198 protein-coding genes, 4 tRNA genes, 3 rRNA genes and 2 pseudogenes (2 of these 207 only partly in view) are annotated in these 230,686 nt (G+C 56.0%); 101 read left to right on the forward strand and 106 right to left on the reverse strand.

Translation table 11 applies throughout. The annotated features are described in order from the left end of the window. The 3 genes in view from BN1936_RS06635 to BN1936_RS06645 are tightly spaced (at most 28 nt apart) and all read left to right on the forward strand, a layout consistent with a single transcriptional unit that may run on beyond the window. Positions 1-35: the 3' portion of an iron-containing alcohol dehydrogenase gene (locus tag BN1936_RS06635; protein ID WP_049686993.1), read on the forward strand. It extends 1,132 nt beyond the left edge of the window; 35 of the gene's 1,167 nt are visible here — the last part of the coding sequence; its start codon lies off the left edge, out of view; it ends in the stop codon at positions 33-35. A gap of 28 nt (positions 36-63) precedes the next feature. After that, the gene (locus BN1936_RS06640; protein WP_049686994.1) at positions 64-249 is read left to right on the forward strand and encodes a hypothetical protein; all 186 of its coding nucleotides are present in this window, start codon (positions 64-66) and stop codon (positions 247-249) included. Next, complete coding sequence (locus BN1936_RS06645) at positions 239-1,243, forward strand: metallophosphoesterase (RefSeq protein WP_157274779.1); 1,005 nt, start codon at positions 239-241, stop codon at positions 1,241-1,243. The genes BN1936_RS06640 and BN1936_RS06645 overlap by 11 nt, the downstream gene beginning before the upstream one ends. 80 nt (positions 1,244-1,323) lie before the next feature. On the opposite strand, the gene BN1936_RS06650 is transcribed toward BN1936_RS06645, so the two are convergent. The 4 genes from BN1936_RS06650 to BN1936_RS06665 all read right to left on the reverse strand — a co-directional run bounded on the left by BN1936_RS06650 (position 1,324) and on the right by BN1936_RS06665 (position 5,469). Continuing rightward, on the reverse strand, positions 1,324-2,268 hold the full coding sequence (locus BN1936_RS06650) for a universal stress protein (RefSeq protein WP_022444455.1): 945 nt from the start codon (positions 2,266-2,268) through the stop codon (positions 1,324-1,326). Positions 2,269-2,703: 435 nt separating this feature from the next. Continuing rightward, complete coding sequence (locus BN1936_RS06660) at positions 2,704-3,534, reverse strand: dicarboxylate/amino acid:cation symporter (RefSeq protein WP_198290755.1); 831 nt, start codon at positions 3,532-3,534, stop codon at positions 2,704-2,706. Then, positions 3,516-3,920, reverse strand: a complete 405-nt coding sequence (locus BN1936_RS11845; RefSeq protein ID WP_198290761.1) for a cation:dicarboxylate symporter family transporter — start codon at positions 3,918-3,920, stop codon at positions 3,516-3,518. Before BN1936_RS11845 ends, BN1936_RS06660 begins: the two co-directional genes overlap by 19 nt. Before the next feature lie 259 nt (positions 3,921-4,179). Continuing rightward, entirely contained in the window at positions 4,180-5,469 is a 1,290-nt protein-coding gene (locus BN1936_RS06665) for a hydantoinase/carbamoylase family amidase (protein ID WP_022444458.1), read from the reverse strand. 497 nt (positions 5,470-5,966) lie between these two features. Here BN1936_RS06665 and BN1936_RS06670 point away from each other — a divergent pair, with 497 nt between their 5' ends. The 6 genes and pseudogenes from BN1936_RS06670 to BN1936_RS06695 all read left to right on the forward strand — a co-directional run bounded on the left by BN1936_RS06670 (position 5,967) and on the right by BN1936_RS06695 (position 11,338). After that, the gene (locus BN1936_RS06670; RefSeq protein ID WP_049686996.1) at positions 5,967-6,929 is read left to right on the forward strand and encodes a hypothetical protein; all 963 of its coding nucleotides are present in this window, start codon (positions 5,967-5,969) and stop codon (positions 6,927-6,929) included. A 14-nt stretch (positions 6,930-6,943) separates the two neighbouring features. Then, positions 6,944-7,753, forward strand: coding sequence for a nitrilase-related carbon-nitrogen hydrolase (locus tag BN1936_RS06675; RefSeq protein WP_022444460.1), 810 nt, complete (start codon positions 6,944-6,946; stop codon positions 7,751-7,753). A gap of 81 nt (positions 7,754-7,834) precedes the next feature. Beyond that, positions 7,835-8,719 carry an ABC transporter substrate-binding protein gene (locus BN1936_RS06680; RefSeq protein WP_049687420.1) on the forward strand — a complete coding sequence of 295 codons (885 nt, stop codon included), beginning with the start codon at positions 7,835-7,837 and terminating at the stop codon, positions 8,717-8,719. A gap of 64 nt (positions 8,720-8,783) precedes the next feature. Next, entirely contained in the window at positions 8,784-9,668 is an 885-nt protein-coding gene (locus BN1936_RS06685; RefSeq protein WP_022444462.1) for an amino acid ABC transporter permease, read from the forward strand. Then, positions 9,665-10,453: pseudogene (locus tag BN1936_RS06690) on the forward strand (amino acid ABC transporter ATP-binding protein). The gene BN1936_RS06685 and the pseudogene BN1936_RS06690 overlap by 4 nt, the downstream one beginning before the upstream one ends. A gap of 144 nt (positions 10,454-10,597) precedes the next feature. After that, entirely contained in the window at positions 10,598-11,338 is a 741-nt protein-coding gene (locus BN1936_RS06695) for a GntR family transcriptional regulator (RefSeq protein WP_022444465.1), read from the forward strand. Positions 11,339-11,373: 35 nt separating this feature from the next. On the opposite strand, the gene BN1936_RS06700 is transcribed toward BN1936_RS06695, so the two are convergent. Next, the gene (locus tag BN1936_RS06700; RefSeq protein WP_049686997.1) at positions 11,374-12,750 is read right to left on the reverse strand and encodes an MmgE/PrpD family protein; all 1,377 of its coding nucleotides are present in this window, start codon (positions 12,748-12,750) and stop codon (positions 11,374-11,376) included. Between the two features lie 232 nt (positions 12,751-12,982). On the opposite strand from BN1936_RS06700, the gene BN1936_RS06705 reads away from it, so the two are divergent. From BN1936_RS06705 to BN1936_RS06725, 5 genes are all read left to right on the forward strand, one after another. Beyond that, entirely contained in the window at positions 12,983-13,909 is a 927-nt protein-coding gene (locus BN1936_RS06705) for a LysR family transcriptional regulator (RefSeq protein ID WP_049686998.1), read from the forward strand. Positions 13,910-14,184: 275 nt separating this feature from the next. Continuing rightward, positions 14,185-14,562 carry a RidA family protein gene (locus BN1936_RS06710; protein ID WP_022444468.1) on the forward strand — a complete coding sequence of 126 codons (378 nt, stop codon included), beginning with the start codon at positions 14,185-14,187 and terminating at the stop codon, positions 14,560-14,562. 74 nt (positions 14,563-14,636) lie between these two features. After that, positions 14,637-16,022 (forward strand): C4-dicarboxylate transporter DcuC, encoded by a 1,386-nt coding sequence (dcuC, locus tag BN1936_RS06715; RefSeq protein ID WP_022444469.1) that lies wholly within the window; start codon positions 14,637-14,639, stop codon positions 16,020-16,022. Between the two features lie 87 nt (positions 16,023-16,109). Next, entirely contained in the window at positions 16,110-17,279 is a 1,170-nt protein-coding gene (locus BN1936_RS06720) for a MalY/PatB family protein (protein ID WP_022444470.1), read from the forward strand. A gap of 192 nt (positions 17,280-17,471) precedes the next feature. Continuing rightward, complete coding sequence (locus BN1936_RS06725; RefSeq protein WP_022444471.1) at positions 17,472-18,284, forward strand: MetQ/NlpA family ABC transporter substrate-binding protein; 813 nt, start codon at positions 17,472-17,474, stop codon at positions 18,282-18,284. A gap of 57 nt (positions 18,285-18,341) precedes the next feature. Here the strand turns inward: BN1936_RS06725 and BN1936_RS06730 are convergent, their stop codons facing one another. Continuing rightward, a complete protein-coding gene (locus tag BN1936_RS06730; protein ID WP_022444472.1) occupies positions 18,342-19,247 on the reverse strand; it encodes a DMT family transporter in 906 nt (301 codons plus the stop codon). A 252-nt stretch (positions 19,248-19,499) separates the two neighbouring features. Between BN1936_RS06730 and BN1936_RS06735 the strand changes: the two genes are divergently transcribed. From BN1936_RS06735 to BN1936_RS06745, 3 genes are all read left to right on the forward strand, one after another. After that, a tRNA-Asp gene (locus tag BN1936_RS06735) sits at positions 19,500-19,577 on the forward strand. A 48-nt stretch (positions 19,578-19,625) separates the two neighbouring features. Next, positions 19,626-19,703 (forward strand) — tRNA-Asp (locus BN1936_RS06740). Between the two features lie 103 nt (positions 19,704-19,806). Beyond that, on the forward strand, positions 19,807-21,729 hold the full coding sequence (locus BN1936_RS06745; RefSeq protein ID WP_049686999.1) for a SurA N-terminal domain-containing protein: 1,923 nt from the start codon (positions 19,807-19,809) through the stop codon (positions 21,727-21,729). Positions 21,730-21,848: 119 nt separating this feature from the next. On the opposite strand, the gene BN1936_RS06750 is transcribed toward BN1936_RS06745, so the two are convergent. Further along, the gene (locus BN1936_RS06750; protein ID WP_049687000.1) at positions 21,849-23,420 is read right to left on the reverse strand and encodes a bifunctional ADP-dependent NAD(P)H-hydrate dehydratase/NAD(P)H-hydrate epimerase; all 1,572 of its coding nucleotides are present in this window, start codon (positions 23,418-23,420) and stop codon (positions 21,849-21,851) included. Between the two features lie 90 nt (positions 23,421-23,510). Next, the gene (locus BN1936_RS06755) at positions 23,511-24,755 is read right to left on the reverse strand and encodes an NAD(P)/FAD-dependent oxidoreductase (RefSeq protein WP_049687001.1); all 1,245 of its coding nucleotides are present in this window, start codon (positions 24,753-24,755) and stop codon (positions 23,511-23,513) included. A gap of 215 nt (positions 24,756-24,970) precedes the next feature. Here BN1936_RS06755 and purL point away from each other — a divergent pair, with 215 nt between their 5' ends. Further along, positions 24,971-28,933 (forward strand): phosphoribosylformylglycinamidine synthase, encoded by a 3,963-nt coding sequence (gene purL / locus BN1936_RS06760; RefSeq protein WP_049687421.1) that lies wholly within the window; start codon positions 24,971-24,973, stop codon positions 28,931-28,933. 140 nt (positions 28,934-29,073) lie between these two features. On the opposite strand, the gene BN1936_RS06765 is transcribed toward purL, so the two are convergent. Together BN1936_RS06765 and BN1936_RS06770 are read right to left on the reverse strand one after the other, a co-directional pair. Further along, entirely contained in the window at positions 29,074-29,862 is a 789-nt protein-coding gene (locus BN1936_RS06765) for a peptidylprolyl isomerase (protein ID WP_082164510.1), read from the reverse strand. A 59-nt stretch (positions 29,863-29,921) separates the two neighbouring features. Then, a complete protein-coding gene (locus BN1936_RS06770) occupies positions 29,922-30,557 on the reverse strand; it encodes a septation protein A (protein ID WP_022442925.1) in 636 nt (211 codons plus the stop codon). 308 nt (positions 30,558-30,865) lie between these two features. Between BN1936_RS06770 and BN1936_RS06775 the strand changes: the two genes are divergently transcribed. Further along, entirely contained in the window at positions 30,866-33,598 is a 2,733-nt protein-coding gene (locus BN1936_RS06775) for a M16 family metallopeptidase (RefSeq protein ID WP_187367758.1), read from the forward strand. A gap of 76 nt (positions 33,599-33,674) precedes the next feature. On the opposite strand, the gene BN1936_RS06780 is transcribed toward BN1936_RS06775, so the two are convergent. The 9 genes from BN1936_RS06780 to BN1936_RS06815 all read right to left on the reverse strand — a co-directional run bounded on the left by BN1936_RS06780 (position 33,675) and on the right by BN1936_RS06815 (position 45,100). Then, complete coding sequence (locus tag BN1936_RS06780; protein ID WP_148521168.1) at positions 33,675-35,471, reverse strand: IS1634 family transposase; 1,797 nt, start codon at positions 35,469-35,471, stop codon at positions 33,675-33,677. Positions 35,472-35,656: 185 nt separating this feature from the next. Further along, a complete protein-coding gene (locus BN1936_RS06785; RefSeq protein ID WP_049687003.1) occupies positions 35,657-36,454 on the reverse strand; it encodes a ZIP family metal transporter in 798 nt (265 codons plus the stop codon). Positions 36,455-36,615: 161 nt separating this feature from the next. Beyond that, complete coding sequence (locus BN1936_RS11850; RefSeq protein ID WP_325058615.1) at positions 36,616-37,518, reverse strand: FAD-binding protein; 903 nt, start codon at positions 37,516-37,518, stop codon at positions 36,616-36,618. After that, positions 37,515-38,426, reverse strand: coding sequence for an FAD-dependent oxidoreductase (locus tag BN1936_RS11855; protein ID WP_267900968.1), 912 nt, complete (start codon positions 38,424-38,426; stop codon positions 37,515-37,517). The genes BN1936_RS11850 and BN1936_RS11855 overlap by 4 nt, the downstream gene beginning before the upstream one ends. A gap of 140 nt (positions 38,427-38,566) precedes the next feature. Then, on the reverse strand, positions 38,567-39,949 hold the full coding sequence (locus tag BN1936_RS06795) for a hemolysin family protein (RefSeq protein WP_022443323.1): 1,383 nt from the start codon (positions 39,947-39,949) through the stop codon (positions 38,567-38,569). A gap of 143 nt (positions 39,950-40,092) precedes the next feature. Beyond that, positions 40,093-41,358 carry a peptidase T gene (pepT, locus tag BN1936_RS06800; RefSeq protein ID WP_049687005.1) on the reverse strand — a complete coding sequence of 422 codons (1,266 nt, stop codon included), beginning with the start codon at positions 41,356-41,358 and terminating at the stop codon, positions 40,093-40,095. A 19-nt stretch (positions 41,359-41,377) separates the two neighbouring features. Beyond that, on the reverse strand, positions 41,378-42,352 hold the full coding sequence (locus BN1936_RS11195) for an NlpC/P60 family protein (protein ID WP_022443228.1): 975 nt from the start codon (positions 42,350-42,352) through the stop codon (positions 41,378-41,380). A gap of 67 nt (positions 42,353-42,419) precedes the next feature. Next, entirely contained in the window at positions 42,420-42,920 is a 501-nt protein-coding gene (locus tag BN1936_RS06810) for a hypothetical protein (protein ID WP_049687006.1), read from the reverse strand. A gap of 74 nt (positions 42,921-42,994) precedes the next feature. Beyond that, positions 42,995-45,100 carry an acetate--CoA ligase family protein gene (locus BN1936_RS06815; RefSeq protein ID WP_049687007.1) on the reverse strand — a complete coding sequence of 702 codons (2,106 nt, stop codon included), beginning with the start codon at positions 45,098-45,100 and terminating at the stop codon, positions 42,995-42,997. A gap of 135 nt (positions 45,101-45,235) precedes the next feature. Between BN1936_RS06815 and BN1936_RS06820 the strand changes: the two genes are divergently transcribed. Continuing rightward, positions 45,236-45,820 (forward strand): EamA family transporter, encoded by a 585-nt coding sequence (locus BN1936_RS06820; protein ID WP_022443224.1) that lies wholly within the window; start codon positions 45,236-45,238, stop codon positions 45,818-45,820. Continuing rightward, positions 45,717-46,178 carry an EamA family transporter gene (locus BN1936_RS06825; RefSeq protein WP_082164511.1) on the forward strand — a complete coding sequence of 154 codons (462 nt, stop codon included), beginning with the start codon at positions 45,717-45,719 and terminating at the stop codon, positions 46,176-46,178. Before BN1936_RS06820 ends, BN1936_RS06825 begins: the two co-directional genes overlap by 104 nt. Before the next feature lie 28 nt (positions 46,179-46,206). Here the strand turns inward: BN1936_RS06825 and BN1936_RS06830 are convergent, their stop codons facing one another. Next, positions 46,207-46,494 (reverse strand): hypothetical protein, encoded by a 288-nt coding sequence (locus tag BN1936_RS06830; protein WP_049687010.1) that lies wholly within the window; start codon positions 46,492-46,494, stop codon positions 46,207-46,209. Between the two features lie 58 nt (positions 46,495-46,552). Here BN1936_RS06830 and arfB point away from each other — a divergent pair, with 58 nt between their 5' ends. Next, a complete protein-coding gene (gene arfB, locus BN1936_RS06835) occupies positions 46,553-46,963 on the forward strand; it encodes an alternative ribosome rescue aminoacyl-tRNA hydrolase ArfB (protein WP_022442696.1) in 411 nt (136 codons plus the stop codon). Between the two features lie 67 nt (positions 46,964-47,030). Here arfB and BN1936_RS06840 read toward each other — a convergent pair whose 3' ends face one another. Next, positions 47,031-47,558, reverse strand: coding sequence for a hypothetical protein (locus BN1936_RS06840; RefSeq protein WP_148521204.1), 528 nt, complete (start codon positions 47,556-47,558; stop codon positions 47,031-47,033). On the opposite strand from BN1936_RS06840, the gene BN1936_RS06845 reads away from it, so the two are divergent. The 6 genes from BN1936_RS06845 (at position 47,538) to rrf (ending at position 54,424) form a co-directional block, all read left to right on the forward strand. Beyond that, entirely contained in the window at positions 47,538-47,864 is a 327-nt protein-coding gene (locus tag BN1936_RS06845; RefSeq protein ID WP_148521206.1) for a hypothetical protein, read from the forward strand. The two genes, BN1936_RS06840 and BN1936_RS06845, sit on opposite strands and share 21 nt — an antisense overlap. A 96-nt stretch (positions 47,865-47,960) precedes the next feature. Further along, positions 47,961-48,734: a type III pantothenate kinase gene (locus BN1936_RS06850; protein WP_082164512.1), complete on the forward strand. Its 774-nt coding sequence runs from the start codon at positions 47,961-47,963 to the stop codon at positions 48,732-48,734. Positions 48,735-48,738: 4 nt separating this feature from the next. Then, on the forward strand, positions 48,739-49,209 hold the full coding sequence (locus BN1936_RS06855) for an acyl-CoA thioesterase (RefSeq protein WP_022442699.1): 471 nt from the start codon (positions 48,739-48,741) through the stop codon (positions 49,207-49,209). Positions 49,210-49,455: 246 nt separating this feature from the next. After that, positions 49,456-50,988: ribosomal RNA gene (locus BN1936_RS06860) — 16S ribosomal RNA — on the forward strand. Positions 50,989-51,268: 280 nt separating this feature from the next. Then, positions 51,269-54,151, forward strand: a 23S ribosomal RNA gene (locus BN1936_RS06865). A gap of 158 nt (positions 54,152-54,309) precedes the next feature. After that, positions 54,310-54,424: ribosomal RNA gene (gene rrf, locus BN1936_RS06870) — 5S ribosomal RNA — on the forward strand. Together the 16S, 23S and 5S rRNA genes form the textbook arrangement of a ribosomal RNA operon. Before the next feature lie 126 nt (positions 54,425-54,550). Here the strand turns inward: rrf and BN1936_RS06875 are convergent. Then, on the reverse strand, positions 54,551-55,498 hold the full coding sequence (locus tag BN1936_RS06875) for a LysR family transcriptional regulator (protein ID WP_022444750.1): 948 nt from the start codon (positions 55,496-55,498) through the stop codon (positions 54,551-54,553). 275 nt (positions 55,499-55,773) lie between these two features. On the opposite strand from BN1936_RS06875, the gene BN1936_RS06880 reads away from it, so the two are divergent. Continuing rightward, positions 55,774-56,625 carry a MetQ/NlpA family ABC transporter substrate-binding protein gene (locus BN1936_RS06880; protein WP_049687015.1) on the forward strand — a complete coding sequence of 284 codons (852 nt, stop codon included), beginning with the start codon at positions 55,774-55,776 and terminating at the stop codon, positions 56,623-56,625. 90 nt (positions 56,626-56,715) lie between these two features. Here the strand turns inward: BN1936_RS06880 and BN1936_RS06885 are convergent, their stop codons facing one another. The 5 genes from BN1936_RS06885 to argC all read right to left on the reverse strand — a co-directional run bounded on the left by BN1936_RS06885 (position 56,716) and on the right by argC (position 62,015). After that, positions 56,716-57,126: a DUF4332 domain-containing protein gene (locus tag BN1936_RS06885; protein ID WP_022444752.1), complete on the reverse strand. Its 411-nt coding sequence runs from the start codon at positions 57,124-57,126 to the stop codon at positions 56,716-56,718. A gap of 206 nt (positions 57,127-57,332) precedes the next feature. After that, on the reverse strand, positions 57,333-58,799 hold the full coding sequence (locus BN1936_RS06890; RefSeq protein ID WP_082164514.1) for an acetylornithine/succinylornithine family transaminase: 1,467 nt from the start codon (positions 58,797-58,799) through the stop codon (positions 57,333-57,335). Continuing rightward, positions 58,799-59,713, reverse strand: a complete 915-nt coding sequence (argB, locus tag BN1936_RS06895; protein ID WP_022444755.1) for an acetylglutamate kinase — start codon at positions 59,711-59,713, stop codon at positions 58,799-58,801. Before argB ends, BN1936_RS06890 begins: the two co-directional genes overlap by 1 nt. 20 nt (positions 59,714-59,733) lie before the next feature. After that, complete coding sequence (gene argJ, locus BN1936_RS06900; RefSeq protein WP_022444756.1) at positions 59,734-60,957, reverse strand: bifunctional ornithine acetyltransferase/N-acetylglutamate synthase; 1,224 nt, start codon at positions 60,955-60,957, stop codon at positions 59,734-59,736. A 122-nt stretch (positions 60,958-61,079) separates the two neighbouring features. Further along, on the reverse strand, positions 61,080-62,015 hold the full coding sequence (argC, locus tag BN1936_RS06905) for an N-acetyl-gamma-glutamyl-phosphate reductase (RefSeq protein ID WP_049687016.1): 936 nt from the start codon (positions 62,013-62,015) through the stop codon (positions 61,080-61,082). Positions 62,016-62,351: 336 nt separating this feature from the next. Here argC and BN1936_RS06910 point away from each other — a divergent pair, with 336 nt between their 5' ends. Next, the gene (locus BN1936_RS06910) at positions 62,352-63,152 is read left to right on the forward strand and encodes a hypothetical protein (RefSeq protein WP_049687017.1); all 801 of its coding nucleotides are present in this window, start codon (positions 62,352-62,354) and stop codon (positions 63,150-63,152) included. A gap of 58 nt (positions 63,153-63,210) precedes the next feature. Here the strand turns inward: BN1936_RS06910 and BN1936_RS06915 are convergent, their stop codons facing one another. Continuing rightward, positions 63,211-65,307 (reverse strand): 3'-5' exonuclease, encoded by a 2,097-nt coding sequence (locus tag BN1936_RS06915; protein ID WP_049687018.1) that lies wholly within the window; start codon positions 65,305-65,307, stop codon positions 63,211-63,213. Between the two features lie 129 nt (positions 65,308-65,436). On the opposite strand from BN1936_RS06915, the gene BN1936_RS06920 reads away from it, so the two are divergent. Continuing rightward, positions 65,437-66,420: an NAD(P)-dependent oxidoreductase gene (locus tag BN1936_RS06920; protein WP_022442786.1), complete on the forward strand. Its 984-nt coding sequence runs from the start codon at positions 65,437-65,439 to the stop codon at positions 66,418-66,420. Positions 66,421-66,476: 56 nt separating this feature from the next. On the opposite strand, the gene BN1936_RS06925 is transcribed toward BN1936_RS06920, so the two are convergent. After that, complete coding sequence (locus BN1936_RS06925) at positions 66,477-67,076, reverse strand: MarC family protein (RefSeq protein ID WP_022442785.1); 600 nt, start codon at positions 67,074-67,076, stop codon at positions 66,477-66,479. A 261-nt stretch (positions 67,077-67,337) separates the two neighbouring features. Here BN1936_RS06925 and BN1936_RS06930 point away from each other — a divergent pair, with 261 nt between their 5' ends. Further along, positions 67,338-68,888 (forward strand): FGGY-family carbohydrate kinase, encoded by a 1,551-nt coding sequence (locus BN1936_RS06930; protein WP_049687020.1) that lies wholly within the window; start codon positions 67,338-67,340, stop codon positions 68,886-68,888. 86 nt (positions 68,889-68,974) lie between these two features. Here BN1936_RS06930 and BN1936_RS06935 read toward each other — a convergent pair whose 3' ends face one another. Then, positions 68,975-69,925: an AEC family transporter gene (locus tag BN1936_RS06935; RefSeq protein WP_022442783.1), complete on the reverse strand. Its 951-nt coding sequence runs from the start codon at positions 69,923-69,925 to the stop codon at positions 68,975-68,977. Between the two features lie 344 nt (positions 69,926-70,269). Continuing rightward, the gene (locus tag BN1936_RS06940; protein WP_049687022.1) at positions 70,270-70,845 is read right to left on the reverse strand and encodes a hypothetical protein; all 576 of its coding nucleotides are present in this window, start codon (positions 70,843-70,845) and stop codon (positions 70,270-70,272) included. Positions 70,846-71,006: 161 nt separating this feature from the next. Between BN1936_RS06940 and BN1936_RS06945 the strand changes: the two genes are divergently transcribed. Beyond that, positions 71,007-73,907 carry a M16 family metallopeptidase gene (locus BN1936_RS06945; protein WP_049687023.1) on the forward strand — a complete coding sequence of 967 codons (2,901 nt, stop codon included), beginning with the start codon at positions 71,007-71,009 and terminating at the stop codon, positions 73,905-73,907. A 36-nt stretch (positions 73,908-73,943) separates the two neighbouring features. Here BN1936_RS06945 and BN1936_RS06950 read toward each other — a convergent pair whose 3' ends face one another. The 3 genes from BN1936_RS06950 to BN1936_RS06960 form a co-directional block, all read right to left on the reverse strand. Next, the gene (locus tag BN1936_RS06950) at positions 73,944-74,636 is read right to left on the reverse strand and encodes a hypothetical protein (RefSeq protein WP_022442781.1); all 693 of its coding nucleotides are present in this window, start codon (positions 74,634-74,636) and stop codon (positions 73,944-73,946) included. 92 nt (positions 74,637-74,728) lie between these two features. Further along, positions 74,729-75,916 carry a MalY/PatB family protein gene (locus BN1936_RS06955; protein WP_022442780.1) on the reverse strand — a complete coding sequence of 396 codons (1,188 nt, stop codon included), beginning with the start codon at positions 75,914-75,916 and terminating at the stop codon, positions 74,729-74,731. 24 nt (positions 75,917-75,940) lie between these two features. Further along, a complete protein-coding gene (locus BN1936_RS06960) occupies positions 75,941-76,786 on the reverse strand; it encodes a DUF3737 family protein (protein WP_022442779.1) in 846 nt (281 codons plus the stop codon). A gap of 174 nt (positions 76,787-76,960) precedes the next feature. On the opposite strand from BN1936_RS06960, the gene BN1936_RS06965 reads away from it, so the two are divergent. The 3 genes from BN1936_RS06965 (at position 76,961) to BN1936_RS11200 (ending at position 78,077) form a co-directional block, all read left to right on the forward strand. Then, positions 76,961-77,329 (forward strand): hypothetical protein, encoded by a 369-nt coding sequence (locus BN1936_RS06965; RefSeq protein ID WP_022442778.1) that lies wholly within the window; start codon positions 76,961-76,963, stop codon positions 77,327-77,329. Between the two features lie 79 nt (positions 77,330-77,408). Continuing rightward, the gene (locus BN1936_RS06970; protein ID WP_022442777.1) at positions 77,409-77,798 is read left to right on the forward strand and encodes a hypothetical protein; all 390 of its coding nucleotides are present in this window, start codon (positions 77,409-77,411) and stop codon (positions 77,796-77,798) included. A 33-nt stretch (positions 77,799-77,831) separates the two neighbouring features. Continuing rightward, entirely contained in the window at positions 77,832-78,077 is a 246-nt protein-coding gene (locus BN1936_RS11200; protein ID WP_022442776.1) for a hypothetical protein, read from the forward strand. An 86-nt stretch (positions 78,078-78,163) separates the two neighbouring features. Here BN1936_RS11200 and BN1936_RS06980 read toward each other — a convergent pair whose 3' ends face one another. From BN1936_RS06980 to BN1936_RS06995, 4 genes are all read right to left on the reverse strand, one after another. Next, positions 78,164-79,570, reverse strand: a complete 1,407-nt coding sequence (locus BN1936_RS06980) for an amidohydrolase family protein (protein ID WP_049687024.1) — start codon at positions 79,568-79,570, stop codon at positions 78,164-78,166. Between the two features lie 238 nt (positions 79,571-79,808). Next, complete coding sequence (locus tag BN1936_RS06985; protein WP_049687025.1) at positions 79,809-80,600, reverse strand: sulfite exporter TauE/SafE family protein; 792 nt, start codon at positions 80,598-80,600, stop codon at positions 79,809-79,811. 139 nt (positions 80,601-80,739) lie between these two features. After that, positions 80,740-81,711 carry a tRNA dihydrouridine synthase gene (locus BN1936_RS06990; protein ID WP_049687026.1) on the reverse strand — a complete coding sequence of 324 codons (972 nt, stop codon included), beginning with the start codon at positions 81,709-81,711 and terminating at the stop codon, positions 80,740-80,742. Between the two features lie 198 nt (positions 81,712-81,909). Further along, a complete protein-coding gene (locus BN1936_RS06995; protein ID WP_049687027.1) occupies positions 81,910-82,497 on the reverse strand; it encodes a hypothetical protein in 588 nt (195 codons plus the stop codon). A gap of 276 nt (positions 82,498-82,773) precedes the next feature. Here BN1936_RS06995 and BN1936_RS07000 point away from each other — a divergent pair, with 276 nt between their 5' ends. Further along, a complete protein-coding gene (locus tag BN1936_RS07000) occupies positions 82,774-83,928 on the forward strand; it encodes a M20 family metallopeptidase (RefSeq protein WP_049687028.1) in 1,155 nt (384 codons plus the stop codon). A gap of 95 nt (positions 83,929-84,023) precedes the next feature. Continuing rightward, positions 84,024-85,178: a M20 family metallopeptidase gene (locus BN1936_RS07005; RefSeq protein WP_049687428.1), complete on the forward strand. Its 1,155-nt coding sequence runs from the start codon at positions 84,024-84,026 to the stop codon at positions 85,176-85,178. Between the two features lie 78 nt (positions 85,179-85,256). Here the strand turns inward: BN1936_RS07005 and BN1936_RS07010 are convergent, their stop codons facing one another. Both BN1936_RS07010 and iadA read right to left on the reverse strand, forming a co-directional pair. After that, positions 85,257-85,988, reverse strand: a complete 732-nt coding sequence (locus BN1936_RS07010) for a M48 family metalloprotease (protein WP_157274782.1) — start codon at positions 85,986-85,988, stop codon at positions 85,257-85,259. Positions 85,989-86,105: 117 nt separating this feature from the next. Continuing rightward, complete coding sequence (gene iadA, locus BN1936_RS07015; RefSeq protein WP_049687030.1) at positions 86,106-87,248, reverse strand: beta-aspartyl-peptidase; 1,143 nt, start codon at positions 87,246-87,248, stop codon at positions 86,106-86,108. Positions 87,249-87,449: 201 nt separating this feature from the next. Between iadA and BN1936_RS07020 the strand changes: the two genes are divergently transcribed. Then, on the forward strand, positions 87,450-88,712 hold the full coding sequence (locus BN1936_RS07020; RefSeq protein WP_022443942.1) for a DNA-processing protein DprA: 1,263 nt from the start codon (positions 87,450-87,452) through the stop codon (positions 88,710-88,712). A gap of 170 nt (positions 88,713-88,882) precedes the next feature. Here BN1936_RS07020 and BN1936_RS07025 read toward each other — a convergent pair whose 3' ends face one another. The 3 genes from BN1936_RS07025 to BN1936_RS07035 form a co-directional block, all read right to left on the reverse strand. Continuing rightward, positions 88,883-89,659, reverse strand: a complete 777-nt coding sequence (locus tag BN1936_RS07025) for a peptidylprolyl isomerase (RefSeq protein ID WP_049687031.1) — start codon at positions 89,657-89,659, stop codon at positions 88,883-88,885. Positions 89,660-89,690: 31 nt separating this feature from the next. Next, the gene (locus tag BN1936_RS07030; RefSeq protein WP_157274783.1) at positions 89,691-90,443 is read right to left on the reverse strand and encodes a peptidylprolyl isomerase; all 753 of its coding nucleotides are present in this window, start codon (positions 90,441-90,443) and stop codon (positions 89,691-89,693) included. A gap of 246 nt (positions 90,444-90,689) precedes the next feature. Continuing rightward, complete coding sequence (locus BN1936_RS07035; RefSeq protein ID WP_049687033.1) at positions 90,690-91,580, reverse strand: LysR family transcriptional regulator; 891 nt, start codon at positions 91,578-91,580, stop codon at positions 90,690-90,692. A gap of 137 nt (positions 91,581-91,717) precedes the next feature. Here BN1936_RS07035 and BN1936_RS07040 point away from each other — a divergent pair, with 137 nt between their 5' ends. Together BN1936_RS07040 and BN1936_RS07045 are read left to right on the forward strand one after the other, a co-directional pair. Next, positions 91,718-92,464: an FAD-binding protein gene (locus BN1936_RS07040; protein ID WP_157274784.1), complete on the forward strand. Its 747-nt coding sequence runs from the start codon at positions 91,718-91,720 to the stop codon at positions 92,462-92,464. 149 nt (positions 92,465-92,613) lie between these two features. Further along, positions 92,614-93,891: an amidohydrolase gene (locus BN1936_RS07045; RefSeq protein WP_049687429.1), complete on the forward strand. Its 1,278-nt coding sequence runs from the start codon at positions 92,614-92,616 to the stop codon at positions 93,889-93,891. 97 nt (positions 93,892-93,988) lie between these two features. On the opposite strand, the gene BN1936_RS07050 is transcribed toward BN1936_RS07045, so the two are convergent. Then, a complete protein-coding gene (locus tag BN1936_RS07050) occupies positions 93,989-95,128 on the reverse strand; it encodes a porin (protein WP_022443948.1) in 1,140 nt (379 codons plus the stop codon). A 370-nt stretch (positions 95,129-95,498) separates the two neighbouring features. Between BN1936_RS07050 and BN1936_RS07055 the strand changes: the two genes are divergently transcribed. Then, entirely contained in the window at positions 95,499-96,434 is a 936-nt protein-coding gene (locus BN1936_RS07055; RefSeq protein ID WP_022443949.1) for a LysR family transcriptional regulator, read from the forward strand. A 1,385-nt stretch (positions 96,435-97,819) separates the two neighbouring features. Here BN1936_RS07055 and BN1936_RS07060 read toward each other — a convergent pair. Further along, a complete protein-coding gene (locus BN1936_RS07060; RefSeq protein ID WP_022443950.1) occupies positions 97,820-98,353 on the reverse strand; it encodes a hypothetical protein in 534 nt (177 codons plus the stop codon). A 558-nt stretch (positions 98,354-98,911) separates the two neighbouring features. On the opposite strand from BN1936_RS07060, the gene BN1936_RS07065 reads away from it, so the two are divergent. Together BN1936_RS07065 and BN1936_RS07070 are read left to right on the forward strand one after the other, a co-directional pair. Continuing rightward, positions 98,912-99,298, forward strand: coding sequence for a hypothetical protein (locus tag BN1936_RS07065; RefSeq protein WP_022443951.1), 387 nt, complete (start codon positions 98,912-98,914; stop codon positions 99,296-99,298). A gap of 12 nt (positions 99,299-99,310) precedes the next feature. Further along, a complete protein-coding gene (locus BN1936_RS07070) occupies positions 99,311-100,147 on the forward strand; it encodes a family 1 encapsulin nanocompartment shell protein (RefSeq protein ID WP_022443952.1) in 837 nt (278 codons plus the stop codon). Between the two features lie 163 nt (positions 100,148-100,310). On the opposite strand, the gene BN1936_RS07075 is transcribed toward BN1936_RS07070, so the two are convergent. After that, a complete protein-coding gene (locus BN1936_RS07075) occupies positions 100,311-101,507 on the reverse strand; it encodes a M20 metallopeptidase family protein (RefSeq protein WP_022443953.1) in 1,197 nt (398 codons plus the stop codon). A 226-nt stretch (positions 101,508-101,733) separates the two neighbouring features. Between BN1936_RS07075 and BN1936_RS07080 the strand changes: the two genes are divergently transcribed. Next, positions 101,734-102,534: a sulfite exporter TauE/SafE family protein gene (locus BN1936_RS07080; protein WP_049687035.1), complete on the forward strand. Its 801-nt coding sequence runs from the start codon at positions 101,734-101,736 to the stop codon at positions 102,532-102,534. A gap of 123 nt (positions 102,535-102,657) precedes the next feature. Here the strand turns inward: BN1936_RS07080 and BN1936_RS07085 are convergent, their stop codons facing one another. After that, positions 102,658-104,193 carry a flavocytochrome c gene (locus tag BN1936_RS07085; protein WP_049687036.1) on the reverse strand — a complete coding sequence of 512 codons (1,536 nt, stop codon included), beginning with the start codon at positions 104,191-104,193 and terminating at the stop codon, positions 102,658-102,660. Between the two features lie 433 nt (positions 104,194-104,626). Here BN1936_RS07085 and BN1936_RS07090 point away from each other — a divergent pair, with 433 nt between their 5' ends. The 5 genes from BN1936_RS07090 to dcuC (BN1936_RS07110) all read left to right on the forward strand — a co-directional run bounded on the left by BN1936_RS07090 (position 104,627) and on the right by dcuC (BN1936_RS07110) (position 109,883). Further along, a complete protein-coding gene (locus BN1936_RS07090) occupies positions 104,627-105,574 on the forward strand; it encodes a LysR family transcriptional regulator (protein WP_022443956.1) in 948 nt (315 codons plus the stop codon). Continuing rightward, on the forward strand, positions 105,561-106,532 hold the full coding sequence (locus BN1936_RS07095; protein WP_022443957.1) for a LysR family transcriptional regulator: 972 nt from the start codon (positions 105,561-105,563) through the stop codon (positions 106,530-106,532). The genes BN1936_RS07090 and BN1936_RS07095 overlap by 14 nt, the downstream gene beginning before the upstream one ends. 248 nt (positions 106,533-106,780) lie before the next feature. Further along, entirely contained in the window at positions 106,781-107,818 is a 1,038-nt protein-coding gene (locus tag BN1936_RS07100; protein ID WP_022443958.1) for a major royal jelly protein, read from the forward strand. 130 nt (positions 107,819-107,948) lie between these two features. Further along, positions 107,949-108,206, forward strand: a complete 258-nt coding sequence (locus BN1936_RS07105) for a heavy-metal-associated domain-containing protein (RefSeq protein ID WP_022443959.1) — start codon at positions 107,949-107,951, stop codon at positions 108,204-108,206. Between the two features lie 381 nt (positions 108,207-108,587). Then, a complete protein-coding gene (gene dcuC, locus BN1936_RS07110) occupies positions 108,588-109,883 on the forward strand; it encodes a C4-dicarboxylate transporter DcuC (RefSeq protein WP_022443960.1) in 1,296 nt (431 codons plus the stop codon). A 105-nt stretch (positions 109,884-109,988) separates the two neighbouring features. Here dcuC (BN1936_RS07110) and BN1936_RS07115 read toward each other — a convergent pair whose 3' ends face one another. From BN1936_RS07115 to BN1936_RS07190, 16 genes are all read right to left on the reverse strand, one after another. Further along, positions 109,989-111,221 (reverse strand): beta-ketoacyl-ACP synthase, encoded by a 1,233-nt coding sequence (locus BN1936_RS07115; RefSeq protein WP_022443961.1) that lies wholly within the window; start codon positions 111,219-111,221, stop codon positions 109,989-109,991. Beyond that, positions 111,218-111,961, reverse strand: coding sequence for a 3-oxoacyl-ACP reductase FabG (fabG, locus tag BN1936_RS07120; RefSeq protein ID WP_022443962.1), 744 nt, complete (start codon positions 111,959-111,961; stop codon positions 111,218-111,220). The genes BN1936_RS07115 and fabG overlap by 4 nt, the downstream gene beginning before the upstream one ends. Continuing rightward, a complete protein-coding gene (locus BN1936_RS07125) occupies positions 111,961-112,452 on the reverse strand; it encodes an ApeP family dehydratase (protein WP_022443963.1) in 492 nt (163 codons plus the stop codon). The genes fabG and BN1936_RS07125 overlap by 1 nt, the downstream gene beginning before the upstream one ends. Positions 112,453-112,454: 2 nt before the next feature. Next, positions 112,455-113,621 carry a beta-ketoacyl-ACP synthase gene (locus BN1936_RS07130; protein WP_022443964.1) on the reverse strand — a complete coding sequence of 389 codons (1,167 nt, stop codon included), beginning with the start codon at positions 113,619-113,621 and terminating at the stop codon, positions 112,455-112,457. Further along, the gene (locus BN1936_RS07135) at positions 113,621-115,960 is read right to left on the reverse strand and encodes an MMPL family transporter (protein ID WP_022443965.1); all 2,340 of its coding nucleotides are present in this window, start codon (positions 115,958-115,960) and stop codon (positions 113,621-113,623) included. The genes BN1936_RS07130 and BN1936_RS07135 overlap by 1 nt, the downstream gene beginning before the upstream one ends. Further along, positions 115,935-116,549: an outer membrane lipoprotein carrier protein LolA gene (locus BN1936_RS07140; protein ID WP_049687037.1), complete on the reverse strand. Its 615-nt coding sequence runs from the start codon at positions 116,547-116,549 to the stop codon at positions 115,935-115,937. Before BN1936_RS07140 ends, BN1936_RS07135 begins: the two co-directional genes overlap by 26 nt. 16 nt (positions 116,550-116,565) lie before the next feature. Further along, positions 116,566-117,546 carry a hypothetical protein gene (locus tag BN1936_RS07145; protein WP_049687038.1) on the reverse strand — a complete coding sequence of 327 codons (981 nt, stop codon included), beginning with the start codon at positions 117,544-117,546 and terminating at the stop codon, positions 116,566-116,568. Continuing rightward, a complete protein-coding gene (locus BN1936_RS07150) occupies positions 117,533-118,297 on the reverse strand; it encodes a glycosyltransferase family 2 protein (protein ID WP_049687039.1) in 765 nt (254 codons plus the stop codon). Before BN1936_RS07150 ends, BN1936_RS07145 begins: the two co-directional genes overlap by 14 nt. Beyond that, entirely contained in the window at positions 118,282-119,955 is a 1,674-nt protein-coding gene (locus tag BN1936_RS07155) for an AMP-binding protein (RefSeq protein WP_022443969.1), read from the reverse strand. The genes BN1936_RS07150 and BN1936_RS07155 overlap by 16 nt, the downstream gene beginning before the upstream one ends. Further along, a complete protein-coding gene (locus BN1936_RS07160; RefSeq protein ID WP_022443970.1) occupies positions 119,945-120,517 on the reverse strand; it encodes a COG4648 family protein in 573 nt (190 codons plus the stop codon). The genes BN1936_RS07155 and BN1936_RS07160 overlap by 11 nt, the downstream gene beginning before the upstream one ends. After that, positions 120,514-120,780, reverse strand: a complete 267-nt coding sequence (locus BN1936_RS07165; protein ID WP_022443971.1) for an acyl carrier protein — start codon at positions 120,778-120,780, stop codon at positions 120,514-120,516. The genes BN1936_RS07160 and BN1936_RS07165 overlap by 4 nt, the downstream gene beginning before the upstream one ends. A 5-nt stretch (positions 120,781-120,785) precedes the next feature. Beyond that, on the reverse strand, positions 120,786-121,052 hold the full coding sequence (locus tag BN1936_RS07170) for a phosphopantetheine-binding protein (RefSeq protein ID WP_022443972.1): 267 nt from the start codon (positions 121,050-121,052) through the stop codon (positions 120,786-120,788). Further along, positions 121,039-121,857: a lysophospholipid acyltransferase family protein gene (locus BN1936_RS07175; protein WP_022443973.1), complete on the reverse strand. Its 819-nt coding sequence runs from the start codon at positions 121,855-121,857 to the stop codon at positions 121,039-121,041. Before BN1936_RS07175 ends, BN1936_RS07170 begins: the two co-directional genes overlap by 14 nt. Next, positions 121,854-122,582 (reverse strand): beta-ketoacyl synthase chain length factor, encoded by a 729-nt coding sequence (locus tag BN1936_RS07180; protein WP_022443974.1) that lies wholly within the window; start codon positions 122,580-122,582, stop codon positions 121,854-121,856. Before BN1936_RS07180 ends, BN1936_RS07175 begins: the two co-directional genes overlap by 4 nt. Beyond that, a complete protein-coding gene (locus BN1936_RS07185; protein WP_022443975.1) occupies positions 122,579-123,649 on the reverse strand; it encodes a methyltransferase in 1,071 nt (356 codons plus the stop codon). The genes BN1936_RS07180 and BN1936_RS07185 overlap by 4 nt, the downstream gene beginning before the upstream one ends. A 123-nt stretch (positions 123,650-123,772) precedes the next feature. Continuing rightward, positions 123,773-124,138, reverse strand: a complete 366-nt coding sequence (locus tag BN1936_RS07190; RefSeq protein WP_022443976.1) for a hypothetical protein — start codon at positions 124,136-124,138, stop codon at positions 123,773-123,775. Positions 124,139-124,365: 227 nt separating this feature from the next. Here BN1936_RS07190 and BN1936_RS07195 point away from each other — a divergent pair, with 227 nt between their 5' ends. Next, positions 124,366-124,992, forward strand: coding sequence for a LysE family translocator (locus tag BN1936_RS07195; RefSeq protein WP_022443977.1), 627 nt, complete (start codon positions 124,366-124,368; stop codon positions 124,990-124,992). Positions 124,993-125,015: 23 nt separating this feature from the next. Next, entirely contained in the window at positions 125,016-125,639 is a 624-nt protein-coding gene (locus tag BN1936_RS07200; protein ID WP_022443978.1) for a histidine phosphatase family protein, read from the forward strand. Between the two features lie 49 nt (positions 125,640-125,688). On the opposite strand, the gene BN1936_RS07205 is transcribed toward BN1936_RS07200, so the two are convergent. The 5 genes from BN1936_RS07205 to BN1936_RS07225 form a co-directional block, all read right to left on the reverse strand. Then, positions 125,689-127,107 carry an FAD-dependent oxidoreductase gene (locus BN1936_RS07205; protein WP_049687040.1) on the reverse strand — a complete coding sequence of 473 codons (1,419 nt, stop codon included), beginning with the start codon at positions 127,105-127,107 and terminating at the stop codon, positions 125,689-125,691. Continuing rightward, positions 127,104-128,900, reverse strand: a complete 1,797-nt coding sequence (locus tag BN1936_RS07210; protein WP_022443085.1) for a sensor histidine kinase — start codon at positions 128,898-128,900, stop codon at positions 127,104-127,106. The genes BN1936_RS07205 and BN1936_RS07210 overlap by 4 nt, the downstream gene beginning before the upstream one ends. A 92-nt stretch (positions 128,901-128,992) precedes the next feature. Further along, positions 128,993-129,637 (reverse strand): hypothetical protein, encoded by a 645-nt coding sequence (locus tag BN1936_RS07215; RefSeq protein ID WP_022443084.1) that lies wholly within the window; start codon positions 129,635-129,637, stop codon positions 128,993-128,995. Positions 129,638-129,729: 92 nt separating this feature from the next. Next, positions 129,730-130,269 carry a hypothetical protein gene (locus BN1936_RS07220; RefSeq protein WP_022443083.1) on the reverse strand — a complete coding sequence of 180 codons (540 nt, stop codon included), beginning with the start codon at positions 130,267-130,269 and terminating at the stop codon, positions 129,730-129,732. Between the two features lie 63 nt (positions 130,270-130,332). Further along, on the reverse strand, positions 130,333-130,899 hold the full coding sequence (locus tag BN1936_RS07225) for a GNAT family N-acetyltransferase (protein ID WP_022443082.1): 567 nt from the start codon (positions 130,897-130,899) through the stop codon (positions 130,333-130,335). Between the two features lie 146 nt (positions 130,900-131,045). Between BN1936_RS07225 and BN1936_RS07230 the strand changes: the two genes are divergently transcribed. The 6 genes from BN1936_RS07230 (at position 131,046) to BN1936_RS11750 (ending at position 137,722) form a co-directional block, all read left to right on the forward strand. Next, positions 131,046-131,402 (forward strand): hypothetical protein, encoded by a 357-nt coding sequence (locus BN1936_RS07230; protein ID WP_022443081.1) that lies wholly within the window; start codon positions 131,046-131,048, stop codon positions 131,400-131,402. 65 nt (positions 131,403-131,467) lie between these two features. After that, positions 131,468-133,243 (forward strand): sensor histidine kinase, encoded by a 1,776-nt coding sequence (locus tag BN1936_RS07235; RefSeq protein WP_187367759.1) that lies wholly within the window; start codon positions 131,468-131,470, stop codon positions 133,241-133,243. Then, positions 133,240-133,917 (forward strand): response regulator transcription factor, encoded by a 678-nt coding sequence (locus BN1936_RS07240; RefSeq protein WP_022443079.1) that lies wholly within the window; start codon positions 133,240-133,242, stop codon positions 133,915-133,917. Before BN1936_RS07235 ends, BN1936_RS07240 begins: the two co-directional genes overlap by 4 nt. 8 nt (positions 133,918-133,925) lie before the next feature. Further along, the gene (locus BN1936_RS07245) at positions 133,926-135,362 is read left to right on the forward strand and encodes an FAD-dependent oxidoreductase (RefSeq protein ID WP_049687043.1); all 1,437 of its coding nucleotides are present in this window, start codon (positions 133,926-133,928) and stop codon (positions 135,360-135,362) included. 150 nt (positions 135,363-135,512) lie between these two features. Next, positions 135,513-137,222 (forward strand): FAD-dependent oxidoreductase, encoded by a 1,710-nt coding sequence (locus tag BN1936_RS07250; RefSeq protein ID WP_232422084.1) that lies wholly within the window; start codon positions 135,513-135,515, stop codon positions 137,220-137,222. A gap of 173 nt (positions 137,223-137,395) precedes the next feature. Further along, on the forward strand, positions 137,396-137,722 hold the full coding sequence (locus BN1936_RS11750; RefSeq protein WP_267900989.1) for a cytochrome c3 family protein: 327 nt from the start codon (positions 137,396-137,398) through the stop codon (positions 137,720-137,722). 154 nt (positions 137,723-137,876) lie between these two features. Here the strand turns inward: BN1936_RS11750 and BN1936_RS07260 are convergent, their stop codons facing one another. From BN1936_RS07260 to BN1936_RS11860, 4 genes are all read right to left on the reverse strand, one after another. Further along, positions 137,877-138,905 carry a DUF362 domain-containing protein gene (locus BN1936_RS07260; protein ID WP_049687045.1) on the reverse strand — a complete coding sequence of 343 codons (1,029 nt, stop codon included), beginning with the start codon at positions 138,903-138,905 and terminating at the stop codon, positions 137,877-137,879. A gap of 310 nt (positions 138,906-139,215) precedes the next feature. Then, the gene (locus BN1936_RS07265) at positions 139,216-140,571 is read right to left on the reverse strand and encodes an AAA domain-containing protein (RefSeq protein WP_022443075.1); all 1,356 of its coding nucleotides are present in this window, start codon (positions 140,569-140,571) and stop codon (positions 139,216-139,218) included. A 39-nt stretch (positions 140,572-140,610) separates the two neighbouring features. Then, positions 140,611-143,085, reverse strand: a complete 2,475-nt coding sequence (locus tag BN1936_RS07270) for a DUF4011 domain-containing protein (protein ID WP_049687046.1) — start codon at positions 143,083-143,085, stop codon at positions 140,611-140,613. A gap of 29 nt (positions 143,086-143,114) precedes the next feature. Continuing rightward, positions 143,115-143,381 (reverse strand): DUF4011 domain-containing protein, encoded by a 267-nt coding sequence (locus tag BN1936_RS11860; protein WP_022443073.1) that lies wholly within the window; start codon positions 143,379-143,381, stop codon positions 143,115-143,117. Positions 143,382-143,780: 399 nt separating this feature from the next. On the opposite strand from BN1936_RS11860, the gene BN1936_RS07285 reads away from it, so the two are divergent. From BN1936_RS07285 to BN1936_RS07300, 4 genes are all read left to right on the forward strand, one after another. Further along, complete coding sequence (locus tag BN1936_RS07285) at positions 143,781-144,389, forward strand: phospholipase D-like domain-containing protein (protein ID WP_049687048.1); 609 nt, start codon at positions 143,781-143,783, stop codon at positions 144,387-144,389. After that, positions 144,386-145,411 (forward strand): DEAD/DEAH box helicase family protein, encoded by a 1,026-nt coding sequence (locus tag BN1936_RS07290; RefSeq protein WP_022444593.1) that lies wholly within the window; start codon positions 144,386-144,388, stop codon positions 145,409-145,411. The genes BN1936_RS07285 and BN1936_RS07290 overlap by 4 nt, the downstream gene beginning before the upstream one ends. Positions 145,412-145,522: 111 nt before the next feature. Next, positions 145,523-147,004: a DUF3427 domain-containing protein gene (locus BN1936_RS07295; protein ID WP_325058621.1), complete on the forward strand. Its 1,482-nt coding sequence runs from the start codon at positions 145,523-145,525 to the stop codon at positions 147,002-147,004. Positions 147,005-147,124: 120 nt separating this feature from the next. Continuing rightward, complete coding sequence (locus BN1936_RS07300) at positions 147,125-148,957, forward strand: alpha/beta hydrolase-fold protein (RefSeq protein ID WP_049687049.1); 1,833 nt, start codon at positions 147,125-147,127, stop codon at positions 148,955-148,957. 52 nt (positions 148,958-149,009) lie between these two features. Here the strand turns inward: BN1936_RS07300 and BN1936_RS07305 are convergent, their stop codons facing one another. After that, on the reverse strand, positions 149,010-149,438 hold the full coding sequence (locus tag BN1936_RS07305) for a YqaA family protein (RefSeq protein ID WP_022444596.1): 429 nt from the start codon (positions 149,436-149,438) through the stop codon (positions 149,010-149,012). Between the two features lie 199 nt (positions 149,439-149,637). Here BN1936_RS07305 and BN1936_RS07310 point away from each other — a divergent pair, with 199 nt between their 5' ends. From BN1936_RS07310 to BN1936_RS07330, 6 genes and pseudogenes are all read left to right on the forward strand, one after another. Then, positions 149,638-150,270: a LysE family translocator gene (locus BN1936_RS07310; protein ID WP_022444597.1), complete on the forward strand. Its 633-nt coding sequence runs from the start codon at positions 149,638-149,640 to the stop codon at positions 150,268-150,270. A gap of 272 nt (positions 150,271-150,542) precedes the next feature. Next, the gene (locus BN1936_RS07315) at positions 150,543-151,349 is read left to right on the forward strand and encodes a MetQ/NlpA family ABC transporter substrate-binding protein (RefSeq protein ID WP_022444598.1); all 807 of its coding nucleotides are present in this window, start codon (positions 150,543-150,545) and stop codon (positions 151,347-151,349) included. 21 nt (positions 151,350-151,370) lie between these two features. Continuing rightward, positions 151,371-151,520: pseudogene (locus BN1936_RS11935) on the forward strand (4Fe-4S binding protein); the annotation flags it as partial. A 117-nt stretch (positions 151,521-151,637) separates the two neighbouring features. Further along, positions 151,638-152,105, forward strand: coding sequence for a hypothetical protein (locus BN1936_RS11760; protein ID WP_022444599.1), 468 nt, complete (start codon positions 151,638-151,640; stop codon positions 152,103-152,105). Continuing rightward, a complete protein-coding gene (locus BN1936_RS07325) occupies positions 152,102-152,731 on the forward strand; it encodes a hypothetical protein (protein WP_022444600.1) in 630 nt (209 codons plus the stop codon). Before BN1936_RS11760 ends, BN1936_RS07325 begins: the two co-directional genes overlap by 4 nt. After that, positions 152,728-153,630 (forward strand): isocitrate lyase/PEP mutase family protein, encoded by a 903-nt coding sequence (locus tag BN1936_RS07330; protein WP_022444601.1) that lies wholly within the window; start codon positions 152,728-152,730, stop codon positions 153,628-153,630. Before BN1936_RS07325 ends, BN1936_RS07330 begins: the two co-directional genes overlap by 4 nt. Positions 153,631-153,705: 75 nt before the next feature. Here BN1936_RS07330 and BN1936_RS07335 read toward each other — a convergent pair whose 3' ends face one another. Together BN1936_RS07335 and BN1936_RS07340 are read right to left on the reverse strand one after the other, a co-directional pair. Continuing rightward, positions 153,706-154,596, reverse strand: a complete 891-nt coding sequence (locus tag BN1936_RS07335) for an arginase family protein (RefSeq protein WP_049687050.1) — start codon at positions 154,594-154,596, stop codon at positions 153,706-153,708. 148 nt (positions 154,597-154,744) lie between these two features. Beyond that, positions 154,745-155,431, reverse strand: coding sequence for a hypothetical protein (locus tag BN1936_RS07340; protein WP_049687051.1), 687 nt, complete (start codon positions 155,429-155,431; stop codon positions 154,745-154,747). Between the two features lie 536 nt (positions 155,432-155,967). Between BN1936_RS07340 and BN1936_RS07345 the strand changes: the two genes are divergently transcribed. Together BN1936_RS07345 and BN1936_RS07350 are read left to right on the forward strand one after the other, a co-directional pair. Next, positions 155,968-157,302: an MATE family efflux transporter gene (locus BN1936_RS07345; protein ID WP_049687052.1), complete on the forward strand. Its 1,335-nt coding sequence runs from the start codon at positions 155,968-155,970 to the stop codon at positions 157,300-157,302. Positions 157,303-157,426: 124 nt separating this feature from the next. Then, positions 157,427-158,530: a porin gene (locus BN1936_RS07350; protein ID WP_049687053.1), complete on the forward strand. Its 1,104-nt coding sequence runs from the start codon at positions 157,427-157,429 to the stop codon at positions 158,528-158,530. A gap of 74 nt (positions 158,531-158,604) precedes the next feature. On the opposite strand, the gene BN1936_RS07355 is transcribed toward BN1936_RS07350, so the two are convergent. Further along, positions 158,605-159,444, reverse strand: coding sequence for a transposase (locus BN1936_RS07355; protein WP_022444605.1), 840 nt, complete (start codon positions 159,442-159,444; stop codon positions 158,605-158,607). Between the two features lie 139 nt (positions 159,445-159,583). Between BN1936_RS07355 and BN1936_RS07360 the strand changes: the two genes are divergently transcribed. Then, the gene (locus BN1936_RS07360) at positions 159,584-161,197 is read left to right on the forward strand and encodes an FAD-dependent oxidoreductase (RefSeq protein ID WP_049687054.1); all 1,614 of its coding nucleotides are present in this window, start codon (positions 159,584-159,586) and stop codon (positions 161,195-161,197) included. A 132-nt stretch (positions 161,198-161,329) separates the two neighbouring features. Here BN1936_RS07360 and BN1936_RS11765 read toward each other — a convergent pair whose 3' ends face one another. Next, positions 161,330-161,704, reverse strand: a complete 375-nt coding sequence (locus tag BN1936_RS11765) for a pyridoxal-phosphate dependent enzyme (protein WP_232422106.1) — start codon at positions 161,702-161,704, stop codon at positions 161,330-161,332. Here BN1936_RS11765 and BN1936_RS11770 point away from each other — a divergent pair. The 3 genes from BN1936_RS11770 to BN1936_RS07375 all read left to right on the forward strand — a co-directional run bounded on the left by BN1936_RS11770 (position 161,633) and on the right by BN1936_RS07375 (position 163,804). Continuing rightward, positions 161,633-162,151, forward strand: coding sequence for a nitroreductase family protein (locus BN1936_RS11770; protein WP_232422085.1), 519 nt, complete (start codon positions 161,633-161,635; stop codon positions 162,149-162,151). The genes BN1936_RS11765 and BN1936_RS11770 overlap by 72 nt on opposite strands. A gap of 175 nt (positions 162,152-162,326) precedes the next feature. After that, the gene (locus BN1936_RS07370) at positions 162,327-163,127 is read left to right on the forward strand and encodes an aspartate dehydrogenase domain-containing protein (RefSeq protein ID WP_049687055.1); all 801 of its coding nucleotides are present in this window, start codon (positions 162,327-162,329) and stop codon (positions 163,125-163,127) included. Positions 163,128-163,153: 26 nt separating this feature from the next. Further along, positions 163,154-163,804, forward strand: coding sequence for a LysE family translocator (locus tag BN1936_RS07375; protein ID WP_022444609.1), 651 nt, complete (start codon positions 163,154-163,156; stop codon positions 163,802-163,804). A 9-nt stretch (positions 163,805-163,813) separates the two neighbouring features. On the opposite strand, the gene BN1936_RS07380 is transcribed toward BN1936_RS07375, so the two are convergent. Together BN1936_RS07380 and BN1936_RS07385 are read right to left on the reverse strand one after the other, a co-directional pair. Continuing rightward, positions 163,814-165,130 (reverse strand): sensor histidine kinase, encoded by a 1,317-nt coding sequence (locus tag BN1936_RS07380; RefSeq protein ID WP_049687056.1) that lies wholly within the window; start codon positions 165,128-165,130, stop codon positions 163,814-163,816. A 42-nt stretch (positions 165,131-165,172) separates the two neighbouring features. Then, complete coding sequence (locus tag BN1936_RS07385) at positions 165,173-165,877, reverse strand: response regulator transcription factor (RefSeq protein WP_022444612.1); 705 nt, start codon at positions 165,875-165,877, stop codon at positions 165,173-165,175. 180 nt (positions 165,878-166,057) lie between these two features. On the opposite strand from BN1936_RS07385, the gene BN1936_RS07390 reads away from it, so the two are divergent. From BN1936_RS07390 to BN1936_RS07415, 6 genes are all read left to right on the forward strand, one after another. Beyond that, positions 166,058-167,734 carry a phosphoethanolamine transferase gene (locus BN1936_RS07390; protein WP_049687057.1) on the forward strand — a complete coding sequence of 559 codons (1,677 nt, stop codon included), beginning with the start codon at positions 166,058-166,060 and terminating at the stop codon, positions 167,732-167,734. Between the two features lie 74 nt (positions 167,735-167,808). Beyond that, positions 167,809-169,014: an MFS transporter gene (locus tag BN1936_RS07395; protein ID WP_049687058.1), complete on the forward strand. Its 1,206-nt coding sequence runs from the start codon at positions 167,809-167,811 to the stop codon at positions 169,012-169,014. Positions 169,015-169,398: 384 nt separating this feature from the next. Then, positions 169,399-170,670, forward strand: a complete 1,272-nt coding sequence (locus tag BN1936_RS07400; RefSeq protein WP_198290756.1) for an efflux RND transporter periplasmic adaptor subunit — start codon at positions 169,399-169,401, stop codon at positions 170,668-170,670. A gap of 18 nt (positions 170,671-170,688) precedes the next feature. Next, on the forward strand, positions 170,689-173,847 hold the full coding sequence (locus BN1936_RS07405) for an efflux RND transporter permease subunit (protein ID WP_022444616.1): 3,159 nt from the start codon (positions 170,689-170,691) through the stop codon (positions 173,845-173,847). Continuing rightward, positions 173,844-176,993 carry an efflux RND transporter permease subunit gene (locus BN1936_RS07410; protein ID WP_049687059.1) on the forward strand — a complete coding sequence of 1,050 codons (3,150 nt, stop codon included), beginning with the start codon at positions 173,844-173,846 and terminating at the stop codon, positions 176,991-176,993. The genes BN1936_RS07405 and BN1936_RS07410 overlap by 4 nt, the downstream gene beginning before the upstream one ends. Before the next feature lie 12 nt (positions 176,994-177,005). Next, entirely contained in the window at positions 177,006-178,463 is a 1,458-nt protein-coding gene (locus BN1936_RS07415) for an efflux transporter outer membrane subunit (protein WP_082164523.1), read from the forward strand. A gap of 204 nt (positions 178,464-178,667) precedes the next feature. Here the strand turns inward: BN1936_RS07415 and BN1936_RS07420 are convergent, their stop codons facing one another. After that, positions 178,668-179,585, reverse strand: coding sequence for a universal stress protein (locus BN1936_RS07420; protein ID WP_049687060.1), 918 nt, complete (start codon positions 179,583-179,585; stop codon positions 178,668-178,670). A gap of 286 nt (positions 179,586-179,871) precedes the next feature. On the opposite strand from BN1936_RS07420, the gene BN1936_RS07425 reads away from it, so the two are divergent. After that, the gene (locus BN1936_RS07425) at positions 179,872-180,684 is read left to right on the forward strand and encodes a MetQ/NlpA family ABC transporter substrate-binding protein (protein WP_049687435.1); all 813 of its coding nucleotides are present in this window, start codon (positions 179,872-179,874) and stop codon (positions 180,682-180,684) included. 286 nt (positions 180,685-180,970) lie between these two features. Next, positions 180,971-181,597 (forward strand): DUF6803 family protein, encoded by a 627-nt coding sequence (locus BN1936_RS07430; protein WP_022444622.1) that lies wholly within the window; start codon positions 180,971-180,973, stop codon positions 181,595-181,597. A 196-nt stretch (positions 181,598-181,793) separates the two neighbouring features. On the opposite strand, the gene BN1936_RS07435 is transcribed toward BN1936_RS07430, so the two are convergent. From BN1936_RS07435 to BN1936_RS07455, 5 genes are all read right to left on the reverse strand, one after another. Then, positions 181,794-182,711, reverse strand: a complete 918-nt coding sequence (locus tag BN1936_RS07435) for a universal stress protein (RefSeq protein ID WP_022444624.1) — start codon at positions 182,709-182,711, stop codon at positions 181,794-181,796. 56 nt (positions 182,712-182,767) lie between these two features. Continuing rightward, positions 182,768-184,105, reverse strand: coding sequence for a CapA family protein (locus BN1936_RS07440; RefSeq protein ID WP_232422086.1), 1,338 nt, complete (start codon positions 184,103-184,105; stop codon positions 182,768-182,770). Positions 184,106-184,192: 87 nt separating this feature from the next. Continuing rightward, entirely contained in the window at positions 184,193-184,417 is a 225-nt protein-coding gene (locus BN1936_RS07445; RefSeq protein ID WP_022444626.1) for a hypothetical protein, read from the reverse strand. A 24-nt stretch (positions 184,418-184,441) separates the two neighbouring features. Further along, positions 184,442-185,329 carry a DMT family transporter gene (locus BN1936_RS07450; RefSeq protein WP_049687062.1) on the reverse strand — a complete coding sequence of 296 codons (888 nt, stop codon included), beginning with the start codon at positions 185,327-185,329 and terminating at the stop codon, positions 184,442-184,444. An 86-nt stretch (positions 185,330-185,415) separates the two neighbouring features. After that, positions 185,416-186,459, reverse strand: coding sequence for a LysR family transcriptional regulator (locus BN1936_RS07455; protein WP_022444236.1), 1,044 nt, complete (start codon positions 186,457-186,459; stop codon positions 185,416-185,418). A gap of 301 nt (positions 186,460-186,760) precedes the next feature. On the opposite strand from BN1936_RS07455, the gene BN1936_RS07460 reads away from it, so the two are divergent. Further along, entirely contained in the window at positions 186,761-187,966 is a 1,206-nt protein-coding gene (locus BN1936_RS07460) for an alpha-hydroxy-acid oxidizing protein (RefSeq protein WP_082164524.1), read from the forward strand. A gap of 117 nt (positions 187,967-188,083) precedes the next feature. On the opposite strand, the gene BN1936_RS07465 is transcribed toward BN1936_RS07460, so the two are convergent. The 3 genes from BN1936_RS07465 to BN1936_RS07475 form a co-directional block, all read right to left on the reverse strand. Then, positions 188,084-188,821 (reverse strand): SIMPL domain-containing protein, encoded by a 738-nt coding sequence (locus BN1936_RS07465; protein ID WP_022444238.1) that lies wholly within the window; start codon positions 188,819-188,821, stop codon positions 188,084-188,086. A gap of 159 nt (positions 188,822-188,980) precedes the next feature. Then, positions 188,981-190,507, reverse strand: a complete 1,527-nt coding sequence (locus tag BN1936_RS07470; RefSeq protein ID WP_049687064.1) for an FAD-dependent oxidoreductase — start codon at positions 190,505-190,507, stop codon at positions 188,981-188,983. 139 nt (positions 190,508-190,646) lie between these two features. Then, positions 190,647-191,126: a cyclic nucleotide-binding domain-containing protein gene (locus BN1936_RS07475; RefSeq protein ID WP_148521210.1), complete on the reverse strand. Its 480-nt coding sequence runs from the start codon at positions 191,124-191,126 to the stop codon at positions 190,647-190,649. Between the two features lie 462 nt (positions 191,127-191,588). On the opposite strand from BN1936_RS07475, the gene BN1936_RS07480 reads away from it, so the two are divergent. Together BN1936_RS07480 and infA are read left to right on the forward strand one after the other, a co-directional pair. Then, complete coding sequence (locus BN1936_RS07480) at positions 191,589-192,743, forward strand: porin (protein ID WP_157274785.1); 1,155 nt, start codon at positions 191,589-191,591, stop codon at positions 192,741-192,743. 303 nt (positions 192,744-193,046) lie between these two features. Then, positions 193,047-193,331, forward strand: a complete 285-nt coding sequence (gene infA / locus BN1936_RS07485; RefSeq protein WP_022444242.1) for a translation initiation factor IF-1 — start codon at positions 193,047-193,049, stop codon at positions 193,329-193,331. Positions 193,332-193,437: 106 nt separating this feature from the next. Here the strand turns inward: infA and BN1936_RS07490 are convergent, their stop codons facing one another. The 7 genes from BN1936_RS07490 to tig all read right to left on the reverse strand — a co-directional run bounded on the left by BN1936_RS07490 (position 193,438) and on the right by tig (position 201,076). Beyond that, positions 193,438-193,977, reverse strand: coding sequence for an LOG family protein (locus BN1936_RS07490; RefSeq protein WP_022444243.1), 540 nt, complete (start codon positions 193,975-193,977; stop codon positions 193,438-193,440). Positions 193,978-194,288: 311 nt separating this feature from the next. After that, positions 194,289-194,364, reverse strand: a tRNA-Val gene (locus BN1936_RS07495). Positions 194,365-194,420: 56 nt separating this feature from the next. Then, positions 194,421-194,693 carry an HU family DNA-binding protein gene (locus BN1936_RS07500; RefSeq protein ID WP_049687067.1) on the reverse strand — a complete coding sequence of 91 codons (273 nt, stop codon included), beginning with the start codon at positions 194,691-194,693 and terminating at the stop codon, positions 194,421-194,423. Positions 194,694-194,886: 193 nt separating this feature from the next. Continuing rightward, complete coding sequence (gene lon / locus BN1936_RS07505; protein ID WP_049687068.1) at positions 194,887-197,322, reverse strand: endopeptidase La; 2,436 nt, start codon at positions 197,320-197,322, stop codon at positions 194,887-194,889. Between the two features lie 252 nt (positions 197,323-197,574). Continuing rightward, the gene (clpX, locus tag BN1936_RS07510) at positions 197,575-198,855 is read right to left on the reverse strand and encodes an ATP-dependent Clp protease ATP-binding subunit ClpX (RefSeq protein ID WP_049687440.1); all 1,281 of its coding nucleotides are present in this window, start codon (positions 198,853-198,855) and stop codon (positions 197,575-197,577) included. Positions 198,856-199,024: 169 nt separating this feature from the next. Then, the gene (gene clpP, locus BN1936_RS07515) at positions 199,025-199,642 is read right to left on the reverse strand and encodes an ATP-dependent Clp endopeptidase proteolytic subunit ClpP (RefSeq protein WP_022444246.1); all 618 of its coding nucleotides are present in this window, start codon (positions 199,640-199,642) and stop codon (positions 199,025-199,027) included. A 45-nt stretch (positions 199,643-199,687) separates the two neighbouring features. Further along, a complete protein-coding gene (tig, locus tag BN1936_RS07520) occupies positions 199,688-201,076 on the reverse strand; it encodes a trigger factor (protein ID WP_049687069.1) in 1,389 nt (462 codons plus the stop codon). Positions 201,077-201,417: 341 nt separating this feature from the next. Here tig and BN1936_RS07525 point away from each other — a divergent pair, with 341 nt between their 5' ends. From BN1936_RS07525 to BN1936_RS07535, 3 genes are all read left to right on the forward strand, one after another. Next, positions 201,418-201,720 (forward strand): UxaA family hydrolase, encoded by a 303-nt coding sequence (locus tag BN1936_RS07525; protein WP_022444248.1) that lies wholly within the window; start codon positions 201,418-201,420, stop codon positions 201,718-201,720. Beyond that, on the forward strand, positions 201,717-202,928 hold the full coding sequence (locus BN1936_RS07530) for a UxaA family hydrolase (RefSeq protein WP_049687070.1): 1,212 nt from the start codon (positions 201,717-201,719) through the stop codon (positions 202,926-202,928). Before BN1936_RS07525 ends, BN1936_RS07530 begins: the two co-directional genes overlap by 4 nt. 115 nt (positions 202,929-203,043) lie before the next feature. Beyond that, entirely contained in the window at positions 203,044-203,847 is an 804-nt protein-coding gene (locus tag BN1936_RS07535; RefSeq protein ID WP_049687071.1) for an AEC family transporter, read from the forward strand. Positions 203,848-203,914: 67 nt separating this feature from the next. Here the strand turns inward: BN1936_RS07535 and BN1936_RS07540 are convergent, their stop codons facing one another. After that, complete coding sequence (locus BN1936_RS07540) at positions 203,915-204,850, reverse strand: alpha/beta fold hydrolase (protein WP_022444251.1); 936 nt, start codon at positions 204,848-204,850, stop codon at positions 203,915-203,917. Between the two features lie 179 nt (positions 204,851-205,029). Between BN1936_RS07540 and BN1936_RS07545 the strand changes: the two genes are divergently transcribed. The 7 genes from BN1936_RS07545 to BN1936_RS07575 all read left to right on the forward strand — a co-directional run bounded on the left by BN1936_RS07545 (position 205,030) and on the right by BN1936_RS07575 (position 215,565). Continuing rightward, positions 205,030-205,656 carry a hypothetical protein gene (locus BN1936_RS07545; protein WP_022444252.1) on the forward strand — a complete coding sequence of 209 codons (627 nt, stop codon included), beginning with the start codon at positions 205,030-205,032 and terminating at the stop codon, positions 205,654-205,656. A gap of 52 nt (positions 205,657-205,708) precedes the next feature. Then, entirely contained in the window at positions 205,709-207,022 is a 1,314-nt protein-coding gene (locus tag BN1936_RS07550; protein WP_022444253.1) for an NCS2 family permease, read from the forward strand. A gap of 220 nt (positions 207,023-207,242) precedes the next feature. Further along, complete coding sequence (locus BN1936_RS07555; protein ID WP_125064652.1) at positions 207,243-207,440, forward strand: hypothetical protein; 198 nt, start codon at positions 207,243-207,245, stop codon at positions 207,438-207,440. A 245-nt stretch (positions 207,441-207,685) separates the two neighbouring features. Continuing rightward, on the forward strand, positions 207,686-208,258 hold the full coding sequence (locus BN1936_RS07560; RefSeq protein ID WP_022444255.1) for a Spy/CpxP family protein refolding chaperone: 573 nt from the start codon (positions 207,686-207,688) through the stop codon (positions 208,256-208,258). 699 nt (positions 208,259-208,957) lie between these two features. Beyond that, positions 208,958-212,068, forward strand: a complete 3,111-nt coding sequence (locus BN1936_RS07565) for a YadA-like family protein (RefSeq protein ID WP_049687072.1) — start codon at positions 208,958-208,960, stop codon at positions 212,066-212,068. A 651-nt stretch (positions 212,069-212,719) separates the two neighbouring features. Continuing rightward, entirely contained in the window at positions 212,720-213,862 is a 1,143-nt protein-coding gene (locus tag BN1936_RS07570; protein WP_049687073.1) for a hypothetical protein, read from the forward strand. Then, a complete protein-coding gene (locus BN1936_RS07575) occupies positions 213,799-215,565 on the forward strand; it encodes a YadA-like family protein (protein WP_148521212.1) in 1,767 nt (588 codons plus the stop codon). The genes BN1936_RS07570 and BN1936_RS07575 overlap by 64 nt, the downstream gene beginning before the upstream one ends. Before the next feature lie 1,193 nt (positions 215,566-216,758). Here BN1936_RS07575 and BN1936_RS07580 read toward each other — a convergent pair. After that, on the reverse strand, positions 216,759-217,631 hold the full coding sequence (locus tag BN1936_RS07580; RefSeq protein WP_022444259.1) for a metal ABC transporter solute-binding protein, Zn/Mn family: 873 nt from the start codon (positions 217,629-217,631) through the stop codon (positions 216,759-216,761). Positions 217,632-217,734: 103 nt separating this feature from the next. On the opposite strand from BN1936_RS07580, the gene BN1936_RS07585 reads away from it, so the two are divergent. From BN1936_RS07585 to BN1936_RS07595, 3 genes are read left to right on the forward strand one after another with little or no spacing between them, the layout of a single operon-like run. Then, the gene (locus BN1936_RS07585) at positions 217,735-218,412 is read left to right on the forward strand and encodes a metal ABC transporter ATP-binding protein (RefSeq protein ID WP_022444260.1); all 678 of its coding nucleotides are present in this window, start codon (positions 217,735-217,737) and stop codon (positions 218,410-218,412) included. Continuing rightward, on the forward strand, positions 218,405-219,241 hold the full coding sequence (locus BN1936_RS07590) for a metal ABC transporter permease (protein WP_049687075.1): 837 nt from the start codon (positions 218,405-218,407) through the stop codon (positions 219,239-219,241). The genes BN1936_RS07585 and BN1936_RS07590 overlap by 8 nt, the downstream gene beginning before the upstream one ends. Further along, complete coding sequence (locus BN1936_RS07595; RefSeq protein ID WP_049687076.1) at positions 219,238-219,705, forward strand: Fur family transcriptional regulator; 468 nt, start codon at positions 219,238-219,240, stop codon at positions 219,703-219,705. The genes BN1936_RS07590 and BN1936_RS07595 overlap by 4 nt, the downstream gene beginning before the upstream one ends. A 39-nt stretch (positions 219,706-219,744) precedes the next feature. Here BN1936_RS07595 and rbr read toward each other — a convergent pair whose 3' ends face one another. The 5 genes from rbr to alr form a co-directional block, all read right to left on the reverse strand. Beyond that, on the reverse strand, positions 219,745-220,287 hold the full coding sequence (gene rbr, locus BN1936_RS07600; protein WP_022444263.1) for a rubrerythrin: 543 nt from the start codon (positions 220,285-220,287) through the stop codon (positions 219,745-219,747). A 692-nt stretch (positions 220,288-220,979) separates the two neighbouring features. Next, positions 220,980-221,067: transfer RNA gene (locus BN1936_RS07605), tRNA-Leu, on the reverse strand. Between the two features lie 92 nt (positions 221,068-221,159). Beyond that, on the reverse strand, positions 221,160-222,011 hold the full coding sequence (locus BN1936_RS07610) for an urease accessory protein UreE (protein WP_049687077.1): 852 nt from the start codon (positions 222,009-222,011) through the stop codon (positions 221,160-221,162). A 76-nt stretch (positions 222,012-222,087) separates the two neighbouring features. Further along, a complete protein-coding gene (radA, locus tag BN1936_RS07615) occupies positions 222,088-223,473 on the reverse strand; it encodes a DNA repair protein RadA (protein ID WP_022443790.1) in 1,386 nt (461 codons plus the stop codon). Positions 223,474-223,567: 94 nt separating this feature from the next. Further along, positions 223,568-224,659, reverse strand: a complete 1,092-nt coding sequence (alr, locus tag BN1936_RS07620) for an alanine racemase (RefSeq protein WP_049687078.1) — start codon at positions 224,657-224,659, stop codon at positions 223,568-223,570. Between the two features lie 346 nt (positions 224,660-225,005). Between alr and lplT the strand changes: the two genes are divergently transcribed. Then, a complete protein-coding gene (gene lplT, locus BN1936_RS07625; protein WP_049687079.1) occupies positions 225,006-226,343 on the forward strand; it encodes a lysophospholipid transporter LplT in 1,338 nt (445 codons plus the stop codon). A 73-nt stretch (positions 226,344-226,416) separates the two neighbouring features. On the opposite strand, the gene BN1936_RS11210 is transcribed toward lplT, so the two are convergent. From BN1936_RS11210 to BN1936_RS07645, 4 genes are all read right to left on the reverse strand, one after another. Further along, on the reverse strand, positions 226,417-227,349 hold the full coding sequence (locus BN1936_RS11210) for a uracil-DNA glycosylase (protein ID WP_022443786.1): 933 nt from the start codon (positions 227,347-227,349) through the stop codon (positions 226,417-226,419). Next, positions 227,342-227,797 (reverse strand): ribosomal protein S18-alanine N-acetyltransferase, encoded by a 456-nt coding sequence (gene rimI / locus BN1936_RS07635; RefSeq protein ID WP_049687080.1) that lies wholly within the window; start codon positions 227,795-227,797, stop codon positions 227,342-227,344. The genes BN1936_RS11210 and rimI overlap by 8 nt, the downstream gene beginning before the upstream one ends. A gap of 2 nt (positions 227,798-227,799) precedes the next feature. Further along, positions 227,800-228,525, reverse strand: a complete 726-nt coding sequence (gene tsaB / locus BN1936_RS07640; RefSeq protein ID WP_049687081.1) for a tRNA (adenosine(37)-N6)-threonylcarbamoyltransferase complex dimerization subunit type 1 TsaB — start codon at positions 228,523-228,525, stop codon at positions 227,800-227,802. Positions 228,526-228,686: 161 nt separating this feature from the next. Beyond that, a complete protein-coding gene (locus BN1936_RS07645; protein ID WP_049687082.1) occupies positions 228,687-229,109 on the reverse strand; it encodes a hypothetical protein in 423 nt (140 codons plus the stop codon). A 304-nt stretch (positions 229,110-229,413) separates the two neighbouring features. On the opposite strand from BN1936_RS07645, the gene ompR reads away from it, so the two are divergent. Beyond that, complete coding sequence (gene ompR / locus BN1936_RS07650) at positions 229,414-230,142, forward strand: osmolarity response regulator transcription factor OmpR (protein WP_022444289.1); 729 nt, start codon at positions 229,414-229,416, stop codon at positions 230,140-230,142. A 104-nt stretch (positions 230,143-230,246) separates the two neighbouring features. After that, positions 230,247-230,686, forward strand: the start of a protein-coding gene (locus tag BN1936_RS07655) for an ATP-binding protein (protein ID WP_049687083.1). The gene runs 985 nt beyond the window's last position; 440 of the gene's 1,425 nt are visible here — the first part of the coding sequence; it begins with the start codon at positions 230,247-230,249; its stop codon lies beyond the right edge, outside the window.

Raw genomic sequence — 230,686 nt, forward strand, 5'->3', positions numbered from 1 at the left:
ACCTTTTCGATCTGATTACGCGGACGGCTGGCTGATCTGCCGTATCCGCTGGAGAGAGAATATATGAAGCAGCTGAAAGCGACGCGCCGCGTTCTGATTGGAGCGGGTGCCGCAGTGGCGGTCGGTGCGGCAGCTTTTGGAGCGTCCGCCTTCTTTAAGGATCGGAAGCCGTCTGAATTCAATGCCCGCCTGATCGTCGGCTCTGATACGGATAATTCCATCGCCGTGCAGCTACACGGTGAAGGGTAGAACCTATCACCTGCAGACAGTACGGATAGCGGGACTGCATCCGTCAACGACGTATGAGTACCAGATCACCGGTCCGAATGACGAAAGATCCGGATGGACAGCTTTCAGAACATCAGATCCCGAAAACTGCCGCGCGCTGATATTCCCGGACTCTCAGTCCAACGATCGGTATAAGACCTGGGAAGGAGTTTATAACGGCGCACTTGGCAGGACACCCGATATTGACTTTACCTGCAACATGGGTGATCTCGTTGACTGCGGTGCCTGGCTCGATCACTGGGATTACTGGTTCAGCGCTGTGAAGAGCGGAATCAGCCGGATTCCGGTCGCTGTTGTGATGGGGAATCACGATACCTACGATCTGGATTCCAAGACACGCGTCGCGGATCCCGCGATGTTTCTGCATTCTTTCCCGGTGCCGGATAACGGAAGCGAGAATTTCAGGCGCTGGTACTACACATTCGATTCGGGTCCCGTGCATTTCATTGTTCTGAATACGGAGTGGCAGGAGGCGAATCTTCTGAGACCGGGGCTTCTTTCTGAGATGAAAGCCTGGTTCCGGAATGTGGCCTCCAAAACTGATAAGCCCTGGAGCGTTGTTCTGATGCACAGGGATGTGCTGTACTACAAGATCAAAGGGCGAAAGCGCGCCGACGAAACGTTTGATGAGGTTGGTAAGGAACTGATGCCGCTCTTTGACGAGGCCGGAGTGGATCTTGTTCTCACGGCTCATCTTCATACCTATCGGCGGCGAGACCACATCAAAGCGTTTGCCCGATCGGAAGACGGTCCTCTCTATATTGTGACTGGTGTGGCCGGCAATATACGGTATCCGGATTTCTGGATTGATCACCCGCTTGATGTGAAGATAGCGCCTCAGCCTGAAACGGATAACTATCTGCTGCTGGACGCTTCCCGTCAGTCTCTGTCACTGAAGACGTTTCTCCCGAATGGAAATGAGATTGACAGCGTGACGCTGACGAAAAATATTTAGGTTCGGATGAAGGGAACGAAAAAAACGGCATCGGGAGTCAAACCCGATGCCGTTTTTTATCGTGTTCCTGTTAATAAGAATCAGGCTTTCGCCGGTTCCGCGGTCTTTACGGCAGCCTTCTCAATTTTTGGGGATTTGACGATCAGAAGCGGCACGATGCCATGAGCGGCCAGAGCAGCCGCGGTCGATCCCATTACAGCGGTTTTCAGGCGGTTATAGCCGTGAGAACCCATAACGAGAATACCGATGCCGTTCGCGCGGGCATAGGCCGCGATTTCATCGGCCGGGGTGCCGACAAGTTTCACTTCGTCAGGCGTAATACCTTCGGCCGCGAAAATCGGGCGCACCTTGGAAACCGTATCTTCGAACTCGTTCTTCTCCAGCTGATCAATATCTTTGTCGGAGAGCGTCGGAAGCGCGATGCCGGTGACATTGGTCATCGCGGCTCCGCGATAATCGTTCACCGCGTTGATGATGGTGAAGGAGGCGTGGTCTCCGAAAAGCTTTCGGTGCTTCAGCGTATAGCGGACAGCGGCTTCGCCGTATGCTGATCCATCAACTGCCACACCGACTCGGAGCGAATCCGGGAATTCGTCGTGCTTGCCGCGGACAATCAGGACGGGGCAGTGAGCGAGCGAAATAACACCGGTTGAGACGGAATTCTTGAAGAGTCCCTTCAGGGCCCCAAGACCGCGTGTCCCCATCACAATTAGATCCGCCTTGTAGCGCTCAGCCTCTGCCGCAATGGTCTGATCGGGAACTCCGACCAGCATTGTTTCCGAAACCTTGAAGCCTGCGCTTTCCAGAGTCCGGCGGGCGCGTGAGAAAAGTTTCTCAGCGTGTTCCTGGTAGTAGTCGTCCAGAGCCCCCTCGCCGAAGAGAAAAGAGGACTTTCTCTTAAGCGGAGCGTGGACATTCAGAATTTCGATTTGCGGGTTGCTGCCAAGCAGTGTCTCGCGGGAAGCGACAAAACGGACAGCATCCTGGCTGCTGCGGCTGAAGTCGATCGGAAGCAGGATCTTCATCAGGCTTACTCCAATTCAAGAGGGACAAGGGAAACGCATGTCCCGATGGATGAAGTATAAGCACGACGAGGCCGGTGGGATGAGCTTTTCCGTGATTTTGGGAGGCACAGATTCGTGGATTTCTGCGCCCTCACGGCTAAAATCAAAGAGTGGAAAGGCAGCTCCGGACCACTTTCTTCTTGATCTCTATGGCAAATCTATGACCCGAAGGCGAAGGCGCCTCACCGAGGCGCTGAAAAAGATTCTGATACTGCTTCTCACGCTGGGGCCTCAGAGCGGAGCCCTCTGGAGAAAGCCTGGGAAAAAAGGTGTCCGTTATGGACGGAGCCGGCGAGTCCGGATGTAAAAGGTGATAGTTCTGCGGATCTTCAGGACATAAAAAAGCTTCCCGATTTTGTTCGGGAAGCTTTTTTCATAGGGCTAGCCAGTTATTAATCAGGCGGCCTGAGGAACCGGAGTACCCGGCTCGTCGGACTCGGCAGGCGGCAGCTTGCCCTTCAGATCGTGGTCCGTCATGGTGGCGACGCAGGAGTCGCTCGCAACGTTCACCGCGGTTTCAATCATGTCGATGATGGCGTAGACCGGGAGGATCACACCCATCAGGTCAACCGGGACGTTGAGGGAAGACATGAGGGAGAGGGTAAGGAAGTAGCAGCCCATCGGAACACCAGCGTTGCCGACCGCGGCGATCACCGCAACGACCACCCAGACTGCCATCATGCCGCCCGTAATCGCGATGCCGGCATTCTGCATCAGGTAGAGGGACGTGACCAGAATGAAGGCAGCGCAGCCATTCATGTTGATCGTGGTGCAAATCGGGAGCACGAAGCGGGTAACGCGGCGGTCAAGGCGCAGGTTCTGTTCGGCAGAGGCAAGCGTCACAGGAAGCGTGCCGGCGGAGCTCTTCGAGAAAAGGGCAACGGCAAGCGCCGGGAACATGCCCTTCAGGACGCGCAGCGGATTGATCCGGCGGGCGAGAAGGAAGAGCGGCAGCACAACGAAGAACTGCAGCAGGTTACCCGTCACAACAACGGCGACATACTTGCCAAGGGAACCAACGATCACACCGGCTTCAATCTGAGAGGACAGCTGGCCCGCGAAGGCGAGAATACCGATCGGGAGAATGAAGAGGAGCGCGCGGATCAGCGTGAAAAGGAGTTCCTGGAGTCCGAAGATCACCCGGAGCAGGGAATCACGGCCTTCCGTGCGGGGCATGAAGGCGAGAGCCAGACCGACCGCAACCGCGATCACCAGAACGGAGAGCACATTGCCTTCAAGGAAGGGGGCAGAACGTTATCCGGAATGACAGACAGGAAGTGGTCGTAGTAGCTGAGCGACTGAAGATTCTTCGGGACAGCGGCAGTACCGGCTGCCGACACGGCGGCAGGAACGTTTTCCGGCGCAATCAGGATAAAGAGCCCGAGTGCGACGAGAGCCGCGGCGAAGGTTGTTGCGAGAGTGTAGAAAATCGCGTGAGCGAAGATCTGCATGGTTTCTCTTTTCGCGCCTAGCTGAGAAAGCGTGGTAATCACGGCAAGCGCGATCACCGGCACGGCGACGAACTTAAAGAGGCGGGTGAAGACGGTAGCAATAAAGCCGAACAGTTCGTTCAGCCAACCAATCTGCAGCCAGCCATGAGCGCGAAAAACCAGAACGCGATAACGCGTGTGTTTTTCTTAAGGGCAGCCTGAGCGTTAGTCGGGGAACCGCTCGGCTCTTTTTGTAGGTTTTCCATAGAGACTGTTTCCAAAAAGTTTTAACCCGATGCCGCAGACTTCCGGCATCGACAGGGGAAACAATACCCTAAAAATAAAAAATAGTCGAGCAATTTACTCGGGATTATTCGAACCGCTCCGAAAATACCCCGGATGGGGGAACCTCACCCGGGGTCTTTCGGATGAAGCAATCCGATTATTCCTTCTCAGTGTCGAAACCCTCGGCCACTTTCCAGAGAAGCTTCACACCCTGCATAAAGTCTTCGAGCTTCATTTCCTCGCGGGGGTTATGAGAGCCATTCTGATTCGCGACGAAAATCATAGCAGAGGGAATGCCGGCGTTCGTGAGAACGGCGGAATCGTGACCGGCGCCGGACGGCATCGCGATGTAAGGGATACCGTTTTCGGCCGCGGTCGTCGCGATCCGGGCGACGAGGCGGCTGTTCAGCTTCGCGGGTTCGGTGCGAAGCATCTGATCAAACTCGAACTTCACTCCGCGTTCCTTGGCCACCTTATCCGCGCAGGAGAGGAGCACTTCGTGGAACCGCTCAAGCGTTCCCATCGAGAGGCTGCGCATATCAATGCAGAAAGAGACAAGCCCAGGGACCTTCGCGATGGCGGCCGAGTCTCCGGTCTTCAGAACACCGACCGTAAAGACCAGGTCTTCCTCGCGGTCCAGACGGTGAATCCAGTGCTTTTCCATCCGCATCAGGAAATCGGCGGTCGCAAGCACCGCGTCGTGCCGGAACTCGCGGTTCACGGCGCCTGAGTGGGCCGTTTCGCCAATGCAGCGGACGAGCTTATGGCGGAGGTTTCCGCGGATACCGGTAACGACGCCGACGCGCTTCGTTTTATTGCTGTCAAGCGTCGGGCCCTGTTCAATGTGGAGTTCGATGAAGGCCGCGAATTTCTTCAGATCCGCGAGAGGCTTGCCGCTAACACAGGCCTCGGGGTCAAAACCGGATTCACGGATCGCTTCCGCGAGCGTCTGCTGCTTGGTGCGGTGACGGAGCTTCAGGTCTTCGGGTTTCAGTTTGCCCGTCATCGCGAGCGTTCCGACATAGGCTTTGCCGAAGTAGGAGCTTTCTTCCATGCGGGTCACTAGAACAGACATGTCGCGGTACGGCGTGTAATTGGTGCGGCGCATCCACCAGAGAACCGTGAGACCGGCAACGATCCCGGCAAGGCCATCATAATTTCCGCCCTGAGGCACTGAGTCGCCGTGCGACCCTGTCACAAAGGCCGGAAGATCGCGGTGTTCTCCGGGCAGCGTGAGGAAAAGGTTTCCGGCCGCATCCGCCCACTCTTCAAGACCAAGCGTCTTTCCAACTTCTTTCACGTATTCGTGGACTTTATTTTCAACCGCACTGTAACCCTGACGCGAGACGCCGGCGACCGGGTCCTTTGAAAACTCACGGACGTCATCAAAAATCTTTTTTGCAAAAGCCGCGCCTTCTACCGCAATATCCTGCATCTCTTCAGTCATGCTTTTCTCCTGGACTTCAATGGTTGCTGATTGCCGGTTCTTCCGCATCAGACGGTGCCGCAATCGATGTAGGAATTAAAGCAGAAAAAAACCGAAGTTCCCGTCAATTCTGAAAAATTCCCGCAATTTGAGTGAAACATGTACATGACTTTTCGGTACCGGTCCATGAGGACGGCTCTCGCAAATTCATGTATAGGAATTTATGCACCAAATCTGAACATCTGGATTTCTTAAAGGGATTCATCTCTGCTTTTATATTAGTTAACATTATGAAAATAAATAATAAAAACAATCACTGCATTGGTGCATCATGAAAACTTAGTAACATTTAAAAAGCAGTAAACTGCACAAATAAAGCGCGTAAAGTTTATTGAAACAGGGAGATAAATTTTAGTTTTAATTATATAAGTATTTGAAATATTAATAAATCACTATCGATGTAAAAAGTTGGCACGATGATTGCGGTATATCCGGTATCAATTACTGGAGATGCGCTGATGGCACTAAAGATCCGAATGAAATCCCGGGACTGGGATTTTTGGACACCCCTGCTGCTGGGGGACGTTACGTCTGACACCATCGATCTGAAACTGACGAGAGTGCAGTCCCTGATCGATAACGTGGCGGATGATCCTGACTGCGACGCCGCGGAAATGAGTCTTTCGCGGTACGCGATGCGCCGAAGCGCGGGGACCGACCGGAACCTCGTCGGGATCCCGTTTTTCATCATGCGGGGGTTCAGAAACCGCTGCATTCTGACGTCAGACGATTCCCCGATCACCGCGCTCGCTGATCTCAGAGGAAAGCGGATCGGACTCTCCGGATGGCAGGATTCAGGGAACACCTGGCCCCGGGCGCTCCTTCTTGAAGCCGGCGTTCCGGTGGATTCCATTCAGTGGACGCTTTCCCGCATGACGGCCGCGGACCGGATTGATCCGGAGCGGGGAAAACAGTTCTGGGATGACCGCGTGGTGTTCCATGATCCGGATGAAACGCCGCTGGTGGATCTGCTTAAAGAGGGGAAGATTGACGCGATTTTCCAGGCTTTCATGCCGGCTGATTTCTATAGCGAAGGCTATGGGCTGCGGCAGCTCCAGCCTGACTTTGTCTCACAGGAAAAGGCCTGGTTCGGCCGCGCCGGTTTCGTTCCCGGGATTCATATCCTCGCGATGAAAGCGGACTTCATCGCGGCGCATCCTGAGGCACCGAGGCAGCTTTGCGAGCTCCTTCGCGCGTCGCAGAATCTCTGGCTCGCGAAGCGCCGCAAGTACTTCGAAACCACGCCGTGGCTGATCGCAGATCTTATTGATATGGCGAAGTCGCTTCCTGAAGACTGGGATCCGGTGGGGCTTGAGCCGAACCGGAAGATGCTCGACGAATTCGCCCGTCAGCAGTATCTGCAGAAACTGACCCCCGTGCAGCGGGATGCTGATTTTCTCTTCCCCGTGAAGACGATCTGAGAGAGGAGACGGCAATGAGTGATCTTTTCCGCATAGCTCTGGGGCAGATGACCGTCGCGGAGACGGGGACTGAGAATCTCGCGAAGGCGGTGTCTCTGATGAAGCGGGGGGCAGATGCCGGCGCGAGGCTTCTGGTGCTCCCCGAAGGTGTCATTGCCCGGAAGCCGACCGACGGCGCCTGGAGCCGAAAGCACGCGGAGCCGCTTGACGGTCCCTTCGTTTCGGGGCTTCTTGCCGCTACCGCCGATATTCCGATCGCGGTCTCCTGCACGGTTCATGAACCGTCAGGCGCCGCGGACGGCCGGGTCTGGAACACCCACATTGTGGCGGACGGCGGAAAGCTCCTCGCCGCCTACCGGAAGCTTCATCTTTATGACGCCTTTTCAGGTCTCGAAAGCGCCAATGTGGTGCCGGGCGACACCGTGCCGCCGCTGGTCGAGATCGAAGGCTGGAAGTTCGGGCTCGAAACCTGCTACGACGTGCGGTTCCCGGAGCTTTCAAAGCGCCTCGCGCTGGACGGCGCGGATGCCATTCTGCTTCCGGCCGCCTGGGTGAGGGGATCGCTGAAAGAAATGCACTGGGAAATCATGGCGCGCGCCAGGGCGCTTGAAAACACCGTCTATGTCGCCGCGCTTTCCGAAACCTCAGCCCGGAATATCGGCTGTTCCATGGTGGTGGATCCGCTTGGAGTCCCGGTTTCCCGGGCGGGCGCGGCCGAGGCTCTGATCACCGCGGATATGAGCCGATCGGTGCTTGAAGACGCGAGGAAAGTCCTCCCGGTGCTCGAAAACATGCGTTTCGCCCGCCCCGAACTGAAGCAGTAACCGTTATCCAGAATCCCTATTTCTATTGAAAAAACAACTCAGAAGGACCAGTCGGAACTCCCCTGGTCCATGAAGGAGAGCATGATGAATTTCAAAAAACTCGCGGTGGCAGCCGCAGCCCTCAGCTTTGCGTTCAGCGCTTTCGCCGCCGGTATCCCGGCCCAGAAACTCGATAAATCGCTTCACGCGAAGCTTCCGGCCTCGATCCAGAAGAGCGGTGTGCTGCGGGACGCCGTGAACGGTTCCTTCCCTCCCTACTATGTCGTGACCCCGGAAAAGAAGATTCAGGGCGCGCTCTCTGACTTCTCGAAGGCGCTTGGCGAAATCCTCGGGGTCAGGGTTGAGCACACGAACATTCCTTCGCTCTCCGGCACGCTGATCGGGCTGCAGTCCGGCCGCTACGACATTTCGATCGGACCGATCGGCGACTTCCCGAACCGCGAGGAGAAAAATGATTTCGTGGACTATGTCCAGGAATACGTGGTTTTCGCGGTGAAGAAGGGCAATCCCCTGAAGATCAATGGTCTTGAAGACACCTGCGGCCGCCGGATTTCCGTTATGGCGGGCGGTTCCGCGGAGCGCGTGATCAAGAAGCAGTCTGACGCATGCGTGAAGGCCGGGAAGAAGCCAGTCACCGTGCTCTCCTATGACGGTCAGACGACTTCCGCGCTCGCTGTGCGCTCGGGACGCGCGGATGCTTTCTTCTCCTCCCAGGCTCCGCTTACGTATTTTGTGAGCCAGAACAAGGCTTACCTCGAGCTCGCCGCGGTCGGGAAAAAGAATGGCTTCAACGATCTCTATCAGGGCGCGGTGCTCCCGAAAAATTCCGCTCTGACGCCTGTGGTGCTTGAAGCTTTCAAGATCATGTACAAGAACGGTACCTATAAAGCCATCATGGAAAAGTGGGGTCTCGGCCGCAACATGGCAGCGCACCCCGGAAAGAATATGGGGATCGATGTGAAGTAACCCGATCTCTCCGCCCCGGCGCTGACGGTTACCGCCGGGTCAATGCTTTTCTGGAAATCTGAGAATGACGAATTCTGAATTCAAAGCGGCGGATGTCTCCAGGGCACGCCGCCCGGTGCCCTGGGTAAGGTGGGTGCTATACGCGGCAGTGACCGCGATCATCCTGTACTTTCTCTGGATCTGCTCTAAGAACCCGAATTTTGAGTGGGGAGTTGTCGCGCAGTACTTTACGCATGACTCAATCCTCCACGGTATCAAGATGACACTGGGGCTCACCGTGGTTTCCATGGTGATCGGCACGGTGCTTGGCCTTATCTGCGCGCTCGGGAAACTGTCCGGCAGCCGATTTTTCAATACGCTCAGCAACATCTACCTGTGGTTCTTCCGCTCAACGCCGCTGCTTGTGCAGCTGCTTTTCTGGTACAACCTCGCGGCGCTGTTCCCCGAGGTAACGCTGCCTGGTGTTGGCGCGGTATCAACCAATACGCTCATTACGCCTCTTTCCGCCGCGATCATCGGGCTCTCGCTCAACGAAGGCGCTTTTATGGGGGAAATCATCCGGGCGGGGCTGCTCTCCGTAGACCCGAATCAGAAAGAAACCGCTCAGGCCTTTGGTATGAGCCGTCTTCAGATCATGTTCCGCATTCTGATTCCTCAGGCGATGACCGCTATCATTCCGCCGACCGGAAACCAGGTGATTTCTATGGTGAAAGCGACTGCCATGGTGTCCATCATTGCGATGGATGATCTTCTGTACTCGGTTCAGACGATTTACAACGTGACTTTCCAGATCATTCCACTCCTCATTGTTGCGGTTATCTGGTACCTCATCATCACATCAGTCCTCTCCGTGATTCAGTGGATGATTGAGCGTCATTTTTCGAAAGGCCGCAGCCGCAGCACGCCGGCTGCTGAAGAGACCCTCGCGGCGGAAGGAGTAAGCGCATGACAGAAGAACTGGCAGCCCGGAACGCGGAGCCCTTTGTAATCTGCCGCGACGTGCATAAGAGTTTCGGCCCGAATGAGGTGCTGAAAGGCATCAGCCTCGAAGTGAAGAAGGGTGAAGTCGTGGTGATCCTTGGTCCCTCGGGGTCTGGCAAGTCAACGCTCCTTCGCTGTATCAATCATCTGGAAACGATGGATTCCGGAATGATCACAGTAGGCGGCGAGGCGATCGGCTACGAGATGAGGAACGGAGAACTCTGGGAGGCGCCGTAACCGGTCGTCGCGAAGCAGCGGAGCCGGATCGGAATGGTGTTCCAGGCGTTCAATCTCTTCCCGCATCTCACGGTGCTGGAAAACGTGATGCTCTTCCCGGTGTCGGTGCATCACGTGCCGAAGAATGAGGCAAAGAAAAAAGCGCTTGAGATCCTTGCCCGTGTCGGTCTGGCTGACAAGGCAAATGAGTATCCGAGGCGGCTTTCAGGCGGTCAGCAGCAGCGCGTCTCTATCGCGAGGGCTCTCGCGATAGAGCCTGAGCTCCTGCTTTTTGATGAACCGACCTCGGCGCTTGATCCGGAGCTCGTCGGTGAGGTGCTTCAGACCATGAAGTCGCTTGCGGAGCAGGGCTATACGATGATCATTGTGACGCACGAGATTCCATTCACCCGTGAAGTGGCGGACCGTGTGGTCTTCATGGCGGATGGCGTCGTGGTGGAGGAGGGTGCGCCGGATGACGTTATGGTGAATCCGAAAACGGAACGCTTCCGGACATTCCTTTCCCGGTATCTCTGAAGAATCTATCGGTAAATCAAGGGCCGGCTTTCCTTCCCGTGGCGGAGGGGAAGCCGGTTTTCACTCTCATATAAGACCGTACCTTTCGGCTAGAATAGCCGGGTTTCCCCAAGAGGGATTTCTCACCTGACCAGGTACCGACATATGGCAAAAAAAGAGCTTCTCTGGGTCCAGCTGGCCCGCGATCTTGCGTACGCAATTGCGACAGGCCGCTATCCCGTCGGGACGCTTCTGCCAAAGGAACTCGATATCTGCCGGAAGACCGGGCTCTCGCGGCACACTGTTCGCGCGGCGCTTGATCATCTGCAGCGCACCGGTCTCATCAAGCGGACACCGCACGTCGGCACCGAGGTTGTCGCGCGGGGCGCGGCCCGCGGCTTTGCCTATCGGCTCCAGTCTTTCAGCGACGTCGATATGATCGGTCACTCGCATGCCCGGGAAGTCTGCCAGGCCATTCACGTGAAAGTTGATAAGGAGAAGGCTCAGGAGCTTGGGCTTCCTGCCGGAACCTCCTGGATCAGGCTTACCAATATCCGCGCGGGCGATAAGCCCGAGGATCCGCCGGTTGTCTGCACTCAGGTTTTTATTCCGGAAGTGTGGGAGGACGTGGTCGCGGCGGCAACCCGCGAACCGGAAACTCTGATCGCCACCCTGATCAACCGGATGCACGGCGTTGTTTGCAGCGAAGTGAAGCAGGATGTCTCAGCGGTTGCGATGCCGGTCGATCAGGCGGCGTGGCTTCAGTGCAAGCCGGGAGTCCCGGCGCTGAAAATCCGGCGCGTTTATCTCGATGAATCCGGGAAGCCCCTTGAAGTGTCGGTTTCATGGCACCCGGGTGACCGTTACAGCTTCTCAATCAGTCTGCAGCAGAACGCGGCGGACTGACGCCATCCCGCCGCGCTTTATTCAATGACCGAAGTTCAGATATTCCGGTTCGCGATCACAAAGGGATTTTCCCGGCTGAAATCCGGGATATCGTCGAAATGCTTCGCAAGATCCACGATCGCCTTGACCTGAGCGTCATCCAGGATATCAAGCGTCATCGTGCGGAACTTCATCTCACACTCTTCCCAGCTCACCCGATTCTCGGGGTCCCCCTTCGGGGCTTTGACCTGAGCGGAAAGAGTCTCGCCTGACTCGAGTTCAGCCTCAATCCGGCAGGGCCAGTTTTTCGGCACCATGGCGTCAAGCGATGGATCGTCTATCACCTCAGTGCAGGAAAGCAGCCCGGAAACTGCGGGATCTGACACCGCGTCTGCCGCGAAAGACACTTCAACCGGTGTACCCCGGAGAATCGTGCTCGCGACGCAGTAGGAAATCGAAAACTTGGCATCCCGGCCGGTAACGGGCGCGGTCTTCCCTGCGATCGAAAGCGCTGTTCCGTAAGTGTGAACGGTGAGATGCCGGATCGGGTCACCCGGGTGACGGCTGAGCTGCTCACGGATTGAGAGCGCGGCGTCAATCGCGGAATGTGTGTGCCGGCAGCAGGGGTAGGGCTTGAAGGACACCGAGGCCGAACGCCAGACCCGGCCGAAATCCCGGAAGAGATCGAAATTCACGCTCTGCCTCGCGTAGCCCGCGAAGAAGCCCTGTTTGCCTTCAAGAATATGCGCGGCGCCCGAAAAACCGTTCTGAGCCATGAATGATACAAGGATGCCGTTCCCGGCCGCGTTCCCGGCGTGAAGGAACTTGCTCATCGCGCCGTCAGGATTGAATTGCCAGAGACCGCAGGCAAGGGTGCCGGCGTTTCCAAGGGCCCACTGCATCTGCTGAGCACTGAGCCCCAGCATGCGGCCTGAGGCCGCGGCGGCACCGAAAACACCGGCGGTTGAGGTGGTGTGCCAGATCGCGTAATGCGCGGGGGTGATGGCGGCGCCGATCCGGAGCATCACTTCAAACCCGGCAGCGATCGCGGTGAGAACATCGCGCCCGGTTTTCTTCTGCCACTCGCCGAGCGCCATCGCGCCAGGCATCACCACAGTTGCCGGGTGTGAGATCGACTCGCGGTCGACATCATCCATTTCAAAGATGTGGCCGAAGTAGCCGTTTTCCATGGCGGCGGTCCGGAGGTCGGTTTTATCGCGGTTTCCGAAAACGCTGGCTTCGGGTTTCCCGCCGAGGAGCACCGCGGTTTTTTGGATCGGAACGGCCGCCCGGTCCCGGGACCCGGCAAGGGCGCATCCCGCCCAGTCGAGAATATCCCGCCGTAACAGGTCGAGTGCCTCGGGAGAAATGCTGTCATACGAGAGGTCTGCCGCGAACTCAGCGCAGGCGGCTGACGGGCTGAAGTGATCCATCGTTTTTTCCTCAGACTTGTCTTGATCGCTGAGATTAAGTGTAGTGTGGGCTCTTATCCGCGGTACAGCCAAGAGTTACCCGGGAGAAACAGAGTTTCCTGAAAGTGCCCGTTTCATTTTCTGAAATAAGGGCACGTTGTGATGCATTAATATGTCGGGATGAGGAAAAGGAAAGAGATCTTTCCCTTTTTCCGTATAACAACAGTCCATAGTGTCCTTTGGAGAGAGACAAGTGAAAGAAGCCGGAGAAGTCACGCGGGAAGAGCTGATGCTTTTCACTGCGCTTTGGGAGAAGCGTTCACTCACCGCGGCGGCTGATCAGCTTGGGATCCATCTGCCAAAGGCATCACGCCTTCTGAAGTCGCTCCGGGAGTCTTTCTCGGATGATCTCTTCATCCGCATCGGGAACACGATGGAGCCGACAAGAAAAGCGTCCGCGCTTCTCCCCCGTGTCGCGGCGTCACTCGCCTCGCTGGAGCGGCTGTTTGCGGAAAATACGTTTGATCCGGCAAAGCTCCGCCGGACTTTCACCGTGATCGCGAACAGTCAGCCGCTCTCACGCTTTGGCCCTATGCTGCTTGCGGATCTCAGCCGGGCGTCTCCGGGAAGCCGGGTTGTGTTTCAGCAGCCTGGAAGCGGGTGGAGCGCGAGGCTTTCGGACGGCAGCGCCGACGCTGCGGTGTCGCCTGAAGGCAATATTCCGAATGGATTCATGGAGCTGAACGCTTCGCGCTGCCAGTACCAGATCGCGATGCGGCCCGGTCATCCGCTTCTCAGACTGCCTGAAATCACAGCTTCAGATCTCGCTGAGTATCCGGAATGCATTGTGGAGGCATCCCGCTTCCGGGGAAAGCGGTTTCTCGAGGACGGCAGGGCGTCGGATAAAACGGTCGTGATACCGGATGGGCTCGCGGCCCCTGGCTTTCTTCTCGCGTCTGACGCCTGGATGGTGTCCTGTACTCTCGTGATCCGGAATCTCTTCAAACCCCGTTACGGGCTCGTTTCCATTCCTTTCCCGAAGGATTTCAGGCCCTTCTCGGAACCCCCGCTTCTGAAGATCGTCTGGCATCCAAGAACCGCCTCCGATCCGGCGGAGCAGTGGTTCCGCGGGCTGCTCGAGAATGCCGTGAAGAGTGCCTGTGGAAACGCAGCAGCATGACGCTTAAATTGCTCCTTTCACTTTTTGAAAGGAGCGATTACGGGATTCCTGTCCGCCGGAGGGGTATTTCTCAATACTGATTTTCCCTTTTTTTCCCAGAATAATTACCTATGAGGAATTAATCAGGTGATCCAATAGGAATAAAGGATTAGATCCAAAAAAACCGGGTTCCTGGAAACCAGTTCCCGTAAGCTTGAATACTTAAACCTGAAAAATTCCCCCGATTCCGGATGAGAGTCCGGATTTCGGCCACACACATGCAAGGAGAATGAGATATGGATAAAACCGTTATCGCAACCCCGGATGCGCCAGCCGCAATCGGTCCCTATTCTCAGGGGATCGCCGGAAACGGACTCGTCTTCGTGTCCGGGCAGCTCCCGGTTGACCCGAAAACGGGTGCGATGCCTGAGACGATTGAAGCTCAGGCACGGCAGTCCCTCACCAATCTGAAAGCCATTATTGAAGCCTCGGGTAGCTCGCTCGACAAGGTCGTGAAGACCACGTGCTTCCTCGCCGACATCGCGGATTTTGCCGCTTTCAATGCCGTATACGCGGAGTTCTTCCCGAAAGACGCTCCCGCCCGCTCCTGTTTCCAGGTCGCGGCCATACCGAAGAACGCGAAGCTAGAAGTTGAAGCTATCGCTCTGAAGTAAGCCGCTTCTTCACCAGGTCCCGGGGCCGGTGACACGAAGCTCCGGGAGAGAGAAATTCTTTCGGAGCTTTTTTCATGTTGAGTCTTATCATCGCTGCGGTCACAATCGCGATCGTGGTGTACCTGCTCGTCAAGGGCTATTACCCGCAGGCGGCGCTTTTTATCGGCGGCCTGATTCTTCTCACCTGCACCTGGGTTTTCGGCCTGGGCACGCTGCTTCCCGCTAAGACAACCACTCACTTCGGCGGGTTTGATGTCTTCAAGGTCTTCAGTGAAGGTTTCGCGACCCGAATCGGGGGGCTCGGCCTGATGCTCATGGCGATCGGCGGTTTCTCCCGCTACATGGAGCATGTCGGTGCGTCGAGCGCGCTCTTCCGCGTCTTCGAGAAACCCCTGAAGCATATCCATAATCCGTACCTGCTTCTCGGCGCGGCCTTCATTGTTGAGCAGATCATGGTGATCTTCGTGCCGTCGCACGCTGGTCTTGGTCTCCTTCTGATGTGCACGCTGTACCCGATTCTCGTGCGTTCCGGCGTCAGCCCGCTCTCAGCGCTTGGCGTGATCGGTTGCTGCCAGTTTATGGATGTGGGGCCGGGTTCCGGTAACGCGAACATGGCGGCGCAGGTCGCCGGGATGGACGTCTCGGAATACTTCGTTTACTACCAGCTCCCGCTCTTCATTGCGCTCGTCGTGATCCTTACCTTTGTGCAAATGTTTGTGCAGGCCTGGTGGGATAAGCGCGAAGGCTGGAAGTTTGATCCGGCCAACGTTCAGACATTCGCGGGATCGAAGCCCATGGCTGATGTGAAGGAAGCCCCGAAGTTCTACGCGATTCTGCCGGTGATTCCGCTTTTCCTCATCATCTTCTTCTCGAAGGTGGCAGGCAGCGCGATCCGTATGGATGTCGTGACCGCCATGGTGATTTCCACCGTGATCGCGATTGTCTGCGAACTGATCCGGTACCGGAATCTGAAGGACGTGCTTGCGACTTTCAAGCTTTTCTTCGAAGGCATGGGGAAGATCCTTGCCGGTGTGGTTTCGCTGATCGTCTGCGGTGAATTCTTCGCTCAGGGTCTGATCAAATCGGGGGCCATGGGAACGCTGATCACGAGCGCTGACCAGGCGGGTTTCGGCCTTGCCGCAATGGTGATCGTGGGCGGTCTGATTCTCTGGCTCATGGCTTTCATTATGGGATCCGGAAACGCGGCGTTCTTCTCGTTCGCCCCTCTGGTTCCTCCGATCGCGAAGACGCTCGGTGTCTCCACCGTGTCCCTTATTTTCCCGCTTCAGGTGCTGGTGTCCTTCGGCCGCGTTTCCTCCCCGATTACGGCAGCCCTGATCGCTATTTCCGGTATTGCCGGTGTTTCCTCCTTCCAGGTGGCGAAGCGGACTTGCATCCCGATGTTCGTTGCAACAATCGTGAGCTACGCCGCGTACTTCCTCTTCTGGTATCACCCCTGATCCGGAGCGCCGCGTCTGAGTGGCTCAGAGCCCCTCGGCGCGGCCGATGAACCTGTTTTCTGAGATTGAATTTTTGGAGCAATAACTATGACGCTCAAGCATAACTTTGATGAGATTGTTGACCGCCGCGGAACGAACAGCTCGAAGTGGCTCAAGTATCCGGCTGACGTCCTTCCGATGTGGATCGCGGACTCGGATTTCCGCTGCGCGCAGCCGATCGTGGATGAAATGAAACGCCTCGCTGAGCATGGGGTCTACGGCTATCCGTACGTGCAGGAAGGGTCTTTCGAGCGTGCCACTGTCCGCTGGTGCCACGTCCGCTATGACTGGGATTTTGAGGAGAGCATGGTGGACTTTGTGCCTTCCACCGGCACGGCCCTTGCGGTCGCTGTGAAGGCGTTCTGCGAACCGGGTGACAAAGTCCTGATGCAGACGCCGATTTATCCTCCGTTCACTGCCGTCACGCAGAAGAACGGCTGCACCGCGTCCAATAATCCGCTCATTTTCCGCGATGGAAAATGGGAAATTGATTTTGAGGATTTTGAACGCCGGGCCGCGGATCCGAAGTGCAAGCTTTTCCTCCTCTGCAACCCGCATAACCCGACCGGCAAGGTCTTTACGGCTGAAGAACTCACGAAGATCGCTGACATCTGCGGCCGCCACGGCGTTGTGGTGTTCGCGGACGAAGTGCATTCGGATTTCGTCCATGCCCCGAACCGTCATCAGGTCTTCGCGAAGCTTTCCGAAGCCGCGAAGAACATGTGCGTCACTGCCGTGAATCCGGCAAAGACCTTTAATATCGCGGGCCTTCGGACATCTTCTGTTGTCACGATGAATCCGGAGCTTCAGGCCCAGTATCAGGCGGCGCTCGCTTCCTGCAAGCTCGGGCGCGAGGGGTTCGGCATCGCGGGCTACGTGAAGGCCTTTACGGAATGCGACTATTACGCGGATCAGCTGCTTCCCTATATTCAGGGGAATCTGCACTATGTGCTCGATTACATCCATGAGCATTTCCCGCAGATCGGCGCCTATATGCCCGAGGGGACTTTCTTCCTCTGGCTCGACTGCCGGAAGCTGCCGTTCAAGACCCAGGCTGAGCTTGACCGGTTCTTTGTTGAAAAGGTGAAGCTCGGACTGAATCCGGGTGATACGTTCGGTGTTGAGGGCGAGCGGTTCCTTCGCATGAATGTCGCCTGCCCGAGAGCGTACTGCGAAGAAGCCATGCGTCGCATGAGCGCGGCGTTCGCTGAGCTCTGAGAAACACGGTTTTTCTAAGCAATACTGCTCAGGTCCCCGATTTTCGGGGACTTTTTTTTGATTCTGTGTGCGGTATTACCCGAGGAAAGACGGAAATCCGTTTTTGATTCGCCCATAATGGATTCAACAGAATAACGGCGCCTGGAGGCGCCGCAAATTGAAACCGTATCCAAGAAAGAGAGGAACAGCACTATGCAGAAGCGAGTTTTTCTGAAGACGATCGTTGCGGCTACCGCCGCGGCCGCTACGGGCGGCTTCGCCACGGGCTGCACGAAGAAGCCGGCTGAAATCAAGGTCGGCGCGACCGCAGGCCCCCACGCTGAAGTGGTTCAGGCCGCGGCAAAGGCTGCTGAGAAGGACGGCCTGAAGGTTCAGGTGGTTGAATTCACGGATTACCTCGGACCCGATAAGGCCCTGGCTGAAAAGGCGCTCGATCTGAACGTTTATCAGCATGAGCCGTTCCTCAAGAACTTCAACGCCAATCAGAAGACTGATCTCGTCGCGGTGGCTCCCGCCATCCTGATGCGGATGGGCATTTACTCGAACCGCGTGAAGAACGTGAATGAGCTAAAGGATGGCGCCATGGTCGGTATCCCGAACGATCCGACAAACGGCGGCCGCGGTCTGCAGCTCCTTGAGAAGGCTGGCGTTATCAAACTGAAGGAAGGTGCGGGCTTCAAGGCGACGCTTGCTGACGTGGTGGATAATCCGAAGCACCTGCAGTTCAAGGAGCTCGAAGCCGCTCAGCTGCCGCGTTCACTTGACGACCTGGATGCCGCTACTATCACGATGAACTACGTGATGTCCGCGGGTCTTGATCCGGCGAAGCAGGGCATCTTCCTTGAAGACAAGGATGCGCCGCTTGCCCTGATGGTGATCGCAGCCCGTCCGGATAACAAGGATTCGGAAGCGGTTCAGAAGTTCGTGAAGGCTTATCACTCGGATGAAGTGAAGAAGTTCATCGCCGATAAGTACAAGGGCACGATTGTCCCGGGCTGGTCCTAAAATCCAGAGCCGGTAAGGCAGGAAAGACCGCGGAACTGAACATTCCGCGGTTTTTCTTTATCTGGATTTTTTGCCGGTGAAGGTGAAAAGCGCGAGAGAGGCGAAGATCAGCGCGATGCCGGCGTAGGCCGGGAGTGACAGACGCTCCCCAAGCACGGCCGCAGCGAGCAGCGCCGCAACCACGGGTTCCAGAAGCGAAATGGCAATAGCGGTGCTTGCCTGGACCCGTTCAAGTCCATATCCAAAACAGATATAGCCGATAAACATCGGAACCACTGCCATATAAAGGCCAACGGCAGCATTCTGAACCGAATGCAGGAAGGGGGCTCCCGTCGCAAGGAGAATCGGAAGCAGGAGCAGGGCACCGATTCCGAATTCCGCGCCCATCGCGGCTCGGGACGGAATGCCGGAAAGCATCAGGCGCCGTGCCGCGTACGAGTAATAGGCGTACGTAAAGGCCGCGGCGAGGGCGGCTAACACCCCTGCCACCGGGTGAAGGGCGGTTCCCGAAGCGGTTTCGGCTCCGGACTCCAGTGTGATGAGAAGAATGCCGATGATTCCAGCCGCAACGCCGGCTCCCCACCGGATGCCAGGCGCTTTTCCTTCCGCTGCCCATTCAATCGCGCCAGAGAATAGCGGGGCGGCACCGATCGAAATCACCGTGCCCAGAGTGACACCGGCAAGTCTCATAGAGCCATAAAACGCGATCGGGTAGATAGCGACAGAGAGTCCGGCTGAGAGAAGGAGCGCGGAGTGTCGCTTAAGCAAAGCGCGGTTCCGGCGGATCAGTGGGAGACCGCGGAGCGCCTGCAGGAGCCCTCCCCCTCCCATCGCCGCCGCAGCGATCGCGGCGGCAGACACTTCAGGAGCGAAAGCGGCCGCGGTCCCCGTCGTGCCCCAGAGAAGGGACGCGGCAAGAACGCCGAGAATTCCGAGAAAGTGAGTGCTGCTCTGGATAGGCATTTCGCGGGAAAAAGAAAATGAATCAAACGTTCTATTTTAGTAGGGGGCCGGCGGGATGAAAAATCAGTCTGCAGGAACAGCGCATTAAGTACCTATTTTTTATCGGAATTGCTCCCGGGTTTTGTCCCTTAACCCCTGAAAAGCCCGAAATCCGGGCATCTTCGACCTACCACATTTTTGGTATAAAAGAATTTATTTGAAAAAATAAATTGGACAAAAAGAAAAATCCACGTATAATTCAAATCCTGTTTCGGAGTTGTAGCTCAGCTTGGTTAGAGCGACGGCCTGTCACGCCGTAGGTCGAGGGTTCGAGCCCCTTCAACTCCGCCAGTTTTCTTTCTGGACAGGGAAAGAAAAACAAGTATAATGACTGTCTGTGGAGTTGTAGCTCAGCTTGGTTAGAGCGACGGCCTGTCACGCCGTAGGTCGAGGGTTCGAGCCCCTTCAACTCCGCCACAAAATTCCGAAAAGGCGAACTTTCCAAAAGTTCGCCTTTTTTTCTTATCTTCGGAAGGCGTCAGGCCTCGCCGGCCTTCCATCGCTGGGGAATCAAGGATCCATGCTTCAGGGTTTCCGCAAACATAAGCGCTGGATGATGGCGCTGATCATCGGCCCGATTTCGATCGCCTTCGTGGCGACAGGCATCTATAGCTATTCCCGCTCGAACGAAGGGGACAAGGCGCTCGCCGAAGTCGGCGGCTCCAAGATCACTCCGGAAGAGTTCGATCAGACGAAGCGCCAAGAGCTGCAGCAGCTCCAGCAGCAGATGGGAAGCAATTTCAAGTCCGGTATTCTCGATAATCAGCAGGCCCGCGCCGCGCTGCTTGACCGGCTGCTTTCCGAACGCGCTCTCGCTGTTGAAGTCGCGAAAGAAGGTATTCTCGTCTCCCGCGAGCAGGCTATCAACGTGATCAAAACGGCCTCTGGTTTCCAGGTGAACGGCAAGTTTGATCCCGAGCTCTATAAGCGCTTCCTCGCGAGCCAGGGTAAGACTGACGAAGGCTTCGTGCAGGAGCTTCAGCAGAGCCTCGCCCGCGAAATGCTCGTGAATAACGTCGCGGGCACGACGATCATCTCCAAGTCTTCGGTGAATCAGCTTAATCAGCTGCTCCGTGAGCGCCGCGAAGTGCGTCTGTTCTCGATTCCTGCAGCCCGCTTTATGCAGACGGTGCAGGTGTCTGATGCGCAGGCCAAGGCTTACTATGACAGCCACAAGGCTGATTTCATGAACCCTGAGCACGAGAAGGTGGAGTACGTGGTGCTCACGCCGGATCAGTTCGTGAATACGAAGCCGACTGAAGAAGACATCAAGACCTATTACGAACAGAACGCGAAGCAGTTCGCCGCACCTGAGGAGCGAGAAGCCCGCCACATTCTGATTGGCTTCGGAGGCGACGAGAAGGCCGCTGAAAAGAAGGCTGAGGCGATTGTTGCCCAGCTGAAGGCTCATCCGGATCAGTTCGCGGCTGTCGCGAAGAAGGAATCAATTGACACGGGCAGCGCCGAGAAGGGCGGTGACCTCGGGTGGTTCGGCAAGGGGACGATGGTTCCGGCGTTTGAAGCCGCGGCTTTCAGCGCGAAGAAGGGTGATATTGTCGGTCCGATCCGCACGGAATACGGTTTCCATATCATTCAGGTTCAGGATGTCCGCGGCGGCAAGGTTCCTCCGCTCGCTGAAGTCCGCTCGAAGATCGAAGCCCAGTACGGTCGCCAGATGGCTCAGAAGAAGTACGCCGAGGCTGCCGACGGTTTCTCGAACATGGTCTATGAGAACAGCAGCTCGCTTGACCCTGTGATCAAGAAGTACAACCTGAAACCCGTGATCGTTGAAAACGTCACGAAGGCCGGTCTCGGCAACACGCCTGACGCTCAGTATCTGAATGAGCACATGATTGAGCTTCTGTTCTCGAATGACTGCGTGAACGAGAAGCGTAATACCCAGGCGATTGAAGTGAAGCCGAACGTTCTCGTGTCTGCCCGCGTGCTTGAGCACACGGCTGCAGCCCAGATCCCGTTTGATCAGGTGAAGGCTCAGATCATCGCGAAGCTGAAGGCGGACGCCGCTGTGGCAGCCGCCAAGGCTGAGGGCGAGAAGAAGCTTGCCGCGCTCCGCGCGAAGCCTGATGACGCCGGCTTTACGGCCGCTGCCTGGGTTTCCCGTCAGCAGCCGATGGGGCAGCCTCCGGAACTCGTTTCCGCTGAACTCCGGATCCCGGCTTCGAAGCTTCCGGCTTATGTCGGCACGACGATTAACGGCGCCGGCTATGTGATTGCCCATGTGACCGCGTCTGACACTCCGAAGGTGACGGATGACGAACTGAAGGGTGCCAAGGCCGAACTCGCGAAGCTGCATGGCGCGGCGGACATGGACGCCTATATCGGCGGCCTGAAGGGAGTTCTCAAGGCCAAGGTGCTGAATAAGGATTACGTCTACCCGGCTAAGAAGGGTTCCGCTCCCGCCTCTTCCCCGGCCGCGAAGTAATTCCAGAAGGATTGCCGGAACCGCAGACCGCGGTTCCGGCTCCAATAAAAAATGCGCTTCAGACGAAGCGCATTTTTTTATGCCTCCGCCTGGGGCTGTCAGGCGGAAAGAAGCTTTAATCAGTGACGGACTTTGCCGATCATCTCAACCGGAGCCGGGGCGAGCTGTCCCGGCTGCAGAGCGATCGTGCCGACAGCAGAAAGCGGGTCGCTCCCGGCCTCTGCCCAGCGGAGCTTCGCGCGGCGGAGCATGCCGAGAGCGGTTGCGGCGCGGCGCGAGAGCTCATCTGCGAGCACCGGCATGGTAGCGCACTGAGCCGCAGCCCCATGGAGCCAGACCGCGCCGAGCACAGCGGTCGTCAGGTCATAGCCCTGAGCGATAAAGGATCCGATCATGCCGGAAAGGACATCACCGGTGCCGGCGGTCGCGAGCGCCGCGGAGCCGGTCGGGTTCACCCAGGCGTGTCCGGAGCGGAGGGACACCACCGTGCCGGTCCCCTTGAGAACAATCGCTGCGCCGGTCTGGAGGGCCAGTTCACGTGCCCAGAAAATGCGGTTGCTCTGAACCTCTTCCACCTTGTTCCGGAGGAGCTTTGCGGCTTCAAGCGGATGCGGCGTGAGAACCGTCATGGCGCGGCGGGTGAGGAGTTCTTCCTGAAGCTCAGGCTTCTCAGCGAGGATCGTAAGGGCGTCGGCGTCGAGCACGAGCGGCGTGTCTTCACAGTGAATGGCGTCAAGCAGACGCTTCACGGATTTTTCCCCCGTCCCCATGCCGGGACCGACCACAAGCGCGGAGAAGGACGCCAGGTCAAGCGGCGACTCGGCAATCATGAGTTCCGGGCATTCCGGGTCAACCGCCGGAGCGTCAGACGCGAGGAACTCGGTCTTCACACGGCCGGCTCCAAGTCGCAGCGCCGCGCGCGAGGCGAGGATCGCTGCGCCGATCTTCCCATCATCACCGCCCACAATGGCGGCGGTTCCCCAGGTCCCCTTGTGGCAGAAGTGGGGGCGGGGTTCAAGGATATGGCCGTAGTCCGCTTCATCAATCAGTCCCTGAAGCGGAAGCGGGATCGAGACATCGAGTTCAGAGAGGCAGACGTGCCCTGCGGCGTCACGCCCTTCATTCATAAAGAGACCGGCGTGGGCGGAAAGAAGGGCAATCGTCATATCCGAGCGGCAGCCCTGAATACGGCCGTTCCAGTTACCGGTTTCCGCGTTCAGTCCCGTCGGGACATCAATCGACACCTTGAGGGAGTTCTGCACGTTGTACCAGATCGTGGCGTCAAGGATTTCGCCGCGGATCGGGCGGTCGCCGCCGATCCCGAGCATCGCGTCAACCACGATATCAGCTTTCCCGAGAGAATTCGGCTCACGGACGGTCTTGCCGCCCACAGCCTGCCAGGCCGCGAAAGCGCGCTTCGCGTCATCAGCCTTCGGTTCATCCCCGCCGACCAGCACACAGATCACGTCGTGGCCCCGGGCCTTGAGGCAGCGGGCAGCCGTGAAGCCGTCTCCGCCGTTATTCCCCGTGCCGCAGAGGATCGTGACGCGTCCCTTCGGAGGAAGTTCGCGCTCGAGGCGCGACGCGATGTCCTGACCCGCGCGCTCCATCAGCGTGCCGGGTTCAAGAACAGAGGCCTGGCGCCGCTCAACATCCCGAAGGTCGTCGAGTGTCAGTAGGGAAATGGACATGCTTTTTATCTCCTTAATCAAATGGGTGCTGCATCCGGCCGTGCGGCGCTGCGCTTACGCGTCTGATGCCGCGCGGCTCGGGATATCTCTTTATTTCTCTGCAAACCTTCCCGGACTGCAGAAGGCCGCGAATTCACCCGGATCCTCTCCCAGAGCAGGGGCCGCGGCGATTTCCGCGGATTCTCCGGCCCCGGCAAGTCCAAAAGGACCGTGGGCAATATTCAGAATGACGTTATCCGCTCCCGGCACAGGGCTGGCCAGCGGGAAGCGATCAGGTGAAGCCAGAAATTCCCCGCTCCAGAACTGTGATGCCACAGTGTTGGAGCGCAGATTTTCAAAGCTTCCCATAACGGCGTCATAAAGCCGGTTACATTCTGCCTTCTTTTCCTTCTCGGCGGGAGAGCCAAGGAAGAAACGGCCGGTCGCGCGAAGCCGCCGGTCAAGCCTTGAGAGGATAAATCCTTTTTCGGGCGAGGCAACCGTGAGAGCCGGGAGCGCTTCCGAGTCGCTGAGTTCGAGTGTCAGCGTGAACCCGGTGAGAGACGTCAGCGGTGCCCAGAAGCCAGTTCCGGAAATCAGGGGCAGGGCGCCGCCCGCAGAGGCGAGGATAACAGCGTCACACGGGATCCGTTCGTTCCCGCTGATCGCCACCGCTTCCGCACGTCCTCCGCGGTAAATAATTTTCTGCGCCTCTGAGCGATAGCGCCGTGTAAACCGCGGACCGTACTTCTCGGCGATCCGCTGCAGAAGGAGCTTTGCCGCGAAGGTGGCGTTGAAGGTGGAATCCTCCGGGATCAGAAGCGAGGCCGCGAAGGTGAGAGACGGGTCGATGAGCGGAAAGCGTTCAAGCGTCGCTTCGCGGGAAAGGAGTTCCCGGTCAGGGAACGTTTCCCTCATCAAGGCGGTTTCCGCCTCGGAAAGCAGCATCAGAGAACCGTCAATCCGGCCATCCGCGATGCCGAATTCCGCGTGCAGCTTCCTCGTGCCGGCGTCAGACGCCTGGACGAAGGCCTCGAACCGTTTCAGATTTTCAGCGAAGGCGGGGTTCGCGGCGTTCTGTCCGGCTCCGGTGAGAAACGCGCGGTGCCTCATACGGTCTGAGACGCCGTCCGCAATAAAAACCGAGTCATCCGGCAGCTTTCGGAATGAAGAGAACTTCTTCATATAGAAGGCGGGATGAAAAGCCCAGGCGGACGCGAGAAACCCCGGGGCGTAGGAAAGCCCCTGCGTGGGGCCGGACGCCGATTCGAGCAGTGTCACGCTGCATCCACGACGAAGGAGCGATTCGCATGTTCTGATACCTGAAATGCCCGCTCCGATAACTGCAACCCGCATTGACTTTCCTCTGAATTCCAGGGCTTTCGCCCAAAACCGCTCAATTCTAATAGAAGCGGCCTCCCGAGGAGACGGAATACCGAGAAAATCCTTCCCTCTCTACCCACAGAAACCGGGCCGCCCTCTTTATAATGTGGGCAATCTTTTTTCCCACCAACTCGCAGTCCGGCTTCCCGTCCGAATCAGGGCGCGGCGGCCGGCAGAGGCTTTTGTCGATGACTACATCCGGATGCATGTTTGCGCTTGAGGCTTCGAGCGCGCTTTCTGATTTCCGTGCCGAGCGGCTGCTTGCCGATCTGAAATCCGTCTATCCCCAGGTGAAGGCGGTTTCGGGCCGTTACATTCACTTTGTACACGCTGCCCGGGCGCTTGAAGAGCAGGAAGTGTCCCGGCTCCGCGCGCTGCTTTCCTATGGCTTTGAGGGAGCGGACGCGGCGGCTGATGCTGAGTTCCTCGTGATCCCCCGCCTGGGAACAATCAGCCCCTGGGCTTCGAAAGCGACAGATATCGTCCATAACTGCGGCATGACTGAAGTGCTCCGCGTTGAGCGCGGCATCCGCTACGCGGTCGCGTTTGAAGGCGCTGCTCCCGCTTCTGACATTCTGGAAGCGATCGCCTCGAAGCTCCACGACCGGATGACGGAATCCGTGGTGCCTTCCGACTTCCCGGTTGAGAAGCTCTTCACGGAGCTCCCCGGTAAGCCGATGAGCGTGATTTCCGCCTCAACCCCGGAAGAGGCTCACCGTGAGCTCGCCCGCGCGAATGCCGAAATGGGTCTCGCGCTTTCTGAAGGTGAAATGGATTACCTCGAGAAGGCGTTCGAAGCCGAGGGCCGCGGCCCGACGGACACCGAACTCATGATGTTCTCTCAGGCGAATTCCGAGCACTGCCGCCACAAGATTTTCAACGCCTCCTGGGTGATCGATGGGAAGCCGATGGATCAGTCGCTTTTCGGCTACATCCGCGCGACTCACAAGGCGCATCCTGAAGGCACGATCACGGCCTATTCCGATAACGCCGCGATTTACGAGGGTTCCGAAGTCCCGCGTCTCTATACGCGTCCGGCAAAGGATTCTCCCTACGGTCAGTACTTCACGGAAGAGAACGAACTGACGCACACGGTCTTCAAGGTTGAAACGCATAACCATCCGACCGCGATTTCGCCGTTCCCGGGCGCCGCCACCGGTTCCGGCGGTGAGATCCGTGACGAAGGCGCTACCGGCCGCGGCGGCCGTCCGAAGGCCGGTCTCTGCGGCTTCACGGTTTCTGCGCTCCATCTCCCGGGTGCCGCTCAGGGCTGGGAAAACGATTCTGACGTGGTGACGGGCGAGAAGACTTCTCGCACCTACGGCGCGCCGTCCCGCATCGCGACGCCTCTCTCCATCATGAAAGACGGCCCGATCGGCGCCGCGGCCTTCAATAACGAATTCGGCCGTCCGAATATTGCCGGCTACTTCCGTGTTTTCGAAGCGAACGTCGGCGGCATCCGCTACGGCTACCATAAGCCGATCATGCTCGCGGGCGGCATCGGCAACATCCGTAATGACGAAACGAAGAAGCTCCCGGTTCCGGTCGGCTCGCTTCTGATCGTCCTCGGCGGTCCGGGCATGCGTATCGGCCTCGGCGGCGGCGCTGCGAGCTCGATGACCACGGGTTCGAACTCCGAAGCGCTAGACTTTGACTCCGTGCAGCGCGGCAACCCGGAAATGGAACGCCGGGCTCAGGAAGTGATCGACCGCTGCTGGGCCTGCGGTGAAAAGAACCCGATTCTCGCGATTCATGACGTCGGCGCCGGCGGTCTTTCGAACGCCATGCCGGAACTCGCGGAGATGTCCGGCCGCGGTGCCCGCTTCGACATGTCGAAGATTCCGGTTGAAGAGTCTGGTATGAGCCCGCTTGAGATCTGGTGCAACGAGAGCCAGGAACGCTATGTGATCGCCGTGCTGCCGGAGGATCTCGAGCGCTTTGATGTTTTCTGCCGCCGCGAACGCTGCCCGTACGCGGTGATCGGCCACATTGCCGAAGACGGCCGCCTGATTGTGTCGAAGCCCGAAGAGAAGCAGGACCCGGTGAATATGCCGATGGATGTGCTTCTCGGCAAGCCGCCGAAGATGCACCGCGATGTGAAACACGTGGACCGTAAGCTTGAGCCTGTGTCGCTCGATGGCGTTGAGCTTGCGAAGGTGCTGCCGGAAGTGCTTCGTCACCCGACGGTGGCTTCCAAGTCCTTCCTGATCACGATCGGCGACCGAGCGGTCGGCGGTCTGACGCACCGTGACCAGATGGTTGGCCCCTGGCAGGTGCCGGTGTCTGATGTCGCTGTGACCGCGCTTTCCTTCCTCAGCAATAAGGGCGAAGCGATGGCAATCGGCGAGCGTTCCCCGATCGCCGTGATCAATGCTCCGGCTTCCTGCCGCATGGCGTTCGCTGAAGCGATTACGAATATCGCGGCCGCTGATATCGAGCTTCCGACCGTCAAGTTCTCGGCCAACTGGATGGCTTCCTGCGGAAGCGAAGGCGAAGACGCGAAGCTTTACGACGCCGTGAAGGCGACGAGCGAATTCTGCATCGCGCTTGGCGTGTCGATTCCGGTCGGCAAGGATTCCTGCTCGATGAAGACGGGCTGGGAAACCGAGTCCGGTGAAAAGCGCTCCGTGACGAGCCCGGTTTCGATGATCGCGTCGGCTTCCGGCCCGGTCGGCGATATCCGCCTCACGCTGACCCCGCAGCTGCGCCCGAATGTGGCCTCCAAGCTGATCGCGATTGACCTCTCTGAAGGCCGTGAGCGTCTCGGCGGCTCGATCCTCGCTCAGGTGATTCAGAGCTTCGGTGATGAAGCGCCAGATATGGAATCCGCTGAGAAGCTGAAGGCCTTCGTGCGCGTGATCCGCGGTCTTGCTTCTGAAGGCAAGATCCTCGCTTACCACGACCGCTCTGACGGCGGCTTCGCGGCGACGCTCGCCGAAATGTCCTTCGCCGGCCACTGCGGCGTGTCCGCGGACATTGCCTCTCTGACCCGCGGTGATTCGCACGATCCGAAGGAAATTCTCCGCGCGCTCTTTAATGAAGAAGCGGGCGCTGTGATTCAGGTGCGTGATGAAGACGCTGAAGCCGCGATGGAGGCCTTCCGCGAAGCGGGTCTGGACCACGCCGCGTTCTTTATCGGCGCGCCGAAGAATGACGACCGCTATGTGATTCTGGTGAACGGGAAGGAAATCTACGCCGAGACGCGCGCCGCGCTTCAGAAGGCGTGGACGGAAGTCTCCTGGCAGATTGCCCGCAACCGTGATAATCCGGAATGCGCGGACGCCGAATACGCCCGTATTGAGAATCCGGAGGACACCGGCCTCTATATCCACACGACGTTTGATCCGCAGGATAACGTCGCGGCTCCGATGATCAATCTCGGCGCTAAGCCCCGCATGGCGGTGCTCCGTGAGCAGGGTGTGAATTCGCAGCACGAAATGGCTGCGGCTTTCATGCACGCCGGGTTCGAGGTTTGCGATCTGCACATGACGGATCTTCTCTCCGGCCGCGTGAATCTCGATGGCCTCAAGGGTATCGCGGCAGCAGGCGGCTTCTCCTACGGTGACGTGCTGGGTGCCGGCGGCGGCTGGGCCCGTTCGATTCTCTTTAACGAGAAACTCTCGGAAGAGTTCGCCCGGTTCTTCTCGCGTCCCGATACGTTCGGCCTCGGTATCTGCAACGGTTGCCAGATGTTCTCCGAACTCCACAGCCTGATTCCGGGCGCTGAGCACTGGCCGCGCTTTGTCCGTAACCTCTCGGAGCAGTTCGAGGCCCGCCTCGTGCAGGTGAAGATTGAGGAAAGCCCCTCGATCTTCTTCAGCGGCATGGCTGGTTCCTCGATGCCTGTCGTGAACGCGCATGGCGAAGGCCGTGTGCTGTGGCGTGATCCGGCGGATGCCGGGCAGGCTCTCGTTGCCGCCCGCTACGTTGATCCGCAGGGCCGTCCGACGGAAACCTATCCGTTTAACCCGAACGGCTCGGCTGCTGGCGTGACCAGCGTGACGACGCCTGACGGCCGCTTCACCGCGATGATGCCGCACCCTGAGCGCAGCCACCGCGCGGTGCAGCTCTCCTGGGGCGAAGAGGCTCTGGATGGTGAGTGGAGCCCCTGGATGCGGATGTTCTGGAACGCCCGCCGCTGGGTTGGCTGAGGCGCATCCTTCTGGTGAACCGGTCCGGATTCCCGGACCGGGATCAGCGAAACGAAAAAAAGCAGCAGATGAAAATCTGCTGCTTTTTCATTACTGCTCCGGCCGGGGCGGTGCCGCCAGCCGGGGGTTCAGCTCAGATCTCAGTGGATCTTCGCCTTCGCGACGAGGCCGTCCACGTAGGCGTTCACACGCTCACGGGTCAGGTTCTGCTCAATCTGCAGCTTTGCGCGGTCGAAGGCCGGGAAGAGTTCAGCCGGGCGCGACTCCATCACCTGGAGAACATGCCAGCCGAACTGGGTGTGCACGGGCTTCGCGCTCACGGCGCCGATCTTCTGAGCCTTCATCGCGTCGCCGAACGGCTTCACCATGGAGCTCGGGGAAGCCCAGTCAAGATCACCGCCGTTATCCTTCGTGCCGGTGTCGATCGAGACGTCCTTCGCGACCTTCGCGAAATCCTCACCCGACTTCAGGCGCTGCAGGACCTTATCCGCGTCAGCTTCAGTGGCAACGAGGATGTGGCGCACGTGATACTCAGTCGCGCCGTATGCGGCCTTTTCCTTATCGTAGGCAGCGCGCACTTCAGCTTCGGTCACCGGGTGAGCCTTCATGTACTTCGCAATCACAGCCTGCGAGAGGATGTTGTTCTTCGCCTGATGGAGAGCGGAGCGCACGGCGGCGTCCGTCGTTTCAAGCTTCTGCTTCGCAGCTTCCTCAAGGAGCACTTCCTGAGCGACGAGCGCGTGCTTCACATTCTCTTCAAGCTGAGGCGTGCGCTGGTTGCCCTGAGCGACGGCGCCCTGAATCAGGTGCTCCTGCTCGGCAGCCGTGATCTTGTGGCCGTTCACGGTAACGTCAGAAACAGCGGCGAACGCCGGGGCGCTCGCGAAGATGACGCCGGCGAGAAGGGCGGCGGTGGCTTTCATTTGCATTGGAACTACTCCAAAAAAAACAGATGATTTGGACAGAGGGTTAAGGCTTCTGCCCGGAATTATTTCGGTGCGGCGTCGCTCTTCACGTTGTCTTCAAGGGACTCGGGGCTGTATTTCGCGATGTAGAAACCCATCGCGAGCGTGAAAGCGAGTGTGAGACCCAGAAGGCCGAAAAGCTTGAAGTTAACCCAGGCTTCCGTGGAAAACGAGTAGGCAACCGCGAGGTTGATAAACCCGACTACGATGAAGAACCCGATCCAGCCCTTCTGGAGGTTTTTCCAGATATTGGCGGGAAGGGCAATCTGAGCGCCGATCAGCTTATGAATGAAGTTCTTTCCGGTCATGCTGCCGTAGATCAGGATCGAGGCAAAGATCCAGTAGAGGATCGTAGGCTTCCACTTGATGAAAAGCGGATTGTGGAGCCAGATCGTGAGACCGCCGAAGATCGTAACGATCGCGAGCGACAGCCACAGCATGACTTCCACCTTTTTGCCGCGCAGCAGCACAAAGGCGACCTGCAGGATTGAAGCGACAATCGCGACCGAGGTCGCCAGAATCACCGGCGCCTGCATGGGATCGATTCCGCTGCCAAGCAGCCGGTTCACGATTCCCATCGTCTGGTCGATCTTCGCTTCAGAAATCTTGAAGGAGAGGAAGAAAAGGATGACCGGGAAAAGGTCGAAAAGTAGTTTCACGGATACTGCTCCGAAACGCCGGCTGAAACACCTTCAGCCATATAGAGAGAGTGAAATTAGCACATTCAGCGCGGATTTGCGATTTCCGCCGCGTGTAAAGGCGTGACAAACCGTTGCGGTGCGCTAAGATGGAGGACTCTTACGTGCAAGGCGAACCGGCGGCTTGTTCCCGTCTCCCAAAAGGAGGCAGGGGATCCGCAGTCGCCGGGAAGAAATGACTGCGGAGAGCGCCCGGGTTCAGTCCTGATGAGATGCCCTCCGCCGCCTCTTTTTTCCTTTTTCTTATGAGATCGATACTTAAGTTCATTATGGTTACTGGTTCTGCAGTACTGGGTCTTGCCTCGGCTCCCGCCGGGGCGGCCGCTCAGCCGGCTTCCGAACCCGTCCGCGCCGTTAAGGCCGCGGTGGTGGAAGGAATCACTGAGTACACCCTTCCGAACGGTCTGTCCGTTATTCTCTTCCCTGATGCGTCAAAACCCACTGCCACCGTCAATATGACATACAAAGTGGGCTCCCGGAATGAGTCTTACGGAGAAACCGGCATGGCGCATCTTCTTGAGCATCTGATGTTCAAGGGATCCAAGAATTTCCCGTCTCCTACGAAGGAATTCACGCGCCGCGGATTCCGCATGAACGGTTCGACCTGGCTCGACCGCACGAATTATCACGTGTCCTTTACAGCGACCGATGACAACATGGACTGGGCGCTTCACTGGAGCGCGGACGCCATGGTGAATTCCTTCATTGCGAAGAAGGATCTCGATTCCGAGATGACGGTTGTCCGGAACGAGTACGAGATGGGTGAGAACGACCCGGTGAGCGTCGTGCTGAAGCGGATGCAGTGCATCCTCTTTGACTGGCATAACTACGGGAAGCCGACAATCGGCGCCTGGAGCGATATCGAGAACGTGAAGATCGAGAATCTTCAGGCGTTCTATCACCGTTACTATCAGCCGGACAATGCCGTGCTGACGGTTTCCGGCAAGTTTGATCCGGCTGAGGTTCTGCCGAAGATTGAGGAGATTTTCGGCGCGATTCCGCGCCCTGAGCGGAAGCTGCCCGAAGAGTGGACCGTTGAGCCTGTGGCTGACGGTGAGCGTTCTTTCACGGTGCGCCGTCCGGGGGAAGCGAAGTTTGTCGCGGTCGGCTACCGCGTGCCGGCCTCAAACGACCCGGACTTCCATCGCGTGGCGCTGGGGGTCTCGATTCTGACTGACAGCCCGAAGGGGCGTCTCTATAAGGCGCTGGTTGACACGGGACTCGCTGAAAAGGTGTTTGGTTTCTCGATCCCCGGAAAGGATCCTGGCTTTGTCTTCATCGGCGCGCTTCTCAAGAAGACCGGAGATGAAGCGAAGGTGCGCGACGCCATGGTGAAGACGCTTGAAGAGTCCTTCAGCGAAAAGGCGCCGACCGAAAGCGAAATGAAGGTGGCGGTTGAGGACGAGCGGACGGATTATGACCGCATGTTCTCGGACCCCGAGGAATTCGGCGTGGAGCTTTCTGAGTACATCGGGCAGGGTGACTGGAGACTTTTCTTCATCGGCCGGGATGAGCTCGCCGATATGACGCCTGAAGGTGTGGCCGGCGCGGTTTCCCGGTACTTTGTCCGCGATAACCGTGTGGTCGGTATGTTCCTTCCGGAGACGGCCTCCAGGCGTGCCGCGATGCCGAAGCGTATTCCGATCGCGGAGCAGATCGCGTCTCATCACTTCAATGAGAAGGGCGAAGAGGCTGAAGCGTTTGATAACTCGCAGCAGAACATCAATGCCCGCACCGAAGTCGTGAAGACCGGCTCTATGAAGCTCGCTCTTCTCCCGAAGAAGAACCGCGGCGAAACGGTGACTGTTGAAATCCGTCTCAATATCGGAAACGACGCGGCGCTTAAGGGGAAGCAGCTCGAGAAGACGCTTCTCGAGATGATGCTGACCCGGGGCACGAAGGATCTCACGTATGAAGAGATCTCGGACCGCTTCACCGCTCTCAAGATCGACGGTGATATCACGAGCTTCACGACGGACCGCGTCCATATCGCGGACGCGCTCCGGTTTGTGGGCGGACTGATGCGTGACGCCTCCTTCCCGAAGGACGAATTCACGAAGCTCGCGCGTCAGGTGGCGACCTCCAACCAGGCGAAGCTCGACAATCCGACGACGCTTGCGATTGACGCGATGAGCCGTCACTTCAGAACCTATCCTGAAGGGGATGCCCGCAACCGTCTGACGAGTCAGGAAATCGTGGACCGCATCGGTTCGATGACGGATGAACAGGTGAAGGAGTTCTATGACAGCGTCTTCCAGACAGCGACCGCGGATATCGCGGTGGTCGGCGACTTTGATCCGAAGGAAGTGAAGGCGGCAATCGCTGACTCCTTCACGAAGAAATCTGAGACGCCGTTTGTCCGCGTGGATTCCGAGTACCGTCTGGTGGCTCCGAAGCGGATCGTGATTGATACGCCGCAGAAAGAGAACGCCTTTCTGATGGCGCGCCGCGATTTCGCGGCGAATATGGATGATCCGGACGCCGCGGCGCTGATTGTGGCTGACTGGATTATCGGCGGCGGTTCCGGCCTCTCGAACCGTCTTGCGGATCGTCTCCGTCAGAAGGACGGCCTCTCTTACTCGGTTTACAGCACGATCGTTCTGAAGACTTTCGGTAACCGCGCGAGCTGGATTGCTCTCGCGATCGCCGCGCCGCAGAACCTCGCACACGCCGAGAGCGACATGCGGGAAGAATTTGCCCGTGTCGCGAAGGACGGCGTGACGGAGAAGGAAGTGGAGGAAGCGAAGAAGGGTCTTCTCGAATCCCGTTCCGTGAACCGTTCCCAGGACACGATGCTTGCGACCGGCTGGGTGAGCTACCTTGCTGAGGACGCTGACTGGACGAAGAGCCTTGAGCTTGATCAGGCTATCAGCCGTCTGACGGTGGATGATGTGAACCGCGCCGTGAAGAAGCTCGTGAAGACGGACGACTTCACGTTTGTCCTCGCGGGTGACAGCGCAAAGGCCGCCTCCGAAGGCAAGCCTTTCACGGAGCTGAAGTAAGCATGTGAATCGCCTCCCGAATCGTGGAGGCGCTGCATAAGAAAGAAGGGAGACCCTGAACTCCCGTGACATAGTTCTATATTGACTTAAACGTCATGGGAGGTTTAGGCAGGTTTAAAAGCTCAAGCATGTCTTGGGCTTTTTTCGTCAGAGGCTCCACAACCCATGTAGCTCTCGTTGGTGCCCTCACCGCTCTGATCCTCTTCAATGCGGCCAGTAACTTTTCCACCGAGTTATCGGGGAGTTTTAATTCCTGAGTTTCTCTTTTTTTAGCCTGCACTGTTATAGCCATCCTCAGAGACTGAGCGATTATGTGTACCATCAATTTGCCCATGTAAGAGGTTTGGGTTGCCTGCAGTCGGTCTCCTCCGTTAAGGACTTTAAACTGTCGGAAAGCCACCTCAACGATATTCCTGCGCCTGTAAATTCTTAGAGCCTCGATCGGATCTTCGAGCCAGTCGCTGCGGATAACAAAGCAGCCGGCAGTGCGTTCCCAGAGTCTGAGAGCCTCGAGGTTTTTCTCCCATATTTTCCTTTCCTTGCCGTCTTGCTCTTCTTTGCACTCAGTTATGAAGCGGGCAGCGAAGTTCCAGTCATCTCGATCTACGACTTTTCCATCGCGTTTTTTATCTAAGACCTTATCTATTTTCTTTAGTAGCTGCTTCTGCTGAGAGAGCGCAATTTCCGGGAACCGATACAGATGCACGAAGCAGTCACGATTTACTGAGCCGGCCTCTGTGTTTTGCTTCCAGTCTTCTTTTATGGTTCGGCAATAAACTTCATACTCACTGTTGTAAAAAGCGAGGTCGCAAAGTGCTTCACGGAACTTTGTAAATTTATCTTTTAAACCCTTTTCCACGATAGGAACGCCGGCGACGAAGCTGACATCGGTATTAAAAAGATTCTGAAGATTCATTAGGGAAGAGTAACCCCGGTCGGTCACCAGGACTGTCTCGTCAAGATCAAAGCCGTAGCTTTTCATCTGAGCCAGGATGGATTTGTAGACCGACTTATCGGTTATCGAGCCTTCGTCTTCTCTGGCATAGCAGACGTCTCCGTTCAAGAAATCCACGGCAAGCGTAAGGTTTATCTGTTTGAGTTCAGGATTCTGTTTGGCGTGCCCGTAAGCCGCATCCTCGATTGTCATAGAGAAGGTACTTATTGCCGTGGAGTCCAGCGCCATATACATCTTTTGCAGAGTTGAAGGCGGCATGGCCGAGCCCTGCTTCTGAGCCTTTTGTTTTATTTCCTCAAGCCATTTCTGATAATTCTGCTTGGATCGGTCAAATCGTAAACGGAAATAATTAACCATGTCCTCATGGTCGACTTGAGCAAGCAGTTCGCTGATGCGCTGAGAGCTTAAAGGAGCGCTTACAGGAAGCCAGTTGTCGGGAAGCCAGTCTTCATAGCCGTTCATGGCGCCCCCGTCTAAGAGCTGATAGACGGCCAAAGCCAGAAGGCCGGTTCCTAATTGTTTTCCGAACGCCGCCTGCAGGTTTTGCAGAATTCGGTTCTTGGAGGCGAACTGCCAAAGGGCCCAGGTGGCAGCGTAAGAAAGGTTGTTTGAAGCCCATGACTGCTCGCGCTGTTGAACTTCTTCTGCAGCATCCTGCTCGGATCTTTCAACGAGGGTACGATTTTCAAAGTAAAGCGTCTTGCCTTCATACTCAGGATGATTGGATAAGTACTTTTTGCCCAGTCTAAGTCTTCCGGTTGCTTCATTGAGCGTGCCGACATAAATCCTTTTGGCAATTCTTGACTGTTTCTTCACCGGATCCCACTCATTTCTATAGCCATAAACATAGGTGGAATCTCCTTTTCTGAAGGTGGAGAAACGGAAATGGTTGTCTGGTAGAGTTCTTGGTCGAGCCATAATAGTCTTTATCAATATTTATAGACTATAATACCAAGAATTACCCTTAATATCAATCTCAACTATTTAAATTTACTAGGAATTTTTTCCAGAATGAAAAAATCCCGGAGCTATGTTCCGGGAGTTTGGGGGAGACAGGCTTTGCGGCCTGTCTCCCTTTTTGATAGTGAAAGCGGTTTCCGCGGTTAACCGAGCGAGGTGTCAAGCACCATCATGAGCAGGAATCCCGCCATGACAGCGAGCGTGGAGTCGTGACGCTTGGAGTCGAGATGCGCCGCGGGAATCAGCTCCTCAACCACCACAAACATCATGGCGCCTGCCGCGAACCCGAGAAGCCAGGGCATGTAGGGCTGGATAAAGGAGGCCGCGAAAACCACGAGAATCCCGAAGATCGGCTCCACGATCCCGGAAAGCGACCCGCCGATAAAAGCCCTGACGCGCGACTGACCGGCGTCTTTCAGCGGGAGCGCAACCGCGGCGCCTTCCGGAATATTCTGAATCCCGATGCCAAGCGCGAGAGCGCCTGCGGCGGAAAGCGTGCTTGCCTCTCCCGTGATCGCGGCCATCGCGAAAGCAAGCCCGACAGACATTCCTTCCGGGATGTTGTGAAGCGTTACCGCGGCAACGAGAAGTTCTGTACGCGAGTGGTTGGACTTCGGTCCTTCAGGGGAATCCTCCGCCGGATGCCAGTGGGGGATTGTCTTATCCATCAGAAGAAGAAAAGCGATACCAAGCACGAAGCCGCCGGTGGCAGGGAGCCACGGAATAGCGTCTTTGCTGCTCGCTTCAAGGGATGGAATCAGAAGACTCCAGACGCTCGCCGCCACCATAATGCCGGCAGCGAATCCCAGAGAAATTCTCTGGAACGCGGGACTGGATTCTTTTCCGGTGAAGAGGACAGATGCCGCGCCAAGCGTCGTCATCAGAAAGCAGAACCCGGTACCGAGCGCTGCCATCTGGAGTACGAGTGAAAAATCGGACATAACCGTTCTCTAAATGTTAATGATAATTGTTATTATATGAACGCGTAAAAAAGACCTGAGGCTTTTTGCGGAAAGAGGGGATGGGGGACCGGATGGAATAAGAGCGGCGCGAAGGATCCCGCGCCGCCCCCTGATCACTCAGCCGAAACCGGAGTGATTTTTCACTTCTTCAGGCTCTTCACTGCGGAATCCGCGGCGACGTAGCCCGAGATAATGGCCCAGGAATTCATCATGGCGGTCATTGAGTCAGCGCCGTTCGCGCCCCCAACAACGCAGCCGGCGCCATAGAGATTGCCGATCGGCCTGCCGTTCTTCTTCAGAATCTGCATGCTGCCGTTAGCCTTCAGACCGCCGAGCGTTGTGCAGAAACGGACTTTCTGCTCCACGATGTAGTAAGGGCCTCCGGCAAGCGGCTTCAGCACCTTGCGGCCGAAATCCGCGTCCTTTCCGGCTTTCACAAAACCGTTCCAGCGGTCAACAGTCTTCTGCAGCTGCGCTGCGTTGATCCCCATTTTCTTCGCGGCTTCAGCGAGTGTCTTACCCTCAGCCATGACGGGGCGGCCGTTGTTCACGATCTTTTCCCACTTGTAGAGATCGGCTTCGGAAGCGACCAGCTTGTCCTCGAGTGACTTCGCGACGTATTCCTTCCACGCGGCCTGATCCATCACGATATACATGATCTGGCCCTTCTGAGCCTTCGTAACATCGGTGAGAGTTCCAAGTCCTTGGAGCTCATCAACAATGCGGCGGCCATCGGAATTCACGTAGATGGCTCCCGACTTCTTCATCGTGTCGGTCGAGGAAGCCGTGGCGGCAAGACCGTGATGCGGAGTCGTTTCAACGCCCTGCGGGTACTGCTTCACGAGGTCCAGATTGATCGTTCCGGCCCCTATCTCGCGGCCCATTTTCAGACCGTCACCGCTATCGGAGTCAAGACCGTAGAAAAGTCCCTGAGCGACTTTCTTCGGGAGCATCGAGCGGTTTGCGCCGTAGCCGCCGGAGGCGAGAATAGTCGCCTTTTCGGAGAAGTTCACATAGGCACCGTCCGCGAGACGCGCCTTCACGCCGATGACATTGCCCTTCTTATCGAGAATGAATTTCTGCGCCCGGGGTCCGTCATGATGACGCCGCCGTTCTTCTTCAGCTCGTTGCTCATCAGGCGAAGGAAGTTGACGGAGCGCCCCTCGACACCGAGCTGACGGTTTGCGGAGTGATCCGGATACTGCGTGGCAGCCGGTCCGTACGGAATCTTCAGGTCATCAATCAGCCAGTCGACCACTTTGCCCGCGTTCTGCGTTGTCATGTGAACGAGGACCGGATCATTCTTATTTTTGCCGGCCTTCATGATGTCTTTGTAGGCGAGCTCAGGGCTGTCCTTCGTTTCCTTCATCACCTCACGCTGATAGCGGGAGCCGGTAGCGATCAGGGTGCCGGCGTTCAGCTGCGTGTCGCCGCCGATATTCGGCATCTTTTCAATGAGAATGACTTTTTCGCCGAGAGTCGCGGCTCGGACTGCAGCGGTGATGCCGCTCGCGCCGCCGCCGATCACGAGAATGTCAGTCTTGATTTCTTTCGGAGCCGCTTTGGCGGTCTTCTTCACGGCAACCGGGGCTGTCATGAAGTCCTTATCGGTGCCGCCGGCCGCCTTGACAGCGTTCCTCACGGCTTCAAGGATTCCGCGGCTTGTAAGCGTGGCACCGGACACCGCATTGAGTTTCAGGGTGTTCTTCTCAGCAATTTCCTTCGGAAGAATCCTGAGCGCGGAGTCCGAAACCCCGACGGTTTCTGTCTGCTTCGTGATTTTGACATCGGCGATCTTTCCGCCCTTGAACGTCACAGCAGCGGTAATCTGACCGCCGCGGCCGTTCCCGGTTCCGGTAAAGGTTCCGTCCTTGACTGCGGCTCCAGCGCCCGTGGCGACGCAGGCCGCGACCGCGGCTGCGGTCAGTCTGAGAGCAAATCCTGTATTCACGCCAATTCTCCTTTGAGGTGTTTTCATAATTCCCTGTTTTAATTAATGAATCACTTAAAACAGGGCTTCGTGAATCCCTCTCAGTATAGGCTCCCCGTTATAAGCGGGGGCCAGGCGTGCTTCCCCTTAGGATGATGGGCTTAATGTGTTTCGGAAATATCCTGCGGAGTATTTCCGGACGGGGTCTGATTCCTGGTATTCGCGGTGGTATCGGAATTGGGCTTCGGGATCCCGCCCTTCGGCAGCTTTGTGACAAGCAGCTGATCGACGCGGTTCTTATCCACGTCCACCACTTCGAACTGATAGCCGCCGAACGTGAGCTTATCGGTTCTCTTCGGAATGCGGCGGAGAAGGAACATGACGAGACCGCCCGCGGTTTCATACGGCGGATTGTCTTCAATATCCGGGAGATCGAACGTGTTCTCCAGTTCGTAAAGCGAGGTGGAGCCTTCAACGAGCCACGAGTTTTCATCGCGCTTCACGATCTGGGCGTCCTCATCCAGGCCGACCATTTCGCCCATGATGGTGTTCATCACGTCATTCAGGGTAATGAGACCGGCCACTTCACCATACTCATTGATCACCACCACAAAGTCAGCCATGGTGTTCCGGATTTCTTCAATCGTTTCCGACATGGAGAGGCTTTCCGGAATCATTTTCACAGGGCTGAGGAGCCCCTTTTCCGTCAGATCCAGACGCTTTCCCTGAACCAGGCGGGTGAGAAGCTGCTTGCTGTCCACGTAACCCGCGACGTTATCGATCGTCTTCTCGCAGACGAGGAACTGATGATGCGGGTTCTGGACGACTTTCGTGCGGATACTTTCGTCGCTCTCGTTTTTGAGAAAGTAGACGATATCGTCGCGCGCCGTCATAGCGGTGGAGACCGTCCGGTCTTCAAGCGAGAAGATGTTTTCAATCACGCTTCGCTCTTCAGGATCAATCACACCTTCTTTGACGCCTGCGTTCACGGTCGCGAGGACGTCTGCCGTTGTGACTCGCTCACCGGCGTGCGTCGGCATGCCAAGCTTCTTCATCGCAAAAGTGGCGCAGCTGTTCAGAGCCCAGACAACCGGTTTCAGAACCGAGTTGAGCCAGGTGATCGGGCGGATCACGAGGATCGCGCATGATTCAGGGCGCGCCATGGCGTAGCGGCGTGGGATCAGGTCAGCGAAGAGAACGAAGAGGAGGGTAGCGGTGAGATACGCGAGCCAGAAGGCTGCGGTGTCAGCGGAGGAGTCGCTGAGCACGTGAATGAATGCCGATTTGTAGAGGGGGATGAAAACATCCTGCCCAAGAATACCGCCGGCTAGAGCGAGGGCATTAACGCCGATCTCGACGATCGTAAACATGGGCCCGGGATTGGCCTTAAGCGCAATAACTTCCCGGGCGCGCTGGTCGCCTGCTTCGGAGAGCCCCTGAAGTCTCACATTCTTTGCGGCGGCGAGTGAAATCTCGGAAATCGAGAAGAACGCCGAGCAGAGGACGAGGATCAGAAGCCCGACCATCTGTAAAACGGAATCCATAAAAGAAGTCCCTTCTGGTTAAGGTGTTTGAAGAATCGGAATAGGCTGAGACTCCAGAAAAAGGTCAGGGCCGCGGGCGCGGAGCCCGCTTTCCTTTCATTCTAATGGTAAATCCGAATGCGGCCCGAGACCGTATCACGAATTTAGGGTAGAGAGGCGGAACGCCTCAGAATGGCGATCACGGCATTTGCGGCTTTTTCAAGCGACTGAGCCGGAATGCATTCGTAGATACCGTGATAATTGAGGCCTCCGGTGAAAACATTCGGGCAGGGAAGTCCCTTCGCGGAGAAGAAGGCGCCGTCCGTTCCGCCTCGGACCGGCTCCTCAATCGGCTCGATTCCGCAGTCGCGGTACGCCGCGCGGGCGAGGTCCAGAATATTTTCGTGCCCGGCGAGATAGTCACGCATATTGCGGTACTGATCCTGAATCACCACCTGCGCGGGAGCGGCACGGCCGGTATCGAAGTTCTGTACAAGTGCCGCGAGCCACATCTTGCGGTCCTCAAAGGCACCGCGGTCATGGTCACGGATGATGAGGATCACTTCGGCATGCTCAACGCCGCCAGAGATTGAGATCGGGTGGAAGAAGCCTTCGTGCCCCTCTGTCTCTTCAGGAGACTCAGACTCAGGAAGGAGAGAAATGAATCGTGCAGCCAGCTTCGCCGCGTTCACCATCTTTCCCTTGGCGGAACCCGGATGAACGGAAATCCCCGTGAAGGTTATCCGGGCAGTGGCGGCGTTAAAGGTCTCGCTTTCAAGCCCACCGACATCGCCCCCGTCGATCGTGAAACCGTACGACGCGCGGAGTCCCGGCACATCAACAGAATCCGTACCCCGTCCGATTTCCTCATCCGGTGTGAAAAGAATCCGGATTTCAGCGTGCGGATCATCCGGATGAGTGAGGAACCACTCCGCGGCATTCATGATCGCGGCAACCCCGGCTTTGTCGTCCGCGCCGAGAAGCGTGCGGCCGTCGGTGCAGATGATGTCTTCACCGATATGGCGCCTGAGTTCAGGGAATACTTCCGGATCAAGACGGATTTTGTTTTCCGGGTCGAGTGCGATCGCGTCTCCGTTCCAGGCTTCCGCCACCTGAGGATGAATGCCCTCACAGGAGGCTTCAGGTGACGTATCCATGTGGGAATTGAGGAGAATCACGGGCGCTTTTTCAGCTCCGGCGGACGCGGGAATCGTCGCGGTGACCACGCCTTTTTCGGAAAGCGTCACATCCTTTGCGCCGAGAGCCCGGAGTTCAGACTCAAGAACCCGCGCGAGATCAAATTCCCGCGCGGCGCTCGGGGACGCTTGGCTTTCCGGATCTGATCCTGTCGGGATCAGCGCGTAGCGGATGAAACGGTCAAGAAGAGGTGTTTTTTTCGTGTAATCGTTATAGGAAACGGGGTAAACCATCCTGCAGATGCCTTATTGATCAGATGTTTGGCTGCGCGGCACGGCGGTGAGCGGAACGGTAGCCGCGAAGCGACGTACGGGTAAAACCGGGCTTTGCTTTGCGGGCGGTCTTTGCGGTCTGAACGGCTGGCTTCGAAGCAGCTTTGGCAGAGGTCTTTACAGCCTTTGCCTGCAGAGCCTCGCGCGCGGGAACCACTTCGTTCTTCGCGAGCACGTAGCGGTGACGGGTCGACTTCACGCTGTTCTTCACGGTGTTCGCTGGCCCAAGGCGGGCGGGCTCGGATTCACCGAGTGCAATAGCGTCAAAAAGAGGATCAATCGACGTATCGGCTTCGGGGGCGCTGCCGAAATCAGCCGGATTCATCTGGCTCAGCGCAAGAGAAATCTCGTCCGCAGAGGGGAACCGTTCCGGGAGACGGAGACCGCGCACATGGCGGATCGTCACGATTCTCGGAGCCCAGTATTCATTCAGAGTGCTTTCCATCACGTTCTTTCCGGTGCGGGGAGCGTGAATAAAGCGGGATGGGCCGGTGAGAATACCGGTATGCAGCCCCGTGGCTCCGTGTCCGGTACGGAAAATAATGATGTCACCGATATGGGCGTAAGAAAGCGGAATATCTTCTCCAATCTTCGCGAGTTCAGTCGTCGTGCGGGGAAGGTTAACGCCGTGCTGCCGGTAGACCCACCAGACAAGCCCCGAGCAGTCAAAACCGCTGTCAGGCTCTTCTTCGCCGTAGCGGTATGGCGTGCCAAGCTGCTGCTTCACGGTTTTAACAATCTTGAGCCCGAATTTGGTCGGCGCGGGAGCGGCTTCAGCATCAGGAAGCGGGGCAGGGGCCGGCGCCGCGGCAGGTTCCGGAGGCGTAAAGAAGATAAAGGAAAGCGGATCTTCAGTGTCGTGCGGAGTCGCAGACGCGGGCAGAGCGAAAAATGCGCTGCCGGCAAGAATGAGCAGGATCTTTCCTGCTATCGGGGTAAAGGTTTTTGAGTGCATGTTTTCCCGACTTTGGTGTGAGGTGCTGAGGCGAAAAACGGAGACTCCCGCTTTCTGGCTATTTATTTTAGATGAGTCTGTCGTCCTTCGGGGATTTGGCCTGAATTTCTATCCTGAATTCTCCGGTATTACCATCCGGAACCGATTTGACCCGTCCGAAAAAGGCCCCTTTGGAGAGCGCGCCGGGGAGAGGATCGTCAGACGAAACGATGAGCCGGGCGATCGGCCGGTAGTGACCGTGGAAAAGCGTGACGACAGACGTCTTTTTATCCGCGGATGTTCCGGAGTTCCGGGGCTCAATGAGGTCACCGGGTCTGACGTGCTCGGTGACATACTCCCGGTCAAAGTCTGACGGTGACGCGGCGAGGCTCGGGCGTAAGGCGTCGATTTCAGCCTGCCGCGCGTTCAGATAGGCGTACCGGCCGCCCAGCCAGGCGTAGAGCTCGAGCGTCAGAGCGCCGCCAATGACCGCGGCCCAGGCCGAGTCCGTGAGAATCGCGGCCGCAGCCGTGAGAATGAGAGCGGCGATTGCCGTTTCCTGCAGGTGTCTGATGATAAAGGTAAGCATGAAAAAACCGGGCCGTCTGTTAAAGACTGGCCCGGTCAGATCCGGTATTACGCCGTGCAAAGCCGGCTGAAAGCTTATGCCTTCGCGAGCTTCACCCGGGCGTCGACCGCAATCGCTTCACCATCCTTATCGGAAATCATGAGCGGATTGATATCGAGCTCGGAAACACGGGGGAAATCCGTCACCAGCTGGGACAGCCTGAGAAGAGTTTCCTCGATTTTATCGGTTTGGGCGCGCGGGAGACCGCGGACACCCTCGAGAAGCTTCCAGGCCTTGACGGAGCGCACCATTTCAGACGCGTCCTGATCCGTGAGCGGAGCAATGCGGAAGGAAATATCCTTCAGCACTTCGACGAACACACCGCCGAGACCGAACATGATCATCGGGCCGTACTGAGGATCGGTCGCGAGACCGCACACCATTTCGCGCGAGCTCTTCACCATTTCCTGGATCAGAACGCCTTCAAGGCCTTTATCGAGTCCGCGTTCAGTGAGCTTCGCGATCAGGTCGCGGTATTCACGCCTGAGGGCTTCTTCAGAGGCGATGCCGACACGCACGCCGCCCACGTCAGTCTTGTGGGAGGTGGTCTTTGAGGTCATCTTCATCACGATCGGATAACCGATTGAATTCGCGATAGCGACGGCCTCATCTTCCGTCTTCGCAAGAGCGGAGCGGCAGACACGGACGCCGTAGGCATCGAGCAGCGCGATGCTTTCCTTGGTGGTCAGCGTGTCGCGGGATTCCGCGTCAGCACCGGCGATGATTGCCTTGGCTTTTTCCTGGTCCACGGCAAAGCGTTCGATCCGGCCTTCCGGCTTCTCAACCCACTTCCGCTGACGGTTAAGACGATCAAGGGCCGCGATGCCTTCCTCTGAATACATATAGAACGGAACGGTCACATTCTTATCGGCGAGCGACGAGAAGAATTCCTGCGTCGTCATAAAGACGCCGACAATCGGCTTCTCGGGGTGCTTCGCCCGGATATCCATGATCGCGTCCGCGACATCCGTGTCTTTAAGACCGAGGAACGGCAGATAGATCGTGAGGATCATGTCGACGCCGTCGTCCGCGATGACGGTTTCAAGCGTTCTGCGGTAATGCTCGAGCGGGGCAGAGGCGATCATGTCGACCGGGTTCTTCACCGAGGCAGCGGACGGAAGGAATGAGCGAAGCGTTTCCTTGGTCTCTTCGGAAAGCTTTGCCATCTGCATGCCGAAGTCCTCGACCGCGTCGGTCGCCATAATGGCGGGGCCGCCCGAGTTCGTGATAATGGCAATCCGATCGCCCTTCGGAAGCGGGCAGAGCGAGAAAGCCTTGGCAGACGAAAAGAGATCGCTGAGGGATTTCTCGCGGATCACGCCGGACTGACGAAGCAGCGCGTCCGCAGCCTTGTCGGCGCCGGCAAGAGATCCGGTGTGGGAGGAGGCGGCACTCGCGCCGGCGGCGGACCGGCCGGCCTTCAGAGCAAGAATCGGCTTCTTTTTCGACACACGGGTAGCGAGCTTGCGGAACGCCTTCGGGTCGAGAATCGATTCCATATAGAGGAGGATCTGATGCACATCCTCTTCGTTTTCCCAGAATTCAATCGCGCTTGCCGCATTCACGTCAGCCTGATTGCCGATCGAAATGAACTGGGCAAAGCCAATGCCGAGGTCCTTCAGAATATTTAGGATGCCGCCGCCGAGAGCGCCGGACTGAGAAACGAAACCAATGTCGCCGCGGCGGGGCAGCGTCTCAGCAAAGCAGCCGTCCATACGGACCGCCGGGTTCGTATTCACGACACCGAGGCAGTTCGGGCCGACCATCGTCATCCCGTACTGATGTACGCGTTCAGTCAGAGCCTTTTCGAGCGCCAGACCTTCCGCGCCGGTTTCCTTGAATCCGGCCGAAATCACGACAATGCCCTTGATCCCTCTTTCGTGGCACTGATCGATCGTATCCAGCATGTATTTCGCGTTGATCGCGATGATGGCGAGATCGATGCCATCGGGGAGAGCGGACACGCTCGTATAAACCTCACGGCCCTCCAGGATGCCTCCCTTCGGATTGACCAGATAAAGGTCGCCCTGGAAGCCGTAATCGATCAGACGATGCAGCAGGTCATGGCCAATTGTGTGATCACGGGTCGATGCACCGACAAGCACGATCGACTTCGGGTTCATTACCGAAGAAAGATCCATAGTTTTACTCTCCTCAAGAAGTTGGGGAACATCCCTACTACGCGGGACTCAATATTAAGACTAAACGCAAAATAATCAAGAAAATTAGGCATAGAAATCCGTTCCTGAATTTCTTCTTTGCTGGACATTTTTCTTATGCTGCAGGAAAAAGATCGGGCGACCCTCGTTGGGCTTCTCGCACCGGTTTGCTGGGGTATGTCGGTCGGACTCATCCGGTCGCTTGAGGAAGTCTTTGGAATGGCTCAGGGTCTCACGATCTGCTACGTGATCGGAATGCTCTTTACGCTGTTCGTTTTCGGGATTCCTCATCTGTCCAGGTACTCGAAGAAGTATCTCTTCCTCGGGCTCCCGCTTTCTGTTATCTGCTCGCTCTGCTTCACGTTCTCGCTGCAGTTTTCTGAGGGCGGCCGCCAGACGCTTGAGGTCGGCATGGTGAATTACCTCTGGCCGAGTCTTACGGTGATCTGCGCGGTGCTTTTCAATCATCAGAAAGCCCGCTGGTATGTGACAATCGGATTCCTCTTTACGCTTGCGGGCCTTGGACTCGTGCAGGCGGGAGGCCACGGATTCCATCCGCTTGAGATTGCCGGTCATATTGCCGAGAATCCGATTGCTTATGGTCTTGCCGCTCTCGGTGCCGTTTGCCTGGGCGCTCTTCAGTTCCGCGAGCCGCGCTTGGGGGAATGGTCAGAATCCGACCCCGATTATTTTCGGTATTGACGCGTTGATTTTTGCCGGGATTTTCCTTTCCGGCGGTCTTGAAGCACCCGCTCCGACCTGGAACGGCTTCCTGCTCTGTATTGCCGCGGGCTGTGTGTTTGGCGGCGCCTATGCCGTGTGGACCTATGGTGTGCAGAAGGGCAGCATGACGGTTCTCGCGATTGGGTCCTACTTCACCCCGGTGCTGTCCTGCCTGCTTGGCGCACTGATGCTGGGTGCCACCCTGACGCTGGTCTTCTGGCAGGGTGTGGCGCTCGTGGTAATCGGATCCTTTATCTGCTGGCTGGCGACGCGTGAGGAAAAGCACGTCACCCACGGCCGTCCGATCCGCTTCCGCCGCCGCGCTGCGGCCCATTAAGGATCCGCAGCGGCTCTGTACCTAATGCTCAGCGGCTCAGAAAACCGCCGGTCTGCCCGGCGGCTGGGCTCGCGGGTGTTCCATCCGTTTTCACGCAGGAAACGGCTGCGCTGTCGCCCTGCGGCGTAAAAATCGCCACACACTTCATGTCGTCATCCACGATCCGATAGATCGGGGACCCGACCGCGGTGCCGATGCGCTTGACATTCCGGCTGTCGTTTTCGTAAGGTGAAAAAATCCGGGTAACGGCGCGGTCGCAGCCAGTGACCAAAACCGCCACGGCAAGGGCGGCAATACCGATTTTCAGTAAGGACATGATTCCTGTGCTCCTAAACATACAGCCGCGATCACCCCGAACTGAAGCAAGGTGACACGTGAGAAAGATTCACTACGAGTTTAAAGCAGAAGAGGCGTTATGGACGGCGGTACGGAGCCGCGGCACCGGCGGACAGAATGTGAATAAGGTCGCGACCGCGGTTCAGCTGAAGTTTGATATCCGGGCGAGTTCACTTCCTGAAAAACTGAAAGCGAGACTGCTCGCGCTGAGGGACAGGCGGCTTGGGGCTGACGGCGTCATTACGATCCGGGCGGAAAATAACCGTACTCAGGAACTGAATCTGGCGGAGGCGTACCGCAGGCTCCGAGAGCTGATTGATGGAGCTTCGGAAATACCGGATTTCCGCATACCGACAAAACCCACCCGGGCAAGCATTCGCAGAGTCCGTCAGACGAAGACTTTGCGAAGCGAAGTGAAAAAGCTTCGTGGAAAGGTGAGAGACTTTTAAATGAAAGAGCCGAAAAAAGGGCGCTTCAGTGATGAAGCGCCCTTTGGTATATCGGTACCTCTGGGTGTCAGGCGGATTTCTCACCGTCTGTCATTTCAAGTTTCCGTTCTTCGCGGTCCGGAGTCTTCACAGACTTTTCCCAGCTTGAAAGCTCAGCCACGTCGACGCCGTTATCTGTTCCGGCAACAATCTTTTCCCTGAGTCTCATGCGGGTCTGGTTCGCGAAATCATGGACGGAGGCAAGACCCAGTGCCACTTTCAGCATGGTTTTGCGGTCAGCAGGAGAAGACGGAACCTTGATTTCATACCAGTTTGTACCGCCGTCAAGCGATCCATAGAACCGGGTGCGATAGCCTTCTTTGTCGTTGCCGTAGCAGTCAACGATGATATCGTCCGGATCCAGTGCCTTCAGTACCAGATCCATCGGAGAAATCTGGGTCGTGCAGACGTGTCCTTCCGGGTAGACATGCATTCCTTTTTTCGCGCGTTCATGCATCGCGCGGATCTTTGCGTCAAAAAGACTGTTATCAGAGAAGGGGGAATCGGTTTTCCCGGAAGCGGCGGCCTGATCTTCGTGGATCTTGGTGTCCGTCATATTGACCAGGAAACCGATAGCGGCAAGAACAATGAGGCCGGCCGCGACAAAAGTGAGATCCTTGGCGATCGCCTTTTCAATATCGGGATCCGAAATGTATCAGGGGGCGGCAAGAAGCCCGATCACAACAAGAGCCAGCACGCCGATGATGAATTTGAGCAGCCTGTATTTCATAGTGCATCCCCTATGGTATTTCACCTATCTATTAAGTTCATTGTAACAGCGGGAAATACAAATGACGGCGGGCCTTTCTTTCAGCTTCTGTTAAGGTTCCAGGAACATGATTCATCACAGATGAGTTGCTGAGACATCTCTCCTTTACTAGACCGGATTTCTGTTAATCCGGTCTTTTTTTTGCTCTGCTGGCGTAGGATAGGCCACTGGCAATAAAAATAGAGAAAGGTGCAGGCATTGAAAAGAACCTATCTGATTGATATCGGCAACTCAGCTCTCAAGTGGGCGGAAGCGACAACACCTCAGAATACCGGCGTAATCACCTATGGCGACATGGTGATGCTGGCCGAGCAGGTGAGAGACTTTTACCGGCATCAGAGACCGGAACTGATTTACGCCTGCACAGTGGCTCACAGCGTCATTGCCAGTACGGTTCAGCAGGTGTGTGAGCGGACAAGGATTGAGCTGCTGGGAAGCCAGCGGGAATTTAACGGCGCCTTTCATGTGGTCAACCGCTATGACGACTATACAAAGCTCGGTCCTGATCGCTGGTACGCGGCGCTGGGTGCTGTGAGCAAACACCCGGACGAGAACCTTCTCATTGTTCAGATGGGGACCGCGCTGACAGCGGACAGCATCATCTGCCGGGGAGAGGGGGAATACGAATACCTGGGCGGACGTATCGCCCCGGGACCGACCATGATGTTTAAGAGCCTTCAGCAGGGCACCGCGAGACTCCATGTGCCGAGCGGTACGTATCAGACGTTCCCTCAGAATTCGAGCGATGGGATTTCCACCGGGATCACGGACTGTGTTCGCGGTTTTATTTCCGGCGGACTTGAAGCGATGGGAGAGGCGGCGAAACCGAAGCTCGTTATTACCGGAGGCGCCGCTCACTATTATGAGAAAGCCTTCGAGCGGTATTTCCCGGACTATCTGATCGAGGATAATCTCGTGATCACGGGCCTTTCGCTTCGGATTCGCAGTGAAAATGAGGAATAGTCCGATGCATAGTGTTTTTTCAAAACCCTTCACAATCCATTTCTCAGACTGTGATTCGACAGGGCTCGTTTTTCATCCGCATTTCTTCCGCTGGGCAGTGGACACGGAAGAAGCCTTTTTCCGTGAAATTCTCGGGGAAAAAATTTTTGGCCCTGGAGTAACGGATCAGATCTACGCGCCGATGGCGGGAATCCAGGCGGAATTCAGCGCGCCTCTCAGAGCGGGTGACAAGGTGGAATTCAGGCTTTGGATTGAGCAGCTCGGGTGGAGTTCCATTCGCTGGGCGTTTGAAATCATGAAAAATGAATCGCCCGCAGTAAAAATTGCTGAAACTCTGGTGTTCACTCAGCTTCAGCCTGATGGCACGTTTAAAGCGGTGGAAATTACTGAAAACTATAGAAGAAAAATGGCTCATATGTCAAAGATGACGATGAACCGGGGCTCCGGTTCAGGTCCTGATAAGAAAAAAGTTTGACATTTAAATTTTTCATCTGTAATATACGTGTTCTTCGCTGCTGACGCAGTGACGATCTTTAAAAACTGAATAACGAACCGATAAGCGTGAGCATCTGGTTTTGAAGAGCTTCAGCTCATAAAAAATCAGGTGCTTGAAAAGACGAATGGAATGATGCAGAAGTGAATAACTTCTGAAAATTACCAGTCGATAATTTTGAGCGCGACGCTTCAGGAAACTGAAGCAAATGAAGTAATAGCAGTGATTGAACTCAAGAGTTTGATCCTGGCTCAGATTGAACGCTGGCGGCATGCCTTACACATGCAAGTCGAACGGCAGCGGGGGAGCTTGCTCCTGCCGGCGAGTGGCGAACGGGTGAGTAATGCATCGGAACGTGTCCTGTTGTGGGGGATAACTGATCGAAAGATCAGCTAATACCGCATGAGACCTGAGGGTGAAAGCGGGGGATCGCAAGACCTCGCGCGACAGGAGCGGCCGATGTCTGATTAGCTAGTTGGTGAGATAAAAGCTTACCAAGGCGACGATCAGTAGCTGGTCTGAGAGGATGATCAGCCACATTGGGACTGAGACACGGCCCAGACTCCTACGGGAGGCAGCAGTGGGGAATTTTGGACAATGGGGGAAACCCTGATCCAGCCATGCCGCGTGCGGGATGAAGGCCTTCGGGTTGTAAACCGCTTTTGTCAGAGACGAAAAGGGACGTACGAATAATACGTTCCGCTGACGGTATCTGAAGAATAAGCACCGGCTAACTACGTGCCAGCAGCCGCGGTAATACGTAGGGTGCAAGCGTTAATCGGAATTACTGGGCGTAAAGGGTGCGCAGGCGGCTGTGCAAGACAGATGTGAAATCCCCGGGCTTAACCTGGGAACTGCATTTGTGACTGCACGGCTAGAGTTTGTCAGAGGAGGGTGGAATTCCGCGTGTAGCAGTGAAATGCGTAGATATGCGGAAGAACACCAATGGCGAAGGCAGCCCTCTGGGACATGACTGACGCTCATGCACGAAAGCGTGGGGAGCAAACAGGATTAGATACCCTGGTAGTCCACGCCCTAAACGATGTCAGCTGATTGTTCGGAAAGCAATTTCTGGGTAACCAAGCCAACGCGTGAAGCTGACCGCCTGGGAAGTACGGTCGCAAGATTAAAACTCAAAGGAATTGACGGGGACCCGCACAAGCGGTGGATGATGTGGATTAATTCGACGCAACGCGAAAAACCTTACCTAGCCTTGACATGTCAGGAATCCGGATGAAAGTCTGGAGTGCCCGCAAGGGAGCCTGAACACAGGTGCTGCATGGCTGTCGTCAGCTCGTGTCGTGAGATGTTGGGTTAAGTCCCGCAACGAGCGCAACCCTTGTCATCAGTTGCTACGCAAGAGCACTCTGATGAGACCGCCGGTGACAAACCGGAGGAAGATGGGGATGACGTCAAGTCCTCATGGCCCTTACGGCTAGGGCCTCACACGTCATACAATGGTCGGAACAGAGGGCAGCGAAGCCGGGAGGCGGAGCCAATCCCAGAAAACCGATCGTAGTCCGGATTGCAGTCTGCAACTCGACTGCATGAAGTCGGAATCGCTAGTAATCGCGGATCAGCATGCCGCGGTGAATACGTTCCCGGGTCTTGTACACACCGCCCGTCACACCATGGGAGTGGGGTTTGCCAGAAGGCGTTTGTCCAACCGCAAGGAGGACGGCGACCACGGTGGGTTCCATGACTGGGGTGAAGTCGTAACAAGGTAGCAGTACCGGAAGGTGCGGCTGGATCACCTCCTTTTAAGAGAACGAAGTTCTCAAGACAGGTGCTCATACTTATCGTTCGTTGTCTTCTGAGAAATGGAGACTATGTTCGGTTGTTCTTTAACAATTAGGAAGGAATGAAAGTTCTAAGTGCCTGAAATACTTGATGAGGGTATTTCAGGGCAGTTATGAACATGGGTTGTGATTGCATTCACAAATTTGCAAGTTTCTCCAAGAAACCGAAGCAACATTTAGAGAACAGCGACACGTTACAAGTCGATTGAAATCGTGCCGGGTAAAAGGCGGCAGGGTTATAGGATCAAGCGACTAAGTGCATGTGGTGGATGCCTTGGCGATCACAGGCGATGAAGGACGCGGCAGTCTGCGAAAAGCCCCGGGGAGCTGACAACGAGCTTTGATCCGGGGGTCTCCGAATGAGGGAACTCCAAGCTTTAGCTTGATCCATGCGTGAATACATAGCGTATGGAGGCGAACGCGGCGAACTGAAACATCTCAGTAGCTGCAGGAAAAGAAATCAACCGAGATTCCGGAAGTAGCGGCGAGCGAAACCGGAACAGCCTGAATTCGATATTGAGAAAAACACTGGAAGAGTCTGGAAAGGCTCGCCATAGTGGGTGATAGCCCCGTACGGGACGTTTATCTCAAGGTACTGAGGATTCGAAAAGTAGGTCGGGGCACGTGAAACCCTGGCTGAACATGGGGGGACCATCCTCCAAGGCTAAATACTCGTGATCGACCGATAGCGTACTAGTACTGTGAAGGAAAGGTTAAAAGAACCCCGGGAGGGGAGTGAAATAGATTCTGAAACCGCATGCATACAAACAGTAGGAGCCCTTCGGGGTGACTGCGTACCTTTTGCATAATGGGTCAGCGACTTATGTTATGTGGCAAGCCTAACCGACTAGGGGAGGCGCAGCGAAAGCGAGTCCGAACAGGGCGATTCAGTCGCATGGCATAGACCCGAAACCAGATGAGCTAACCATGGCCAGGCTGAAGGTGTGGTAACACACACTGGAGGGCCGAACCTACTGGTGTTGCAAAACCAGAGGATGAGCTGTGGTTAGGGGTGAAAGGCTTAACAAATCTGGAGATAGCTGGTTCTCCCCGAAAACTATTGAGGTAGTGCCTTGTATATGAGCTTCTGGGGGTAGAGCACTGTTATAGCTAGGGGGACATGGCGTCTTACCAAACTATGGCAAACTCCGAATACCAGAAAGCTTCGTACAGGAGACAGAGCACCGGGTGCTAACGTCCGGACTCAAAAGGGAATCAACCCAGACCGCCAGCTAAGGTCCCTAATATCAGCTAAGTGGAAAACGAAGTGGAAAGGCTAAAACAGTCAGGAAGTTGGCTTAGAAGCAGCCATCCTTCAAAGAAAGCGTAATAGCTCACTGATCGAGTCCTTCCGCGCGGAAGATGTAACGGGGCTAAGTTGATAACCGAAGCTGCGGATTCATACTTTTAGTGTGAGTGGTAGGGGAGCGTTCTGTAAGCCTGCGAAGGTGGATCGTAAGGTCTGCTGGAGGTATCAGAAGTGCGAATGCTGACATGAGTAACGATAAAGCGGGTGAAAAGCCCGCTCGCCGCAAACCCAAGGTTTCCTGCTCTACGTTAATCGGAGCAGGGTGAGTCGGTTCCTAAGGCCAGGCTGAGAAGCGTAGCTGATGGAAATCAGGTTAATATTCCTGAACCGGCGTTGAATGCGATGGGGTGACGGAGCAGCCAGAGTGGACCGGGTGTTGGATGTCCCGGCTTCCGAGCGATGGGTGCCTGCAGGCAAATCCGCAGGCGTATACCCAGGACGAAGGATCGGGTCTTCTTTTGAAGACGAAGCCACTGGAAGCGCTTCCAGGAAAAACCTCTAAGCTTCAGTTCAACGGCGACCGTACCGTAAACCGACACAGGTGGGTGAGCTGAATATGCTCAGGCGCTTGAGAGAACTCGGGAGAAGGAACTCGGCAAATTGACACCGTAACTTCGGAAGAAGGTGTGCCTTTGTAGCTTGATGGGAGAGAAACCCAAAGGGCGAAGAGGTCTCAGAGAATCGGTGGCTGTAACTGTTTACTAAAAACACAGCGCTCTGCAAAGATGAAAGTCGACGTATAGGGCGTGATGCCTGCCCGGTGCTGGAAGATTAATTGATGGGGTGCAAGCTCCTGATCGAAGTCCCAGTAAACGGCGGCCGTAACTATAACGGTCCTAAGGTAGCGAAATTCCTTGTCGGGCAAGTTCCGACCTGCACGAATGGCATAATAATGGCCACACTGTCTCCTCCCGAGACTCAGTGAAATTGAAATGTTTGTGATGATGCAATCTCCCCGCGGCTAGACGGAAAGACCCCATGAACCTTAACTGTAGCTTTGCATTGGACTTTGAACCGATCTGTGTAGGATAGGCGGGAGGCTTTGAAGAATGGACGCCAGTTCATTCGGAGCCGTCGTTGAAATACCGCCCTGATTTGTTTGAGGTTCTAACCTGGGCCAGTAATCCTGGCTGGGGACCGTGCATGGTGGGCAGTTTGACTGGGGCGGTCTCCTCCTAAAGGGTAACGGAGGAGTGCGAAGGTACGCTAATCACGGTCGGAAATCGTGAGGATACTGCAATGGGAAAAGCGTGCCTGACTGCGAGACAGACAAGTCGAGCAGATGCGAAAGCAGGTCATAGTGATCCGGTGGCTTCTGCATGGAAGGGCCATCGCTCAACGGATAAAAGGTACTCTGGGGATAACAGGCTGATACCGCCCAAGAGTTCATATCGACGGCGGTGTTTGGCACCTCGATGTCGGCTCATCTCATCCTGGGGCTGTAGCCGGTCCCAAGGGTATGGCTGTTCGCCATTTAAAGAGGTACGTGAGCTGGGTTTAAAACGTCGTGAGACAGTTTGGTCCCTATCTACCGCGGGCGCTGGAAGATTGACAGGGGCTGCTCCTAGTACGAGAGGACCGGAGTGGACGCACCTCTGGTGTATCGGTTGTGACGCCAGTCGCATTGCCGAGTAGCTATGTGCGGAAGAGATAACCGCTGAAAGCATCTAAGCGGGAAACTTGCCTGAAGATTAGTCTTCCCGGAGGCTTGACCTCCCTGAAGGGTCGTCCGAGACCAGGACGTTGATAGGCCAGGTGTGGAAGCGCTGTGAGGCGTGAAGCTAACTGGTACTAATTGCCCGTGCGGCTTGATCCTATAACCGTGCTGCTTAGTTAAATGACAGCAAAGGTTTTGAAAGGAAGCTTGCAAAAAGAAAGAAGTGTGTGAATGTGGAAAAGCAAGCCATGTGATTTCATTCCTTCCCAAAGAATTCGCTTCAGAAGTCCTAAAAAACTTTGAAAGCAAAGCCTTTGCCTGACGGCCATAGCAGAGTGGCCCCACCCCTTCCCATTCCGAACAGGACGGTGAAACGCTCTCGCGCCAATGATAGTCGGTTGTATTTCCGGTGAAAGTAGGTCACTGTCAGGCTCCCCCCTTCAAAACCCTCGAAAGTTTTTCTTTCGAGGGTTTTGTTTTATGGGTATTTACGAAATCCGGATATGAAAAAAGGGAGGAGCATCCGCTCCTCCCTTCTTTCGGGTTTCATAAAGACCTCTACGCGGTTTCCGCTGCGTCGTTCAGCGTAGTGAGTTCCTTGCCTTCCTTTTTCATGCAGTCAATCAACGCGCGGGCCGCCTTGGAAACGTACCGGTTGCTGCGGTAGACGACGCGGATATCGGACTCCGGAATCTTCGGACGGATTGAGAAGAACCGAAGCGGGAACTTAGGCGCGAAGAGCCGCGCGAGCGTATTGGTTACCAGCGTCGGTCCGACCTTTTCGTCGGTCAAGGCTAGACACGTCGCCAGATCACCGGTTTCCAGCATCACCTTGGGTTTTGCGTGGGCCTTCGCGCAGAGATCATCAAAGACCGACCGCATCCGCAGATCGTGTTTCACGGTGACGAACGGTTTTCCATCAAAAAGTCTGAAGTCCAGAACAGGGTAGGATGACGCCCGGTTTTCAACTGCCTGGCTGCACATGGGATCATCCGCCCGGAGCGCGATCAGGCACTCTTTGGAATAGAGTTCCTCTGTCGTGATGTTGGGAAGGTTTCTCGGATTCGGAACAATGGCGAGATCCAGTCTCCCGTCTGCGACGGATTCTTCCAGATCCACGCCGGACCCCTGTTCGATCACAAGCTCCACGCCTGGGAACTCTTTCATGAAGGGTGGCAGGGCATTGACGAGGAAATACCCCTCAAAGTACTGAGGTGTACCGACAACCAGCCGGCCCGTGATGCCGCTCCCCATATCGTGAATCTGCACCCGCGAGAGCGCGCGGATCTTATTGACGTTCTTTTCGGCCTCAATCCAGCATTCCCCGGCAGGCGTCAGCCGCAGAGGTTTTGCTACGCGGTCAACCAGCGTAGCGCCAACGTCCTTTTCAAGACGCATGATGAACTGAGAGAGCGAGGGCTGAGAGATGTTTAGGCGCTTCGCAGCTCTGGAAAAGCTGCCAGCCTCGAGAAGTGTCTGTATATATTGGAAAGGTTTGTCTGCCATGGTCACAGTTGTACCAAAGAAGAATGTTCAACCCCTATACGACCCCCTGAGACCATTATAGATTTTTTTCTATTTTGTTATAAGTTTGTTTTTAAGAATTAACAATTAAATTCAATTCTGAGAGCATTGATCCTATCGCCTGTACTCCTGGTAATACCTCGAAAACCCGTGTTTTTCTGCGAGACTTTTTTTTGAAAAAACGCTACATTTACTTAACCGAATTCTGTTTCGCCCCATGAAACCGGGCGGATTGAAAAGTTCTAAGGAGATAGATAATGAAGCGTCGTCAATTCCTGGCTCTTGCCTCCAGCGCTGCTGCCGCTGCCATCCTGACTGCCTGCGGTAAGAAAGAAGCCGCCTCTTCGGCTGCCGCCACCGCTACGGCGGGTTCGAGCGCCGCTGCCGGCAACATCACCATCAAGGTCGGCGCGACTCCGGTTCCGCATGCTGATCTTCTGAAGGTTGCCGCGAAGAACCTCGAGAAAGAAGGCGTTACGCTGCAGATTATCGAGTTTAACGATTACGTTCAGCCGAACACGGCTCTGGAAGACAAGTCGATTGACGCGAACTTCTTCCAGCATAAGCCTTACCTCGATGATTTCCTGCAGCAGCATAAGACTCACCTTCTTGCCCTGGCACCGATCCATATTGAACCGATCGGTCTTTATGCCGGCAAGAGCAAGGATCTGAAGAACATCAAGAACGGCGCTACGATCGCGATTCCGAATGACGCCACGAACGGCGGCCGCGCTCTGCTTCTCCTGCAGTTTGCCGGCATCATTCAGCTGAAGAAGGGCACTGGCATCAACGCGACGAAGGCTGATATCGTTTCGAACCCGCATAACGTGAAGCTTCAGGAACTGGAAGCCGCTCAGATTCCGCGTTCCCTGAAGGACGTTGACTTCGCTGTCATCAATTCGAACTTCGCCCTGACCGTGAATCTGAACCCGGTGAAGGACGCTCTCTTCATTGAAGACTCCAAGTCCCCATACGCGAACTACCTCGTTGTCCGTCAGGGTGATGAGAACCGTCCTGAGATCCAGAAGCTTGTGAAGGCTCTGCAGTCTCCGGAAGTGAAGGAATACATCGATAAGAACCTGAAGGGCGCTGTCGTCGCTGCCTTCTGATAGTTCTGCCGATAAACAGCTTCAGTGCAAAAGAAGCGCCCGGATCCTGATGGACCCGGGCGCTTTTTAAATCCCAGACGAAATTTCTGCTTAGTAGGTCATCACGGCCGGCAGAGTCTTCGCTTCTTCAACCCACTTGGCGACTTCCTTCTCGGAAACCGCGCCGTTCGTCAGATTCTTGGCGGCGTTGACCTCAGCCATCTTTTCAGCGAGGTTCTTCGGGACGCGATGCGCCAGTTCCTTCACCGTATCAACACCGGCTGCTTCCAGCAGTTCGGCGTACTGAGGACCGACGCCGTTGATACGGCATAGATCAGCATGGTTCGTCCACGTGAGAATCAGCTTTCCGGAAATTCCCGTGGCCTCTTCCAGCTCGGCACGGCCCGTACGGGTAGCTGCTTTCTTCAGCAGATCGGCAGAATCCTTGATGCCCGCTTCTTCCAGCTTTTTGGCGTAAGTTTCGCCAACGCCTTCGATATCAATCATTTTGTAGGTCGTCATTTCCAGATTTCCTTTTTCAGGTGATGGGATACTATTCAATATAAATCTTTTTTCTGTATTACGGTAATGCATTTTTTGCAATTTCCCCCTAAAAAATCCTCTTTTAATTCTTTCTAGTAAACTCACACCATTCTCTTTAGAGGTACAAAAGCAGTGAAAAAGAAGAAGCTGAGCCTCGGGGGGCTCCCGGATATCGGTTTCATGGATCAGGATGCCGGCAGCCTTCCAGGGGCTTTTGGAGACAAGACAGCGCCGCGGCCGGCAGCAGTGAAACTGAAGAAGGAACTTGCCGCAAAGAAGGCGGCCAAAGCTGAGATTCCGGCCGAAGCGAAGAAAACGTTTGACCGCGTTGCGAAGGCGCTCGAGGAATTTGATTCCGCGGTGAAGAAGCACGCCCGGTAACGACACGGGTTTCTTTTCATTTCGGAGGCAAAAAGAAAGCCCGCGGAATGTTTCCCGCGGGCTTTGGCCTGTCTGAAGGAGTCAGACTCTGCCGGAGATTCAGGCCGCTGCGGCAAGCAGCACGTCACAAGCGCCTTTTTCAGATCAGCGTCCGAAATGTTAAGAGGCGGAAGAAGCCGCACCATGCCGCCATGAGCGGTCAGGGCGAGAACGCCGTTCTCCATCATTTTCGCGACGACTTCATTCTCGGACTTCACGGTCTTCACGCCGATCATGAGGCCGAGGCCAGAAATACGCTCAATGCCGGGTTTTCCGGCGAGGTACTCCTTCACGAAATTCCCCTTGCGGGTGACTTCGGCGAGGAACTTATCGTCGAGACGCTTCAGAATTGAAAGCGCGCCGGCGCAGACGATCGGATTGCCGCCGAAGGTGGAGCCGTTCTTCCCCGGGGTGAAGACATTTTCAACCTTCTTCCCGAGCATCGTGGCACCGATCGGCAGACCTCCGCCAAGACCCTTGGCGGTCGACACTACATCAGGGAGCACGCCGTAATGCTCATAGGCATAGAGCTTTCCAGTGCGGCCGTTTCCGCACTGGACCTCGTCTGTCATGAAAACGATGTCCTCTTTTTCGCAGAGTTCAGAGACCCCCTTCACATAGGCGTCGGAAAGCGCCCGGACACCGCCTTCACCCTGAACGCATTCAATCAGGATGCCGGCCACGCGGTTCTCGCGGACGATCTGTTTCAGCCCTTCGAGGTCATCAGGCTCCGCGTGGACAAAGCCCGGTGTCAGGGGGAGAAAGTCCTGGTGGAACATGTCCTGGCCAGTTGCGGCGAGCGTCGTAAGCGTACGGCCGTGGAAAGAGTCGCGGAGCGTCACGATGGTGTTCCACTCTTTGCCTTTCTTCGCTGCCGCATAGGCGCGTGCCGCCTTGATGGCGCATTCATTCGCTTCAGCGCCTGAATTGCTGAAGAACACCTTCTTGAGACCTGTGCGTTCGCAGAGGAATTCGGCGAGCTCCGCGTCAGGAGCGGAGTAGTAGAGGTTCGAGGTGTGCTGGAAACGGTGCAGCTGCGTCTGCACAGCTTCAATCCAGGCCGGATCCTTCTGGCCGAAGATATTCACGCCGATTCCGGAACCGAGATCGATATAGTGCTTGCCGTTTTCATCCGTGAGGATCGATCCCTCACCATCGACAATCTGCACTGGATACCGGGAGTAGGTGTTCGCAATGTACTGAGAGTCAAGCGTCTTAATGTTAGTCGTCATCAGTCATCAGTCCTTTCATCATTTTTATCGGCCGGATTTTTCTCAGCCTTCTTTTTCTTTACGATCATCGTGCCCGCACCGGTATCGGTGAAGAGCTCCATCAGGACGGAGTGAGGGATGCGCCCGTCCATGATGATCACCTTTGAAACATTGTTCTTCAGCGCCGTGATGCAGCATTCAATCTTCGGGATCATGCCGCCGGAAATAATTCCGGAGCCGATCATTCCTTCCGCTTCTTCCATGTCGATCAGCGGAATGAGCGAATTGGGATCATCCTTATCCTTCAGCAGCCCCTGAATGTTCGTCATCAGGATGAGACGCTGAGCGTGAAGGGCCGAGGCAATTTTTGCCGCGGCCGTATCCGCGTTGATGTTGTAGACGTTCCCTTCTTTATCGCAGCCGAGTGAAGAGATCACCGGAATATAGCCGCGCTCGAGGAGGTCCCGGATCGGGACCGGGTTCACTTTCGCGATTTCACCCACGTAGCCGAGCGCCGGATCCTTCATCTTCGCCGTGATCATGCGGCCGTCCATGCCGGAGAGACCGATCGCGCTGCCGCCCTTCGCCTCCAGATAGGTGACGAGGGTTTTGTTGATCTTGCCGGCAAGTACCATCTGGGCAATCTCAACCGTTTCCTTATCCGTCACGCGGAGACCGTTCACGAACTGCGATTCCTTGCCGACGCGCTTCAGCATGCCGGTGATTTCCGGGCCGCCGCCGTGCACGAGCACCACGCGGACACCCACGAGGTGCAGGAGGACGATATCCTCCATCACCTGCTGCTGGAGATCTTCTGTCAGCATAGCGTTTCCGCCGTACTTCACGACCACGGTCTTACCGTAGTATTTCTTGAAGTAGGGGAGCGCCTGGGTCAGGACTTCAGCCCGATCCGCATTCGAAAAAGCTGTTGCCATTTTTCTGTCTCCTCCCTTGATCATGTCCGATAGTCGCCGTTGATCTTGACGTAGTCGTAGGTGAGGTCGCAGCCCCAGGCCGTGGCTTTGCCCTCGCCGTCATGAAGATCAATGAGGATATTGATTTCGGGTTCGAGAAGCACTTTCTTCGCGATGTCTTCGGAAAAGGGAATACCGGCTCCGTCGACGCAGACCGGGATAACGCCGGCTTTCGATTCGAAAGAGAGCTCCACCTTATTCACGTCAACATCCGCGCCGCTGTAACCGATCGCGCAGAGCACGCGGCCCCAGTTTGCGTCCGCGCCGAACATGGCGGTTTTGACGAGGGACGAGGTAATCACGGCTTTCGCGGCGATCCGTGCATCCTTATCGGTCTTCGCGCCGACCACCCGGCATTCGAGCATCTTGGTCGCGCCTTCGCCGTCCCCCGCGATCATGCGGCAGAGATGGATCGTGACGGTGTTGAGCGCCTCCATGAAGGCCGTAAAGTCGGGACCTTCGGAAGTGATCGGCTCGTTCCCGGCAAGACCGTTCGCGAGCAGCAGGACGTGATCATTCGTCGACGTGTCACCGTCCACGGACGTCATATTGAAAGTCTTCTGCACATCGTGCGAGAGGGCCTTCTGGAGCATCTCAGAGGAAACTGCGCAGTCCGTCGTGATGAAAACGAGCATGGTGGCGAGATTCGGGTGAATCATGCCAGAGCCCTTCGCGATTGCGCCGATGTGGCAGGTCTTGCCGCCGGCTGTAAACTCAACCGCGATCTGCTTCATGCGCGTATCGGTCGTCAGAATACCCTGGGACGCGTATTCACCGTGCTCCTGATCGCGGGCGAGCCCGGCAATCAGAGAGGGGAGACCGTTCACGATCGGGGTGATATCGAGAGGCTTTCCGATCACGCCGGTCGAGGAGACGCAGACATCATCGGGTTTGAGGCCCAGCTGCGCAGCGGTGATTTCAGTCATCCGTTCAGCGACCTCAACGCCATCCGCGTTGCAGGTATTGGCGTTGCCGCTGTTCACGATGACCGCCTGCGCGTGACCGTCCTTCAGGTGGTCGCGCGTCACGAGGAGGGGTGCGCCTTTCACCCGGTTCTGGGTGTAGACCGCGGCGGCAGTGCAGGGCACATCACTCACGATCAGCGTGAGATCGCGTTTCGACTGATTCTTTCTGATGCCGCAGTGAATGCCGTTAGCCCGGAATCCGAGCGGCGTGCAGACATTTCCGGAAGAGATCTTCAACATGTCAGTGATCCTTCTAGCAAAAAAGGGTATGCGTAAGACCCACCCGCAGCCCGAAGCCCGGATGCCCGGGCGGCTGCGTGAGGTTCGCTTGAAAAAAGTTACTTTTAGCCGGTGCGCGCCGATCAGACAAGCCTGAGGCCGGTCTCGGGCGCAGCGCCGATTACAAGGTTGAGACACTCGACCGCGGCGCCCGATGCTCCTTTTCCAAGGTTATCGTAGCGCGCGGCAAGAAGGATGCGGTCTTCGTTACCAAAAACAGACACATCCATTCTGTCGAGTCCCGAAAGGGAAAGTGCGGAGAGGAATCCGGACTCGTCCGCATTTTCCCGGTACGAGACGATGGGGCCTCGGTATCGTGACTGATAGACTCGTCGGATATCTTCAATGGTGGCGCCGTTCAGGAGATCCTCGCGGAAAACCGGAACGGTAACGAGCATGCCTGAGTAGAAGTCGCCAACAATCGGAAGGAAAGCGGGCAGCGTATGGAGCCCGGTCAGAGCTTTCATTTCAGGGAGATGCTTATGGTGCTGGGGGAGGGCGTAGGCACGCGGTGCGTCGAGGAGCGGGCTCCGGCCTTCGGACTCATACTCGGCAATCATCTTTTTGCCGCCGCCGGAGTATCCGGTGAGCGACGTGATGGAGAGCCGTGCGTCAGGCGACAGAATACCTGCTTCTACAAGCGGAGAGACGAGAGCGATGAAACCGCTCGCGTGGCAGCCCGGAACCGCAATGCGGCGGGACGTCCGGATCGCTTCTTCCCGGGCGGGACCGAGTTCAGGGAATCCATACGCCCAGCCAGGCGCCGTACGGTGCGCGGTGCTCGCGTCCAGCACAATGGTATTGGGATTGGTGATGAGGCTTACCGCTTCGATGGCTGCCGTGTCCGGCAGACAGAGAATCGCGACATCCGCGCTGTTCAGCGCGTTGCGGCGGGCTTCAGGGTCCTTTCGGGATTCTTCCGGGAGCGTGATAAGAGTAAGTTCCTGACGGCCTTCGAGCCGCTCACGGATTCGCAGTCCGGTGGTGCCCGAACTTCCGTCGATAAAAACTTGAGTCATTCCTGCCTTCTTATTAAAGCCTGCCCGGGGGAAATGTGGCCCTGACAGGAGTGCTTGTAAAGATGACTGTTTTGGCCGACCGCGGAAAGCTGACACGGCGTACTGCTGACTCCTGGGGTACTTAGCCCCTGCCTCAAGACATCGTCTGTTTAAGATACAAGTTCCATAAAAACCTGTAGGGAAAGCGGGCTATTCAATCTTGATCGATATCAAACAAACCGGAATAGAAGGGTTTTCAAAAGCCTTTCAGGGGATGTAATTCAGGATTACCCGTACTATAGTAGTTATTTTTACGGGTTTACCCTTTAAGAGGTAAACGAAAATTACTTTTGCTATATGAACTTCCCTTTTGTTCCGCCTGCCTCCAATGCAGCCACTCTCCGATGGAAGAACTGGATTGCGATCCATTTCCTTATAACCGGTGTTGCTGTGCTGACTCTTTCAGGTTTCTCATCCGTCATGGGAATCTGGGTGCTGGAGGACTATGGACTGACGCTGAGTGCTCCGGGCTGGGAGCTGATGCGGGGAGCCAAAGTGGTGGGGGAAGTTCTGTCAGGTCTTGGTCTCGTGCTTTTTGTGATTGGCATCTGGACTGGGAAACCCCGGACAAAGCTGGGGTTATGGCTCTCATGCCTTCTCGCGCTGTGGCTCGCGGTCACGGTGCCGGGACCGAGGTTTGAGCCGGTTATTGACGCGGGTCTTCCCGTTCCCGTCTGGTGCGGTCTGATGTCGCTTGCCATCCTTGTGTTCACGCTCCGTGTCGCGACAGGGAGCCGTCAGGCGCTTCCTGTCGCCATCTGCACCGCGGTGGTGCTGGGAGCGCTGACGGCGGAGAACCTCGCGCCGGTGCTGCTCGGGATTCTCTTTATCCTGCTCGGAAGAACGCGGTCCGCGCTGCTCGCGCGTGAGGAGCTCCTTTTCACGCTTGCGAGTCCGGACCGTGAGACCCTGACCGGCTTTGTGCTTCAGGGGGTAGGGTACGGGATCGTCGTGCTCGGCGCCGCGGCCTGGTACTCCTACAGCGCCTACTCCAATGAGCACTTTTCGGTTTCCCTTCTGATTCAGGGAATCGTGATCTTCCTGATCGGCGCCGTTCTGCTTTTTATCCGGCCGGAAAAGAAGCCGGACGCAAAATAAAAGGCTGATTCCGCATTCTGCGGAACCAGCCCGATCTCTGTGAAAAGATCCTCAGAGGCTACTTCTTCTTCGCCTTGCTCTTGGCCTTCACATCCTTTTCATACTGAATCAGTTCATTCAGATATTCGCCAGGGGTGTCACTGCAGGACACGTAGAGGCGGTCAACCGCGCGGGATGCTGCCACATGGAAGAGGGCGCGCTCAGATCGCGCGGCTTCTTCCCGGTCATCCGGATCCGGCGATTCGTTCAGTGTCAGCGCGTCAGGAATGTTGCCTTCATCGGCGCCCACAATGAATACGGCTCTGAACTCAAGCCCCTTCAGACGATGCAGTGTCGCGCTTCTGACACCAGCTGCGTTCGGGTCATCCGGAATGTTTCTCGAAATCTGCAGCGTCTTGATGCCGCGCTTGGAAAGGGCGCTCTGGTAATCATCAAGCAGGCTGTCCGTACGGGCGGCGATGACGATAGAGGAGAGTGCGAGGTCGCGTTCCGTATCTATCAGGTGATGAATCTGACGGACGATCCAGCTCACCTCGTCAGTGAATTCCTTACCGACATAGAGTTCGGGAAGCGGGCCGTGACGGAGGGTGATCTCACGTTCTTTATCCTTTTCGGGAGTTTTCCCTTCGTTCAGGATGTAGTCCGCGGCACCGGCGATTTCGGCCGTCGTACGGTAGCTCGTCGTGAGGAACTGGGACCGACCGCCCTTTACATTGATTCCGCAGGCGGCGAAGGACACATCGCGGCCGTAAATTCTTTCGCGGCTGTCGCCCACAAGGAAGAGGTCACCCTCGACATCGCGGAGTTCGGGGTGCTTATCGTGGTCAGGAGTCAGAGCCCGGAGGAGCTTCAGACCCTCAGGACCGAAATCCTGAATTTCATCAGCGATCACGGCGCGGTACGGTGCCTTTTCAGCGGTGCTGCTGCTCGTGAGGAGACCGATCGCCGCGTAATAAGCGTCAGGCGCTGCGACCTTGCCGCGGGCGAAAAGTTCCCGCCTGAAGTTCTCAAAGACGGGCCAGATCGCCTCGCGCTGCTCAGGCGTGAGCGTCGAAGCATCTGACTTCATATAGGTCTTCTGGATCCGGATGTTATTTGGAAGCACATGGCGCTCGAATTCCTCCCGCGCCTCGGCTTCAGTAACGCCTTCCGGCAGCGTTTCAGTCGCCGCTTTCCAAGCGAGCTCATAAATCGGTTTACCCGGATAGATGATCGCGGGCTTATAGCCGTTCCGGCGAATGAATGCCGTGACCCAGCCGTCGAGGTTTGTCACCTCAATGGTGTTGATCCGGTCCGCGCGGACGAGCCTCTGCAGCTGTTCCTCGATATCGACGGCGAGGTTACGCGTCGCGGTGACGAAAAGCAGCCGGTCATCATCCTTCCAGTCGGGGAGTTCAACAAGATGCTTCGCGCGGTGCATGGCAACCACAGACTTGCCGGTGCCGGCGCCGCCCTGAACGAGAAGCGCTCCCTTCCACGGGCCGTCAACAATCTTCTTCTGCTCGGGGTTGAGGTAGAGGCGGATCTTGCCCATCTGGGATTCCGCGGAGTGGTGGAGCTTCGCGTACTCACGCTTCACCGCGGACCACTCGGCGCCATCCACGTACCAGGTGAGACTCTGATAAGTCTCAGCCGGGATTTTGCTCCGGGAAGCTTCAAGCGCTTCCTTGTTTTCGAGATCCCGCACGAGCGGCAGCTTTGCCTTGGGAAGCCCGATCGCGATCAGTTCCTCGTCAGAGATATCCGCGAAGAGCGGCGGGGGCGGAGGCGGTACCTCTTCCTCGTGCTTCACCGCGCCGGGTCTCTCGCGGAGTCTGAAATAACCGCCGGCTTTCGCCTTGTCGCTCGGAACGAATTCGTGTTCTGCCGCCCATTCAAACGCTGCCTTCGTCCAGTTGGCTTGGGCGATGATCAGAAGATCCGGGGCGGGTTCCGCGACAACGACGCTCCAGGCGGAGTTGAGAGTAAAGATCCGGAAGCTCTCAGGCACTTCCTGGGACTTTCTTTCCTTATAGGGAATCTCTTCGGGATTGGCAGAAAAGCGGGAGATAAATGCGAATAGATCCGTCTGAATGACGGACGGCGCGCTGGAGAGTGCTTCTACCAGCTGTGGAAGTAGGAAAATCTGGACAGCGCCTGCTTTTGAATCAGTCATGACTGCTCCCTAATTTGTGATACTTCGGCCGCAAAAGAAGAACCGAAGATTCCACTATCTGCTAAATTCATTGTACACAGGAAAAAAATAATTTCGAAACTATCTCCTGATAAGGGGATGGGAGGTCGCATGCGGGTTGTTATCACGTCGCGGGGCTTTGCGGAAAAAGGCGAATTGAGGGGTTCCTCTTCCTCCAATGATCCCGAATCGATCCTCCGGGAAGCGGGTTTCGAAGTGGTGAATCTTTCGGGGTCCGGGTTCGGTGCCCAGAGCACTGAGGAAGAGCTTTTTGAAGCCCTGAAGGACGCGGACGCAGCTATTGTGGGGCTTGAGCCTATAACGGAAAGCCTGATCCGGAGGCTCCCTAAGCTTCGTGCCGTGACACGGCGCGGGATCGGGTATGACTCCGTCGATATCGACGCCTGCCGGGCTCGCGGTATCGCAGTGATGAGGACAACGGGAGCCGTGGAAGGCGCCGTTGCTGAGCATGTGCTGGCATACCTTCTTTATTTCGCCCGACGTCTGGATCTTCAGAATCAGTCCATGCAGTCGGGGCGCTGGGAACGGATGGCAATGCCGGGGCTCGCCGGTTCAACGCTGGGTCTCATCGGGTTTGGCGGAATCGGGAAGGAAATCGCGCGCCGCGCGGCGCCGTTCGGAGTCCGGATTCTGTATACCTGCCGTCATCCGGATCCCGCCTGGGAGGCGGAGTTCGGCGTCACCTATGTCCCGATGGATGAGCTCCTGAGAGAAAGCGACGCGGTGTCAGTAAACGTGCCGCTCACCCCGGCTACCCGGGGAATGATCGGAGAGGCGGAGCTTTCGCTGATGAAGCGAGACGCGGTGCTTATCAATATCGCTCGGGGGCCGGTCGTGGATGCCGCGGCGGTGAGGCGTCATCTCGATCAGGGAACGCTTGGCGGGGCGGCCGCGGACGTTTTTGATCATGAACCCTGCACGGATTCTCCTCTGATGGGGGCAGAGAAAACCGTTCTGACACCCCACACGGCGTCCTTCACGAAACGGAACGCGGCCGGCATGAATATCCGGGCCGCGAGGAATATCGCCGAGTGGGCCCGCGGAACCCTGGATCCGAAGTACGTGGTGAAGTAAAAGCAAAAGGCGGAATTTCAATTCCGCCTTTTCTGCACCTGGGGAACGAAGTCTGTTTACTTCAGGAAAGCGGCGATGCCTGTGAACATCAGCTGACAGCTGAGGGCCGCGAGCACCAGCCCCGTGATTTTGGAAAGCATCGCGATACCGTTCGCGCCGAGCACGCTTTTCACGCGGTCTGCGACAAAGAGCATCAGTCCGACAGTAAGACACGCCGCCACAATGCAGGCAAGCGTCTCCGCCTTCTTGATATAGGTGGGCGATTCCGCGGCGGCAATGACGAGAGCGCCGACCGTGCCGGGGCCGATTGTGATCGGAATGGCGAGCGGCACAATCGCGAGGCTCATGAGCGAGCTGTCAGTCGACGGAAGAGAAAACTTTCCCTGGGTGAGCGACACCGCGGAAAGGAAGAGCAGGGCACCCGCGCCGATTCGGAAAGAGTCCACTGTGATTCCGAAGAGATCAAAAATCGTTTCCCCGAAGAGAAAAAGCAGGATCGAGGTGAGAACGATACCGACCGTCACGCGGCCTGCGAGGGCCCGCTGCATCCGCGTTTCTACCTTTTCAGTAAGCGCGAGAAAAACCGCGAGAATGAAGAACGGGGTGAGCAGAAAGAAAAACTTGATATAAACCGAGACGGCTGCTGAAAGGGACATATCGGATACTTCTGGGGGCTGTTTGTTATGGTTTACGTGAATAGTTTACACGGAAACCCGTGGGCAAATTCATAATTCCTAACAGTTTTGCCCGTTGGTCACAAAAACGTGCTAACCACTAGTGTGTAGTTGGTTCCGGATCGGTACAATCGATCAGTTCATCACAGGAAGCGGAAGATGGCACTTTACGGCCTGCAGGTCTCACCTGCCTGCACCCCGCAGTTTTTCCCTTCCCTCAATCAGAGGTTTTAAAAGAACATTATGGGAAAGCTTTATCTCGGATTTGACGCCGGTACTCAGAGCGTCAAGGTCGCGGTCTATGACAGCAGCTGGACAAAGGTTGCGTCCCACAGTCTTCCGACTACCCTCGGGTATCCGAATCCGGGCTGGGTTCAGATGGATGCGGACGAATACGTCGCGAATACGGTTACGTGCATGAAGGCCTGCAGCGAAGAGCTTCGCCGCAAGGGCTACAATCCGGCGGATGTCGCTGCCATTATGGGTGACGGCATTATCTGCGGTATCACCGGTATTGACGCTGATGGCAACGCGATTACTCCCTTCATCAACTATCTGGATTCCCGGACGAAGGAAGACGTTGACGCGATCAACAGCACGCCCCGCGAGATCTGGGGCCGTGAGACCGGAAACCCGGAAGCTTCCTGTATGTTTCCGGCGATGTTCGCCCGCTGGTTCCTGAAGAATTCCGACGCGTTCAAAGAACGCGGCGTGAAGTTTGTCCATGACGCGCCGTATATCCTTATGCATCTTGCGGGTCTCAAGGCTGAGGACGCCTTTATTGACTGGGGCACGATGTCTGGCTGGGGTCTTGGCTACCGCGTGATGGATAAGGTCTGGAGCGAGGAACAGCTTGAGATTCTCGGCATCGATCCGAAATACATGCCGAAGATCCTGAAGCCCTGGGATATTGTCGGAAAACTCACCGCTGAAATGGCTGAGAAGACTGGTTTCGCGGAAGGCACGCTTGTCTGCGCGGGCGCCGGCGACACGATGCAGTCGATGCTCGGCAGCGGTGTCTTTGAGTCTGGTCAGGGCGTTGACGTAGCGGGTACCTGCTCGATGTTCTGCGTTTCGACGGACGGCATTGTTCCCGAGCTCTCGAAACCCGGTTCCGGTCTGATCTTCAATTCCGGCTCCCTTCCGGACACCTATTTCTACTGGGGCTATATCCGCACGGGAGGTCTTGCGCTTCGCTGGTTCAAGGACAACATCTGCCTGAAGTCAGACGATCCGAAATACTACGTGCCGCTTTCCGAAATGGCGGAAAAGGTTCCTGCGGGCTGCAATGGCGTCCTCTTCCTTCCGTATCTCACGGGCGGCACCGGTGATGAAGCGAACGCTTCCGGCTGCTTCCTCAACCTCACGCTGGATGATGATCAGGGCGTGATGTGGCGCGCTGTGCTTGAGGCGATCGGCTACGACTATATGGAGATCACGGATACGTACCGTGCCTCCGGTGTCCCGCTGAAGCGCATTACGGTGACGGAAGGCGGTTCGCGCGACTCTCTCTGGAATCAGATCAAGGCGGATATGCTCGCGTCTGACGTCGTCCGTTTCCGCAACGCGGGCGGCGCGGTCGTCACGAACTGCGTTTTCGCGGCTCTCGCGTCGGGCGGAGTGAAGGACGTGATTCCGGCGCTTCAGAAAACGATCGTGCGCGATGCTTCTTACGCCCCGAACCCCGCGAATTCCGAGCTTTACCGCGATCTCTTCATGAAGAAGGTGAAGCTTGTGAAGCAGGATATGCGTGAAGCCTTCAAGACGCTCCGAAGCATGAAGTCTTTCCGCTGAGAAGCTCCTGTAAGCTAACAAAAAGCCGCCGGTTTCTCAAAAAGAACCGGCGGCTTTCTTGTTGGTGAAATCGCTTCCGTTCTTTATCAGAGGTAGAGCCAGAAGAAGATCGGGCAGAGCACCGCGAGGAACACGATCGTGGTGGACACGAAAGCGGCCATCGCGGTGTCGGTCTTCAGACCATAAAGCGCGCAGCAGAACACTGTGTTGATCGCGACAGGGCAGGCGGACTGGATAACGAGCGTTGCCGTGATCGTCTTATCCGAGAACACGAAGAAGCAGAAGAGCCAGATAATCGCCGGCATCACAATGAATTTCAGCGGAATCAGCTTCAGCACATTGAGGTTCAGCTGACGGCGGGCGGCCGCGAAGTTGAGAAGCAGGCCCACCGGAAGGAACTGGATCCAGGCCGAAATATGAACGAGCGCGGCAAAGAACGGGGCAAAGCAGTCCGGCTGCTTCACGCCGCCGAGAGAAAGCGCGGCGCCCGCGAGCATGCCGAGGATTGACACCTGATTCCAGGTGAAGAACATCTCACGGAAGGTGCGCTTTTTGGAAAGGCCTCGCTGGGTATCGGCCATATCGTGGAACTTCTGACAGACCGGGAAGCAGAAGAGAATCAGCACGATACTCTGCAGCACGCCGATCACCTGGACGTAGGCGAACGACGTGGCACCAAGCAGCATGAAGCAGAGAAGACCGCCAAGCGTGCTGGTATTTCCAAGCATGGAGGACACCACGAGGGCGCCGCGTTCCAGCGGATCCTCAACTTTCTTCGTGATTGCCATGCCGAGGAAATACGGCACGAAAAGAATAATGAGACCGGCAATCGGGATCAGTGCCACTTCTGCGGTGAACTTCAGCTTCCAGAAAGCGACAAAGGCGAGGACCGTGAAGAGACCCCGGACATTCAGCTTGATCATGAAGTCATTGAATGCCGGCTTGACGAGATTTTTCTGCTTCAGAAAGTAGCCGATCGATATCGGACCGATGATATCAATCAGAAGCAGCACAACTCGCATTAATGTATCGTCCATTTCGGGCCCTCTTCTCCCAAGGTTTTTTGAAGCGTAAGGCGCATGAGCTTACGCCCATGAAATAGGCAGAGGTTGCTGAAAAACCCCGAAAACAGGGGATACTAAAGGAAATACCTAAAGTCAGACGGATAGGGGCGCCTAGGTCAATCTGACTATCTACGTATCTCACTATAGAGGCGGTCTGACCTCAGAATGGATGGGACAATGGCTCGCGGAGAGTAGGGCTGAAGGGGAAGTAACTGCGTGATTTCTGAACAGGATTTCGGGGATGGGTGAAATTCGAGACACAAAAAAGGCACTTCATTTCTGAACTGCCTTTCTGATCGGATCAGCCAGCGAGGATTTTAGGCCTTCGGCTCTTCCTTCTTCGCTTCAGGAGCCGGAGCGGCGACTGCGGCAGCGGCCTCAGCGCGGGCTTCCTTTTTCACGGGGTTCGGAACCGACTTCTGAACGGGCTTATCAGCCTGCTTCGGCTTCGAGCCGGCCTTTCCCTTGCGGGCAGCGATTTCAGCCTGACGGGCGGCCTCGCGCTCAGCCTTCTCGCGGATCTTATGAATGAAGCGGCGGACACGCTCAGCTTCATTTTCCGTCAGCCAGAAGCTCTTCTGTGAGCGGCCTTCAGCAATCTGTGCGTCACGGAACGCCTTCCAGTCGCCGGAAGTCTTCTTCAGAGCCTGCTGCAGAGCGCCCATGGGAGCGGGGTGATCGTGACCGCGGCCATTATGACGGTCGCCGTTTCCGCGATGATCGCCGTGGCGATTTCCCTTCTTGCCCTGAGGGGCCTTGGCAGGACGCTTGGCGTCAGAAGCCTGGGCGGGTGCCTTGGTTTCTGCGGCGGGAGCAGCCTTCTCTTCAGTCTTTGCTTTTTCAGGCGCTGCGGCAGCGGTTTCAGCTGCCTGATCAGTCGTGGTGGGTTCCATATTCCTAATACCCTTTGTACGAAACAATCGCTTTGGGGCTCTTACCCGAAAGCTAATTCGCTAGAGTTTAGCGAAAAGCGCCGCAAATTGGAAAGCTTTTCAGTGGGTATGGGTTCTTTTTCTTAGAATGACGTAATCTGTTATCTGAATTCCCATCTCCCATGCGACAGTCAGCCGTTCCCCGTCTGCTTTTCTCAATGATCCTCACCGCTATCGCGGCTGAGGCAGGGGCTTATACGGCGTCCTCCCCCTGGTTTCAGGGGAAGGGACCCGCGGTTCCCGCGCTGGCGGAATCAGCGTGGATCGGCGGGTGGCGAGAGGCGGGTGATCTGATGCCTGACTCCCGGATCATTCAGGGGAAACTTCCGAACGGTTTTCGATATGCGCTCTTTCCCGCTCCCCGGAAAGGAAAGGTGTCGCTTTCTCTTATTGTTGGCGCCGGGTCATACGCCGAGCGGCCATCTGAGCGGGGGTACGCCCACTTCACGGAACACCTCGCTTTTACGGGATCCACTCACTATCCATCAGGCACTGCTGCCCGGTTCTTTGAAGAAAACGGCATGAAGTTCGGGCGTGACGCGAATGCCTTCACGTCCGGCAACCGGACCGTGTTCCGGATCACGCTCCAGAAAACGGATCAGAAGACACTCTCTGAATCCCTGCAGGTGCTCAGTGACTTCGCGGGCGGCGTGCTTTTCACGCCGGAGTCTGTCGCGAGTGAGCGGGGCGTTGTGCTCTCAGAACTTGCGCTCGCGGATACGGAGGAAGGGCGAACGCTCGCTGATCAGAGAAAGTTTCTCTACGGCGGCACCCAGTTTGAGTTTCTCTCGGCGGGGGATCCTGCCGTGATTTCCGCGGCATCTCCCGAAAACCTGAAGCGCTTCTACCGGACCTGGTATGTCCCGCAGCGCATGATCCTCGCGGCGGCAGGTGACATCCGGACTGATGACCTTGTTCCGCTGATTGAGAAAACGTTTGGAACGCTTCAGGCGGGTACGCCGCCCCCGGTGCCTTATCTGGGTGACCCTGATCGGGAGGGAGTAAGAGCGTGGTCCGGTGTAATCCGGGGGAACCGGGCTCGGATCCGGATCCGCGTCATGCGGAAACGGTCTCCGGCCGAGGACTCGGCAGCGTTAAGAAAATCCGGATACCTTATCGCCGCGGCTCAGAGTGTGCTCACTGAACGGCTCTCACGCCGGGCAGAGGCGGGCGGCGCCCCCTGGGTGTCCGCGGCTGCTTATATCGGAATTCAGGATCCCTATCTGCCTGAGGCATCGCTTCGTACGGATGGCGGTTCGTCCTCTTGGGAGGCTTCTCTTTCGGCGCTCCTCGCCGAACTGAAATCCGCGGAAACTGGTGTGACGGACGAGGAGGCGGCTCGCGCGAAGCGGAGAATCCGGACGGCCCTCGAAAGCGCGGTCAAAGCCGGAATTCCGGATCCGGACATCGCGGTGGAAGGGATGGAGACCGAACTCGCGTCCGGCCGTGTGATGACGTCCCTCGAAACGGATCTCGGTCTTTTTGACGCCGCAGCGCCTTCGATCACTGGCAAAGCGATTTCAGACGCCATTCGGGAAGTCTTTGAAACCGGTGCGGTCACAATTGAACTCATGGCGCCAGAGAAGGTGCGCGAGTCTGATCTTCTCCGGGCGTATGAGAGCGCGAAGCGGGGAGGGAGCGGGAGAGAGCCCGTCGGATCTCAGACCGGTAGAATCCGCTTCCCCTATCTCAGGCTTCCGCCGCTTCCGGATACACCGGCCCTCAGGGGAGCGGAGAGAAAAGCTGAAACCCGGGTGATGGCTCAGGGGGTTGAACTGAAAACACTGCCACTCGCTAACGGGGCAAAACTCAGCCTGCTGCCTGAAAAAAACGCGGAGGGTGTCACCGTATCGCTTTTCTTCGGCCCGGGAACGGATGCCCTGCCGACTGACCGCCTGTGGGTTCCGCGGTTCGCGTCCCTCATTCTTCCTCAGCGCGGAGTCGGCCGGATGTCCCCCATGGAAACCGCGTCGTCTCTTGGTTCACTCGGTGTCCGGGTGTCTGAGTCGTACGCCGCGAAAACCGCGGTGATCCAGGGAACAGCCCCCGCGCAGCGCCTCAGGACGCTTTTTGAAGCCATCTGGACGCAGTACCTGGACCCGATGGTCGGCGAAGGGGACGCGGCGCGTGCGGCAGAAGGTGTTCTGAATACGGAAGACCGGATAGTGAACACGATGGATGGCGCGGTGACGTGGCGGCCTTCCTATTTCTTCCACGGCGGGAATCCGGCCTTCGCGCCGATCACGAAAGCGGATACCGCGCGATTTACAAAGGAAGCGGCGCTTTCCTGGTTCCGTGACACCCGGAATCCCGGGCCGATCCGGATTCTGGTCACCGGATCCTTTGATGAAGCAGAGGCGCTGAAACTCGCGGAACAGCTTTTCGGAAACGAAATCATCCGCGGTCCCCGCCCCGCCGCGGCGAGATCCCGTTACCGGTTCCCGGCCGGAGTGGAAAAGACAGAAACCCTAAAGGAAACGACGCCGCGCGCCGGCGTGTTCACGGCTTGGGGATACACGCTTTCTCCGTCTGAGCGGGGAAATTCAGGGTACTGGGCCGGAAGAGCCGCAGCCGCCGCGCTCGATACCCGGATCCGCAGGATTCTGCGCTCTGAACTTGGTCTCACCTACAGTCCCTGGTGCCGGCTTGTCCGTGTTGAATCGGATCCGGAGGAAAGCTATATCGAGTCCGGAGTCCTCACCGAGGCCTCTGATATCGCTTCTGTGCGGACGCGGATCCGTGCGATCGCGGCAGATCTCGCGAGGCATAGGATCACGGAGTCTGAGTTTTCGGAAATCAAATCGCCCCTCGCGTCTGAAATGAGGAACGCGATCGCGTCCCCGCGGTTCTGGCGGGAAGAAGCGGCGTATTCGATTGAAAACATCCGGGGCACTGATCCGGTGTCTGAACTCCGGGCGCTTGAGGGGCTGACCCTTTCTGACGTCAACGCGGCTATCCGGCGTGCCTTTGAGAGCCGCCCCGCGGTACTCATGATCCAAGGGCAGAAAAAAGGGGAGAAATAAAAATTTCTCCCCTTCGTGCGACGCGATTGTTTGCCTTCAATTGATCGGGCGGGCCGAAAGCGGCTCACCTTCGTATCCATTCTTATAAAGCGTCTCCTCAGCGACGAGGAAACGATGCAGGGCCTGCGCGACAAGTTCGAGGTTGGTTCCGGAGGCCTTTTCCCGGAGAACCTTGATTGTGGCGTAGCCAAGCGGTCTCAGATGCCCGAAGAAGAACCTCGCCTGCTCCTTATCGTCCGCTCTCTGCGAAATCAGCGCCTGAAGGAACGAGAACTCAGCGGGCAGTGTGTCCGCGAGCCGCTCCATTCCAGGCTCAATCGAGATTCCGTTATCTGTATAGCGATCAAGCAGCCGGTTGCGGAACCCCTCCTCATCAAAGGTGAGGCTTTCGGGCTTGAGGAGCGCGGTTTCGGAAAGCATCTTCACGTCGCCGTTTTTGAAGAGGAGCGCGAGATCGGCGTTCATCTGCTCCACCGGATAGGGAGCAGGCTTCAGCTCGGGAGGCGGCTGCGGCAGCGCCATCTGCTCCACAAAGGAGAGATCGTGCCATAGCGACTCCCACTGATTCGACGCCTCGCGGCGCTGCTCGGCATTGAAGAAAAAGAGAATAAACCAGAGGCAGACGGAGGCACGCTTCGCGTCATACTGATACCTGAGCGTCTGCTTGGCGATCGCGTTCCAGTCAACGTTGCCGTTCATCTGGATATCGCCGCTGTTACCTGCTGCCATAAATGAGTTCCGTATTGAAAAAAGACTGCTGATACACCTTATATAGGGGCAGGATCCCTGTATTTCAAGGGGTTGCGGCGATATAAAGGGTGTCAGCCCTTTTTGCGTTCGTCTTCGGCCCAGAGCGCGATCCGGCGAAGCCCTTCACGGAGCCGGGCCCGGGGTGTCGCGATATTGATCCGGATCCAGCCGGGGGATGTTTCGCCATAGTGAGCACCGCCATTCACGCGGACGTGATAGCCGTGGAGCAGCTCGTTCTCAATTTCGGTCGATGTCTTCCCAAAGGACGAGAAATCGATCCAGGGGAGATACGTGCCTTCCTGAGGCGAAAGGAAGCAGCCCGGGAGTGACTCGCGGACAAACTCCTCGATCACCTTCCGGTTGCCATCGAGGTAGTGATTCAGGGCGTCGAGCCAGGCCGCGCCCCGGTCGCTGTAAGCCGCGATCAGCGCCTCAATTCCGAGCGGATTCGGGTCGCAGACCTCGTTGATGTTGATCTGCCGGTCAATCCGGTTCCGGACCTCTGTGACCGGCGCGATGATGTACGCGGTCTGAAGCCCGGCGATATTGAAGGCCTTGGAGGCGGCAGACGCCGTGATCACATGGTCCTTCGCCCACGGGGAGACAGAGGCGAGCGGCGTGTAGCGGAAGCCTTCAGCCGTGAGTTCGCCGTGGATTTCGTCTGAAATCAGGAAGATCCCGTGCTTTTCGCAGATCTCAGCGACACGCGTGAGTTCGTCTCGCGTCCACACGCGGCCTGTCGGGTTCTGAGGATTGCAGAAGAGGAGGGCGCGGGCCTTTTCTCTGGAAGCACGTTCTTCGAGATCCTCGAAATCGATTTCCCAGCGGCCATTCACGAGCTTCAGCGCGTTTTCGCTCAGCACAAGGCCCGAATTCCGGACTGAGGAGAAGAAGCAGTTGTAGGCAGGCGTCTGGATGATGACTTCATCGCCCGGGAGGCAGAGCCCCTGAAGGATCGAGGAAATCGCGGGCACCACGCCGGTCGTGGGAATAATCGAAGTCCGGGAGAATTCCACGCCGTAACGCTTCCGGTACCAGCTGACGATCGCCTCATAAAAGGCTTTCGTCGGGAGGCCGTAACCGAAAACGCCGGAATCGAGTTTCTTCTGAAGCGCTTCGAGAATCACCGGGGCGGCGCGGAAATCCATATCCGCGACCCAGAGCTCGATCACGTCCAAATCCTGGTCGATATCCCACTTAAGCGAGCGGGTGCCGCGGCGGGCAATCAGCTCGTCGAAATCAAACTGTTCTTCTGCCATCTCAGTTGTGTCTTGCTCTGTCGATTACTTACGGGTGACGATCTTGCAGTTCGCGGGCGGAAGGGCGTTGCCATCGAGAATGATTTCGCCGATCGAATCCGCCACGATTTCGCCGCTCGTCGGGTTCTTCACGCTCGTCACCGCACCGCGGATATCCGCGTGCACCGTGCAGTACTCGAAGGCGAGATCCGCGACCGGATCAAACGTGCAGTTTTCCAGCACCAGGTTTTCGCAGTAGCAAAGCGGCTGCTGACCCTTGATGTGGCAGTTGACGAGGTGGAGGTTCTTGGAGTGCCAGCCGAGGTATTCGCCGTCCAGCGTGCAGTTGTAGCAGGAGACGTTCTCGGTGTTCCAGAAGGCGTCGCGGGAATGGATTTCGGAATCGAAGACTTCGATATTCCGGCCCCACTGACCGAGGTAGTTGCCGTTCAGCTTGATGTTCTTCAGACGGATGTCAGAAGAGTGTGCGAGGAGGTAGTCGCCCTTATCGAAAGAGCTCTTTTCAACGAGAACGTTTCGACAGGACCAAAGCGTTTCCTGGGCGTCCGTGAACGTACAGTCGCGGATTTCAATGCCGTCCGAATCGCGGAAGGACTTCGGGCACTCGAACCGGGTGTTCGTCACCTTGAAGTTCTTCAGGTACCAGAGACCAGAGCGGGCGGTTACCTTGAGAAGGCAGTTGTCGACCACGGTATTGGTATTGATCCAGAGGGGATACTTGCCCTCAATGTCGCAGTTGGTCAGCGTGAGACTCGTGCCGTGCTTGATGGGAGAATCACCGGCGAGAATCGTAACGTGATCGAGTTTGGCGTCAGAAAGCTTGTAAAGGGAGCGTTCGCCGCCGAAAGTCTGATTAGTGATGAGCTGCATGATGTTCCAATCTTTCTTTTGTTTTTCGTGGTGCTTTAAATCATATCCTGAGGCTTGATAGGCCGTGAGGCATAGTGACCGGGGCTTGATGTAGGACCGGAACCATATCGTTTTTCTCTCGGGATTTAATATAGAGAAGACTGATATTGAAGAAAAAAATGAGGAGGCAGCGAAATGAATATTGGTATGAGGATTCTCGCGGCCGCGGTGCTTTCAGCCGCGATTTCGCTTCCGGCGTCCGCAATCGGGGGCCCGGGTGTCCCGCCGCCTCCGGGAGCCCCGAAGACCCCCGGCTATCAGGCTCCGGTTCCGCCGGCACCCCGCGCTCCGGCTCTGAACGCGCGGGCGTATGGCCCGACCGGGCAGTTTGCCGGTTCGGTGAGCCGGGATGGAAGAACGTATGACAGCACCGGGCACTATGTGGGACGGGCGGATTCTTCCGGCCGGATTTATGGACCGACAGGAAAGTACGTTGGGCGGTCAGATAGTTATGCCCGGCAGCAGAATGCCCCTAAACCCGTTTCCGGTTCTCTCAATCGGTAACAGGAATACCGGATTTTATTGACTTTTCCTGAAATTCAGGCTAATAATACTATTAATAACTCTTTTTAAGGAGCCGCAGGTGAAAGACAGTCAGGAAATCAGGACAACACGCCGAGCCGTCATCATGGGGCTCTTGCTCGCGGCATCCGGCGCCGCGTTCGCCGACACCAAGTTTTATGACCGGTATGGAAGCTACACGGGGAAGCGCACTGACGACGGGAAGTTCTACGACCGCTACGGCGCCTATCAGGGCAAAGTGTCGAAGGACGGGAAGTTCTATGACCGCAGCGGGGCGTATCAGGGGAAGCAGTCCTCAGACGGCAAGTATTACGACCGGTATGGTGCCTATCAGGGGAAGCAGTCGAAGGACGGCAAGTACTACGACCGGAATGGTGCCTACGATGGGAAGAAATCGAAGGACGGGAAGTATTACGACCGCTATGGCGCCTATCAGGGAAAGGCGCAGTAACACCGACTGCTGTCGTTTTTTCGGGGTTAAGCCATGAAGAAAAGTCAGGAACGCTGCCTAAGCCGGCGCGCCGTGATTGCCGGCCTTCTCCTCACTGGAGCGGGAGCGGCGCTCGCCGCTACCAGCTACTATGACAAAAATGGTTTCTATCAGGGAAAGAAATCAGACGACGGCAGTTTCAACGACAGGAATGGTTTTTATCAGGGTAAGCAGACCGAAGACGGCAGCTACTACGATAAGAACGGGTTCTATCAGGGCAGCGGAAAGAACCGTCCGTGAGCAGACGCCCCTGTGATCCCTCTTCAGAAAACCAAAGCTCCGGAAAGGAAACGATCCTTCCGGAGCTTTTTTATAATCCGCGGACTTTACGGAACGAAGCGCTCGGGTTCCGGTGTCTCAAAGGACACGGCTTCCGCGGTGAATCCCGCGTCTGTCAGTGCCTTCACGCCGCGCTCACCCGTAATGAAGTGGGTGCTCTTCCCGAGGAGCTTTCCATTTGAAAGCACGGGTTTCCCGGCGACCCAGGAGTAAAGCGCTTTCTGCCGCTCAAGGTCAAAGACCGTGATATCGGCATCGGCTCCCGGAGTGAGATGCCCCTTATTCACGAGTCTCAGATGGCGGGCGGCGTTTACTGACGCTTTCACGACAAATTCGGAGAGCGTGAGGGCACCGAACCGGACGAGCGAGAGTCCGGTATCAATAATGACGTTCCTCGGAATGCAGCCGCCGTCAGTCGAAATCGAGTCGACAACGAAACTTCCGTCGTCCCGCTTCGCCTCGGCGATCAGGAACCGGGCGGAGGCGGGGTTCACGGGGAAAGACCCCGCGGTCACCGTCCCCTTCGACTTCCAGTAGTCCACGGCCTCTTTTCCGCCGATCAGGTACGAGATATTGCCGTCGTCATAAATGACGAAGAGGTTCCCGGCGAGAATGGCTTTTTCAATTCCGGCCGCGTCCTCGCTGCAGCCAAAGGTTCTGAGGCAGTTGCAGGTGACGTGATCCGTGCAGGCGCCGGTCTTCGTGTCGCAGGTGAGAATCGTACCGTTCATCGGGCTCACGTACGCCTCGGACCAGATATTCGGATGCGCCTTGAGAAGGTCCAGCGCCTCTTTCACTTCGTCTAGCACCGGGTTCACGCGGCCGCGGCAGTAGGCGTTGATGTGGGCAAGGTGCAGCGGGGCGTTACCGATCGCGCGGACCACTTCGCGGACCCCTTCAATATTGGACCCGGCAGTATCTGATCCGGCGTGCCAGGCGATATAGGAGCCGCACTTCACGGCTTCCTCGACGAGAGCCGCTTCGGTTTCAAGCGCCACAGGCCAGTGGCCGCCGAGAATCTTCACACCGATCGCGCCCGCCTCAAGCGACTTCCCGATCCAGGCGTCCATCGTCGTGCGGTCAGGCGCCTTGGTCCCCATCTGCTTCATGGGGGAGAAACCTTCCAGCATAGCGACGTTGATGCCGCAGCCGAATTCATGGCTGTCCGCCACAATGCCGGCGACCGGGCCCGCCATATCGAGACACGTGGTAACGCCCGACATGGCGGTCATCCGCTGACCGTACCGGGACCCAAATTCGGATCCAAGGTGGAGATGAGGATCAATGACGCCTGGGGTCAGGACAAGACCGTCGAGAGAAACGATTTCTTTCGCGGAACCGAGGTTACCGCCCACCGCGGCGATCTTTCCATTCTCAATCCCGACATCCGTTACACGGTCCAGATGATTCACCGGGTCCACAACCCGGGCACCTTTCAGAATGCAGTCCAGCATCACTCACCTCACGATAAGAAGGTCCAAAGGACCGGACAGCCATAACCCGAATGCAACGCCAGGTCAGAGCTGTTCGGATAAATCCTATTCTAGGTCGGTGAGATGCTCCGCCGGGGTGGGGCGAGCGTGTGCGGCGCGGAAAGGTGAATTGATATAAATGACTTTCGGAAGACGGATAAAAAATCCCGGAAAGCCAGGCAGGGCTTTCCGGGATGGGATCTGACAGATGTGCGATCCGTCAAATCGCGCGGGCGATCAGCTGAATGCCGACAAGGCACATCGCGAGGCAGAGGAGCTTCAGGATCAGTTTCGGCTTGCTCTTCTTCGCGAGCTTCACGCCGATCTGGGCACCGACAATAGCGCCGACACCGACCGCGATCGCCGGGATCCAGAGAATGTGGCCGAGCATCGCGTGGCTTACCGTGCCGATCAGCGCGCTGATCATCAGAACAAAGGTGGAGGTCGCGGTCGCGATGATGGTCGGGAAGCCGAGGATGAACATCATCATAGGAACATGAATAATGCCGCCGCCGATACCGAGGATCGAAGAGATGAACCCGACAAAGAGTGAGAGGAACACACCGAGCCAGAGATTGAATTTCGCGGTCTTCGGGGCAAACCCTTCAATCGGCGTAGAGCCGCGCTTCGAATTCTTCTTCCACCACATGACGGCTGCCATCAGGATAAGCGTGACGCCGAAGGTGATCGAGAAACCAGGACCCGAAAAATAGTTGGACAGCGTACCGCCGAGCCACGCGCCCGGAGTTGTCGCGATCGCGAACGGGATCGCCGCGCGGAACATGATGAGGTTGGATTTCCAGTATGCCCAGGAACCTGACATCGCGTTCAGCAGCACACCGAAGAGGCTCGTGCCGATAACCTGCTGCACGGTTTCAAACGTGGTTCCGTGAGGAGGCATCATCGTAAGCATGAAGAGCGGAACCATGATGAGGCCGCCGCCCAGACCGACGAGCGCGCCGAAGCACCCGACGCCGATACCAACAAGGAATAGGGTAATGAAAGAAATCATGATGTAAGTGGATCCGGTTTGTAAGAACCGGGGCTCGCTGTCCCGGGGTGTGGGGAGTCTAGCGCTTTTGGCTTAGATAGATTCCTGGTTATGGGCGCATAAAAAAGGGATCCCGTCTGAAGGATCCCTGGCCTGGGTTTTAAACCGGCTTCCACCAGCCGTAAGCGGGTTCAGTCCGGATCGGAAGTGTCGTCGCGATTTCCTGAACGAGCGACTCGTAGTCCGACACGTTTTTGGTTTTGAGGAGTTGCTTAAAGAGCTTTTCGCCGCCCTCAAACATGTTCTTCATATAGAACCAGTACTGTTTCATATGGCCGACGGTGTTCCCGATGCTTCCGAACGCCGCGACGTAATCCGCCATCAGCGCGTCATGAAATGCCGCGAGCTCTTCACCCGAGGCCGGCGCACCGCCCCGGGCCTCACGGAAAATCGCGGGATTCGCGACTGAAGCGCGGCCGATCATGAGCGACTGAAGTTCAGGATGGGTCTTTTCCCACTCGCTGATCTGACTCACAAGGTGAATGTCGCCATTAAACCCCACCGGCATCGGGAGTTTGGGGAGTGCCCTGAGGAAACACTCCGTTCTCGGGTCGCCCTTATAGAAGTCATTCCGCACCCGGGCATGAATGATGAGTTCCGAAATGGGGAAATCCGCGTACACCCGGATCAAATCGTCGAACTCTTCTTCCGTATTCCAGCCGAGTCGCGTTTTCACGGACACCGCGATTGGAAGAGGTTCCGCGAACACCGATTCGAAAAATTCCCGGAGCTCGTCCGGATGCCTGAGAAAGCCGCATCCCTTTCCCTTCCCGGTTACCGTGCCCATCGGGCAGCCGAGGTTGAGGTTCACTTCGCTGTAACCGAGTTCGGCAAGGCGCTTCGCGGCCCAGAGGAACCGGTCCGCGTCTTTAGCCATCAGCTGCGGGACGACATTCATCCCGCGGTTCGCTTCAGGGGACAGCTCCCGCATCTGACGCTCCGTGAACTCGGGCTCCACGGTCGGGGTGAAAAACGGGGTGTAGTACCGGTCGACGCCGCCGAAAAATTCATGATGCCGCCGCCGGAAAACGATCCCGGTGAGGCTTTCCATGGGAGCCAGAGTGAGAAGCATGGGAGTATTCAAATCAATGAGATAGGGATTGCGGGGGAGAGGGTTCAGAGTCCTTTTCCTGCAGGGCGCACATCTTAGCAGATGGGAGAAAAGGTGCGGCGGAAAAAACTTTGCCCGGAGGCGGGCGGAACCCTCATCCGGGCAGACAGAACTGAAACCGAGGATCAGACCCGCGGTTTCAGGCGGGCAGGAGGTGCGTTACTTCCGGGCGCCGTTCTGGAGATAGCGGAAGACGAGCTCATCCTGAGAGTTTTCGTCACCGGCCTTTCCGCCCTGCGGGAAGATCGAGTACCAGCCGCTCGCGGTCTGACTTGAAGGGCTCGGCGCCGCGTGGCAGGCGCTGCACTTGGAGTCCTTCGCGGCTTTGGCCTGAGCGGTGAGACCGGCGCCGTCAGCGGTGAGTTTCGAAGAGTCAACCCAGCCTTCGGCGGTTGCCACGTCCCAGGTCGCGCCGAGAATCTTCGCGGTGCCGGCCGAAGGATCGAGCTTCACGGTGCGGGAAGAGGCGAATGCCGCTTCAATCACGGGCTTTCCGGGTTCTGCCGAAATATGCGTGGGATCCGCTACACGGGACCAGCCGTGGATCCGGACGCGGGCCTTGCCGCTCACGCGTTCAAGTTCCTCCACCTGGGTGCCCGCGAGCACCTGACCCGCTACATTCGCTCCCGGGGTCGACGTGATGTCCGTGGTTTCAGTCGTATAGAGAACAGGGCCGGCCAGCGCAGTACCTGCGAAAGCCGCGGCGATGAGGGCTGCAGCGAGCTGAGCCTTGTAATGAAATTTCATAGTGCGCTCTCCCTTCTGAATGGTTTTCTCAAAAACATTCCGTTATGTTTGTTTTAGCCCCAAGAGACAATAAGTTCAAGACGTTTTAATAGGTAGAAAAGCTTACCTTTTGTGACTAATACCGCCTGAACGCATTTCTCATTCCCCCATTCCATGCGTGCCATGGACCTCTGCCGCATAATTTGTGAATCACAAAGAAAACAGAACTGGCCGGGAACGCGAAGTCGGAGATCCGTCTTTCGCGGCGGCTCACTTTTCTGATAGGGGAAACGGGATATGTCTGAAAATCTTGAAACGCTCTGCAGCAGGGTCGATGAATCCAGAGACTCCATGCTGGCCACCTGGAAGCTGCTCGTTGACCGCGACTGCGGATCCAAAAACAAGGCCGGGGTCGACGCGGTCGGGCATGATGTGAAGGGGATTCTTGAGTCCGCGGGATTCAAAGTCCGTTTTTATGAGTACCCTGAGGCGGGGAACCTTCTCATCGCGGAGCGCGGTGACACGACGAAGCCGTTTGTCGCGCTGATCGGGCATCTCGACACGGTGTTCGCGGATGGCGAGGCGGCAAAGCGCCCCTTCACGATCAAGGATGGCGTGGTGACGGGCCCTGGGTGTCTCGACATGAAGGGTGGGGTGACGGTGCTCCTCTCCGCGATGCGGATTCTGAATGAAGCCGGCTGGGACCGGTATCCGGTGAAAGTTATTCTCGCGGGAGACGAAGAAGCGGGCCATCAGAAGTCGACCGCCGTGCGCGACATGATGGCAGAGGCGAAAGGCTCGCTTTTCGGCCTCAATTTTGAAACGAGTTTCAAGGACAATTCAGTCGTCATTGAACGGAAGGGCGTCGCCACATTCCGGTTTGACGTGCAGGGAATCGGCGCCCATGTGGGCAATAATCCGAAAGGCGGCCGGAGCGCCATTACGGAAATCGCGGCGAAGGTCGCTGACATCAACTCGCTCACTGACTATGACGAAGGCACAACGCTGAATGTCGGCGTGATCGGCGGCGGCACAGTTCCGAACGCCTGCGCCGAAAAGGCGTTCTGCGAGGTCGATGTCCGCTATAAGAGTGAGGCGGGAATCAGCCGTGTCCGGGCAGGCCTTAAAGCCATCGCGCATAAGGTCTATCTCGACGGGACGCATACGGAAGTGACAGAGCTCTTCTACTTCCCTGCGATGCCGAGGCTTGAATCGTCTCTCGAACTCTTCAGCCGCGTGAATAAGATTGCCGTGGAGCATGGGTTCCCTGAGATGACCGCGAAGGGGGTTGGCGGCGGATCCGATTCCGCGGCGCTCACGATGGCAGGTGTCCCGACGGTTTGCGCGCTCGGCGTGAAGGGGGAATTCAACCACACGGTCCGTGAGTACGCGATGGAGGACTCCCTTTTTGAGCGCACGAAGCTCCTCATCACGATCCTCTGCACGATCTGAGCAAAGGATCCGATCAGCCAACCGGCGGATAGCCGCAGGACCGTCCGCCGGCAACAATAAAAAGACACAGAGCCGAAACTGAATAAAGGATGATCATGACCCCAGAAATTGAGTCTCTTTTCCGCGACGTTGATCAGGCAAAGCCCGATATGCGGGCTACCTGGGCGTACCTCGTGAATCACGACAGCGGTTCAAAAAACAAAGCCGCCGTGGATGCCCTGCAGGCGTTTGCCGCGCATACGCTGAAGAAATGCGGTTTTTCGGTACGTTTCCACGAGTATGAGGAAGCCGGGAACCTGCTGGTTGCCGAGCGGGGGGATATGACAAAACCCTTTATCTGTCTCGTCGGGCATCTCGATACGGTGTTCCCGGACGGAGAAGCGGCGGAGCGGCCCTTTACGATCCGGGATGGAATTGTGACGGGTCCGGGGTGCCTTGATATGAAGGGCGGCATCACGATTCTGCTCTCCGCGATCAGGATCCTTGCCGCCCGGGGCTGGGACCGGCATCCGGTGAAGATCCTGATTTCGGGAGACGAAGAAACGGCTCACCGCGGATCCAAAGCGGCGCGTGACCTGGTTGAGGAAGCCAGCGGCGGATTTGTCGGTCTGAATCTTGACACGGGGTTCGCGGACGGGAGCGTCGTTCTTGGGCGAAAGGGCTACGCGGTCTACCGGGTCGAAGTGTCGGGTGTCGGTGCCCATGCCGGCAATAATCCCGAAGACGGCCGGAGCGCGATTATCGAGCTCGCTCATAAGATGATCGATATCAACGATCTCGCGGACCATGAGGCGGGAACCCTGATCAACGTGGGGGTCATGGGCGGCGGTACGGTCCCGAACGCGATTCCTGACAAAGCCTGGTGCACGGTGGACGTACGATTCACGAAAGCGGCGGAGATGGAACGCGTGAAGCGCGCGATGGCGGAGCTTGAGACAAAACGCTATATCGAAGGCACCGAAACCAAGGCGGAGCTCAAGGTCGATATTCCGGCAATGGAGCGGACTGAAGCTTCTGAAGCGCTTTTCGCCCGGGTGAATGACCTTGCGGTTTCCTGCGGGCTGCCGGACATGAAGCCTATCAGCACGGGCGGGGGATCCGACTCCGTATTCCTCTCACGGGCCGGCGTACCCACGATCTGCTCGCTCGGTGTCCGGGGTGAATTTAATCATACGGAGCGTGAGTACGCGATCGAAGAGACGCTTTACGAGCGGACAAAGCTCCTGCTCGCTGTCCTTCAGACGATCTGATCCGATTTCTCCTGGAAACAGAAAAAACCGCGGAACAGCTGCGAAGCGTCCGCGGTTTTCTGTTGGTTTTAGCGTTGGTTATTTAACGTTTCCGGCCGCTGCGACTCGGTCCTCAACATTCTTGATTCGCTTCGAGGTATCGGGGTGATCGCCGAACATCTTCTGCATGATGCCGGAATCCGCGTCGCCGGTTGAAATCTTCTTGAGGGCGGAAGCCATGGCGAGCGCCTTCTGTTTTCCATTCGGCTCCTTGAGGAGCAGATCCACGCTGTAGTTATCGGCTTCGGTTTCAAGCGCCTGAGAGTACTGGGCGGAAATCGCGGAGTAGGCGACCTGCTGCATCAGGTCAGACCCGGTGCCATCCAGACCGACAAGGGAGCCCAGCGCACCGCCCGCGCTGAGCGCGATCGCGACACCGCGGTTTGTGCGGTACTGCTGCACGCTGTGGCGGAGCGCCACGTGTCCGATTTCGTGACCGAGCACGGCTCGCACATCATCGTTATTCAGACGGTCAATCAGGGCGGAATACACGCGGACACAGCCGTTTGGCATTGCCCAGGCATTCATGTCCTTGGTCTTATAGACCTGGTAATTCAGTGTCTGCCCGCCGACCTGAGTGGGGAGTCCCTGCCGAATGATGGCCATGCGGCCGTCATACTGGTGGGTAATGGTGTTTTTCTGATCCATCTGCCTGCAGCTCTGATTGGCGGCTGCAACGACTTCCTGATCGGAACCGAGCGACTCCATATTGGCGCAGCCTGTGAGCGCTGCGGCCGAGGCGAGAAGTTCGAGGAGGATCTTTTTCTTCATATATTCACCCGCTGAAAAATCGTCGTATACGTTAATCATAGGGTGAAAACACAGAATGGGGGAACTGCTCGAAAGGGGGAGGCGGCAGGGCTTCACCGCCTCCGGTTCAGGATAGATTTATTCCTCGAACGTTCCCTTGACGATCACCTCAGAGTTCCGCATAAGGAAGCGCTCCTTGGAGACCACATCCGTGAGGTTCCAGTTTTCGTCAAAGAGGCAGGCGTTCGCGCAGGCGCCGGTTTCAACGCGGCCCTGATCCTTGAGACCAAGAGCGTCCGCGACATTCGTGGTATCAAACGTGAGCGCGAGTGACGGATCCATTCCGTGGTTGCCGATCAGATCGCGGACCGTATCGAGGAGGCCGCCGACACCGCCCGTGGCGAGTCCGACCATTTCGCCCTTCTCATTAAAGCGGGGCATTGAGCCGTGACCGTCAGTCGACATCGTGATCCGGGTGGGATCAACGCCGGAGGCGATGGCCTCTGTGATGTCGTTTGCCGTGGAGCCGTTGCAGGAGAATCCGGCCGTGTAGTCAACAAAGCCCCCGTGGCGGGCGAATTCAAGCGACCCCTCGTACACTTCGCGCTTTCTTGAGCAGTGCGTCGGACGGATGTGACGGATCGGGAAGCCGCCCTTCTCGAAGGACAGGAACATATCAAAGATCCCGGGGATGTCGCCCATATGGACGTGCAGCACACCGCCCTTACCGGTAATCATGCCAGTCAGGCGGATATCGGAGAGAAGGTGCAGCACTTCATCCGGCCGCGGGAAGGAGGAGCGATGGTCGCCGAGCGCGATCTTGACACCGAGGCACTCCGGCACGAGGAATAGATCCTGCGCGACGCTCTGACTCATCGATGTGCAGGGGAAGCGGTAGTTGCTCGTATACATCCAGGCGCTTACGCCCTCGATCGAAAGGGCCCGGACTTTGGCGAGCAGGTTTTCAATCGAGCGGGAAATGAAATCCGTGCCGCAGACGCCGACGATCGAAGTCGTACCTACCTTCACGAGTTCGGAAAGCATGATTTCAGGCGTACGGCTCGCGAAACCGCCTTCACCGCCGCCGCCATTCACGTGAATATGCTGATCAAAGAATCCCGGGGTCAGAATCTTTCCCTTGGCATCAACGGTTTCAAGATCGGGGAGCGAGACGGTGAGATTGCTGCCGACCGCGAGAATTTTCCCGGCTGCCATCAGAACATCGGTGATGCCCAGATCCTTCGGCGCGTAAACGCGGGCATTGCGGATAAGAAGAGCCATGTGTTGTCACTCCTGAAAATTAGGAAACCCATAAGAACTGGGTTCTGCGGGTGGAATTCTAAAAGGATTCAGAAAATAGAGAGAAAGAGAACAGGATCTGATGGATAGAAAGGGAGCTTCAGGGCTGTTGCTCAGGTGGGAGAGGAATTAAACTGACTTCTCTGTCTGAAAAAACAACTGAACGCAAAGAGAGACGCCCCGATGACTGAAACGATTTCTCCCAATTCCGACGCGATACTGCTTCTCACGGCGCCGCTCGCCGTACGGGGCGAAGTGCAGGAAGGAATCGAACCGCTGTCGACTGAGGAATATGGATTCCTCGCGCGGCAGCTTCTCGATATGAAGAGAAAGCCATCCGACCTCCTGAACCCGGAGAACACCGAGCTGATCCACTCCTGCGGCGAGCTGGTCGACGCGGAGCGTCTTAAAGCGCTGCTCGGAAGAAAGGCGGAGCTTTCCCGCGCCCGGGCGGCCTGGCGGTCTCTTGGTATCTGGTGCTGTACGCGGGCGGACCGGGATTATCCAAAAATCCTGAAAGCGCATCTGAGAGAAGATACGCCGCCCGCTGTTTGGGGATGCGGCAATCTGAAGCTTCTGCAGAGCGATGCCTTTTCAGTACTGGGTACCGGATCCAAAAACAAGCACTATGACGGGATCGGTAACGAAAACGGCACAATGACTTCTTATGCCGGATTCCTCGTTGTCGCGTCGGGCGAAGAGGGAGCAGAAAGCGGAGCGCTTCGCGGCGCCCTGAAGGTAGGAGGGACCGCGTGCCAGGTGCCGAATAAGCCGCTCGCGTCGCTCGCTGCGCAGCCGGGATGGAAGAAGCTGCTGGATTCCGGAAAGCTCGTTCTCATGACCGCTCTGGATCCGTTCCTTGGCTGCCGTTCAATTGAAGACCGGCTTTCAAATAAGCGGCTCGCGCTTTCTCTCGGCGCCTCGGCGCTCCTCGTGAACACGGAATCGATGGACGATCCGGCGTGGGTCGCTGTTGAGGAGCATCTCGGAAAATACGAGTCTGTGCCGATTTACTTTCAGGAAACACCGCCGGTCCCGGAATATATGGGGCCGCTCTTCGATATGGGGCTCAAACGCTGGCCTCATCTGAACGGTGTCGTCGATTTCCACACACTGGTGCTGGGCGAACGGAAAGAACCTGATCCTGTGCCGCTGCCGCCTGAAGGGAAGTATGAGGAGGTTCCGCCGCAGGAACCTGAAAAGAAGGCTGAGTCTCCTGCTGCCGCGCCGGCGCCGAACCCCCTGTCCGCAGAGGATGCGGAAGCTGAAGCCCGCCGAAAGGCCGGTTTGGCGGAGCTTGAGAAACTCCTCAGCCGGCTCACGGATAAAGAGGGGATTTCGGCGAAGGATATTGTTTTTGAAACCGTTCAGGTTCTGACAGACAAGGGCAAGATGGATCCGATCGTCGCCGCCGTACTTCAGAATGTGAGCTTTCCGGGGGCCTGATTTTTCAGACCTGCAGAAAACAGGCGGCAGTATCGCCTGTTTTCTTTTATCCGCCAATATATACCAAGGTAGAGTAACTGAGCCACCAACATAAAAGAAAGTCAGTTACCGACCAGATAAATAAAAAAGCCCGGCAGAGCCGGGCTGTCCCTAAGGAGGAAAGGCAGGGGTTACTTCACCTGAGCCTTCTTCACGAGGTCACGCATGTAGGCGTTAACTTTCTGAGCCTCCAGCGCGCGGCGGATTTCAGGCTTCACGCGATCAAATGACGGCGCCGCCTTGGCATTACGAGTGCCGCGGTTCATAACCACTTCGTAACCGGCAGGGCCGGTCACAATAGCGGTCTTATTGCCTTTCAGTCCCTGAAGGGTAGAAACCATCGGAGGAGGAAGGGCACCCGTGTTGACCCAGCCCATATCACCGCCGTTCCGCTTGGCTGTCGGATCGAGAGACTCCGCGCGGGCAATCTTCTGGAACGATTCGCCCTTGGCGAGACGAGCCTGAATCTTCTGCGCTTCGTCCTGTGTCTTCACAGCGATATGGTTGATGTGGATCTCGGTCTTGCCGTACTGAGCTTTCTGCTGGTCATAAACCTTGCGGACCTCAGCATCCGTGACCGGGTTCTTCTTCAGATAGTCGCTGAGGTAAACGTCAGAGACAATCTGCTTTCTCGCATTCTGAATCGCGGCGGCAACAGCCGGACGCTTTTCTACGCCAGCCTTCTCCGCTTCCTGCAGCACGACGGTACGGGCGATCAGATTGTCGCGGATTGCCTGTTCGAGCTGCGGCGTACGCTTCTGACCGTGGGCCGTAGCGGCAGCCAGGATCTGCTCCTGTTCAGCCGCGGTGATCTTCGTGCCGTTAACGGTCACGTCCTTGAATGCCGCATTGGCAGCAAACGGGATCGCGATCGCGCAGGCAAATACGAGTGCCTTCTTGAACTTCATTTGATGTTTTCTCTTTTTGAATCAGAAAAGCTTACTTTACGACAGCACGGGAGGTGATGTCACGCACGTACTGCTGCGCGGTCTGAGCGGCAGCAATTCGCTGAAGCTGGGGCTTAGCCTGTTCAAAGGTCGGGAAAAGCTGCGCGGGACGCGTAGCCACCACCTGGAACACGGCCCAGCCGCCGCGGAACTGCACGGGCTTCGAGTAAACCTGACCGGCCTTGAGGGACGGGAGGAGCTGACCAATCTGCGGAACAACACGAACCGGAGCGAACCAGCCGATGTCACCGCCGCGGGCCTTGGAAGGCTGATCAATCGTCACGGCAGAGGCGACCTTGGCGAAGTTCTCACCCTTCAGGACGCGGTTCAGAGCGTTCTGGGCTTCACCCTGGGTCTTCGTCACGATCTGACGGAGGTGATACTCGGTGTTGCCGTAAGCGGCCTTGTCCTTCTGATACATCTTCTGCAGATCAGCGTCAGACGTCGGATGCTGCTGGACATAGCGGTTAAGGAGAGCCTCAGTCATGATGTTGTTCGTGGCGTTCTGAACAGCGATCTTGACGTTGGGGTCGTTTGCGAGACCAGCCTTCTGGGCTTCCTGAAGAACAGCGATCTCGGTCACGAGGTTCTGCTTCACGGCATTTTCAAGCTGAGGCGTACGCTGCTGGCCGCTGGCCGTCAGATTCTTCAGAATCTGCTCCTGCTGGGCGGCCGTAACCTTCGTCCCATTGACAGTGAAATCCGTAACAGCGGCATTCGCGCAGGCAGCGGCAAATGCAGACATGAGAATAACTGAAAGTTTCAAATTCATAGTTTCTGGCCCAATCGGAGCGTAGCCCCAAAAATGTTTGCAGACACTGACCATTCTAGCGCCAATAGGATGGACGTAATCAAGAAATGTACGAAAAGCGTTACTGCATAAATTTGTCTAAATGACACAAGTTCCGGTCCGGATTGAACAAAGTTCCAAAAAACCGCCTCGATCCGTCAGCATTGCTTTAAACACTTTTACGCATAAAAGCGAAATTGTTTACATAAGCTGTCCGTGTCCGAATTCCTGATCAAGGAAATCGAGGAACTTTTTTACCTTAAGCGTCATAAGGCGCCGCTGCGGGTAGACCGCGGAAAGCGTCTTTGACGGAATTGGATAATCCGGGAGTACCTGGATGAGTTCTCCCCGCTCAATGTGAGGGCGGAGCCTGAAAAGGGGCTGCTTTGTGATACCCAGTCCTCCGATCGCCATTTCGCAGGAAATCTGGCAGTTATTGGCGAGATATTTTGCGCTCGTCGGGATGGTGATCAGGCTCCGATCAGGCCCCTTGAAGGTCCAGGATGTCTGATCCTGACGGACGAGCAGGGTATGATGCGAGAGATCTTCGGGGGAAGCGGGCATTCCGTTTGCTTCGATATAGGCAGGGGATGCCGCGAGAATGATGGGAAGCTCGGAAATTCTATGCCGGATCAAAGAGCTGTCAGGCGGCTCCTCATCCGTGACCGCCACATCGAAACCCTCTTCAATCAGATTAACTTCTCGGTTTGTAACCGTCATATCGAGGCGGATACCGGGATTTTCCTTCAGCCAGCCGGGGAGTTTGCGTGAGAGCTGATAGATAGCAAAGGTATTGGCAACGGAAACCCGGAGTGTCCCCTTTACTTCTCCCGTGAAATGGGAGACCAGGGCGTCAGTTTCTTCAACGTCCGCCAGAATGACCCGGTCCCGTTCCAGGTACATTTCACCGATTTCGGTGAGGTTCTGCCGCCTCGTGCTTCGATTGAGCAGCTGGGCACCTATGTCCTTTTCCAGAGCCGCGATGATTTTGGCAATGTTCTGCGGCGTCATTCCGCAGGCCTCTGCGGCGGCTGTAAATGACCCGCAGTCGGCCACCTTTTCGAAGACTTTCATTCCGTGAAGACGGTCCATGATTCACAACTCCTGGTTTTGTGAATGGCAGATTATGGATTTTGAATACCTTCTTTGAGTAAATATACAACTGCGAGTTTAAAAAGAAACAAACTTCTGTCTGTTTTTCATTGGTAATGATGCACATAGCTTCAAGAGTGAGCAGCCAGATCAATAAAGACTGCCGCCAACCCTACGCTCTCGCGACCGGACCAGGCCGCGGACCGCAGATCCGGTATCAGTATTTCGTGGATGAAGGCGCAATGCTCGTCAATAAAGAAGGAAAGAGGTTCGTCAATGAATCGCTTGCTCCGACGCTGATCTCTCCCTCAATGGAACGGAATTCAGATAAGAGCATGTATCTGCTGATGACGACGGATCAGTTCGAACGCGCGACAAAGAAGTATCCGTTCGGGGCTCTGCTCAGTTCACCGCAATGGACCCGTGCTCGCTGGGATACGGAACTCGCTAAGAGCCGGGTCATCGTTCAGGGAAACACGATTGAGGAGGCGGCTAAGAAGATCGGCGTGGGTCCCAAGGGGCTGCTCGATCAGGTCTCGGAGTGGAATCAGACAGTCGCGTCAGGCCGGGATCTTAAGTTTGGCCGCACGAAATTTGCCGGCAAGTTTGAAGGCTCTCACTTCTTCATGGCCAAAATCAATGTCTGGGTCTGTCTCTCGATGGGAGGCTTCAATGTGGATAAGCACCTCCAGGTGCTGGGGTGGAATGATCAGCCGGTAGGCGGTCTGTATGCGGCCGGTGAAACGGTCGGCGGTATCCACGGAGCCCATTATCTGGGGGGGCGACGCCTGTGGCTTTGCTCATACGTCCGGATATGTGACAGGGAGGCTGCTGACTGGACAGAAAGTCGTGATTTGATTGTTGTCCTTTGGCTGACAGCGTAACTCTCCGCACTGTCAGCCGGATCTCTCCCCCGCTGGAAGACTTTGCGCTTTCAGCGGTTTTTATTAATTATTGAGTGGCGGATGCTGGTTCCCAATAGCTGTAGGAGAATCAGATATATCGTTTGATGATCTCTCAGGGGGGGAGAGGAATGGCGCTGGACTTCGTTAAGGAAATGGTGGAGGCGAGACGCTGTCTTCATAAGCGTCCGGAAGAAGGGTGGACAGAGTTTGAGACAACCTGGTTTATTGTCAGGCGTTTAAAGGCGCTGGGACTCCAGGTCACGATTGGGAAAGCCAATATCTGTGAATCAGAGGTTCTGGGACGGGATCCGGTTCTCGTACCCGATGCCATGAAGAGGGCTGCCGCTCATGGTGTCCCGGAAGACTTTCTGAAAGCGACAGAAGGGTACACGGGTGCTGTGGCGAGGTTCGATACCGGGAGGCCAGGTCCAACCACGGCTTTCAGAAGTGATATTGATTGTGTGCTCGTCCGAGAAACAGATAATCCTGAACATCTTCCCAATAAATTGGGTTTCGCGTCAGAGCGCCCGGGCTTCATGCATGCCTGCGGACACGATGGGCACACCGCAGTGGGGCTTGCGGTTGCACATTGGCTGGTGATGAATAAGGACAGACTGTGCGGCCGGTTTATTCTGATATTCCAGCCGGCAGAAGAGGGCGTACGGGGGGCCCGCGCTATGGCTGCGTCAGGCCTGGTTGATCATGTGGATTATTTCCTTGGAGGACATGTCGGGGGTGACGCGAAGCTTGGAGAAATCGCCGTGATGGATGGCGGATTCCTCGCGTCTACCAAATTTGATGTGTCGATTGAGGGGACTCCGGCTCATGCCGGCAATTCACCGGAACTTGGGCACAGCGCGCTGATGGCTGCGTGTGCCGCAAGCCTGATGATTCAGGGGATTCCCAGAAACAGCCACGGTGAAACACGGGTCAGTGTCGGGAAACTCGAAGCAGGCGAGGGAAGGAACGTGATTCCGGCTCACGCGAAACTGCAGATGGAAGTGCGCGGCGAAACAATGGCTGTGAACCAGTTCATGGCTGATTATGTTTACGACATTTTTGCCGGTGTCGATAAGGCCTATCGGGTGAAGTCCACGGTCACGAAAGCAGGGGAGTCTGAGACTCTGATGCCGTGTCCGGAAATTTATCCGCTGCTTGAAAAAGTCATGGCTAAAATTCCAGGCACCCAATTGCTGCCGAGGGTCCACTCGGGAGCAGGTTCTGAAGACTGCGCGCTCTTTATCCGACGGGTCATTGAGCACGGCGGCAAAGCCGGTTTTGTGCTCTATGGCTGCAACCATCATGGTCACCATCGTCCGGATTTTGAGATTCAGGATGAAACCAGTCTCCCGATTGCGTTCCGGATTTTTACTGGATTCGCTGAGGAAGTGAACGGTCTGAAATAGCTGCCCCGGAAATAAAAGAGGGCGCTGCGGAGTGCAGCGCCCTTTGACTCTTTTCAGGCAGATCCGGTTTCAGACAGAAACCGTAATCCTCATCCGATTAGAAGCGGTGAAGGATGCCCATATCGAGTTCGCAGCCAGTCGGCGTAGCGGAACCGGTCGGGGTCTTGACCTTTTCAGACGAGTAGCCAGCCATTGCGTAGAGGGAAGTCCTCTTGGAAAGCGGATAGTCATAGCCGACAGCAGCCGTCCAGCGGTTGAAGTCGGTGTTGTTCTGGTTATCCATATCGCGATAGTTCACAGCAACCTTGGCGGTACCGCCGAGGACCGGATAGTGAGCGCCAACGCCGATACCCCAGCCGTCAACATACCCGTAGCCCTTGCCGCCAGTGATGGCGTTCAGACCCGCAAAACCAACGCCAGCACGGGCGCGGGCGGTCAGTTCCTGATCATGGAAGTACTGTCCGAAAGCAATGATCTTGAAGCCGTTATTGAAGCCATAGTTGCCGCCGAGAGTCACGGTGTAGCCCTGATCGGGGATGTCCGTGCCGGTACGGTAAGAGCCGTACATCGTGGTATCAGCAACGAGAATGCCTTCCAGGCCGCCATTCTGGTAACGGGCAGCGAGAGAAGCGTAACGGTCAGAAGAGCTCTTGCCTTCAGTGCCGGTGTCGGTTGCCGTATTCATCTTGAACGAGTACATGGCATAACCGGTCAGGCCGGCGTAGGTCGGCGTGCGGTAAGAAATCGAGTTATCGGTGCGGGTCCACATCGAAGCGGTCGCAGCGCCGGAACCAAAAGCAGAGGTGTAGTTAGCGAAGAGCGGATCAATAGCGCGGAAGAGGCCATTGGCACCGAGCACGCTGCCGAAGATCGGCAGGCGGCCAAACGACAGAGTACCGAAGCCGCCGGAAACGCTGATGGAAGCTTCACGGCCGAAGAGGCGGCCATTCTGCTTGGTATCAGAGAGACCCGTGTCAGATTCAAAACCAGACTCGAGAACGAAGCTCACCTTGTAGCCGTTGCCGAGGTTCTCTCCACCCCGCAGGCCCCAGCGGGAACCGAATTCCTGACCGTTATCCATGGAAAGCGTGTCGGTGTTCGCAACACCGGCCACGTCAGAGTGAGTGTGGACATAGCCGAGACCCGTATTGATCAGGCCATAGAGCTGAACATCGGCAGCAGAGGCAGTTCCGACCATCCCGGCGGCAACGCATAACGCAACAAGAGTCTTTTTCATAATTGGACATCCCTTTGAGTGTTTTTATATCAGGCCGTCCAGCATGACTACTGCCCCTGTGACAATCCCCGTGGGAAACCTCTCTCCGCATAACCGACGGGGTATTACCAGTAGTCATGAAGGACTAACCCAATAAGGCATAAATCAACCTGATATGAATCATAGGACGCCTCTATCGTTGTTTTTTCGGTCACGATGGATTATATTTCCACCCGTTCACTAAAAGTGAACTCCCACAAAATGAAGCTTTATACAGAAAAACAATAAAGTAGAGATTTGGAACACAATAAACTGGAAGTTTTACCGGCATAATTGCAAAAAGCAGTGCTTTTCTGCCAACTGCCGCTAAGGCTGAAGTGAAGGGGACGTCATGAAGATCCGACAGATTGAAGTGTTTCTGGCAGTGGCCGAAACCGGCGGTGTCAGGCGTGCGGCAAACCGTCTATGCATCACGCAGTCAGCGGTCGCCAAAGCGATAAGCCAGCTGGAAGCCGAATTGGGTTGCCCGCTTTTTGATCGCAGCGCGCTCGGTCTGCGGCTGAATGAGGCAGGGCAGAGTCTTCTCCCCTATGCCGAATCCATCGCGTCCAACGCTACACGGGCCGCAGCTGCGGTTGCGGCCTGCGCGACCGGCCGCGTGACCTCACTTCGCCTTGCGATTACTCCGACATTGCCGGAAGAAGTTCTCTCGGCGGCTGTTCAGAGATTCCGTCTGAGATTTCCCGCGGTCAAGCTGATTTTTTCCAGCGGCTTCTTTTCAGACTGTCTGCCAAAGATCCTGACTGACAGACTGGACCTCGCGCTCGTCATGGCAGGCCGTCATCAGCATGAGGAACTCACCTCGCTTGTCGAAGAGCCTCTCTGCGCATTGACGCAAGGAGTGGTGGCAGGAAAAGGGCATCCTGTCCTCGCTCCGGACTCGGATCTCAAAACTCTATTCAGTAAAGCGGAATGGCTGACCACCGTCCAGGACGAAGTTTTCCTGATCCGGCGTCTTCATGATTTTGGAGTGACCGCCCCGAGGTGCCTCACTTTATGCGATTACTACACAGTCGATGCTCTGAATGGAACTTCCGGCGCGTTAAGCCTGTCCCCCCTCTGTGTAGTGGATGATCCAAGATACGCGAATCGTCATCTAGAAGCGCTTGACCCAAGGAGATTCCCGCTCCCGCCGCTGACGGTTTCTTTCTTCCGTCAGAAAGGGGTGGAGCTTTCTCCGACAGCTGATTACATGCGCTTTTCTATCTGTGACGCTTTCAAAGAATGGTTTGAGAAACGTCACCGGCGTTTTGTTCAGCCGCTTTAAGAAAAACTTCTGGCACCCGCCTCTATCTCTATATATAGACAGCCGCAGGCTTTTGCTTTCAGGGAGCAGGTGAGCTCTGCCTACGTTCAGCCGATCTACTTTCAGATCGGCTTTTTTATTTCCGCGTTTTTTTCCCAAAGGGAATGCCTGCCTGAGCGTTTGAGGATGACCGGAAGGCTGAATTTTCGCGTTTAACACTCAGAAAATAGATCAAATCACAGAAATCAGTACTCAGACTGTCAGTAAAGCCGATTCTCAAAGAACTTTTTCTACTTTGATATAAAAATAGAATACTATAATACAAAAATAGCTAAAAAATGAGATTTAGGTCTTATACAGTTAATTTTGCTAGAGAAAACCTAATGAAGCACATTTTTTGAAAATTTGAATTTTTTAGTAAGAAAATCAAATTATTTTTACAAAAAATTCTTGACATTTGAAGTAAATATCTGTCGTCTTCTGCTATTAAAAATAGAGACAATTAAGCAGTAAATCGATGAACTTAAATTTATTAATCGTCATCTGTGTTTATTATGCTGTTAACGTTAGCTATTAAATATCTATAAATATCTATCTGAATGGAAATTGAAATTTAGGTGCATAAGGAGGCAAAATCAGTCTGAAAAGTCTTCAATTTCTCCAAAAAAGGGGCAAATCAATACGGGAATAGGTTCAAAAGAGCCAATAAATGTACAGCTTGGCGGGAAAATGCAAATAGAAAATCATAAAAAGAAATATGCATTGAGCGTTTCGGAGCTTTTTCATTAATCCAGGAGCATGAAAAATAGCAGCAGAGGGCTGGTTAAAAGAAAGAAGTCAGAGGATCTTTTTTGAGGCCTTATTCAACATAACTTATATTATGTTGAATAAGAAATTTGAAGAAAATAGGGAACTCTTTAAAAAATAAAGACTTATTCTTTGTTTTCTGAAATTTTTATAGCGGAATTTTTGTTTATGGCTGTTCGGCAGCAGCTCTGAATCGCCATGAATACCAAAAATCACTGTGATTTTCCTGTAATGACTCGGCGAGGACCGATTTATCTGGCGAAAAGCTGTGTTCCAAATCCGGATAAATACCAGGAGCTCAAATTTCTGCTGAAATTTTGTGCACTGTCGCCAATCGAAATAAAAGACATCACGTGAATAAATGATCGTCTGCTAATTTTTGAGGGCTTTTAAACTCATCTTCAATTTACGCCATAATTAATGTATATGTAATGTTAATGTTTTATATCTGCATAATAATAAAAAGTGAGAAAAAAAGTCAGAAAACCGGATTTGTCCTTCCACTGCAAAGATGTTTCAGAAGCGGGAGAAAGAAAACGAAAAGGGCGATCATTTTTCAGATCGCCCTTACCCATCAAAGAGAAATTGAATTTTGAAGCTCAGAATGAATTGAGTTTCACCTGGCGGAAACCTTGCGGCTGATCGGGTGTTCTGCCGCATTTCGTCGTAACGATGAATTCACCGATCGTGTCAGGTCCAGGTGTCTGCTCTTTCTGGTCTCGGCGCGGAACCGGGATTTCCACGGAAGGCGTTCCCATACCGAAATCCCTCGAATACAAAGAGAGCTTCCGCATTTTGATGGTTCCCTTGTCACAGTCCACTGTGAAAGTTGACATCAAAGAACGCGACCGGCAGGAGTCTACCTCCATCAGATCGCAGAAGACTCCTGTTCTTTCAGAGGGATAGAGAGATACAAGGCTGTAATACGTTCTTCCAGCACCGTTCTTGAAAAAGAGGTGCGTTTCGCCGCCTTCCATTGGAAACTGGTAATCCCAATCGCCCATGAGGAAGGCATAGGCTGCCTGCTGCAGATCCCGAGCAGTCGGTTCGTAAGCCGAGGCCGGAGACGTCATAACCAGCAAAGCGCCTGCGGCCGCCATTGTTTTCAGTATCAGGCTTTTGAATCCTGTCATAGCAGTCGCCTCTTATAGCTTAGAGCCTGAAGCGTTGGAACGCCGCTTCATTGGGGGTGTATGGACAAAGGCTCTTATAACTTTCATTCTATGCCCACATCCTGAAGAAAATGAGATTGAGAAATCACCATTAGGTGTTAGCAGCGCTCTTAGGCTGTTTTTCCGACCCCGAATTTTCCTCAAATCTGAGCAGAGAAAGGCGCTTCCTTCCTTAAGGAAAAGTCATCTGCCCGATTTTATAAAACATAACTTCAGTATTATGCCCTTTCATTCAATAAAGCCCCCGTTCATAGAACTGACAGCCTCCCGCAGTTAAAAGTCATTCTTATTTCTGTGGATAGCATCGCTCCTATTGACATAAATTTCCCCTTAAGCAAAATTCGATTTATCAGATACACAAATTCACATAAATTCCCAATTTCATTAATTAAGCCTCATCAACCGTGTAATTTAAGACTATAGTGTGAATTACCTACTAAGTGTGTTTAATCAGTTTTCACTGTCGGAGCCAACAGGCTTCCGACGGTCAACCCCATTCCGGGGAAAGTGAGGAAAGTTATGGCATTTGGTGATCCTTTTGCGGCAAATGTTGACCGCAAAATGACTAAGGGCGAACTGATCCAGTCAATCCGCGCTGACATTTCAGGCGAGCTCGACGCGATCTATGGATATGACGCCCATGTCCAGGCAACTGACGATCCTGTGGCAATTGCGGTGCTGAGTGACATCCGCGATGAAGAAAAAGCCCATATCGGCGAACTGATGACGCTGCTCCGTTATCTGGATCCGGATGAAGCCAAGCATTTCGCAAGCGGTCAGGCTGAAGTGGCTGAAATGTTTGAGAAACTCGGTATCAAGACGGATGAAACTGCGGCTGCGGCGGAGCCCGAGGCTGAAGCCGCTCCCGCGGCTTCTAAGCTAACGATTGGCAGCCTGAAGGATTGAGGAGGAATAGTGATGGATTATTTGATGAGAGATGAAGCAATTCTGAATCCGGAACAGTGGACGGAACTCGACGCGGTGGTGGTGAAGACCGCAAAGACTGTTCTGACCGGCCGCAAATTCCTCGATATTTATGGTCCGCTAGGCGCAGGAACTGAAGCCATCGCGACAGATGCCCTGCCGACGCCTACGGTTTCTGAAGATTTCTATGGCGAAGGTGAGAATGCTGCCGGACTCGGTACACGCAAAGTTCAGCAGATTCCTCTCCTCTATTCGGACTTCACGCTTTCGTGGCGCGAACTCGAATCAGCTGCTCAGGCTGGCCGCCCCATTTCGTTCTCGCGCGCTGCGGCGTCTGCCGCGCTCACCGCGACTGCTGAAGATAAGCTGATTTATCTTGGCAATCCGAAAGCGGGTTATGACGGTCTCACCACCGCGAAAGGCGTGGAACACGTGAAGATCTCTGACTGGACCAAGGGTGACACTGCGTTTACCGATGTCGCTAATGGTCTTGCCAAGCTGATCGCGAATCACGCCTATGGGACTTATACCCTTGTGGTCAGCCCGGATCTCTTCGCTGCGATGCAGAAACTCGAACCCGGTACCGGTGTTCTGGTTGCGGAGCGCGTGAAGAATCTGCTGGACGGAGGCCAGGTGATAGTGACTCCGGTTCTCCCGCAGAAGACCGCTATTCTCCTTGCCGCAGCAACCCAGAATATGGACCTTGTGATTGGTCAGGATATGATCACCGGGTATCTGGGATCCAGCAAGCTGAATCACGATTTCCGTGTCTTTGAAACGGTTATGCCGCGTATCAAGAATCCGAAGGCCATCATCGTCTTCGAACCGTAAATCCTGAACCCTGAACTCTGCGCCCGGATCCCCTTCTGGCCAATGGATTCCGGTGCGGTTCAGATGAAAAAGAAGGCTCTCAGTTCATTCTGAGAGCCTTCTTCATTGCTTAGAGAATTGCTTGACATTCAGTCAGGCAAGATAATGAAAACAAAATGATTTCTTAATTGTTTTCAGCCATCCGATTCAGGGCGACTGTGAGGAGAACTGCGGCCCCTGTTTCAATTGCCTCATCGTTAAAGTCAAAGGTATCTGTATGAACCGGGGACTGATGATCGCGGTCACGGATCCCAAGACGGAAGATGCATCCCGGCCTCTTCTGAAGCATAAAGGCGAAATCTTCTCCGCCTGGAATCCGGTGGAAATCGATCACGTTTTCTTTACCCAACGCGGTTTCTGCTAAGGATCTCGCTTCGGCGGTGCGCTCGAGATCGTTATAAAGCGCGGGGTAAAGCCGGTTATAAGTCACTGTTGGGTTCATACCGTACATGACCGCGATTCCATTCGCAATCTCATGCATCCGGAGTTCAATCAGGTCCTGAACATCCTTTTCATATGTCCGGACTGTGCCGCGGAGCGTGGCGGACTGGGGAATAACGCTCGTGCCCTCGCGTTTTCCGGCTTCAATGGAACAGACGGAAACCACGGCCGCGTCATCAGGATTCACATTCCTCGAAACGATCGTCTGCAGCGCGAGAACTGCTTCACTTGCCGCAACAACCGGATCATGCGTCAGCTGAGGTTTCGAGCCATGACCGCCCTTCCCTTCGAAAACAATTTCAAACGCGTCTGCGTTTGCCATGGCGTACCCCGGGAAGAATGCGACCTTACCGAGGTCTACCGAGGCGTCACCATGCAGCGCATAGAATTCCTCAATCCCGAACTTTTCGACCAGTCCGTCCTCTATCATGTATCGGCTTCCGGCAAAACCTTCTTCTCCAGGCTGAAATACAGCGATCAGAGTGCCGGCAAAATCCCTGTGACGTGACAGATAGGAGAGAACAGTGAGAAGCGCGGCCGTATGACCATCATGGCCGCAGGCATGCATGCGGCCCGGAGTCCGGCTTGCATAGTCTTTTCCCGTTTTCTCCTCAATAGGCAAAGCGTCAGTATCCGCCCGAAGCGCTATTGTCCGCCCGGGTTTCGTTCCGCGGAGAATGGCCACAATACCGCTTACCGCTCCGCCCCCAATATTCGTGTGCACGTCATCGATTTTCAGCGCCTTCAAAGCGGCCAGTATTCTCGCTTCGGTTTTCGGAAGGTGAAGACCGATCTCAGGATCCGAATGCAGCGCTTCCCGCACGGGAACCGCGAATGCGGCATCTTCAGATAGGTCTTCCGGATGGATAACGATTGTCATGGGCAGATCCTCCTTCTCCGTTATGAAAGCACTTTCTTTATCTTAGACTCTGACTTCTTCTGAATTCCTTTTCTGAAACACGGTTTTGCAATTTCACACAGGAACCGCCTTTTTCGCTTAAGCTAGCGCCCCATGAGGCAAAAGTTTGCGAAGTCACTCTGATTCAAAATCTTCGCGACCTTCATTTTTGTATTGCGGGACGTATTTTTCTCTGGGTCAGCACAGCATGACGCTCTTCATTTTTCTGTCTCTCATAGCCCTCGGTATAGGATCGGGCTTTCTCGCGGGGCTTCTCGGAATCGGGGGCGGGATGATTATTACCCCCTTCCTTTCCGTGCTTCTCACGATGCAGGGGGTGCCGGCAGAGTATGCGATGCACGCAGCGATCGCTACATCGCTTTCCATCATTCTTTTTACCTCGATGTCGTCTGCCCGGGCCCATAACCGGAATCACTTTGTGCTTTGGAACGTGTTCTGGGGTATCGCCCCTGGGATTCTCGTGGGCGCTGCGCTCGGCGCTCAGATTGCAAGCTATCTTCCGACCTTCTGGATCACGCTGATTTTCATTATTTTCGTGGGTTTCTCCGCGGTAAAGATGTTCTTCGATCTGAAGCCGAAACCGACCAATACGCTTCCCGGAAAGCCAGGGCTTTTCGCGGTGGGTACCGTGATTGGCGGTCTCTCCGGCATTGTGGGCGCGGGCGGCGGCTTTATCTCAGTGCCTTTCATGGTCCGTTCCAACGTGGAAATGCATCACGCGGTAGGGACGTCCGCGGCGCTTGGATTCCCAATCGCCCTGGCGGGAACTATTGGCTATATCTACGCCGGATGGAATCTCACGGGGATGCCCGCATGGACCGCAGGTTATATTCATCTGCCGTCACTCGCCTCGGTCGCTTGCGCCACGATACTGACCGCTCCGCTCGGAGCCGCGGCAGCCAAGCGTCTCAACACGAAACCGCTGAAAAAGCTTTTTGCCTGCCTTCTGATGGTTCTCGTTTTCTGGATGGGTTCCAAAATCTTCTGACTCCATACCGCTTAGTCAGTTATTTAAAGACAAGAAAACGCCCCTTTGGAATTCCGAAGGGGCGTTTCATCAATCCGGCTCAGGAGAATTTATTTACCGGATTGTCTTACGCTGTACTGCTGATCAGGCAGCGGACTTGCCAGCATCTTCACCAACGATGCGGCCGTTCACGAGGCAGTCCAGAATGGCGACAGAACCAAGGCGGACAGCGCCGTGAACCATACCGGTAGATTCACCGGCAGCCCACAGATGCGGAATCACCTTGTCAGTGCGGACATCGCGGACGCGGCCCTTTTCATCAGTCACCAGACCGCCCATGCAGTGGTGAACCTTCGGCTGCAGTTCACCGATGTACCACGGGCCCTGTTCAAGCGGCTGACGGTCGTGGTTGATGTAGGTGCCCCACTCGGGTTCCGTCTTGTCCTTGTACTGAGCAACAGCCTGGTCCATCTGCTTCACTGTCGCCTGGAGGGTGGCGGGATCAATGCCAACGGACTTCGCGGCTTCGTCAAGCGTGTTGTACTTGGCGATGATCTTCATATCAAGCATGCGCTGCAGGTGACCCGGACGCTGCTTTTTGAGCGGCTTCATATTGGGCTCATTGCAGATGGCGTAGCATTTGTTGCCCATCTGCTGCTGCACCATGATGGCGTCAGCACGAACTTTGCGGTTCGCGAGTTCATTCACGAAGCGCTTGCCCTTCTGATTGACCCAGAGGCCATACTCAGCAGCAGCGGTCTGGTTGTATTCCCAGCCGATGCCCATGCCCTTTTCCTTCGGGTTGCCCCACGGGCCGCACTGAATCCAGTCGTTCTGGACCTGCAGGCAGCCAATGGCGCTGGTTTCACGCCAGAGTTCGGACGTTGCGCCCGGCTGATTCGTCGTATCAAGCGTAGCGTTCAGCTTCGGATCCTGGAAGGTACGGAACTTCACGTCAGCAGAGAAGCCGCCGTAGCAGAGGATCACACCCTTGCGGGCACGAATGGCCTTCTGCTTGCCGCTGCCGGACTTCGGGAAACGATAGCCTTCATGAACGACAACGCCGAGAACCGGGCCTTCGTTTTCCTGGCTGCGGACAATGTGATCGACATAGGTGCGGAGGCGAATCGGCACGCCGAGCTTCTTCACCATCTCGAGTTCCTTCAGCACAATGCCGGAACCGGAACCGTTCTTCGTCGTCACATAGCGCGGAACGCTGTGGCCGCCTTCCTGACCGATGGCGTCCGGGAGGAATTCCACGCCCAGTTCATTCACGCACCACTCGTAGTTCGAGAGCGCGTGGCTGGCAATTTCATGAACCTTCTTCGGATCGTTCATGTAGTTGCCGGCCTTCAGAATGTCGTGTTCCAGCAGTTCAACGGAGTCCTTAATGTGGTGCATCTTCTGCTGCGGGCAGCCCGTAGCCGTCAGAATGCCGCCATTGATGATCGAGTTTCCGCCGGCAGTCGGCATCTTCTCGAGCACGATGACGTTTGATCCAGCCTTCTTAGCCTCAATAGCAGCAGCCAGTCCAGCGAAGCCAGAACCGATCACGACGATGTCGACCGTTTCATCCCACTTCGCAGGGACCGCAGCAACAGCCGCCTTGCTGGCAACGAGACCAGCAGCTCCCATAGCAACTGATCCCTTCAGAAGGTTTCTGCGGTTCATCTCCATCATTACTCTCCTCATTTGTTCATACGAACATAAGACAGGGAATCGGGGCTGACCCCTTTTCCCGATTTGCACGGGGACTATGTCCCCCTGTCCTTTTGTATTATCGCCTTGAGGTGCGGATTTCGTAATGATCCAAAAAGTCGGTAGGTTTTAACAAAAATGCAATTCCATAAAAATCAACTAAATACTTTTATTTATGAATCACGGTTTTGATGGAAATATCGGGCAGGCTTTGATTTTTGTCTTGACTATCATACGGTTGCTATAATTATAAATAACTAGATAATGACCCGTGTAGGTAGATTCTTTATAGGTATCTACGTCTTTTGCCGAGTCAATTGCGGTTGCAAACCAGTTAATATTTGTTTGAATGTGGATGACAGCTGACTCCATCTTCGCGGGATTATGAAAGAGCATTCAGCATTGAGGAGAGTCTATGGGCGCAGCGGAACATATCGAACTTGAAACCTGGGAGCTCTTTATGGCTGTAATGGAGTCCGGGAGCTACCTGCAGCCGGCGCGCGCCATGAATGTGGATCCCTCCACAGTGTCCCGGCGTCTCAGGAAACTGGAAGACCGTCTGAGGATGCAGCTCTTCTATCGTGAGAGCACCGGTCTCCGTCCTACAGAAGCCGGCCGCCGTGTCATGAACCAGATGCATGATGTGCTGACCGATATTCTCGCCGTGAGAGATGGGTTGGCAAAAAGTGTGTCTGGAGTCCGCGGACGAATCCGGGTGAGTATTCCGGAACCGATTCAGACAGACGCGGTCTGGGAAGTGATGTCGCAGCTTGAGTTTGAGAACACCGGACTGAGACTCGATCTTGAGCCCCCGGGGTCCGGGGATGATCCAGCGGGGCTTGCCTTTCAGGTGAGTCCCATGATCCCAACAGGTTCACACCCTGTCTCTCTGCTGCCTTTGGTATGTGTCGCGTCTCCCGGTTATCTCGCGGAACACGGTACCCCTGAGAGCCCTGAAGCGTTGACAGAACACACATTGATTTTTTCTGAACTCTCAAGCTACAGCCGACGGTTTACTTTCTCCCGGGGGGCTGAAACCATTTCCGTTCCGCTAGGAACCGGTCCCGTCCGACGGACTCCGCGGCAGGCAATCTGCGGCGCTCAGGCTGGGGCCGGTATCGCGATCGGGGTACCCTACTGTATTACAAAAGATCTGATCCGCGAGGGGAAGCTTATTCCGGTTCCATCAGACTGGCTTATGCCGCCGCTTCAGGTCTCAGTCACAGTCCATGCCTTACAGCATTCAAAATACCTGCTCTTCTATCTCGCGGAAGAAATACGAAAGCGGTTAGAGGCTATTTCTTCAGAGGAACAGAAGGCGCTTGAGAAACTTGCGGAAAAGGTGAAACATGGCAAAAAGTGATTTTCTTTCCCGGACCAGACTTTTCCTTGAAGTCCTGAATGAAGAGAGTCTCAATCAGGCGGCTGAAAGCCTGGGGAAAAGCACGCCGCAGGTGAGCCGCGAAATCGCGAAGCTCGAACAGGAACTTCATGTAAAACTCTTTACCCGGCTTCCGACCGGAATCCGGGTTACCCGTGAGGGGGCCAAATTTGCGGAGCAGATCCTTCCCCTGATTGAACGGTTCGACACACTGGAAGAATCGCTTATCCGGGAGACAGATCAGGAAATCAACCTGTTCCTCCCTATTACAGAAGGAACCGAACTCTTTCAGAAATGGATTGCGAGGTTCGCTGAAGCAAATCCTGAAGTTCGGATCAATTCCAGGATCCGAGACCCCAATGCGGGCCAGAACGGCGGGTACTTCAATTATCAGGTGGTGCTTGAACGAGAACCCGTGGATGACACTCTGGTCGCCGTGAGGATCTGCAGTGTGCCGCTCGTCTGCGTAGCGGCACCGGCTTATCTCGCGAAAGCGGGAACTCCAAAGTCTCCGGAAGACCTGCTACGGCACCTGATCCGGGTGTCCAGCCGGGAAATGGAGCTTCCGGTCACCCTTCATGAAACCGGAACGGGCCGCTCTTACACAGTTCCCACAGGTCACGCGGGAGATTCCGGTCTCGTTCTGGCTCTCAAAAACCGGGTGCTTGAAGGCGGCGGCATCGGTATTGCGGTTCCCCGCTATCTGGTCGAGTCAGAGCTTGAGACAGGTGACCTGATTGAAGTCCTTCCTGACTGGCAGATTGAGCCCGAAGTCATGTGGCTCCTGCGCCCACAGTCCCGGTTTCCGAGTGACGCGGGACAGAAGCTCGCCAGGTGGTTCAGGAAAGAGGCTTCCGAAAACCCTTCTCTCTCAGTTTCAGAACGCCTGAATGTGTTCGGGAAACCTGCCCCTACCGATGTGCTTCGCCGGGATCTCTGACAATCTATCCTGAATTTTAAAAATACCCCTTCGGGGGTATTTTTTATTTCCTTCTGACAAAACAGAAGAAAAACAACGTTTCAGTCCTAACCTGACCGTGAATCATGACTTTTCATTACTGTCATTTTGCTTAAAAAATGAAATGAATTTATGAATACAGTAATTAAAAGCCCCTATAATGAGTAGGTAATATATCTTAACTTTGGAAACACCCATTCCGGAGATTCGCTTTCCGGCTGGTTTCAATCATGCAACGACGTACTGCCCTTTTTGTCCCTTTTCTCCTCGCTTCCGGTCTGGCAGCCAAAGCCGGAGCCCGAGCGGCTTATCGGGGACCTGTTTTTCAGGAAGTGGCAACGTCCGAGTACCAGTGGAACAGCACGGCGGTTTCAAGAACCGGCCGTGTTTTTACGAGCTTTCCTACCCGGAATGAGTTCCCATCGTTCCATGTCGGGGAGCTTCGGGGCGGTGTTACCGTCTCATTCCTTCCCCGTGACGTAAACGAGTCTCTCGTCAACGTTTCCAATATTTTCATTGATGACGCTGACAGACTCTGGATTCTGGACTCCGGAAAGCTTGCGGGAAGACCGGTTAACAAGAGCGCGGCGCGTCTCATCTGCGTCAATATCACGCACCGTATGGTGCTCCAGACCTTTCGGATTCCTTCGGAACTCCTTGAGAGCAACAGTACGCTCGCGAATGTCCGGGTGGATTCCCAGCAGAATATCGCTTTTATTTCGGACGGCGGCGCGGGCGGTCTGATTGTTCTTGACCTGGAGTCCGGCAAAGGATGGCTCGGGCTTGATCGCTCGGTTCAGCAGACCCGCGCAAACGCGAAGTTCCTCGCGCTCCCGACCGGCAATTACTACCCGATCATGCCGAACATCGCGGCGCTTGCCCTTTCAGAAGACCGCCGCACGCTCTACTTCACGCCCCTCATTGAAACCAAGATTTATTCGATTCCGACTCATATTCTTCGGGATCGCAGTCTTCGCTCCCATGACCGGGCCCGCTACATCATGACAGAAGCGCGGGATGCTTTCCCCTCTGCCGGCATGGTTGAACGTTCGGGTGTGCTCTATTTCGGTGACGTCCGTCATGACCGCGTCGCGTCGCTTCATCTGATGACGCATCGTGTCTCTGAAATGAAAACCCCGACCCCGATCCGGTGGGCCGACGGTTTCTCGCTCGATTCCCGGGGCAACATCTGGTTTACGGAAAGTGAAAGCAATGTTCCGGTTCAGCGCCGGTCGGCCTATCGCCTCTTCCGAATCGTCTGGGCCTGACGCAATCTCTTTCGGGGTTACATCAGTGACCCCTCCTATCCACTGAGACTTTCGCAATTCTCCGAAGATCGCTTATGACCGTGGTTGTAAATGAGTATTATTACGTTTATCAGAAATAAGGAGCGTATTCATGGTCAAAATGACGGTTGGCGTCAAAGGCATGATGTGCGCGATGTGCGAGTCGCATGTCGCCGGAGCCGTGCGGGACAAATTTGAAGTCGAAAAGGTGAAAGCCGATAAGGGTAAAGAAAACTGCGTCGTGATCGCAGCGCGTGAGATTCCGGAAACCGAACTCCGCGCCGCCATTGACGCGACGGGTTATGAAACCACCTCGTACCAGTCGGAGCCCTACGAAAAGAAGGGATTTTTCTCGAAACTTTTCGGCTGATTACTACTTCTGTATCGCCGCCTGAAGCCTGGATCTGTGTCCAGGCTTTTTTTTCGGGTATTTGTTTCCTTAAATCCCGCATCTTTTTTGATTATAGAAGTCATGTATATGAATCTAGACTTCTAGGTAAATCACCGTATTTTCTAGCGTTTATGCCCTATTTATCGGCTTCTTGATTAGAAGGCCTTTGCTCCAAGTCATGTATATGAATTCGGATTGGGGTGTTTTTTTGTAATTTTTTAAACCAAAATCCTTACGTCGGCAGTTCGAAGGTGTAACGCACTCTGCTTTCGGATTACGCCGGCATCCCACTTCGGAGATAAAAAAGAAATTCCCCTGGCTTTGTCCAGAGAGAGTTTTCACGTTTGGAGATTTAGCGCAATGCAGACATTTACAACAATCGTTGCCATTGTCGCGGTGATCGGTGTCATCTGGGGACTCATCAAGCGGTATGAGACCCGGCTGGTTCTGATTACCGGCGGCCTCGTCATGGCATTCCTCTCCTTCAAGCCGATGATCGCGTTCCATCAGTTCGATAAATCGATGACGAACCCGAACCTGATCATCGCCATCTGCTCGGCCATGGGCTTTGCCGCGGTTGTGAAACTGACGGGCTGCGATACGCATCTGGTTTCGCTTCTCACGAAGCCGCTGAAGAAGCTGGGTCTTTTCCTGCTTCCGGCCTGCGGCCTGGTGACCGCCATTATTGCTGTTGCGCTTCCGAGTACGGCAGGCTGCTCTGCCGCTGTTGCTCCGACGCTTATCCCGATTCTCGTGCGTGCCGGTTTCAAGCCGGCGATCGCCGCGGCTATGATCATCGGCGGCGGTATTGCGACGACCCCGTTCCTGAATCCTGGTATTTCGCATAATGCCTTTATTGCGAAAATGGCCGGAATGGATGTGATGCAGCTGATTGCTTTCTCCGCTCCCCGCACAGTGGGTCTTGGCATTCTCGCCATCATCCTGATGACAGTCGTCTGCGTGGTTTATAAGGACTACAACAAGAACCAGACAGAAGAGGAAATGGAAGCAAACCTGGCGCTTGGCGGCACTGCCGGCAATGCGTCACTGCCTGAGCATCCAAATATTCTTAAGGCTATTGCTCCGCTTCTCCCGGTGGTGATCCTGGTTGTCGCTTCAATCTGGTTCAAGGACCTGAAGGTTTCGGTCGGCACGGCCATGCTTCTCGGTACGATCTATGTCTTCCTCGTGACCCGCGCGAATCCTGCTGAAATTTCGAAGAAGTTCTTCGACGGTATGGGTGAAGGTTACGCGAAGATCATGGGCATCATCATCGCGGCCGGTGTCTTTGCTTCCGGTCTGACGGCTGCCGGTGTGGTCGGCGACCTCGTTGAATTCCTGAAGCACGCTCAGTCGGTCGCTAAGCTCGGCGGTTCTGTCGGCCCGTTCCTTCTCGGCCTGATTACCGGTTCCGGTGACGCCGCGGCCTTCGCGTTCAACGAAGCTGTGACGCCTCATGCCGCTGAATTCGGTATGTCGATCCCGTCCCTCGGTGTTCTCGCGGCCTTTGCCGGTGCCTTCGGCCGTCAGGCTTCCCCGCTTTGCGGCGGCCTGATTCTGGTTGCTGGTATCGCGGGTGTCAACCCGATGGATATCGTCCGCCGTACGGCTCCTGTGATGGTGATCCTGCTTGTCTGCCTCTACATCGTCTCCTGATGTATTGAAGCTTTCTGCCGGGGTCTGATCCTCGGCAGAGGATCCAATAAAGAAGCCCGGAAGTGTTTAATCTTCCGGGCTTTCTCTTGTTCTAGGGAACCGCTTTTATGGAACGCGTTTGAAGATCAGCGAAGTATTGACGCCGCCGAACGCGAAGTTATTCGACGCGAAGCAGCTGATATCCAGGTTCCGGCCTTTTCCCGTGATGTGATCGAGCTCCGCGCAGGCCGGATCCGGGTGCACCAGATTCAGGGTCGGCGAGAACCATCCATCCCGCATCATCATGAGGGAGAGCCAGGCTTCCATCGCGCCGCAGGCACCCAGTGTGTGGCCGAAATAGCTCTTCAAAGTCGACACTGGAACGTGGCTTCCGTAGGCCGCGGCGGTCGCGAAGCTTTCCGCTTCATCCCCCCGTGCGGTACCCGTACCGTGCGCGTTGACGTAGCCGATTTCGGAGGCCGGCAGACCGGCTGACTCGAGCGCCATCCTGAGGCAGGCTTCCATCGTGACCCGATTCGGACTCGTGATATGCGTCGCATCGCAGTTTGTCGCGAACCCGGCCACTTCACCGAGGATCGTGGCGCCGCGGGCTTTCGCGTGCTCATATCCCTCAAGCACGAGAGCCGTGCCCCCTTCCCCGATCACAAGACCGTCACGGTCCTTATCAAACGGAGAAGGTGTGAGTTCAGGAGTCTCGTTTTTGGTGCTGGCAGCGAAAAGCGCGTCAAACGCCGCGGTGTCCGCGGGGGAAAGCTCCTCCGCGCCGCCCGCGATCATGAGGTCTGCCTGACCGTAGCGGATTGCTTCAGCAGCGTACCCAATCGCCTGGCTTCCGGAAGTGCAGGCGGACGATGTCGGAATGACGCGGCCTGTGATCCCGAAAAAGAGACTCACATTCACGGCTGCCGTATGCGGCATCATGCGGACATACGTGGTGCCGTTTACGAAATTCGTGTCATGCTGCAGCAGCATGCCGCCAAACTCCATGACACCGTCCAGACTTCCGCAGCAGGAGCCGAAAGCAACACCCATACGGCCTGAAGCGAGCACCGGGTCATTGATGAGACCGGCTGACTCAAGCGCGAATTCGGAGGATCGGACCGCGAGCTTCGAAACACGGCCCATCGAGCGGGTCTTTTTCCTCGTATAGGTGTCCGGAAGCGTGAAATCCTCAACCGGGGCCGCTATCCGGGCATTCAGTCCCTTATAGACATCCCAGTCTGTCATCCGCCTGACAGCGTTCCGGCAGAGCTGCAGACGCGGTTTGATCTCGTCCCAGCTGTTCCCGAAGGCGGTGACTCCGCCAGCCCCCGTAACGACTACCCGTCTCTCTTTCATGCGAGGCCTCCATCGACCGCGATGACCTGCCGCGTCACGTAACTCGCCCCCGGTGACATAAGGAAGCGGATGACTGACGCCACTTCTTCCGGTTTCCCGGCGCGCTTCATCGGGATCATGCCGGTGATCGCTTTGAGGGCTGTTTCATCCATCTTCGTCATATCAGTGTCGATAAGACCCGGCGCCACAGCGTTCACGGTGATTTTCCGTTTGGCGAGCTCAAGAGCGAGTGACTTCGCGGCTGCGATGAGACCGCCCTTCGCCGCGCTGTAGTTTGTCTGACCGCGGTTTCCGATGAGCCCTGAGACGCTTGAAATCACGACAATACGGCCGCCGTCCCGAAGACCGATCATCGGCATCACGCAGGGCTTCAGAACGTTATTAAAAGAATTGAGATCGGTATTGATGACATCAAACCAGTCGCTGTCAGTCATACCAGGGAACGCCGCGTCACGCGTGATGCCGGCTGAGTGCACGACACCCCAGTAGGCACCGTGAAGCTCAATATCCGCTTCAATCGCCGAGCGGCTCGCAGCTGGATCCGCGGCGTCAAAAACGACCGTCCAGGCGTCTGCCCCTTTTGAACGGAGTTCCTCCGCCAGCGCCTCAGCCCGCTCAGGGTGCGAGGACGCATGAAGCGCCACCCTGAAGCCGTCAGACGAAAGCGCTTCCGCGGTCGCCCGACCAATGCCGCCGGACGCTCCAAGAATAAGGACCGATCTACCAGAGGCCTCTGTCATCAGGTAGCCTTCCCGCCGAAAAGCTCGCGGTACTCTTTGTTGCTCGGCTGATAGACCGAAACGCGGCCCGTCGCGATCAGCGTGTCGCCATCCTTCATTTCACCCGCGAAAGAACCAATCGGTCCTTCATACACTTCGCGGTGCATCGTGATGCGGAAAGTCTTTCCTTCCGGAATCACGGGAACCTCAATCTTCAGATTGCGGGCCGAGAGGAGATAGCCGATCGGGGCATCCTTCTCATCCTCACGCTTATCCGACTTGTCCTGCTGACGCCAGTAACCCGCCCAGGCACCCACCGCCTGCGCCATCATTTCGATGCAGAGCGTTTCAGGGAGCCGGCCGTCCGGACGGCGGAAGGGTTCAAGGATCTTGGAATCCGCCTCAGCGATCACGTCATCTTCGGTGAATTCAAGGATGCGGGACACGAGAAGCATCGGAGGACGCTGGGGCAAAAAGAGTTCCGGTTTCCCCGGATTAAGAATCTGAGACATCGTCAATCTGTTCCTAGAATCAAAGCCGCGTTGCTGCCGCCAAACGCGAAATTACAGCTCATCATAAGGGAGCCTGAGACGGCGGTAAATCGGCTCACAAGTGAAATTGGGGGTAATGCGGGGTCAACTGGGACAGCGTCCGGAAGCTGAGGCGGAAGCACGGAGCCCGGATTCTGAAGAAGGAGCGCGATCAGCGCGGTTTCGGCGGCTCCCGCGGCCCCGAGCGTGTGTCCGGTCAGATTTTTGGTGGAGCTCGCTGTTACCTGGTCACCAAACACCCGGTAAACGGCTTTTGCTTCCATCGAGTCATTAAGTTTCGTTCCAGTCCCGTGGAGGTTCAGGTAATCGATCGCGTCAGGCGTGACGCCTGCCATCTGAAGCGCTCCGCGGATCGCGGCCTCAGCCCCTTCGCCCTCCGGATCAGGAGCGGACATGTGGTGAGCGTCGGACGATTCACCGAATCCCCGGACTGCGATTGGGCCCGGTTCCAGGCTGAGCCAGAGTAGCGCGGCCGCCTCTCCGATCGCGATTCCATCCCGGTGCCCGGAGAACGGAAGACAGCGGGTGTGTGAAAGCGCCTGCAGCGCGTCAAAACCGTTGATCGGAAGCTTCGCAAGGGTGTCCGCTCCGCCCACGATAGCGGCGTCAATCATGCCCGCTTCAAGAAGTCTCACCCCGGAAATAATGGCGCGGATACTGCTCGTACAGGCGGTCGACACGGTGTACGCAGGGCCCGTGGTGCCAAGCCAGGCGGAAAGGAATTCAGACGGATCACCGAGTTCCTGCGCTTCGCCTCTGAAGTCAGGATCGGGTTCCCCCTTTCTGAAGCCGTGGATATAGTCTGCGAACTCTTCAGAACCAGACGTGCTGGTTCCGAGAATGATCCCGACCCGAGATAGATCGGCGTGATCCAGCAGATCCCTGAAACGGGGTTCCGAATTGAAGACCGCCATCAGGGCGCGGTTATTCCGGCTCTGATGTTTTGCGAGATTTTCCGGGATTGCCGGAAGAATGCCTGTCATGTGGCCGAACGAAAGCGGTTCTCCTGAAAGAAGCCAATGACTGTCAGGCGTCAATCCTGGGGCCTCATTTTTCCCGAGGTTCGCGAGAATTTCCTGAGGCTTGGCCCCAAGCGCGCAGTCCAGCGCTACAGCGTGGATATAGACCATCAGACACTCTCCTCTTTCCGATCAAGCCGGAGGATGAGAGGCGACGCAAGGAATGCCGTGAAGACACCGGCTGCGAGCACGAGGCCAAAATTCGAAATAGCCGCCGTGCCGCTGAAAACGAGAATACCGAGTGAAATCATTGTGGTCGCCATCGCGGTAAAGACGGCGAAGAGCGTCGAATCCGCTTCCTTCTGGAAGTTCCCGAAGAAAAGTGAATAGTCGATCCCGATTCCGAGTACGAGAACGAGCGCGAAGAGCGAAAAGATGTTCACCGGGAGCCCGGCCCAGCCGAGCGCCGCGATCCCGCAGGCGACGGAGAGTATGCAGGGGACGATGATGCCGGCGGCGCGCTTCAGCCCGTACCGCCAAGCGTAAATCGCGAAGATCAGCGCGAGCGACGCGGCAAGCAGCGCCTCAATCATGGTTCTGACGCCGGAGAACAGGTGATTCAGGTCCGCGCGGCGATCCACCCAGACCGTGCCAGGGACAGAAGCCGCCGCTTTCTGAAGCGCGGCGTCCGCTTTGGCGCTCCGGTCCCCCTGCACGGGGACCATGAGGGAGGTTTCCCCGACACCGCCCGCGCCGCCGAGAACCAGCCGCCCCCAGTTGCTGCTCACGGTGTCCCGGATCCAGACCCCGAAGGGAAGCGTCGGATTCTCGCTCTCAGGTTTCGCTGAAATCCCGGATTCCCGAAGCTTCGCGAGCACCGCGGGCGACGCCTTTTTGATGAGCTCCCAGTCAGACTGCTGAGTCGCCCGGGAGTTAAGCGGTATGAGTGTCGCGCCGGTAATCAGCCCGTCTTCCTTAAGCGCCGAGAGTCTTTCGCCAAGCGCGTCCTTTCTCTGAAGCGCTTCTTCGGTAGACGCCCCAGTCACGACGAACCAGCGCTGCGTCATATCGTTCCCCGTGAGTGTCCGGATAAGGTCTTCATCCGCTTTCAGATGAGCGGGAGCGGTCTGCAGAGCGCCGATATCGTCGTTTGTTCCAGCGAGCATCAGGCCGCCAGCCGCAAACACCGCGAGGCAGGCGAAGAGAATCGCGGGGTAACGGTTTTTCCCGCTCCACACAGCGATATAGCGGCGAAGGAAGTCCCGCCCGATGAGGGGCTTACGCTTAAATCGCTTCGAGAGGAACGGGTACCAGGCGAAAACCGTAGCGCAGGACGCAGCAAGCCCCGCAATACTGAAGACTCCTAGCTGGCGGAGTCCAGGGAACGGCGCGATAAGAAGCGCGGCGTACGCGAGACACGTTGTCCCAAGCGCCTGAAGCATCGTGGGGGAGAGGGTCTGCAGGGTATTAAAGGTTGAGACGCCTTCTTTCGCGGTCATCCGGGCTGTGAGGAAATGCGTGGTGTAGTCCGTTGAAATGCCGATGAGGGAGAGGCTCATCACGAGCGTCACCATATGGATGCCGCCAAACGTAAGGAGAGTCGCCGCGGTGCCGGCCGCGGCGCCCACGGCGACGGAAAGCAGTGCGAGGAAAAAGGGAAGCGGTGAGCGGTACGCAATCCCAAGCACAATAAAGAGAAGGATCGCGGAGATGGTACCAAGCGTTGAAATGTCGTTTTTCGCGGAATCCCCCGCGAATCCGGAATAGAAAACAGAGCCTTCACTCGCGAACCGCGCGTTTGGATAGGCATCCTTCACGGCCTTCTGGGCTGCTTTCACTTTGTCGAGGAACGGGCCGACTGAGCCCGCGGACGCGGTCCCTTTCTTCACCTCACCCGAAATAAACCGCCAGGTGACACCCTTGTCATCAGTCGCTGTGAGCCAGCCGCCTGACGTACTCATCCGGCTTGTGCCGGAATCAAAAAGCGTCGACCCCCGCATCAGAAGGAGAGGGTCGTTTTTGATTTCAGGGGCAGAGACACCGGCAACCGGTGAATAAAGCTGCGAAAGCACCCATTCGGCTTCCGCGTCTTCCCCTTCCTTCAGCCTCGAGCGGGCATCGTAAGAAAGAAACGCCGCGCGGTTCTTAAAGAGGAAAGAGGCCGACTCCCGCCGTCTGACATCCGAGAGCCGCCCGGCAAGGCGCCGGAATTCCGGAATCGCTTTCAGTTTTTCGAAATAAAGTTCCGCCGCCCCTTCGCCTCCGGTGACCGCGAAAAGCATCTGCCGCGACATTTTGTCCGCGAGCCCATTTGTCACGGACTTTGGAACCGCCCGGTAGGTTTCTTCCGGCAGCAGCTCCATCACGTCACTCGACACTTCAGCCTTCGGCACCGCGATGAGAAGAAACACCGCGATCACCGAAACGATGAAGAGCCAGAGGAACGCCCGGACTTTCGGGGAATCGAGAGCGTCTAGAACCGCCTTAGCGGCTGAGCCGTTCTTCGGCATCGGCGAGCCCCCCTTCGTTCACATGGACATCATCAAACCGGATCCGGGTCCGGTCTTTCGTGGGTGAGAGGAAAGAGACACCCGTCACGGCGTCACCGCCCTTGATCGTGACGGTGTCGAACGCCTGGCGGAGCGGATCGCGCGAAGGTTTAAGCGTCACGGTCCACCCGGAGGCGTTCCCGCTGATGGAGGAAACCGTGAACCAGTTTCCGTGCGTCTTCGCGTCCGCCCCGGCGAGATTCCGCATGAGGCTCGCGAAAGCGAACGCCCGCGGCTGTGATTTCTTCGTGATGATTTCGGGTTTTGACTTCCTGCGCCGGATTTCGACCTGCTCATTCTTCACGAGAATCTCTTCCGCGAACGGTGATGTCTGCTCCCAGACCACTCCCTTCCCTTCGATGAGAGCCATCCTGCCCTTAGCGACGAGAGGTTTTGAGGCGCCTTTGAGATTTCTTTCTGACGTGAAATTCGCCGTGACGGTTTTGATTTCGGAGAGCTTCGTACTGATATCGTCGAGCGTGAGCGAAAGCGCCGGAGCGCTCACTAACGCAAGCGAAAGCGGTACAAAAATCAGAGTTTTAGCATTCATAAGATAAAGCTCTCCATTAATTCTTCCCGCAGGCGAAATCGCATCCGGCACCCTGCCAGAAGTCATAAAAGTTAAACCATTCAAGCGGCGAATGGATCACTTCACGCTGAAGCCTTGAGGCGAATTCTGAAGCGTACCCGCGGATCGCGTCGTTTCTTGACGCGCGGGGAAGCGTCACCCGGTCCGCGAGTTTCTCGAACGACACCCGGAACGCGTCACCGTCACGCGATGCGAAAAGCGTCCACACTTCGCATCCGAGAAGTGACGCAAGCACCCAGGGCCCTGCCGGGAATTCGGCCGGGCTTCCGAGGAACGGAATCGTTACGGTTCTAATTGTCCTGCGGCCTGACGTGACCGGCGTCCGGTCCGCCGCGATCGCGACCCAGGCACCAGACTGAATGGCGTCAGAGAGCTGCACCGCGGTTTCGGCCCCCATTTTATCAACCGGGACCACGTCAATCCGACTTTCGGGGGCCACCGTCCGCATGACGCGGGTGAACCCCTCGGCGTTCTTTTCGTAGAGGAGCGCGATGACCCGTGCTTCCACGTCACGCTCCGCCACGGCTCGGCACACTTCCGCCGCTCCGAAGTGCGACATGAGGACAAGTTTCCCGGGGGCACCGGTGGCCGGAGTCAGCGCGGCGCGCGCGTCGTCTGTCATAAGAAGCCGGATACGACTCTTTCGGTCCGGATCCCAGGCCTCAAGCCTGTCGTAAACCGATAGCGCGAAGTGGCGGAAATGCCGGTACGGCGTGAGGGGTTCCGGAAAGCGGGGAAGGCCCGCCTTTTCCCTCGCGTTCTTTACCCGCGCGAGATACCGGAGGCTCTCCTTCCGGGCTCCCTTCGCGAACGCCGCGTAACAGGCAACAACGGGAGAAAGCGATACCTCAAACGCCCTCCTCCCCATCGTTTTGGAGATCCAGAGAAGGATCCGGATCCAGCGGCTCCCTGGCTGTTCTGGGGTCTGATCCCAGGATCCGTCGCTACGGCCCGTCATGAGGTCTCCTCAGACGCGCGAGCCAGTGAAGCGGTGACTCCAGCACGAGTTTCGTATGCATCAGCGAAATCCGGACGTTATCCCGGAAGTAGTCGAAATTCGAGACTCCGCCCTCCGGATACCGGACCCGGGTCGGAATAAAGCGAATCCGCTTCCCGTCCCAGAAGTAGCGCACCATGATTTCGGTGTCGAAGTCCATCCGGCGGCCGATACGGTAGTTGCGGGCTATCGTCAGGAACTCCTGCACGGGGTACACGCGGTACCCGCACATGCTGTCCCGGATTTCGGATGACAGTGTCTCGATCCAGACCCAGAAGTGGGTGATGTAGCGCCCGATCACACGGCCCCGGGGCGCCGAGTCGTCATACTGCGGGAGCCCCGAGATCAGTGCGTCCGGGTGATGCTTCGCGTCTTCGATCAGTCTGGGGGCGTCCGCGATATCGTGCTGCCCATCGGCATCAATCTGAAGCGCGTGCGTATAGCCCCCGAGACTCAGCGCCTCGATTCCAAAGGTCACCGCGGCGCCCTTCCCGCGATTCCGGGACATGGGGAGGTAACAGGTTCCCGGAACGGATCTCACCGCAGCGAGGATCGCCGCAGACTCCTCGGGCTCATTCCCATCATCCACGACATAAGACCGGATTCCGAGTGCACGGAGTGACTCGAGCACCCCCTTCAGGGTGTCCGCCTGGCGGTAACAGGGAATAACCGCGGCGAGACGGAACGGAGACTCCGTTACGCGGCCTTGCATAGCTTCAGGCGCCCAATTGACGCGAGACGCCATGAATTGTTCCGATAGACCTGGTAATCGAACTTCACGTTCGTGCTGAACTCGGGGTCGAGTGACGCGAGCGTGAGGCGCACGGTGTCGCCCGGCGTCATCGGTGTCGTGAACTTCATCTGAACGACTTCTTTCAGGGCCGCGGGACCGGCGAACTGAGACGCGAAACGCGTCACGAGTTCGAGCTGCGCCACGCCCGGAAGAATCGGCTGCGCGTCGAAGTGCCCCTTGAACCAGCCAAGTTCCGGCTCCAGATCAAATGTGACGCTTACCTTGCCGATCTCAAACGGCGTGCTTTCTTTGATTTTCGGGAGAAGTTCAGTAGTCATAGTTTCTTCAAATAGGCTTCGTACTGCATCCATATCGGTCTTGCCCTGCGTATTCTGCGGCAACACGGGAACGGAACGCCAGAATCGGGGTACCGCGGCGGGCTTCAGGAGTTTCCGGAGTTCCCGCTCATACTGCCTCACGCGCGTCGGATCGTATCCGGGCGAGCGGCTCTGGTCAACCGTGATGCCGATCGCCTGCCGTCCCTTCAGGGTAACGGCGAGCGTGACCGTATGGAAATCATAGCGCCCCAGAACGGTCTTTTCGATTTCATCGAGGCTCACCCGCTCTTCAGCGATCTTCACAATCCGGTCGCGCCGCCCGAGAAGGCGGAACGTGTGGGAGCCGATCGGTTCGATCCGGTCGTCGAGTGTCGCGTCGCCCCGCGCGGTGAGCGGTGTTTTGATCCGCCCTTCTCTCGGGTCCCCGATAAAGGAGACACCTGGAGCGAGCTCCGCATCCCCCTTCCCGGCTTCGCGCGTAAAAGCGACAACGCCGGTTTCGGTGCTCCCGTAGATTCCGGAAGCCGGAATTCCGACTATCTCTTTCACCCGGGCTCCGGTGTCCGCCCCCAGTTTTCCGCCCGCGGAAAGGATAAAGCGAACCGCGTCATGCGGCACCGCGGGGTCAAGATACCGAAGGAAGGTCGGGGAGGAGATGAGAGCGGAGGGCACGGTAACTGATGCCAGGTCTTCCGGTACCTCCAGCCGCGGAACAATCCGCGTGAGGCCGAGCGCCATCGGCACCCAGACCGTAAAGGTGAGCCCATAGAGATGCAGAGGGTCAACGCTCGATGCAACGGCGAGGTGCCGAAGGTCCGGGAAGATCTCAGACACCATCTCCGCCTCGCGGTCAAGAAGACGCACAATCTTCCGTACGGGCTTCGGTTTCCCGGTGGTGCCGGACGTGAAAAGGAGGAGCTCCGCGTCAGGGCTGATCGGCGGGAGATCTGTCGCCGGCTCTCCTTCGTCTCCGGACGGAATCACGGCGGATCCCGCGGGCGGCACCGCGGTTTCAGTACTCCACACAGCGTCAGGCGCAGGCTCGAGAGAAGCAAGGCGGTTCCCGCCCGCGAGCACCGGTGTCCGGCGAAGCGCAAGTGTCGCGATGAGTTCCGTGATGAACTTCACCGGATCCCGCTCCGCGATCCCCACAGTGCGGCAGGGAGTGTCGACAAGGCGTGCGGCGAGCACCGAGGCCCGGCGTTTGATTTCACCCCGGGTGATCGGTGTGCCGCGCGAGAGAAAGAGGACATCGTTCTCCCGCTCCTCAGTCATCCAGTCTGATGTTTTAAGCAGCATGACGCATCACCCGACGGCGGACAAGATATTCAAACCCTATCATGAGACCGATCGCTCCGTAACTGAGACACCCGTTCCAGAGAAGCCATGCGGCACGGTTACCGGAGAGCACGGTTGCCATGGCGACCCCGCCGTTCGCGATAAAGAAGAAGCACCAGGCGACGGTGACCTTACGGCAATATCGGATACCGGCTTCGGGGAGCGGTTCTTTCGATAGTTTCCGCGCAACGGCCTCCGCGACCGGAGTGCCGAAGAGCGACGCGGCAAAAGCGAGAAGCAGCGCGAGATTCACGAACACCGGGTACCAGAACGCGAGCGCAGCTTCAGAGAGCAGAAGCCCAAGCCCGCAGACCGCGGTGCCGATGATCGAAATAAGAAGCGCGGGGATAGAAGCCCCGCGGATTCCCTTCCTCAGAATAAAGAGTGCCTGAAACGCGAAGAGCGGGAGTCCCACTGCGAGAAGGAGTGACATCCGGCCGAAACTCACCGCGGCGATCACGGCGAAAGGCCAGAGAAGCGACAGAGCCTGAGCGGCCCGCTTCACTCCCTCGGCCGGCGTCATGCCGCTTTGTCGTCAGAAGTCAGCCGCACGAGCGTATCCACCACGTCCTGCACGGTTTTCACGTGCTGGAAATCCTCGGGGCGGAACCGCTCACCGGTCTTCTTCTGCATGTGAACAATCAGGTCAATTGCGTCGATCGAATCGAGCTCGAGATCTTCGGCAAGCCTCGCTTCAGGCTTAATGGATTCAGGATCCGCTTCGAAAAGGTGAGCGAGGGTTGCCGCCACTTCCTGATAGAGCTCTTCCCGGGTCATTTTTTCCATGGCGGTCAGGCCTCCGGCTTCTGGGTGCGGATATAGTCCGCGAGCGTTTTCACAGAGGCGAAGCGGCTGCGGTTCTCTTCAGTCGTACCGGAAAGGTTTACGCCGAAACGCTTCTTCACGGCCATGCCGAGTTCAAGCGCGTCGATCGAATCTAGCCCCAGCCCCTCTTCCCCGAAGAGCGGCGTGTCATCCGCGATTTCTTCGGGCGACATGCCTTCAAGGTTAAGAGACTCAATAATGAGTGACCGGATCTGATTTTCAAGCGTTTCCATTGTGTGTCTTTCCGTTATTCCCAGCGGGCTCAGAGCTGAAGCAGAGGGAGGCGAAGATTTTCGCCGTGAGTGACCGGGCGGCGGCAGGCGCCGCTTCCGGGTCCTCAAGCGGCTCAGGTGTCAGCCGTCCAACGTAGGAAAGCCGGATAATCGGTTTCCGCGTCGGAACAGCGTACCAGGGCGCTCCCTTTGTGAGCCAGGGGTCACTAGATTCTATCTGAATGACCTCAATCGGGGTATCGGTGCGGACCGCGATCTGAGCGGCACCGCGGTGAAGCGTCGGCGTAATGCCGGGCTTCGTCCGGGTGCCTTCGGGGAAGATGAGGAGCACACCGCCTTTCGCGAGCCGCGCTTCAGCGTCCCGCACGAGATCCGAGGGATCCTCGCTGTTCACGATATAGTCCGCGCCGCTGACCACGCGCTTCAGAAAAAAGTTATGGGTGAGCGCTGATTTCACAATGCAGTCAGTCTCAGGAATAACTGACGCGATCAGCACGTAATCGATTAGCGTCGGATGGTTTGCGACAAGAATGACGCCTTTCTTGTCTTTAAGACATTCAATTCCCGCGGTATCCGCTTCCATGACACCCAGGATATGAGTCAGCCGAAAGAAAAGCCTGAATGACGACGAAATCAGGCGGCGGGTTCGGAGGACGGAGGCTTCCTTCGTGTCTGATGTCGCCCGGATCACCGGAAACGCCGTGAGTGAGAGCGTCAGTCCCCCGATCCCAAATACCGCCCAGCAGAACCCGGTCGCAAGGCGCCGGATCTGAAGTTTCAGGAATGAATCCGGTTCGCGGTTCATGCCGTGAACCTCCATTCAAGAGCCGAGCGGCCGGCAGCAAGGGTGACAGAAGGAGCCTTCCTCAGATAGGCCCGAAGGAACTGAAGCGCGGGCGGGAGGGTTCCGAGAGAACGCTCCTCCGCCGCGACGGGACCCAGAGAAACCGGACCGCCTGACGCAAGAAGAAAGGAAAGAGCGTATGGGAAGGCCGGCAGATGGTCGCGAAACGCCGCCCGGGCTTCAGTCGGTCTCGCGTTTTCAAAGAAGGTGAGGAGAACGGATTTCTTTCCCGAGGCGAGAGCCGCGGCGGCCTCGATCCACCCGGCGAAGAACGTCCGGGGGCCGGCCGCGACTGAGGTTCCCGGCACTTTCCAGCGCTTCGCGATGAGGAGCGTACCTTCCGCGGCGTTATGAACGGACATTGTGAAGTCGGTCGGTGACTCGGGGTCCCCGTCCGCGAGTCCCGTGAGAATCTTTTCGCAGCGCGGAAGCTCAGCGTCGCGGCTTGCCGTCACCACGAAATCGGGGACCGTGCTGCCCGCTGCCGCGATGGAGCATTCAATCCCCGCCCGCGCTCCCGGGGAAAGACGCCGTGAGGTCATCAGGGGAAGCGTCTTCGGAACGGTAAAGGGCGCTGCAGGGGCAATCCCCGCGCCGCTCTCCGCCCACGGAAGCCAGGACGACGGAGCGGCTAATCCTGGCGCCGCAGCGGCCCACGAGAGAATCGAGAATCCCCCCTCCGTCATGATGCATCACTCCGGGTGAGCGTGATCAGCGTGTGCCCGATCCCCAGTCCGTTTTCAACCGATTTGACTTCAAGCCCCGCGTCCAGCGCGAACCGCCTGAAGTCCGCTTCGGAATAAAACCGGCTGCAGCCATTCGCGATCGCGGTGAAGTAAAGCGAAAACGCGGCGAGACACCGATCCCCGATCGGGAACTTTTGATTCCCGATCAGCGGTTCCAGGATGAGAATGCGGCTTCCGGGCTTCATCGCGGCCCGGACTTTCTTCAGAATCCGCACGACATCCGCTTCGCCGAAGCAGTCGAGAAACTGGCTCATCCACCAGACGTCCGGGTCGCCTGGGAGTGTCGTGTCCGACATCACGTCATCCGGGAAACACTCCACCCGGTCACTGAGACCGGCTGACGAGATGTTGGCTGCCGCGGTCTCACACTGCTCCGGGAGGTCGACTATCCGGATCCGGATCGTGGAGTCCGCCTTCGCGAGCCGGATCGCCCACTTACCCGTGTTCCCGCCAATATCGCAGAGAAGCGTCGGGTGAAGCGCGGTGACGCGGGATACCGTGTCAGAAAACGCGTTGTCAGAGAAATACTGGTCATACCCGAACCAGCTCTCGCGGGCGGGGTGAGAGAGTTCCCGGAGATGCGGGTAAAGCGTCCCCTCCCAGGGCCCAAGCGTACTGAGGCCCGCGGGCCGCCCTTCCCTAAGGGAGTCGGAGAGTTTCGCGACTCCCGGAATGCAGACATCGGCCGCGAAGTCGAAGTTGGCCTTCGTCATCGGGTCATTCAGGAGAAAACAGCCGGTTTTGGTGAGTGACGTTCGACCGGACTCCGTTCTCAGGATCCCGGCACCTTCCGCCGCATTGAGGAGTACGCGGACCGCGTAGTCCGAAAGCCCTGAGACAGCCTTGATTTCCTCCTCTGTCAGTCCCGCGTCTCCCGCTTTATCGAGGGCCGCAAGAATTCCAAAATCCCGGAGCGATCTCGCCGCCTCAAACTCAAACGGCGCGCAGGCAATTCTCTGCGCGTTGCAGATTGCGCTGAATGCGGACTCTTCGTTGCGTTTCTTCATACTGGCTAAGCCTCGGGTCTTGGAATAAACATGCAGGGGAAAGATTACCTGATTTTCAGGCCTGGATCACATGAAAAGGGCTTTCTCCTTGGAGGAAAAAGCCCTTGCGTGTTCCGGCGCGGGTCAGTGATTGGGGTTCGGATCCCCAGGACCGTCCTGCCTGTCAGGTCCTTTTTGACCCTGAGGCGCGTTTCGGTTACCCGGCTGCGGGCCGGCCGGTGCCTTGGGCGCGCTGCCCGGAGTGCCGTTATTCGGACGATTGGCGGGACTGCCCGGCTGATTGCCGTAATGGTTTCCGGGATTATTCGGGCCGTTCACGGAACGGTTATTGGGATTTCCAGGATTTCCAGGATTCCCGCGGTATCCGGGACCTTCAGGACGAGACTTTGGACCAGGTCCGGGACCAAAATCATCAGGCGGAATGACGCAGCCTGAGAGGAGCACGGCAGGAATCCCGGCCGCGAGCGTGAGCAGAGTTCTTCTTTTCATACGCACCTCATCAAGCGATTCAGAAGGTATCGCTGTAAGGCTATTGTAGAATCAGTTCTCCGTTATGGCTCACGCGGCATCTGGCATCCTTCTTTGGGGGTACCGCGCGCCTCCCCTCGTTGCCGGAGTCACAAAAGACACCGCGGTTCCCGCTTTCACAAGGCGAAAAGAAGCGTTTAGACTCGAGCCACACACTGATTCACTGTCTCGTATTCCCTGTTCATCTGATGCATTTCGAAACCTGGCTCTCATTCTTTGCCCTCTGCTGGGGCATGAGCTTATCTCCCGGTCCCGCGCAGCTCGCGTCGCTCTCCGCGTCTCTGAACTTCGGCTGGAAGAAATGCATTCCGCAGAGCTTTGGACTCGCGGCCGGTGTTCTCGTTCTTATCATGATTGTCGGGGTCGGAATCGGCGCTGTGCTTGCCGCGTCTCCGAAACTCTTCTTCATGATCCGGTTCCTTGGCTGCGCGTATCTTGCCTGGATCGGTATTTCTCTTCTCCGGTCTGAAGGCCGGGCAGTCATTATCCGTGAGGGACAGCAGAACGCGGAATCCGGTGCCTGGCATCTCTTCCGTCAGGGGTTCCTCGTGAATCTCACGAATCCGAAGGGACTCGTTTTCTTTATTTCGCTCCTGACCCCGTTTATCAATACGGACGCACCTATCCTGCTTCAGTACTTTGAAATGGGGCTCACCTGCGGCTTTACGGACTTCTGCGTGATGACCGGTGTATCGCTTGCGGCGGCCTCTCTCGCGACCCGCATGCGGAGCGCCCGGAATAACCGAATACTGAACCGGGTTTTCGGAACGGTCTTCGTCCTCATCGGATGCGGACTCTTTTTCTTCAATCTCTAAATTTAGGCTAAGGCTTCAAAATCATGAAAATTTATCTCGTGCGCCATGGCGAAACGGACTGGAATAATGAAAAGCGCCTGCAGGGCTGGGCGGATATTTCGCTGAACGCGAAAGGCGTGAAGGAAGCTGAAGAGGTTGCGGAGAAGCTGAAGGACGTTCACTTTGATGACGCCTTCTGCTCGGATCTGGAGCGCGCGGAGGTGACAGCCGAAACGATCCTGAAGGGCCGCGATATGGAGGTTCAGATGGATCCCCGGCTCCGTGAGCTTGGATTCGGTCCGCATGAAGGAACGCTTTATAACAATGCGAGAACGGATGAGTCACAGCCGCTTCACGAGCTTTTCGTTCATCCGGACAAGTACGTGCCGGAGTTTGGCGGTGAGCCGCTTAACTATCTTTCGGCTCGCGCCGAGGCGTTCCAGCTTTCCACGCTCGATATGATCCAGGCACAGAACCCGGACGCGACGATCCTCGTGGTATCGCACGGGATCTTTATCCGCGACATGCTGACCCGGGTCGGCGGTTTCTCTTACGACGATTTCTGGAAGCTCCCCGTGGGGAACTGCTCCATCGCAGTGCTTTCCTACGACGGGAAGCAACTGAAGATCGAGGAAATGGGTGAAAAAGTGACCGAGTGGCTTGTCTGATCCCAATAGACACCCCTACCCAGCGCCGACTCGTTAAAAGAGCCGGCGTTTATTTTTTGAGCGCCCGCCGCGCGGCTTCCCGCCCTGCGATCCGCCCGAAAACGAGGCAGTCTGTGAAGGCCATTCCGCCCTCACGCTCCTTCCCTTCAATGCCGCCTGTGGTTTCACCCGCGGCGAAGAGCCCGGGGATCGGCTGCCCGGCATTATTCAGCGCTTCCGCTTTTGTATTGATCCGGATCCCGCCGTTCGTGTAGTGAGGATCCTGATACTCCACGCCGAAGTAGTACGGGGGCACCTTGATTTCCTGCGTGAAGATCGTCTTCCCGAAATCATCGTCGTGCCCCTTCCGGACAAAACTGTTGTAGCGCGAGATCGTTTTCTTCAGCACCTCAGGATCAATGTCCATGATGCGTGCCATTTCGTCGATATTCGCGGCTTTCCTCACCTGCCCGGTCATCAGCTTATGAGTCACCGTGGTGCCTTTGACTGACTGGGAGTCCGTGATCACCCACATCGTGCCGCCCGGCTGATGCGAGAGCGCCTCGGTGAGTTTTGGATGGCTCACACCCTCATCCACGAAGCGTTCGCCCTTCGAATTCACGAAAATATCGCCGCCCACGTATTCGAGCAGCCGGCCGCCCCGAAATGGAATGAATTCGATATAGGGCATTTCAGCGAGAGTCGCGCCGACCGCGGTTCCAAGCTGAATACCGTCACCCGTGGCCCCGTCGAAATGCCGGCCGCCAGGGTTCGCGGATGAGTGCGTTCCGGGATTTTTTAGATGGCTGTAACGCCGGATCATGTCGGGGTTCGCGGAAAAACCGCCGGTCGCAAGAACAACGGAGGCCGCGTAAAACCGCTCGACCCCCTTCGGCCCGCTCGCGGAAACACCGGTTACCGCGCCTCCGGACCGCAGGAGCTGCACCACGCGGGTATTCAGGCGCACCTCCACCCGAAGCGCCCTCGCCCGGCGGTTCAGCGCCCGGATATATTCGTAGCCGCCCCGGGTCGGGTGCGACGTGAGCCCGCGGGGAAAGTTTGAGGGGTACGGGACGAACACCCAGTCCCGGAAATGAACGCCCATGCCGCGAAGCCAGTCAATCGCGGGGCCTGAGTCGCGCGCCATGACGCGGATAAGGCTGAGATCCCCATCCCGGTCACCCCACTCCCAGATCTGTTTCGCCATCTGTTCCGGGGAATCCTTGATATTGAAGACCTTCTGAAGCCTCGGATACACCGCGCTCACGGTCCCATCCGCGTAAATCGCGTGCCCTCCGATCATCGGCCCTTTTTCAAGCACCAGAACGCGTTTCGCGCCGCTCTCCGCCGCGGACACAGCGGCCGCAAGCCCGGCGATGCCGGCTCCGACAACAATGACATCAAAGCGCTCGGATGAAGCCGCTTCCACCTGGATCACCGGAAGGAGCGCGGCAAGGCTGATCAGCGTGCGGCGGGTCAGTTTCTTCATGAGGCGTCTCCTTTGGGTTCAGTCTTTACATCTGAAGCGCGGGGCTTTGGCTCCACCATATCGATCCGCATTTCCGCAGTGAGCCCTGTGTCGTCATTCCGTCTGAAGCTGAGGCTCGCTCCATGGCGATCCGCGATGTCCCGCACAATGGCGAGCCCAAGCCCCAGTCCCTCAGGCTTCACGCTTTCCTCTATTTCAGTGAGTTTCTCAAGCACAGCGTCTGTCACCACGGGGCCGTTATCCCGGACCTGGAACACGGCCTTGCCGCCATCCCGCGTGAGTGTCACGCGGATCAGGGGATCGGGGACATCCTTCACGGCGTCTCCGGCGTTCCGGATGAGGTTAAGCGTAAGGAGTTCAAGTTCTAGCTCGTGGCCCATCACGTGAATCCCGGGTTCGATTGAATCTGAAACCGCAACCGGAGTCAGCGCGTTCCGGGTAAAGGTCCGGATCGCTTTATGCGAAACGTCTGAAAGATCGAGTTCCGTGAGGGGGCCCTCTTCATGCTTCGCGTAAGCGCGGACCCGGTCCACGATCGCGTTCGCGCGGGTGGCTTCTGTTTTGATGGACTTCACGGCGAATCCTGTCTGCTCCGGGGTTGAGCGCCCCATCTTCGCGAGCTGCGCGAGACCGTTTGCGTAGTTGAGAATGGAGGCAAGCGGCTGCTTCAGTTCGTGCGCGATCATGGAGGAGAGCTGAGAAATAACGCCTGAGCGCTCAAGCCGCGAGAGCCGCTCACGGCTCCGTTTCGCTTCATCTTCCGCTGCTTCCTTTTCTTTCAGTGCGGTAGAGAGTTCGGAAGTCCGTTTCTTTACGAGGTAGTGAAGACGCAGCTCATACGCGATCAGCAGAAGGAAGAGCGCGATGATCGGAATGATGATTTCTTGATTCCGCTTCCAGATCCCGTAAGGCGTCATGTCGTTCAGATAGGCGTAGGGCCCGATCATGAGCGCTTTATAGAGGTGGTCCACTGCGAGGTAGTCAGACGCGACGCTCCAGTCCCAGCTGCGGTTCCCCGGGGGCATCGTGAGGAGCGCGACCGTAACGTCACGCACGAGGTCCGGCTTCGCGCCGGCGACTGAGGCGAAAACCGCGTCCGGATACAGGTCCGTGCTCCGGCGGCAGGTGTAGGCGCTCGGGTGCGGATCCGCTTTTTCATTAATGACGCGGAGCGCGCCCTTCTCGATCCAGCCGTCGTTCTCCAGTGTTTCCAGCGCGCAGGTCGTGAGGATCCCGATATCTGAAGTCCCCGCGAGGACATCGGTCACCACGTCCGGCAGCTGATAGATCACAAAGTCCTGCTTCCCGAAGAAGTCCCGCCAGTTGAATCCCGACTTCGCGATCTCTCCCATCGCGACCTGCCAGCCGCTGAAATCGTTTTTCTGACTCGCGACGACGGATTTCCCTTTGAGGTCAGCAAGCGTCTTCAGATCCTTGCGGTCGCTTCTCACCACAAACACCGCGCCGACACTCCGTGCCGGGTCCGCGACACCCGCCTGGCGGCGGGTCGCGATGTGCCGCGCGCCGACCGTCCGTTCAAGCGTGCTGTAAACACCGGCTGATGACACAAAGAAATCGACGCCGCTCGACTTCACGGCATCCTCCGGGTTGGAAGCCGCGATCACATCAAGCTCAAACCGGTAGCGCGGGAGCTTTGCCTGGATCACGGCAAGCGTCGGATCCACCGTTTCGTTCACGAAACTCGTGCCGAACGTATCAAAGACACCGATCTTCACGACAGGCCGGCTGTCCGGAATCGGGAGATTCGGAAGCCCCGCGGCTCCCGCGGGCATCAGAAAAGCCGGGGCCAAAAGAAGACCCAGAAAAGCGATTCTGCATCTTCTTAAGCGGTTCCCCGGCTTCATGATTATTCAGTCCCTATCGGTTACTTTTTGGCGTGGAAATTCCTAGCGCTGTGCGCGTCGTCATACGCCGACATGATGAAGTGAAGCTCAACACTTTCCATCAGGCTTCCGAACATCCGGGAGATAAAGCCCGGACGTTCATTCACTTCCTCTGGCTTGATCGGTTCGCCCTTCTTCATAGCGGCGAGCACGAGGTAGACCGGAAGCGACACAGAGCGTGTCGCGCCGTCAGGCCAGGTGAGTTCAAGCGACGTTGAGTTGATTTTCCACTTATCGCTCACGCCGAGCAAACGGAATTTGATCAGAAGTTCAGCGTCACTGTAGCCAAGTGCCTTTTCAGCCTTGATACGGAAGGGGTCATTTGGCTTTCGCTTGTCGGAAAGCGTCTTCAGAGCGTTCGTTCTGAAGTCATCAATCGACTTCGTGGCGCAGGTGTAGTGAACCCAGCGGTGTCCCTGAGGGTCCTTATAGGCATCCCAGTTCGTGTCCTTGCAGTCCGGATAAAAGTCGATAACCCGGCCAACGGTGAAGAAAGAGTGATTTTCTTCAATCACCGTATCCTTCACGGCCCGGATGTCCGGGTTGAGGGACGAGCAGCCGGCAAGCGTCAGAGCGGCAAGCGCCGCGATCACCGAGGTCCGGAAGGAGAGGAGTTTGCGTTCCATGAGAAAAAATGAAGAGCGGAAAAAGAGAGATTCTGAATCTTTTCTTCCGCTCTGGCAGACGTGAATTTGTGACGCCTTGAAACAGGCGACGATCAGGCGTCGAGTGAATTCCAGAAATCTTCTGTAAATTCAGTGAGCTCCTCTCGGGTCACTTTGCCGCCCAGCACGTAGTAGTCGTACTCAACGCCGAAGTCCTTGCCGGAAATTCCGGATTCGGTGAACCCAGCGTTTTTAAAGAAGTCGAGCCGCTTCTGGCGGGCTTTCTTCTTATCCTCAGAAATCGTGCGGGCCACGTCGAGGACAATACGGTTTCCCTTATGGGCATCAAGAAGCAGGCTGAAAATCACGGTTTCCGCGTCTTTCGGGCAATCCTTGAAAGTGATGTACGGAATGTAAGTGATGTCGCCCTTCGTATAGGCGTAGGAAAGTCCGAGGATTTTGCGTGAATCGGTCAGATACGCGGTCAGAGAGGATTTACCCTCTTCGGGCTGAGCCATGAGCGAGCGGAAAGGTGCCCGCTGGGCCGACGTAAAGGACTCTTTATAAAGCGCCTTTACCTTCTTCCAGTCTTCCAACGATTTATCAACCGAAACAGCCGAAATCTTCAGCGGCTTCTCTTCTTTTGCAGCCATAAAACTTGTGTCCTCGAAAATAGGGTACTTAGCATAACAGAATTGAAATATTTCTGAATATGCTTAGGCCTGTGCGAGTGATTCCCAGAACCCTTTGATGATGTCCATCTGTGTTCCAGGCGGAACGGGACGGCGGCGTGTGAGGAGCTCAAAATCGACGCCGCAGTCGATTGCGTGAATGCCGGTATCTATCCAGCCGTTTCTCGCGTAAAAACGAAGACGGCGGGTCCGGGCGGCATACTCAGGCGTTGCCGCGATCGGCCGCTCAACACCGAGACACCAGAGTGTCTCGGTATTTTCCGCGGTCACGCGGCGGAGAATCTCGGTCCCCAGTCCCTTGCCCCGGAGAGCCCCGCTGATCGCAAGGTACGCGAGATACGTCCGGTCCGCGTCTCCGGGAACCTTCGTGGTGTAGGTAAACCCGGCAAACTGCTGATCCAGGAACCAGAGGTCAAGCCAGGAACGAGCGGGATCGCCCGCCGCGAAGCGAAGAAGCTGCTCAATCGGGAACTGCTCACCGGGCGGGAACGCCTCCTGCATGCAGAGGTTTGCTGCCACGATGTCTGATTCTGTCAGCGGGTACGCCGCGATTCCTGAACGTTTGTTCTTCAGTCCCTTTAAATCCGCCATCCTTTCCTCAATGAAACTCTGGCAATAACTTTTTCATTTTAACGGATCGGTACAGCCCGCCCTTTTCCGACGGTTTGTCGTCCGGCCGCCGCCGTGCTAAAACTCACAGAACCCGATTATGGAGATGGGCAGGAGAGGAAAATCTCATGAGCGCAAGAAAAGACCGTGAGAACTGGGAACGGTTCCGTGATGACTGGGAAAATAACCGGATCGTCGTACATGTGGATCCGTTTAAAGCGATGGATGCCTGGAAAAACGGCGTGACAAATACGCTCGCGCCTATGGTCTGGTTTTTCGGACTCCTTTGTATTCCGGCCTCTTTGATCCTCGCCTTCTTCTTTTTCTGGTGGGTGATTCCGATTGGGCTGATCGCTTTTCTCGCCTGCCACTTTATATCCCAGCATCTGCATGCGAAGGCTATGACCCGCGCCATGCTGGAGGATGAGGCTTTCTTCCTTCAGTCTGATCGGAACGGCTGGGTGAAGATCGTAAGGGTGCTCTAGCGATGGTCGGATTCAGGAACAAGGGATTCAAACTTCTTCCCCTGCTCCTGGCAGGCTGCATTCTGATGGCTTCGCAGGGTGCGATTGCCGCTCGTACAGCGGCAATGGGATCAAAACCTGTGATCACTATTGCTCTGGTTGATACCTTTTCGCCTGATTTCTACCTTCACACTTATGTTCCCACGGTCGACTATCTTCGGACTCATCTCCCGCAGTACGAATTCAAAATCAAGGAAATAGATTATCGAGACGTGGATAACGGAATTAAGAACGTTCATCCTGATTTTCTTTTTTCTTCAGCTTCTACTTTTGGCGAACTTGGTGCTTTTGAGGGGGCTCATCAGGTAGCAACCAAAAAAAACACACAGGAAAAAGACGCTGCGCATTCGCTTTCTTCTCTATTCATTGTTCCAGCGGCTAGCCCTATTCATGATTTTGCGGAGATGCGTGGCCGGACGGTGGCAATTACTGACTCTCAAAGCTTCGATGGATGGCAGATAGCGAAGGGAGAAATTTCAAAACATGGCCAGGACCCGGATCGATTTTTTTCAGAGGTTTACGAAACGCATTATGGAATTCCTGACGTAGCTACTTTGGTGTCCCAGGGATTTGCAGATGTCGGCGTTCTTTCCACCTGCGAGTTTGAATCCATGGAAGCTCAGGGGCAGATCAAAAGGCAGGATTTCCGTTTAATTGGAGTCAGAAAAGGGATTTCGGGATGCCTGAGGAGTACCGACCAATACCCGGACGTGGTGATTTCCTCAATGCCATGGGTTTCCTCAGATGTGATGCGCGATATGACAATCGCCATCCTTTCCATGCCTAGAAATGGGAGAAATTTCGACTGGGTGGTGGAAAGTGACTTTCAGCCAACAATGGATTTGCTGAAAAGCCTGAAAATCGGTCCCTACCGTTACTTAAGGGATATGAGCCCTCAGGGAATCTGGAAGCGGTACAAAGCAGAAATTCTTCTGACAGTCGCATTGCTACTGGCTGTAATTTTCCACATAGTGACACTTAATATTCTGGTACGCCGCCGCACAGCGGAATTGACTCAGGCGCTGGAAACAACAAGGCGTCTTTACAACGAGAGACGCCAGTCACATCAAAAGATTCTCAACCTCGAAAGAAACAGCATCGTGTCTCAGCTGTCTTCCATGTTTGCCCACGAAATCAAGCAGCCGATCATGAATATTTCCCTTTACGCGGCTTCTCTGAAGATGTATCTGAAACGAGCGGGAATACTGAAAGAGAAACCCGCTGAACTATTGGAGGCTCTTGAATCTGAAGTCGAAAGATCGTCAGCGATTGTGGAGCACGTCAGGTCCTATGCGAAGAGTAGACCAACAGAGAGAAAAGACACTGCGCTTGAAAAACTGATTGAAGACGCTCTGAAAACGTTTCCGGAACTGCCCCCATGTGTTCGTGTAGATGCATCCGGTCACTATCCAGTGCACGCGGATCCTTTTGAGATTCAATTCATTATTGCTAACTTTATTAAAAACTCTTTGAGTGCCATTGAAGGAAAAAAAGATGGCGCAATCCTGGTTCGAATTTCAGATTTAGGAGAGTCCTGGAAAGTTTCGGTTTCTGATAATGGTCCGGGAATTTCGGATGAAACTCTTGTACGGCTTAGGAAAGGAGAGGCTGGACAAAGTTCGAAAACTGATGGACTTGGGTTTGGACTGGCAATTGCATCGATGCTGGCTGAAAGAAACGGCGGCCATCTTGAATACAACCAGCTCCGGGCTGGAGGGTTGGAGGCATCGCTTATTATTGGGAAAAATACAAATAGAATCAATCAAGATACAAAGCCGGTAAGTGGAGATCATCAAGCATGAGCAATTCCGAGAACAATCACCCTCACGAAACGCTGGGAATAAACACGCTAAAGCGCGACTCAGTCATTCGGCTCGTTGATGATGACCCTTCAGTTCTGCGGGCACTGACTACATTCCTGGAAATGGATGACTGGCAGGTTAGATGCTTCAAATCTGGGATAGATTTTTTGCATTCCCCGGGTAAAGAGACAGGTTGTGTGATCCTAGACGTCAGAATGCCGGGACTGTCAGGATTGGAAGTTCAGGATTTAATGAAGAAAAAAAACATTCCGTTGCCTGTTATCTTCCTTTCTGCCCACGGTGATATTGAGCTGGCTGTAGATGCCGTACGAAAAGGAGCAAAAACTTTTCTCGAGAAACCTCCGAAACCCGATAAATTGCTGTCTTCTATAGAAGAGGCTGTTCAAGCACATGTTGAATTACTCCGGGCCGTAGCCGACCTCGTCACGCTAGAACAAACGTGGAATACTCTTACGGCAGCGGAACAACAGGTCGCTGGACTTGTTGCAAAGGGCCTGACTAACAGTGTTATAGCTTCTGTTCTGGGCGTCAGCGAAAACACAATTCGAGCCCATCGATCGATGGTTAATCAGAAACTGGATACTGAAAACGCTGTGGAGGTTTCTGATTTCATTCACGAGATGGAAAAACTCCAACAAATCAGTGAAACCTGACCACCGCAATGAAAAGACGATCTGTGGTTTTGTTAGCAGGAGTTGGACTTTCTGCAGCCATAGGCAGTTTTTATTGGCTAAAGGATAAAAACTCCTTAGTAAGACAAAACGGTTATAAAGGTTCTGCTCTGCCTGATGCTTGGGATTCCTCCGCTGATGTAATTGTCGTCGGAGGAGGTGCCGCTGGGCTTTCCGCTGCACTTTCTGCCGCTGAATCTGGTGCCAGCGTGATTCTTGTTGAACAGAATGACGCGTTGGGGGGCGATACTCTTATTTCAGGTGGATACTTCAACGCGGTGGATCCTTCGCGGCAGGCCCCTATGGGTATAAAAGACAGTGTCCAACTCTTCAAAAAGCAAATTATTGAGTCTGGAGGAGGAAAGAATTCCCCTCAGGTTGCAGAAGTTTTTGCTAGTGAAGCTAGTGTCTCCCTTGCGTGGTTGGAGAGACATGGAATGCGTTTTCTCCCCGATATTTTCAATGTCTTTGGCAGTCCATCACCCAGAGCGCATAAGCCAGTCCTTCCCCGGGGAGAGGGGTATATCAGAACCCTTTCTTCAGCCTGTTTGAAGAGAAAGGTTGATATCCAATTGAGATCCCGGGCAACCGGTCTTTTCAGAAATGATCAGGGGCGAATCATTGGTATAGAAATTATTCAAAAGGAAGGATTGAAGTCATTACGGGCCTCTAAAGGAGTGATTCTTGCTTCGGGGGGATATGGCGCGAATAAGGAAATGCTGGAGAGATTTGCGCCGCGGTTTGCCACACTGCCTTGTGACAGCCAAAGTGGCGCGACAGGAGAAATGATCCATGCTGCGGCAGAAATAGGTGCCCCATTGCAAAACATGGACCTTGTTGAATGCACACCCGGCAGTCTGCCAGGAAGTGATTTGATGGTGAGACTTGATATCCGACCAAACCGAATGATCATGGTTGATCTTGAAGGGAAACGTTTTGTAGATGAGAGCGGCTATCGAAGCAAAATAGCAGAAGCAATTCTTTCATTACCCGAACAGCATTGTTGGTCGATTTCAGATTCGGATACAGTGTCCAGTTTTGACGTTACTATTCAGAAAAACCTTTATAGAAATCTGTTTGCCGGCCATATTTTCAGAGCAGACACTCTTGAGAAATTGGCACAACAAATTCAAGTTCCTCCTGCTTCTCTGAGGAGTTCAGTGCTCTCGGTTTCTCAGAGTAGGCATATCAACCCCCCCCCCTTCTGGGCTGCTCCCGTTTACCTCCGAATTCATACAACCCTTGGCGGACTTGTTATAAATGGCAAGGCCGAGTGTGTTGATTCCAATGGAGTGCCGATCCCCGGGCTCTGGGCCGCTGGTGAGACGGTTGGCAATGTTCAAGGAGCTAACCGCCTCGGTGGAAACGGGATTAATAATGCTGTAACTTTTGGAAGGCTAGCTGGTGCAGGAGTGGCAAAGATGTAATTTTGTGACCACAAAAATTCTTTTTTGTCAACATGCAAAGCGCTGATGAAGTTTCAAATCACCTTTCTAAAATCTAATTCAATAGATCTAATTCTATTGATCTATTTTTTGTTTCAGACAATTTAGTCTGCACTCAGAGGAGAGATGATTATGGAAACTTCACGCCGTTCATTCCTGAAAGGTGCTGTGGGCACCGCTGCTGTCGCTGCTGCAGCAACACTTTCTATCCCGGCAGAGGCGGCAAAGGCGCCTAAGAAGTGGGATGTCACAACAGATGTCGTCGTTATTGGCTTCGGTGGCGCTGGTGCTACCACCGCTATTTCAGCCGCGCAGAATGGCGCAAATGTTGTTGTTCTTGAAAAGAATCCCGAAAATCATCACATCAGTAATACCCGCATGTCAGGCGGCATCTTCCACTGCCCGGACAAAGACGGTGACAAGGCTGCCCTGAAAGCTTATGCAAAAGCCATGTTCTCTGGTGAGAACATTCCGTGGAAAGAAGAAGGTGAAATTCCTGAATACTCAGATCCTCTTGCCCAGCTGTGGGCCGATCTGACTCCGACTAATCTGGACTTCCTGAAGAGTCTGGATCCGACCTTTATTGGCGGCACCCAGCCCGGGTTCAATAAGGCATCCTTTGGCAACTTCCCGGGAGCAAAGGAATGCAAGTACAACGCATACAGGTCTACTTACCTGAAGCGTATGAAGACCTTCAATGACGTTTCCTATGGTCTTCCGAAGGATCAGACGAGCTCTGGTGAAGCGTTCTGGCTCTGCCTTGCAACCGGCGTTAAGAAACAGGGAAATAAGATTCGGGTTCTTTGGGAAACACCTGCATTCCAGTTGGTGAAGGATGCCAAGGGAAATGTGATTGGTGCTCTCGGCAAACATAACGGCAAGACAGTTGCTGTCCGCGCCCGTAAAGCTGTTGTGATCTGTTCAGGTGGATACGAGTATAGCAAGCCGATGCGTCAGGCCTTCCTCGAAGGCCCGGGTGTGACGGGCTGGGCTTTCTACGGCACAACTTCTAACACCGGTGACGGTATCGCCATGGGTATGGCTGCCGGCGCAGGTCTCGAAAAAGTCGGTAAATCGGCGGCACGAATCATTGTCCCGACGCTTGATAAATGCAACGGTATGAGGATCGGTTCTATTACCCCGTCTGTTGGTTCTCCTCATTCCATTGTGGTCGATAACTTTGGCAAGCGCTATGAAGCTGAAACGAAGGTAACGGATAATCCGAGCCGTTATTTCTTCTACAAGGCTACTGTCCAGTTCGACATCAATACGCTCTCTTATCCGAGAACGCCGTCCTGGATGATTTTTGATGACCAACTCTTTAAGTCCAAGCCGTTGGTTGGCCTTGGCATTTCGACGGTTGGCTATGGCCTGACCAAGTGGAGCAAGGACAATACCTCCGCACTGAACTCCGGCCTGATTGTTAAAGCCGATTCGATTAAGGAATTGGGCGAAAAGATCAAGCACATCGAGGAAAACAAGATGCGCATGGTTCCTGACAATCTGGTCCAGACGGTCGAGCAATTCAATAAGTTCTGTGACGAGAAGAAGGACGAGGCCTTTGGCCGCCGTGCAGTTACCTTGGGTCGTATTGACAAGGGACCGTTCTATGCCATGCCGCTGGTTGCTGGCGGTCCGAACACCAAGGGTGGACTGCTGTTTGATGGCCGTCATCGTGTCCTGACCTGGGAGGGTAAGCCCATTCCGCGTCTCTACACGGTTGGTGAGATCTCCTCCGTTCTGAAGTTTGTGTATCAGGGCGGTGGCAACCTGACCGAATGTCTGGTTTACGGTCGCAGCGTTGGCAAAGAAGTCGCTGGACTTCCAAACCTTAAGGCCTGATAAGTCTTCCACGCTGTATCTCAGAAAATAATAAAAAGCCGATTCGAGGGAATCTTCGGATCGGCCTGAATTTAAGGAGAACAAGTCTCATGCGCCAAACACTTGTCAAAAAGCATCTATTGAGAATTGCTGCTCTCGCTTGTATTACCGGTTTCCTTTCTCTTTCCGGAACTATGGCTTTTGCTGCTGATTCAACTCCCGCTGGGCATACTCTCACGGACCGGCACGTAGCCAGAGGCATGAAATGTACAGCCTGTCACGTGGATGCAAAGGGAGGCGCTTTGAAAGCGGCGAATACCGACTACGGCGTCTGTGCTACCTGCCACGGGGACTACAACGCCATGATCAAAAAGACTGACGCCAAATACAAAAACAGCGGACAGCCAAACCCTCATGCACAGCATGATGGTGCCCTCCCCTGCACAGAATGCCATAAAGGACATAAGGCCAGCGTTAATTATTGCGCCCAATGTCACAGCTTCGTATACAAGGTTCCGTAATCTATTCCCAGAATCAGCCTGTCTAACGCAGATGGGCAACGCTCTCTCCTCACACCTGTGCTCCAGGATGGTTCTGGGTTCCCTCAAAAACCCACGAAAAAAATACCAGCATGTTTCATGCTGGTATTTTCATACTGATTGATTCCAGATTTACTTAAATCTCAATCAGCTGATACGTCTTCGCACCCATATGGAGCGCCTTCATGGCGTCAAGCTGATGGAGGCCATGGCGGGATTCCATACGTTCGACGAGATCATGATTCTGCTTCTTTGAAAGCGAATAAACAAGGCCCACAGAAGCCTGATCGATTGCAAGCAGATCGGTAGAGGCAAGGATCCCGATATCCGGAATGGTCGGAGGCGCGGCACGGACACCGGCGCAGTCGCAGTCAACTGACATGCGGCGCATCACGTTTAGGAACGTAATGTGGCGGCCGAAGTGATCACAGACCGCTTTGCCGGAATCCGCGAGCAGTTCCATAAAGTGGTCCTTCGCGGGCCAGGCGTTCCAGTCCGCGGGCGGCGTACCGGCAACGCCATGCACCTGACGCTTGCCGACCTGACCTGACGCGCAGCCAATAGCGATATTCTTCAGCGAACCGCCGAAGCCGCCCATGGCGTGCCCCTTGAAGTGAGTGAGCACAATGAGGGAGTTGTAATTCGGAAGGTGAGCGCCCATCGTCACCTTCTTCAGGTGCTTTCCGTTCACCGGGAAATCAACGCCGCCATCCGCGTCCATGATGTCGACCGGACAGAAGGTCCAGCCATTTACCTTCAGTGTTTCGAGGTGATCCTTCGTCGTGTAGCGGTCACCTTCATAAAGGGTGTTCGTTTCCACAATCGCGCTGTTCGGCACCTGAGCCTGGAAGGCTTTCACCATATCGCGCGGCAGGATATTCGGGCCGTGGCGTTCGCCCGTATGGAGCTTGATGCCCACACGGCCGGTGATGTCGTGATTCACCAGGTGATAGAGCTTGATCAGATGCTCAGCATCGATCTTTCTCGTGAAAAAAACCTTGGCCGTATGTTTGTCAGCCTGAGCGGCAGAAACCCGCTTGATGCCAACAACCGGAGCCTGTTCGAGAGACTTTGTGGCAGCTTCCACAGGATCCAGCGAACTGATAGCGGCGCCAATTGAGAGCGCCCCGACGCTCTTCAGCAGCGTCCGTTTGGTAATCGTCATTTTCAGCTTCTCCTGAACTGAATTGAACTTACGACTTTAGTTTAGGTACCAATACTACTTCCGGTTATCGAAAAATTATCATGAACTTGTCTGAAAATCTCAGAGAGAGACCTAAATTTGTAACTGAACCTAAGCGGATTCTTATTCCCGGAACTAAGAAAAAGCTTGAAGTTAATATATCTAACTGTCTGATTAATATTCTTATATATAAAAAGATCCGGGGAGGAATATCCCCGGATCTTTTGTTTCAGACAATTTGCCTTAAGTAAGCGGAAGAACCTAATTCTCCTTTCTGAAGATCGGCCATACCTCAGGCCGCGGCATTCTCCGTGTCGATTTTCTGATTGGTGGCAGAGTTCGCTGAATCCCAGACACTCAGGGGATCGTAGGATGCGCCGTTTCGGATCGCCTTTGTGGCCGCCTCAAGGAGCCGCCGTTCTTCCTCTGCCCGGTTCCGGAACCAGTCCGTTGACCAGACGCGGTGGAATTTCCACCCCATCCGCTCAAGGATCTGCTGACGGAGGCGATCGCGGTCTCGGGCATTCTTCGAGGAGTGGTACGTCGCGCCGTCACACTCAATCGCGAGCACGTAGTCCGAGCTGTCCGGCATCCGAAGCCCAAGGTCAATCCGGAATCCGGAGCACCCGACCTGTGAGTCCACCGAGAAGCCGTTGGATCGCAGGAACTCACAGACCTCCATTTCGAAGTCAGAGTCGAACTGGTCGTCAGAGGGAACGCTGATCGAACGCTCCAGCGCTTTGTCGCCATTCTCCGCGTAGTCGAGATATTCGCGAAGCAGCCTCACGCCTTCAGAATTCGTCCGCTTCAGATCGATATCCGTGTAGTGCATCGAGGAAACGAGCTGGACATTCGATTTCGCGCGGGTCACCGCGACGTTCAGACGGCGCTCTCCCCCTGCCCGGTTAAGCGGACCGAAGTTGAGAAGGAGCCGCCCCTTGGCGTCCTTGCCGTAAGCGACACTGAAGATGATTGTGTCGCGTTCATCACCCTGAACCGTTTCGAGATTCTTGATGAAGAAAGGTTCATTTTCCGTATCCCGGAAGAAGGGCTCCATTTCGGGCCGCGTCTGACGGCGCGCGGTAAGCAGATCGTCAATCAGTTCCTGCTGCGCGACGCTGAACGCCACCACACCAAGACTCCGGTCCGGGAACTTCTCGAAGTTCTTATAAATCAGGTCGACAATAAACTCCGCTTCCTCGCGGTTGGTGTGAGACCTGCGGTCAAAGAGACTGTCGCAGTGGTAGTAATCAACACCGATCCACTTGGCATCAGTCTTGGTTGACGGGAACGTAATCAGCTGATTATCGTAGAAATTCTTGTTTGAGAATGCGATCAGCTGTTCGTAGCGGCTGCGATAGTGCCAGAGGAGGCGCAGCTGCCGCATGGAGGTCGAGCAGAGATCGAGAATCGAGTCAAAGTTCGTGACGTCTTCAGTCTCCTCATCCATGTCATCGTCATCAATCGAGGCGTTGAAGAAGTTGCTCGGCGGCATCTGCTTCGAGTCACCGACCACGATCAGCTGCTTCGCGCGGTAGATCGCGCCGACAGCGTCCTGCGGGAAGATCTGCGACGCTTCGTCAAAGATCACCACATCGAAATGCACGGATCCCTTCGTGAGATAAGTGCTCACGCTGAGAGGCGACATGAGAAAACACGGTTTCAGCGTCTGAATTACGTCACCAGCCTATGTGAGAAGCGTTCGGATGCTCTTCAGACGGCGCTTCTTTTCGCCTTCATGACGAATGATGGCAACCGGGCTTCCGCGCGGCACCCGATCAAGCGACGGGCGTTCAGCGGAAAGCTTCGCCTTGATAATTTCTTTATTCAGTTCAAACTGTTCGGTGTCTTTCTCACGGAAGACCTCGATTGCCTTGTCCTGCGAAATCCGGTTAAAGGAATAGAGAACCGGGCTTGACGCGAGAATCGAATCAATCCACTGGAAGACGAAAAGACGCTTAAACGCGCTGACGAGATCCTTAGGCTCGATCTGCTTCTCAATCGCCAGGTCGACATAAGAAAGAATGCCAAGCGCCGAGAGTCTTTCGAGAAGCGCCCGGAAGTGGCACCAGTTGTCGAGCTGGGATGCGGACGCCAGGCAGCGGTTCAGCTTATCAAGGGCTGCCGGTCCATCCGTTTTCCCAAGATCAAAGACCTTCGGATCAAAAGCGTCTGATACGCCTGAAAGTGCAGTCTCGGCCTCCGCGCTGAGAACATTTTGAAGCTCTGATGCGAAGTCCGCGAATGCCTTCCGTTCGGAAAGGAAGTCACTGTAAGTCGCGATATTCCCAAAGGAAACTCCCTTGGAGAGGACTTCCTTCAGGGCCTCAAGCTGGTTCCCAAAATAAGTCCAGTCGGTGTCGAGCCCCGCGTAGGCAGTCCCGAGGAACGGGCGGATTTCAGTCTCCGCGGTTTTGAATTCATGTGTCTTTCTCTGATAGACCTCAAGCGCCTCAGTCTGCGCCACCGCTTCTTCGAAAGACGGTTTCGCGCCATCCTTCCGGCAGCTCCTGAGTTTCCGGATGATGGACTTGTATTCGCCGTTAAAGAGCCGCGAGAAGAATCCATCGAACTGGGTGATCAGCTTCTCATTGACAGCCGCGACATCGAGCTCAAAGATTCCGGCATCGAACTCGGTATCAAGCGCTTTACGGCGGGTCTTGATATCGGAGCTGATCGCTTCGAGTGTCTTCAGTCCTTCTGTCACCTTCCGGAAGTTTTCTTTCTGGAAGAGCGCAGGGGTGATGGCATGAGACTTCGACGCGAAAGCGAAGAACTCCTGCCAGAACCGGGCCTCCTCAATTGACGAACAGGCGCCCCCGTACTTCTTTGAAATTTCTTCGGCAAGCGGCACGAGTGCCCGGAGGACTTTGGAAGCGTCTCCGAGGTTCTTCTGCGTCTCAGCCTTTGCCTGGTAAGTCGTATCGGTTTTTGAGTAGCCGAACCAGGCGTTCTCTCGGTAGCGATAGCCAATCGAAGGCGCGAAGTCCACAAACTGCTCAAGAAGCGGCACGGTTTCAATGAGGAAGTCCCGGCCTTTGGTCTGCAGGTCAGGCACCGCCCAAAAGACTTTCGGGGCATTTCGGAGCGACGCGTAGACCTCGTAGAGCTGATAAAGGGTCTTTTCAATGACAGGGCGCGTTTTATGCAGTTCTTCCGCATAGGCGTCAAGCTGCTTCTGTGCCTGTTCCTTCACGGCGATTTCGTCCGCCGCCTCAGCCGGAACCTCGGTTTTCGGCGTGAGAAGTGTCCGGTTCAGGTCACCGATGAAGTCCTTTTTATTCGCTTTCTGGCTGTGAAGCTGAATACAGAAGTCACCGAGCCCAGCCGCGCGGAGTTTTTCATAGACGACATTCAGAGCGGCGAGCTTCTCTGATACGAAAAGCACCTTCTTCCCGTCGCTCAGGCATTCCGCGATGATGTTGGTAATCGTGTGGCTTTTTCCGGTGCCGGGAGGCCCCTGGAGCACAAAGCTGCGGCCGGATTTGGCGAGCTCAATCGCGCCGATCTGGCTTGAGTCCGCGTCGAGCACCGTTGTGAGTTCAGTGAGGGGATTCTTGATATCAGCGTCTTCAGGCTCCTCTTCTGCTGCGGTGCCGTCTGATGAGCCGCCCTCTCCGATCAGGATCCTCACGTTATCGTTCGAAAGGATTTCGTCCGCGTTATCAAAGAGATCCCGGTACATATTGATCTTCTGAAACGAGAACGTCCCGATGCGGCAGTCTGACGTCACGGTCCAGCCGAGACGGGTAACCATCTCATTGACCGCGGCGAGATAGTCCGAGAGCGACTTATAGGTCTCCTCGTCATACTCGGGGAGCGGAATTCTCTGCTCCTCATGCATTTTGTACGCGAACGTGGGATTCACGATCACGTCATCCTCGGTCGTATGGATCACATAGGGCGAGACAGCGGACGACTGATCCAGCTGAATCGGAACCAGCAGAACCGGAGCCCGGAAAAATTCGGACGACGACTCACTCTCCCGCCAGTGAATGAACCCAAACGCCATGTAGGCGACGTTGACGCCGGTTTCTTCAAGCAGGGTCTTCGCCTTGCGGCGGATATTTTTGAGCGCCGTAAAGGGAGAGGGAGAGCCGTTACTCCAGACGAGGATTTCGTTTTTCCGCGAGGTCTCGCTCTTCTTCTGATAGAGCTCCATAAAAGCGGTCTTGCGGTCCGCGGGTTTCTTTACCGGCGCTGGGGCGGGGTTTCAGAGAAGAGGTCCTCACCCGAATCCTCTTCTGCCGGCTCTTCCAGCAGCTGTCCGTAGAGCCGCGGATCAAACACCTCAAACGTCGCGTCCTTCTGAATTTTCACAAACAATTCATCAGGCGACGGCGAAAGCACTTCAACGGTCGAGGACTTCGAATCCTTGAAACTGATGAGGTTGCTCCGTTTTCCCGTATCCAGCAGGAGCGACGCCCATTTCCTCAGTTTTTGTTTACCAATATCCACTGCTTCCTTCCTCGCAACGCGTTTCAGAGCTTTTGTCCGCTATGCCTTTTATTCAGCACAAAAAGCCGCAGGGCCTGTTCCTGCGGATTGTGCAGAATTTTAGCGGATTGGAGAGGGTAGCATTTTCAATTCTGTTAAAACGTGTTTCAGAATTTCGGATTTCCGACGTTCCCCGCAAATCCGCACAGCATTAGGCTGATTTCAGCGTGTGACAATAACGATTATTGAGGTATTTGGTATTGAACTTTATCCGGCTTTAATCTGCCCCGGCATTTTTTCAGTCGTTTTTCAGAGAGTTTCGGGTTTTCTGTGCGCAGTCTCCTGGATTTCCCGTATTGGAGGATCCCGGCCCCTGTCCCCCTGGTAAGCTGCAGGAAAAACCTGACGTTACGAATTTCCATGCTGGATACGAAGCCACTCCTTCCCGCCCTGCCCTGCGGGCTTTATGAATCCCTGATGACTGAAGTGCTGCAGGAGAAAATCCGAAGCAGCGGGGCGTACCTGACAGAAGAAATAGCGCCGGACCCGGTCGGCATCCCGAGGCTTCTTCGTGTGTACCTTGGAGAGCTGATTGAAAAGGCGCTGCAGGCCGCGGCGGATGACGCGGCAAACGATGACGAGGCTATCGGTGAAACCGCGGCCGAGCGTCAGGTAAGCCTCGCGAACCGTCTGATCCGGATGCTTTCAGATTCAACCCCCGCGGTCACGGACGACGCGCTCCTCGCAATCCCGCCGAAGGAACTGCTTTCCCTTCAGAAGAAAGCAGATCCCGCGCATCCGATCGCCGAAAAGCGGGCTGCTCTCCCCCGTCCTTCCACCTCCGTTACGTACGCGAAGCTGATCACCGATTCTGACCGGGGATCCGCGAACCTGCTTCATGAACTGAAGGCCGAAATCCAGACCGCGGACCGGATTGATCTTCTCGTGGCTTTTGTGCGGTTTTCCGGCATCGGTCCGATGCTCGATGAACTCACCGCGTTCTGCCAGGCCGGAAAAAACTCCGCGTGATCACGACCTGCTTCACCGGGTGCACGGAGCTCGCCGCCATCAGGCGGCTGCAGGAAATCGGCGGGGATATCCGGATTGAGCTGAACCCTGGCCTTACCCGGCTTCACGCGAAGGCCTATATCTTCCACCGCGAAACGGGGTTCAGCACGGCGTATATCGGTTCTTCGAACCTCACCCGAGTAGCCGTGAACTCCGGCCGTGAGTGGAATGTCAAAATCACGAAAACTGAGCTCGGGGACACCTTCCGTCAGATCGCGTCTAACTTTGAACGCTACCGGGAAAGCGGCAGCTTTACGCCGTACCGAGGGACAGAAGAGGATGATGAGGCAGTCAAGGCCGCGCTTTCTGAGGCAGGGAGCCGCTCAAAAGGGAAACCACTGAAGCTCAGTATGAAGTTTGATATTGAGCCCTATGAGCATCAGAAACAGATTCTCGAGAAGCTCGAGTCCGAGCGGGCTCTTGGTTACCGGAAGAACCTCGTCGTCGCGGCCACCGGCACTGGAAAAACACTGATCGCGGCGTTTGACTTCCGGAATTACCAGAGGCGCTTTGTTTCAGAAAAGGGGCGTGAGCCGCACCTCCTTTTTGTCGCGCACCGGCGGGAAATTCTGGAGCAGAGCCAGTTTGCCTTCGCGGCGGTTCTCGGAAAACCGGAGTTCGGAGAGCTCCTGGTGAACGGCCGGAAGCCGGATGATGAGTCCGTGCTTTTCGCTTCGGTACAAAGCCTGAATCGGAAGCTGGTCGAACGTTTCCCTTCAGACTATTACGACTACATCGTAATCGACGAATTCCATCACGCAGCGGCGGACAGCTATCAGGCGATTCTCGGTCACTTCAGACCGGATATTCTTCTCGGTCTGACAGCGACCCCTGAGCGTATGGATGGAAAGGACATCCTGCAGTATTTCGATCACGGAATATCCGCAGAAATCCGACTTCCCCAGGCGATCGAAGACGGTCTCCTCTGCCCCTTCCAGTACTACGTGGTTTATGACCCGGTGTCGCTTGAAAACGTCACCTAGCGGAACGGCCGCTATGACCCGAACGCGCTCACCGAGCTCTATACCGAGGGACGCGCGGCTGGCCTCCGGAATAATGTCATTCTGAAGGCTCTCGAGAAGCAGGTCGGAGACCTGGACTCCATGAAGTGCCTCGCCTTCTGCGCAAGTGTCAGCCATGCGCGCGCCATGGCAGCGCTATTTAACGAGACCGGAATCCCTTCTGAGGTGATCGACGGAACAACCCCGGACGGGGTCCGGTCCAGCGCCGCGTCTGATCTGGAAACCGGAAAACTGAAGGCGCTGATGGCGGTCGACGTCTTTAATGAAGGCGTCGACATCCCCTGCATCAATACGGTCCTCTTCCTGAGACCGACCGAAAGTCTCACGGTTTTCCTTCAGCAGCTCGGCCGTGGCTTGAGAAAATACGGCGATCAGAAGGACTGTCTTACGGTGATCGATTTTGTCGGGCAGGCAAACGCCCGGTACAACTTCGAAGAACGGTTCCGTGCCCTTCTCTCCGTCACAACCGGCGGCACGGTGAAGCAGATCCAGACAGGGTTCCCAGGACTCCCGAGCGGCTGCGTGATTGAAATCGAGAAGCGGGCTCAGGCGGTCATTCTTGATAACATCCGGCAGTTCTTTGGGCGCGGCGAATCGCGGATGCAGTCTCTGATCCGGAACTTTGAGTCCGACTCGGGCGAAGCTCTGACGCTTCAGAATTTCCTGCGTTTTTACCGTCTTACCGCGAAATCCTTCTACGTTCAGGCAAAACGATCTTTTGCCCGATGCTGCGCGGACGCTGGAAAACGGGAAGATTTCCCGCTGACAGACTTTGAGCTTTCCGCGAACAAGGCTCTTGCGAAAGGCTGGTGGGCCGATATCGACTCTCCGGAACTGATCCGACAGATCAGGCTGCTTCTCAGCACCCCGGATCTCCGGATGGAGGTGGAAACCGAAGGCGATCGGGAGCGGCGTCTCACAGAAATGTTCGCGGAACTCCTCCGCTCGGGTCAAAAGGACACGGCGGATCCAGTGTCCCGGATTGAAGAACTGAGAGCGAACCCCGTGATCGCCTCAGAACTCCTTGATCTGCTCACGATTTCAGAACACAGCCGGAATTCGGTTCCCGTGGTCTGTGATCCGGCACCGGACGGTATCCCGTTTGAAACGGGCTGCACCTATACCCGAAACCAGATCCTGATCGCGATGGATAAGCTCTGCACCTGGCGCGAAGGCGTGAAGTACTTCAAAAACCGGAAGGCTGACGTTTTCCTCATCACAATCAATAAGTCAGAGAGCGACTTTACCTCCTCCACCCGGTATGAGGACTACGCGATCAATGACCGGGAGTTCCACTGGCAGAGCCAGTCCCAGACAAGAAGCACGAGCGAAACGGCGACCCGCTATTTCCATCATGAGGAACGGGGAAGCCGCATTTTCCTCTTTGTCCGTGAACGAAGGACGGATCCGGAAACGAAATCCGCTATGAGCTATACGTGCCTCGTAGAGGTGGTGTACGTCAGTCATCAGGGATCGGCTCCGATCAATATTGTGTGGCGGCTGAAGACTCCGCTCAGCAGCCATCTCCTTCAGATCTGTCAGGCGAGCCGCTAAAGATTGCCTTATTCAGGGGATCCCCGAGAGGTTTTATTCGCCGGGCGAATGGCTTTTCTGCCTTCGCCAGCGCTTTTCCGCGTTAGACTCAGAGGAATATGAGTTTCAGACGATAGATCCATGATGAAAAAACTTGCTTTCGTCCTCAGCCTCGCACTTGCTCTGTCTTCCGGCACCGCATCGGCTGCCGGCACTGCCTCTGCCTCCCAGACTTCAGGCTCCGCCTGGTCAGGCGAATGGGGCGGCGCGGACAAGTCCTTCGATAAGGAACTGCTTTCCCGACGCGACGCGCTAGCCTCGCTCTTCAGGGAAGGCACCTTCCACGACGGTGTCTCGGGCCAGCAAATGGACTACAGCGTCTACGTGCCGGAAGTCTGTCTCAAAAAAGAACGCTGCCCGCTTGTTCTCTTTATGGCGGACGCGAGCACTGTCGGCAAGGGCGTCAAAGCCCCTCTGATGCAGGGCTGGGGCGGCATTATCTGGGCCGCGCCTGAAACCCAGGCGAAGGGACCGGTGATCGTGCTTGTCCCCTCATTCAAGGGACCGGAAGCCGCGACCCGGGATGATTCAACGGTTTCGCCCGAAGCGATGATCGCGTACCGGCTTCTGAAAACCGTCATGCATCGCTATAACGTCGATCGGGACCGCGTCTATACGACGGGCCAGTCGATGGGCGGAATGCTCTCCTTCTACTTCAACACCGTGAACCCGGATCTCTTTGCGGGTTCTCTGATGGTGTCGAGCCAGTGGGGTGCGGAGCTCCTGAAGCCGCTCGCCTCGGATCATTTCACCTATGTGACTTCCGCCGGGGACCCGAAAGCCTCGGTTGGGATGGCAGCGCTCCGCACAGTGCTTCAGAAGGAAGGCGCGGATATCGGTGAGACGGAGTTTTCGGCCCGCCTCCCCCTTGCCTCGCAGAACGCCGCTGTGAAGTCGCTCTACAGCGAAGGGAAACCGATCAATTTCATCCGGTTTACCGCTGGAACCGTGATTCCGGCAAACACAGACAGCCGCGGGAAGGCTTACGGCGACCATATGTACGGGTTTGACGCGGCCTATAAGATCCCGGCGATCCGCGAATGGCTCCTCGAACAGAACCGGAACGACACTTATAAGGGACGATTCTTCCTCGGTGGGGTTTCGCTTCTCGCGAAAGGCCAGGATGGGCTGAATCTTCTGCAGCGAAGCGCTGATCAGAATTACGGTCCGGCGGAAACGCTTGTCGGCCAGATCTACATGGAAGGCCGCGGCATGCGCCGCAATTTCGCAACGGCTCTGGACTGGTTCAAGAAGGCAGCAGCCCGCGGGGATGATGATGCCTACATCCTGATGGGCGACATCTACAGAAACCACGATTCCGGTTTCTACAACCTGAAACTCGCCCGCGAAGCCTATGAAAAGGCCTGGACGCTTGGAAACTTCAAGGCGCCCCGGTATCTTGCTGAGATGGAAGCGGATACCGCGAACGGCGCAAAACCTGACTATCCGAAGGCGCTTGACTGGTATCAGAAGGGCGTGATGGCGGGTGACATCACGTGCGCTATCCGGATCGGTGAAATGTATGAGAACGGCGTGTACTTCAAGAAGGATCCGGCGAAGGCGCTTGAGTGGTACCTCATCGCGGCGCCATCCCCGGAAATCGCGGCTCAGAATGTCCCGCCGCGTCTTGCCGTGATCAAGAAGATCGGTTCTTTCTACGAAAACGGAATCGGTACAGAAAAGGATCTTCGGAAAGCTTATGACTGGTACCGGGGCGCGGCTGAAGCGAAAGATCCGGAGGGACTCGCGGATGTAAGGCGCGTCGCGGCTGCCTATAACAAGACTGTTCCGGCCAAAGCCGCCAAGAGCAAGGTCCCCGCAGATCCGCTCGGCGCGCTCCCGGCACCTGAGCGTCCTGTCGAAAACAGTTCAGAAATCCCGAACACCGGTTCCCTACTTAACCTCATAAAGTAAAACAGGAATCGGTATAAACAGACGGCAGAGAGTTCATCTCTGCCGTTTTTTTTCAGGGTTTCAGAAGAGAGAGCAGTCCGAGTATTGCCGCGTACCTAGCTCCTTTCCCAAGAAGCGTGAAAAGAAGCGCTGGAATAAAGGGTGTCCGGATGAGTCCCGCGCCAAGCGACAGAGCGTCCCCGATCACAGGCACCCAGGAGAAAAAGAGAAGCGGCGTTCCGAAGCGGCGAAGTTTCGCGAGCGTCTGCTCGGACACTTTCTTCCCCTCCGGAATAAACCGTCCCAGAACCCAGGAAGTCATAGCTCCCGCAGTATTCATGAGCGTTGCCGTGAGGAAAAGCGCGGCTGTGCGTCCCGGGAAAGCCGCCTCATAGGCAATCACCGCGGCTTCACTCGTTCCTGGAAGAATCGTGGACGAGAGAAAGGCGCTCAGCGCGACGCCAAGAAGGCCGAGGTTCCCAAAGTAAGAGGCGAAATCCATGTATGCAGTGCTTTTCTGAATGTGAAAGTGAGCTTATCAGAGGAATGATGTTTGAAGAACCTCGGTTTACCCGCCACACACTCCCCTTTTGATGAACAGCGGTAGCAGAGGCGTTTCCTGTAACGCTTTGTTAGAATTTCCACCGTACAGCCGGATTTTCCCCTCAGATTCCGGCTGAAACTGTTTTACAGGACGCCCGATGCTTAATCTTTCCCTTTTCAGCATGTTCATCGTTATTTCACTCGCCAACATTTTTGCTCCGGGAGCGGGTGTTGTTTATGCCATCACAACGGGAATTCAGGGTGGACTGAAAGGGAACTTCTGGTGTCGGATCGGACTCGCTGTCGGTATTCTGGTACTGATGACCGCGTCGGTTTCGGGGCTCGGCGTGATCGTCGCGAACAGCCCGACGATTTTCACGGTTCTCCGCTTTATCGGTATTGCTTATCTGATTTACCTCGGGATCAAGGCCTGGAGAGCGCCTGCCACGTCTCTCATCGCTGACGGAGCAATCCCGGCTCACAACGGCCGCAGGCAGTTCGCGGAAGCCTTTATGCTGCAGATCACGAATCCGCAGCCGCTCGTCTTCTTTATCTCGCTGCTTCCCCAGTTCATCGATCAGAAACTTGCCTATATTCCGCAGGTTGTGATCATGACGGTCGTCTATTCGTTCCTGGTTTTTGCCGTGATGACGATCTACACGTTTGCGGTTGCAAGGGCCCGGACATTCTTCAAGTCACCTCAGGCATCCCTCATTCTGCGGCGCACGAGCGCGGTGTTCTTCTTCATCATCGCTGCGCTTGTCATTGTGACAATGATCCGAGGAATCTGAATCCATTCAGTTGATCCACAGCGGATGCCCGGCAATGTCCGGGCATTTTTATTGGGCAGATTATTTGCACAGCCTCTCAAAAGCCCTATTGGTTTTGACATATTACGGTGACTTTTCGTATTTAAGGAAAATCAGCAGGTAATACCCCAAAAAGTTCCCTGAGCTCCGCATCCATAGTCGCTCAGATGCGGAAGAATCAAAAAACGCTCCGTCAAATCAGATCACAAAAAACTGACGGTAACAATGCTTAATGCTATAGGGACTCACAAATCATGAAACGCCGCATTCTTCTCGCTGCTATCGCAGCCACTCCCGCAATCGCGCTCTTCGGCTGCAGCAAGAACGATTCATCCTCTGCTCAGAAGACGATCAAGCTTGGAACACTGTCCGGACCTCACGCTGAAGTCGCTGAAGAAGCCAAAAAGGTCGCTGCCAAAAAGGGACTGAATGTTCAGATTATCGAATTCTCCGATTATGGTCAGGTGAATGAAGCGCTCGCCGCTAAGGATATTGACTGCAACGCGTTTCAGCACGTTCCCTTCCTTGAGAAGGCCAAGGCCTCCAAGGGATATCAATTCACTGCGCTTGGGAAAACCGTTCTCTTCCCGCTCGGCGTTTATTCCCAGAAAATCCATACCAAAACTGAAATTGCTGACGGAATGCTCGTTTCCGTTCCCGCCGATCCCGCGAACCTCGGCCGCGGTCTTCAGCTCCTTGAACGTAACGGCATTATCAAGCTGAAGGATGGCGTCGGGATACACGCGACAACACACGATATCGCTGAGAATCCGAAACACCTGGTATTCCGCGAGGTTGACAGCGCTTACCTCGGCCGGTCACTTCCCGATGTGGGATTCGCGGTCATCAACGGCAGCTGGGCGGTGAAATCCAAGCTTTCCCCTGAGAAAGACGCATTTATTCTCGAAGGTGCGGATTCAGACTTTGCCAACGTTCTCGTCACCCGCACTGAGGATAAAGATAAGCCTGAGTTCAAAACTCTCCTTGCTTCGTTCCAAAGTCCCGAAGTGAAGCAATTTGTGAAGGATAAGTTCAAGGGCTCGGTGGTAGCCGCCTTCTAATCCGTTTCACAAGGGAAGAAAATGCATATCAATCAGCAATGTATCGGATGCCGCCAATGCTGGCCGGTGTGTCCGGTCGGCGCTATTGGCGCTACGGCTGACGGGCACCATTCAGAGGTCAATCTGGACCGCTGTGTCGAATGCAGTGCCTGTCTCCGTTCCAGGGTCTGTCCCGTCAACGCTTTTGAACCTCAGGAACTGCCGTGGCCCCGCAGCCTGCGCTCGGCTTTCTCTGATGTCCTGAGTCCTCATAAATCAACCGGAGTTCTTGGCCGCGGAACCGAAGAAATGAAAACCAACGACGTTACGGGCCGGCTGCGTGCCGGGTTCGTCAACGTCGCGGTGGAACTCGGGCGTCCCGGAATCAGCGCAAGTTTCGAAGATGTTCAGAAGGTCACCAGAGCCCTAGCCCGCCTTGACGTTGAGTTTCAGAAAGAAAATCCGGTTACCTCTCTCTTCACAAGCGACCGAAATGGGGATCTGAATCCTGAGGTACTGGGGGAGCGGGTACTCTCCGCACTCGTTAAATTTGAGATTCCCGTCAGCCGGGTTCCTGAACTGGTAGAGGCTCTTGAAGAGGCGGGGAAGACTGTTGATACCGTTTTTTCCGCCGCTCTCGCCGAACCGATCCGTCCGGGGGAATCGGAGCCGGAACTTATCCAGATTCTGGAAGAGAACGGCATTTTTTATCGTCCCAACGGAAAAACCAATGTCGGACTTGGCAGACCGTTTCTTCCAGTGGAGGCGGCATCATGACGCATACTCTTCATCGGCGCGGTTCAAAGTCGGATCTTGCGCATGACTATGTGGTTCTCGCAATGGCAGCCCGGGGTGTCAAACGTGACGGTGCCGCACCGAAACTCGCCCAGGCGCTTGAAATTTTTGCTGCTCATAATCCAGTGAATTACGGAAACGTGGCCGGAAATTCCTTCACACGGACTCTGCCCGAGATGGTCTCTCTTACGCGTGACAACACAGTCTCTCACGCCGTATTCAGGGATATTGAGGATGTCACGGCAGTACTCCAGGATCTGAAAAAAGAAGATCTCGGTATTTCCATCGTGGTTTCAGGGCTATTTGATCAGGTCAAGGCCTCCTGTCGATGCGCTGGGCTGACTCCTCACACGGCCAATGTGTCGCTTGGGATCTTTGGCAAAACCGACAAGCTGCCAAAAGAAGGCGTTCTCGAAATTGCCTCCATGTGCGGACACAACATGGTCTCATTCGGTGTCATCAAAAAACTCGTACGGGATATAGAGGACGGTTTTACGACACCGGAACAGGCGGCTAAAAAAATTGCGGCGAGCTGTCTCTGCGGCGTCTTTAACTGGGAGCGCGCAGCTCAGGTCTTTTCCCGTCTTGCTGAAGGAGCACAGGCATGAAAACCGCTGAAGAGAAACGTCTCGAGTTCAGAAGAAATCTTGAGACGGGAACATTCATGATTGCGCCGGGAATCTATGACGCGCTGTCTGCGAAAATTGCCGAAGCATCCGGACTTAATTGTCTCGCAATGGGCGGTTATGCCATCTCCGCCACCCGTCTGGGTCAGCCGGATGTCGGACTGCTTTCGCTTACCGAGATGCGGGAATCGCTGAAGCAGATCTGTGATGCGACTGAAATTCCTGTGATTGGAGATGGGGATACCGGCTTCGGCAACGCTCTGAATGTCATCCGGACTGAAAATGAGTATGAGCGGGCCGGCGCTTCCTGCATCTTCTTTGAGGATCAGAAATGGCCCAAGCGCTGCGGTCATATGGAAGGGAAACAGGTTATTCCAGCCGAAATCCATGTTCAAAAGATCCGCGCGGCGTGTGATGCCAGGATTGATAAGAACACGGTCATCATGGCCCGAACTGATACCCGGGCAATCAATGGGGTCGATGATGCCATCCGGCGGGGGCATCTTTACGCAGATGCCGGCGCTGAAATCCTTTTTATCGAGGCGCTTCGGGACCGGAGTGAAGTTGAACGGCTGGCCCGCGAATTCGAGGGAACCGGCACTTATCTCTTCGCAAACATGATTGAGGGCGGAAAAACGCCGATTATTCCAGCCTCTGAGCTGAAGGAAATGGGATACGCGGGGGTTTTCTGGTCCTGCGCTTCCCTTTATCTGGTTGCTAAGACCCTAAAAGACGCTTTTACTGAACTGGCACGTGACGGAACCAGTGACGCGTTTCTCAGCAGAATGATTGACTTCAACGAATTCAATCACTTCATTGGTCTTGATCGCTATCGTGAGCTGGAAAAACGATATGCGGCGGATGATAATTCCCAGCCCTGATGGAATCTTTCTGAAAATAATGCCCGAAGGTCGAAACAGATCTTCGGGCATTTGACTGATTGAAGGATGAATCAATCACTTCAGAATCGGAAGGCTTTCCATCATGCGTTTCAGATTCCAGGCATCCCACGGCATATGTTCCGCAATACCGAGGCCTACGAGGTCCGCCGTCTTCCCAATATCAAGAATCAGACGGGTGACCTGTTCAATCTTCAGTTTCCCGGGGGCGGTGTCAAACGGAATGCCGTTCGGATCATTCGGGAACTGAGAGTAGAAGAACCGGGGATCAAGCGAGTCAATGTCGAAATGGATGGCGACGTGCTTGAGGCCGCTTGCCTTAAGCCAGTCCGTCACCGCGGTGCTCGTCTCAAACACCGTTTCCGGCGGGAACACTTTCATGCCGAGACGCTCAACAATCGCGCTTTCCTTCGGAGAATTGAAGCGGCTCGGCCCCACAATGGCAACCTGCCCACCTGTCAGCGGTTTCTTCACTTCACGGGCGAAAACCGGATCACCGTCCCCCATCAGATTTCCGAGAACCATCGCGTGTTCCCGGTCAAAGACTTCAGGCGTGGAAATATCCGGATGCGCGTCTACCCAGATAACCGCGAGGTCCCCATCGTACTTTTCATTGAGGTACGAGAACGGGGCCTGATCCACGAGGCAGTCACCGCCGAAAACAACAATACGATCCGGTGCCTCACGGTCAATGATTTCCCGGGCCGCATGAAGCTGCTTCAGCACCACCTCCTGCTGATAGACACCATTCGTCTTCCAGCCGTGTTTCCCTTCATAGGGAGCCACGGGAACCTCAAACTCGGGCGTGGTTTTGCTCTTCGGAGCAAGGAAGGAAAGGAGCCGGGCTCCCAGAGGGTAGATCTCGCCAGTCACTGGCGGCAGGTCATAATCGCCTCCCTGCCACTGAGGCATCAGGAGTCGGATTGTTTTCTTATTTTCTTCAGCCATTCTGATTTCCTTTCAGAACCTATAGGATTCGGGAAATAGATTAGTCCTATCGGATAATAACCGTGAGGCTTCAGAGTAATTTTTTTTGAATACAGAAAAGGCTGCGGGAAAAGCCTCCGCAGCCTTCGGTTCTGTGCGTCTCAGAAGTTTACTTTGCGGGACTGGATGCCGGTGCGGAAGCCGGTGCAGAGCCCGCTGCCACCGTACGGGTGTTATAGAGATTGAAGAGATCCTCACGGAAAGTCTTCTCCTTACCTGCGGTGTTCGCGACAAACGGCACATTATCATAAACCGCGTGGAGGCTATCCTTCGGATTCGCGAGATTCGCAGAATCTTTCCCCCAGAAGAACTTCGTCGAAACACTGCTCAGATCAAATTTCTTCTTGTCATCAGAGTTGATCGCGAACCGGACGGTCAGCTCGTTCTTCGTGACACCGGTCGCCGCGATCATCGTGTCGATATTCTTCGACATATCAAGCTGCTGAGAAGCCCCATCACCCAATGCCGCGCGGAACGCGTCAGCCATGGCCTGCAGCACCTGCACACCGCTCTTTGCGTCAACCGCTTCCTTACGGATGCCGGCATAGAGTTCTGCGCTCGGCTTCAGTTCGCAGGTAAATTCCACTCCGCTCTTAATCTGATCGGTTGAAAATTTCGACCACTTGGCGGTCTTTTCGACGCAGCCGGAATACTTCCCAAGCGCGTCCCCAACCTTCATGGATGTTGAAAATTCTGGCAGCGTCCCGTCCTTCACGGTTGACACAGGGTCCGAGCAGCCGCTCAGAAAGACAAGAGACACCGCAGCTGCCGCTGCAATCTTAACGAACTGATTCATAGATCCACCTTTTCGGGAAAGACCAAAATCCGGAACCACAGGGTTTCGGATAGTGCTGTTTTGAAGCAGGCAAAGCGTGGGCCCCGCTGCCTGTCTAAAAGGGAGTTTCTAGGGGTTGGGGTAAACTCTCTTCCGTTCTTTATGGGCAAGCAGCGAGGTAGAGGATTCGCCTTCGGTTCAGTCTTAATGATCGAACTGAAGACAATTGCTGTTAAAAACTTTTTATTGAATCCAACACCATCAATTTCTATATCTATAGTTTTACACTTATTACCCACTCTCTGCCACAATTAATTTGTAATTTGCGTCACAAAAACCCATAAAAACCTTGAAAACATGCTGGTTTCGTAATCAGAATGTCCAATTCTGTACGTCATGGCACGTTTTTACGGCTTCCTTCAGGATGAATGAAAGTGTTGTGTTTACGCGGCAGAAAATCCCGAGGGGTATAAATCTGCCCAAGCAGTCCCTCATCGGGACTGCCTGTTCGAAACCAGGCGCACTTCGCCGTAACCTTCGGAAATAAAGGTGTTTGTTTGAATAATCACGCTTTCGATCGTCATTTTTCTTATCGAAAACTGCTGAGATTTACGCTCCCGACCGTCGCGATGATGGTGTTTCTCTCCTGCTACACGATTGTGGACGGTTTCTTTATCGCGTCCTTTGTCGGGAAGGAGGCCTTTACCGCGGTGAACCTGGTGTTTCCGGTCCTGATGGCAGCGGGAACGCCGGGGTTTCTGCTCGGCACCGGCGGCTCCGCGTTTGTCGGTGCGGCCCTTGGACGGAAAGAACCTGAAACGGCGAACCGGATCTTTTCGCTTCTCGCCGCGCTCGCGGTCGGGGTCGGACTTCTGCTTTCCGTCATCCTCTGGCTCCTGATGCCTGAGATTTCACGGGCTCTCGGAGCGGATGCCACGCTTCTCCCTGACTGTATTTCATACGGCAAGATCATTGCGGCTGCTCTCCCCTGCTTCATGATTCAGTCGTTCTTCCAGTCTTTCTACATCACGGCCGGAAAGCCCAACCTTGGATTCGCGTCAACCATTGCGGCCGGGGTCACGAATATCGGGCTTGATGCGCTTTTTATTATTGTTTTTGGCTGGGGTGTGGCCGGTGCTGCGGCCGCTACCGCGATCAGTGAGCTGCTTTGCGGGCTTTTCCCGCTGCTTTATTTCTCGCGCCCAAACACGAGTCTCCTTTGGTTTATCCGTCCAGTCTGGATGCCGCGGGTTGTGCTGGATACGGTGATCAATGGGTCTTCCGAACTCATGTCCAGCATCGCGATGTCGGTGGTTGGCATCTGCTACAACCTGCAGCTTCTCCGCTACGCGGGGAACGATGGCGTCGCGGCCTACGGTGCCGTGATCTACACCGCGTTCGTTTTCGTGTCCGCGATGATCGGTTTCTCTGAAGGGGTGGCCCCGGCGATCAGCTTCCACTTCGGAGCCAAAAACTATCGGGAAGTAAAGAGTCTCTTTAAGAAAAGCGTGGTGATCCTCGCCCTCACAGGCATTCTGATGACCCTTCTTTCCGCCGTTTTCGCGGATTTCGTCGCGAGACTCTTTGATGCCGGAGACGCCGGGCTTCACGGCCTGATCGTGAACGCTATGACAATCTACGGTCTCTCCTACCTTCTCTGCTGGTTCACGATTTTCGGCTCCGCCTTTTTCACAGCGCTTGGAAACGGTCCGGTGTCAGCCGCTATTTCCTTTACCCACACGCTGGTCCTTGAAACGGGATGCGTTTTTCTGATTCCGTTTCTTATTGGGATCAACGGTATCTGGTTCTCGATCAGTGTGGCGGAACTGCTGTCGGCGTTTGTAACGGGATTCTTTCTCCTTCGCGGCAGAAAAATATTTCTTTCTGACTAGACTGCAGGAGTTAACACGGCCTAGATCGAAAGTTGTGTAATTTTCGCCCGCATGTTTTCTTCATACGATTTCGGCACGCCCGGTCTTTCAGTTGCCGGGCGCGAAAACGACCAAAGGAGAACACATGTTCAAACTTACGCAGGCAGCCGCCGGCATTGCCGCCGCACTGCTCGCCTTCAGCGCTCAGGCCGCTGACTTTCAGATCCGGGGTGTCATTGATCTCGGTCTTACCGTAACCCACGCGAAGCATGGCGACACGACGCTCTCCATGACGCCTGACAACTATATCGGTTCAGGCTTTGACTTCCTTGGGGAGGAGAAACTCTCCGGCACAACGAAGGTGGGTTTTGCCCTGCGTAATCGTTTCAACCCGGATACCGGTGCTTTCCAGACTCAGGACAAGCTTTTCGATTATGAGTCCCAGCTCTATGTTGAGGGTCCCTATGGTCTGATCGGCGCGGGCCGCATGAGCCCGTTCTCCGCATCCGTCGGAACTCAGGGCTGGATGTGCCCGTTTGACGTGTTTGAGGCCGGATACCAGGATGCCGGTCTGCAGTCCACGCAGCAGACGACCTGGGCCGCGTATGACAACTCCCTCTACTACGTCACGCCGACCTTCAATGGTTTCAAGGCGGGTCTCTTCTATTCTTTCTCTGGAGACGCGAAGGAGAACGCCCACCAGTCGAAGAACAACCGTTTCTGGAACGCTGCCATTCACTACTCGGATGAAAAACTCTCCGCCATGGTGTCCGCAGAGGGCGATATCCGGAGCACGGATTCTGACCTGAAGGATGGCCGCGTATTCCGCGCCGCCGCAAGCTACGATTTCGGCCGCTTCAAGGTGATGGGCGGCTATAACCGGGCCGAGCATCAGTATCAGTACGCCTACGCGACCTTTAACGAAAACCTCTACTCCATGACCACGGCGTCCGGCGAAGCGCTGATGAAGGGCATTTCCTCAGACCAGGCCTGGATCGGTATCCGTGTGCCGATCAATCAGTATGAAGTGGTTGCTCAGTACCAGTACCTGGACGGCAAGGTGAAGGACGACGGCACGAAGTTCAAGCGCCATGTGCTCGCGCTCGGCGGCTACTACTACATGTCGAAGCGCACGCTGATGTACGCCGATGTCTCTCAGTCGATCGGCCGCGGCGCTCTCTCCTGGGATAACGGCGGTTCAGATACGAATTACACCGCCTTCCAGGTCGGTATGACGCACTTCTTCTGATCCCGCGTCATTTTCATTTTTTCTTTCTCTTGCAGTGAGCTGCCGGGCAGGATTGGGTTCCTGCCCGGTCTTTTTCAGACCGCCGGGAACTTCACCTGAGGCCAGGCCTTCTTCGCTGCCGCTTCGAACGCGTCACAGTGATTCAGCGCGAAAAGCATCTGAACCGTGTTGACACCGCACTTTGTCTTTACGAAGTGGATCAGCTTCGCCTCAATATCCTCATCGCTGTCGGCGTCGCATGCCCAGGCACAGATCCCGGACAGTGTTCCGTCAGGCTCAAGCTGTTTCACGCCGCAGATCCGCTTTTCGATTCCGGCACAGTGCCTTACCCGCTTTTCCCACCCGACGAGGAGCCGGATCATGCCAGGAGCCGGTGCGGTCAGCCACTTCTCAAGCGACTCAAAAAGAATCGGCATCTGCTTCGCGATGATAAGGCCGTCAGACCGCTGATCCTGATAGGCCTGATAAAGCAGAATCGCGAGCTCTTCCCTTCGGTACCCCTCCGCTACCGCGAAAGACAGAATGTCTTCAATCGACGGTCGGAATTCTCTTGAGTAGGTATGAACAAATGAAGGCCGGAAGACGCCATTCCGGTCACGCGGGATCTGTACCGGAAGCCTTTCCCTTCCAACGTGAAGTTCGCGGGAAATATAGCCATTCCGGTAGTTTTTCCTTGCGCCCCGCTTTCCGTTTTCCCGCTTCAGAAAAGCCACAAGTTCGCTTTCCACAATAGCGCTCACCACAGTGCCCGCCAGCTCCAGGTCTGACTGGCGGTTCGCTGCTTCTGAAACCCGGCCCTTATGGTAAATCGCGGCGAAGAACTGCTTCTGGGCTTCTTCACTCGTGAGGAGCTGCGTAATCAGATCGACGGATGTCGGAATTATGTCGTCATTCAGAATATGGAGATTCTTCATGTCAGCTGAATCAATGGATAGAAGCGAATGTTGTGTAATTTTATCCCGGAATTTCCTTTGCCAGAATCATCGGGCCCCTAGATCGTTCGGGGAACAATTCATATACGCATAACGGAAATAACCAAAGGAGTCATTTTTCATGCAGTGGATGCGCAAAGCGATTTCTATCTCCGCCATCACCCTCGCGGTGGCGATGACGGCCCCGGCTTTTGCCGCTGACTATACGGCTGATGTTGTTGTGATCGGCGCGGGTGCCTCAGGCTCCGCGGCCGCCCTCGCTTCCCAGCAGTCCGGCGCGAAGACCATTCTTCTCGAAAAGACTCCTTTCCAGATGGGCGCTGGGTCCTTCGCGGGCGGTATGTTTGCCGCTGACTCTTCTCAGCAGAAGGCTGTCGGAAAGACCGTTGATAAGAAGTGGCTCTTTAATCAGTATCTCAGCCTCTCGGGCGGTTTCCAGAACAGCCTTCTCGTCCGCCGCATCATTGATGAATCCGGAAAAACGGTTGACTGGCTGAACGCCAACGGCTGCCGCATGAAGCTTGTCGACGCCGGTACCGGCGGCGCGTACGCTCACATCGGAATGCCCGCGACGCTCCATGGCTATCAGGATGGCGGTGCGAAGGCTCTCGTCGCGCTGAAGGACTCGTTCCTGAAAGCTGGCGGCCAAGCGCTTTTCTCAACCCGGGCCACTGAACTCATCAAGGACGCCAAGGGCAATGTGACCGGCGTTCGGATCATTGGTCAGGATGGGAAGCCCGGCAAGGTGACGGCAAAGGCTGTAGTGATCGCCTCCGGCGGTTTCGGCGGCAATAAGGACATGCTTGAACGCTACATCGGTGTCCCCTACACGATGGGTGAAGTGACCCAGAACACGGGTGACGGTATCCAGATGGCGTGGAAGGCCGGTGCCGGAAAGCGCGGTGAAAATGTCGCACAGTATTTCTGGGAAACGTTCAGTCAGGAGGAAATGGGCAAGATCACGAAGCAGGTGGGTGACGACTGGTTCGCGCTCACGGATTTCACGCGTTACCCGAATCTCCGCGTGAACACGAATGGACGCCGCTTCAGCAATGAAACGGACGCGACGCTCTACTCTGTTCACGGCGCTGAAATCGCGATGCAGCCTCATCAGACGGAATTCGTGATTGTTGACTCCGGGATGCTCGATAAGGTGAAGGCTAAGGGTTTCGCCGCAATTGAGGAACAGTACGCGAACTGGAAGGGAGACAAGCGTCAGTACTTCCAGGAATTCAATGAGCCGAACGACACGGCTGAACTCTCCAAGGCTGAAAACACGCCGAAGGATGTAGCCGCGTTCCTCGATAAGCTGGTCGGAAACACCGCAACCGTCTACAAGGCGAATTCCATTCCTGAGCTCGCCCGCGCGATCGGCGTCGACGAAAAGAACTTCGTCGCTTCCGTCGATCAGTACAACAAGGCTTATCACGATGGGAAAGATCCGCTCTTCTTCGCTGACGGGAAGCGCCTGATTCCGGTTGAAAAGGGACCGTTCTACGCTGTCCGCTTCACTTCCCGCCTCCTCGGCACTCTGGGCGGCATCCGTGTGGATGACAGACTCCGCGCGGTGACCTCTGACGCCACGCCGATCAACGGTCTCTGGGCTGTCGGCGCAGACGCAGGCGGCATGTATGGCAAGGCGTACGTCGACTTCGAGGGCGGCACGCTCGGCTTTGCTTACACTTCGGGCCGTCTCGCTGGTGAAGATGCTGCTCACTACGCCAAGACCCACTGAAATTAAGCGGCCGATTTAAAAGGTCTGGCCGTCAGTCCCACCGCGGAAACTCTCTCTCCGATCCGCTTAGGACTGACGGCCAAATGTTATTCGTAATCAGACGATTACCTGAACAAACTTCAAGCAGAAATTCTATTTCTCTTCAGAAAGATCCCCAATAATTTCAGGTTCTGCGAAGAGCGCTGTCGCTCCTCCAGTGTGGAGGAACACCACGGTGCTTCCCTGGGGCACATTTCCCTTGCGGATTTCTTCCATCATGCCGTGAAACGCTTTCCCGGAATACACCGGGTCAAGGAAGATGCCTTCCGTCCGGGCCAGCAGCCGGATATCATCGTTCGCTGGGCCAAAAGGCTTTTCGTAACCCGCGCCGACATAGTCGTAAAGGATCTGCTCGAGATCCTTCGTCTCGCCCCTACCTCCGTCAACTATCAGCCGGTGCAGTATTTTGTTGCTGAAACCGAAGAAGAGCGTGCAGCCGTCGCAGCCGGTGTTTCTGACTTCAATCAGGAACGCGTGATCAAAGCTTCCCGCGCGATCGTCTGCGCTGTGCCTTTCCGTCCGTCTGAAGAACACCTGCAGGCTGTTTATAAGCAGGAAATCGCTGACGGCCGCTATGCTGGCCACGAAGGTGAGGAAAACATGGACGCCGGCCGTCGTTACTTTGTCGGCCTGCACGCCGTCACCTCCGGTGAATTCTTCGAATGGGCCTCCAAGCAGGCTTATCTCAGCATGTGTTACCTGATGTTCGCCGCCGCCCAGATGGGGCTCGACACTACGATCATGGAAGGGGTTCAGTTCCAGAAGATGGATGAGAACCTGGGACTCGCTGAAAAGGGCCTTGCCTCGGTGCTCGTTCTCGCAATCGGTCACCACGACGAAAAGGAAGACCGCAACGCCACGAAGCAGAAGAGCCGTCTCCCGATGGACACTGTGATTCACCGCGTTGCGAAGTAATCCGCGCCGGAACACAAAAAATATGGTTTTACGCGCACTGCGCTTCTAAAATAGAGGGCAGTGCCGGAAACCCATAAACGGAGCCGTCCGGCTGGACTGGCTCCGTTTTTTATCTGAGCAGTGCGTTTCAGTTTCCGGCGAAGTCTTCTTTCTGTCTTCCGGGAGATTCCATCGTATGAAAACCATCGCGCTGATCGGCTGCGGAGCCCTATCTCACATTTTTGCCCGCAATCTGCTTCGGATTCTTCCCGGTGAATTCCGGATTACAGGCGTCATGGCGCGTCACGCCGGAAGCGCGGAATCCTTTGCGGAAACACTGGACTGCTGGTTTTTTACCGAGATTGATCCGCTTCTCGCTCTGAAGCCAGATTTTGTTATTGAATTCGCGGGCGGAGCCGCGGTCCGGGAGTATGGTGAAGCTGTTCTCAGGTCCGGTGCCAATTTCATACCCGCTTCTGTCGGCGCTCTGGCGGATCCGGGATTTTTTAATACGCTGAAAACAGCCGCGAAAGAATCGGGCTCAAAGCTCTTTATCCCTTCAGGCGCGATCGGCGGGCTGGACCTCATGCAGGTCTATGCCCTGAAAGGGGACGCCCGGGTCGAAATTGAGGACGTCAAAGCTCCGAGAAGTCTTGAAGGCGCTCCAGGGCTTAAAGGCCGCATTCCATCAGCAACCGCGGAAGAAGTTCTCTTTACCGGCACTGTCCGTGACGCTATTGCGGCTTTCCCGAAAAACGTCAACGTCGCAGTCACTGCCTCAATCGCGGCTGAGGCTCCGAACGCCCAGGTGACGGTAAGAAGCGTTCCGGGGCTTCGTGAAAATATTCACCGGATCAGCCTCTCAAACGGCCTTATGCATGCTGAGCTATCGATCGCGTCGAAACCGGATCCGGCGAATCCCAAGTCAAGTACCTCAGCAGCCTGGAGCGTGATCGCGCTGCTCAGGAATCTCGTGTCCGACGTTGTTTTCTTCTGACAAAAATTTTCCGGAGGCCCTGAATCTTGTCCCACACGCTGACGCTTTTCATCATTCTCAGCATCACAGTGGTCGCTTCTCCCGGTCCCGGGGTGCTTCTCACGGTGATGACGACCCTGGAGGAAGGCGGCCGGAAGCCCCCCTGGTGTATCGGAGGGCTGGCGTGCGGGACCTTTATCCTCGCCATGATTGCCGTAGGCGGGCTCGGGGCCATTCTTTCCGCCCGCCCCTCTTTATTTACATTTATTCAGGCGCTTGGCGCACTTTATCTTCTCTGGCTTGGTGTCAAAAGTTTCCGGAAGCCTGCGGTAGACCTGATGTCGCTTGCGGCAAAAAGCGATAAAAAGGAAACCGGAGCGTCTCCCGCGTCGATTTTTACCCGAGGCATTCTGCTTCAGCTAACGAATCCCGTCCTCATCATCTTTTTCTTCTCCATGTTCCCGCAGTTTATTGACCAGAGCGGGTCATTCTGGGGACAGTCCGTGCTGTTATCGCTCCTCTACGCGCTGACACTCGTCGTGATTCACGCCGGGTACGCGGCTGCCGCGGCGTATGCCCGACATCTTCTCACAGGGAAGCGAGGTCTCCTTTGGGTGAACCGTATCGGCGGATTCTTCTTCCTCGCTTTCGGCCTCTTTATGCTTGGGAAAATCATCGTCAGACTCATTTCCGGCTGAGTGTTTGCCTCAGAACGGGGTTTTCTTCTCCGCGAACGTAATGGTGAAGAGCGATCCCTTTCCCTCTTCACTTTCCACCGCGATCTTCCACCCCATGCGGGTACAGATACGGGAGACCAGTGAGAGCCCGATTCCGTGCCCCTGACCATGGGAGAGTTTTCCTCGGGTAAAGGGTAAAAAGATCTTTTCCATTTCGTCCTTTGGGATCCCGCAGCCCTCATCACTCACGGAAAACCGTGTGGGTTCTAGCGTGATCGTGATCGTCCCGCGGGTGGAATTTCTCACCGCGTTCCGCACAAGCTTGGAAAGCACACAGGAAGCGAAACTATCCGAAAGCCTCGGCGGAGGGGTACCGGACTGATCGTCAATCACCAAGCGGATTCCTTTCTGATGAGCCTCGGGCTCATCTTCCTCCTGAATCTCACGGGCAATATCGGGAAGGTATTTGATGTCGTTATCCGCGGCTTTGACATCCTTATCGCGCGCGAGAGCGAGAAGCACATGGATCAGTCGCTGCATTCGCTCTGCGGCAAGCGTGATTTTCGCGAGCTGCCGTTCCTGCTGCGGCGTAAGGTCGCCGATTTCCCGCATCAGCTCCGCTGTCGTGGAAACCACGGAAAGATGAGTCCGGAATTCATGCGAGAGATCTGAGGCAAAGAAACGCTCACTCTGAACGGTTTCATGGAGTTTCCGGAGGGATTCCTCACAGGTCTTCGCGAGATACCCAACTTCGTCATTGATCACTTCAACCGAGAGGGGGCGGAATTCCTTCTCTGACGCGCACCGCTGAACTTCGCGGGCTAGCTTCCTTACCGGCCGGACAACGGTGCCGCCAAGCAGCCAGGCCATCAGAATCGCAGCCATCACCGCGATAATGCCGAAAACCACGATAACCGCGACCAGCCGGTGCTCGACCTCTTCAAACTTAGTCTGATCCGTGGCAAGGATATAGGTCACACCGTGGCGCTGCATCCGGAAGACATAATCCGCCTGATGATCGTCCTCATACTCGGTGTAACCGCCAGGCAGGTTCTGAAACTCGGGAGGGATGGGATCAAGCTTTACCCCGTTCACGACGCTCGGTTCCGCGTAAAGCTTCTTATTCGGAAGGAGACGGGGAACTTTCCCATTCGCGATATCACTGTCGATATAACCGCGGAGTGAGTAGTACTGGTTCTCAGAAACCAGATGATCTTCCGTAAATTCAATAGCGTAGGAGAAGGCGGCAATGGATCCCGCTGTGAGCACAAAAGCGAGAACACCGATCACCAGCATCAGTCTCGCCTGAAGCCCCAGCCTCAGGAAAAAGCGTCCGATTCGTTTCATGCGGCTTCTCCTCTTCTTCAGACCTGCCGCGGCAGCTGAAATTTATTTGGCGTCTGACTTGGTGCCAGGCGTTTCCGCCGGCACAATTGACCAGCCAAACCCCGGATGCGTCTTGATCATCGGGGCAGCAAAGGGTTTATCCACCACGTTTCTGAGGAGCCAGAGATTTGAGCGAAGGCTGTCTGAATCCGGACGGTCTCCACCCCAGAGAGCTTTCTCGAGTTCGTCACGCGGCACGATGTTCGGGCTCTTTGACATCAGCACCCGAAGAATCTGAAAGCAGGCCGGGCTCAGGTGGAGCGTTTTCCCTTCACGTTCAGCAGACGCTGTGGAAAGATGGAGCACGAGGTCTCCAACCTTCAGATCCTTCACCACCTTTCCCTGACTGCGCCGCAGAATCGCTTCAACCCGGGCCGAGAGCTCACGGAGTGAAAAGGGTTTCACAAGATAATCATCCGCACCGCTCTGGAGACCCGCCACACGATCGTCCAGTTCGTCACGCGCGGTAAGCATCATGATAGGAAGAGAATAACCTTCGCTTCGGAGTTTCCGACACACTTCAATGCCATCCATCCCGGGGAGCCCGAGGTCAAGCAGCACGAGATCAAAAGCACCCGTGTGCACCTGGGCGACCGCCATCGGACCGGTTGAGGCCTCTTCCGCTTTCCAGCCTTTGGCTCTCAGGTATTCCGCGACGTTTGAGCGGATATCGTCGTTATCGTCTACAACCAGAATGTTTTCCTGCATGGCTCCGGTCCAATCATTCCTCCATCTAATAATACCGAGTTGACAGAGTTCGGTTAAAGCGGCGAGAGACACAAAAATCAAGAGTCTCAGTTGCAAATGTTTCGAATTGCAAGTATTTTGACCTTCATTTGACAGTCTGCAATGCAGACTCGTCACCGTCTAATATTAATAGGTTTCTCTATGTCCGTTCTGCATTCCCTTAAGAGCTTTGTCCGGTACTTCGTGACCGGAGCTACCGGTCTCGCGCTGATTGTCGCGGCCTGGTGGCTTACGGTGGACAGCTTTCCGTTCTGGAGAGTTGCGGCGGCGACGGGTACGAACCCGCTGTCGCTTGCCGGCGTGAAGTTCTACGCCTCGTCGTGGCTGGGGCTCTTTTTCCTCTTCTCGGCACTGGGCACGTTCCTCGCCGCGATCATGGACAGGCGGCTCTACAAAGCGCTGCTCATCATCCTCTCGCTGATCGGCGCGGGCGGCTTTGGTTTCTCGCTCCTTTACGGCGCGGTGATGTCGCCAGACATGCTTCGGAACGCCTTCGCGACGAATGTGGCCGAAACCCGTGATCTGATCTCGCCGGCGCTGATTTTCGCTTTCCTCTGCGCCGCAGTCCCGCCGATTCTCCTGATCTGGAAGTTCCCGCTGAAACCCGCGCCGTTTAAGGATCACGCGAAACGGTTCCTGGCGGCTATTGCGCTCATTATTTTCGGCATCGTTTCCCTGCTGGCAGATTTTCAGGGTTTCTCGTACTTCATCCGCGGTCAGAAGAGCGCACGTTATCTGCTGGCTCCGTTGAATATCGTCTACTCCGCCGTCAAAACACAGTTTTCGGATGAAGCTCCGGGTTCTGTCAAAGTCCGGACAATCGTGGATAAAACCCCGACACTGTCCCCCGCCCCTTCCGCGACCGAGCGTCCGCTCCTCGTCGTTGTGGTGACGGGGGAAACCGCCCGTGCGGCGAACTGGGGACTCGATGGCTATGACCGAGATACGACCCCGGAGCTCCGTAAGGAGGGCGTGGTGAATTACACCGACGCTTCTTCCTGCGGTACGAGTACCGACGTTTCTGTCCCCTGCATGTTCAGCCGGATTGGACGCGAAAACTACAACCGGAAGAAGATCATTACGGAAGAACCGCTTCCCGCGGTCCTGCAGCGCGCCGGTGTGAAGACGCTTTGGGTGGATAACCAGGGCGGCGACAAGGGGGCGAGCCAGGGAACTCCGTACACGGAACCCGTTAAATCTCTCCCGAAGGCTCTTCGCGATACCGTCTGTCCGAATGGCGAATGCTATGACGAAGGCATGGTTCCCTATATTGACCAGGAAAAACTGCAGCCTGGCACGGTGAATGCTCTCTTCTTCCACATGATGGGCAGCCACGGTCCGGCGTACGCCAAGCGCTATCCGGATAAGTTCAATAAGTGGGGACCGGTCTGCACGAATTCTGACCTCCGGTCCTGCGATCCGAAGTCGATCCGGAACGCCTATGACAATTCGATCCTCTACACGGATCACGTGCTGAGCTCCATGATCGACAAGCTGAAGGCGATGAAGGACGCGGATACCGCGCTGATCTATATGTCAGACCACGGCGAGAGCCTCGGCGAAAAGGGTCTTTTCCTCCACGGCGCTCCCTACGCGATCGCTCCGAGTGAACAGACACATATTCCGATGATCCTCTGGGTGTCGGATGGTCTCCGCTCCCGCCTTGGCATTGCGAAGGGGTGCCTTGAGGCCTGCGCGAAGAAACCGGTTTCGCATGACGACCTCTGGAGCACGGTTCTTGCTCTCACTCAGGTGAAGAGCTCGACCTACAACGCGAAGCAGGACATTACGGCTGCCTGCCGGAAGCCGTCGAAGTAAGCAAAAACCGGCTCTTAAAACCTTAAGTCCCCCTGGGTCCCGGCCCAGGGGTCTTCTTTTTGCAGGGCATAACAATGAAATTCTCAAAGCTCCCTCCCAAGACAGACCGCGCCAAAATCCCCCGCACGGTCTGGGCCCTCGGCTTCGTCTCGCTCTTTATGGATATTTCGTCTGAAATGATCCATGCGATTCTGCCGCTCTTCATGGCGGTCGGGCTTGGGGCATCAGCCACGGCAATCGGTATCACAGAAGGCGCGGCGGAATCTGTCGCGCTCATCATGAAGGTCTTTTCGGGTATGATCTCTGACCGTTTCGGTCACACGAAAGCACTCGTCTTTACGGGCTACGCGCTCGGCGTGATTTCGAAACCGTTCTTCGCCCTCTCAGACACCGTGCTTCAGGTCTTCTGCTGCCGGTTTGCTGACCGTATCGGGAAAGGCTTCCGCGGAGCGCCTCGTGACGCCCTGATTGCATCAGTCACTCCGAAGGACGTGATGGGAGCGAGTTTCGGACTTCGCCAGTCACTCGATTCCGCCGGTGCCTTTATCGGTCCGGCTATTGCCGCGCTGCTCATGTGGCTCACGTTTGATAACTACCGGCTCATTTTCTGGTGCGCCCTGATTCCGGGTCTGATCTGTCTTTCACTCATCATCTTTGAAGTGAAAGCGCCGGAACCGAAGAACGCTCACCGGACGAATCCGATTTCCCGCGAAGCTATGGGGCGGCTGTCGCCGGCCTTCTGGATGCTGATCGCGGCGGCAGCTGTTTTTTCCCTCGCCCGGTTCTCCAACGCTTTTATCGTGCTCCGCGCGGCCAATGTCGGAATCTCGGCCGCAATGGTGCCGCTCGTAATGGTGCTCATGAACGCGGTCTTCGCGTTTTCGTCCTATCCCTTCGGAAAAGCCGCGGACCGGATCCACCCGATCTGGCTCCTGACGCTCGGCATCGTTTTCCTCTTCGCCTCCCAGGTGATCCTCGCGCTGGCGTCATCACCCATTTGGGTTCTGGCTGCGGTGGTCCTCTGGGGTCTGCACCTCGGCGCAACTCAGGGCATTTTCTCCGTTTTCATCGCAAAACTCGCTCCTGAAGATCTCCGCGGCACGGCGTTCGGTCTCTATAACCTCGTGTCAGGAGGCGCTCTTCTGATCGCCGGTATCGGGGCCGGAGCGCTATGGGACACGCTCGGCGCTTCGGCGACCTTCTGGGCAGGTGCCTGTTTCACCGTCCTCTCTCTTCTATTCATGCTGATTCTTTCGCGCGGCCCGCTGAAAGACGTCTGAAACAGATTGCTTTAACCCCGCCCTGCCTGATATCAGGCAGGGCATTTTTCTGTTTTCTGATACAGAAACTCTCAATTCCCGGCATCTCCTTTTACCTTCGGTGCTCGTAGAATGGGCGTCACCCGCGGGCATGCAGGTAATTTTTGTAGTCCATCAGGTTCCGTCTGATTCCGGCCTGAGAGACACTCAGAAACTTTTCCGGGACTGACTATCGTTATGTTTGAGTCACCTCACCGGGAAGAAATGGTTTCTTTCCCTTACGCTCGCTTAACAGTTATTACTGGTATCTTTGTCCCATCCAGACTGGCGGAGATGGTGTATCCGGATCGCGCGAATTCATTTCTGGCCGCCTTCCCTGCCAAAAAACAGTTAAAAGGTCCTTCCATGAAACGCCGCAAACTCGTCTTCTCCGCCATTGCCATCCTTGCTGCCGCAGCAATCGGAGGCGGCGGATACCAGTACTGGAAGAATAAAAAATCGACCACCGCGCCGCAGCAGGCCGGTGGCCGCCGCGGCCGCCGGATGCCGACCTCGGTTCTGACAGTTCCCGCGAAGACCCAGAATGTTGATGTCTACGTTTCAGCTCTCGGTACAGTGACACCGGCGCAGAGCGTCAGCGTGATCAGCCAGGTGACTGGCCGTCTCACCCAGATATTCTTCAAGGAAGGTCAGTATGTGAAGCGGGGCGCGCTTCTCGCGAAGGTTGATACCCGAGGATACGAAGCAAACACCGAGCAGTACCGCGGTACTCTTGCGCAAAGCGAAGCTCAGCTTGCGAATGCCCGGCAGGTGCTCTCCCGGTATCAGAAGCTTTACGCACAGAATTCCATTTCAAAGCAGGACTACGACGCTCAGGCCGCCCTTGTCAAACAGTATGAAGGCGCGGTTCGGGCGGCAAAAGGCCAGATTTCAGGCGCTCAGGTTTCAGTGGGCTATGGCCGTATCACTGCTCCGATTTCTGGCTTTATCGGTCTCCGGGGTGTGGATATCGGAAACCTCGTGGGACCGAGCGACTCAACTGCCATCGCGACCATTACCCAGACCCGTCCGATTTCAGTCGAATTTTCCATTCCTCAGGCTAACCTCTCAGATGTTGTAACGCCGATCCGGGCGGGGAAATCGCTGCGCGTCGAGGTTTACGACCAAAGCGGCTCAACACAGATTGCTCAAAGCACGGTAAAAACGGTAGGCAATTCCATCGATACCACGACCGGTACAGTGAAGCTGAAGGCTGATTTCCCGAATACGGATGACAAACTTTTCCCGAATCAGTTCGTCAATGTGAAACTCATCACAAACGTGCTTGAAAACGCCGTCGTTGTGCCGACTGCCGCTGTTCAGACGAGCACGACCGGACAGTTTGTCTTCACGGTTGACAGTGACTCTGTCGCCCACCGGACCCCGATCAAAATGGGGCCTGACGCCGGAAATGGTTTCACCGCGATTCTTTCAGGCCTCAAGGCGGGCGACCCCGTGATTACATCAGGTGTCGATTCCGCGACGGATGGCGGAAAAGTCAACGTTGTGAAGCCTGCCGCGGCAAACGGCTCTGATGGAGCAAAACCGCGGCGGAGAAAACCGTCTGCCGCAGGATCTGATGCCGCCGCGTCACCCGCAGCTTCTGCTCCCGCCTCGTCCGCCGCCTCTCATTCCTAAAGCGCTGAAGGCCACCAAATGAACCTTTCGCGACTCTTTATTTCCCGCCCGATCGCGACACTCCTTCTGATGATCGCGCTTGTCGTCGCGGGCGCGCTTGGATACCGATACCTCTCCATTTCTGCTCTGCCGGAAGTGGATTATCCGGTGATCCAGGTGACGACACAGTTCCCGGGTGCCGGTCCTCAGGTGATGACTTCCGGTGTCACCGCGCCGCTTGAGCGTCAGCTCGGCCAGATGTCTGGGCTGAATCAGATGTACTCCGTGACCTCCGGCGGCAATTCGGTGATCACGCTGAAATTCAACCTCAATCTCAGCCTCGATGTGGCGGAACAGGAAGTTCAGGCCGCAATCAACGCGGCTGACGCACTGCTTCCCAGCGATCTTCCGAATAAGCCGACCTATAAGAAGGTGAATCCGGCGGATACCCCGATTCTGACTATCGCAGCGACTTCAGACACCCTCCCCCTCACCAAAGTCCAGGATCTGATCAACACCCGCGCCGCGCTGAAGCTCTCCCAGATTTCAGGGGTTGGCCTTGTGAGCCTTGCGGGCGGCCAGCAGCAGGCTGTCCGCATCCGCGCGAATCCGGTAAAGCTCGCTTCTGCCGGTCTCGCGCTCTCGGACATCAATACCGCGATCAATAACGCGAACGTCAATGGCAGCAAGGGTGGCTTCGACGGCCCAGAGCGGAGTGTCACGATTGACGCGAACGACCAGCTGAAGTCGATTGAGGACTATCAGAACCTCGTCATCAAGTATTCGAACGGAAACGCGCTGCGTCTGAAGGATGTGGCTGACGTTGAACTCGCGCCGCAGGATGAGTATCAGGAAGCGTTCGCGAACGGTAAACCCGCCATCATCATCAATATTCAGCGTCAGCCTGGCACGAATGTTGTGAATATCGCGGATGACATCAAGGCAGCGCTCCCCGCCATTCAGGAGTCGCTCCCGGGGTCCGTGAAACTCACGATTCTCGCTGACCGTACGCAGTCGATCCGCGCGTCAATCGATGATGTCCAGACGGAACTGCTGATCGCTATCGGCCTCGTGATCGCGGTCTCGTTCCTCTTCCTTCGGACGCCGACCGCGACACTCATTCCGAGTCTCGCGGTGCCGCTCTCGATTGTCGGCACTTTCGCCGTGATGTATCTCGCCGGTTTCTCACTCAATAACCTCACGCTGATGGCGCTCACCATCGCGACGGGCTTCGTGATTGACGACGCGATCGTGGTGGTGGAAAACATCCAGCGTCATATTGATGACGGCATGAAGCCGCTTGACGCGGCTCTTCTGGGATTAAAGGAAATCGGCTTCACGATTGTGTCGCTCACCTTCTCCCTTATTGCCGTGCTGATTCCGCTTCTCTTCATGGGAGACGTGGTCGGGCGTCTGTTCCGAGAATTCTCGATCACCCTCGCGGTGTCGATCCTCGTCTCGATGGTGGTGTCGCTCACCCTCACCCCGATGCTTTCCGCTTATCTACTGAAGCATATTCCGGAAGAGAAGCATAGCCGCATCACTCAGGATTTCGGCAAGGCCTTTAACTGGCTTCTCAATCTCTATGAGCGCTGTCTTAAGGTCGTACTGAATCATCAGGTCGCGACCCTCTTCGTGGCAATCGGCACGCTTTTCGTCACCGCTCTTCTCTGGATCTGGGTTCTTTCGGGATTCTTCCCCGCGCAGGACACGGGCTTCATTCAGGGCATCACCCGGGCACCTGCTGATATTTCATTCTCTGAAATGGCGAAGCGCCAGGGAGAGCTTGCTGCTCTGATTCAGAAAGATCCCGGCGTTCAGTCCGTGAGCTCGATCGTTGGTGTTGATGCTGTCAACAACAATTCCCTCAACACGGGCCGTCTCCAGATCACACTGAAACCTTTCGGTGAGCGTGACAGCGCGGACGCCATCATTTCCCGACTGGAAGCCGATGCGGCGAAGGTCCCCGGCATTCACCTCTACGCGATCAAGAACCAGGATCTGAAGGTGGATGATCAGGTCACGCCATCCGAGTACCAGCTGACTCTCAACACGACTGATCAGGCGGAACTTGAAAAATGGGTTCCGATCTTCACGCAGGCGCTTTCGAAACGCCCGGAGCTTAAGGATGTTGTGACGAACCTCATGGGGAACGCCCGCATCGCCTATGTCGATATCGACCGCGAGGCCGCGGCCCGCTATGGACTCACTGCGGATGATGTCGATACGGCGCTTTATAACGCCTTCGGCCAGCGGCTGATCTCTACGATTTACACGCAGTCAAACCAGTACCGCGTCGTGCTTGAGGTAGGTAAGCAGTTCCGGGATGATCTCAATGCTTTCTCGCATATCTATCTGAAGAGCGGTACGGCGACGACAACCAGCTCGACGTCCTCCGATTCTGCCGCACCCGCGTCGAGCACCATGGTGCCGCTGACCAGCATCATCCGGGTGACCGAGCAGCTGGGACCCTCTGGCTACGCCCGTCTCTCACAGACGCCGGCTGCAACGGTTTCCTTCAATATCCGGGACGGCTATTCGCTTGATGACGCAAAGAAAGCGATTGAAGACGTGAAGACTCTGATCAAGCTTCCGATCACGATGAACCTGAAGCCACAGGGGTCGCTCTCGGCGTACGAAAACGCGAACGCCAATACTCTCTGGCTCATTTTCGCGGCCGTCATGGTGGTGTACCTCGTGCTCGGCATTCTCTATGAAAGCTGGATTCACCCTGTCACCGTCATTTCGACGCTACCGTCTGCCGCTATCGGCGCGCTCCTTGCGCTGAAGCTCACTGGAACGGAATTCACGCTGATCGCGCTTATCGGCATCATTCTTCTGATCGGCATTGTGAAGAAGAACGCCATCATGATGATTGACTTCGCTCTTGCCGGAGAACGCGCGGGAAAGACACCGTTTGATGCCATTTACAGCGCCTGTCTGCTGAGGTTCCGTCCGATCATGATGACGACCTTCGCGGCGCTCCTCGGCAACGTTCCTCTGATGCTTGCCACGGGCAGCGGCGCTGAGCTGCGTCGTCCGATGGGCCTTGTGATTGTGGGCGGTCTGATCTTCAGTCAGCTCGTCACGCTTTTCACAACCCCGGTGATTTACCTCTGGTTTGAGCGGCTCGCGTCGCACTTCAGGAAGGGAAAGGCGCTTGAGCCCGAACCCGCCCTCGAGGAGGAAAAACCGTGAACATCTCAAGGATCTTCATCCTGAGACCGATCGCGACGCTCCTTCTCTCGATCGCTCTCACCGTGGTCGGAGCGGTTTCCTTCCAGTTTCTGCCGGTCGCTCCGATCCCCACGGTCGATATGCCTGTGATTTTTGTGCAGGCATCGCTTGCCGCCGCGTCTCCTGAAACAATGGCCGCAACCGTCGCGACACCGCTTGAGCGCGCGATGGGGCAGATCGCCGGCATTACGGAACTGACGTCCGTCTCATCCCAGGGATCGACTCACGTCATTATCCAGTTCGATATGTCGCGTGACGTCGATGGCGCGGCGCGTGACGTTCAGGCTGCCATCAATGCGGCGCGCAGCCTCCTTCCCTCCGCGATGAAGACGCTTCCGACTTATCACAAAGCGAATCCGTCTTCAGCGCCGATTATGATGCTTGCTATGACGTCTGACCGGCTGAACCGCGGTCAGCTGTACGACCTCGCAAGCTCAAAACTGCAGCAGCGAATCGCTCAGGTGCAGGGTGTCGGTCAGGTTTCAATCCGCGGCGGTGCTTTGCCGGCAGTCCGTATCGACCTGAAGCCACGGCTTCTTGAAAGCTATGGAATCCCGCTTGATACCGTCCGGAAGGCGGTTGACAGCGCGACATCCAACTCCCCGCGCGGCCTTCTTTCCGGGAAGGCCAGCACCTGGTGGATTGAGGCGAACGGTCAGCTCACGCAGGCGAGCCAGTATCGGGACCTCATCGTGACCTATAAGAACGGGGTTCCGGTGAGACTGAAGGACGTCGCTAACGTCTACGACTCGATTCAGGACAAGTACTCTTCCGGTTACTTCAATTCGAAGCCTTCGGTTTCCATCTCCATCACCCGTCAGGCGGGCGCGAACATGCTGGAGACCATCGATTCAGTCAAGGCTCTGATGCCGGAACTGAATTCCATGCTGCCGGCGGGAACGAAACTCACGCTCGCGATTGACCGCTCGAGCACGGTACGCGACGCACTCCAGGAAACCGAGAAGACCCTGCTCTTCTCGATCCTCCTCGTGATCGTGGTGGTCTATGTATTCCTGAGGCGGGGCCGCGCAACGCTGATTCCTGCAGTCGCTCTTCCGATCTCACTGGTCGGTACATTCAGCGCGATGTATTTCCTCGGCTACAGTCTGGACGCTCTCTCCATGATGGCGCTCATTATCTGTACAGGCTTTGTGGTGGATGACGCAATTGTGGTGGTGGAAAACATCAGCCGCCATATCGAGGAAGGAATGACACCGATGCAGGCCGCGCTGAAAGGCAGCCACGAAATCGGGTTCACGATTCTTTCCATGACTTCGTCCCTGATCGCGGTTTTCATCCCTCTGCTTCTCATGGGAGGCGTTGTCGGAAAGCTCTTCCGGGAATTCGCGGTGACGCTTTCTGTCGCACTCGCGATTTCGATGTTTGTGTCGCTCACACTGACACCGATGCTCTGCAGCCGTCTTTTCAGGAAAGACGCTCCGAAACCCCATCGGATGCCGAACGGCCGCCGCTGGCCCCAAACTGTGGTGCTTGACTGGATCTCTTCCGGTCTCAGGAAACTTCACACGGCCTATGTCGCGAGTCTCGGCACCGTGATGAAACACAAACTCCTCACGATGGTGATCCTTCTCCTCACTATCGTCGGAAACGTTTTCCTCTACATTACGATCGACAAGGGTCTTTTTCCGGATCAGGATACCGGCATTCTCTTCGGTATGGTTCGGGCTGATCAGCAGACAAGCTTTACGCAGATGGATCCGAAGATTCTGCGTCTGAGCAAAATGCTGGAAAAGGATCCTGCCATCGAATACGTCCTCGCCTCCACGGGCGGCGGCGGATTCGGATCGCGGAACACCGGACAGTTCTTTATCCAGCTGAAGCCGCTCGATCAGCGGACCGAGACAGCCTCGCAGGTCGCGAACCGGCTTTTCGCACTCTCCAAGCGGATGCCAGGTACGTCGCTCTTTCTGATGCCGGTTCAGGATTTCCGGACCGGCGGCCGGAGCGCGAACGCGACTTATCAGTACAGTATTCAGAGTGACGATCTCGCGACACTGCGTCAGTGGAGCACGCCGATTTACAAGGCACTCTCGAAACTTCCTGAACTCACAAGCGTGGACAGCGACGCGGAAACCGGCGGCTCTGAAGTAAAGGTGATCGTGGACCGGGAAGCCGCGACCCGCTACGGTCTCAATGCCCGGGAAATCGACACTTTCCTGAATGACGCCTTCGCGCAGCGCCAGATCGCGACGCAGTACAAGATGCTGAATCAGTACTACAGCGTGATTGGACTCGACAGCTCGTGGACTCAGGATCCGAGTGTCCTCACCCGGCTTTTCGTGGTGACATCTGCCGGAAAGCAGATCCCGGTCTCGAATTTCGCGCACATTGAATATTCGACTACGCCGCTTTCGGTTGACCATGAGGATCAGACCGCGACAACGACCATCGCCTTCAATCTGGCAGACGGCGTTTCACTCGACACCGCCAAGGCCGCAATTGACCGCACGATGGCGTCCCTCGGTCTCCCGGACTCAGTTTACGGAAGTTTCGCCGGAACTGCCGCCACATTCCAGAAAACCATGGGGCAGATTCCGCTTCTCATCCTGACCGCGATCCTCGTGATCTACATTCTGCTGGGCATCCTGTATGAGAGCTGGATCCATCCGATTACGATTCTCTCGACACTGCCCTCCGCCGGCATCGGTGCTCTGCTCCTGATGGAAATCACCGGCACACAGTTCACCGTGATTGCGTTCATCGGTATTCTTCTACTTATCGGCATTGTGAAGAAGAACGCCATCCTGATGGTGGACTTCGCGATTGCCGCGGAGCGGGAAGGACGGACACCGGAAGAAGCCATTATTGAAGCCTGCCGGAAGCGTTTCCGCCCGATTCTGATGACGTCCTGCGCGGCGTTCTTCGGCGCGGTGCCGCTTCTCCTTCAGACCGGCAGCAACGCATCCTTCCATCGCCCGCTCGGCATCGCGATCTGCGGCGGTCTTGTGGTGAGTCAGGTTCTGACGCTTTACACCACCCCTGTGGTTTACGTTTATCTTGACCGGTTTGGTTCCTGGGCCAAACGACTCTGGAGACGGTTCTTCAAAGGGAACGGAACGGCTGCTGCCGTCACCGCCGGAAAGTAAGAGGAAAGAAACATGAAGAAGACTTTTGAAAGTACCCAGACCGCCGTACGGACACCGCTGAAACTCGCGGCGGCCGCTGCAGCTGCCCTCCTCATCCTTTCCGGATGCGCAGTCGGCCCGAACTACACCCGGCCGTCCGCCGTGAGCCAGATGCCCGCGCAGTTCAAGGAGGCTCCTGCCGGCTGGAAATCCGCCACGCCGAATGACGCCGCTCTTAAGGGAGACTGGTGGACGATGTATGACGATCCGGTGCTGAACAGCCTTGAATCGCAGGTCGAAATCAATAATCAGAACGTCGCGCAGTATGCCCAGAAGTATCTGCAGGCTGTCGCTCTGGTGGCCCAGTCGGACGCCGCTCTTTATCCGTCCATTACGGCCGGCGCGTCCGGATCCCGCGGAAGGACTGCCGGTGTCACCAAGAACACCATTAGTTTCCAGGGGAACTTCTCCTGGGAACCGGATCTCTGGGGAAAACTCCGCCGGGCCCGAACCGCCGATGAAGCGAGCGCCGAAGCTTCCGCCGCGGATCTCGCGAATGCCCGCCTTTCCGCTCAGGCAAGCCTCGCCGAAGACTATTTCACGCTTCGCGTTCTGGACCGCCGCATCGCGGTTTATGGCGAAACGATCAAGGTTTATCAGATGAATGTCGAAACGCTGAGGAATCAGTACGAAAGCGGTCAGATCGCGAAATCTGACCTGACGTCCGCTGAGCAGTCGCTTTACTCGGCAGAAGCATCGCGTGACGCCCTGAAGTCCTCCCGGGCTCAGTATGAACACGCGATCGCGGTCCTGATCGGCAAAGCTCCGGCGAACTTTACGCTCCTTCCTAAGGACACGGCACTGCCTTCTGTTCCGGCAATTCCGGCAGCCATTCCGAGTACGCTTCTTGAACGGCGTCCGGATATCGCGTCCGCAGAGCGTTCTGTCGCCGCAGCCAATGAAAAAATCGGCATCGCAATCGCGGGCTACTACCCGGATATCACCCTTTCAGGATCCGGCGGCTGGAGCGGCGGACATTTCTCTCAGCTGATCAGCGCGGATCATCTCCTCTGGTCACTTGGTGCGTCAGCCGCGCAGACAATCTTCGACGCGGGTTCCACTCGGGCCAAGGTTGCTCAGGCCCGCGCGGCTTATGAGCAATCTGTCGCTGCTTACCGTCAGACTGTGCTCGAGGCATTCCAGACGACAGAAGACGCGCTCTCCTCACAGGCAAGCCTTGCCTCTCAGGTGGCGAACACCCGGAAATCCCTTTCCGCGGCGACTGAGACCGCTTCCATTCTGATGAATCGCTATAAAGCCGGGATGATTGATTACACGAACGTTTCCTCATCCAAAGCCACAAGGCTTTCAAGTGAACAGTCGCTGCTGTCACTCCAGTCGCAGGAACTTGTGAGCAGTGTCGAACTCATCAAGGCGCTGGGAGGCGGCTGGAAGGGACTGGATCCTTCGCATAAGACCGTTAATCCGTAACACCGGTTTTTAATATCCGCGCCGCCAGGCTTACCCCCTGGCGGCTTATTTTTGGTCTGTAGAAAAGCCTGTCCTCCTTAGAGACTCTTTCGTTTTAAGTTTTTATTTAAGTGGTTATTTTACTCTACCTTGGTATTTATCAGTAACCAAAGTCAAAAAAATTCCCGGACCCCGGGAATTTTCTCCTGAAACAGCCGATTCTTATCAGACACCCTGTGGCGCGTCGCTGCCCTCACGGATAATCAGAAGCGGCACGTTTCCCTCGGCAGCCACATGCGTCGCAACCGACCCCATCACGGCGCTCTTGAAGTTTGTATAGCCGTGGGATCCCATCACGAGAAGATCAAGATGCTTATCTTCGACGTAATCAGAAATTTCGTCCCGCGGATCACCCGTCAGCATCACTTCTTTCACCTTCAGGCCATTCTCTTTGAAGATCGGCCGTACCTGGTTCATCGCGGCTTCAAAGTCTTCCTTTTCAAGCCGTTCGAAGTCATCGTCTGACAGCTGCTTCCCGTCGACCGCGGCGATCACCGAATACTTCGCGTCCCGCATATCGGACACCACATTGATCACCTGGAATTCCGCCCCCGGCCCGAAAAGGTCCGGATTTTCAGCTACATATCGTGCCGCGGCAACCCCGTATGAGGAGCCGTCAATCGCGATCCCGACCGTGAGGTCTTCCTTCGCCGGCGTTTCCTTCCCCCGGAGAATCAGCATCGGGGTCGTGGTCTGCGCGAGAACTCCTGTGGTCACTGAACCCATGAAAAGTCCCTGATAAGCGCTTAGTCCCCGGGATCCCATAATGATGAGATCAGGCTGGAACTCTGCAGCCTCTTCGGCAATCGTGTCGGCAGGAACACCGACCTTCACTTTTTCACGCGCGGTCATGCCCTCGGACTTGAAGATCTTCCGGATAGGAATAAACGTGTTTTCGGCCTCCTTCGCGGTGTGCTCATCGAGCGTTTCCCGCGAGAACAGTTTCTGCAGGAACGTGGGAGGAGTCTGAACATTAAGGAGCTCAATATCGGGATGCTTCCCGAGGAGCGACGCCCGGGTAGCCACAAAATCAATCGCTGAACGGCTGTAAACGCTGCCGTCGACCGGAAGAAGAATCTTCATAAAAACCCCGTTTCTTTGAAAAGCGCGAGGACGCTGTCCTTGATTGTGTTCCATTAATTATATCTTTGCTTTGCAGGAACGCTGTCAGGGCGCGGCTTTGGCACCGCCGGTATTACTGTTTTTGATCCTCCACAGAAATTTCCGCAGGCCTCTTTGGTAATACCTCACGGAGCACAGGATTCCCGGATCATCTTTTTTTTCTCTCAGGTACAACTGTTCTCACGGGGCGCGGCTATGAGGGCCGCCACCCCTTGAAAACAAAATCAAGTTCTGGAGAAATACTATGCTGAATCGCCGTTCCCTCTTCGCAGCCCTTGCCGCTGCCGCTCTTTCGACTCCGTTCTTTGCCTCCGGCGCCCTCGCCGCCTCCTCCACCCCCGTGATCCGTGTCGGCATCAACCCGGGCGGACAGGCCGAGATTATGGAAGTCGTGAAGAAGAACGCCGAGAAGCTCGGTCTCCAGATCAAGGTGTTCGAGTTCAGCGATTACATCGCTCCGAATGTGGCGCTCGACACAGGTGACATCGATATCAACAGCTTCCAGCATCAGCCCTACCTTGACCGTCAGATCAAGGATCGTCACTACAAGATTGAGAGCGTCGCGAAGACCATTATTTCGCCTCTCGTCTTCTTCTCGAATAAGGGCTACAAGAGCTTCAAGGACATTCCGAACGGCTCCAAGATCGCCATTCCGAATGACGCCACGAACGAAGGCCGCGCGCTTCTGATCCTTCAGAACGCGGGCTACATCAAGCTCCGCCCGGGTTCCGGTCTCCAGGCGACGCCGCTTGATATCACTTCGAACCCGAAGAAGCTGAAGTTTGTCGAAATTGAGGCGCCGCAGCTTCCCCGCGCGCTGCCTGATGTGGCGGCTGCCGCCGTGAACGGCACCTATGCCCGCCCGGCCGGTCTCTCGATCGCGAAGCAGGGTGTTCTCGTTGAGAGCGCCAAGGGTTCCGCCTATGCCAATGTTCTCGTCGTCCGTACGGCTGACAAAAATAAGCCCTGGGTGAAGACCTCCATCAAGGCCTATCACCAGCCGAACGTGAAGGCGTTCATCGAAAAACGGTTCGGGGATTCCACCTTCCCGGCCTGGTAAGTTTCTGCAGTTTGTCTCTGTCTTTTCTCTCCGTATTTTTTGAGCCCGGTTCCCCCGGGCTCTTTTTTTCTGCCCTGAGACAAATGTAACGAAGTGATTCTCACCCCCTGCATTTCTCGCAAGGACACAAAAATGAGCAGAAAATAGCGCCTTCTGCGGGGGACGCCTGACCAATCAGTTTCAGCCATCCATACCCGCAGGCTATCACTCACTTTTCAATCTCCGAGGCGCTGTCCGCTATCGATGAACCCCGCCCAATCGGAGAAAAAGCCAGAAGGACAACATTATGTCAATGACCGCCTATATGGCGCTGCTCGCTGCCAATCAGCCGTGGAATCTGATTCTCTTCATGGTGATCCCGGTCGCGTGCGCGGAAACCATCGTCGCCAGCGAATTCTTTGTTCTCTACGGGAAAGCTACCCACGGTGACGCTGCCCAGTCGACGTTCGCCGAGAAGCTCACGAAGTACCTCGGTTTCTTCCTCGCGATTTATTACGCCTGCCTCGTCGTGTATCTCCTCGTCGCGGTCGTTCCGGGAATTGAGTGGCAGGGTCCGATTGACATCCTCGCGATCGCGTTCTTCTTCCTCGCCTTTATTCCGGCGGTTCTGATTGCCCTCTCCGGCCGTCACCTGAGCGTGAAGCAGATCAAGCATCACTTCATCTGGCTCATCAGCTACCTCATCATCGCCCACCTCGCGATGGTGTTCGGCATGCTCGATCCCGCTCTCACGGGCGACGCGCATCCGATGCATGACCACGCCGCCATGGAAATGAATTCCGGCTCCCCGATGCAGATGGATCCGGCTTCCGGACGTATGGATATGGGCCCATCAAACGCCGCCCCGATGCAGCAGGAACCGAATACCCAGGGGCTGACGCCGCTGCGTCTCAGCCCGCGTCTGACGGAATGACCTCCGTCTCCGCCTCTTCCCCCGCTGCCGCCATGCCGATGGGATCCTCCCCGGCAGACATGCAGGGGCATGATCACATGCATATGCAGCACTGATAGGAAAGATTCACGCCGAAAGCTTTCTTCGGCGGACAGGCAACACAAAGGGAGCGGCTTTCAGGGCCGCTCCCTTTTCTTATTCCGGATCAGAAATCCGCTCAGGGACGATCGCCGAGACGGGCAGCCGTACGGATCACCATCACCGGAATCGTGGTGGCGGCGAGAACATGAGCTGCAACGGATCCCAGCACCGCGGACTCAAACTTGTTGTATCCGTGAGACCCCATAATGAGGAGGTCAAACTGCTGCGCTTTCGCGAATTCCGAAATCTGTTCCGCGGGGTTCCCGTGCAGACAAACTTCCTTCACCGGCACATCCGCTTCCTGGAAGATCGGGCGGATCGAACGCATGGCTTCATCAAACTCCTCAGCCTCGAGTTTCTCCGCTTCGTCCCCCGTCAGGCGGCCTTCCGTCATGGCGTAAAGCATCGAGTAGTCGTGACCCGAATAGTCATTCACCACCGTGAAGACCGTAAAGGGATTCCCCGGCCCGAAGAGATGGCGGTGCCGGACAACATATCGGGCAGCTGCCTCGCTGTAGGCTGAACCGTCAACCGCGAGCCCGATTTTCAGTTCTTTTCCTTCCGGAGCCTTGTCACCCCGGAGAATCAGAATCGGCACACGGGTGCGGGCAAGCACTCCCGTCGTTACGGAGCCGAGCAGCATCTCGGCGATCCGGCCGCGGCCGCGGCTTCCCATGACGATCAGATCCGGATGAATCTTATCGGCTTCTTCCGCGATCATTTCCGCGGGATTGCCGACTGCGGTCCGTTCACGGACCGAAATCCCGGCCATGGACAGCTTCTTGCGGGCTTCGCCGAAAGCCTTCTCCTCTGCCGCATGGTAATACTCATCGATCTTTGCCTGACCGAGAAGCGCGCTCCGGTTTGAGAACGGGGTCTGAACGTTAAAGAGCGTGACTTCGGGATTTTCGCCGAGGAGCGACGCGCGGCTCGCCACAAAACTCACCGCATGGTCGCTGAGCGGGCTGTTATCGACTGGCAATAGGATCTTCATAGTGATTCATCCTGAGGTTAGATGTACGTACTGAAAATGATACTTTGATTATTCTTTTACGCCTTACTTCCGAGCTTAACGCGGGCGACACCGTTCTCAATCTGGATTTTCGTCCCGTAGGGTTCAGAAAGATCCTTGAGATGGCTGAGGATCGCTTTCGCCTCGTCCCCTTCCGCGAGACGGGGGAGACCCCGCTCAGAGCGCGGAGCTTTCTGACCGAGGGTTACGTGGTACAGCACAAGATCTCTCACTCTACCGTCTGCCACGGTCCACTCCGGAACCACAGCTTCCCAGATATGGGGATCCACAATGTAACCCCGCGTTCCGTTCATGCTTCGAGCATCCATATAGGCGCCGACCTTGGTGTCAGCCGGCATGCCCTTTCCGAGGAATGCATCAGCGGGCTGCCGCTCGACCGTCTCGGTTTCAAAGATAAAGTTCCCGATACTGTAGAAAACAGGAGCGCCTTTATAAATTTCGAGGCCCCGCAGCTGATGAGGTCCATGACCGATCACAGCAGAGGCTCCGGCATCCACGCAGGCGTGAGCAAAGGTTTCGAGGAATTCAGGCGGCACCATCGTGTCGCGTCCTCTCATTTCGTGAGTATGAACAGAAACCACCACGATATCCGCCTGGCGCCTCGCTTCGCGGATCTCAGCCACCGTCCGTTTCAGGTCGATGACAAGCGGTTCCGTCTCATTCCGCTCCGGATCTGTTTCCAGATCATTCAGCTCGAAATTCATGCCACCAAGCGGCATCGTGCCGTCCGGGTATGGTGACGAATATCCGGTCGCAATGAGATAGTCTTTCTGGGCATTCACTTCAGTCACCCGGGCGAGTTCCTCCGCCATCTCGAAGTGCCGGGCGTTCACATGATGAATGGTGCGGAAACGAAGTGGATTGAGCCCCGGGCGCCCGGGCATATCCACGCCCTGGCTTCCCGCGATTGCCGCCGGATCGAGTGATGACGTCACGCCGATCAGAGCCACTCTTCCATGCCGGGTCTCGAGATACGCCGCGCGGAACGCGTCTTCAAGCGTCCTCCCGGTACCCGCGAAAATCATCCCGCGCTCTTCAAGATGCCGGATTGTCGCGGTCACCCCGCCCTCACCAAAATCACCCGAGTGGTTATTCGCGGTGTTATAGAGATTGAAACCAAACCGCCGCATTTCATCAAGCATGGAGGGATCGGTCATCGCCCAGGTCCCGCCGGACGCCGCGGCCGGGGATCCTTCACACCGATGAAAAGTCATTTCGAGGTTAGCGAACTTCACATCATGATCCCGGATGAGTTTTCGAAGCTTCTCAAAGCCGTCGTAACCATCCTCTGAAATATGACGCGTGATGAAACTGTCGCCGGTCGCGATAAAGGTTACCTTAGCCATGCTTTCCATCCCTTTTCTCTTGGAACGCGGCGGATTCCGCGCGGGGTCCGCCATTTCTGTAATACTACCGCCGGGATGAACGGAAAGATATCGGGATTATGGTGTTTGGGTATTCGGATCCTCAGAGCTTTCGGGGGCTCCCTCTCCCTTCTTGCCGGCCGTGAACCCCGCGGCCTTCAGTTCGTTATAGGCATCCAGCGACAGGATCACCGCGGTCCCCGCCCGGCAGCCTGAAACGAGAATCGGGCCACCCGAAATAGCGGCCTCCGCAACCGCGAGATCGGGGTGAAGCAGAAAGTTTTCAAAATCAATGACCTTCATTATCTTTTCTCCTAAATTCCAGGCTCAGCCTCTTTTCCCGTGAACGAGCGTCTCCTCCATCCTTTTCGTTGTCACGGAAGCCGCGACACCGGAAGCGAGCACAAGCGACATCGCGATCAGCGACATCACTGTGATCGGATCATCGAAGATAAAGTAGCCGAAAATCGCGGAGAACGGGATCGCCGAAAAACCAAGGCAGGATGACAGGAGCAGGTTCCCGTAAGCGTAAGCCCGGGTCATAAATATCTGCCCCAGTGTCGCGAATACCCCGATTCCCAGAATGCAGAACGCTCCATGCGGGCTCGGGAAATGGAAACCGTCAGAAAACACCCACTGGCCGATAAAGGAAAAGATCGCGCCAAGCAACGAGAAGTAGAACACGATTCTCCAGGAAGGTTCTCCCAGCTTCCCCATCTTCTGCATCTGCCAGTAAACGAGCAGATCGATCGCTGAGATAAAAAGACAGACAAGCCCCGGAATGAAATCCTTTTCATGAAATTCCGGACGCAGAATCAGCGTAATACCGATGAACCCCACGAGAATAGACGCTACCATCGCCCAGGGAGCCCGTTCGTGCTTCATCTTCGCGAGCACGATGAAATTCGCGGCCATAAAAAGCGGCGTCGTGTAGATCAGCGTCATATTGGTGCTGAACGTCATGTCACGGAGCGTAAAGAACCAGAGCGCCACGGACAGCACCCCGAGCCCCGATCGGATCATGTGATCCCTGAAATGCTCCGTCCGCATGGATCCGTGCTGGGACGCCGCCAAAAACATCATGAGCACCATGCCGAAAACCGACCGGTAGAACACCAGTTCGAGTGACCCGAATTCGCCGGATGAAAGCTTCACGATCGCGGCCATCAGAGAAAAACTGGCGGCGGCCGCGAGTGACCAAAGGGAGGAAAGCATGAGTGCGGACTCCAAAGCGGCTCAGCCGCGGAGCAATTGGTTCGTCTGTAGCCTGAGATCTTAGCGCATCAGATACGCTAGCCCCGTCAGACCGCCGCGAACCGGACAGCGGCATGCCGCACCGGTTTTCCGAAGTCACCGGTTTTCACCGTATAAAGCGTATCCCTGACCCAGGGGACCAGACGGGCGATAGCCGGCGCGACGGACGCCTCGTAGTGATCCCGGATCACAGCCGCCACGGCATCCGCGACCCATGGCCGGGCTCCCTTCTTCGTAATAATGGATGCCCGTCTGAGCAGCACGGGAGGCGGCATCGGAACCGCGTTCACTTCGCGCGCAAGTTCCGGATACTGCGCGAGCGTGGTCGGCCTGGCAAGCGCCCAGCCGTGGCCCTCAGCGGTGAGCTTAAGAAGAAGGGAATTTTCGTTCACAACGATCCGTCCGGGAAACTCCAGCGCGTGGGTATTGAAGTAATTCACTTCGCTCTGCCCCGCGGCATTCATTTTGGAGCAGCGGATGTGGGGCAGACCGCAGGTGCGAAGCGACTCCCAGGTGATCGGGTGCCCTAGCGGCGCGAGATCAAACGCCTTTGGGAAAATGAGGATTGATGGTTCCTCAAACACCGGAATCCGGTTCAGATCATTCCGGTTCGCAAACGGGTTTGAGCAGAAAAGCATATCGAGTTCGCCGGCATCGAGTTCCGGAAGCATCGCGCCGCTTGACGCGACAACGATCCGGATATCGGAAAGGCGGGACGCGAGGCGGGACGCAATCACATCCGCGTAGCTCCAGGCGACGCTTTCACAGATTCCGATTCTTAAAGAGGGCCGGATCGCGTTCGCTTCGCGAAGCCCCTGCAGAAGGTGCGTGAGCTCAGTCTGCTCGGAATCGAGAAACCGAAGCAGGGCGTCCCCCTCCGGAGTCAGCCGGATCGGCCGCGTCGAGCGATCAAGCAGCGTGACATCGCGGGACACCGAGGGCTGGCTTTTTCCCACACGCTTTGCCGCTTCAGAAAAACTCCGGGTCGCTCCGAAAGCCACAAAGGCCCGGGCACCGTCCTGCAGAATCGCGTGTGCCGGATTCCATCCCGGGGTATCGTCCGTCAGTGTCCCTTCCAATAGTTTTCCCATAACGCCCTGCTCCGTTTCGCCTCAGAAAAACTGCCGATACTGTTTATTCATTATTTAACTAGTTGAGAACCGATCTCAATTATCGGCGTGATTCAAAAAAACGAGTATCTGCCGATCTTTCAGCATTATGGAGTTTTTCGGGCTCACCTGCTGAATAATCAGATTTCATTATATGAATACTGTTTTCTGAGAACTAAGTCTTTCGAATAATATGAAATCAGACGGCAGAAAGCACGAAAACCGTCTGACAAAAAAATGACACTGCCTGAGAAATTCAGTGTCTTATATAGGAGAGCAGAACATGTCAACTATCGACCTCAACCGTCGCGGTCTATTCAAGGCCGGAGCCGTTATCGCCGCCGCCTCTACGATCAGCGGCATTCCGGTTGTTACCCAGGCCGCGGAAGAACCCGAGAAGAAGATCCGCCCCCTCACCGGCAAGAATCTCAAAATGAAGGACGTGCTTGACCGGGCGCGCGAAATGATGATGCCCCGCTGCTACGTCTGCGCGGAGTGCAACGGCCGCGGTCCCTGCATCGGCCAGGTGCCGGGCTTTGGCGGCATGGGCGCGTACCGTTCCTTCCAGGCGAATTACGACGCGCTCGCGGCGATCCGTCTGAATGGCCGCGTAGTGCATGGTGTCCATGTGCCGGATACCTCCTTTAATTTCTTTGGAAACAAGCTTTCGATGCCGGTCATGGCGGCACCGACCGGCGGCACAACCTATAACATGGGCGGTCATCTGACGGAAGCCGAGTTTGTCACCGCGATCTGCGGCGGCTGCACCGCGGCCGGCACGCTAGGAGCAGTGGCTGACGGCATCGGTGCCCCCCTGAATGTCTTTGAGGAACGGCTCCAGACACTGAAATCTAAGGGCTTCAAAGCGATCGTTGGCCTGAAACCCCGCCGCCAGCAGGACATTATTGAGCGCATGAAGATCGCGGCGAACGCCGGTGTCGTGGCTTTCACGATCGACCTGGATTCCGCCGGCCGCGCGGCCCGCGCGACGAAGGGTCAGACCGTTGAGCCGAAGACTCCCGAGCAGCTCCGTGAGCTCGTGAAGGCGAGCCCGCTTCCGCTCTTCTTCAAGGGCATTCTCACGACAGATGAGGCGCTTCTCTGCCTCAACGCGGGCGCTGCCGGTATCGTGGTGTCGAACCACGGCGGTCGCGTACTCGCAGACGAACCCGGGACCGCGGAAGTGCTTCCCGCCATCGCGGACGCAATCCACGGCCGCTGCATGATCCTCGTCGACGGCTGCGTGAAACGCGGCACCGATGTGGAGAAATACATCGCCCTCGGCGCTAATGCCTGCCTCGCGGGCCGTCACTTTGTCCGCGGCGCTCACGGCGCACTGGCGGACGGCGTCGAACTCTTCGCAAACACGATCCGGAATGAACTCGCTGTCGCGATGACGCTCACTGGCGCGGCGACCGTGAAGGACATCAACCGCAAGATGATCCGCATGACGACTCCCCCGCCGCTCGCGTTCGGCGTCCCGGCGTAAGGCGATTTGGATGAGCCCCTGAATCGCTCAGGAGCTCTGAATAAAAATCCCGCAGAAGAAATTTTTCTGCGGGATTTATTTTTTCATTCAATACATTAAGTGTATTTAATTAAAGCTCTACTTAATCTTGAATACAGCGCTCGCGGAGAGTGACACATCGGACTCCCCGGGACTCATTTCAACAGAATCCGCTGCCGGTGCTGCTTTCCGGACCGCCATCAGCATCGGTGCCTGCGGGTAGTAGTTCCCGGTCTGACCGCCGAAGGAAAGCTTATAGACCTTCACGCCACTCGCCGGAATGCCGAAAGCCTTCGCGACAACCGCGGCCTTCGCACCCAGATCCGCCATCGCGTCAGCCATCAGATCAGAGCGGTTCCTGAGCGACGCATCACGGGAAACCCGGAACTGGAGTCCGGAGAATTCAAAATACCGGTTCGCGGCGTCAATCGCTTCACCGGCGAGTGACGGATCTTTCAGCGTTACCCGGACTTCCTCGCGGGACGTCCAGTTGAGGATCTTCACCCCCTCGCCCTTCTTCGCCTGGGAGTAATTGGGGTTTGTGTAGAGGCTTCCCGACTGGAGCACTGCCTTCCCGGCGGGAAGCGCGGCGCGGAGTGCCTTCATACCCTGATTCAGCACCGTGAGCATCGCCTTCTGAGCGTCTTTCGCCGTAGCGCCCTGCCGGGTCACCGCGAGTGTCAGGACCGCTTCATCGTTTGGCACCGTACGGGCGACGGTGGTGGATAGCGTGATTTCTGCGTCCGGCGCCGCTGTGAGATCCGCAGCAGACGCGGCCGCCGGCACCGAAGCCATCGCGCCAAGACTCATCGCGAGGAGGATTTTTTTCATTTTCATAAAAAGAGGCTCCGTAGGGTTTTCAATCTGCCTTTTCACTATAGCCCCGCAAAACCCGTCCCCGGATTCGCTTTTTACACACTGCAAAAAATTGACGCCCCGCCCTCTGGAGAGAAAGGCGGGGCGCTGATTCATTCCCATGGATCAGAGGAGAGAGAGTTAAAGCTTTTCGTCCTCAATCGCCTGAAGAGCCGCATGGCGGCCGGACCAGGAGGAGAATCCAAAGGCGTTACCCGAGAACCACACCGGGTAGCTGTCGCCATACATACCGCCCGCGTCCATACCCGTGCAGTAGAGTCCCTTCACAGGCTGGTTATTCTTATCGAGCGCGTGCATGTACTGATCGATCTTGATGCCGCCGATCGAAGTGAAGGAATATGGCGCAATCTTGATCGCGTAGAACGGGCCCTTGTTGATCGGGGTCAGCCACTCGCGTTCCTTATAGAAATCACGGTCGAAGCCGAAGGCCACGTTTTCGTTGTAGCGCTTCATCGTTTCTTCAAGCGTAGCGGCCGGAACACCGATCTGCTTCGCGAGTTCCGCGATCGTCGCGCCGGACTTGAAACCGTCAGATCCCTTCGCGAGAACGTCCTTGATTTCCTTCTTCATATCGGTCATCTTCGCGCCCACCGGAACGAGCACGCCGACACCGAGATCAAGACCTTCTTTTTCGAAGTAATCCACCATGTTGGAGTCGATGATCGCCCAGGCGTAGCCATTATGCTGCTGACCGAGAGCGTTCGCGGCGTCCGAGAACTCATGCGTCACGGTCTCACGCACAAAGCGCTTGCCGGAATCATTCACCCAGACGGGCTTCGGCTGCCAGGACATCACCCAGATATTCCCGAGGAGCTTCACATTGGAAGCGCGCGTACCGGGGTGCGTCATCAGAGCCATGTTGCCAGGCACTGCGCCCGCGGCTTCAGCCATCGCGATACCGTCACCGGTCTTATTAAGCGGCACGAGTCCCTGATAGACCGCCGGATCATAGTGCCCCCAGTCGCGGACACGCTCCGGGCTGTTATTGAAGCCGCCGGTCGAAATGATGACCGCCTTCGCGCGGATCGTGTAGGTGTTGCCCTGATTATCCGCAGCCTTCACGCCGACCACACGGCCGTTTCCCGTGATGAGAGACTTGGCCGGAGTGCTCGTGAGGATCGTGGCGCCCTTCTCTTTTGCCCAGTCGCTCAGAGCCGCAATATAGGCCGCGCCGTGCTCGGAATTCTTGTACTTCCCGACCACGTGCCAGGTAATGCATTCGGTCGGCGACATCTGCGTGAGATGGAACGTGAGGTTATGCTTCGAGAGCCAGTCAAGATTTTCCGCGGGCCCTTCAAGGAAACGGCGCAGCAGCGGGCCGTTCGTCTTGTAATGGGTGCAGCTCATCATGCGGTTGTACGCTGTTTCCACGGCAAGCGAATAATTCTTATCACGCTGCCAGCGGGTCTGAACCGCGCCAAGGCCTTCCGCCATCGAGGCACCGCCGCCGAGGAACGCGTTCTTTTCAAGAAGGATCGCTTTCTTGCCGGCGTCCACCGCCTGAGTCACAGCCGCCATGCCGGCCGCGCCGCCGCCCACCACAACAATATCCGCCGTCATCTGCTTCTCAGCAGCGCCTGCCGCGCCGGCAATAGCAACAACCGCGGCCGCGACCGCCGTACGGGTCAGAAAATGCTTGAGTGTCATCTATATCTCTCCGCTATATCGAGGCGCCGTCTCTCCGGCGCTCTCTGTTCGAAATAACTAGTTGGAGAGTAATCTGAACTCCGTATCGCTGATGTTGTCTGCTCAACAGTCCTAGGTATAAGGATCTAAAAGATCCGGATTACGGGGCCCGGCTTCCCCGGGAATTGAAGTTCAGCCAGTCGTATTCATCCCGGAAAAGCTTGCCATGAAGCTCGAGCCAGCTCCCATCCCGCTTCGCGAGGCCTTTATCCACCCACTGATTGATGATCGTGCTGACTGTCGAGCGGTTTGAGGAGGTGATGTCCGCGATTTCGAACGTCGTGAGCTGAAGCGGCATCGGATTCCAGCCGTCCGCCTTCAGGGGATAGTAGGAATTGATAACAGAGGACGCGAGCGCGATCAGACGCTTTTCCGCGGGCAGCGTGAATACCGCCATCATCCCTTCCATATGGGTTTCTTCCTTCGCGACCGCGTTGATCGCGTAGAGCTTCATGAGTTCCGGATCCGCTTCAAGCGCCGCGCGATAGACCCGCCCCGGAACCACCAGACACTCTGTCGGCCGGGCGCTCGTCGCGAACACATTAATGCTGAACTGCGTCACCGCATCAAGATCACCCACCACACGGTCCGGCGGCAGAATGCCAAAAACGCGGAACTTATCCTTGGGGTCCGCCGTGATTGAAAATGAACCCTTTGGGGAACTTGCGGAGCACCCCGTGCTGCTCAAAAATCGCCTTCAGCTGAGGGGGTTCCGCATCGTGAACCCATGGCGCGTTCAGAAAAACCTGCCTCACCTCTCTCTCCTTCATTAAATCAATTTATTTTTGAAGCCTGCCCATTTTTATTTTTATGAGGGGCAGAGCGCCTCTATTCTGAAAAAATTATTTTGAATTAGCAAGTTGCAAAAATAAGTCTGAATTATCAGCGGTTTCCGCCGCGGGATTTACCGTCCTGTCTCCGGAGTGTTGTCCGGACAACGGAGAAACCACTTTCCTTTCTCTATCTTTTTTACCTACGTCTGATGGCTTATAGAGACAGGGTATCTGTAAGCGAGGACGCTATTAAATCAAAGGAGAACAGATTGAGAAAGTTACTCACGGCCATGGCGGCCATACTGGCAGCCGTCGGAATTCCATCCGCGGCAAGCGCCGCGTCTTCGGTATCGGTGTATGGGCTGATTGATTCCTACGTGTCCGTCAATAATGACAGCGGAACCGTTTCTTCAGGGCTTCACAGCGGCGGTTCATCCGGCAGTTACTTTGGTTTCAAGGGTGAAGAGGATCTGGGAGTCATGGGCGGCGCTCAGGCAGTATTCAAGCTTGAGTCGGGGTTCCTCTCTGACGACGGCACATACGCGCAGTCGTTCGCCGGAAACACAAGCCGGCTCTTTCACCGTGAGGCCTGGGTCGGGCTCCGGAGCCCCAAATTCGGCCAGATTTCTTTTGCCCGCCAGTATTCTCCTCACTTCCTTCTCTGGCCGATGACAGACGCGAACGCTCTGTCACTCGGGACCGCAGGCTCCCCCTTCTTCTACCCGGGAGCCGGGAACGCCATGGGCGGATCTGATCCCACGCAGGATGATCTCGTGCGGGCCAATAATTCCATCTTCTGGGCTTCACCGAATCTCGGCGGCGTGACCGTGATGGCGTACGCGGCGCTTGGCGAAAACACCCGCTCTGACGGCACGAGGTCGAGCACGCAGGGGAACATCTATAACCTCGGCGTGAATTATGGGAAAGGGCCGCTCTTCGTCATGGGCAGTGTTCTCTACCAGAACCTTGGAAACTCAGCTTTGGGATTCCGGCCGACGGGACACGACACCTACTACGAACTCGCCGCGAGCTACGACTTCGGGTTCACGAAGCCTTCGATCCAGTTTGAATATAAAAATGGAAACGATCAGCCCTGGAGTCAGGATTTCTTCCTTGTTCAGATCGGCACCAGCACACCGCTCTTAGGCGGCCGGCTGGGAACGACCGCCGCTTATTACAAGAATCAGACGCTCTCGAAATCTGACGCCTACAGCTTCGGCATCCGCTACGACTACAACCTCTCGAAGCGCACAATGCTTTACGCGGGCGCCGTGGCACTGATTCAGGAAGCGAACGCACAGTTCTCGATCGAAGACGGTCCTGACAGCTCGTTCCATTACCCGACAAGCGCTCCGGGGAACAATGTGCAGCAGGTCTTTTCGGTATCCGTCATCAGTTCTGATTGTCTTCAGACTGACATTTAAGGCCTCACTGAATGTGTTCAGCCCGGCCTTTTTCCGTCTTTCCACCGTCATTCTCCCGGAAGAACGCTCCACGGCCGTAAAAAATCACGGGATCCGCCGTTTCAAGGGTAACTGCCTACGCCGTGTGCCACAAAAAAACATCAAAAAGGGATGACAAATCAGCTTTTTCAGTTAAAATTGAGTCTTCATTACAGCAGAGGAAGTAAAGGAACTCAGTTTCTACAGAACCCAACCTGGTATCCACTTCAGAAATACTTGAATCGGATAGGAAGGTGGAGCACCTGTGGTTCTGGTTTTCAGACTATGGCAAAGGAAGACCTTATTGAAATGGCCGGGCACGTGCTTGAAGTGCTGCCCGATTCCCGTTATCGCGTGAAACTTGAAAACGGTCACGAACTGATCGCCTACACGAGCGGCAAGATGCGCAAGAACCACATCCGCATTCTGGCCGGCGACAAGATTTCGCTTGAACTCTCGCCCTATGACCTGTCGAAGGGCCGCATTACCTTCCGCTATATCGAAGGCCGCTCTCCGAATTCTGCGGCTCCTGGCGCTGCTCACGGCAACAACAACCGCCGCCGCCACTAAGCCGATGGCTTTCCGGTGAGTTCTGCCCGGAATACAGAAACCCTCTGTCTGAAGGACTCACCTTCGCGCAGAGGGTTTTTCTTATAGGAAAGTTTGATTCCCTGATTCAGATTTCCGCGATAATCCGCAGCAGTTCCGCGTGCGTCGCGATCACGTGCCAGGATTCCTTCCCTTCAGGCTTCACGAAGCCATCGCGTCCAAGCCGCCTCATGAAGACAACGAGCGGGCTCCAGAAGCCCTGCATGTCGTAAAAGTACGTGGGCTTATGGTGATAGCCGAGCGTATAGCCGGCGAGCGTGGAGAAGGCTTCGTCAAGCGTCCCGATGCCGCCGGGGAGCACAATCAGAATATCCGAGCGTTCCACCATGACGCGCTTCCGCTCGGACAGATCATCCACGAGAATCTTCTCGTCAAGCGACGTATGCGCGCGGCCCCGCTCCTCAAGGAGTTTCGGCACGACGCCGACCAGGCGGCCTCCCGTCTCATGAGCCGCGTCAGCCACGGCCTTCATGAGACCGAAATCCGTTCCGCCATACACCATCGTCTTTCCGGCCTTTCCGATCGCCTCTCCGATCGCCCTGCCTTCATTCAGGTACTTTGGATCGATCTGAGAGGAAGACGAGCAGAAAATCCCGATATTCTTCATAGCTGCACCCTGGATTGACCGAACGGTATCCGTCCGGGTCATGAAAATGTCAACGACTCAATATACGGCAAACATCCGGCTAAGCCTATACGCCTATCAGGTTATTTTCTGTAGTGCGGATCAGCCTTTAGCCGGATTGAGGCCGTGAAAGGGGCTTATCGTCCCTCCTGATCATCTATGCGCTTATAGCGGACTCCCAGTCTATCCCGACACGCCAGGCAATCCCGCAAAAATTTCTTTTCAAAAAGGCCTCCAGCGGCTGAATATATAAGAAAAAACCCCGGATGCCAGAGGCATCCGGGGCTGAATCTTGGTGGGCGCTAAGAGGCTCGAACTCCTGACCCACGCCGTGTAAAGGCGTTGCTCTACCAACTGAGCTAAGCGCCCTCTTCAGAAAAACCGGGATCTATAAAGACTGCTCAGCTTTTCCGAGAGTGGAAGGATTATTTTACAGCATCCTTCAGAGCTTTGCCAGGGCGGAACTTCGGCAGCGTGGCAGCAGCAATCGTGATTTCCTTGCCGGTCGCCGGGTTACGGCCCTTGCGGGCTTCGCGCTTAGCGGTCGTGAAGGTACCAAAACCCACGAGGGCGACTTCGTCACCCTTAGCCAGGGCGTCAGCAACACCAGCCGTGAAAGCGTCAACGGCAAGAGCAGCCTTGGCTTTGGAGATATCAGCCTTTTCAGCGATGAGCTCAACGAGTTCAGACTTATTCATATCGAATTTCCTTCTTCATTGTTACCCCGTGGGGGGCATGAACTTCTTCTAATCTCCCCTGTGTGCGGGGGATAGAGCGATTTTAGCCGCAGAGCGTGGAAAATCAAAACAATTTAGGAATTTCCGTATAAAAAAATTGACGGGGGCAAATTTCTTTGATCCCCGTCAATTAATTCAAGCCCGAAACTGAGGCTTAGTGAGCAACGATCTCAGGCAGGCCGGGCTGTTCAGCGGGTACAGCGGCGAGCGACTCAGCCATATCTTCCTTCGGAAGCGGCTCCGGCATGCGGACAAGAGCCTGCTCCAGAACCTGCTCAATCCAGCGGACCGGAACGATCTCAAGACCGTCCTTCACGTTCTGCGGAATCTCAGCGAGATCCTTCACGTTGTCCTCCGGAATCATCACCTTCTTGATGCCGCCGCGGAGAGCCGCGAGGAGCTTCTCCTTCAGGCCGCCGATCTCGAGGATCTCACCGCGAAGGGTGATTTCGCCCGTCATCGCGACGTCTGCGCGGACCGGAATCCGGGTGAGCGCGGAAACAATCGCCGTCGTGATGGCGCCGCCCGCGGACGGACCGTCTTTCGGCGTCGCGCCTTCCGGGAAGTGGAGGTGCAGATCGGTCTTCGAGAAGACGTCCTGCTTGATGCCGAGAGACTCAGCGCGCTCACGCACCACCGAGCGGGCCGCTTCAACGGACTCCTTCATCACGTCGCCGAGGCTGCCCGTACGCTGGACCATGCCCTTGCCCGGGAAGACCGCAGCTTCGATCGAGAGGAGATCACCGCCGACCTCAGTCCACGCGAGACCGTTCACCTGACCGATCTGGGGCTTCTTCGCCGCCACACCGAACGTGAACTTGCGAACGCCGAGGTAGCTGCCGATGTTCTCTTCATTCACCGTAACGGTTTCAGTCTTCGCGTTCTTCTTCGTCCCTTCCTTCATCATGTTCGCCATGACGACCTTGCGGCAGATCTTGCTGATTTCGCGCTCCAGTCCGCGGACACCGGCTTCACGGGTGTAGTAACGGATAATCGCGACGATCGCCGAGCGGTCGATCACGAGTTCACCCTTCTTCACGCCGTTAAGACGCATCTGCTTCGGCACGAGGTGCTCTTCCGCGATGTGAACCTTTTCCTCTTCGGTGTAGCCCGAGAGGCTGATCACTTCCATACGGTCAAGGAGCGCCGGCGGAATGTTGTAGGAGTTCGAGGTCGCGACAAAGAGCACATCCGACAGATCGAACGGCACTTCAGCGTAGTGATCCTCAAACGTGCTGTTCTGCTCAGGGTCGAGCACCTCAAGCAGCGCGCTTGCCGGGTCACCGCGGTAATCCATGCCCATTTTGTCCACTTCGTCGAGCAGGAAGAGCGGATTGCGGACACCGACCTTGATCAGGTTCTGCAGGATCTTACCCGGCATCGAACCGACATAGGTCCGACGATGACCGCGGATTTCCGCTTCATCATGCACGCCGCCCAGAGCGAGACGCGTGAACTTGCGGCCGGTCGCACGGGCAATCGATTCGCCAAGCGACGTCTTGCCGACACCCGGAGCGCCCACGAAGCAGAGAATCGGAGCCTTCACCTTCGTGACACGGCCCTGAACCGCCAGGTACTCGAGGATACGTTCCTTCACCTTCTCAAGGCCGTAGTGATCCTCATCGAGAATCTTCTTAGCCTTCGGAATGTTGGAAGAGACGCGGGTCTTCTTGCTCCAGGGGAGCGAAATCAGCGTATCGAGGTACGCGCGGACCACGGTCGCTTCAGCGGACATCGGGCTCATCTGACGGAGCTTATTCAGTTCCTCCAGCGCCTTATCCTTCGCATCCGGGCTCATCCGGGCGGCTTCGATCTTCTTCTCGTAGTCGTCCGTCACGTCGTTCCCGTCATCCCCCTGCCCGAGTTCCTTCTGAATGGCCTTCATCTGCTCATTCAGGTAGTAGTCGCGCTGATTCTTCTCCATCTGCTGCTTCACACGGCCGTGAATCCGCTTCTCCATCTTCTGGATTTCGGTTTCGCCGCCAAGGAGGCTGAGGAGCTCGGTGAGCGTGCTGTTCAGGTCATCAGACTCGAGCAGCTTCTGCTTCGCAGCCACCGCGACCGGAAGCTGCTGCACCACGATATCGGCGAGCCGCGTGGCGTCCGTCGTCTGGTTGACACTGCGGGCGAGATCCTCCGGAATCTTCGGATTCAGCTTCGCGTAGGCGGTGAAAGACTCAATGGTCGCGCGGCGCAGCGCTTCCGTTTCCGCCGGATCCGATTCCTTCATCGGGCGCGGCGATACAGAGGCCGTGAGATACCCGTCCACTTCACGCACCGCGCTCACATCGACGCGTTCCTTGCCCTCGACCAGAATCTTCACCGTCTGATCCGGGAGTCTCAGCATCTGAAGAATGGTGCCCACGCAGCCGACCTTAAACAGATCCTGTCCGGTCGGTTCATCGATCTGGCCGTCCCGCTGGGCGACAAGAAGGATCTTCTTACCCTGGTTCATCGCAATTTCCGCAGCCCGGATCGATTTCGCCCGGCCCATGAAAAGGGTGATCACCATACGCGGGAACACCACGATGTCACGCAGCGGAAGGAGCGGGAACACTTCAAGAGCGGTGTTTTGCGTTTTTTCTGTCATTCAATTCGTTCCAAAAAATGTGAAACTGCCCGTCAGAAACAATCTTCCGGCCGGGTGTGTCCCGGCTGACGGCAGTCCTAAAATCATATATGGGGGCGGTTAACGCAGTTTCAAGGGTATTCGAGAAACGGAAGCGGCAGTCCCGGGCTTCCGGGTTCCGCCGCAGCTTGAATTAATTCTAGCGAAGTCAAAAAAACGCTCGAGCCTTTTTGGACCCGAGCGTTTCTCAGTACTCAGAAGCAGCAGAAAATATCAGGCTTCCGTCTTCCGAAGCACGAGTTCCGGGGCTTCTCCCTTCGTCACGCAGCTTTCGCCCACCACAACCTTTTCCACATCCTTGCGGGACGGAATCTCAAACATCGTGTCAAGCAGAATCCCCTCCACAATGGAGCGGAGTCCGCGGGCACCGGTCTTGCGGGCAATGGCGCGCTTCGCGATCGCGGAAAGCGCCTCCTTCGTGAACTCAAGCTTCACGCCTTCATCATCAAAGAGCACCTGATACTGCTTGAGAAGCGCGTTCTTCGGTTCCGTGAGAATCGAAATGAGCGCCGCTTCGTCGAGTTCCGACAGCACCGTGATCACGGGGAGACGGCCGACGAGTTCCGGGATCAGGCCGTAACGGACGAGATCCTCTGCCTCAACATTCCGGAGGAGCTTCGAGAGCGGCTCTTCCTTCTTGCTCTTCACCTCAGCGCCGAAACCAATCCCGCTCTTCTCAGTGCGGTTCCGGACCACTTTCTCAAGACCATCAAACGCGCCGCCGCAGATAAAGAGGATGTTTGTCGTGTCAACGGCAATCATCTGCTTCCCGGGGTTCTTTCGGCCGCCCTGCGCGGGAACATTCGCGACTGTCCCCTCGACGAGCTTCAGAAGCGCCTGCTGCACGCCTTCACCCGACACGTCACGGGTGATCGAGGGATTCTCGCTCTTACGGGCGATCTTATCGATTTCGTCCAGGTAGACGATGCCGGTTTCCGCGCGCTTCACGTCGCCGTCAGACGCCTGGAGGAGCTTCGAAATAATATTCTCAACGTCCTCGCCCACATAGCCCGCTTCGGTAAGCGTCGTCGCATCAGCGATCGCGAACGGCACATCGAGCGCCTTCGCAAGCGTCTGCGCGAGGAGCGTCTTTCCGGAACCGGTCGGCCCGATCAGAAGAATGTTGCTCTTCTGCAGCTCCACCTCGCGGTCTTCCTTCGCCTGGTGGCGGAGACGCACGTAGTGATTGTGAACGGCAACGGCGAGAGTCTTCTTCGCGCGTTCTTGGCCGATCACGTAGTCATTCAGGTGCTCAAAAATCTCTTTCGGAGCCGGGATCGGCTTCTCAGCGGCAGCCGCCTCGACTTCCGCCTCTTCTACGGAAGGCGCAGCCGCCTTTTCCCCCGTTTCATCCGCGAGGAGCGAGGCGAGCTGTCTCGTGCAGTCATCGCAGACGAAAACCCCGTTGCCGCCGAAGAGGTGCTTCACCTCCCCTTCCCCACGGCCGCAGAATACGCATTTCCGGGTCTCGTGATCTGAACGGCTATCTGTCATGAAGGAACTCCAAAAGTAAAAATAGTGAATTCTGTCCGGCTCAGACGCCGGAATTGAAAAGCCCGGAGGGACGATTGAACCCGCCGGGCTTTCCTGCTGATCCAGTAAAGGGAAGAGTTCCGAGAGGCTGCCTGCGGCAGCCCCCTCCTCTTCCTTCCTGGACTCAGGCTTAGTCTGTTTCTCCGCGGCGAACGAAGATATGGTCAATCAGGCCATACGCCTTCGCTTCCTTCGGATTCATGAAGTTATCCCGGTCCGTATCGCGCTGGATCGTTTCGATCGGCTGACCGGTACGATCGGCGAGGATCTGATTCAGCTGCTTCTTGAGGTACAGGATTTCGTTCGCCTGGATCTCAATATCGCTCGCCATGCCCTGGGAACCGCCGGACGGCTGATGGATCATGATCCGGGAGTTCGGGAGCGCGTAGCGCTTGCCCTTCGTGCCGGCAGCAAGAAGGAACGCGCCCATGCTCGCCGCCATCCCGAAGCAGATCGTGTTCACATCGGGCTTGATGAACTGAATCGTATCGTAGATCCCGAGGCCGGCGTAAACGCTGCCCCCGGGGCTGTCGATATAGAGCGAGATGTCCTTATCGGGATTCTCGCTCTCAAGAAACAGGAGCTGAGCGATGACGAGGTTCGCCGATTCATCGGTCACGGGGCCCGTCAGGAAAATCACCCGATCCCGAAGCAGTCGGGAATAGATATCGAACGCGCGCTCACCGCGCCCGCTCTGCTCTACCACCATAGGCACGAGACCCATGCTGTTTGCGTCAAACTTAGTCATGCTGCTCCTTCTTCACTAAAACAGAGAAACCGCGGTCCTTCCGGATCAGGCTTCAGCCTTGCGGCCCATGAGAACGTCGAAGTCGATCGCTTCGTCGGAGGTCTTGCCCTTGCCGAGCACGAAGTCAACGAGGTTGTTCTCAATCACGGCAGCGGAGAGCTCGGCGTAACGGTTCTGGTCCTTCAGGTACCATTCCGTCACTTCTTCGGGCTTCTCGTAGGCCGAGGCCATTTCAGCGGCAAACGCCTTCACCTGTTCCGGTTCCGCCTTGATCTTATTATCAGCGATCAGCTTGGAAACGAGGAGGCCGAGGCGAACGCGGCGTTCAGCCTGGGGAGCGAAGACCTGCGGGTCGAGATTCGGCATGTTTTTCACATCGAGGCCGCGGGCAGCGAGCGTCTCACGGTATTCGTTGCCGATACGGGCAGCTTCGTCACGGACCATCACGACCGGCAGAGCGAACTTGGCCTGCTCGATCAGGGCGTTGAAGACGCCTTCCTTCGTGCGGGCGGTCAGGCGGGACTTCACTTCGCGCTTCAGGTTGGTCTCGACTTCCTTCTTCAGCTGATCAACGCTCTTGATGCCGAGGGATTCAGCGAACTTGTCGTCGAGGGCGGGGAGCACGGGCTCCTGAACCTTCTTCACGGTGAGGGTGAAGTCGGCGATCTTGCCGGCAAGGTTCTTCGCACCGTAGTCAACCGGGAACGTGAGCTTGAATTCCTTCGTCTCGCCAGCCTTGAGGCCGGTGGCGGCAGCGTCAAACTCGGGGAGCATCTGGCCGGCGCCGACGATGAAGGCGTAGTCCTTAGCGGTGCCGCCGTCGAAAGCGACGCCGTCGATCTTGCCTTCGAAGTCAACCGTCACTTCGTCGTCCTTCTGGGAAGCGCGTTCGACATCCTTGTAGGTGGCGCGCTGCTTCAGCATGACGTTCAGCGTGTCGGTCACTTCCTTATCGGTCACGTCGCAGACGAAGCGATGGAGCTCGAGGTTAGCGAAATCAGGCGTTTCGACCTCGGGGATCACTTCGAAGTGAGCCTCAAACTTGAGGTCAGACTTGCCGTCAGTCGGCATGTCCTTCGCGGGAACCACTTCAGGGGTGCCGGCGATGCGGAAGCCGCCTTCGGTGATGGCCTTCTCAACAGCCTTGCCGATTTCTTCGTTCAGGGCTTCGCTGTAGGCTTCCTGACCGTAGAGGCTGCGCACGATGTTCATCGGGACGTGGCCGCGGCGGAAACCGTCAACGCGGGCCTTCTTGGCATAGCCCTTCAGGCGGGATTCGGTGCCGGCGGAAACGGCATCCTGGGAGACAGTGACCTCAACGGAACGCGCGAGCGGGTTCACGGGAGCGGTGAGGGAGCTATCGGTAACCTCGGAAGACTTGGTGGCCTTAACCTCGGTTTCTTCATTCTTTACTTCTTCAGCTTTTTCAGTCATTTTGCTTACTTTAAAAAGGGGCCGGCTCCAGAACGGATACGGCCTAAAAATTCCGGCGGGAGACGGCAGCGCCGCGACACAGCGCTGCCCATCTCGGGACTGACCGCGGAAACGGGGAACGTAAGGGCTCACCCGCTTCAAGGCCCGGTAAACTGCCGATTATATTTCAAGTTGCCGGGCCTTGCTCCCAATTCCGGCACCCGGCTCACAAAACCTCACACCTTCAGGCGTGAAGCCTCGCCTCTCTCTTCCCCCTATTAGGTATTTCTGAAACACGGAAAACCGCTGATAATGAGATCGCTCCGCGCTTCGCGAAGCCTCTCATATCAGGAGAAGAATTGATGCTTGCTCTGCTTCTCAATCCGGAAGACACGGTGGCCACCGCGCTTTCCGACGCGGCATCCGGTGATACCGCTGAAATCATTCTGGGCCGCGAAAAAACCGGACGCTCGGTCACAGCTCTGGACGCGATCCCGTTCGGATTCAAGATTGCGGTGAGACCGATGAAAAAAGGAAACCCCGTGATCAAGTACGGTCTGCCGATCGGCGTTGCGAGCCGCGACATCGCTCCGGGTTCACTCGTCCATATTCATAACATTGAGGGTGCCCGTGGCCGGGGAGACCTGAAGGAGGACGCCAGATGACCTATGAGTTTCTGGGATACATGCGCCCCGATGGACATGCCGGCGCGAGAAACACGCTTCTTGTTCTCCCGATCAACCGGTCGCTCAATTTCATCGCGACCAATGTCTGCCGGATGATCCGGGGCGCGACACACTTTGAGATTCCGGCAGAAACGGGTCGCCCCGCGAAAGACCGTGAAACGATTGCCCGCGTGATGGAAGGTCTTATCCGGAATCCGAATGTCGGGGGGACACTGCTTCTCGCGGTGAAGCCGTCCGGCGAAAGCGCCTACCGCAATATGAGTGACAGCCGCTTTGCTGCCGCGGCTGAGCAGTCCGGGAAGCCCTTCCGGATCCTATACCTCACTGAGTCCGGCGGGAGCTACAGCCTTCTCGGAAAAGCGCTTCAGGCGGCCAGAAGCCTCGCGGTCGAGGTCTCCAGGGCCCGCAGGTCGCCCTGCCCGCTTTCCGCGCTGACACTCGCCGTAAAGTGCGGGACATCAGACGCGACCTCAGGCATCGCGGGGAACCCTACGGTGGGCAACGCCTTTGACCGGCTGATCGACTCCGGCGGAACCGCGATGTTCTCAGAAACCACGGAAATTATCGGCGCGGAGCAGCTCGTCGCTGCCCGTGCCGTAAATGACACCGTAGCCGGGAAAATTCTCGCCGCGGCCCGCCGCTGGGAAGAGAAAGCGCTCTCCACCGGCGAAGATATCCGGGCAATCAATCCGATACCGGCGAACATCGCGGCAGGGATATCGACGCTTGAGGAAAAATCGCTTGGCGCGATCGCGAAATCCGGACATCGCCCGATTCAGGATGTCCTCACCTATGGTGAAGCTCCGTCGGGGCATGGGCTTTACTTCATGGACGCCTGGATGAGTTCGCTTTCGCTCCCACTCGGGTTCACCGCCGCCGGTGCCGCGGTCATGATTTATCAGATGGGCGGAAACGCCATGCCTGAAAATCCCGCAATGCCTGCCATCAATCCCACCGTTGTGTCGCCATTCCTCTACGTGACCGGGAACGCCAGAGCTTTTAAGCGGTCTCCTGATAATTTTGACTTTGACGCGTCTCCTGTCATGTCGGGGACCGCGTCAATCGAAGAAATGGGAGAAGCGCTTCTCGCCCATCTGACGGACATCGCGTCCGGCACCGTTACGAAGATGGAGACGCTCCTTTATGAGGAGCAGCTCGAGGTCTTCATGGAAGGCCCGGTGCTCTGATCTGTTCAGACTTTCCGCAGGGATTCCCCGATATGGGGATCCCTGGAGCTTTGCGTCACTGCGGCCGGATCCAAAGCGGCGTAGAGTCAGGAAAAAATTCAAACCGGCTCCTTTCATGACTGTCTTTCTTAATAACTTTCTGATCGCGCTTCCGCTTTTCGCGCTGGTCGGTCTTGGCTACCTTTTCGCCTCTCTCAGACTTGTCACACCGGAAATTGGAAAGGCGCTCTCAAAATTCGCCTTCACGGTCGCGATTCCGACGCTCCTCTTCCGTCTGATGAGTACCATCACGCAGCTTCCCGCGCCGAAGCTCGGGGTCCCGATTTCGATCGCGCTTCTCACCCCTGCCTCGATGCCGGCGCTTGCCGTGATCTTCGCTCTCAACGCGTTCCTCATGTGGACCTTCGCGACGGTGCAGATTGAGTTCAGCCGGAGCTGCAGCCCCTCACTCTCCAAGACGATCTATCAGGGCACGATGCGATCCCTTCGGAACCCGATTGTGATCGGCATTATTCTCGGTCTTCTCTGGAGTCTCACGGGACTCCAAATGCCGGTACCGCTGAAGAAAACTGTCGATCTGATGGCAAACGCCGCCTCCCCTGTCGCGCTCTTCGCGGTTGGTGTCGGTCTTACCCAATATAAGCTCCGATCCCACTTTGAAACGACCGGCCTTATCACGGTTCTGAAGCTCGGTGTGCAGCCGGTTGTCGTATTCCTTCTCGGACGCCTGATGGGGCTCACGGGACCGGAACTTCAGGCCGTGTGCCTCCTCGGCTGCCTCCCGGTCGGCGTGAATGTCTACATCATGGCGCAGGAATTCAATGTGCTTCAGGGGCCGACCGCGAATTCGCTCCTTCTCACGACAGTTCTTGCCGCGGTAACACTGCCCGCCGTGCTGAGACTTCTCGGACTGCTTTAAGGGCACTGCCCTCTTATATAGAGAGAGGAAGCGCGGATAACTCTTAACGAGAGTCCGCGCTTTTCTTTTATGGAACACTCATCAGGAAGGCGTCGAGTTCCTCCTCGAACCGATGCGGGCACTCTTCCTCAGGGGAATGTCCGCAGGGCAGAGCCGTTCCCCGGACATCGAGCGCTTTGCCGCGCCAGGTTTCCGGCACATCGTAAAGCTGCCCCACAGTGCCCTTCGCGCCCCAGACCAGGAACAGCGGACAGCGGATCCGCTTCCCGCTGTCAGACGCGTCATCCTCGAGATCAATCGTGGCCGCTGCCCGGTAATCCTCGCAGATCGCGTGCACCGTTTTGGGATCCCGGTAGCAGCGAAGGTATTCCTGCATCACCGCTTCTTCTGTCGCCCCCTCGGTCTTCAGCTGCCCAGCGATATGACGCCTGAGGAAATACTCCGGGTCCGAAAGGATCAGTTTCTCCGGGAAGGGAGCCGGCTGAATCAGAAAGAACCACCAGAAGTAGCGGGTCGCGAATTCCTTATTGGTTCTTTCATACATTGTCGCGGTCGGCGCGATATCGATAAAGGTGGCGCTTGAAAGCATCTCCGGGTAGTCGAGCACGAAGCGGTGTCCGACGCGTCCTCCTCGGTCATGCCCCACGAGATCAAACGGAGGAAGCGACAAGCCTCGGGCGAGTTCCGCGATATCGGACGCCATTTCGCGCTTTGAGTACGGGCGGTGATCCGGCGTGCTTTCAGGCTTTGAGCTGTCACCGTACCCCCGGAGATCGGGAAGAATCACCAGGCGGTCTTTCGCGAAGAACGGCGCGACCTTCCGCCAGATAACGTGGGTATGAGGATGCCCATGCAGCATCACAAGCGGCCGCTTTTTGGAATAACGGGGACCGCCGATCGCGGTTCTGAGGGTTATGCCGTTCGGAAGCTCGGCATCCACAAGCCGGAATCCAGGAATAAACGCGGAATTCCCCGCGTCGCGGAGCGTGAAGGTTTTATCCATCTGATCGACCTTTCTTATTAGCCTGACTGAAGGATACGTTAGACCAGAGAGCTGAAAGTTTCAAAAAAAACGCACCGGGATCCCCTGCTGAACGGGACTTTCGTCAAAAAAATTTTCTTCCGGCAATGTACGAAATCTCTCCCCGGTTTTATCATTAGCACATCCGCGAGATCCCCCCGATGAAAAAACTTTATTTCGTTATTGCCGCTGGCCTGGCCGCGCTGTCCGCGACGCTCGCCTTTGCGGCTGATCCTATTACTGAATTTCTGCTCCACTCCGACCGGGCAACGGTGAGCGTGCCGGACGCGCCTGCTCTCACGCAGTCGAAACCCGCGCTGCAGCAGAAACTTCTTGATGTTGATGTCAATCCGAAGGACGACTCCTTCCAGCTGGAGGCTCCTTTCAAGGGCGGCAAAGTAACCCCTGAAACCGTGGCAGCCCGTTTCCGCGACGTCCGAGGTCTGATGCTCCGGGTCTGTCAGCAGCCCTCAAATCAGGCTTATTTCAGCAAGACCCCCTGTATCGCTTCTGAACTCACCGACGCTCAGGCTTCTGACGAAGCCAAAGCGACTCCCGCGGAAGTGAAAGCCGCGAACCGCGTTTTCCAGCAGATCGCCGCGATCAATGACAAAACCCGGCAGATGATGATTGCCTCAGGCGTTGACGCCCATGAAGCCGCGGTGAAACAAAGCGAAGCCCAGATTGACCCCAAAGTGAAAGCGAATCAGGATGCCCTGATATCCGGGAAGATCTCCTGGGGCGAATATAATCGCACCCGCATGACACTCACCCGCCGGGCGCGGTAACTGATTTCCAATAAAACCATCCTCAAACTTTCTCTTCGGAGAGGCACCACAAGTGAATGAGTTTCTAAACCGGTATTTCAAAATCGAGGCTGCCGGCTCGAACGTCAGGCGGGAGATTCTCGCTGGCGTCACGACTTTCGTGACGATGTGTTATCTGCTCGCTGTTGTCCCAGGCATGCTGTCCAACACGGGCATCGCTTTCGGCGACGCCTTTGTGTCGACTGTCTGGATCACCGTGATCGCGACGCTCGTTATGGGTCTCTGGGCTAATTTCCCGGTTGCCGTCGCCCCGGGGCTCGGCATCAGCGCCTTCTTCTCATTCATCGTCTGCGGACCGATGGGGTTCACCTGGCAGGCAGGCTTCGCCGCGGTGCTCATCTCCGGCATCATCTTCTCCCTCCTCACCTTCACCCGCATCCGGCAGCTGATCATCAATTCGGTACCGATGTCCATGAAGTCCGCGATTCCGGCCGGTATCGGTTTCTTTATCGCGTTCATCGGCATGAAGAACTGCGGTCTCATCGTGGGAGATAAGACGTCCTTCGTGGCGCTTGGCAACCTCTGGGATCCGAAGGTGTTCCTCACCGTGATCTGCGTGATCATCATCGGCGCTCTGATTGCCCGCGGGACGAAGGGTGCCATGATTATCGGTATGGCGATCATCACCGTGGTTGGCTTCATCTTCGGCGCCACTCCGCTTCCGGACCTTGCCGCTGAATTCGCGAAGCCGATCAAGCTTTTCCCGACCGCGACGGCGTTCCAGCTGGATTTCGGCGGTCTGATGAAGCATTCGGTTGTGGTCGTGCTCTTCACGCTCTGCTTTATTGACCTCTTTGATAACCTCGGCACGCTGATCGGTGTCTGTTCAAAGGCAGGCTACGTGTCCGCGGACGGCAAGATCCGCGGTATTGACCGCGCTCTGATGTCTGACTCCATCGGTACGCTCTGCTCCGGTCTCCTCGGCTGCACCACCGCGACGACCTATCTCGAAAGTGTATCAGGCGTCGCCGCAGGCGGCCGCACCGGCCTTACCGCTGTGACGGTGGCTGTGCTCTTTGCTCTTTCACTCTTCCTCGCCCCGATCCTTTCGATCGTTCCGGTCTACGCCACGTCGGCCGCCCTCATGATCGTCGGCGCCATGATGATGGGGACGCTGCGCGCCATCAACTGGGATGACTTCACGGACGCCCTCCCCGCGTTCCTCACCGTTATCTCGATGCCGCTCACGTTCAACATCGCGACCGGCCTCGGTATCGGTTTCATCTCCTACATCGCGGTCAAGGTTCTTACCCGCCGCTGGAAGGATATCAACCCGACGATGTGCGTTCTAGCGGTGCTCTTTGGCATCAGCTTCGCGCTTCGTTAACCGCGGTTGACAGAAAAGCAATCCCCCGGATGCGGTGAAAGACGCTCCGGGGGATTTTTTTGACAACTTTACTGTTTACAACTTTCTAAATTTGTAACACTTCAGCCAGAAAAAGTGTAAGCAAATCATTAGGCTATTGGACTATCTCCGACACACGATGTAATATAGTGTGTGTAATAAGAGAGAAAACAAAATGCCCGAAATTCAAACCAGAACTTATATGCCCCAACCCCTTAGCGGAGAGAAACGGCGCCGCGGCCGCCCGCTGTCAGGGCATGCGAAGGACATCGTCCTTCACATCCGCTGCACCCCCAAGCAGAAAGAGATGTTTCTGAGGCTTGGAGGCGCAGACTGGCTGCGCTCGTTCCTCGACACTGTTGGAGAGGCATTCGACAAGAAGCCGGAAGAAGTTGAGTAGCACCGGTCTTCTCCACATCCCCCATGACAGCACCCCGAAGCCCGGCACTTCGGGGTGTTTCTGTTTCTGGGAATGACACTCACCTGACCCTGCTTCGCAGGTTTCGCGGGCGGTATCAGATATCCTCCGTGAAACCCCTGAAATACTCTGTAAACACCGCACCTTCCCCGTTACAAAGACATTGCGGCATTTGCACGCCTCTTCTATAGACTTCCAGTTATGCAATTAACCTCAGGAGCAAAACCATGAAGAAGTCTTCCAAGATCATTCTCAGCGCTCTCGCCTCAGCTGGCATTCTCGCCGCGGCAGCCACCGCCTGGGCCTATCCGGCTGGCGGTCAGCCTCAGGCGGGTTACCCCTGCCCTGCCGGCGGCCCGATGCTCGGACCGGGTCCGGTGATGCCGCAAGGCGCTCAGGGCAAGGTGGATCCTGCCTACATGAATCAGATTTCGAAGCACATCGCCGAGGGACTCAAGATCACAAGCGCCCAGCAGGGTGTGTTTGACGCCTGGATGAAGGCGGTGACCAATATGGCGAACACCCGCTACGAAGCCCGCCAGGCCATGCTCGGTGCTGAAAGCCGCCAGCAGGCGCTTGAAGCCCGTGCGAAGATCATGCGCGAAGCGTCGGATAATCTCTCGGCTCTCGCCTCTGCCCGCAAGAACCTGATGAATTCGCTCTCCGCGGATCAGAAGGAAATCTTCCTGCAGTATGAGTTCGGCCATCACGCCGGCAGCATGATGGGCGGATACGGCCCCCATATGGGCGGTTTTGGTCCCGGCCCGATGATGAACGGCGGACACGGCTGCGGCTGGTAAAAAAAGCCTCTCTGTGCCCTCCTGACGGCACAGAAAATCAAGGGAGAAGCAGAAATGCTTCTCCCTTATTTTTTATCTTGTCATTTTTTCGTTTTTCCAACCGCTATTGATCGATTTACAACTAAAGGTTAGTTAAGCGCAGGTTAACGATTCAATCGTCTGCTGTCCGTTTTCCTATTCTAGATTTGACTTTTCTTTTGGATTTTCTGGTTACAGCACAATTTATCGTTATTTAGATTAAATTTTTAACAATAACTAGTAGGTCAACAGTGTGATCCTCTAGATCAAAAAACGTACACGGACCTCATTAATTTGACATATATCAATAAAATATCAGATTCAACTAAGTTGATTTTCGTTACATTGTTGTAAACGATGCAATCAACAAAAATACATTTCCTGTCAAACTTATAGCTTTGCTATTTATCCAATTTATTGCACAGATTCTGTTCATATATCGCTGATATCAAAAGTTAACAGAATGATTATTTGCATTATTTTCCCGTTTTTTTGATTGTTTCAATTTACGTAACAATTTTTTGCTGGTTTTGAAAATTATCAAGTTACTATCAGCGTTAGTGATTGCATTTATTGAAATTATTTACGAAGTTGGTAAATGCAAAAATCACAAATTTCAATAGGTTATCTATACTGAAATTACAGAAGTTAACAATAACGTAAGCACAGAAGGAACCAGCCATGACAAGCAAAATTACTAAAAAAGCGTTCCATGTGCCTCCCCCCTCCCGGCAGGAGGTCAGTCAGCAGAATCCCACCGGAAAGAACGCGTTCCGGTTTTCCCTCTCCATTCTCGCCGCAGCAATCCTGGCGGCTACCTCTGCGACTGCGTTTGCGGCTGATGTCGCTGCAGGTAAAGGCGCAGGACTCTCAGTGGGAGCGACAAGCTATACTGCGACAGAAAATCAGATAGCTATCGGTCCGAATGCCGTAGCCAATAATCGAGACAAGATGTCTGACGATGCCTCCATCGCCATTGGCAAAAATGCGCAAACAGTTAACGAGGACGGTGGGAAAAAGGCCATGTGGGTCACTTTTGATCCTACCGGTAAAACTCCTGGAGCTGGCGGCATCGCAATTGGCGAAAATTCTTACGCCCTTAACGGTACAACGATTATTGGTCAACATGACTACACCGGAACGCTTGGAGACGTCACTGTCGGATCCGGCGTCAATACATACCACAACCTCCAGTATGCAGTCGGCGCTACAAGTGTTGGCTATAACAGTTATTCCGCAGGCATGTTCTCAACGACTGTTGGTGCCTATAACATCAGCTCTACGCAGTATCTGGAGAGCGGCGGAAGTTGGGCCAACTTATTTTATGTAGGGCAGAACTTCGGCTCCACAATATTAGGAGCCTTTAACAGCAATGAATCCGCCGGGTATGCCGCCGGTCTGGGGGCTGGTATTGCTAACAGTATTGTGGGTGTAGCCAACAAAGTTTCGAACTCGGCTGGCTCTCTGGTGTTTGGTACTGGGAATAAAGTAACCAATTCAATTAATACCAATTCCAGTCTTGCCTGGGGCTTAATGAGCGCGTATGACAGTACGCCGGAAAACGCTGCGGATTTTGCCGATCAGCTTCGGACGCTTGTTGCGAATTCTGATGGCAGCGGCTCTACGCTGGTCTTCGGCGGTGCCAAAACAGCCGATTGGACCATTGAAACCTCAATAATCGGCGTCAAAAATACCATCACAGGCACAGAGGAGTCTCCCAGCGCTTTCAACCTGGTTACCGGTTTTGCGAACACGGCAGACCAGGTCACTCATGTCACGGTTATCGGCTCCGGCAACACCATTTCTACTGGTACGTCTGACATTGTTATCGGCGACAACCACACCCTGACTACGACAAACGGTGCAGTTGTACTGGGATCTGCAACTGAAACGACAGAAATTACTAACGCTGAAAACTTCGTGTCTATCGGCACTGACAGCAACGCGACTGCCACAGACACAATTGCACTTGGCACCTCCTCCAGTGCGGCTGCTAATGATGCTGTCGCTATTGGAAAGTCCAGCAGCGCGACGGGACAGGACAGTTACGCTATCGGAACTTCTGCCAGTGCGACCGCCCAGGACAGTTATGCTATCGGAACTTCTGCTGTCGCCAGTGGGAAGAGCGGATTGGCAATTGGAAACACCGCTAGCGCTCAGGGCGATGGCTCAAATGCCATTGGCTATCAGGTAATATCGAAGGGGCCTTTCTCTTCTGCCTTTGGTTTCCAGAGTCTCGCTAACGCATCAGACTCCTTGGCTGTTGGCTACATATCCAAAGCGTATGGTGTGGACTCTTTAGCTATTGGTTCGCAAAATACGGCTCTTGCCGGTCAATCGGTTGCTCTTGGCTACAAAGCTGTGGCTGGAGCTCTGGGGGCGGATAACAAAATCGCTGGTCTGTCCAGTGTGTCTATCGGCAGCTACACGAAAACCAAAGGTTCGTACTCAGTAGCTATCGGTTACAACACAACAGCATCCACTATCGGTGACATTGCTTTAGGTAACACCGCAACAGCTTCTGGTGGCGGGACTGTAGCGCTTGGCACACAGGCTCAAACAAATGGACTCTATTCTGTAGCCATTGGTACAAATTCGGCCGCCAATTCGCCGTCCTCTGTGGCTCTGGGTACAAACTCCACCGCTTCTGTCAGCGGCAGCGTTGCAATCGGCTCTGGTTCAGTCGCTAACCGCATGGCTGGTGTATCCGGTTACGACCCGTCCACGAAGACTACGTCGACTAAGGTGGATGACTCCACCTGGACATCGACTGCAGCTGCGGTTTCTGTTGGTGATGCCGATGAAGGTGTGACACGTCAGATTACTGGCGTAGCCGCTGGTTCTGAGGATACGGATGCGGTCAACGTGGCTCAGCTGCGAGCTGCGACTTTGACGGCTATTAATACGTCCGCTAATACCGCGACAGTTACTACCAAAGATCCGAACCTTTCAGTTAAGTCTGAAACCGTAAAGCTTCCTATCACCTCTGATGGTGAAAATCCCTCAACGGTTGCAGAAGCCTCTGGCAAGGATTACGCCGTTGCTTTGAATCCGGATCTGACTGGCATGCACAGCGCTACCTTCAGTAACCCTGATGTCTCGACCACGACGACCGTCATCAACACAAATGGCGTCACGATCACTGGCGGCACTACAGGCACGGTGTCTCTTACTTCCACGGGCCTCAATAACGGCGGAAATAAGATCACGAACGTGGCTCCTGGCACCATCTCGGCAACCTCGAGCGACGCGGTCAATGGGGCTCAGCTCCACGAAACGAATGTGAACGTCCAGAAAAACGCGACGAATATTGCCGCTAACCGGACGGACATCGATAACCTGATGAACAAATACAACATCGGGCAGCAGGACCTTAAAGATCGCATCAACCGGGCGGGCGCAACGGCCGCGGCTCTTGCCGGACTTCATCCGCAGGACTACAACGAAGACCATAAGGTTTCCGGTTCTCTCGGTCTTGGCTTCTACCACGGAACCCAGGCTCTGGCGGTCGGTCTCTTCGTGCGTCCCACTGAAAACCTGATGTTTAATATCGGCGGTGCCTTCGCGTCGAACGACCACATGCTGAACCTTGGTGTCTCCTATCGCTTCGGTGACAACAGCATGGAAAAGAAGTCTCCGCAGCAACTGCAGGAAGAGGTGACGTCTCTCAAGACTGAAAACACTGACCTCAGCGCGCGGCTCGCTACCGCGAATGCCCGCATTGACTCTCAGGCCTCGGAACTCAAAGCCCTGAAAGCCCAGATTGCGGACATCCAGAAACATCTTCATTAATACAGTCCATCGGACTGGTTCCGGGGAACGCCGGGTTCCCCGGGCACCAGAAAACAGGATGGGGGATTAGCACAGAGTCCTGATTTCTGATGCCCTTTTATGGGAAGGTTTGAAAAAACCTTCCCTTTTTTCGTTTAGCGCCACGGGATAGAAAACCGCCCCCTTCAGTTTCCGGTTTCTCCCGGATCATCTTTCTCTTTCCTACGAATCTGGAGCGGCTTCGTAGTTCCAAAACACGTTTTTCAGTCCCGATCACTGGCAGTTTTTGACTTCAATCAACGTTTTTTGTTGTTGATTTACATGCAACTATTTGAATTATTGAACTTTTTGCAATCAGAAAAATTGCCATTTCCTGCTTGCTCTTTATGCATGATGGTATACCGGTATTTCACCAGTGTTTGAATAGTGCCCCTGGCGCCCCCTATTTAATCATTTGTTTAAATGCATTTTTTCAATCTCCGTTGAATTATCCCCGGATTTTTGGACGTCAGTTATCGAAAATACGAAAGATTTATCAAATCCTCTTTCCCGTTCTTATTGCATTTAATGAATGCATGACGAACTGCAGATGATTGCTAAATCAACAACTTATAGCTCATTCATATAATTTTCCTCACAAAACTTAACAAAAAACACACAGAGGAAAATCTCATGTCAAGCAATGTCATTCACCAGGCTCCCTCCGCCCGGCGACAGGCCAGCTCTTCCAAACGCGCCAAGAGGAACACTTCTCATTCAGGCTTCGCGGTGTCACTTGTCGCCGCGGCGATTGCTCTCGCAGCCTGCCCCGCCATGGCCGCGGGAACGGTTACTGCAGGCAGCGGCGCCGGCGTCGCTGTCGGCGCCACGAGTTCAACCACTGGAGCCAATCAGGTCGCTATTGGTCCCAGCGCCAGAACAGACAGTACTTATAGCGGCAACGCTGGAGAAGCCAGCATCGCAATCGGCGCCAACGCCAAAACCATCACCGAAGTCGGCAGAAAAGGCGCGGCTGTCGTATTCATGGATTTCTGGACCTATCTCTCACGCAGAGGGAACTTTGGCGCGGGCGGTATCGCGATCGGTAAAAATTCCATTGGCTACAACGGCTCAACCGTTGTTGGTCAGCACGATTACACCGGTCAGATTGGCGACGTGAATGTCAATAAGCAGGGAGACGCTTCCAACTCCTATGAAAACCTTCAGTACGGGTTCGGAGCGACGAGTGTAGGCTATAACTCTTATACCGCTGGTCAGTACGCCACGTCGATCGGTGCCTATAACGTCAATTCCGCCAATTACTATCCGGGCGGAACAAACACGGTCAATGGCAATAGCACTGTTTCCCAGGGGTTCGGCGCCACGATCATTGGCTCTTTTAACAGCAATGAATCCCGAAGCTCTCAGTCCGCGGTTTCCGGGATGACAAACAGTCTGGTCGGCGTAGCGAACCGGGTTTCCAATTCTTCCGGTGCCCTGGTTTTCGGTGCCGCGAACCAGATCACCAATTCACTCCAGAATGACGACACGCTGTCACAGACCCCGGGTCTGCCTTCCTCCCCGGTCGAGTTCGCCGACACGCTTCGGGAACTCGTCAGCCAATCAAACGGCGGCGGCTCTACGCTTGCGATCGGCGGTGCCAATACGGCTGACTGGACAAACGAAACCGCAATTATTGGCGTCGGGAATACGGTGAAGGCGCACCGAGCGCTTTTAACCTTTTCACGGGCTTCGCTAACACGGGTGACTCCGTGCACCATGTCACCGTTATTGGATCCGGAAACTCGGTTTCCAACGCCACAAAAACTATTGTGATCGGTGATAACCGTAATCTTGATACGGTTACCGGCGCCGTCGTCATTGGAAACGCTACGACCGCGACTCCCGTCAAAGCAGCGAACTACAGTGTGACTATCGGTTCCAACAGCCTCGCTACCGTCCAGAGCGGTGTCGCTATCGGCAACACCGCGGCTTCCTCTGGCAGCAACGCGATTGCCGTGGGTACCAATTCCAAGGCAGCCATGCTGAATACGGTTGCAATCGGCAATACCGCATCTGCTTCCTACATGGGCGGCGTCGCGCTCGGCAATGCCGCGAACTCGACTGGCACTAACGCCACCGCAATCGGCAGCACAGCGACAGCCTCTGGCAGCAACGCGATTGCCATGGGCACCAATTCCAAGGCCGCTACTTTGAATACGGTCGCGATCGGCAATACGGCAACAGCTACCTCCATGGGCGGTGTCGCAATCGGCAACACATCAACCGCGTCAAGCGCCAACGCTACCGCGGTCGGTACGAATACGATGGCCAAGGGAGCGAGCTCGGTTGCGATTGGCAACAACGCCACCGCAACTACGACTGGCGGCGTGGCGATTGGTTCCGGTTCTGTCGCCGATACCTGGTACGGCCTGAAGGGCTATGCCCCGTCAACCAAGACTCTGACTACCAATACGTCAGCCGCCTGGGTGTCCACCGCTTCCGCGGTCTCGGTCGGTGACGCCGATGAAGGAATCACGCGCCAGATTACGGGCGTCGCCGCTGGCTGGAAAGATACCGACGCGGTCAACGTGGCTCAGCTCAAGGCCATTACGGCCGCATCTTCCACAAAGGTTGATACCAAGGGGCCGAACCTCTCGGTTGACACCACGCGTCTTCCGATCACGGGTGATCCCTCCACTTCGCCTCCCGCGAGCACCTACACGGTGACGCTGAGCCAGGACCTGACGGATATGCATAGCGCCACGTTCTCTTCTGACTCGTCCCCCACAACGACGGTCATCAATACGAACGGCGTAACGATTACCGGCGGCTCTTCTGGCACGGTTTCAATCACTTCGACCGGGCTCGATAACGGCGGAAACAAGATCACGAATGTGGCGGCTGGTACCGTTTCGGCTACCTCGAACGAGGCGATCAATGGGGCTCAGCTCCACGAAACCAATGTCAAGGTTCAGAACAATACGACGAAAATTGCGACGAACCGCCGGGATATTGACAACAATACGGCGAATATCGCCGCGAACCGCACGGATATCAATAACCTGCAGAACCAGTTCTCTGCCGGACAGCGGGATCTGAAGGACCGTATCAACCGGGCCGGCGCGACAGCTGCTGCTCTCGCAGGTCTTCACCCGCAGGATTATGACGAAGACCACAAGGTCTCTGCTTCTCTCGGCCTCGGTGTCTATCACGGCACTCAGGCGCTCGCGGTCGGACTCTTTGTCCGCCCGACTGAAAACCTGATGTTTAACGTCGGCGGTGCCTTCGCGTCGAACGACCACATGCTGAACCTCGGTGTTTCTTACCGGTTCGGGGATAACAGCATGAAGAAGAAGTCGCCTCAGGAACTGCAAGCCGAAGTGACGTCGCTTAAGACCGAAAATACGGATCTCAGCGCACGCCTCGCCACGGCTGACACAAAGCTTTCCGCCGCGAATACCCGCCTCGACTCCCAGGCCGCGGAACTCCGAGCCCTGAAGCAGCAGATCGCTGATATTCAGAAGCGGCTGAAATAAATCACTCCCATAGCAGCTTGACATAGGGGGCGCCGGGCCCCCTTGGAATCTGCAAAGCAGGAAGGGGGAATGTGCATTGATCCCGGTTTTGCAGACTCCTTTACCGGGAAGGTCCTCCCTGACCTTCCCGTTTTTTTTGCCTTCAGATCTGCAGCGCTCTAAAACTCCCGGTTCAGAAAACTGCTCCAAAGTTCATCCCTGGAAACTCCGGGTCAACCTCCGGAAACCCTTTCTTTCCGCCTGAACCGGCTTAACCGATACCCCAAAGGGTTATCTTTTTGATACACATCAAAATTATTGCAAGTCAACTTTTTCAACCAAAAGTCAATCTTTTACGTAACCACGGGAAAACGAACTGCCAATTCATTGCAGTTAGATATCATTGCTATCTATTTACCTTTAATTAGACGGCTAAGGGTCAGATTTGCGGTGCGTTTCTTTCAACCGTCTGTAAAAACAGCATTTTTACAGTGAAAGCCCCGCATTGTTTCATCCCGGGAAACAGAGAGGGCTTTTTACAGAAAATTTATCAGTCTGTCTCACGCGGATGTAATTGCAATAATTGAATTCACGGATTTTCATCTCAATTGCAAAACATACAACATTCAATGACTTATAGAATTGATTTCACAAGAAAGAACAACATAAACGACACACAGAAGGAAGCAGTTTTTATGACAACATCAGAAAAAGGAGGATCGATCTGACCTCCCCTGAAATCGCTTCACCGACGCAGGCAGTGCCTTAAGAAAGAAAAGAAGAATGGTCATTCCGCCGGCGTCACTCACAGACTGAGGTGACGGGTTTAATGCTGTGAGTCACGCCAGTTCTCCCGTACCGGACATGCGGCAAAGGATCTTCAGAATCCGCCTCATAAACCGGCATCGCGGAAGACACTTCAGGGCACTGCCCTCCTCTCCTCAGGCGTCTGACACAGAACGCTGCATCCACTCTCTCTGGGGGCGCCGGGCTCCCACGGAATCAGGAAACAGGATTGGGGGAAAAAGCACGAATCCCAGTTTCCTGATTCTCTTAAAGGGAAGGCTGATCCAATCAGTCTTCCCATTTTTTTGACTTCTTTCCGACGTGCTCAATATAAAAAAACTCTCTGCCTCCCGGAGAAGAGGCAGAGAGTCCGGTTAACGCTTTACTCTGTGTGTCGCGCGGATCAGGTCCGCAGTCTTTTCGCGTCGTTACCGAAAACTTTCAGCAATGTGTTTCAGGTTCTGAGACATACGGGCGGAGAAGCTCAGTTTGTCTTCAGGACTTTCCATCGTGTAGATCGGGACCACCTTGGCTCCGCATTCGCGGGCGAGTGTTCTGGAAACCGCGGGACTCGCGAGTTCCTCAGCGAAAACGGTCTTCACATGGTTCTTCCGGCAGAAGCTCACGAGTTCTGCGAGCTGCCTCGCAGAGGGCTCTCCTTCCGCGTAAACGTTTTCAACGCTGACCTGCTTCAGACCGAAATCGCGGCAGAGATAGCCAAACGCCGCGTGACCGGTCACAAATGTGCGGTTTTTAGATCCGGCAACCGCCTTGCGGAAGGTGTCGGACGCAGCTTTGATGCCTGAAGTGAAAGCTGCAAGATTCTTCTTATAAACCGCCGCTCCCGCGGGATCCGCGGCTTCAAGCGCCTTCGCGATGTTTTCCGCTTCAAGGATCGCGCCTGAAGGCGAAATCCAGAGGTGGGGATCAATCGCGGCCCCGATCTTCATCGGCGTCACGCCCTGAGACGCCACAACGATCTTCGCGCGGCCGTTGCCGGACGCTTTCAGCGCCTTTTCAGTCCAGGGTTCAAGCCCGAGCCCGTTTTTGATCACGAGATCCGCGCCCGCGAGTCCCCGCATATCACCCGGACGGGGCGAATATTCATGCGGCTCCACGCCCGGAGGGATCAGGGTCGAAACTGTGACCCGACTTCCGCCCACCGCTTTCGCGATCTCCGCCATTGCGTCATAAGTGGCCGCAACTTTGACTTTCTTCTCCGCGGCAATCGCTGCGCCCGGAACCGCCATCTGGAAGACGGGAATCAGGGCCATCGCCGCAAGAAGCGATCTTCTCTGCATCACTCTCACTCCTTAATTTGGAAATCATTTTCAATTTTGAATATCCGCTATCATACATGCTTACCAAAATAAATAGCAAATCCGTTTGTTGAACGGAATGAATATGGTTGAGATTTCCAATTTAAGTTTTTCTTACTCCGGGCACGCGCCGTTTCTCTTCCAGTCGGTCACAGAGACCCTCACTGACGGCTCCTGGACATCCATTACCGGAGAGAGCGGAAGCGGCAAATCCACCCTGATCCGCCTGATGCTTGGTCTTCTGAAACCGTCAGCCGGATCGATCCGCGTCCCTCAGGGCACCCGGATCGGTTTTGTCCCCCAGGCGTCTGACTACGCGTATTCCGACTTCCCGATCACGCTGCTTGAGGCACTCACCATTTATGAACGGCTTCGGACCCGGACTGAGAAAGGGATTCTCGCGTCTCTCAGAATCGGAAAGGCGAATCTCCGGGACTCCGCTCTTCTCGCGCTCGAATCGGTTGACCTCGGCCATCGGGCGGAGGCGCTTGTCAGTACGCTTTCAGGCGGCGAAATGAAACGCTTTTATCTCTCACGCGCCCTCATTTCATCCCCCGCTCTTCTGATTCTTGATGAACCCTCTTCCGGACTCGATCCAAAACGGGCTGAGGAAATTTATGAACTGATCCGCCACGTTCATGAGAAACATCACCTCACCGTCATCGCGGTGGAACATAACCTCGGCGCCGCGCGGCGCTACTCCGACCGGATTCTCGAACTGAAGGACGGCCGTCTCACGGAATCGGAGGCGTTCCATGCCTGATTTTTCGGTTTTCAGCGATATCTTCAGTTTCAGCTTCATGCGGTACGCGTTTTTCGCGTCCATCTGCATTGGCATCCTCTGTCCCACGATCGGAATTTTTATCGTGCTGCGGCGGTATTCACTTCTCGGCGACACACTCGCCCACGCGTCGCTCGCCGGTGTCGCGACCGGGATTCTCTTCAGCGGGAACCCGATTCTCTACGCGATCGGATACTCCGTCGCAGCGGGGGCCGGGATCGATCTCCTGCAGAGCCGTTTCCCGAGACGCTCTGACCTCACGCTCGCGATCGTCCTCGCGCTTTCTGCCGGCATAGCCGTGACCCTCATGAGTTCGGGGCTCCTCCACGCAAACGCCGAATCCTTCCTTTTCGGAAGCATCCTGACGGTTGACCGGAGCGATGCGATCGCGATCCTCGTGCTCACGGCGGCAGCCGTGCTCCTCACGTTTCTGCTTCGCTACGACATGATTTATGTCGCTTTTGATGAAGTGGCGGCAAAGCTTGCCGGCGTCCGGATCCGTGCGGTTTCCTTCCTCTTCTCCGTCATCGCCGCGGCCTCAGTCGCTGCCTCAATCAAAATCCTCGGAGCTCTTGTGATCAGCTCGATGGTCGCGATCCCGGTCGCCTCCGCGCTGCAGTTCCGTAAAGGAATCCGCGCGACGGCCGTCATTTCCTTCGCGGTCTCTGTGGTTTCAGCGATCGGCGGGCTCTTTGCCTCCTACGCGCTCGACGTCGCGCCTGGCGGCGCTACGGCGCTGATTTCGGCTTTCATCCTCTTATCGGTTATTCTTATCCTCAGAATTCGGGCGAAGATCACCGGACAGTCATGACTGAAGAAAACGAAACAAAACAGAACCCCCGCGGAAGCGGTTACTCCACGCGTCAGAAAGCATCCCTTATCAGCTTTCTCGAGTCGCATCCGGAGGAGTTTCTGACGGCGAAGGAAATTCACGAGGGTCTCGTCGCGAGCGGCGAAAAGATCGGCTACACGACGGTCTACCGGCTCGTCAACGCGCTTTCAGACGAAGGGAAGCTGAAGAAATTCCTGACCAAGAAAGGCGGCCCGATTGTGTTTGAATTCGCGCCGGGGCACGATGAAGCGGAATTTCATGTACAGTGCAAAGTCTGCCGGAAGCTCTTTCATCTTCATTGCGGAGAGATTGAGCGTACCGCTGAGGAACTGAAGCATCACCTGGATGCAGAACACGGAATCCTGATTGACTTTCAGAATTCCGTGTTTCAGGGGATCTGCCCCGCCTGCAGACGAAAGGCGGAACAAAACCATCAGGACTGATCCGCGGGTCCTCAGAGGACCCGCGGAACGCGCCGGCTATCAGTAGTTCTCGGCGCTGACTTCGAAGAAGCTCTGCGGATGGAAGCAGACCGGGCAGACTTCCGGAGCCTTCGTGCCGATCACGATGTGACCGCAGTTGCGGCATTCCCAGACCGTGATGCCGGCCTTCTCAAACACCTTCTTCTCTTCCACGTTCTTCAGCAGCTTGCGATAGCGCTCTTCGTGGGTCTTTTCAATCGCAGCCACGCCGCGGAACTGAGCGGCGAGTTCCGGGAAACCTTCTTCATCGGCTTCCTTCGCCATACGGTCATACATATCCGTCCACTCGTAATTTTCACCGGCAGCGGCAGCGGCGAGGTTTTCCTCGGTCGTGCCGATCTGGCCGAGCTGACGGAACCACAGCTTCGCGTGTTCACGCTCGTTATCAGCGGTCTTCTGGAAAAGAGCGGCAATCTGTTCGTAACCCGCCTTCTTCGCGACGCTTGCGAAGAACGTGTACTTGTTGCGGGCCTGGGACTCACCGGCAAAGGCTTCCCACAGATTCTTTTCGGTCTTCGTACCGGCATAACGATTAGCAGCCATTACTTTCTCCTAGATATTAGAAATGATCCGGTCTGCCACCCGGGGTGATTGGGGGTCCCGGGGACAAATGTGTGGCATACCAGATAGCATTATTCTATTCGCTTTTTATAAAAGTGTGAGTCTTTTTTTATTTTTTTGTATTACCTTAATTTCAATATTGTCAATCATCGAAAGTATTCCGGCAGTGCTTTTCAATGAGAATGAAAATTTTTAAATCAAACCAGTTTCATAACAGGACCCGATGTGTCCGATTCCTCTTAACTCTTTAATTTATATTCTTAATATAAGTAAAAGCGCCTTACGTCAACCTTAAGATCAGCGTATTGAGAACCGTTCTTATTCAGGCTATCAGAGACCGCTAGTGAGGATTTTTGTACTCAGGGATTCCTGCCCCTGACCATCAGCCGTATTTTTAATTAAATATTTATTGATACACAAAATTATTGTTAGACGACTAATGGATTTCATACAAGATCAGGTCCTGATTAGGAATTTTTCTGTCGTTTTTCAGTATCAGACCGGATACTGATGAACTCAAAAATCGTGGGGAAAACCGAGGGAGACGGGCATCTTTCCTGAATGCAAAGCACGATTGGAAAGCGGGAATACAGGAACCGGGGAAAAGAAAAAGAAGCCGGTACATAAGAAAAGAGCCCGAAATGCCTCTTAGAAGCACTCCGGGCTCTGAAACCTGGTGCGGAGAGCCGGACTTGAACCGGCACGCCCTCAACGGGCGTCAGGACCTAAACCTGGTGCGTCTACCAATTTCGCCACCCCCGCGCACGAAGGCTTTATTTTACAGAAAAACTCTGGAAAGTGCCTTCAAAAAAGCTGTGCAGATTTAAAAAATCAGAGGCGCAGCCAGGGTAGTGTTACTTGGCAGCGGGTTTCTCGGAACCGCAGCCGCAGGTGCAGCCGCCTTCCTCATACTCGTGATGGTGACCGCCGCAACCGCATTCACCCTCTTCATGCTCGTGGTGATGGCCGCCGCAGCAGCATTCGCCCTCTTCATGCTCATGGTGGTGGTCGCCGCAGCCGCATTCGCCCTCTTCATGCTCATGGTGGTGGCCGCCGCAGCCGCACCCGCACTCTTCCTCTTCGTGATCGTGGTGGTGACCGCCGCAGCCGCAGCTACATTCTTCCTCTTCGTGCTCATGGTGGTGACCACCGCAGCCGCATCCACACTCTTCTTCTTCGTGGTGATGGTGATGACCGCCGCAGCCACAGCCGCATTCATCGTCGTCATCGTGATGGTGGTGATGGCCGCCGCAGCCGCATCCGCAACCACAGGAGTCCATAACGATCGGAGTGAAGGGTTCGGTGACTTCGGTATAGGTGAGACCGATCTGCTTCAGGGCGAGACCCAGGTCTTCGTCCGCCGCGACGCCGAAACCGTCTTCAGTCTGAGACACGCGGTAGCCGCGCATCAGGAGAGCGGAGCCCGCCTGCTGCATCATGTTCATATCGCCCGTGACGTGGAACACGACTTCAGGCGCAGCGCTCACCGCATAGAGCTGCCCATGATCATCCATCAGAATGTCATCGATCTCAAGAGGACGCAGTTCATCAACCGGAACCGTCACTTCGTACGCTTCGCCGCCCGCCTCAAAGGTGGAGGGAAGCTCAGCGCGGAAGGCGCTAATCAGGGGGATTTGCTTCATTCTCGCGAGGAGAACAGGAGCGGGCTTCGATCCCGCCGGAAGGATTTTGGTGAGCGTGGTCATTGTGTAATTTCCAGGCAATATGGGTTATTTGATGCGGGAAAGTATACCGATTCAGTCCGGGTCCGGTGAGGCAAACTTACTCCATCCCCTGCACGGCCGCGACCGCTTCCGAGAGCTTATCCACCGGGATCACTTCAAGCCCCTCAATCGGCTCTTTCGGCCGATTGGCGCGCGGAATGATGGCGCGCGAGAATCCGAGCTTCGCGGCCTCGCGGAGCCGTTCCTGGCCGCGCGGCGCGGGACGCACCTCACCCGCGAGACCGATTTCACCGAACACCACGAGCCCTTTCGGGAGCGCCCGGTTGCGGATCGAGGAAATGATGGCGAGCAGCACCGCGAGGTCAGTCGCCGGTTCCGCAATCTTCATGCCGCCCACGGCATTCACAAAGACATCCTGATCAAAGCAGCTCACCCCGGCGTGACGGTGGAGGACCGCGAGCAGCATTGAAAGACGCTGCAGATCAAGGCCGACCGAAAGCCGCTTTGGGGTGGGCGAGTGTGAGTCATCCACCAGAGCCTGAATTTCAACGAGGAGCGGCCGTGTTCCTTCCTGCGTCACAAGAATGACGGAACCCGGGACACTCTCCCGGTATTCGGAAAGGAAAATCGCGGATGGGTTTGAGACACCGCGGAGGCCGTGGTCCGTCATTCCGAAGACCCCAAGCTCATTCACGGCACCGAAGCGGTTCTTGAACGCGCGGATGAGGCGAAAGTTGGAGTGCGTATCGCCTTCAAAGTAAAGCACCGTGTCGACGATATGCTCGAGCACCCGAGGCCCGGCAAGCGACCCTTCTTTCGTGACATGGCCGACAAAAACAAGCGTCGTACCTGAGGTCTTTGCGAGACGCGTGAGACGCGCCGCGCATTCACGCACCTGGGAGACCGAGCCCGGCGCGGAGTTTAGTTCAGAGGAAAAAATCGTCTGGATTGAGTCAATCACGACGAAGTCCGGTTTCTCCGCCACGATGACCTGTTCGATCGTCTCAAGCTGGATTTCACTCATCAGCCGGATGCCATCCGGCCGGAGCTCAAGGCGCTTCGCGCGCATCGCGACCTGCCCCGCGCTCTCTTCGCCTGAAACATAGAGCGTCTTCATGCCGCGCCCCACGAGCCGCGCCGTGACCTGAAGGAGAAGCGTGGATTTGCCGATACCCGGATCGCCACCGATCAGCGACACACCGCCCGGAACAAGGCCTCCGCCCATCACGCGGTCAAATTCGCGGAGCCCGGTCAGGATCCGCGGAAGGTCCTCCGCCTGAACGCTGGAGAGATCCTTCACTTCAGTCGACTCGATAATCGCCTGGCTGCGGTGGCGGTCAGAGCCATAGCGGGCGCTGACACCCTCCTCCACCTTATATTCGGAGAGTGTGTTCCAGGCGTGGCAGTTCGGGCATTGTCCCATCCATTTCGGGAAGCTCTCCCCGCATTGGCTGCAAACATAAACCGTTTTTGACTTTGCCATTTCTGCCGCTCCGTAGACTGATCAGGGCCGGGATCGCTCGGATCCACAGCCCTGCGGTTGAAGCTTTTAGTTTACAGAAAGGAGGACACCTGAATCAGAGAGCCCCTTCTGTCTCCCGGACAGGAACGCGCGGCAGCACGCTGCAGATCAGCTCATAGCCAATCGTGCCGACCGAACCCGCGATCTCGTTCACCGGAATATGCTGCCCCCAGAGTTCCACCCAGCTTCCGACATCCGCGTCCGGGTAATCGGTGATATCAATCGAAATCATGTCCATGCAGACACGCCCCGCCATCGGAACCCGCTTTTCCTCAACCCAGACCGGGGTGCCGTTCGGAACCGATCTCGGGTAGCCGTCCGCATAGCCGCAGGCGACGATACCGATGCGGCTCGGACGCGGCGCGATCCACTTGGAGCCGTAACCGACCGCCTCACCCTTCTCAATATGCTGGACCGCGATAATCTTCGCGCGGAGCGTCTGCGCCGGAATGATATCGAGCGCCTTTTCAGACACCGTCGAATCCGGGCTCACGCCGTAAAGCGCGATGCCGGCGCGGACCGCGTTCCCTTTCACCTCAGGGTGGAAGAGCATACCGGTCGTTGCCGCAAGACACGCCCCTTCAGGGTCATTCGCGAGGTCATCGAGCCGATCCAGCTGCCGGCCGACCGTCGCCGGGCCGTTCTCTTTATAAGAAGGGTCACCGTTCGCGAAGTGCGTGAGCACACCGTAGCTCGTGACTCCCGGGATCGCGTGAAGCCGGGCGCGGACCGCTTCCACTTCAGACGGCCGGAAGCCGAGACGGCTCATGCCGGTGTTCACGCCAATGTAGCATCCGAGGCGCAGCCCCTTGTGATGCTCAAGAATGGAAAGGAGCCGCTCCGAATGAACGATCACGTCAGCCCCCGCTTCCTGAATGGGGCCGAGGTCCTCTTCATCGAAGAACCCTTCAATCATCAGGATCCGCTTTTTCCAGCCGAGACGGCGCAGTTTCAGCGCGTCTCCGATATCGAGGATCGCGAGACCATCCGCCTCAGCGAACCCCTTCACAATATGCTCCAGGCCGTGACCGTAGCCGTTTGCCTTCACCACAGCCCAGAGGAACCGGCCGCGTGCCGCCTCCCGCATTTTCTGGCAGTTGTGGCGCAGTGCGTCCATATGAATAACAAGCTCTATGGGACGAGGCATTTTCTAGACTTTCCTGATTTGTTCTGATGCTGTAGGTGAATGATCCCCGACGGACGTTCCCGCTTTTTTCCGCATAGCGGCGGAGCGCCGGAAGGAAACTGTCCGGAAACTTTACCACTATGGCCCGACACCCGAGTTAACCCCCGGGATCGTTTAACCCGAGGCTTCCAGGCGATAAAGTGTAAGTTTCCGTTTTTCCTTTAGTTTTCGGGACGGAAAAACGGTAGACTCCGGCACGGCTTTCTGAGACCGCGTCACAAATCCCGCCTTTCCGCTATATTTACCTAGGCGGTTCTGCTGCGTCATCTCTGAACTGCCCACTTTTCAAGGAATATAAGGGAGACAAATGAATCGCGGGTTTTACACGATCATGGCGGCGCAGTTTTTTTCAAGCCTCGCCGATAACGCTCTCCTCATCGCTGCCATCGCGCTGCTCTCCGAGCTCGCCGCCCCTGCCTGGATGACTCCGCTCCTGCGACTCTGCTTCACGCTGAGCTACATCATCTTTGCGGCGTATGTAGGAATTTTTGCGGACAGCATGCCAAAAGGCCGCGTCATGTTCCTCACGAACACGCTGAAAGCGGTGGGCTGTCTCTTCATGCTTTTCGGGGGCCACCCGCTGCTCGCCTACGCGATTGTCGGTCTCGGCGCCGCGGCCTACTCCCCCGCCAAATACGGCATCCTCACGGAACTCCTCCCCCCTGAAAAACTCGTTGTGGCTAACGGCTGGATCGAAGGCCTCACGGTGATTTCGATCATCCTCGGCGTGGTGCTCGGCGGCGCGCTGATTCTGCCGGCTGTCGCGGATCCGGTGCTCGCCGCGGGTATCCTCCAGACGATCGGCATTCATACGAGGGCCGGCGCCGCAATTTCGATCGTTTTCTTTATTTACCTCATCGCCGCGGCCTGCAATCTCTTTATTCCGGACACCGGCGTGCGGTACCCGAAAGCTGATTTCGAGCCGATCAAGACGGTCTGCAATTTCCTTGGGTCCTGCAAGGCGCTCTGGGCCGATAAGCTCGGGCAGACGTCGCTTGCCGTCACCTCTATGTTCTGGGGCGCGGGCGCTGTGCTGCAGTTCCTTGTGCTTTCCTGGGCGGACACAAATTTCGGACTCAACCTCTCGCAGGCTTCGGTTCTTCAGGCTGTGGTGTCGGTCGGCATCGCGATCGGCGCGGTCGGCGCCGCGACCTTTGTACCGCTTAAGAAGTGTCTCAAGGTGCTTCCGATGGGCGTTCTGATGGGAGTGGTCGTCGTCTTTGCCGCGCACTTCAACCGCGCGATGGCGCCATCCGTCATCACGCTCCCGGGCGGATTCGAGATCTCTTGGGCGATCATCATCGCGGGCGCCATCATGGTGCTTGTCGGTGCGCTTGCCGGTTTCTTCGTGGTTCCGATGAATGCCCTCCTCCAGAACCGCGGTTTTGTTCTGATGAGCGCGGGGCGTTCAATCGCCGTGCAGAACTTCAACGAGAACTCATCGATGCTGATCATGCTGGGCATTTACTCGCTCATGATCAAGGGCGGTCTCAGTTCCACCCGCATCATGGAGATCTTCGGCGCCTTTGTCGCGATCGGCATGATTGTGGTCATTCTCACGCACCGCCGCAACGCGCTCGGCCAGGATCTCTCAAGCATGATCGGAGAGGAAAGCCCGCATCTGCAGAACGGGAAAGAGAAATAGATCGGCAGATCGCTCCCCAAAAGCAAAGCCCGGTTAAAAAAACCGGGCTTTTTTCATGGGCTCAGCGGTACTCTCAGGCCGCTTCCGCTGCTTTCAGCGTCCGCTTCACGAAAAGCAGATCGTGCCAGCACTTTTCCTTATCCGCGAGGTTCCTGAGGAGGTACGAGGGGTGATACGTCACAATCACCGGAATCTTCTTCCCGCCGACTTCAGTTTCGTGGAGCTTTCCGCGGAGGCGGCTGATCGCCTGATCGGTGCCGAGAACCGCTGACGCCGCGGGGCGCCCCATCAGCACGAGAACCTTGGGGGCGAGGAGCTCAAGCTGCCGGTCAAGGAACTGGCGGCAGACCGCGACTTCCTCTGGCTTCGGATCACGGTTATGCGGCGGACGGCATTTGAGCACGTTGATAATCGCGATGTCCTTCCCGCGCTGAAGCCCGACAGACTCCAGCGCCTTCGTGAGAAGCTGACCGCTCTTCCCGACAAAAGGCTTCCCCTGGAGATCTTCTTCCGCGCCCGGCGCTTCACCGACCATCACGATCGGGCAGCCCGGGGCACCGTCCGCGAACACGGTGCGGGTCCGTGTTTCACTGAGACCGCAGCCGTGGCACTCAGGGAGAAGCGCCTTCAGCTGATCCCAGGTGCCGTCTGTCACCTGGCTGAAGAATTTCACCGAATCCCATCCGCCCGCAGCGGAATCGGGATGAGCCGCTCGCGGAGCAGAAGGCGCGGCGGGAGAGAGGGCCTGCGCCGCACGGCGCGGCGCCTGGGACACTGGGCTCGCGTGAACCGGCTGCGACGGGGCTGTCACTGAAGCCCGCGGTATACGGGGTGCGGGTGACACCGCGCGCGGCTGAGGCCTCGCTTCCGAAACTGGAGCTGCGGGAGCCTCGACCGCCTTCGGCACGCTTCGGACCGGCACTGACGGATCCTCTTCTTCCCGGAGAATCCACTCAGGGCCAAGCCCCATCGCCTTCCAGATCGCGGACTGCCGTGCGTCAAGCATGGGTGAGCAATGCCTCCATAAAGAGCGCGTCTTCTCGGGTTCCATCGCGGTTCGCGTAGTAATCCGAGATCACCCCGGCCTGGACAAACCCCGCCTTTTTATAAATATGGATCGCGTGTTCGTTTGAGGACCGCACCTGAAGCACCACGCGGAAAGCGCCTTCACGGTTCGCCTCAGCCATGATATCGGCGAGAAGCGCGGTCCCGATTCCCTTCCCCTGAAATTCCGGGGCGACCGCGAGCGTAAAGATCTCGGCTTCACCCCGCAGCTGATGAAGGACCGTGTAACCGGCCACAGTCCCAGCTTCCTCCGCGACTCTCGCGTAGCACCCGGAACGGAGGCACGCGGCGTAGGAGCCCATATCCCATGGCTCCGTAAAAACACGCGGTTCAATCGTTTCAATCGCGGGAAGATCCGCGGGCGTCATATTCCGAATCGCGGCTGCCATCGTCAGAGCCTCTTTCCCGCGGCGCGCTCTTCGATCGTGAGCGCCACGTGGTTACGGACATAAAGCGGAGCGGCGAGTTCCGGAATCACAGCGAGACCCAATTTGAAAAGAATCGCGCCGAGCGAGGCGAGATCAAGCGCCGTGACTGTCGCGTCAGGATTCAGCGTCACCCGGTCACCGAGCACCGCGAACGACTCCGGGAACGCGCGGACACCGCTTCCCGAGGCGAGCGCCACGCCGAAACTTTCGGCAAGCCCCGCGAGCTCATCCGGATTCACGAGTTCGGCGGGTACGAGTTCAGAGAGCCTCGCACCCTCTTCCGCTTTTTCATACACCGCGCAGTACGCCTGATGCATCCGGGCGTCAAACGCGGCGAGGATTCTCGTCCCGGTGGGTTTCCCGCTGAGTTCCTTCATCGCGAGCGCCTCGAGGTTGCTCGCCGCGACAATCGGTTTCTCCTTTGCCCAGGCGAGTCCCTGCGCCACACCGCACGCGACCCGGAGCCCGGTAAACGCTCCCGGGCCCGCTCCGAACACCACGGCGTCACAGTCTGAAAGCGAGACACCCGCTTCCCGCAGCACGGCGTCCACCTCTCCGATCAGCGACTCGGAATGCCCCGCTCCGGACTCATCAATTTTCTGGACCGAAAGACCTTCACCCGTCACCGCGGCGGAACTCACCGGCGTTGCGGTATCAAGCGCGAGGAGCGTTGGGATTTTTGCCGACATTCTGTGTTCTCTTACTGAATTCCAAATACGAAAAAAGCGGGACCGCGGCTATGAATCGCGAATCCCGCCTGCCAAGAGCGCATTTTAGCGCCTCGCCGGATCGGCTTCCGGGTTTTCTCTGGCGGCTTCACTCCCGAAGCCTCCCGACGCACGGCCCTTTCTCAGCGGCCTCCGTCCATCCGGGCGTTCTCACGCGCGGACCGGACATGCATAAATTCCTGATGGACCTGAATGATCTGATTTCTCATATGCATTCTTTCCATCGGCGACATCACGGGACGGGGATCCCCCGGCTCCATGGCGCCGAGCCCCTTCGGGTCGATGCTGCACTCAAAGTGGCGCCGGAATTCTTCCCGGCTGATCGGGCGGAGCTTCTCGCGAAGCGCCCGTTTTTCCGCGTCATCCATCAGCATCCAGATGTGGCGGCGGTTTTCCTGCGTCATGACAGGCCAGAGATCGGCGCGCTCCTGAACGGAGAGACTCTGCCACTCAGCGGGAGTGCAGGTGCGATTGCACATAGGACCATCCTGCGCGAACGCGGGGGAAGCCGCAGCGCAGCAGGTCGTCAGCAAAGCCAGCAGCAAAAATTTTCTCATAGCAGTCCGAATAAGGAAATAAGTGAGGAGGAGCTTCCGCAAGAAAGGCCCCGCTCCAGAAACCGGCCGCGGAGGCTCCTCCTTTCTTCAACACCTATATCCTATTTCGATTTTTCTTAAAAAGTGCTACAAAAAGGGAGTGAAATTCTTTCAGGGCGGGTTCTTTTGTTACAGCTTGTTTTGGAGAGCACAAAAAAATTTGTAACAGGCCAAAATGTAACAAACCAACCCGGAAGCAAAAACCGGGAAGCTTTTTTCTTTAGAGAAAGAATTCTATTACAAGGGGACAGACATGACGGCTGAACGCAAACCGAAAATTCTGGTGGTCGATGATGACCCGAGGCTGCGGGACCTCCTGCGGCGCTATCTCGGTGAGAACGGGTTCAATGTCTTCGTGGCTGAAAACGGCCAGGCAATGAACCGGCTCTGGATGCGTGAGCGGTTTGACGCGCTGATTCTCGACCTGATGATGCCGGGTGAAGACGGCCTCGCGATTCTGAAGCGGATCCGCGCGGCGAAGGACACGACGCCTGTCATCATGCTCACCGCGCGCGGCGAAGATGTTGACCGTATCGTGGGGCTGGAACTCGGAGCCGATGACTACATCCCGAAGCCCTTCAATCCGCGCGAACTCCTCGCCCGGGTGCACGCTGTGCTCCGCCGCCGTCCGACGCCTGAGACGCCGGGGGCCCCGTCAAGCGAAAACGAAATCGTGAAGTTCGGGAACTTTGAGCTCGACCTCGGAACCCGCGTGCTCCGGAAGAACGGCGAACCGATTCCGCTCACGACCGGTGAATTCGCGGTCCTGAAGGCCTTTGCCCGCCACCCTCGTCAGCCACTCTCGCGTGACAAGCTGATGGAAATGGCGCGCGGCCGCGAGTACGAGGCCTTTGACCGGAGTCTTGACGTTCAGGTCTCGCGTCTCCGCAAGCTGATTGAACCCGAACCGAGCAAGCCCCGCTACCTGCAGACGGTCTGGGGTCTCGGCTACGTCTTCATCCCGGACGGACATACGGTGTAAGGATCGGGTGCATCACCGGATTCCCACCTGAAGCGCGGCAGAGGTTTCTCAGCAAGAAGCCAGCCGCGCTTTTCCCTTTTTCCCTCTTACCCCAGGCTGCAATCATGGCTAAAAAAGAGGCGCCGGTCCCCGAAGGCGAACGTAATTCAAGTAACAGCATCTTCTGGCGCACGTTCCTGATGCTGATGGTCCTCATCGTGGTGTCGGTGCTGGGCGGCCTTCAGACGTACTGGACATTTAATGAAGAGTCGATCGCGCAGAGCATTTCGCAGCAGATCGTCTCGATGACGAATCTCACGCGCTACGCGCTGATTTCCGCGGACCCGGTGTACCGTCCGGACCTCCTCAATATCCTCGCGAGCGAAGAGGGACTGCGCATTGTGCCGAAGGAGGACAGCGATCACACGACCCCTCTCACCGACACGTCGACCGTGAGTCTCATCGAACAGATGGTGCATGAGGGGCTTGGGCCGCACACGGTGCTCGCGTCAGAAGTGAACGGGGAAAAGGGGCTCTGGGTGTCGCTCTCGATCGACGGCGATCA

Origin of the sequence: Dakarella massiliensis (assembly GCF_001182045.1) — a bacterium.
Lineage (GTDB): Bacteria > Pseudomonadota > Gammaproteobacteria > Burkholderiales > Burkholderiaceae_F > Mesosutterella > Mesosutterella massiliensis.

What these genes read in the sequence shown, in the direction of transcription:
- BN1936_RS06670 (WP_049686996.1), top strand. Translation starts at nt 5,967, where the DNA reads ATGGCACTAAAGATCCGAATGAAATCCCGGGACTGGGATTTTTGGACA.
- alr (WP_049687078.1), bottom strand. Translation starts at nt 224,659, where the DNA reads ATGCCTCGTCCCATAGAGCTTGTTATTCATATGGACGCACTGCGCCAC.
- BN1936_RS07085 (WP_049687036.1), bottom strand. Translation starts at nt 104,193, where the DNA reads ATGATGGAGATGAACCGCAGAAACCTTCTGAAGGGATCAGTTGCTATG.
- BN1936_RS07225 (WP_022443082.1), bottom strand. Translation starts at nt 130,899, where the DNA reads ATGGCGGATTTAAAGGGACTGAAGAACAAACGTTCAGGAATCGCGGCG.
- BN1936_RS07395 (WP_049687058.1), top strand. Translation starts at nt 167,809, where the DNA reads ATGAAATTCTCAAAGCTCCCTCCCAAGACAGACCGCGCCAAAATCCCC.
- BN1936_RS06890 (WP_082164514.1), bottom strand. Translation starts at nt 58,799, where the DNA reads ATGACGACTAACATTAAGACGCTTGACTCTCAGTACATTGCGAACACC.
- BN1936_RS07265 (WP_022443075.1), bottom strand. Translation starts at nt 140,571, where the DNA reads ATGTCGCCTCTCAGCGTGAGCACTTATCTCACGAAGGGATCCGTGCAT.
- tig (WP_049687069.1), bottom strand. Translation starts at nt 201,076, where the DNA reads ATGACTGAAAAAGCTGAAGAAGTAAAGAATGAAGAAACCGAGGTTAAG.
- BN1936_RS07160 (WP_022443970.1), bottom strand. Translation starts at nt 120,517, where the DNA reads ATGACGCCGGCCGAGGGAGTGAAGCGGGCCGCTCAGGCTCTGTCGCTT.
- BN1936_RS07045 (WP_049687429.1), top strand. Translation starts at nt 92,614, where the DNA reads ATGGCGCTGGACTTCGTTAAGGAAATGGTGGAGGCGAGACGCTGTCTT.
- BN1936_RS07340 (WP_049687051.1), bottom strand. Translation starts at nt 155,431, where the DNA reads ATGAATCAGTTCGTTAAGATTGCAGCGGCAGCTGCGGTGTCTCTTGTC.
- BN1936_RS07145 (WP_049687038.1), bottom strand. Translation starts at nt 117,546, where the DNA reads ATGACGGGCCGTAGCGACGGATCCTGGGATCAGACCCCAGAACAGCCA.
- BN1936_RS06780 (WP_148521168.1), bottom strand. Translation starts at nt 35,471, where the DNA reads ATGGCTCGACCAAGAACTCTACCAGACAACCATTTCCGTTTCTCCACC.
- BN1936_RS07315 (WP_022444598.1), top strand. Translation starts at nt 150,543, where the DNA reads ATGAAACGCCGCATTCTTCTCGCTGCTATCGCAGCCACTCCCGCAATC.
- BN1936_RS06810 (WP_049687006.1), bottom strand. Translation starts at nt 42,920, where the DNA reads ATGCTTACCTTTATCATCAGACACCTGCAGGAAACGGCAATCGCCGCT.
- BN1936_RS06675 (WP_022444460.1), top strand. Translation starts at nt 6,944, where the DNA reads ATGAGTGATCTTTTCCGCATAGCTCTGGGGCAGATGACCGTCGCGGAG.
- BN1936_RS06855 (WP_022442699.1), top strand. Translation starts at nt 48,739, where the DNA reads ATGCATAGTGTTTTTTCAAAACCCTTCACAATCCATTTCTCAGACTGT.
- BN1936_RS07555 (WP_125064652.1), top strand. Translation starts at nt 207,243, where the DNA reads ATGCCCCAACCCCTTAGCGGAGAGAAACGGCGCCGCGGCCGCCCGCTG.
- argJ (WP_022444756.1), bottom strand. Translation starts at nt 60,957, where the DNA reads ATGTTGAAGATCTCTTCCGGAAATGTCTGCACGCCGCTCGGATTCCGG.
- BN1936_RS06795 (WP_022443323.1), bottom strand. Translation starts at nt 39,949, where the DNA reads ATGGATTCCGTTTTACAGATGGTCGGGCTTCTGATCCTCGTCCTCTGC.
- BN1936_RS07220 (WP_022443083.1), bottom strand. Translation starts at nt 130,269, where the DNA reads ATGGCTGCAAAAGAAGAGAAGCCGCTGAAGATTTCGGCTGTTTCGGTT.
- BN1936_RS07130 (WP_022443964.1), bottom strand. Translation starts at nt 113,621, where the DNA reads ATGGTCTATATCCACGCTGTAGCGCTGGACTGCGCGCTTGGGGCCAAG.
- BN1936_RS07360 (WP_049687054.1), top strand. Translation starts at nt 159,584, where the DNA reads ATGCAGTGGATGCGCAAAGCGATTTCTATCTCCGCCATCACCCTCGCG.
- BN1936_RS07355 (WP_022444605.1), bottom strand. Translation starts at nt 159,444, where the DNA reads ATGAAGAATCTCCATATTCTGAATGACGACATAATTCCGACATCCGTC.
- BN1936_RS06695 (WP_022444465.1), top strand. Translation starts at nt 10,598, where the DNA reads ATGGCAAAAAAAGAGCTTCTCTGGGTCCAGCTGGCCCGCGATCTTGCG.
- BN1936_RS06875 (WP_022444750.1), bottom strand. Translation starts at nt 55,498, where the DNA reads ATGGCAGACAAACCTTTCCAATATATACAGACACTTCTCGAGGCTGGC.
- argB (WP_022444755.1), bottom strand. Translation starts at nt 59,713, where the DNA reads ATGGCAACAGCTTTTTCGAATGCGGATCGGGCTGAAGTCCTGACCCAG.
- BN1936_RS07455 (WP_022444236.1), bottom strand. Translation starts at nt 186,459, where the DNA reads ATGGGAAAACTATTGGAAGGGACACTGACGGACGATACCCCGGGATGG.
- BN1936_RS07565 (WP_049687072.1), top strand. Translation starts at nt 208,958, where the DNA reads ATGACAAGCAAAATTACTAAAAAAGCGTTCCATGTGCCTCCCCCCTCC.
- BN1936_RS07190 (WP_022443976.1), bottom strand. Translation starts at nt 124,138, where the DNA reads ATGAAAAGAAGAACTCTGCTCACGCTCGCGGCCGGGATTCCTGCCGTG.
- BN1936_RS06755 (WP_049687001.1), bottom strand. Translation starts at nt 24,755, where the DNA reads ATGCGGGTTGCAGTTATCGGAGCGGGCATTTCAGGTATCAGAACATGC.
- BN1936_RS06990 (WP_049687026.1), bottom strand. Translation starts at nt 81,711, where the DNA reads ATGCTTCTCACTCTGGCTCCCATGGAAAGCCTCACCGGGATCGTTTTC.
- BN1936_RS07095 (WP_022443957.1), top strand. Translation starts at nt 105,561, where the DNA reads ATGGCAAAAAGTGATTTTCTTTCCCGGACCAGACTTTTCCTTGAAGTC.
- BN1936_RS06725 (WP_022444471.1), top strand. Translation starts at nt 17,472, where the DNA reads ATGCAGAAGCGAGTTTTTCTGAAGACGATCGTTGCGGCTACCGCCGCG.
- dcuC (WP_022443960.1), top strand. Translation starts at nt 108,588, where the DNA reads ATGCAGACATTTACAACAATCGTTGCCATTGTCGCGGTGATCGGTGTC.
- BN1936_RS07460 (WP_082164524.1), top strand. Translation starts at nt 186,761, where the DNA reads ATGTCAACTATCGACCTCAACCGTCGCGGTCTATTCAAGGCCGGAGCC.
- BN1936_RS07440 (WP_232422086.1), bottom strand. Translation starts at nt 184,105, where the DNA reads ATGGAAAGCATGGCTAAGGTAACCTTTATCGCGACCGGCGACAGTTTC.
- BN1936_RS06830 (WP_049687010.1), bottom strand. Translation starts at nt 46,494, where the DNA reads ATGTCCTTACTGAAAATCGGTATTGCCGCCCTTGCCGTGGCGGTTTTG.
- BN1936_RS07465 (WP_022444238.1), bottom strand. Translation starts at nt 188,821, where the DNA reads ATGAAAATGAAAAAAATCCTCCTCGCGATGAGTCTTGGCGCGATGGCT.
- BN1936_RS11200 (WP_022442776.1), top strand. Translation starts at nt 77,832, where the DNA reads ATGAAGAAAAGTCAGGAACGCTGCCTAAGCCGGCGCGCCGTGATTGCC.
- BN1936_RS07310 (WP_022444597.1), top strand. Translation starts at nt 149,638, where the DNA reads ATGCTTAATCTTTCCCTTTTCAGCATGTTCATCGTTATTTCACTCGCC.
- BN1936_RS07125 (WP_022443963.1), bottom strand. Translation starts at nt 112,452, where the DNA reads ATGTCTCAGATTCTTAATCCGGGGAAACCGGAACTCTTTTTGCCCCAG.
- BN1936_RS07070 (WP_022443952.1), top strand. Translation starts at nt 99,311, where the DNA reads ATGGATTATTTGATGAGAGATGAAGCAATTCTGAATCCGGAACAGTGG.
- BN1936_RS07100 (WP_022443958.1), top strand. Translation starts at nt 106,781, where the DNA reads ATGCAACGACGTACTGCCCTTTTTGTCCCTTTTCTCCTCGCTTCCGGT.
- BN1936_RS06980 (WP_049687024.1), bottom strand. Translation starts at nt 79,570, where the DNA reads ATGCTGGACTGCATTCTGAAAGGTGCCCGGGTTGTGGACCCGGTGAAT.
- BN1936_RS07175 (WP_022443973.1), bottom strand. Translation starts at nt 121,857, where the DNA reads ATGAACCGCGAACCGGATTCATTCCTGAAACTTCAGATCCGGCGCCTT.
- BN1936_RS07240 (WP_022443079.1), top strand. Translation starts at nt 133,240, where the DNA reads ATGAGCAATTCCGAGAACAATCACCCTCACGAAACGCTGGGAATAAAC.
- iadA (WP_049687030.1), bottom strand. Translation starts at nt 87,248, where the DNA reads ATGGCTCTTCTTATCCGCAATGCCCGCGTTTACGCGCCGAAGGATCTG.
- BN1936_RS06880 (WP_049687015.1), top strand. Translation starts at nt 55,774, where the DNA reads ATGAAGCGTCGTCAATTCCTGGCTCTTGCCTCCAGCGCTGCTGCCGCT.
- BN1936_RS07000 (WP_049687028.1), top strand. Translation starts at nt 82,774, where the DNA reads ATGTCTGAAAATCTTGAAACGCTCTGCAGCAGGGTCGATGAATCCAGA.
- BN1936_RS07230 (WP_022443081.1), top strand. Translation starts at nt 131,046, where the DNA reads ATGAGCGCAAGAAAAGACCGTGAGAACTGGGAACGGTTCCGTGATGAC.
- BN1936_RS06885 (WP_022444752.1), bottom strand. Translation starts at nt 57,126, where the DNA reads ATGACGACCTACAAAATGATTGATATCGAAGGCGTTGGCGAAACTTAC.
- BN1936_RS07445 (WP_022444626.1), bottom strand. Translation starts at nt 184,417, where the DNA reads ATGAAGGTCATTGATTTTGAAAACTTTCTGCTTCACCCCGATCTCGCG.
- BN1936_RS07400 (WP_198290756.1), top strand. Translation starts at nt 169,399, where the DNA reads ATGAAACGCCGCAAACTCGTCTTCTCCGCCATTGCCATCCTTGCTGCC.
- BN1936_RS07050 (WP_022443948.1), bottom strand. Translation starts at nt 95,128, where the DNA reads ATGAAAAAGACTCTTGTTGCGTTATGCGTTGCCGCCGGGATGGTCGGA.
- BN1936_RS07490 (WP_022444243.1), bottom strand. Translation starts at nt 193,977, where the DNA reads ATGAAGAATATCGGGATTTTCTGCTCGTCTTCCTCTCAGATCGATCCA.
- BN1936_RS06985 (WP_049687025.1), bottom strand. Translation starts at nt 80,600, where the DNA reads ATGATTTCTTTCATTACCCTATTCCTTGTTGGTATCGGCGTCGGGTGC.
- BN1936_RS07205 (WP_049687040.1), bottom strand. Translation starts at nt 127,107, where the DNA reads ATGAAGAAACTGACCCGCCGCACGCTGATCAGCCTTGCCGCGCTCCTT.
- BN1936_RS07595 (WP_049687076.1), top strand. Translation starts at nt 219,238, where the DNA reads ATGACTGAAGAAAACGAAACAAAACAGAACCCCCGCGGAAGCGGTTAC.
- BN1936_RS07270 (WP_049687046.1), bottom strand. Translation starts at nt 143,085, where the DNA reads ATGGAGCTCTATCAGAAGAAGAGCGAGACCTCGCGGAAAAACGAAATC.
- BN1936_RS06820 (WP_022443224.1), top strand. Translation starts at nt 45,236, where the DNA reads ATGCTGCAGGAAAAAGATCGGGCGACCCTCGTTGGGCTTCTCGCACCG.
- BN1936_RS06945 (WP_049687023.1), top strand. Translation starts at nt 71,007, where the DNA reads ATGCGACAGTCAGCCGTTCCCCGTCTGCTTTTCTCAATGATCCTCACC.
- BN1936_RS06815 (WP_049687007.1), bottom strand. Translation starts at nt 45,100, where the DNA reads ATGGATCTTTCTTCGGTAATGAACCCGAAGTCGATCGTGCTTGTCGGT.
- BN1936_RS06925 (WP_022442785.1), bottom strand. Translation starts at nt 67,076, where the DNA reads ATGTCCCTTTCAGCAGCCGTCTCGGTTTATATCAAGTTTTTCTTTCTG.
- BN1936_RS06750 (WP_049687000.1), bottom strand. Translation starts at nt 23,420, where the DNA reads ATGTCCATTTCCCTACTGACACTCGACGACCTTCGGGATGTTGAGCGG.
- BN1936_RS07470 (WP_049687064.1), bottom strand. Translation starts at nt 190,507, where the DNA reads ATGACACTCAAGCATTTTCTGACCCGTACGGCGGTCGCGGCCGCGGTT.
- BN1936_RS07390 (WP_049687057.1), top strand. Translation starts at nt 166,058, where the DNA reads ATGTCCGTTCTGCATTCCCTTAAGAGCTTTGTCCGGTACTTCGTGACC.
- BN1936_RS07385 (WP_022444612.1), bottom strand. Translation starts at nt 165,877, where the DNA reads ATGCAGGAAAACATTCTGGTTGTAGACGATAACGACGATATCCGCTCA.
- BN1936_RS07075 (WP_022443953.1), bottom strand. Translation starts at nt 101,507, where the DNA reads ATGACAATCGTTATCCATCCGGAAGACCTATCTGAAGATGCCGCATTC.
- BN1936_RS07115 (WP_022443961.1), bottom strand. Translation starts at nt 111,221, where the DNA reads ATGAAAGAGAGACGGGTAGTCGTTACGGGGGCTGGCGGAGTCACCGCC.
- BN1936_RS07135 (WP_022443965.1), bottom strand. Translation starts at nt 115,960, where the DNA reads ATGCCGAAGAACGGCTCAGCCGCTAAGGCGGTTCTAGACGCTCTCGAT.
- BN1936_RS07610 (WP_049687077.1), bottom strand. Translation starts at nt 222,011, where the DNA reads ATGACCACGCTCACCAAAATCCTTCCGGCGGGATCGAAGCCCGCTCCT.
- BN1936_RS07210 (WP_022443085.1), bottom strand. Translation starts at nt 128,900, where the DNA reads ATGCCCGCGGGAGCCGCGGGGCTTCCGAATCTCCCGATTCCGGACAGC.
- argC (WP_049687016.1), bottom strand. Translation starts at nt 62,015, where the DNA reads ATGACTCAAGTTTTTATCGACGGAAGTTCGGGCACCACCGGACTGCGA.
- BN1936_RS07430 (WP_022444622.1), top strand. Translation starts at nt 180,971, where the DNA reads ATGTCAATGACCGCCTATATGGCGCTGCTCGCTGCCAATCAGCCGTGG.
- BN1936_RS07165 (WP_022443971.1), bottom strand. Translation starts at nt 120,780, where the DNA reads ATGGAAAAAATGACCCGGGAAGAGCTCTATCAGGAAGTGGCGGCAACC.
- BN1936_RS06685 (WP_022444462.1), top strand. Translation starts at nt 8,784, where the DNA reads ATGACGAATTCTGAATTCAAAGCGGCGGATGTCTCCAGGGCACGCCGC.
- BN1936_RS07330 (WP_022444601.1), top strand. Translation starts at nt 152,728, where the DNA reads ATGAAAACCGCTGAAGAGAAACGTCTCGAGTTCAGAAGAAATCTTGAG.
- BN1936_RS07090 (WP_022443956.1), top strand. Translation starts at nt 104,627, where the DNA reads ATGGGCGCAGCGGAACATATCGAACTTGAAACCTGGGAGCTCTTTATG.
- BN1936_RS06940 (WP_049687022.1), bottom strand. Translation starts at nt 70,845, where the DNA reads ATGGAACCCACCACGACTGATCAGGCAGCTGAAACCGCTGCCGCAGCG.
- BN1936_RS06785 (WP_049687003.1), bottom strand. Translation starts at nt 36,454, where the DNA reads ATGTCCGATTTTTCACTCGTACTCCAGATGGCAGCGCTCGGTACCGGG.
- BN1936_RS07030 (WP_157274783.1), bottom strand. Translation starts at nt 90,443, where the DNA reads ATGTCTGCATTTGCCGCTGCCTGCGCGAATGCCGCTGTTACGGATTTC.
- BN1936_RS07150 (WP_049687039.1), bottom strand. Translation starts at nt 118,297, where the DNA reads ATGCAAGGCCGCGTAACGGAGTCTCCGTTCCGTCTCGCCGCGGTTATT.
- rimI (WP_049687080.1), bottom strand. Translation starts at nt 227,797, where the DNA reads ATGGCAGCCGCGATTCGGAATATGACGCCCGCGGATCTTCCCGCGATT.
- BN1936_RS07560 (WP_022444255.1), top strand. Translation starts at nt 207,686, where the DNA reads ATGAAGAAGTCTTCCAAGATCATTCTCAGCGCTCTCGCCTCAGCTGGC.
- BN1936_RS07285 (WP_049687048.1), top strand. Translation starts at nt 143,781, where the DNA reads ATGCTGGATACGAAGCCACTCCTTCCCGCCCTGCCCTGCGGGCTTTAT.
- BN1936_RS06935 (WP_022442783.1), bottom strand. Translation starts at nt 69,925, where the DNA reads ATGGACGATACATTAATGCGAGTTGTGCTGCTTCTGATTGATATCATC.
- BN1936_RS07380 (WP_049687056.1), bottom strand. Translation starts at nt 165,130, where the DNA reads ATGAAACGAATCGGACGCTTTTTCCTGAGGCTGGGGCTTCAGGCGAGA.
- BN1936_RS06710 (WP_022444468.1), top strand. Translation starts at nt 14,185, where the DNA reads ATGGATAAAACCGTTATCGCAACCCCGGATGCGCCAGCCGCAATCGGT.
- BN1936_RS07010 (WP_157274782.1), bottom strand. Translation starts at nt 85,988, where the DNA reads ATGAAGAAAAAGATCCTCCTCGAACTTCTCGCCTCGGCCGCAGCGCTC.
- BN1936_RS06775 (WP_187367758.1), top strand. Translation starts at nt 30,866, where the DNA reads ATGGTTACTGGTTCTGCAGTACTGGGTCTTGCCTCGGCTCCCGCCGGG.
- BN1936_RS07415 (WP_082164523.1), top strand. Translation starts at nt 177,006, where the DNA reads ATGAAGAAGACTTTTGAAAGTACCCAGACCGCCGTACGGACACCGCTG.
- tsaB (WP_049687081.1), bottom strand. Translation starts at nt 228,525, where the DNA reads ATGTCGGCAAAAATCCCAACGCTCCTCGCGCTTGATACCGCAACGCCG.
- BN1936_RS07585 (WP_022444260.1), top strand. Translation starts at nt 217,735, where the DNA reads ATGGTTGAGATTTCCAATTTAAGTTTTTCTTACTCCGGGCACGCGCCG.
- BN1936_RS07245 (WP_049687043.1), top strand. Translation starts at nt 133,926, where the DNA reads ATGAAAAGACGATCTGTGGTTTTGTTAGCAGGAGTTGGACTTTCTGCA.
- BN1936_RS11750 (WP_267900989.1), top strand. Translation starts at nt 137,396, where the DNA reads ATGGCTTTTGCTGCTGATTCAACTCCCGCTGGGCATACTCTCACGGAC.
- BN1936_RS06650 (WP_022444455.1), bottom strand. Translation starts at nt 2,268, where the DNA reads ATGAAGATCCTGCTTCCGATCGACTTCAGCCGCAGCAGCCAGGATGCT.
- purL (WP_049687421.1), top strand. Translation starts at nt 24,971, where the DNA reads ATGACTACATCCGGATGCATGTTTGCGCTTGAGGCTTCGAGCGCGCTT.
- BN1936_RS07335 (WP_049687050.1), bottom strand. Translation starts at nt 154,596, where the DNA reads ATGGCTGAAGAAAATAAGAAAACAATCCGACTCCTGATGCCTCAGTGG.
- BN1936_RS06745 (WP_049686999.1), top strand. Translation starts at nt 19,807, where the DNA reads ATGCTTCAGGGTTTCCGCAAACATAAGCGCTGGATGATGGCGCTGATC.
- clpP (WP_022444246.1), bottom strand. Translation starts at nt 199,642, where the DNA reads ATGACTAAGTTTGACGCAAACAGCATGGGTCTCGTGCCTATGGTGGTA.
- BN1936_RS07035 (WP_049687033.1), bottom strand. Translation starts at nt 91,580, where the DNA reads ATGGACCGTCTTCACGGAATGAAAGTCTTCGAAAAGGTGGCCGACTGC.
- BN1936_RS07530 (WP_049687070.1), top strand. Translation starts at nt 201,717, where the DNA reads ATGACCTATGAGTTTCTGGGATACATGCGCCCCGATGGACATGCCGGC.
- BN1936_RS07060 (WP_022443950.1), bottom strand. Translation starts at nt 98,353, where the DNA reads ATGACAGGATTCAAAAGCCTGATACTGAAAACAATGGCGGCCGCAGGC.
- clpX (WP_049687440.1), bottom strand. Translation starts at nt 198,855, where the DNA reads ATGACAGATAGCCGTTCAGATCACGAGACCCGGAAATGCGTATTCTGC.
- BN1936_RS06995 (WP_049687027.1), bottom strand. Translation starts at nt 82,497, where the DNA reads ATGAAATTTCATTACAAGGCTCAGCTCGCTGCAGCCCTCATCGCCGCG.
- infA (WP_022444242.1), top strand. Translation starts at nt 193,047, where the DNA reads ATGGCAAAGGAAGACCTTATTGAAATGGCCGGGCACGTGCTTGAAGTG.
- BN1936_RS07020 (WP_022443942.1), top strand. Translation starts at nt 87,450, where the DNA reads ATGACTGAAACGATTTCTCCCAATTCCGACGCGATACTGCTTCTCACG.
- BN1936_RS07055 (WP_022443949.1), top strand. Translation starts at nt 95,499, where the DNA reads ATGAAGATCCGACAGATTGAAGTGTTTCTGGCAGTGGCCGAAACCGGC.
- BN1936_RS07450 (WP_049687062.1), bottom strand. Translation starts at nt 185,329, where the DNA reads ATGCTTTCCTCCCTTTGGTCACTCGCGGCCGCCGCCAGTTTTTCTCTG.
- BN1936_RS07140 (WP_049687037.1), bottom strand. Translation starts at nt 116,549, where the DNA reads ATGAATGCTAAAACTCTGATTTTTGTACCGCTTTCGCTTGCGTTAGTG.
- BN1936_RS07005 (WP_049687428.1), top strand. Translation starts at nt 84,024, where the DNA reads ATGACCCCAGAAATTGAGTCTCTTTTCCGCGACGTTGATCAGGCAAAG.
- BN1936_RS07420 (WP_049687060.1), bottom strand. Translation starts at nt 179,585, where the DNA reads ATGAAGATTCTTCTTCCGGTCGACGGCAGCGTTTACAGCCGTTCAGCG.
- dcuC (WP_022444469.1), top strand. Translation starts at nt 14,637, where the DNA reads ATGTTGAGTCTTATCATCGCTGCGGTCACAATCGCGATCGTGGTGTAC.
- BN1936_RS06950 (WP_022442781.1), bottom strand. Translation starts at nt 74,636, where the DNA reads ATGGCAGCAGGTAACAGCGGCGATATCCAGATGAACGGCAACGTTGAC.
- BN1936_RS07500 (WP_049687067.1), bottom strand. Translation starts at nt 194,693, where the DNA reads ATGAATAAGTCTGAACTCGTTGAGCTCATCGCTGAAAAGGCTGATATC.
- BN1936_RS07080 (WP_049687035.1), top strand. Translation starts at nt 101,734, where the DNA reads ATGACGCTCTTCATTTTTCTGTCTCTCATAGCCCTCGGTATAGGATCG.
- BN1936_RS07435 (WP_022444624.1), bottom strand. Translation starts at nt 182,711, where the DNA reads ATGAAGATCCTATTGCCAGTCGATAACAGCCCGCTCAGCGACCATGCG.
- BN1936_RS07195 (WP_022443977.1), top strand. Translation starts at nt 124,366, where the DNA reads ATGCATTTCGAAACCTGGCTCTCATTCTTTGCCCTCTGCTGGGGCATG.
- BN1936_RS06700 (WP_049686997.1), bottom strand. Translation starts at nt 12,750, where the DNA reads ATGGATCACTTCAGCCCGTCAGCCGCCTGCGCTGAGTTCGCGGCAGAC.
- BN1936_RS07325 (WP_022444600.1), top strand. Translation starts at nt 152,102, where the DNA reads ATGACGCATACTCTTCATCGGCGCGGTTCAAAGTCGGATCTTGCGCAT.
- BN1936_RS06640 (WP_049686994.1), top strand. Translation starts at nt 64, where the DNA reads ATGAAGCAGCTGAAAGCGACGCGCCGCGTTCTGATTGGAGCGGGTGCC.
- BN1936_RS07065 (WP_022443951.1), top strand. Translation starts at nt 98,912, where the DNA reads ATGGCATTTGGTGATCCTTTTGCGGCAAATGTTGACCGCAAAATGACT.
- BN1936_RS07580 (WP_022444259.1), bottom strand. Translation starts at nt 217,631, where the DNA reads ATGCAGAGAAGATCGCTTCTTGCGGCGATGGCCCTGATTCCCGTCTTC.
- BN1936_RS07590 (WP_049687075.1), top strand. Translation starts at nt 218,405, where the DNA reads ATGCCTGATTTTTCGGTTTTCAGCGATATCTTCAGTTTCAGCTTCATG.
- BN1936_RS07105 (WP_022443959.1), top strand. Translation starts at nt 107,949, where the DNA reads ATGGTCAAAATGACGGTTGGCGTCAAAGGCATGATGTGCGCGATGTGC.
- BN1936_RS11760 (WP_022444599.1), top strand. Translation starts at nt 151,638, where the DNA reads ATGAAAACCAACGACGTTACGGGCCGGCTGCGTGCCGGGTTCGTCAAC.
- BN1936_RS07305 (WP_022444596.1), bottom strand. Translation starts at nt 149,438, where the DNA reads ATGGATTTCGCCTCTTACTTTGGGAACCTCGGCCTTCTTGGCGTCGCG.
- BN1936_RS06920 (WP_022442786.1), top strand. Translation starts at nt 65,437, where the DNA reads ATGCGGGTTGTTATCACGTCGCGGGGCTTTGCGGAAAAAGGCGAATTG.
- BN1936_RS07535 (WP_049687071.1), top strand. Translation starts at nt 203,044, where the DNA reads ATGACTGTCTTTCTTAATAACTTTCTGATCGCGCTTCCGCTTTTCGCG.
- fabG (WP_022443962.1), bottom strand. Translation starts at nt 111,961, where the DNA reads ATGACAGAGGCCTCTGGTAGATCGGTCCTTATTCTTGGAGCGTCCGGC.
- BN1936_RS07260 (WP_049687045.1), bottom strand. Translation starts at nt 138,905, where the DNA reads ATGACGATTACCAAACGGACGCTGCTGAAGAGCGTCGGGGCGCTCTCA.
- BN1936_RS06960 (WP_022442779.1), bottom strand. Translation starts at nt 76,786, where the DNA reads ATGCAGCTCATCACTAATCAGACTTTCGGCGGCGAACGCTCCCTTTAC.
- BN1936_RS06910 (WP_049687017.1), top strand. Translation starts at nt 62,352, where the DNA reads ATGAACTTCCCTTTTGTTCCGCCTGCCTCCAATGCAGCCACTCTCCGA.
- BN1936_RS07405 (WP_022444616.1), top strand. Translation starts at nt 170,689, where the DNA reads ATGAACCTTTCGCGACTCTTTATTTCCCGCCCGATCGCGACACTCCTT.
- BN1936_RS07170 (WP_022443972.1), bottom strand. Translation starts at nt 121,052, where the DNA reads ATGGAAACGCTTGAAAATCAGATCCGGTCACTCATTATTGAGTCTCTT.
- BN1936_RS07155 (WP_022443969.1), bottom strand. Translation starts at nt 119,955, where the DNA reads ATGCTGCTTAAAACATCAGACTGGATGACTGAGGAGCGGGAGAACGAT.
- lon (WP_049687068.1), bottom strand. Translation starts at nt 197,322, where the DNA reads ATGACAGAAAAAACGCAAAACACCGCTCTTGAAGTGTTCCCGCTCCTT.
- BN1936_RS06680 (WP_049687420.1), top strand. Translation starts at nt 7,835, where the DNA reads ATGATGAATTTCAAAAAACTCGCGGTGGCAGCCGCAGCCCTCAGCTTT.
- BN1936_RS07350 (WP_049687053.1), top strand. Translation starts at nt 157,427, where the DNA reads ATGTTCAAACTTACGCAGGCAGCCGCCGGCATTGCCGCCGCACTGCTC.
- BN1936_RS11210 (WP_022443786.1), bottom strand. Translation starts at nt 227,349, where the DNA reads ATGCTTGACGCACGGCAGTCCGCGATCTGGAAGGCGATGGGGCTTGGC.
- BN1936_RS06730 (WP_022444472.1), bottom strand. Translation starts at nt 19,247, where the DNA reads ATGCCTATCCAGAGCAGCACTCACTTTCTCGGAATTCTCGGCGTTCTT.
- BN1936_RS07545 (WP_022444252.1), top strand. Translation starts at nt 205,030, where the DNA reads ATGAAAAAACTTTATTTCGTTATTGCCGCTGGCCTGGCCGCGCTGTCC.
- BN1936_RS07370 (WP_049687055.1), top strand. Translation starts at nt 162,327, where the DNA reads ATGAAAACCATCGCGCTGATCGGCTGCGGAGCCCTATCTCACATTTTT.
- BN1936_RS07025 (WP_049687031.1), bottom strand. Translation starts at nt 89,659, where the DNA reads ATGAAGTTCAAGAAGGCACTCGTATTTGCCTGCGCGATCGCGATCCCG.
- BN1936_RS07250 (WP_232422084.1), top strand. Translation starts at nt 135,513, where the DNA reads ATGGAAACTTCACGCCGTTCATTCCTGAAAGGTGCTGTGGGCACCGCT.
- BN1936_RS06825 (WP_082164511.1), top strand. Translation starts at nt 45,717, where the DNA reads ATGGTCTTGCCGCTCTCGGTGCCGTTTGCCTGGGCGCTCTTCAGTTCC.
- lplT (WP_049687079.1), top strand. Translation starts at nt 225,006, where the DNA reads ATGAATCGCGGGTTTTACACGATCATGGCGGCGCAGTTTTTTTCAAGC.
- ompR (WP_022444289.1), top strand. Translation starts at nt 229,414, where the DNA reads ATGACGGCTGAACGCAAACCGAAAATTCTGGTGGTCGATGATGACCCG.
- radA (WP_022443790.1), bottom strand. Translation starts at nt 223,473, where the DNA reads ATGGCAAAGTCAAAAACGGTTTATGTTTGCAGCCAATGCGGGGAGAGC.
- BN1936_RS06840 (WP_148521204.1), bottom strand. Translation starts at nt 47,558, where the DNA reads ATGACGGACACCAAGATCCACGAAGATCAGGCCGCCGCTTCCGGGAAA.
- pepT (WP_049687005.1), bottom strand. Translation starts at nt 41,358, where the DNA reads ATGGTTTACCCCGTTTCCTATAACGATTACACGAAAAAAACACCTCTT.
- BN1936_RS07540 (WP_022444251.1), bottom strand. Translation starts at nt 204,850, where the DNA reads ATGGATAAAACCTTCACGCTCCGCGACGCGGGGAATTCCGCGTTTATT.
- BN1936_RS07185 (WP_022443975.1), bottom strand. Translation starts at nt 123,649, where the DNA reads ATGAAGAAACGCAACGAAGAGTCCGCATTCAGCGCAATCTGCAACGCG.
- BN1936_RS07200 (WP_022443978.1), top strand. Translation starts at nt 125,016, where the DNA reads ATGAAAATTTATCTCGTGCGCCATGGCGAAACGGACTGGAATAATGAA.
- BN1936_RS11195 (WP_022443228.1), bottom strand. Translation starts at nt 42,352, where the DNA reads ATGCACTCAAAAACCTTTACCCCGATAGCAGGAAAGATCCTGCTCATT.
- BN1936_RS07235 (WP_187367759.1), top strand. Translation starts at nt 131,468, where the DNA reads ATGGCTTCGCAGGGTGCGATTGCCGCTCGTACAGCGGCAATGGGATCA.
- BN1936_RS07525 (WP_022444248.1), top strand. Translation starts at nt 201,418, where the DNA reads ATGCTTGCTCTGCTTCTCAATCCGGAAGACACGGTGGCCACCGCGCTT.
- BN1936_RS07215 (WP_022443084.1), bottom strand. Translation starts at nt 129,637, where the DNA reads ATGGAACGCAAACTCCTCTCCTTCCGGACCTCGGTGATCGCGGCGCTT.
- BN1936_RS06955 (WP_022442780.1), bottom strand. Translation starts at nt 75,916, where the DNA reads ATGGCAGAAGAACAGTTTGATTTCGACGAGCTGATTGCCCGCCGCGGC.
- BN1936_RS06915 (WP_049687018.1), bottom strand. Translation starts at nt 65,307, where the DNA reads ATGACTGATTCAAAAGCAGGCGCTGTCCAGATTTTCCTACTTCCACAG.
- BN1936_RS07180 (WP_022443974.1), bottom strand. Translation starts at nt 122,582, where the DNA reads ATGACGGAGGGGGGATTCTCGATTCTCTCGTGGGCCGCTGCGGCGCCA.
- rbr (WP_022444263.1), bottom strand. Translation starts at nt 220,287, where the DNA reads ATGGCTGCTAATCGTTATGCCGGTACGAAGACCGAAAAGAATCTGTGG.
- BN1936_RS06765 (WP_082164510.1), bottom strand. Translation starts at nt 29,862, where the DNA reads ATGCAAATGAAAGCCACCGCCGCCCTTCTCGCCGGCGTCATCTTCGCG.
- BN1936_RS06720 (WP_022444470.1), top strand. Translation starts at nt 16,110, where the DNA reads ATGACGCTCAAGCATAACTTTGATGAGATTGTTGACCGCCGCGGAACG.
- BN1936_RS07570 (WP_049687073.1), top strand. Translation starts at nt 212,720, where the DNA reads ATGTCAAGCAATGTCATTCACCAGGCTCCCTCCGCCCGGCGACAGGCC.
- BN1936_RS07300 (WP_049687049.1), top strand. Translation starts at nt 147,125, where the DNA reads ATGATGAAAAAACTTGCTTTCGTCCTCAGCCTCGCACTTGCTCTGTCT.
- BN1936_RS06930 (WP_049687020.1), top strand. Translation starts at nt 67,338, where the DNA reads ATGGGAAAGCTTTATCTCGGATTTGACGCCGGTACTCAGAGCGTCAAG.
- BN1936_RS06965 (WP_022442778.1), top strand. Translation starts at nt 76,961, where the DNA reads ATGAATATTGGTATGAGGATTCTCGCGGCCGCGGTGCTTTCAGCCGCG.
- BN1936_RS06665 (WP_022444458.1), bottom strand. Translation starts at nt 5,469, where the DNA reads ATGACTGAAGAGATGCAGGATATTGCGGTAGAAGGCGCGGCTTTTGCA.